At 37.2% G+C, this 210,370-nt stretch carries 142 protein-coding genes, 5 pseudogenes and 1 riboswitch; of the genes and pseudogenes, 21 read left to right on the plus strand and 126 right to left on the minus strand.

Annotated features, from left to right (window positions below; translation table 11 throughout):
• Together DS745_RS07105 and DS745_RS25490 are read right to left on the minus strand one after the other, a co-directional pair.
• A partial coding sequence (locus tag DS745_RS07105) for a 5'-nucleotidase C-terminal domain-containing protein (protein ID WP_129077582.1) occupies nucleotides 1-2,629 on the minus strand: 2,629 nt, incomplete at its 3' end.
• A gap of 631 nt (nucleotides 2,630-3,260) precedes the next feature.
• Entirely contained in the window at nucleotides 3,261-3,440 is a 180-nt protein-coding gene (locus DS745_RS25490; RefSeq protein WP_196121210.1) for a VanZ family protein, read from the minus strand.
• Here DS745_RS25490 and DS745_RS07110 point away from each other — a divergent pair.
• Entirely contained in the window at nucleotides 3,425-3,697 is a 273-nt protein-coding gene (locus DS745_RS07110; RefSeq protein WP_129077583.1) for a hypothetical protein, read from the plus strand. The two genes, DS745_RS25490 and DS745_RS07110, sit on opposite strands and share 16 nt — an antisense overlap.
• 57 nt (nucleotides 3,698-3,754) lie before the next feature.
• Here DS745_RS07110 and DS745_RS07115 read toward each other — a convergent pair whose 3' ends face one another.
• From DS745_RS07115 to DS745_RS24530, 7 genes are all read right to left on the minus strand, one after another.
• Nucleotides 3,755-4,405: a BTB/POZ domain-containing protein gene (locus tag DS745_RS07115; protein ID WP_129077584.1), complete on the minus strand. Its 651-nt coding sequence runs from the start codon at nucleotides 4,403-4,405 to the stop codon at nucleotides 3,755-3,757.
• Between the two features lie 215 nt (nucleotides 4,406-4,620).
• On the minus strand, nucleotides 4,621-5,016 hold the full coding sequence (locus tag DS745_RS07120; protein WP_129077585.1) for a cytidine deaminase: 396 nt from the start codon (nucleotides 5,014-5,016) through the stop codon (nucleotides 4,621-4,623).
• Between the two features lie 82 nt (nucleotides 5,017-5,098).
• Entirely contained in the window at nucleotides 5,099-5,764 is a 666-nt protein-coding gene (deoC, locus tag DS745_RS07125) for a deoxyribose-phosphate aldolase (RefSeq protein WP_129077586.1), read from the minus strand.
• Nucleotides 5,765-5,783: 19 nt separating this feature from the next.
• Nucleotides 5,784-7,088, minus strand: coding sequence for a pyrimidine-nucleoside phosphorylase (locus DS745_RS07130; protein ID WP_129077587.1), 1,305 nt, complete (start codon nucleotides 7,086-7,088; stop codon nucleotides 5,784-5,786).
• Between the two features lie 21 nt (nucleotides 7,089-7,109).
• Complete coding sequence (locus DS745_RS07135) at nucleotides 7,110-8,324, minus strand: NupC/NupG family nucleoside CNT transporter (RefSeq protein ID WP_129077588.1); 1,215 nt, start codon at nucleotides 8,322-8,324, stop codon at nucleotides 7,110-7,112.
• Between the two features lie 259 nt (nucleotides 8,325-8,583).
• Nucleotides 8,584-9,525: a sugar-binding transcriptional regulator gene (locus DS745_RS07140; RefSeq protein ID WP_129077589.1), complete on the minus strand. Its 942-nt coding sequence runs from the start codon at nucleotides 9,523-9,525 to the stop codon at nucleotides 8,584-8,586.
• 451 nt (nucleotides 9,526-9,976) lie between these two features.
• A complete protein-coding gene (locus DS745_RS24530; protein ID WP_161568197.1) occupies nucleotides 9,977-10,141 on the minus strand; it encodes a hypothetical protein in 165 nt (54 codons plus the stop codon).
• A 210-nt stretch (nucleotides 10,142-10,351) separates the two neighbouring features.
• Between DS745_RS24530 and DS745_RS07145 the strand changes: the two genes are divergently transcribed.
• Nucleotides 10,352-11,230: a helix-turn-helix domain-containing protein gene (locus DS745_RS07145; protein ID WP_129077590.1), complete on the plus strand. Its 879-nt coding sequence runs from the start codon at nucleotides 10,352-10,354 to the stop codon at nucleotides 11,228-11,230.
• 119 nt (nucleotides 11,231-11,349) lie between these two features.
• Here DS745_RS07145 and DS745_RS07150 read toward each other — a convergent pair whose 3' ends face one another.
• The 15 genes from DS745_RS07150 to manA form a co-directional block, all read right to left on the minus strand.
• Nucleotides 11,350-12,249: an ROK family protein gene (locus DS745_RS07150; protein WP_241657749.1), complete on the minus strand. Its 900-nt coding sequence runs from the start codon at nucleotides 12,247-12,249 to the stop codon at nucleotides 11,350-11,352.
• A 69-nt stretch (nucleotides 12,250-12,318) separates the two neighbouring features.
• The gene (gene nagB / locus DS745_RS07155; protein WP_129077591.1) at nucleotides 12,319-13,065 is read right to left on the minus strand and encodes a glucosamine-6-phosphate deaminase; all 747 of its coding nucleotides are present in this window, start codon (nucleotides 13,063-13,065) and stop codon (nucleotides 12,319-12,321) included.
• Nucleotides 13,055-14,239: an N-acetylglucosamine-6-phosphate deacetylase gene (gene nagA / locus DS745_RS07160; RefSeq protein ID WP_129077708.1), complete on the minus strand. Its 1,185-nt coding sequence runs from the start codon at nucleotides 14,237-14,239 to the stop codon at nucleotides 13,055-13,057. Before nagA ends, nagB begins: the two co-directional genes overlap by 11 nt.
• Nucleotides 14,236-15,822: an FAD-dependent oxidoreductase gene (locus DS745_RS07165; RefSeq protein ID WP_129077592.1), complete on the minus strand. Its 1,587-nt coding sequence runs from the start codon at nucleotides 15,820-15,822 to the stop codon at nucleotides 14,236-14,238. Before DS745_RS07165 ends, nagA begins: the two co-directional genes overlap by 4 nt.
• A gap of 14 nt (nucleotides 15,823-15,836) precedes the next feature.
• On the minus strand, nucleotides 15,837-17,336 hold the full coding sequence (locus DS745_RS07170) for a DUF4127 family protein (RefSeq protein WP_129077593.1): 1,500 nt from the start codon (nucleotides 17,334-17,336) through the stop codon (nucleotides 15,837-15,839).
• Complete coding sequence (locus tag DS745_RS07175; RefSeq protein WP_129077594.1) at nucleotides 17,337-19,874, minus strand: alpha-mannosidase; 2,538 nt, start codon at nucleotides 19,872-19,874, stop codon at nucleotides 17,337-17,339.
• Nucleotides 19,871-20,764 carry a carbohydrate ABC transporter permease gene (locus DS745_RS07180; RefSeq protein ID WP_241657750.1) on the minus strand — a complete coding sequence of 298 codons (894 nt, stop codon included), beginning with the start codon at nucleotides 20,762-20,764 and terminating at the stop codon, nucleotides 19,871-19,873. The genes DS745_RS07175 and DS745_RS07180 overlap by 4 nt, the downstream gene beginning before the upstream one ends.
• Nucleotides 20,765-20,771: 7 nt before the next feature.
• Nucleotides 20,772-21,647, minus strand: coding sequence for a carbohydrate ABC transporter permease (locus DS745_RS07185; RefSeq protein ID WP_129077595.1), 876 nt, complete (start codon nucleotides 21,645-21,647; stop codon nucleotides 20,772-20,774).
• 1 nt (nucleotide 21,648) lies between these two features.
• Complete coding sequence (locus DS745_RS07190) at nucleotides 21,649-22,560, minus strand: ROK family protein (protein WP_129077596.1); 912 nt, start codon at nucleotides 22,558-22,560, stop codon at nucleotides 21,649-21,651.
• A gap of 79 nt (nucleotides 22,561-22,639) precedes the next feature.
• Nucleotides 22,640-23,500, minus strand: coding sequence for a MurR/RpiR family transcriptional regulator (locus tag DS745_RS07195; RefSeq protein WP_129077597.1), 861 nt, complete (start codon nucleotides 23,498-23,500; stop codon nucleotides 22,640-22,642).
• Nucleotide 23,501: 1 nt separating this feature from the next.
• On the minus strand, nucleotides 23,502-24,218 hold the full coding sequence (locus tag DS745_RS07200) for an N-acetylmannosamine-6-phosphate 2-epimerase (protein WP_129077598.1): 717 nt from the start codon (nucleotides 24,216-24,218) through the stop codon (nucleotides 23,502-23,504).
• A gap of 292 nt (nucleotides 24,219-24,510) precedes the next feature.
• Nucleotides 24,511-25,854 (minus strand): ABC transporter substrate-binding protein, encoded by a 1,344-nt coding sequence (locus DS745_RS07205; RefSeq protein WP_129077599.1) that lies wholly within the window; start codon nucleotides 25,852-25,854, stop codon nucleotides 24,511-24,513.
• Nucleotides 25,855-25,913: 59 nt separating this feature from the next.
• Nucleotides 25,914-26,606 (minus strand): alpha/beta hydrolase, encoded by a 693-nt coding sequence (locus tag DS745_RS07210; RefSeq protein ID WP_129077600.1) that lies wholly within the window; start codon nucleotides 26,604-26,606, stop codon nucleotides 25,914-25,916.
• A gap of 174 nt (nucleotides 26,607-26,780) precedes the next feature.
• Nucleotides 26,781-31,646 (minus strand): family 10 glycosylhydrolase, encoded by a 4,866-nt coding sequence (locus DS745_RS07215; protein ID WP_129077601.1) that lies wholly within the window; start codon nucleotides 31,644-31,646, stop codon nucleotides 26,781-26,783.
• Nucleotides 31,647-32,040: 394 nt separating this feature from the next.
• Nucleotides 32,041-32,985: a mannose-6-phosphate isomerase, class I gene (manA, locus tag DS745_RS07220; protein ID WP_129077602.1), complete on the minus strand. Its 945-nt coding sequence runs from the start codon at nucleotides 32,983-32,985 to the stop codon at nucleotides 32,041-32,043.
• Between the two features lie 397 nt (nucleotides 32,986-33,382).
• Between manA and DS745_RS07225 the strand changes: the two genes are divergently transcribed.
• Complete coding sequence (locus DS745_RS07225; protein ID WP_129077603.1) at nucleotides 33,383-33,925, plus strand: NUDIX hydrolase; 543 nt, start codon at nucleotides 33,383-33,385, stop codon at nucleotides 33,923-33,925.
• An 86-nt stretch (nucleotides 33,926-34,011) separates the two neighbouring features.
• Here the strand turns inward: DS745_RS07225 and DS745_RS07230 are convergent, their stop codons facing one another.
• The 15 genes and pseudogenes from DS745_RS07230 to DS745_RS07300 form a co-directional block, all read right to left on the minus strand.
• Complete coding sequence (locus DS745_RS07230) at nucleotides 34,012-38,025, minus strand: S-layer homology domain-containing protein (RefSeq protein ID WP_241657756.1); 4,014 nt, start codon at nucleotides 38,023-38,025, stop codon at nucleotides 34,012-34,014.
• Nucleotides 38,026-38,524: 499 nt separating this feature from the next.
• Nucleotides 38,525-39,916 (minus strand): IS110 family RNA-guided transposase, encoded by a 1,392-nt coding sequence (locus DS745_RS07235; RefSeq protein ID WP_129077605.1) that lies wholly within the window; start codon nucleotides 39,914-39,916, stop codon nucleotides 38,525-38,527.
• Between the two features lie 281 nt (nucleotides 39,917-40,197).
• Entirely contained in the window at nucleotides 40,198-41,700 is a 1,503-nt protein-coding gene (locus DS745_RS07240; RefSeq protein ID WP_129077606.1) for an S-layer homology domain-containing protein, read from the minus strand.
• 226 nt (nucleotides 41,701-41,926) lie between these two features.
• Nucleotides 41,927-46,921 carry an InlB B-repeat-containing protein gene (locus tag DS745_RS07245; protein WP_129077607.1) on the minus strand — a complete coding sequence of 1,665 codons (4,995 nt, stop codon included), beginning with the start codon at nucleotides 46,919-46,921 and terminating at the stop codon, nucleotides 41,927-41,929.
• Between the two features lie 39 nt (nucleotides 46,922-46,960).
• Nucleotides 46,961-47,308, minus strand: a complete 348-nt coding sequence (locus DS745_RS07250; RefSeq protein ID WP_241657751.1) for a phage tail protein — start codon at nucleotides 47,306-47,308, stop codon at nucleotides 46,961-46,963.
• Between the two features lie 18 nt (nucleotides 47,309-47,326).
• Complete coding sequence (locus DS745_RS07255) at nucleotides 47,327-47,695, minus strand: phage tail protein (protein ID WP_206662923.1); 369 nt, start codon at nucleotides 47,693-47,695, stop codon at nucleotides 47,327-47,329.
• A 377-nt stretch (nucleotides 47,696-48,072) separates the two neighbouring features.
• Complete coding sequence (locus DS745_RS07260) at nucleotides 48,073-55,473, minus strand: GH32 C-terminal domain-containing protein (RefSeq protein ID WP_129077608.1); 7,401 nt, start codon at nucleotides 55,471-55,473, stop codon at nucleotides 48,073-48,075.
• Nucleotides 55,474-55,605: 132 nt separating this feature from the next.
• Nucleotides 55,606-56,214: a YesL family protein gene (locus DS745_RS07265; protein WP_129077609.1), complete on the minus strand. Its 609-nt coding sequence runs from the start codon at nucleotides 56,212-56,214 to the stop codon at nucleotides 55,606-55,608.
• Between the two features lie 26 nt (nucleotides 56,215-56,240).
• Nucleotides 56,241-57,692: pseudogene (locus DS745_RS07270) on the minus strand (glycoside hydrolase family 32 protein); the annotation flags it as partial.
• Nucleotides 57,693-57,759: 67 nt separating this feature from the next.
• Nucleotides 57,760-58,734 carry a PfkB family carbohydrate kinase gene (locus tag DS745_RS07275; protein ID WP_338324527.1) on the minus strand — a complete coding sequence of 325 codons (975 nt, stop codon included), beginning with the start codon at nucleotides 58,732-58,734 and terminating at the stop codon, nucleotides 57,760-57,762.
• Between the two features lie 15 nt (nucleotides 58,735-58,749).
• Nucleotides 58,750-59,649: a carbohydrate ABC transporter permease gene (locus DS745_RS07280; protein WP_241657752.1), complete on the minus strand. Its 900-nt coding sequence runs from the start codon at nucleotides 59,647-59,649 to the stop codon at nucleotides 58,750-58,752.
• Between the two features lie 5 nt (nucleotides 59,650-59,654).
• Nucleotides 59,655-60,557 (minus strand): carbohydrate ABC transporter permease, encoded by a 903-nt coding sequence (locus DS745_RS07285; RefSeq protein ID WP_129077611.1) that lies wholly within the window; start codon nucleotides 60,555-60,557, stop codon nucleotides 59,655-59,657.
• An 81-nt stretch (nucleotides 60,558-60,638) separates the two neighbouring features.
• Nucleotides 60,639-61,946, minus strand: coding sequence for a sugar ABC transporter substrate-binding protein (locus tag DS745_RS07290; protein WP_129077612.1), 1,308 nt, complete (start codon nucleotides 61,944-61,946; stop codon nucleotides 60,639-60,641).
• A gap of 152 nt (nucleotides 61,947-62,098) precedes the next feature.
• Nucleotides 62,099-63,106 (minus strand): LacI family DNA-binding transcriptional regulator, encoded by a 1,008-nt coding sequence (locus DS745_RS07295; protein WP_129077613.1) that lies wholly within the window; start codon nucleotides 63,104-63,106, stop codon nucleotides 62,099-62,101.
• Nucleotides 63,107-63,524: 418 nt separating this feature from the next.
• On the minus strand, nucleotides 63,525-64,361 hold the full coding sequence (locus tag DS745_RS07300; protein ID WP_129077614.1) for a hypothetical protein: 837 nt from the start codon (nucleotides 64,359-64,361) through the stop codon (nucleotides 63,525-63,527).
• 193 nt (nucleotides 64,362-64,554) lie between these two features.
• Here DS745_RS07300 and DS745_RS07305 point away from each other — a divergent pair, with 193 nt between their 5' ends.
• On the plus strand, nucleotides 64,555-65,946 hold the full coding sequence (locus tag DS745_RS07305) for an IS110 family RNA-guided transposase (protein ID WP_129077605.1): 1,392 nt from the start codon (nucleotides 64,555-64,557) through the stop codon (nucleotides 65,944-65,946).
• A 429-nt stretch (nucleotides 65,947-66,375) separates the two neighbouring features.
• Here DS745_RS07305 and DS745_RS07310 read toward each other — a convergent pair whose 3' ends face one another.
• Both DS745_RS07310 and DS745_RS07315 read right to left on the minus strand, forming a co-directional pair.
• Complete coding sequence (locus DS745_RS07310; protein WP_129077615.1) at nucleotides 66,376-66,684, minus strand: hypothetical protein; 309 nt, start codon at nucleotides 66,682-66,684, stop codon at nucleotides 66,376-66,378.
• A 159-nt stretch (nucleotides 66,685-66,843) separates the two neighbouring features.
• Nucleotides 66,844-67,125 (minus strand): hypothetical protein, encoded by a 282-nt coding sequence (locus DS745_RS07315; protein WP_129077616.1) that lies wholly within the window; start codon nucleotides 67,123-67,125, stop codon nucleotides 66,844-66,846.
• A gap of 190 nt (nucleotides 67,126-67,315) precedes the next feature.
• On the opposite strand from DS745_RS07315, the gene DS745_RS07320 reads away from it, so the two are divergent.
• Nucleotides 67,316-69,073, plus strand: a complete 1,758-nt coding sequence (locus DS745_RS07320; RefSeq protein WP_129077714.1) for a sulfatase family protein — start codon at nucleotides 67,316-67,318, stop codon at nucleotides 69,071-69,073.
• A 205-nt stretch (nucleotides 69,074-69,278) separates the two neighbouring features.
• Here DS745_RS07320 and DS745_RS07330 read toward each other — a convergent pair whose 3' ends face one another.
• From DS745_RS07330 to DS745_RS07345, 4 genes are all read right to left on the minus strand, one after another.
• On the minus strand, nucleotides 69,279-69,932 hold the full coding sequence (locus DS745_RS07330; RefSeq protein ID WP_129077617.1) for a hypothetical protein: 654 nt from the start codon (nucleotides 69,930-69,932) through the stop codon (nucleotides 69,279-69,281).
• Between the two features lie 81 nt (nucleotides 69,933-70,013).
• Nucleotides 70,014-70,565 carry a transposase gene (locus DS745_RS07335; protein WP_129077618.1) on the minus strand — a complete coding sequence of 184 codons (552 nt, stop codon included), beginning with the start codon at nucleotides 70,563-70,565 and terminating at the stop codon, nucleotides 70,014-70,016.
• A 348-nt stretch (nucleotides 70,566-70,913) separates the two neighbouring features.
• Nucleotides 70,914-71,297, minus strand: a complete 384-nt coding sequence (locus DS745_RS07340) for a copper amine oxidase N-terminal domain-containing protein (protein WP_277750905.1) — start codon at nucleotides 71,295-71,297, stop codon at nucleotides 70,914-70,916.
• 39 nt (nucleotides 71,298-71,336) lie between these two features.
• Nucleotides 71,337-72,587 (minus strand): leucine-rich repeat domain-containing protein, encoded by a 1,251-nt coding sequence (locus DS745_RS07345; RefSeq protein WP_161568199.1) that lies wholly within the window; start codon nucleotides 72,585-72,587, stop codon nucleotides 71,337-71,339.
• A 378-nt stretch (nucleotides 72,588-72,965) separates the two neighbouring features.
• On the opposite strand from DS745_RS07345, the gene DS745_RS07350 reads away from it, so the two are divergent.
• Nucleotides 72,966-74,354: an HRDC domain-containing protein gene (locus DS745_RS07350; RefSeq protein ID WP_129077621.1), complete on the plus strand. Its 1,389-nt coding sequence runs from the start codon at nucleotides 72,966-72,968 to the stop codon at nucleotides 74,352-74,354.
• Between the two features lie 166 nt (nucleotides 74,355-74,520).
• Here DS745_RS07350 and DS745_RS25105 read toward each other — a convergent pair whose 3' ends face one another.
• The 5 genes from DS745_RS25105 to DS745_RS07375 form a co-directional block, all read right to left on the minus strand.
• The gene (locus tag DS745_RS25105; protein WP_241657753.1) at nucleotides 74,521-74,736 is read right to left on the minus strand and encodes a YjcZ family sporulation protein; all 216 of its coding nucleotides are present in this window, start codon (nucleotides 74,734-74,736) and stop codon (nucleotides 74,521-74,523) included.
• A 179-nt stretch (nucleotides 74,737-74,915) separates the two neighbouring features.
• On the minus strand, nucleotides 74,916-75,752 hold the full coding sequence (locus tag DS745_RS07360; RefSeq protein ID WP_241657754.1) for a protein-glutamine gamma-glutamyltransferase: 837 nt from the start codon (nucleotides 75,750-75,752) through the stop codon (nucleotides 74,916-74,918).
• Nucleotides 75,753-76,323: 571 nt separating this feature from the next.
• Nucleotides 76,324-77,715 (minus strand): IS110 family RNA-guided transposase, encoded by a 1,392-nt coding sequence (locus tag DS745_RS07365; RefSeq protein WP_129077605.1) that lies wholly within the window; start codon nucleotides 77,713-77,715, stop codon nucleotides 76,324-76,326.
• 126 nt (nucleotides 77,716-77,841) lie between these two features.
• The gene (locus DS745_RS07370) at nucleotides 77,842-78,435 is read right to left on the minus strand and encodes a sigma factor-like helix-turn-helix DNA-binding protein (protein ID WP_161568200.1); all 594 of its coding nucleotides are present in this window, start codon (nucleotides 78,433-78,435) and stop codon (nucleotides 77,842-77,844) included.
• Nucleotides 78,436-78,672: 237 nt separating this feature from the next.
• Nucleotides 78,673-79,155 (minus strand): hypothetical protein, encoded by a 483-nt coding sequence (locus tag DS745_RS07375; RefSeq protein WP_129077624.1) that lies wholly within the window; start codon nucleotides 79,153-79,155, stop codon nucleotides 78,673-78,675.
• 325 nt (nucleotides 79,156-79,480) lie between these two features.
• Nucleotides 79,481-79,565: riboswitch (cyclic di-GMP riboswitch) on the plus strand.
• 202 nt (nucleotides 79,566-79,767) lie between these two features.
• Here DS745_RS07375 and DS745_RS07380 point away from each other — a divergent pair.
• Nucleotides 79,768-80,142 carry a hypothetical protein gene (locus DS745_RS07380; RefSeq protein WP_129077625.1) on the plus strand — a complete coding sequence of 125 codons (375 nt, stop codon included), beginning with the start codon at nucleotides 79,768-79,770 and terminating at the stop codon, nucleotides 80,140-80,142.
• Between the two features lie 495 nt (nucleotides 80,143-80,637).
• Nucleotides 80,638-81,684, plus strand: a complete 1,047-nt coding sequence (locus tag DS745_RS07385; RefSeq protein WP_161568201.1) for an S-layer homology domain-containing protein — start codon at nucleotides 80,638-80,640, stop codon at nucleotides 81,682-81,684.
• Between the two features lie 537 nt (nucleotides 81,685-82,221).
• Here the strand turns inward: DS745_RS07385 and DS745_RS07390 are convergent.
• Both DS745_RS07390 and DS745_RS07395 read right to left on the minus strand, forming a co-directional pair.
• The gene (locus DS745_RS07390; RefSeq protein WP_129077605.1) at nucleotides 82,222-83,613 is read right to left on the minus strand and encodes an IS110 family RNA-guided transposase; all 1,392 of its coding nucleotides are present in this window, start codon (nucleotides 83,611-83,613) and stop codon (nucleotides 82,222-82,224) included.
• A 118-nt stretch (nucleotides 83,614-83,731) separates the two neighbouring features.
• The gene (locus tag DS745_RS07395; RefSeq protein WP_161568202.1) at nucleotides 83,732-87,991 is read right to left on the minus strand and encodes a tetratricopeptide repeat protein; all 4,260 of its coding nucleotides are present in this window, start codon (nucleotides 87,989-87,991) and stop codon (nucleotides 83,732-83,734) included.
• Between the two features lie 271 nt (nucleotides 87,992-88,262).
• Here DS745_RS07395 and DS745_RS07400 point away from each other — a divergent pair, with 271 nt between their 5' ends.
• On the plus strand, nucleotides 88,263-88,721 hold the full coding sequence (locus DS745_RS07400) for a competence protein ComK (RefSeq protein WP_161568203.1): 459 nt from the start codon (nucleotides 88,263-88,265) through the stop codon (nucleotides 88,719-88,721).
• A gap of 653 nt (nucleotides 88,722-89,374) precedes the next feature.
• A complete protein-coding gene (locus DS745_RS07405; protein WP_161568204.1) occupies nucleotides 89,375-90,901 on the plus strand; it encodes an ATP-binding protein in 1,527 nt (508 codons plus the stop codon).
• 315 nt (nucleotides 90,902-91,216) lie between these two features.
• Here the strand turns inward: DS745_RS07405 and DS745_RS07410 are convergent, their stop codons facing one another.
• Nucleotides 91,217-92,149 (minus strand): helix-turn-helix domain-containing protein, encoded by a 933-nt coding sequence (locus DS745_RS07410; protein WP_129077630.1) that lies wholly within the window; start codon nucleotides 92,147-92,149, stop codon nucleotides 91,217-91,219.
• 174 nt (nucleotides 92,150-92,323) lie between these two features.
• Here DS745_RS07410 and DS745_RS25350 point away from each other — a divergent pair, with 174 nt between their 5' ends.
• Entirely contained in the window at nucleotides 92,324-92,446 is a 123-nt protein-coding gene (locus DS745_RS25350) for a hypothetical protein (protein WP_277750904.1), read from the plus strand.
• Nucleotides 92,447-92,511: 65 nt separating this feature from the next.
• Complete coding sequence (locus DS745_RS07415; RefSeq protein ID WP_129077631.1) at nucleotides 92,512-92,748, plus strand: hypothetical protein; 237 nt, start codon at nucleotides 92,512-92,514, stop codon at nucleotides 92,746-92,748.
• A 663-nt stretch (nucleotides 92,749-93,411) separates the two neighbouring features.
• On the opposite strand, the gene DS745_RS07420 is transcribed toward DS745_RS07415, so the two are convergent.
• Genes DS745_RS07420 through DS745_RS07430 form a run of 3 tightly spaced genes read right to left on the minus strand, consistent with a single transcriptional unit; the run spans nucleotide 93,412 to nucleotide 99,824 of the window.
• Complete coding sequence (locus DS745_RS07420) at nucleotides 93,412-96,180, minus strand: dynamin family protein (RefSeq protein ID WP_129077632.1); 2,769 nt, start codon at nucleotides 96,178-96,180, stop codon at nucleotides 93,412-93,414.
• A gap of 13 nt (nucleotides 96,181-96,193) precedes the next feature.
• Entirely contained in the window at nucleotides 96,194-97,909 is a 1,716-nt protein-coding gene (locus DS745_RS07425; RefSeq protein WP_129077633.1) for a dynamin family protein, read from the minus strand.
• Nucleotides 97,910-97,925: 16 nt separating this feature from the next.
• The gene (locus DS745_RS07430; RefSeq protein ID WP_129077634.1) at nucleotides 97,926-99,824 is read right to left on the minus strand and encodes a dynamin family protein; all 1,899 of its coding nucleotides are present in this window, start codon (nucleotides 99,822-99,824) and stop codon (nucleotides 97,926-97,928) included.
• Nucleotides 99,825-99,990: 166 nt separating this feature from the next.
• Here DS745_RS07430 and DS745_RS07435 point away from each other — a divergent pair, with 166 nt between their 5' ends.
• Together DS745_RS07435 and DS745_RS07440 are read left to right on the plus strand one after the other, a co-directional pair.
• Nucleotides 99,991-100,482 (plus strand): hypothetical protein, encoded by a 492-nt coding sequence (locus DS745_RS07435; protein WP_129077635.1) that lies wholly within the window; start codon nucleotides 99,991-99,993, stop codon nucleotides 100,480-100,482.
• 55 nt (nucleotides 100,483-100,537) lie between these two features.
• Complete coding sequence (locus DS745_RS07440; protein WP_129077636.1) at nucleotides 100,538-100,921, plus strand: hypothetical protein; 384 nt, start codon at nucleotides 100,538-100,540, stop codon at nucleotides 100,919-100,921.
• 407 nt (nucleotides 100,922-101,328) lie between these two features.
• On the opposite strand, the gene DS745_RS07445 is transcribed toward DS745_RS07440, so the two are convergent.
• The 5 genes and pseudogenes from DS745_RS07445 to DS745_RS25355 all read right to left on the minus strand — a co-directional run.
• Nucleotides 101,329-101,871: a hypothetical protein gene (locus DS745_RS07445; protein ID WP_129077637.1), complete on the minus strand. Its 543-nt coding sequence runs from the start codon at nucleotides 101,869-101,871 to the stop codon at nucleotides 101,329-101,331.
• Between the two features lie 315 nt (nucleotides 101,872-102,186).
• Nucleotides 102,187-103,044 (minus strand): exonuclease/endonuclease/phosphatase family protein, encoded by an 858-nt coding sequence (locus DS745_RS07450; RefSeq protein WP_206662924.1) that lies wholly within the window; start codon nucleotides 103,042-103,044, stop codon nucleotides 102,187-102,189.
• A gap of 672 nt (nucleotides 103,045-103,716) precedes the next feature.
• Nucleotides 103,717-103,809 (minus strand): annotated as a pseudogene (locus DS745_RS25495) (stalk domain-containing protein); the annotation flags it as partial.
• Nucleotides 103,810-103,838: 29 nt separating this feature from the next.
• Nucleotides 103,839-103,986 (minus strand): annotated as a pseudogene (locus DS745_RS25110) (IS3 family transposase); the annotation flags it as partial.
• Between the two features lie 36 nt (nucleotides 103,987-104,022).
• Nucleotides 104,023-104,223 (minus strand): annotated as a pseudogene (locus DS745_RS25355) (S-layer homology domain-containing protein); the annotation flags it as partial.
• A gap of 761 nt (nucleotides 104,224-104,984) precedes the next feature.
• Here DS745_RS25355 and DS745_RS07465 point away from each other — a divergent pair.
• A complete protein-coding gene (locus tag DS745_RS07465; protein ID WP_129077640.1) occupies nucleotides 104,985-105,575 on the plus strand; it encodes a hypothetical protein in 591 nt (196 codons plus the stop codon).
• A 750-nt stretch (nucleotides 105,576-106,325) separates the two neighbouring features.
• Here DS745_RS07465 and DS745_RS07470 read toward each other — a convergent pair.
• The 9 genes and pseudogenes from DS745_RS07470 to DS745_RS07510 form a co-directional block, all read right to left on the minus strand.
• Nucleotides 106,326-107,717, minus strand: a complete 1,392-nt coding sequence (locus tag DS745_RS07470; protein ID WP_129077605.1) for an IS110 family RNA-guided transposase — start codon at nucleotides 107,715-107,717, stop codon at nucleotides 106,326-106,328.
• A gap of 118 nt (nucleotides 107,718-107,835) precedes the next feature.
• On the minus strand, nucleotides 107,836-108,870 hold the full coding sequence (pseI, locus tag DS745_RS07475) for a pseudaminic acid synthase (RefSeq protein WP_129077641.1): 1,035 nt from the start codon (nucleotides 108,868-108,870) through the stop codon (nucleotides 107,836-107,838).
• The gene (locus DS745_RS07480) at nucleotides 108,871-109,398 is read right to left on the minus strand and encodes a GNAT family N-acetyltransferase (RefSeq protein WP_129077642.1); all 528 of its coding nucleotides are present in this window, start codon (nucleotides 109,396-109,398) and stop codon (nucleotides 108,871-108,873) included.
• The gene (locus tag DS745_RS07485; RefSeq protein ID WP_129077643.1) at nucleotides 109,352-110,335 is read right to left on the minus strand and encodes a PseG/SpsG family protein; all 984 of its coding nucleotides are present in this window, start codon (nucleotides 110,333-110,335) and stop codon (nucleotides 109,352-109,354) included. Before DS745_RS07485 ends, DS745_RS07480 begins: the two co-directional genes overlap by 47 nt.
• 16 nt (nucleotides 110,336-110,351) lie before the next feature.
• On the minus strand, nucleotides 110,352-111,089 hold the full coding sequence (locus DS745_RS07490) for a cytidylyltransferase domain-containing protein (RefSeq protein ID WP_338324528.1): 738 nt from the start codon (nucleotides 111,087-111,089) through the stop codon (nucleotides 110,352-110,354).
• Nucleotides 111,090-111,093: 4 nt separating this feature from the next.
• Nucleotides 111,094-112,266 carry a UDP-4-amino-4,6-dideoxy-N-acetyl-beta-L-altrosamine transaminase gene (gene pseC / locus DS745_RS07495; RefSeq protein ID WP_129077644.1) on the minus strand — a complete coding sequence of 391 codons (1,173 nt, stop codon included), beginning with the start codon at nucleotides 112,264-112,266 and terminating at the stop codon, nucleotides 111,094-111,096.
• A 41-nt stretch (nucleotides 112,267-112,307) separates the two neighbouring features.
• Nucleotides 112,308-113,270 (minus strand): UDP-N-acetylglucosamine 4,6-dehydratase (inverting), encoded by a 963-nt coding sequence (gene pseB, locus DS745_RS07500; RefSeq protein ID WP_129077645.1) that lies wholly within the window; start codon nucleotides 113,268-113,270, stop codon nucleotides 112,308-112,310.
• Between the two features lie 807 nt (nucleotides 113,271-114,077).
• A pseudogene (locus tag DS745_RS07505) lies at nucleotides 114,078-114,236 on the minus strand (DUF2922 domain-containing protein); the annotation flags it as partial.
• Between the two features lie 15 nt (nucleotides 114,237-114,251).
• Nucleotides 114,252-114,746 (minus strand): sigma-70 family RNA polymerase sigma factor, encoded by a 495-nt coding sequence (locus DS745_RS07510; protein ID WP_129077646.1) that lies wholly within the window; start codon nucleotides 114,744-114,746, stop codon nucleotides 114,252-114,254.
• Nucleotides 114,747-114,983: 237 nt separating this feature from the next.
• Here DS745_RS07510 and DS745_RS07515 point away from each other — a divergent pair, with 237 nt between their 5' ends.
• The 3 genes from DS745_RS07515 (at nucleotide 114,984) to DS745_RS07525 (ending at nucleotide 117,257) form a co-directional block, all read left to right on the plus strand.
• The gene (locus tag DS745_RS07515) at nucleotides 114,984-115,769 is read left to right on the plus strand and encodes a hypothetical protein (protein ID WP_241657755.1); all 786 of its coding nucleotides are present in this window, start codon (nucleotides 114,984-114,986) and stop codon (nucleotides 115,767-115,769) included.
• A gap of 560 nt (nucleotides 115,770-116,329) precedes the next feature.
• Nucleotides 116,330-116,566: a helix-turn-helix domain-containing protein gene (locus DS745_RS07520; RefSeq protein WP_161568205.1), complete on the plus strand. Its 237-nt coding sequence runs from the start codon at nucleotides 116,330-116,332 to the stop codon at nucleotides 116,564-116,566.
• 211 nt (nucleotides 116,567-116,777) lie between these two features.
• Nucleotides 116,778-117,257 (plus strand): competence protein ComK, encoded by a 480-nt coding sequence (locus DS745_RS07525; protein ID WP_129077649.1) that lies wholly within the window; start codon nucleotides 116,778-116,780, stop codon nucleotides 117,255-117,257.
• A gap of 382 nt (nucleotides 117,258-117,639) precedes the next feature.
• Here the strand turns inward: DS745_RS07525 and DS745_RS07530 are convergent, their stop codons facing one another.
• The 4 genes from DS745_RS07530 to DS745_RS07545 all read right to left on the minus strand — a co-directional run bounded on the left by DS745_RS07530 (nucleotide 117,640) and on the right by DS745_RS07545 (nucleotide 130,904).
• The gene (locus DS745_RS07530; RefSeq protein WP_206662925.1) at nucleotides 117,640-118,806 is read right to left on the minus strand and encodes a DUF262 domain-containing protein; all 1,167 of its coding nucleotides are present in this window, start codon (nucleotides 118,804-118,806) and stop codon (nucleotides 117,640-117,642) included.
• Nucleotides 118,803-120,014: an FRG domain-containing protein gene (locus tag DS745_RS07535; protein WP_129077650.1), complete on the minus strand. Its 1,212-nt coding sequence runs from the start codon at nucleotides 120,012-120,014 to the stop codon at nucleotides 118,803-118,805. Before DS745_RS07535 ends, DS745_RS07530 begins: the two co-directional genes overlap by 4 nt.
• Nucleotides 120,015-120,490: 476 nt before the next feature.
• On the minus strand, nucleotides 120,491-121,039 hold the full coding sequence (locus tag DS745_RS07540) for a hypothetical protein (RefSeq protein ID WP_129077651.1): 549 nt from the start codon (nucleotides 121,037-121,039) through the stop codon (nucleotides 120,491-120,493).
• Nucleotides 121,040-121,139: 100 nt separating this feature from the next.
• Nucleotides 121,140-130,904: an RCC1 domain-containing protein gene (locus DS745_RS07545; RefSeq protein ID WP_129077652.1), complete on the minus strand. Its 9,765-nt coding sequence runs from the start codon at nucleotides 130,902-130,904 to the stop codon at nucleotides 121,140-121,142.
• Between the two features lie 235 nt (nucleotides 130,905-131,139).
• On the opposite strand from DS745_RS07545, the gene DS745_RS07550 reads away from it, so the two are divergent.
• On the plus strand, nucleotides 131,140-135,378 hold the full coding sequence (locus DS745_RS07550) for a S8 family serine peptidase (protein ID WP_129077653.1): 4,239 nt from the start codon (nucleotides 131,140-131,142) through the stop codon (nucleotides 135,376-135,378).
• A 441-nt stretch (nucleotides 135,379-135,819) separates the two neighbouring features.
• Here DS745_RS07550 and DS745_RS07555 read toward each other — a convergent pair whose 3' ends face one another.
• The 49 genes from DS745_RS07555 to DS745_RS07790 form a co-directional block, all read right to left on the minus strand.
• The gene (locus DS745_RS07555) at nucleotides 135,820-136,845 is read right to left on the minus strand and encodes a GDP-mannose 4,6-dehydratase (RefSeq protein ID WP_129077654.1); all 1,026 of its coding nucleotides are present in this window, start codon (nucleotides 136,843-136,845) and stop codon (nucleotides 135,820-135,822) included.
• A complete protein-coding gene (locus DS745_RS07560) occupies nucleotides 136,817-138,196 on the minus strand; it encodes a UDP-glucose dehydrogenase family protein (RefSeq protein ID WP_129077655.1) in 1,380 nt (459 codons plus the stop codon). The genes DS745_RS07555 and DS745_RS07560 overlap by 29 nt, the downstream gene beginning before the upstream one ends.
• A gap of 421 nt (nucleotides 138,197-138,617) precedes the next feature.
• Nucleotides 138,618-139,460: a polysaccharide pyruvyl transferase family protein gene (locus DS745_RS07565; protein WP_161568206.1), complete on the minus strand. Its 843-nt coding sequence runs from the start codon at nucleotides 139,458-139,460 to the stop codon at nucleotides 138,618-138,620.
• 1 nt (nucleotide 139,461) lies between these two features.
• The gene (locus DS745_RS07570; protein WP_129077657.1) at nucleotides 139,462-140,754 is read right to left on the minus strand and encodes a lipopolysaccharide biosynthesis protein; all 1,293 of its coding nucleotides are present in this window, start codon (nucleotides 140,752-140,754) and stop codon (nucleotides 139,462-139,464) included.
• A 136-nt stretch (nucleotides 140,755-140,890) separates the two neighbouring features.
• Nucleotides 140,891-141,847, minus strand: a complete 957-nt coding sequence (locus DS745_RS07575; RefSeq protein ID WP_129077658.1) for a glycosyltransferase family 2 protein — start codon at nucleotides 141,845-141,847, stop codon at nucleotides 140,891-140,893.
• Nucleotides 141,848-141,947: 100 nt separating this feature from the next.
• Nucleotides 141,948-143,132 carry a hypothetical protein gene (locus DS745_RS07580; RefSeq protein ID WP_129077659.1) on the minus strand — a complete coding sequence of 395 codons (1,185 nt, stop codon included), beginning with the start codon at nucleotides 143,130-143,132 and terminating at the stop codon, nucleotides 141,948-141,950.
• Nucleotides 143,133-143,207: 75 nt separating this feature from the next.
• Nucleotides 143,208-144,131, minus strand: a complete 924-nt coding sequence (locus DS745_RS07585) for a glycosyltransferase family 2 protein (protein WP_129077660.1) — start codon at nucleotides 144,129-144,131, stop codon at nucleotides 143,208-143,210.
• Between the two features lie 357 nt (nucleotides 144,132-144,488).
• A complete protein-coding gene (locus tag DS745_RS07590) occupies nucleotides 144,489-145,403 on the minus strand; it encodes an ATP-grasp fold amidoligase family protein (RefSeq protein ID WP_129077661.1) in 915 nt (304 codons plus the stop codon).
• A 179-nt stretch (nucleotides 145,404-145,582) separates the two neighbouring features.
• Nucleotides 145,583-146,398 carry a glycosyltransferase gene (locus DS745_RS07595; RefSeq protein ID WP_129077662.1) on the minus strand — a complete coding sequence of 272 codons (816 nt, stop codon included), beginning with the start codon at nucleotides 146,396-146,398 and terminating at the stop codon, nucleotides 145,583-145,585.
• A gap of 46 nt (nucleotides 146,399-146,444) precedes the next feature.
• A complete protein-coding gene (locus tag DS745_RS07600) occupies nucleotides 146,445-147,314 on the minus strand; it encodes an NAD-dependent epimerase/dehydratase family protein (RefSeq protein ID WP_129077663.1) in 870 nt (289 codons plus the stop codon).
• Nucleotides 147,311-147,970: a sugar transferase gene (locus DS745_RS07605; protein ID WP_129077664.1), complete on the minus strand. Its 660-nt coding sequence runs from the start codon at nucleotides 147,968-147,970 to the stop codon at nucleotides 147,311-147,313. The genes DS745_RS07600 and DS745_RS07605 overlap by 4 nt, the downstream gene beginning before the upstream one ends.
• On the minus strand, nucleotides 147,970-148,794 hold the full coding sequence (locus tag DS745_RS07610) for a formyltransferase family protein (RefSeq protein WP_129077665.1): 825 nt from the start codon (nucleotides 148,792-148,794) through the stop codon (nucleotides 147,970-147,972). Before DS745_RS07610 ends, DS745_RS07605 begins: the two co-directional genes overlap by 1 nt.
• A 20-nt stretch (nucleotides 148,795-148,814) precedes the next feature.
• On the minus strand, nucleotides 148,815-149,495 hold the full coding sequence (locus DS745_RS07615; RefSeq protein ID WP_129077666.1) for a PIG-L deacetylase family protein: 681 nt from the start codon (nucleotides 149,493-149,495) through the stop codon (nucleotides 148,815-148,817).
• A gap of 417 nt (nucleotides 149,496-149,912) precedes the next feature.
• Entirely contained in the window at nucleotides 149,913-150,800 is an 888-nt protein-coding gene (gene galU, locus DS745_RS07620; protein ID WP_129077667.1) for a UTP--glucose-1-phosphate uridylyltransferase GalU, read from the minus strand.
• A 102-nt stretch (nucleotides 150,801-150,902) separates the two neighbouring features.
• Nucleotides 150,903-152,714, minus strand: coding sequence for a nucleoside-diphosphate sugar epimerase/dehydratase (locus DS745_RS07625; RefSeq protein WP_129077668.1), 1,812 nt, complete (start codon nucleotides 152,712-152,714; stop codon nucleotides 150,903-150,905).
• 286 nt (nucleotides 152,715-153,000) lie between these two features.
• Nucleotides 153,001-153,141, minus strand: a complete 141-nt coding sequence (locus tag DS745_RS24535) for a hypothetical protein (protein WP_161568207.1) — start codon at nucleotides 153,139-153,141, stop codon at nucleotides 153,001-153,003.
• Nucleotides 153,142-153,321: 180 nt separating this feature from the next.
• Complete coding sequence (locus tag DS745_RS07630; protein ID WP_129077669.1) at nucleotides 153,322-154,089, minus strand: tyrosine-protein phosphatase; 768 nt, start codon at nucleotides 154,087-154,089, stop codon at nucleotides 153,322-153,324.
• A gap of 106 nt (nucleotides 154,090-154,195) precedes the next feature.
• Nucleotides 154,196-154,894 (minus strand): CpsD/CapB family tyrosine-protein kinase, encoded by a 699-nt coding sequence (locus tag DS745_RS07635; protein WP_129077670.1) that lies wholly within the window; start codon nucleotides 154,892-154,894, stop codon nucleotides 154,196-154,198.
• Complete coding sequence (locus tag DS745_RS07640; protein WP_129077671.1) at nucleotides 154,884-155,630, minus strand: YveK family protein; 747 nt, start codon at nucleotides 155,628-155,630, stop codon at nucleotides 154,884-154,886. Before DS745_RS07640 ends, DS745_RS07635 begins: the two co-directional genes overlap by 11 nt.
• Nucleotides 155,631-155,794: 164 nt before the next feature.
• Entirely contained in the window at nucleotides 155,795-156,508 is a 714-nt protein-coding gene (locus DS745_RS07645) for a hypothetical protein (protein ID WP_129077672.1), read from the minus strand.
• A 273-nt stretch (nucleotides 156,509-156,781) separates the two neighbouring features.
• Entirely contained in the window at nucleotides 156,782-158,146 is a 1,365-nt protein-coding gene (locus DS745_RS07650; protein ID WP_129077673.1) for an S-layer homology domain-containing protein, read from the minus strand.
• A gap of 535 nt (nucleotides 158,147-158,681) precedes the next feature.
• Nucleotides 158,682-170,318, minus strand: a complete 11,637-nt coding sequence (locus DS745_RS07655; protein ID WP_161568208.1) for an S-layer homology domain-containing protein — start codon at nucleotides 170,316-170,318, stop codon at nucleotides 158,682-158,684.
• 561 nt (nucleotides 170,319-170,879) lie between these two features.
• Nucleotides 170,880-180,962, minus strand: coding sequence for a DUF4073 domain-containing protein (locus DS745_RS07660; RefSeq protein ID WP_129077675.1), 10,083 nt, complete (start codon nucleotides 180,960-180,962; stop codon nucleotides 170,880-170,882).
• 402 nt (nucleotides 180,963-181,364) lie between these two features.
• Nucleotides 181,365-181,751: a DUF8042 domain-containing protein gene (locus DS745_RS07665; protein WP_129077676.1), complete on the minus strand. Its 387-nt coding sequence runs from the start codon at nucleotides 181,749-181,751 to the stop codon at nucleotides 181,365-181,367.
• Between the two features lie 299 nt (nucleotides 181,752-182,050).
• Nucleotides 182,051-182,401, minus strand: a complete 351-nt coding sequence (gene fliT / locus DS745_RS07670) for a flagellar protein FliT (protein WP_129077677.1) — start codon at nucleotides 182,399-182,401, stop codon at nucleotides 182,051-182,053.
• A complete protein-coding gene (gene fliS, locus DS745_RS07675; RefSeq protein WP_129077678.1) occupies nucleotides 182,401-182,796 on the minus strand; it encodes a flagellar export chaperone FliS in 396 nt (131 codons plus the stop codon). The genes fliT and fliS overlap by 1 nt, the downstream gene beginning before the upstream one ends.
• A gap of 31 nt (nucleotides 182,797-182,827) precedes the next feature.
• Nucleotides 182,828-184,363, minus strand: coding sequence for a flagellar filament capping protein FliD (fliD, locus tag DS745_RS07680; protein WP_129077679.1), 1,536 nt, complete (start codon nucleotides 184,361-184,363; stop codon nucleotides 182,828-182,830).
• 12 nt (nucleotides 184,364-184,375) lie between these two features.
• Nucleotides 184,376-184,708, minus strand: coding sequence for a flagellar protein FlaG (gene flaG / locus DS745_RS07685; protein ID WP_129077680.1), 333 nt, complete (start codon nucleotides 184,706-184,708; stop codon nucleotides 184,376-184,378).
• A gap of 240 nt (nucleotides 184,709-184,948) precedes the next feature.
• Nucleotides 184,949-185,725 (minus strand): imidazole glycerol phosphate synthase subunit HisF, encoded by a 777-nt coding sequence (hisF, locus tag DS745_RS07690; protein WP_129077681.1) that lies wholly within the window; start codon nucleotides 185,723-185,725, stop codon nucleotides 184,949-184,951.
• 12 nt (nucleotides 185,726-185,737) lie between these two features.
• Nucleotides 185,738-186,355: an imidazole glycerol phosphate synthase subunit HisH gene (gene hisH / locus DS745_RS07695; RefSeq protein ID WP_129077682.1), complete on the minus strand. Its 618-nt coding sequence runs from the start codon at nucleotides 186,353-186,355 to the stop codon at nucleotides 185,738-185,740.
• The gene (locus DS745_RS07700) at nucleotides 186,355-187,503 is read right to left on the minus strand and encodes an N-acetyl sugar amidotransferase (protein WP_129077683.1); all 1,149 of its coding nucleotides are present in this window, start codon (nucleotides 187,501-187,503) and stop codon (nucleotides 186,355-186,357) included. Before DS745_RS07700 ends, hisH begins: the two co-directional genes overlap by 1 nt.
• A 17-nt stretch (nucleotides 187,504-187,520) precedes the next feature.
• On the minus strand, nucleotides 187,521-188,138 hold the full coding sequence (locus DS745_RS07705) for a pseudaminic acid biosynthesis-associated methylase (RefSeq protein WP_129077684.1): 618 nt from the start codon (nucleotides 188,136-188,138) through the stop codon (nucleotides 187,521-187,523).
• A 218-nt stretch (nucleotides 188,139-188,356) separates the two neighbouring features.
• Nucleotides 188,357-189,700 (minus strand): motility associated factor glycosyltransferase family protein, encoded by a 1,344-nt coding sequence (locus tag DS745_RS07710; protein WP_129077685.1) that lies wholly within the window; start codon nucleotides 189,698-189,700, stop codon nucleotides 188,357-188,359.
• A complete protein-coding gene (locus tag DS745_RS07715; protein WP_129077686.1) occupies nucleotides 189,681-190,052 on the minus strand; it encodes a DUF8042 domain-containing protein in 372 nt (123 codons plus the stop codon). Before DS745_RS07715 ends, DS745_RS07710 begins: the two co-directional genes overlap by 20 nt.
• Before the next feature lie 25 nt (nucleotides 190,053-190,077).
• On the minus strand, nucleotides 190,078-191,886 hold the full coding sequence (locus tag DS745_RS07720) for a motility associated factor glycosyltransferase family protein (RefSeq protein WP_129077687.1): 1,809 nt from the start codon (nucleotides 191,884-191,886) through the stop codon (nucleotides 190,078-190,080).
• Nucleotides 191,887-191,961: 75 nt separating this feature from the next.
• Nucleotides 191,962-192,774, minus strand: coding sequence for a flagellin N-terminal helical domain-containing protein (locus tag DS745_RS07725; RefSeq protein ID WP_129077688.1), 813 nt, complete (start codon nucleotides 192,772-192,774; stop codon nucleotides 191,962-191,964).
• 218 nt (nucleotides 192,775-192,992) lie between these two features.
• Entirely contained in the window at nucleotides 192,993-193,220 is a 228-nt protein-coding gene (gene csrA, locus DS745_RS07730; RefSeq protein WP_129077689.1) for a carbon storage regulator CsrA, read from the minus strand.
• Between the two features lie 3 nt (nucleotides 193,221-193,223).
• Nucleotides 193,224-193,667 (minus strand): flagellar assembly protein FliW, encoded by a 444-nt coding sequence (gene fliW / locus DS745_RS07735; protein WP_129077690.1) that lies wholly within the window; start codon nucleotides 193,665-193,667, stop codon nucleotides 193,224-193,226.
• Between the two features lie 99 nt (nucleotides 193,668-193,766).
• Nucleotides 193,767-194,351: a DUF6470 family protein gene (locus DS745_RS07740; RefSeq protein WP_129077691.1), complete on the minus strand. Its 585-nt coding sequence runs from the start codon at nucleotides 194,349-194,351 to the stop codon at nucleotides 193,767-193,769.
• 25 nt (nucleotides 194,352-194,376) lie between these two features.
• A complete protein-coding gene (flgL, locus tag DS745_RS07745; protein ID WP_129077692.1) occupies nucleotides 194,377-195,309 on the minus strand; it encodes a flagellar hook-associated protein FlgL in 933 nt (310 codons plus the stop codon).
• A gap of 120 nt (nucleotides 195,310-195,429) precedes the next feature.
• Nucleotides 195,430-197,013, minus strand: a complete 1,584-nt coding sequence (flgK, locus tag DS745_RS07750) for a flagellar hook-associated protein FlgK (RefSeq protein ID WP_129077693.1) — start codon at nucleotides 197,011-197,013, stop codon at nucleotides 195,430-195,432.
• A 42-nt stretch (nucleotides 197,014-197,055) separates the two neighbouring features.
• Nucleotides 197,056-197,613, minus strand: coding sequence for a flagellar protein FlgN (locus DS745_RS07755; protein ID WP_129077694.1), 558 nt, complete (start codon nucleotides 197,611-197,613; stop codon nucleotides 197,056-197,058).
• On the minus strand, nucleotides 197,564-197,824 hold the full coding sequence (flgM, locus tag DS745_RS07760; protein ID WP_129077695.1) for a flagellar biosynthesis anti-sigma factor FlgM: 261 nt from the start codon (nucleotides 197,822-197,824) through the stop codon (nucleotides 197,564-197,566). The genes DS745_RS07755 and flgM overlap by 50 nt, the downstream gene beginning before the upstream one ends.
• A gap of 118 nt (nucleotides 197,825-197,942) precedes the next feature.
• Entirely contained in the window at nucleotides 197,943-198,368 is a 426-nt protein-coding gene (locus DS745_RS07765) for a TIGR03826 family flagellar region protein (protein WP_129077696.1), read from the minus strand.
• 65 nt (nucleotides 198,369-198,433) lie between these two features.
• Nucleotides 198,434-199,123: a ComF family protein gene (locus tag DS745_RS07770; protein ID WP_129077697.1), complete on the minus strand. Its 690-nt coding sequence runs from the start codon at nucleotides 199,121-199,123 to the stop codon at nucleotides 198,434-198,436.
• Between the two features lies 1 nt (nucleotide 199,124).
• Nucleotides 199,125-200,549 (minus strand): ATP-dependent helicase ComFA, encoded by a 1,425-nt coding sequence (locus DS745_RS07775; RefSeq protein WP_129077698.1) that lies wholly within the window; start codon nucleotides 200,547-200,549, stop codon nucleotides 199,125-199,127.
• Nucleotides 200,550-200,764: 215 nt separating this feature from the next.
• A complete protein-coding gene (locus DS745_RS07780; protein WP_129077699.1) occupies nucleotides 200,765-201,613 on the minus strand; it encodes a DegV family protein in 849 nt (282 codons plus the stop codon).
• A gap of 153 nt (nucleotides 201,614-201,766) precedes the next feature.
• Nucleotides 201,767-202,471 (minus strand): response regulator, encoded by a 705-nt coding sequence (locus DS745_RS07785; protein WP_129077700.1) that lies wholly within the window; start codon nucleotides 202,469-202,471, stop codon nucleotides 201,767-201,769.
• Nucleotides 202,472-202,489: 18 nt separating this feature from the next.
• The gene (locus tag DS745_RS07790) at nucleotides 202,490-203,617 is read right to left on the minus strand and encodes a sensor histidine kinase (protein WP_129077701.1); all 1,128 of its coding nucleotides are present in this window, start codon (nucleotides 203,615-203,617) and stop codon (nucleotides 202,490-202,492) included.
• 409 nt (nucleotides 203,618-204,026) lie between these two features.
• Between DS745_RS07790 and DS745_RS07795 the strand changes: the two genes are divergently transcribed.
• Nucleotides 204,027-204,659, plus strand: coding sequence for a YigZ family protein (locus DS745_RS07795; protein ID WP_129077702.1), 633 nt, complete (start codon nucleotides 204,027-204,029; stop codon nucleotides 204,657-204,659).
• Nucleotides 204,660-205,073: 414 nt separating this feature from the next.
• Nucleotides 205,074-206,054 (plus strand): LCP family glycopolymer transferase, encoded by a 981-nt coding sequence (locus tag DS745_RS07800; RefSeq protein ID WP_129077703.1) that lies wholly within the window; start codon nucleotides 205,074-205,076, stop codon nucleotides 206,052-206,054.
• A 41-nt stretch (nucleotides 206,055-206,095) separates the two neighbouring features.
• Here the strand turns inward: DS745_RS07800 and DS745_RS07805 are convergent, their stop codons facing one another.
• The 3 genes from DS745_RS07805 to DS745_RS07815 form a co-directional block, all read right to left on the minus strand.
• The gene (locus tag DS745_RS07805) at nucleotides 206,096-207,094 is read right to left on the minus strand and encodes a hypothetical protein (RefSeq protein WP_129077704.1); all 999 of its coding nucleotides are present in this window, start codon (nucleotides 207,092-207,094) and stop codon (nucleotides 206,096-206,098) included.
• A gap of 79 nt (nucleotides 207,095-207,173) precedes the next feature.
• On the minus strand, nucleotides 207,174-208,562 hold the full coding sequence (locus DS745_RS07810; RefSeq protein ID WP_129077705.1) for a D-alanyl-D-alanine carboxypeptidase family protein: 1,389 nt from the start codon (nucleotides 208,560-208,562) through the stop codon (nucleotides 207,174-207,176).
• Between the two features lie 204 nt (nucleotides 208,563-208,766).
• Nucleotides 208,767-210,221: a stalk domain-containing protein gene (locus DS745_RS07815; RefSeq protein WP_161568209.1), complete on the minus strand. Its 1,455-nt coding sequence runs from the start codon at nucleotides 210,219-210,221 to the stop codon at nucleotides 208,767-208,769.
• Nucleotides 210,222-210,370 lie beyond the last annotated feature (149 nt).

The following is a 210,370-nucleotide window of genomic DNA, read 5'->3' on the forward strand; positions in this document are numbered from 1 at the left end:
CATTATCAACAAGTAATGTATTGTTGTGTTTTGCACGTAATTGTTGAACCAATGTGTACACTTTTGCTAAACCAAACTTTTGATCCACTGCGTCTGCCATGTAATCGTAAGGCATGATGTGCGCGTGGATATCTGTTGTACCCATGATCACTAGTTCGTGAGTAGTTGGTTCTGGTTTTGCTATTTTAGCAAAAGCTGTAGGAGTTCTTAAGCCTGGTCTTGTAAAGTAAGCTTCCAAGCTACCAGTTACTTCAATTAGTTCTCCAATAAGCTTTGGATTGGTTTTTAACCCATATTCTCCTCTAAAAGCAGTTGCAATTTGTACCGGTAATAACTTACTAACATCTCGCTCATTTGGATTATCGGCTAGAAGCAAGTTAAAGTCATCTTTAAATTCAGGTTCAAAATTATAAGAATTTGTACTAACTACATGCCCAACCACATAACCTCTAACTGTTTTTCCTGTTCCTGTATTATTCGCTATTGCTTGAGCAACAGTTAAATATGAGGAAACAGGTGGAGGTGGTACTGGACCGGTTTTTGTCTCAACAGTAATTCTTTGACCTTCTACATAGTCAATCGCACTAGTTTGTGCTTTTACGTAATCAACAACACTTTGCCATACCTTACCGTTTTCACTAACTACATCAGAACCTAAACCATAAAACGAAGTCCCATGCATGTAGTTGTTATAAGCTACTGTATAAACTGCATTCTTATCAAAGGCAGTTCCATCAGCTAGTGTCATTTCAATTCCGCTATATTTAGGAGTAGCTTCTCCACTTTCAACAAGTTTGTATTTCAATCCAGAAACTTGAAGATCGACGCGTTTGTGGTGATTAGATTGTGAAAGGATAACTTTTTCAATTTCTTCACCTTTTGCCTTTACTACGACAATCTCATTACCAAATTGATCTAAACTTTCAATTTGTTTGTCTGTAATATTACCAGCAGGAATTTCTCCATTTACAGATGAAGCATTTAAAATACCAATTTGAGCATTTCCTTTTACACGGATTGCATCAGTATAAAGATTTCCTAAACCAGTATCGGCTTTATCTTTATTTTGAGAGAATAAGCCATTTGTCGTTGAACCGATAACTGTTCCTGGCATTGGAGCATTTGTATCTACAACTACTTTAATACGTCCTTCAGTTCTATAATCGATTGCTTTTCCTTCAGCTGTTAATTTTTCAGCAAACTGAATCATAGAGTCTGTCATAAACCCTACTAGGCCTGCAGTAACCTCACCGACGAAATTATATCCTGAACCACCAGTTCCAATATAATCTCCAACAGCTACCTTGTAAGTTCCAGTTGGGTTAATTGGCTGACCCTCGATAAATAAATCTGCATCTAAATATCCACCAGCTGCATTCGTTTTGATTGTGTAATGCAACCCAGATGTTTGTAGGTCAATACGATTACGGTTAGATCTTGTGTAAGAGTAGTGGATAACATCCTTTAACGCTGCTCCAGTCATTTCAATGACCATAATTTCATTAGCAAAAGGCTCTACTGTATAGATATCACGTTTCGTGATATCTCCAGCCTTAATATCAGCACGAAGCCCGCCGCCGTTAGTTAGTGCAACGTCAGCTCCAGTAAAATCACGCATAGCGTCTGTCCAGAAGTTACCAAGGGGAACATCTGCATTTCCAGATCGACTTAGACCTGTATTTGAAAAACCAATTTTCACGCCAAGTAACTCTTCACTTTCAGCGTTATATTGGTCGATTAATGATTGAATTTCCGTGTCAGTTTCAGTTAGAGCTGCAACTGGCTGTAAATGACCATTTACACTTACTACATCTTTTGTGATTCTATCAATTTCTATTGTTAAGTTACCTACACTCGTAAGGTTACCACCTGTTTGAGCAATCGGAGTACCTGTATCCTTATTTGGTGCACTTAGTGCTGTATGAGAATGGGCACCAATAATAACATCAAATAAACCTGGGAAGTCCTGTGCTAGTTTACGATCATCAGAATAACCAATATGTGTTAATGCGATAAATACGTCAACTTCTTCTTTTAAATGTTTGTATTTGTTAACTGTAGCATTGTAAGGATGGAACTCAATTCCCACAACACCAGCTGGAGCAGTTGCTGGAGGAGTTTGTGTCAATGTTAAAATTCCAACAGTGAATTCGCCCATGCTCTTTTTAATAAAAGGCTCAGGTTGTTTAATAGGAATTGAAGAATTTACCACTTCCATGTTTGCACTTAACCATGGGAAATTTGATAATTCTTCATTAGCTGCAAAAGCTGTTTGTCCATAATCAAATTCATGATTACCAATAGTCATAGCATCAACATTCATTTTATTTAAGATTTCAACAATAGGTTTACCATGCTGTAAATCTACTACTGGATTTCCACTAAAGATATCCCCTGCATCTAGATAAAGAGAATATAGTGAATTGCTGCGTACTGAGTTTATGTAGGCTGCAGCTTTGCCTAACCCGTCAATCTTAGAGTGGATGTCATTTGTATGAAGTACTTTTAAAATATAATTATCGTTATCTGTTGCGGAAGCTTTTCCAACCGGAAAAACGAAGAACTGCGAGAATAAAAGGATAAAGACTAAGAACATTGAAACATGTCTTTTGTGCCTCTGGAATAACATATACTTCCTCCTAAATAATTAAATTTTACGACTATAACTACTTTAAAGCTTTTGGAAACTACTTTCCTCTCACTCTCCTCTAGAAGACTACTAATAAGAAAAGGGTAAACACATCCATATTTTTCTATATGTAGGAGGTCTAACCTTTAAAGTCTATCCGAGAAAATTATATCACAGTGTCTTATTTTTAAACACCTAAGATTTTGAAATTTCGACATAATTTTAACTTTTCTTTACAATTTCTTAAAAAAAGACTTGCATTATTAAATAGCCCCATGAACCCTTATACTATAAGGGTTTTTATCATAATTTTCTGTGTCTTACTTCTGCGTAAGTTGGAAAGTTTGGTAGATTCCGATACTGTAATTTTCAACGGGCATATTACACCTTCATTTCACTGTAAATTCACAGTTTGTGATGAGTAGGTATAGGCAAGATAACTTGCGTCAAACATCTAAATGAACGTTAGAAAGCCAATCCATCGTTGATGAACTGGCTTTTCGCTTAATTCCAAGGCAACTAATTATGAATATCTTGATTAGATGTTAACGTTAATTGCTTTTTTATATCCCTAGACTAAATATTAGTAGTAACATAACTAACCCGGGCGTTGAATTTAAGAGAACATCCATTAACCTTGACCCGCAATGAAATACTGGTTCAATTCATCACCAAAGCCAACAATAGTTTTCAGTAGCCACGAACAAAAGTATCGGTTGGATGATTTGAGTTTCGTATAGTTCAAAAAGAAAAGCAAACATATCAATCGAATAGACAAAACATGTCCCGCTTTCCTTGCGTAAAACTCCATTTCCTTACCTCCAAGTGATCAATTCAGAACATACAAGTGTCATTACTTATAAAGGTCAGCAGTACGATGCAATCATGCAAGTAGGTGGCATTGTTGATAATGGCAAAGCAAATGGTGAATATGTTATTTATCTTTTCGATTTAGATGACTATGAAAACGAGCTTTTTACTTTGGAAGGTGAATTCTCTAATATCACTTACGACCGTAACCTAAAAACAAATATCCAAGTTCTTATAGATACCAATCACAGCAACTAATGCTGGATTCAAAAAAGAGCATGAATTCATGCTCTTTTTCTAATATTTTTCGGGGTGTCACTGTGACAACAACAACCGTTTTTCAAAGTATTTGCTGCCGTTTTCTACTTTTTCCTCAAAGCCCATTTTTCTTAAATAATCTATATGCTCAACGGTTGATGAGTAGCTAATTAACCTTTTATATCCTTTGTCTAAAAAGAGACCTTTGCTGTCTTCGTAGATAAAGCTGCCAATTTTAAAATCTCGATATTCTGGAATAACAAAGTCAAGTACTACCTCTAGAGTGTTTTCATCGTGTTTAGAACCTAAAAACACACCTGCGGGCACCATGTTTCGTAAAACATAAAAGCTAACTTCGTATGTGTTTGCTTCTAACTTAGAAGGGTCTGCAAACTTTTTTAATCCTTCTTTATAGTAATTTAAAAAATGTTTAAGGTACTCGGAATCCTTTTCAATTGAGAGTATTTTAAAGTATTCTTTCTTAGCACTCCCACGATATATTTTCACAAGATAATATATATTAATAATGGCGATACCTAAGTTCATAAACCCTACCGGTAAAGCACCTATTAAAAATCCATATAGCGAAAATAAACTTGATCCTATTAAATTAATCCATCTAAGCTTAATAATTGAACTCATTAATAAAGAAATAAGCACAATAAGGGAAGCTAAATACCCTAACCATTCTAACCAATTAGCATCCATTTTCTTAAATCCCCTTTCAAATGTTAAAAAGCAATTTTTACATAGTATAAACTAAGTATAATTTATAGTAGTTTGTGAAGACCGTTAGACGTTCATACATCCTATATTAAATGATTATTCGTCTTGACTGACTATTTCGTCCTTGCAAGTAAGAAAGGTCTATCCAATGCAAAAAACATGCAACTCGCATGTTTCCCACATAAGCTTTGACATTTTTATCTTAAATCTTCTGGCATAAAAGCACCTGGAAGTAGCTCAGATACCGTTACTTCTTTTGTATCGCCTTTTAGGTTAGAAAGATAAATTTTCATATCTGGATTACATAATTCTGCGATCACTTGACGGCAAGCTCCACATGGTGGAACTGGACGTTCAGTGTCAGCAATCACTGCTAAAGCAGTAAATTCTGTTTTCCCTTCGGAATAAGCCTTAAACAATGCTGTTCTTTCACCGCAGTTGCACATGCTATATGCTGCATTTTCAATATTACAACCATGGATTATCTCTCCAGATTTAGTTAAGAGAGCTGCACCAACTTTAAATTTTGAGTAAGGAACATATGCCATCTCTCTTGCTTTTTTCGCTTCGTTAATAAGCATTTCTTTTTCCATTTTCATCACCCTCAGCGCCAAAAATATAGTAACTTGCCAAACTTTGGTTTACGTTGTGCTTTGCATTCATTTGCTAAAAATATTAATAATCCGATGTCGATGTCTCGCCGTTGACAATTGAAACTCCAGAACTAGCACCAATCCTAGTAGCCCCTGCATCGATCATTGCTTTTGCGTCCGCCAAGCTTCTCACTCCACCAGATGCTTTTACTCCGATTTCAGGTCCGACAGTTTTTCTCATTAATTCAATATCAGCAACAGTTGCTCCCCCAGTTGAAAAACCAGTCGACGTTTTCACGAAATCCGCTCCTGCTTTTACAGCCAAACGACAAGCACGTTCTTTTTCTTCGTCAGTTAAAAGACACGTTTCGATGATTACCTTTGTTAGTGCTTTTCCCTTTGCAGCTTCTACAACCGAAAGGATATCGTGCTCGACTAATTCATCATCCCCAGCTTTTAAAGCAGCCACATTAATAACCATATCGACCTCTGTTGCCCCTTTACGAATTGCATCAGTTGTCTCAAACGCTTTTGTTTCAGGGGTATTGGCACCTAATGGAAAACCAATAACGGTACAAACATCTACACCACTATCCTTAAGCAATTTTGCTGCCGTCTCCACCCATGTTGGATTTACACAAACAGATGCAAACTGAAATTGTTTGGCTTCTGAACATAACGTTTCAATTTGTTCCTTCGTTGTATCGGCTTTTAAAGCTGTATGATCAATCATCTTTGCAATATTCATAGATAATATCTCCCTTCTTTTATGACAAAATTTCTTGATAAATCAATACTGGAGCTTTTACTTCTTCATCAACGATTGAATACGCTCCTAAAATTCGTTTCGCTACATCTTCAACATCTTCTGAATTACTGTGTATGGTTACAAGCGACTCGCCTGCATGTACAAAGTCACCGACTTTTTTGTTTAACATTAGACCTACCGCTAAATCAATTACAGAGTCTTTTGTTGCACGTCCTGCTCCAAGAAGCATCGCTGCTACACCAATTTGATCGGCAATGATTTCTTTCACATAACCTGAATTTTTCGCTTTTACTTCGATCTTATAAGTTGCTGTTGGAAGTTTTGTTGGATCGTCTACAACCGATGCATCTCCACCTTGCGAAGCTAAAAACAACTTAAAGGTTTCTAACGCTTGACCATTTTCGATAACATCTAATAACATTTTCCTAGCCTCATGAACTGTATCGGCCTTTTTCGCCAAAACCACCATATGACTACCTAACGTTAAACACAATTGCTGTAAATCTTGAGGTCCCTTGCCTTGTAATGTATCAATCGCTTCTTTAACCTCTAATGCATTACCAACAGCTAATCCGAGAGGTTGACTCATATCAGAAATTACTGCCATCGTCTTACGACCAACGCCGTTACCAATACTGACCATTGCTTTAGCTAATTCAATCGATTCATCGAGGCTTTTCATAAACGCACCATTGCCTGTTTTCACATCTAGGACAATTGCATCAGCCCCTGATGCAATTTTTTTACTCATAATCGAACTTGCAATAAGCGGAATTGAATTCACTGTAGCAGTCACATCACGTAAACCATATAATTTTTTGTCTGCTGGTGTTAAATCCATACTCTGACCGATAACTGCAAGTTTGTTTTCATTGACAAGCTTAACAAACTCATCATTTGTGATTTCAACATGGAAGCCAGGAACCGCTTCAAGCTTGTCAATCGTACCACCTGTGTGACCTAATCCTCTACCAGACATTTTAGCCACAGGAACACCAACTGCTGCAACGAGTGGAGCAAGTACAAGTGTCGTTGTGTCACCAACCCCACCTGTACTATGTTTATCGACTTTCATACCATGGATCGCTGTTAAATCAATTTGATCTCCCGATTGAACGATTGCTTCTGTTAAAAAGACACGTTCAGCTTCCGTCATTCCTTGAAAATAAATGGCCATTGCTAAAGCCGATACTTGGTATTCTGGAATTTCTTCTTTCGTATACCCCTCGATAAAAAAGTTAATTTCAGCTTTTGTTAATTCATGTCCGTCGCGTTTCTTTTCAATAATATCTACCATTCTCATGCGCGAAGTCCCCCATTTAGTTTAAAATAACATTCCTGCAATCGATGCACTTAGCAGAGATGCTAACATACCTGCTAATACTGCTTTCACACCTAGTCTAGCAATGTCATGTCGTCGATTTGGAGCAAGGTTACCAAGCCCTCCAAGTAAAATACCCATTGATGAAACGTTCGCAAAACCACAAAGAGCAAAACTAATGACCACTACTGCTTTCGGTGAAAGCTCGGCAATTTGTGGGGCAAATGATGCGTATGCTACAAATTCATTTAAGATTAATTTCTGTCCGATAAAACCACCAGCTTGAACTGCTTCAGCCCATGGTACCCCGATCGCAAAAGCGATAGGCGCAAATAATACTCCAAGGATCATCTCCATTGTTAACCCTTCAAATCCGAACAAACTGCCAGCTGCTCCTAATAAACCATTTATCAATGCAATTAAGGCAATAAATGCAAGTAACATCGCACCAATGTTTAAAGCTAATTGAAGACCAGTGCTCGCTCCTCGTGCCGCTGCATCGATAACATTTGTTGATTCAGTATCTTTTTCTAGTTGTAAGTCGTCTGACGTCTGTGAACGTTCTGTTTCTGGTATCATGATCTTTGCGATGATTAACCCTGCTGGCGCTGCCATGAAACTCGCAGCTAATAAATACTCTAAAGGAACACCCAATAAAGAATATCCAATTAACACTGAACCTGCAACCGATGCCAATCCACCAGTCATAACTGCAAAAAGCTCTGAATTTGTCATTTTTGCTAAATAAGGTCTTACTACTAATGGTGCCTCTGTTTGTCCAACAAAAATGTTTGCCGCAGCTGAAAGTGACTCCGCTTTACTTGTTCCTAATAGCTTCGAAAGTCCTCCACCTAAAAACTTAATAACAATCTGCATAACACCTAAATAATAAAGAACTGAAATTAGCGCCGAGAAAAAGATAACGACCGGTAATACTTGAAAGGCAAAGATAAATCCTACATTATCTGCTACAAATACTCCACCAAATAAAAAGTTAATTCCTTCATTTGCGTAGTTAACGATTTCATTAACTCCTAATGCAAGTTGCTTTAGTTTTTCTTTTCCAAATTCCCACTTTAAAACGATGAACCCAAATAAAATCTGAATAGCTAATCCACCGAAAATTGTTCTCGGTTTAATTGCTTTACGATTACTTGAAAATAAGAATGCAATTAAGAATACTGTTGTAATACCAAAAATACCCCATAAAAAGTTCATGTTTAACACCTCAGATGTTTAATAGATTAATAGAAAAATTTGTTTGATCATGATCAGTACATTGATAATATAACAGAGCTCGGGAACATTTGTAAACGCTTTATTGAACATTTGTAAAAATATTTGATTAGAAGTTCATCCTTTCGACAAAAACCTACACCACACTTCATGAAAACTATAAAAAGTACTCCTGTTTCTTTACATTTGTAAAATGTTTTTTTTACAAATAATAAAAAAACTCACCATCTAGGTAAGTTTTTTATTGCTTATCAAGCAAAAACTTTGCAGTATATTGATCAGTTACAAGGACATTTGCATAGTTTCCTTTTAATGCCCCGTAAATCCCCTCAATTTTAGCAGCTCCACCAGCGACTAAGATCGAATGTTCTTTCTTTTTTAATTCATCAAGCTCGATGCCCAATGTACGAGCATTTAAGTGTTCGTTGCAAATATTCCCTTCTTTATCAAAAAAACGCGAGCAAATATCACCAACGGCACTAGATCTGATACTTTTTATATCTTCCTCTGTAAAATAGCCTAGTTTAAATAACAACGATTCAGACTTGATCGGTCCAATTGTATAAACAGCTATATTTGCTTGTTTGCCAAGTTCTAAAATTCGTTTAATATGGCGGTCTGCCTCCATGGCTTGCTTAACAACGACATGATCTACAATAGCTGGTAGCGGTAAATGTTGCGGCGCGGAGTCGAATGCCTTACCAAAAAGATACAAAATTTCATTCATATGAGTATTAGTTTCAGAATGACTAACTCCGCCTTTTAATTGAACAACTTTTACATCTTTTAATGCTTTTTTCTTTAACTCAACTGCTGTATGATACAGCGTCGTTCCCCAAGTAACGCCTACAATATCTCCATCCGTTACAATTTCATATAAGAAATTAGCGCAGGCTTCACCAATATACGTTTTAATGACATGATCTTCATATTGAGGGATCTGAGTAACAATTGCCTTTTTCAAATTGAACTTTTGTTCAAGTTTGTTAGCTATCTGTTCGACATCCTCAGTAGGATCAATAATTTTAATTTGAACAATCCCTTCTTCTTTTGCAGTTTGAAGAAGTCTTGATACGGTCGGCCTCGACACGCCTAATTCCTTAGCAATGTCACTTTGATTATAATCAAGTAAATAATAAAGTTTAGCTGCTTCAATTACTTTTAATAACTTGTCGTTTTCCATGATTACCACCTATTGGTTGAAATTATGTTCTATTGTACCAAAAATTTCGTTCAATTTCATAAAAGTAAGAGATATTATTAAAATTTTAAAGTAAATTGTAAAATTCGAGGTGTCACTGTGACGCTGTGACATCGACTAAATTCAAGCCCGCAATACCGAAAAGGAATAATCGCACCCCATTGGAGCATATCCCACGGCAACCACCCTCCAAAATTTGAACTGGCGTAAGAAATCATTAATAGATTACAAGCTAGCATATAGACCAATCTAATTAAAACATATATAGTGATTTATTTACCTTCGTCAAAATTACCATTGAAGGAGTGTAAATTAATAGAAAAATTGCTATAGCGCTTACTGTCACCCAAAAAGGCGATCAACTATTATTAATTGTTCGCAAAAAAAGCAGTAGTCAAACTTTGACTACTGCTCCTTTAAATTTAATATATCTTTATGTAAGTAAGGGCTTTTCTAAATTCCTCTCAACAACTACATCATATATCAAATTTAGTTCAATCTTCATTAATTCCGATAATAATCCCTGCTCGATATTCTGATTAATTTTTTGAAAGAAAGCTATTAGTAAATCGTCTGGTAACTTTCGATAAGATGTCATCAGTACTCCTCTATTCAGAAAAAGTCATTTTTTTTATAAGGTATGGCCACTATATTATTCTTTAGAAAATTGTATAGGCTTAACAAGTTGAATACAAACTTCCCTACCACTAGTAAAATACTTTATACTATGAATATTGTTAGTGTTTTTAGCTATTTCTAGTGTTTCTATAGACTCAGGTGAATATAGTCACATAAAGGCGGCAAAGTGATGAATAATATTGGTGAAAAAATTAAGCTGTTGAGACAAGAGAGTGGAATTACGCAGAAGCAACTATCTGATGGAATTTGTGATAGAACATTTATTTCTAAAATAGAAAAAGGGTTAGTTCATCCTAGCGCAGATATATTAAATAAGATTTGTAACAAATTAGATATCCCCCTTGATCAATTAGAATACTATCATTCAGAAGAAAACTATGAATATACTAAACTTTTAATAGCAGATATTAGAAGATCAGTTCAAAAAAGAGATTACGAGCGGGTCAATAGTCTAGTAAGTTCATCCATACATTCTCCTCACTATCAAGTAGGAATTATGAAACCCTTCTTGTTGTGGAATAAGGGGTTAGTTTTATTTTATTTAAATAAAGAGAATGATCGTGCAATTTCACTTCTACAAGACGCATTAGAACAGATCAAACAGGTACCTCATACCGATGCAAAAGAGATTTCAATTGAAATAACGTTAAGCTTAGCAATCCTTAGTATAGAAACCGGAAACCACCCGCAGGCTGAAGATTACTTTATTCAAGTGGAACAATTACTAAACAAAGCACGTAAACTTAGCATTGGAAGTTTACGAATTAAATTTTATTATAATATTTCTACATTCTACATTATGAAGTGTCAGTATGATAAGGGCTTGAAATTTACCCAGTTGGGCATTAAGGAAGGTAAGTCAATAAACAAGTTAGATTACTTAGGAGACCTCTATTACCATCAGGGTCTTTGTAAGTCCCTATTAAATATAAATGGTAATAAAGAAGATTTCGAAAATGCTTTAATGATCTTTAATATTCAGGAAAATCAAGTTCTCTATAATTATGTTAAGGAAAAAATGAAAAAATATATCTTGACCGAAAGTTAAAAGCATAGAAAAAACATAGCCGCCAACTCATGATACAGAGACTTGGCGGCTATTTTCCTTTTCCCAGAAGCCATACTCGTAGGGATTTTTAGGGCTGTCACAACGTCTGGATCGGGGTGTCACTGTGACAACCCCAATAACCCCGCTCCAACAATTCCAGCTTTTGTTCCCAGGGCGGCTGGTTTCAACAGGATATGTTCACGTAGACTTGGGTAGACATACGATCTAACACGGTCACAAAGCGAGTCAAATACCAACTCCTGTGATTGCATCACTCCGCCACCTAACACAAAAACCTCAGGATTAACCGTGTGCACAAGGTTAGCGATCCCCATCGCCAAATAATCAACCGCCTCATCCAATATTTTCCTAGCTCCATCGTGACCATCAGCTGCCATTCTAAACACTTCTTCCGCCCCACCAGTAACCCCTAGCCGTACTTTCCCCTCTCGACCAATTGCCGTTCCACTAGCCATCGCCTCTAATGCCCCCGCATTCAAATTAGAATGCTGAAAGCCACCTGGTTGAATAATCATATTGCCAATTTCGCCAGCATAGCCCTGAGCACCTTGAAACAACTTTCCATCTATCACAAGCCCACCACCAATTCCTGTACTCCAAGTAATGTAATAAACACTTTTGTGACCTTGACCTGCTCCCAACGTCGCCTCAGCAAGCGCTGCAGCATTCGCGTCATTATCTAGAACAATCGGCACTGAAAAATGTTCTCTCAACCGACCGACAAGTGGAACCCTATCCCATCCAGGTAGATTTGGCGGACTAAGAATTACCCCAGCATAAGGATCAAGCGGACCAGGGCTTCCAATCCCAATCGACGCTACATCAGTCCCCTCTTGAACTACATTAATCATTTCTATAAGATTACCAATGACAAAATCAGGCCCTCTACTCGCCTCTGTTTTTCGAGACAACTCCTGTAAAATCGTACCGTTCTCATCAACCAAGGCCACCCTAACATTCGTACCACCTAAATCCACACCAATCATTTGCTTTGCCATCGTACCACTCCTCTCCTTTATGTAATAAAAAGAGGAGTGCAACACTTCACTCCCCTAACAATACCTATATTATAGCGTCTGATATTCCTTTGTTAAACACTTTACAGACGCCTCATCCGCAATGATCGTAATGTTCGGGTGGTTCCTTAAGACAGTTGCAGGTACCGTCTCACTAACCGATCCCTCAATCACCTCACGCAATGCTTTTGCTTTTTTCTCACCGGATACTAGTAGCAAAATCTCGCGGGCCTTCATGATCGTCTCAATCCCCATCGTAATTGCTTCAGTCGGAACGTCAGCTAGACTAGGGAAATAACGAGAGTTAGCCACACGAGTCGTTTCAGCAAGCGTGACAACATGCGTCTGACTCGAAAAAGAAGTCCCAGGTTCGTTAAACCCGATATGACCATTCTCCCCCAAACCTAGAATTTGCAAGTCAATTCCGCCACTCTGACGAATTTTCTCTTCATATCTGAGGCATTCCTCGCTCGGATCAACCCCTGCGCCATTCGGCAAAAATGTTTGGGCTTGATTAATATTTATCTGGCCAAATAAATGATCGTTCATATAGTAATGGTAGCTATTCTTATCCGTTGCCGCTAGACCAACATATTCATCTAAATTAAACGTTGTCACATGTTTATACGACGTCCTATTCTCTTGAAAATCCTGCACAAGTTTACGGTACGTCCCTAAAGGCGTCGAACCCGTTGCGAGCCCTAAGACAGTCGTTGGCTGCCTGCGTACTTTTTCAATCATTCGTTTTGCAGCAACGAGACTAAGCTCCTCGATATCTTTGACCACATTAACCTTCACAGAGATCACCTTCTTCTTTTTGAAAAACTAGTTGACCACGACAAAACGTCATAATCACATCATCAGCTTCATTTAAGACAACTAGATCCGCGTCTTTACCAAGAGCAATACTGCCTTTACGGTCGAAAACCCCTAATTTTTTCGCCGGATTTTCTGCTGTCATCTTAACAATGTCCCGCAGCGAACAACCTGTGTAAATCAGCATCTGTTTCACAGCAGCATTCATCGTTAGAACGCTACCAGCAAGGGTTCCGTCAGCCAAGACCGCCTTGCCATTCTCTACGGTTACTGACTGACCACCTAAATCATAAACTCCGTCGATACATCCTTTCGCACGGATCGCGTCGGTGATTAAAATCAGCCGTTCACTGCCAATCATCTCATAAGAAAGCTTCACAACATCAGGAGACACATGGAGCCCATCAACAATCAGCTCAGCGGTTACTTCCTTTAGCAAAAATGCCGCGCCGACAACGCCTGGTTCCCGATGATGTAAGCCGCGCATTTGGTTAAAAAGGTGGGTCGCATGGCTTAGACCTAAATCAGCTGCCTGTTTCACTTCAGCAAACAGAGCATTTGAATGCCCCACGGAGGCTACTACACCTGTATCCGCTAAGTACCTAGCAAACCCTTCACCACCAGCAAGCTCTGGAGCAAAAGTTACCAACTTAATATTATTACCAGATAGCTCCTGCCATCGTTTAAATTTCTCCACATCGATTTCAGAGATATGTTCTCGTGGCTGAGCACCGGCCATATCAGCATTAATAAACGGTCCTTCTAAGTGGACGCCCAGCACCTCTGCATATCTCGAATTTTCATAGGTTGCTACATTTTCAAGCGCAGCTTCAATTGCACCATCCGCTTGCGTAATCGTCGTCGCTAAAAAACTAGTTGTTCCCTCCTGTGGTAAATAGGCTGCAATCGTATCTATCGACGCTTTTGTAGCATCCATCATATCTGCACCATTTGCACCATGAATATGAATGTCGATCATCCCCGGAATGATTTTATAACTTGGCGGCAGGATCAATTCTTCATAGGAACCAGCTAGCTCTTCACTGCCGACATACGAAATTTTTTCTCCTTCAATCACCAACACACCGTTATCAATCGTCCTGTTTTCTTCATAGATCGATGCTTGTCGTAAAACGAGCGTTTTCACGTCACTCATCCTTTCGCAACTAAGGACGCATTCACAGAGGCATCCCAATGAAGCTCAATTCCTCTTTCAACTAATAACTGTTGAAATTCCTGTAAAAGAAGGCGATCCTCGCGTACCTGTCTTGGTGAAACATTTTTCCGAATCGCAAAACCAGCTAAATAACCTACCGACTCACCTATATTCCACTCCACCGGATGAACCCGAATACATCCATTGGTAATATGTGTCGCGCCAATATTTTTACAAGCAGGAAGCAAATTTTTCACCCGAATTGGAATTAAACTCCCTAATGGAATTTCAAACGGATAACTTTCCGTGTAGAAAAATTGGCCAGTCACGGTCGTCGGGTGCAAATCAATATGATACGAACCAACCCCTACAGAATCTTCGTACTCTTTAATTCCATCTGAACCACGGGCTTCTGCATTAATATACTCTTCAACAATCGTAAACTCCGCTTTGATCCGGCGTGACTCACGAATATATGGATGCATCGCTAACCCATCTTCTGTTCCCAATATGTCTGGACGTAAGCGTAGTCCTGGATAGCCTTTGCCTCCATCTGGTCGAGGTGCTTCCGTTTGTAACCAGTAAAGAACAGATAAGCTGAGTTCACGAGCACCTTCTAAGTGCTTCCTACGTTCTTCTGCACTAACATCTATAATCGAACCTAACCAATAGTCATTTTGTGGCCAATTGATTAAAGAAATATCTCCATCGTAAAACCCTTCTTCATAAATCGAACGGTCAATAATTCGACGATAATCCCAAAGCCCCCATAAATCCTCGTGATGGAACATCTCAAATGGCTTTGATCGGCCTGTCGAAGCATCTGGCGCATACCAACTTAACTGTTGATGACCGAGAAAGGGCGCTTGGTACTGTTTCCAAAACTCGTATTGCTCTGGCTTATCAATCGTATGATCTTCGCCTTCTAAGTACTCAACCGCAAACACATGTGTAATTGACTGCATGTCTTGTGGATTAGCTTCCTTAGGAGCATGATATTCTCCAGTGACACTTTTTGCTTCGGCACCTGTCACATACTCAACACCAGCAAGTGGTAATAAGTCGCCACACTCTGTCGCATCTAAGAAATATTTCCCGGTCAGGACTAGTCGTTCCTGATTAGAACGTTCTATCGTCACCTGTTTTACCACGTCATCTTCAACCTGAGCAGCGACTGGAACGGTTTCTAACATGATTGTCAGCTTTCCATTACTTAGATAAGGCATCAGCATGTCATACAAAATCGCGAGGGCCACTTTTGGTTCATGAGCAAGTCTACTAACCCAGCCATTTCCAGGATTTAATAACGGATTGGCTTTTGCCTCCTCTTTCAATGGATAATTCGTGCGATAATAGTCTCGAACGCGATTACGAAACTCGCGATATGTACTGGTGCAGCCGAACTGTTCAATCCATTTATGCTCATCAGGAGGGACAGCCTGGCTCGTCAACTGACCGCCAATCCATTTCGTTTCCTCCGTCATAATGACCTTGTTGCCTAATTTAGCAGCGGCCAAAGCGGCCGTACAACCGCCAATACCGCCACCAATGACGACCACATCCGCGTTTATCTGTTTTGTCATCTGACTGAACCTCCTTATTGTTTCTTTCCTAATTCCAATCCAATTTCAAACGTCCGGTTCCACGGTAGATAGATGTCCGTAACAGTAACTCCTACTTCAACCCGCTCTAAAAACTCACCGGCATGCTTTTCAAAACTCGTAGCAACAACCTCTAACAGTCTCGGATCGGCATCATCGACCTGCCTGCGCACTTCTTGACGGACAACCGCTTGATAAACATAGTCATCTAAAAACCGTAACGCGAGCTGTTCTACTAATCTCGCTGAACAATCCTCGCCTTTTACCCGTTGCAAATGCACCATTGCTGCCTGAGCGACAACCGTTCCAAGCGTATTCCCAGCTGTATTCCAAGCCGCAAACCCTGACAAATCAGCTACAGCTATCTCACCAATTAATCGCCTCACAAGTGCCGGGTCTGCCCCATTGGCATAAGCAACATCAGCAATCGCCACGGCCTTGCCTTTCGCTAAGTGATGCTTCACACGCAAAATCCATTCACCGATGTTCCGATCTGGCGTATCCACCTCACCTAAAAACTTCTGCAATGCCAAGTCCCCTTGACGCTTCCCAGGGACATTTACCGCTAACACAATATCCGCTTCCGCACTTGAATCCACCGTATAACTTCCAAAGGCAAAGATTTGCCCTTTCACCGATTCCACAATTGGACGATCCTCATACATTGCACTAGACAAGGCACCTTTTTCCCCACTAAACATCGGATAAAATAAAGGCACCTTTACACCTTCTAGCGCATAGATCATTCTCGCAATTAACACTCCAGCAACTTCATCCGCGCCTGGATAGATGAACACCTTCGAGAATAACGAACGCTCCGCCACTTCTGCCGCTAGCTTTTCTTGCTCGCGAATGTTCATTCCGTATTCCGACGTATCATCCTGCGGGAATACTAGGATATCAAGAACCCCTTCTTCCACCAGCTCAAACAACGACATATTTAAGTTGAAATTCTTCTGTCGAGTCGCCTGGTAATCCTCCAAAATTGCCACTGGAATTTTCGCAATCAACTCTTCCACTAACACTCTCGAGTCTTCACAACCCGTTTTCTCAAAGCGATGGGAATAGTAGGAGTAAGCCCAGATCTCTTCGCCGTACTCACTCCAATACTCCTTCTCCTCTTCGTTAACATAATTATTTGAAATGCGCATCGTCGCACTAAACACCATCATTTTTTTCTCAGGATACTGAGCTTTTAGCTTTCGTAACACCTGAAACCGCTCCAGAATAACCGACTCAGACTCTGTATTGATCCGTGATGGAACCAATCCACCATAACCAATCATGTCCGTGGAAAGAACGAAACCGTCCACTTCCGTAGCGACCGACTCTAACCACAGCTGTAACACATCGACCTTACCCGCTGCTTTCAAAAATCCTAACTGTTCTTTTTCCGGCACAAGTACCTCCCAGCCACCAATCGCTGCCAATTGCCTTGGCAATTCACGGGTCACTGGCCTTGCATCAACCGGAATGAGGGCTAGCTTTTTGTTCATCTACTTCCCCTCCTCAAACTCAAGCCTGAACGTCGCAATCTCTCGCGGCGCCAATCGGTAGTCAGACTCCACTTCCTCACCGTTCAACTTCACCTTCGTTACCTTCTGAACCCCACGTAACTTAAACTCCTCATCCTCATCAGTCGGATTCCATAGTCTGAGAAAAATAGCATTGCCAACCCGTCTAAGTGAACTCCATTGTAATCGCTCATTGTCGATCTCGACCATTCGTTCATTGGCCGTAGCCAGCTGACTACCGCGAACAAATTTTGGCGGAACACGGAACTGATGCGCTCTTGTTGCTAGCTCGCCATTGGTTTCATTGGCAATCGAAATCGCGTAGGTAAAGCTATAAGTGCCAAGGCATTGTCCTTCCGGAGTCGCCATATGTGGACCAGCCCCGCCACCTCTCGTACGCAAGTCGTCACGCGATAACCAACCAACACTTCGAATCACAGTAACATCTAAACTGTCATCGACAATCTGGTATTCTTGCAGTCCACGATGAATAAATGCTAACTCTTCAACTCGTACAAACGATAAACTTGGCTCAACAACGACAGGAACCTCCTTTTGCTTCGGTGCGTCAAACTGTTCTTCTTTTATCGCAGGTCGCTCGACCACATCAAAGGCAGAGTCGCTATAGGTTTTTGTAATTTCAGAACCTATTGGAAACTTCACGCGCAAGCGCTGGTCTTGCGCGTGATTTTCCACAGAAATCGTAACATTCGCTTGAGGATTGTTCGCAGTCACCTGTAGCGATACATCAATTCTATTTTTAACAAGAGTAGTAGAAGGGCCTGTGCGCTCTTCATTTAATCCACTAGGAAGCTCTAACTCTAATTGATAGGTTAGTAGCTCGACACCGGCAGCTTTTTGAACAAGCGGTCTACTCGCCAAACGAGCAACGGAAACCAAATCATTGACCGGTGGCGAATAATTGTATTCATCACCAGCATCTAACGAGCTATAAAACTGCTGCAAACCATGATAGGTTTTTCCTGTTTCCTTGTTCGTCATTGTCAGCGTTCCATCTTGCTCAAGCTGGATCAATAGACATTCATTTTCAATCAAGGAATCTTTAACTTTAGTAAACACATTCGCAGTTCCTTCAACCACTTCAAAAGACGTTAACGAAGTCGCTGCAAGCTTGGCTTGAAACCCTATCGTCATAAAGGTGCCATCGCGAAACTCTGGAAAGCCATCAAGCGGCGATTCAAAATAACGGCCCTGCTCAGTTGCAAGAATGGTAGGTTGATAAATGTTGCCATCACGATCCTTTAACTGGAAACTTTCAACACTCTTCTCTAACCAAATCGTCCCTTGCACCCAGCCCGAAAAAAAGCGAGGGTGTGGGTTAAATACAGTAAACACAGAGTCATCACGAAACGGCTTCCAAGCACCTGTACCCGAAATCGTAGGATCAACAATTCCTGCGTTCGTTAACGCCTCTGTTTGCAGAGACGCCAAGCGTTGCTCAAGCTTCATCGTTCGTGTTTCCATTTCACGGTGAACCTCGTCAACGCTACAGCCACAAATGCTATCGTGCGGATGATTTTTGATCAGAAGCTTCCACGTGTTTTCTAGATAACGGTCAGGATGATCTTCGGCTTTTGTCGTTAACGCTAATAACGGCTCGGTATAACCCGTTAGTTCATCTTCCATTCGTTGATTTTGTTCTTTTAAATACGTCCTTGTTGAAAGGACATTAGGTAAAATATAGGCTTTTGCATTGGAACGCATTTCACCTACATGAGTAGGAAGATCGTTCCCCGCCTCTCTTTGTAGCTCTCTAATGAAATTCTCATAGGTACTTTCGATAAACTCGACATCTGCAATATCCAACTCTGATATTTGCGCTGTCTTATTTCCGTATTGCGGCATCAGGTGATCACCACCGTTCGTCAGTAATAGCTGAGACGTTGTCGCATACGGCTTAATTTTTTCAACATAGTTAGTCAATGCTTCTGTTGGATTTTCGCTATCTAACAAAGGCTGATAATAGCCTTCTGGTAAAAACACAGTAAATACCTTTGAACCGTTTGGCGCCTGCCAATACAGTTCTGACTGATTAGAATCTAAGCCGCGCCAAAGCACGGCATTATCAATTCCAAATTGCGTTAATAGCTGTGGCATTTGACTGATATGACCGAACGTATCAGGCAAATACCCAACCTTTTGCGACTTTCCATACTGTTCCGTTTGTTTCAAACCGATTTCAAGGTTACGAACGAGTGACTCACCACTGACTAAAAATTCGTCAGCCAGTACGTACCATGGACCGATAATGATTTTTTCAGACTGAATCAGTGATTGCACACGTTCAGCCATGCTCGGTTCACAAACCTCTAAGTAATCCTCTAAAGCTGCCATTTGCCCATCAAGAACAAATTGTTTAATCTCGCCGTTTTCTAATCCAGTCACAATTCGTTTCATTACTTGAACGAGACGATGGCGGAATACTTCAAAAGGAAAATACCATTCCCGATCCCAGTGCGTCTGAAAAACAATATGACATGTAAAACGTTTTTCGGTCATCCTTTTACTGCCCCTTTCATCGCACCTTCAATGAAGTATCGTTGCGCAAAGATAAAGAAAATAATGATTGGTAAGACTGACAACACCGAACCTGCAGCGATATAACGCCAGTTTGACGTAAAGCTTCCTGCTAGTGCATTAACTCCTAGTGGTAATGTGTACATGCTCGTGTCGTTTAAGATAATCAGTGGCCATAAGAAGTCTCCCCACGCCATCATAAAGGTGAAGATGGCTAAAGTTACGGTTGCTGGTTTTACTAGAGGCATAAGGATTTGCCACCAAATTCGAAACGAGCTTGCTCCATCCATCCGTGCTGACTCGTCGAGCTCAAATGGGATTGTGATAAATGCTTGGCGCATCAGGAAAATTCCAAACGCTGTGGTTGCATGTGGCAAGACAAGTCCTGCATAGGTATTTTGTAAGCCAAGATTTAAGGCTAAAATGTAAATTGGGATCATTAATAATTGAAATGGGATCATCATTGTACTAATGATCAGGATAAACACAATGTTTTTCCCTTTAAACTGCATTCGCGCTAATGGATAAGCAGCCAATGAACAGAAGAGTATGTTCAGGAGAACCGTTAACACCGAAACAACGACACTATTAAACAAGTACTTCCAAAACGGGAAAAACTCCATCACTGCCACATAGTTGCTTAAGGTTGGGTTTTCTGGGATAAACACAGGTGGATATTGAAATATATTTTCGCTACCTGATTTTAATGAGGTAGATAAAAGCCATAAAAATGGACCGATCGTTATAAAGGCTATGAATAATAGAACTGCGTAAACTGCTATTTTTTTCATGATCTCTGTGCCACTCAATTTTTTGCGTGGTTTGATGGGCATTGTCGTCTTTTGCTTGGATACTGTTTGTACTGGTTTCATCTTCGCCTCACCCCTTCACCGCATCTTCTTTTTTACTCATAAATTTAATATTTATAATAGAAAGAACTAGTGTAATTAAGAATAAAACTACCCCAGCTGCACTCGCATAACCCATTTGCAGCTTTTCAAATGCTTCTTGGTAAATGTAGAACACAAGTGTTTTTGAGCTATTCAGTGGTCCTCCACCCGTCATCACGTAAATCTCTTCAAATACTTTCATCGCTGAAATTGAAGACATTATTGTCACAATCATAATGGAAGGCATCAGCAATGGAATTGTAATATGAATAATCTGCTTCCATTTGTTAGCGCCATCAATTTTCGCTGCTTCATAAAGGTGAGACGGGATTGACTGAAGTCCGGCTAAGTAAATCACCATGTAATAGCCTAAACCTTTCCAAACCGTTACCGCCATAACGGCGAAAATTGAAGTCGATGTTGAGGTGAGCCAGTAGACAGGTTCTTTAATAATTCCTGCAGACTCTAGTAGATAATTCAGTACACCGGTATCAGCGTAGACCCACTTCCACATAATTCCGACTACAACCATTGACGTAACAACAGGTACGTAGTAAGCCGAGCGGAAAAAAGAAATTCCCTTTAGTGGCTGATTTACCAATATTGCTATGAAAATAGGAATAATAACAAGTGCAGGAACAACAAAAATTAAATATAGAAACGTTTGACCTAATACCTTCCAAAATAAATCATCACCAAATAGTTTTTTATAGTTATCAACGCCAACAAAGTTAGCCTCTTGGATCATATTGTAGTCTGTGAAGCTTAACCAAATCGCTTGGAGCATTGGATAAAAGATAAATGCTCCTAAAATGATACACCCTGGTAATAAAAACAAAAATGGTGTAAACGGACTTCTGCGCATCTTAGTTCCCTCCTTCTTTCACATGGTCGAACGCGAGCTTAGCAGCTCCCAACATCCCTGCATCATTACCTAGCTCGGCAGGGAAAACTTGCAAATGAACGTGATAGTTTACTAGTTTATCGAGAAGCAACTGCCACCAAATCTCTTTAGAGTCAATGACCCCACCACCAATAATGACTGCCGTTGGATCAAACGTTATTGAAACATTATAGATGGCTAGTGCGAGGTGATCGATATAGGTATCGATGATCGGGGCAAGTTGGAGATCACCAGAGGCGTACTCCTCAAAGATTTCTTTTCCGTGTAGATAGGTACGATTTGTTGCTTTGTTAGTCATCGTCACGAGGGCTGTTCCTGAAAGGTATTGTTCTAGACAGCCTTTCATCCCACAATTACAGGGGCGCCCATTCGGAATAAAGATCACATGTCCCCATTCGCCCCCTTGGTAATGACCACCATTGATAATTTGTTTATGTAGTGAGTTCGCACCGCCAACACCTGTGCCAAGTGTTAGCATCGTTACCGATGTGAGGGTATCGTCATTGGCAACAGCTCCTTGCCATAACTCACCAAGTAAAGCGGCGTTCGCGTCATTTTCCACAACTACTGGTAGCTGATAGCTCTTTTCAAGCTCTTGTTTTAAGTTCACACCCTGCCAACCAGGTAGGTTAGCTGTCGCATAGACGACTTCACCTGTGTGGACGTTTATTCTTCCAGCCGAGCCAATCCCAATGGCGACTATGTCAGCAGAGAGGAGACGGTCAATAACTGAGTATATACAGCTTAAGATACCCTCTCTTCCTTTTGAAACGTCTGTCGCTATCCTTTGAGATGTAAGTACCTCACCTGTTTCTGTAATGACACTTCCCTTTACCCCCGTACCACCCACATCAATACCAATTACCTTCTTCATGCGATCCTCCTGTAACGGGGTCAGACCCCCAGTGTGTTAGTGTGCTAAAGCATGTAACTGTCTATCCCGATACACAACATTAATAAATTTTTCCGACTACTGCTTGAGCTGTTTTTTGTTTCATATCAAGGGAGAAGTTCTTATCTCTTAGAGCGAGGCCAGTACATAAGATATCAATGATAAATAACTGAGAAATTTTTGCTGCAAGTGAACCGCCTTCTAACGGTGACTCTTTGCCTCCACTAATTAAAACGAAATCAGCTGTTTTTGTAATGGGTGATCGAGCATAAAACGTAATCGCCACAACCGTCGCACCGTTTTCTTTTGCTAACTCAAGCGCATCGATCGTGTCTTTTGTGCTTCCTGACACACTCATTCCGACAACGATATCACCGTGGCCTAACGTCGCAGCTGTCATCGCTTGAATATGCGGATCAATAATCGCATCAACCCTACGACCAATTCGTAAAAAACGATTTTTGGCATCTAACGCCGTAATCCCTGAAGTTCCCACCCCAAAGAAATGGACCGATTTAGCTTGATCTAATAATTGAATAATTTTTTCCAAGACTGCTTCATCTAGAAAATTAATCGTCTCATCGATGGCATTTTTCGTATATTGTGCGATCGACATTGGTAAGCTCGTCGGCTTTCCATTGCCGTTTTCATCTTCCTGTGACGTTACTGTTAAATCTTTGGCAATCGCTAGTTTAAACTCTTGATAGCCTTTCAAGCCAATTTTTCGACAAAAACGTAAAACTGTTGCATCTCCTACTTCAGCAGCATCTGCCAAATCTGTTACGGAGTAATAGATCACTTTTTCCATCTGTTGCAAAACGATGCTTGCAACCTTTTGTTCCGACTTTGTTAAAGACGGATAATAGCTACTAATCATACCGGCTAATTTACTATTGGATTGCGGCACTTGAATATCTGTCATGTTACACCCTTCTCTCTACCTTCGTGATCATTTTTACGAAGCTTTCAGTAATAAGCTGCGGCCTTGTAATCGCTGAACCAACGACAACTGCATAAGCACCTTTTTCTAACGCTATCCTCGCTTGTTCAGGGGTCGAAATGCGCCCTTCAGCAATCACAGGAATTTTCAATTCTCGCGTCAATTCTTCGATCAGTTCAAAGTCAGGACCTTCTAGCTGTCTTGAGTATGTCGTGTACCCTGACAATGTTGTTGAGACACAGTCAGCGCCAAGCTTTGCTGCTAGTTTCCCTTCCTCAAGTGTTGAAATGTCAGCCATTACTAATTGACCTTGACTCTTCAAATATCGAATGAGAGTTTCTAATGACTCTCCATTCGGACGATCTTGAAAGGTTGCATCTAAAGCTACTACTGTCACACCAACTTCAAGCAACTCATCTACTTCTTTCTTCGTTGCTGTTATATATACGTCACTATTAAGATAATCCCTTTTTACTAATCCTACAATCGGTAAATCTACTTCTTGTTTAATTGCAGCGATGTCATCTGCCCCATTTGCCCTAATTGCGACAGCACCACCAACGGCAGCTGCACGTGCCATTTTTGCCATTATCTCAGAACCATAAAGCGGCTCATTTTCCAAGGCCTGCGAAGAAACAATTAGCTTCCCCTTTATCTTTTGAAAAAAATCAGCTCCACTTTTCAAATAAAGCACCACCATTCCTATTTATACCAACCAATTTTCGCTATTTTCGTAAAAACATTGTTACGGCAACAATAAAACCAACAATTTTTATCCGAAAATAGTACTTTGTAAGAAAAACTAAGGCTTACCATCAGTTCTTACCTTCATTAAGATCTTTTTAGAAGGGCGTCCTCCAGGCAAGCCTTAATTTTTCTTGTTACATAAACTTTGTAAAGATGCATGCCAAACCTTTTGCATTCAGTACGAAATCAGACTTTTTAAGAGAAAGGAGAAAGGGGGAGAACCCCTTTCCCCTATCCTGCTATGCTTATTTAGATAAGATACTATTCCATTTCTCTTCTGCTTGCTTCACAGCTTCTTCAGCTGTCATTTGTCCAAGCATTGCAGCATGTAATGCTTCGTTCATAGCTCTACGTAGATCTTCGAAGTTAGCCATTGGAGGTATTAACACTTCACTATCACGTAATTGGCTAGCAGAAACTAAACGCGCTTTATCAATTGGAGTTGGATCTGCAGGAAGCTCGTTAAAGAACGGGTCATCTAATGCAGTTTCAATTGACGGTAAGATCGGAACAATCTTGTCGAATGTTACTTGGTTCTCAGCATTTGTGATAAATAATGAGAATAGAACTGCTTCTTCTTGGTGTTCACTTTGCTTAGGTACAACTAAGTTCATAGCTGCTGTATTTTTCTTGCCAGTTTTACCTGTGATTTGTGTTGAAGTTTTTGTCGCTTCTAAAATATCAGGAGCATTTTCAGCAACGATATTTAAGAATTGTGGACCAGAAGCTAAGATTGCGATTTGACCTGCTTGATACATATCAACTGCTTTCCCATGACCTTCAGTTAAAACTTCACGTGGAATTAAAGCGTTTGTATAAAGATCAACATAATATTGGAATGCTGCAATACCGTCTGGCGTATTGAACATTGCTTTTGTTTGATCAGCGTTCGTTAATTCTACACCTTTCATCACAAGCGCTTCAAGGAAGTGACTTCCGTCTAACGCTGGGAAGAACGCAAATTTACCTGTATTTTCTTTAATTGCTTTTGCAACTTCTGCTAACTCGTCAAACGTTTTTGGAGCTTTTTCAGGATCTAAACCTGCTTCTTCAAACATTTTTGTATTGTACATTGTAACTTGTGAAGATAAGTACCAAGGAATACCGAATGTTTTTCCATCGAATTTGTTTGAGTTCCAAACTCCTTCAAAATATAATGAGCGGATGTCAGCAGGAACCATTTCATCCATGTTTACTAGAGCATCAAGTTCAGCAAGCTTAGAAGCGAACTGAGGGTTTAAGTTAGCTACGTCTGGAGCTGTTTTTGAAGCAACTGATGCAAGGATTTTTGTTTCCATGTCACCCCAAGGAACGTCTACCCATTTTACTGTAATATGAGGGTTTTCAGATTCAAAATCAGCGATTACACCGTTAATGTAGTCATCAAATGTTGGTGACAATTGCATCGTCCAAAACTCGATTTCCACTGGATCTTTTGTTTCAACTACCTCTTCAGTAGGTGCTGGTTGTTCCGTGTTATTGTTCTCTGTTTCTTTTTCTGTGTTAGCATTGTCACTACTACAAGCAGCAGCAAATACCATCAACATCATAACTGCCAATGCAAGCAAAAACTTTCTTGTCTTTAACATAGTCTTTCATCCTTCCCCTTTTTAAATTTTAAAATTTGTTTTATACCCCAGCCAAGCGGCTAATTGTATAAAAAATATGATAAGGCTCTAGGTAAATCCTGTCGCCATACATCCCATAAATGATCTGTGTTATGCTCTATATATGTAACATTTGCACCTCGATTTGTAAGTAAGTCACTCATGAGGCGATTGTTAGATAAGATATGCAACGGTTCATTCGTGATTGGTGAGACAAAGCTGTCTTCCTTTTCACCTACCATTTGATAGATGCTCCATTTAGACATTAAGTTCTCTACCTGTTGAAAATTCTCATTTGTAAAAGCGGCAGATTGGAAAAGAAGATGTGTCCATAGATTTGGTTGTTTAGCAGCAATCGCTAAGTTCACCGCTCCTCCTAACGAGTCTCCGAGTAACCCTCGCTTTTGTATGCGCTTTCCTTGTGCCGAAAAATTTTTTTCAACTTCTGGTAGTAACTCTTGATAAAAAAACGATAGATACGCTTCGTGCTGATTTCCATTTGGATGGTAGTAGTCGTATCGTTCTTGTGATCTTCCTGGCGGGACCAAGATGATAGCTAACGCACGTTTGGCTGTTTCGTACTCTTGGAGAAGTTCTCCTATGCCACCAAGCTGTAAATAGTCATCACCATCTTGAACGAATAGTAGATCTACTTCTTGTTGATCTCCACTCTGATAAAGTTCATAGCGTTGCTCTCGCTTCAACCATTCACTCCACAATCGTTTTGTTTCCAAGGAGCCATCTCCCTTTCCACTAGGCTATCTTTCTATAAGACTACTATAACACACATGGATATTTTTGTGAATACTTTCTCCAAAATTAATTTATTTGATGAAATAATACTCCAAAATAGACAATTGATTAGAATACTCCTGGAAGGGGTTTCCCCCTATCCAGGAGATTATTTATTACTGTAATAAGTTGAAAATCACTTGGGCACTCTCTGCACGATTGGCATGTTCCGTTGGACGGAACTTTCCATCATTGCCTTGAATTAAGCTTAGTTTAGCTGCGATAGCTACGTACTCCTTCGCCCATGAACTTACATTAGCAGCATCATTAAAGGAAACGGCTCCGCTCGCTACTGCTTTCTTTCCTGTTTTATACTCATACGCGCGAACAATCATGACTGCCATTTCTTCGCGAGTAATTAAGTCTTCTGGAGCAAATTTGTTCTCGCCTTTACCTTTGACAATTCCAGCTGCTGAGGCGGCACTTATTTCTTTGCTATACCACTTCGTTTGAGCAACATCAGCAAACGAAACGGCCTCTTTAGCTTCAGGTAACCCAAGAGCTCTCACAAGAAGTGCTGCAAACTCCGCTCTTGTGACATTGCGTGTAGGTGCAAACTGATCATCATTAATCCCTTTGACCACATGCTTGGCTGATAACTCCTGAATAACTTGGAATGCCCAGTGAGTCGTTGGGACATCAGTATAAACTCTTTCGTATTCTAAGACAGCAAATGTACTAAAGTGAGAGACAGTAGCCGTGATGGTGCCTTCTACGATGTTCCCACGTTGGTACTCCAACGAACCGTCTTTTCCTAGATAATAAACACCAACGAATTTTTTCTTCGCATTTGGATCAACAGCAAGTGTTATTTTTACTGGCTTTTCAAAGCTTGTAAGCTTATGAGTTTGACCGTTTTGTCCTTTTACAAATAACTCAAGCGTAACTGCATCGCCAGCTACTTTTGTCGTTACATGTTTCTCTTTTGAAAGCTTGAGGCTATCTTTCGCTACTTTTTCTAATGAAAGCTCAATTTTCCCATCAGCTAATTTTCCAAGTGAAACAAGTACCTCTTTAGGAATTTCAAGCTTTACAAACTCATTTTCTAACTCAACTATTTCCGCAAGAGTTCCAACGTTCCCCGGTAAAATGACAGAATTTCCAACTTTCAAGCTAACTTTACCTTCTTTTACACGACTTTGAATGTCAGCTTGTGAAAACTCTATTTTTACAGAAGGAGTCGGATTGTACACTGGCGGTGGGTTAGTACCTGGATCTTGTTGGTTTGGCTCTTGACCAAAGGCATTCCAACGCTTATACGTGACTAAGTACAACGTATACTCTAAATCTTCTTGAATTCGTTTTGTTACTTCTTGATTGGCAACTAAACTACCAACTTCGCTAATCAGCTTCTGAAACTTTCCTTCTAGTTTTTTCAGCTCACTATCAATCGTGTAATCTGTTACTGAAAGAAGCTCTGCTAGCGCTTTTTCAACTGCTTCATGCTCACTAGCTGTCATTGCATCTCTTGCAACATAGATCGTCTCCATTTTTGTCTGGATGTTTTCTAACATTCGCTCCACTGATTTTTGAACATCCGTATCAGGAACAATAGCTTTTGTTCGAAATGGTCCATCGCTTAAAGCGTTTAACATATCGTCGAAGAAGCTTTTCGAGTCAAACATCACAACACCATGGGCCCCTGCTTCACGTACACCAATCACCTGTTGAACAATATCCTTTGGCGTTAGCTTTAAGTATGGAGCGATACCTGCATAGTTGACGGTTTTATTTTCCATCAAGTTGTGCATGAACGTTACATCATCTTTTACTTGCTGCGGGCTTGTGTAGTAAGCCATTGGCGCGATAACATCTAAATACCCTTTTTCAACCCATAATGGCCAATCTTGCATTTTCCCGTTTATCGCATCACTTACTTGTGGAAAAATTGCCGTCGACAACGCGACATCTGGGTTAATTTCTTTTAACTCGCGGTGAATACGCTCAACGAACGTCGTAATATTATTTTGTCTCCATTGGTCCCATTTCTTTTTCATTTCATGATCTCGGCTAGGGATTTCTAACGGATCCATCCCATACTCTTCTTTAAATACGTTACGGCTATAGTCATCATAGCTATAGTCGTTGCCAAACCCACCGTTCGGGTAACGGATATAGTCTAACTGAAGTCCTGGAACATCATATTTCGTGATCATTTCTTGATAAAGCTCTGATAAGAAGTCACGAACCTCAGGGTGAGCTGGATTCATGAAGATATAGCCAACCTCTCTTGTAGACGGACGTTCTAACTTCGTGTTTAATGCTTCCCAATGAGGATTTTTCGCTAAAATAGGCGAATTTGGTGTAAACGTTGTGTGACCTACATAGAAGTTTTCGACCCATAGGTGAACTTCAATGTCACGTTTTTTAGCTTCATCAATAAACATTTGCAGAATGTCGACACCAGCAAACTCTGGACGCTGCTCAGCTACTTCACTCGGATAAATGACATATCCGTGGTAGAACGTCTCTAAGTAAAGCAAGTTAATGTTGGCCTGTTGGAACTTATCGAGTGTCTTTTGTACATCAGCCAATGTTTTTTCCATCGGACGGTGCCAGACACCACGACCTTCAACTGGAATTGACTCAATCGTTAAGTAATACGCTTTTTGTGCTAACACATTCGCTTCACGAGCTAAGTTAATCCCGGTTAACTCATCTGTTTCCACCACTGATTTAGCATGATCTAGCTTTTGTTTTACTACCTCTAATGCTGCTTCTGCCTTCGCTTCATCAATATCGTAAAATTTTGTTACGGCATTGTCGAAGCTTACTTTTGCTTCTTCATAGGCAATCTGGGCAATTCGAAGGTACACTTCACCATCAACGATGATTTTGACTTCCTTCGTCTCACGATCGTACTCGACTTTTGCTCCAACAACGGTATTTTGATTTAACCAATCACGAGCGACCCCATGACCTGAGACAACAAATCCGTTCTCTGGAATTTCCTTGTTGTAGCCACCTTTATCAACTATATAGCCATCAACAACAACGATTTCTGTTCCATAAATGTTCGTTCCTGTTGTCTTTTTTCCGTATTGTGGTGTGTAAACGATCAATTGATTAGGGCCACGGTACCCATCATAAATTGCTCCACCAGGATTGTTTTCTGGTGTTGGATCAATCGCGTTAGCTACTTTTGTTAGCTCTGTACGTGGATCGTAAACAAAGCCTTGTAATTCGACCTTATCACCGACTTTGAAATGGTTCAGTAGCTGATTACGCAGCTGCATTGAACCTGATCGATCAATCGCTGATAAAACGTATCCATTCATAGGAATGACTGCGTTATTGCTATGGTCACCCTCAAGTCCATTTACTACTTGAATGACTTCTCCACCATCAACAACAATCTCCACACCCCAAGGGCCTGTTCCTGTTGTTAATCCAAAATCAGAGGTGTATAAAATTAATTCGTCTGCATTTCTGTTCCGGTTGTTGTCTGTAATAATGACACGGTTTTCACCGTTCGAGATGGCTGCAACACTAGGTGGTAGTGTAATACCTTCTAGTTTTACTTCGTCCCCTACTTTAAAATTGTCTGTTAAGACAGCACGTTTTGTACCATGGGCAGATAAAACATAGCCGTTAATTGGAATGGCTGAATTGTTTCGGTTTCCTTCACTCGTTGCCCCGTTCACAATTTCCGTCACAATGCCGTCTTGGACAATGACTTCAACGCCCCAGTTTCCTGTTTTTGTCGTCATTCCAAACGCTGCAGTATAAAGAACTAACGTATCAGCATCGCGGTTTACGTTAACGCCTGATAACAATGAACGTTTGTTGTTTGGTGTTACGACACCATAGGGTTTTGGTAGTTCAATGTTTAGTAACTCAACCTTGTCTCCTACTTTAAAGCTATTGGCTAACTGATTTCTTAGTGTAGTTGAGCCTGATGGATCAATGGCTGATAACACATAGCCATTAATCGGGATATGAGCATTATTTTTACGGCTCGTGTCGTTTGTTAAAGCGTTGATTACTTCTTTCACAACACCATTCTCAACAACAACCTCAACACCCCAGTCACCAGTACCAGTCGTTAAACCATGTTTTGCATCGTAGAGAACAACTGTACCAGCAGGCCTGGTCCCGTTAATCTGACCAACCTCGATTAACGTTCCGTTTTGTAACAAAACACCTTTTTCTTCCTTCACTTCAGGGATTGTTACACCGTGAAGACGAATTTCATCGCCCACTTTAAAATTGGCTAACAACTTCGTGCGTAGATCTGCATTTCTTACTGACAACACGTACCCATCAACCGGAATATTCGCATTGTTAAACTGGTGATTAATCCCGTTGACAATTTCAATTACTTTATTTTTCGAAACTACAACTTCAATGCCCCAATCGCCAGTACCGGTCTTTGAACCGTGCTCGCGTGTGTAAACAACCGCATTATTCTCGGTCCTTGCTACGTTGACACCTGTTACTTCAATCACTTCTTTTGTTGCAGCAACCACTGCTTTTTCTGGTAAGTTCGGAATCTCGTATCCTTCCAAACTAACTTTTTTTCCAACTTGAAAATGATCTTTAAGGACGCCACGAGGATTTTCGGCGCTAGTTGAAGGCTCCCACGCATATAAGACAAACCCTTTTCCAGGGATCATCATGCTATCCTGGACAACGTTTCTACCATCAATCACTTGAGTGACAACACCATTTTCAATGGCTACGGCCACACCATAACCTTCTGTTTTCGTATGTAAGCCCTTTTCCCATGTGTACAGGGTAAACTTCCCCGCTTGACGTGCGTCAGGGTTTACTAGGTCAAGATTTAAAGAATAGGCAATTGTTTCACCGTCTGCTTGATACACATGCGCTTGCAATGTTTCAGTAATCGCAACTTCCTCGACTTGCTCCTCGGCTTCTGCCTCATCAAACTCTTCGGCAGTTGCATTCATAGGGAGATACCCTACCATCATGACGAAAATAATCATGATATTAATCATCTTTCTAAATTTCCTACTAATCAAAAGTCATTCCTCCTCATTTGGATTGCAAAACCATAGACCGTAAACGCTTACAAAGATAAATTTCGTAGATCACCCTTTGACATGCAACACTCCCTCCAAAAACTTTCAAACTACTAGAGCTTGAATTTGAGATTATCTTACCACAGTTTATGAAAGAAGTGAAATAAAATTCCAAAATTTAATATATTGTTGGTTTTTGACTCCGTTTTTATTTAGTATGGAGTAATGCTCCAATTGAGGGTTGTGGTGGTGAAAAGAGTAATACGCTGAGCGATGGTTGATGCCGAGGGTAAGTAGATGCTAAACGGAGGCTGGTGGGAAAAATTAAGACCTCTAAAATGGTGGTTGAAAGCGAAAAAAAGACCCTGCCGCTTGCGGTAAGGGTCAAACTAGTTTATGGATGTGAAACAATGATGGAGAGCTTTCCTTTTACTTTAAAATTTTTTAAAGACCCTGGCAACAGGAAATGGTCTCCTTTTTGAAGCGTGTAGCTGTTATCACCAACGACTAACTCTCCCTCCCCGGAAATGACACTGCAGATGAGAAACGGCTCAGTGATTTCCTGTTGCATCGCAGAGTTTACATCCCATTTATAAACTGAAAAATATTCAGTTTTGGCAAAGGTGGTCACTGTTCCTCCTTCGAGTTCCTCGCTCGTGATTTTTTGTTGTTGTTCTTGATGAGGAATGGTAGAAACATCAATCGCCTTTTCTAAATGCAATTCACGCTTATTGCCGTCTTGATCAAGTCGATCATAATCATAGACCCGGTATGTAGTGTCTGAGCTTTGTTGTGTTTCGAGTATCATCACTCCAGCTCCGATGGCATGAATCGTTCCACTCGGGACATAGAAGAAATCTCCTTTTGCTACAGGAACTCTTCGCAGGAGTTGATCCCAATTTCCGTTTTCAATCATGTTGATAAACTCTTGTTTTGTTTGCGCATGGTGACCAAAGATGATTTCCGCACCTGGCTCACAGTCTATGATATACCAGCATTCCGTTTTTCCAAGTTCACCATTTTCATAGTTTCTCCCGTACTCATCGTCTGGATGAACTTGAACGGAGAGATCTGTTCTTGCATCAAGGATTTTGGTGAGCAGCGGAAAGGCGGTTGCTTTGAAAAAGCTAAAAAGTTCCGGCTTCTCGCTCCAAAGCTCGCCTAAAGTCATCCCCTTATAGGTGCCAGCTTTGACAATACTCTGGCCATGAGGATGAGCTGAAATTCCCCAACACTCGCCTGTATGCTCACTAGGAATTTCATAGTTAAATTCGTCTCGTAATTTCGTTCCACCCCAAATACGCTCTTTGAAAACAGGTTCTAAAAAGATAGGTTCCATATTGCAACACTCCTTATGTAGTATTCTTTTGACCGAGCCGAAATTTCCACCCTATTTTTACATAAACTTGTAAATCTGTCTATAGGTATTGAATTGGGCGATGCTAAAGTAGGTCGGTCTACATACCCCTGAGTGTATTATATTACGTTTCGCTCATAAAACCTTCAGTTTGGACTGTAAATGAGCAATTTTGGACTGTAAATATTCAGTTTTGGATTGTAAATGAGTGAATTTGGACTGTAAGTTTCAAATTGAACACCGGTTGATATCTAGATAAAAATATTACCATGAAAAAAGCTAGCTCATTACTGATGAACTGGCTTTTTACATATAATTTTGACTAAAACCATACTAGAGAAATAAAATATATACCAAAAACAAGTAGAGGTTATCTTTTATGAAAAATCATCGCCAGTGGAACGTGGAAAAGAAAGAAGTAGTGAGTGTCGATCGATTTGAGGTCATTATCGAGGAAGGAAAAATTGGAGATGAAACACCCTTTCATTTTTCCTATGTTACCTTTGATGAGGGGGTTTGTATCCTACCTATCACAGACGATAACCAAATCGTCTGTTTGCAGCAATACCGTCACGCATTGAACGAATTTGAGTGGGAACTACCAGCCGGGAGATTAGAGCCGATGCGTGATTCTCTGGATATGGCTAAGCAAGAGCTGCAGGAAGAGACTGGTTTTGTCGCTAGTAAGTGGCGATCACTCGGTTATTTCTATCCATCCCCCGGCTCTACCAATGAAAAAATACATTTATTTCTCGCTGAAGGGTTAGTACAAGGCCAAGAAGCACATGAAGCAACCGAACAAATTGATGTTCATATCCTCTCACGGTCTGAACTCCTCGAAATGGTTTCCAGCGGTTCCTTTCGCCACGGAGCCGGGCTAGCCGCAGTTGCTCGCTATCTCGCAGGAAACACGGGCAAATAAAAACGTGCTACTGCCCTTCCCTGGGCGTAGCACGTTTTTTATAATTCGACAAATATCGGGTGGTGACAGGCACCGCTATACCCGCACTAAATCTTTTCCAGTAACCTATAAACCATCACTGCTGCTTGGGCTCTGTTTGCTACTAAATTCGGAAAAAACTTCTGGCTTGTCATGCCGGTTACTATTCCTAACTGATTAGCTATTGCAACAGAGTCTCTAGCCCAAGTGGAGACTTCTGAAGCATCATTAAAGTTAATCATTCCCGGAGCTGGGAGAGTAACATTTTTATACTCAAGTGCTCTAACAACCATCGTGGCCATCGCTTCTCTGGTGATAGAGTTATTCGGATTGAACTTCCCTGCATTTCCTGTTATTAACCCAGCTTTTTGGGCTGCTTCAACTTCTAGTGCGTACCAAGCCTTCTCAGGGACGTCACTAAATGTTTGATTATAGTCGGAAATTGGGAGTTCTAATGCCCTCGCTAACAACGCTACAAATTCTGCACGTGTAATCGCTTTTTCCGGAGCAAAGGTATCTTCTGTAACTCCTTTAATAATACCTCTAGTCACCATTGCTTCTACTGTATTTCTCGCCCAATGGTTTTCCATATCTTTAAAAGTTACTTTTTCCGGTCCAGGTCCAAGTAGTGGTGGTGCTGGTCGCGGAACTGGCACTCCCCCTGGCCCTGGTCCTGGGCCCGGTCCTGGTCCTGGCACTGGCCCAGGTGCCGGTGCTGGTGAAGGCCCCGGTGGAATTGGCATTGGTCCCGGTGGCGGTGGCGGAACAGGTATTTGACCTGGATCTGGTACTGGTGGAAGTGGTATCGGTCCTTGGTAATCGCCAACCTTTACAAGCAAAGTCAAGGTATAGCCCCTATACTCCACCAGGATATAAGCAGCACCAGTTTTTTGACCGGTAAGTAAGCCTGTAGGCGTGATAGTAACCACCTGTGCATCAGTAGAGCTGTAGGTTACCTTATCCGTAAAAACAACATCAGGAGTGTACTCATATTCGGCAATAATCGTTAATTGTTTAGTAGAGCCAACATTGGTCAACTCAATACTTGTTGCATCTTCCTCAATTCTTAGTTCTTGAAGAGTGTTGGGTTCTACATCAATGGCTTTTTCTCCGGTCATGCTACCATAGCTTGCTTTTATTGTTGATGTACCAGTCTTCAACGCCATGAGATTGCCAAATGTATCAACTCCAATAACTTGCCTAGAAGAACTTTCAAACTTTACCTCTGATGAAATATCGACGACGTTCCCGTCAGAGAAAATGGCTACAGCTCCTAGTTCGCCAGTTTCCCCACTATAGTAATAAGGGTCTGAGACGATATAAATCTCATTAATTTTGACATCGTCAATTACCTCTACCCTAACATCCCATGTCTGACTTAAATAAGTTAACGTTATCGTTGCTGTTCCTTTTTTTAGACCTGTAACTAATCCTTTTCTATCAACCGTCGCCACACTAGTATCATTCGATGTATACGTGACTTGTTCTGTCACATCTACGAATTTATCCGTATAAACAGCGACTGCCAAGGTTTGGTTGGTGGTTCCTTTTGTTAGTTTATAGCTAGGCTGCTCAATGTATAGCCCCTCAAATTTAGGCTCTGCTAAAACTGTTACAAAAAAAACAGTACTTTCTCCTTTATGTGAGAAGGATATTAACGTTTGACCGGGACTAACCGCTGTTATTAACCCTGTAGGGGTGATAGTCGCAACATTAGAATTGCTAGATCTAAATCTAGATTGCCCCGTTATGTTGATCGCTACATTGTCTTGGTATGCTAAAGATATTTGGTATTGATTTTTTGAACCGACAACGATCTCGCTTGGACCATTAATGATGATTTTAGAGATTTTCGGATCTTTTGTTACTGAAACATGGAACCAGCCTAAGAATTTTCCATTGTGATAAATTGATATATAGGTATAGCCCTGTTTTTTTGCTGTTACAATGCCATTTTCATCAATGGAAGCAATCGTTGGATCATTGACCCTAAATGTTAGATTAGCCTCGTTATTTTGAAGTGGGCCTGTTAAGTAATACCGATGCTTATCTGCAAATATTCCTGTAATAATTACTTGTTCTGTTTCATTTTCGAAAAGATTTATCTCACTATTAAGAACCAAAGTACTGATAAGTGTTTTTTGATTTAGCTCTTCAATAGAAGCTACTTTTGACATACTTTTCTCGTTAGGGTCGTAGATGATGATATTATCCTCGGAGTCTACAACTAGTAAACTTGTTTCAAACGGCAGGTCAACTTTTTTCGTATAAGTACCCTTATCAAAGACAGCTTTTGAGGTATAAACCTCATTCTTATGGACATACGTAATATGTCCTGTAAAATCAGTTCCAGTGTAGCTACCATATAAAGTAGCTAAATTCGATGCACTTCTCCTTTGTGTCCCATTAAAGACATCATTACCATCAACAATGATCCGAGATCCTGCTGATTTTACCGTAGCTTTTTGGGAATAAGTATTCAAGTCAATACTGTATAAGTCCCAGAAGTCCCCCACAAATATCTGATTTCTCGTGTGATCCACTGTTAAATTCGGACTATAATATCTGTTATTCGTTACTAGTTCGATTGATTTCTTGTTAAAGTCATAGACTCTAAGGTATTGCCACTGATCTTGACCACTGTAGAATACTCTATCTTTCGTAACCGCTAACCTGTATGGATCTTGTTCAACAATAATTTCCTCAACGGTTGGGGTTGGGGCTTTTAAATCAAGGATTGCTATTTTCGTAGCACCCCATAAGGTAATATATAACTTGTCATCATAGAGGTTAATACTAGTTGGCCTAGAACCAACAGTGATTTCTTTCATTACTTGAAATGTTTTTACATCAATGAATAGTAAGTTATTATTCGCTCTATTTAGTGCATAGATTACATTTGTTTTTGAATCATAAACCCAATCAACGATATGACTATCAAAAAAGATCTTATTTTGCTCATAACGATATTCACTTTCAGGCAATGATAAATCGATTGTCTGCTTATGAATAGATTTGGTTGAAGTATTAAACATATAAATATACCCAGACTCGTCCAAATGCAATAAGCTTGAAGCGAAAGGCAGCGTAGTAATGTGTTGATAGGTATTTTTATCAAACACGTCACTAATGTTATAACTAGTAGTAATAATAAAGTTATCCGAAACATGGCTAACTTCACCAAGACCAGACTTTTCATCATTATAATAATAGCCGTGGATCGTTTTTAAGTTACTCTTATCCAGTCTCCTTGTAGCAAAATAAATATCTTCGGTGTGAAGATGGATGTTACTTGCAAAACTAAAGCCATACCCATCGCGATAATCTGTTTGGTCTATTTTTTCAAAGGTGTCAAGGGAATAAGCTAACAGATGTGAACCTGAAGAATATGAACTCGCATAAAAAATTCTATTCTCTGAGTCAACTGCAAAATCGGAAGTATAATACCGAATAGGTAGTTCTTTTACAGAATCGTTCGATAAGTCATACTGATAAAAAGAAATAGTACTATTAACGAAGCCTTTGTAATAGAGATGCTTTTCGTCAAACCCTAATCTAGTTGGATTACCAATTACGTTTAAATGACTAATTACGCTTTTTAAATCAAGATCTACAACAGCAATTGTAGTACTTCCCGCTAGCGATACATACAACTGACCATTATGAATAGCTAAATCTATTGGTGAAGAACCAATCGATAACTCCTTTTCGATTGTTAAATCTGTCAATTTAATAAATAAAAGTTTATTTTCATCTCTAGAAATCGCATAAATATAATTTCTCGTTTCATCAACTAACCATTGGGTAATCGCTACCCCGATGTTTTTAATCTCTGAGCTTGTACTTGAGTCTGTATTCTCTGGTGATGCAAGCAAATTGGTTTCTAGTGTCTCATTATGTTCTTCTGGTTGCTCTTCTAGACTCTCAATTAATTCCTCTGTAATTTGATTATTTCGTGGTAATTCCTCAATTAACGTTCCTTTCGTCAAACTTTTGGCAGCTCCAACCTGAGTAAATGGAGTAACACTAAACATAAGTAGCAAAACCATAAAGCTAATGAATACTTTTTTCATTGACCGCACTACACTCAACCATCCCCTCCGGAATATATGACAGAATTTCTATAATTTGTCACCAAAGAGGTAAATTCAACAAGTTAATGCTAAAATCCTGTAGTTACTTGTCTAAAGATAAAATAAATTTGTGAATTCAGAATATAGTATTTAATTCGGGGGGTGACAGCGTATAATGCTTTAAAGGTCAAGTAGATCTTTTCCCCTTAAAGAGGCGGACTTAAATAAGCCTTCGTTTTCCATTTTTTTCAAGACTCAACTATCACAGAATTATATCATAGAATGTCTCTAGAACGTGAAAGGATCTTGCATTTTCATCCTATAGGGATACCACCTAGTTATTTAAGCTTTGTCTTCACGTATTATTCGTATTTATAGGACAAGATCCATAACGCTGTCACGCGAGGTCAATATTGCCTCAGGCACAAAATTCGATGTGATCTGACGTCCTAGGGACACTCTATTTATCAATGTTTCTTACTATATTTACTTACACTTTGGTTGTAATCTATACTGCAAAGTATCTTGTGTAAAAGCGTTTAACATGTTGGGCTTTAAGTTTCTTGGTCAATTCAGCTAGTAAAGTATAATCTGCTTCTTCTGATTGATACATTGTTTGTTTACGAATCATGGCAAAGGCTAAACGGATCATGCGATTTCCTAAGGCTATATACGCTTGTCTTGCATATTTGCCTCTATCTCTCATTTCTTGATATTGTTTCTTCATCTTTGGATTGTGCATGGCAAGTGACTTTCCTATTTGATACACACTATTTCTAAATGTACGCCTTCCTTCTCGAGAGATACAATGATAAGTCGGATTTCGACCGCCAGATTGCACTACAATAGGATTCGTGCCTGCCATTTTAATTAACTGTCCTGCATGGTCAAAATCCGATATATCACCCATTTCGCCATACAATTCCGCACCAGTCACTAGTCCAACTCCTGGTACAGTTAACAAGACAGCACCTTCTGTTTCAATGAATAAACTAGCAATCTTCTGTTCCATTTCATCAATCTGTTGATTTACTAGTTCCAGCCGATCTAGCTTATGAACAAGTAAAAAGTGATCAATTTCTAACTCTTCCTTTGGTCTTGAGATGGAATTACTTGCGAATTCTAAAAGTAATTGTATAGAAGAATCGCGTATCTTAAGGTTTTCTTTAATCGATATCTCTCTTAATCCATCAACACCTAGGTTAATGATATCGCTAGGGTGTATAAAATGACGCATCAAATAGCGGCCAGCCTTCCCAAAAAGTTTCTCAAAGGGTTGAACATGAACTCGTTTACCATCTCTCCATATACTCATTCCTTGAAATTCTCGAAATATATGATCAATATGAACTCTTATTTCGTTTTGGAGAGCTGTCTTTTCCTGGACGATTGTGCGTCGAGCTCTTGTGAGCTTTTGAAGCTCATGCACAGATCCTGAAGGTAGTTCACTACTTGTTCCACGACCGTTTATCACTGATTGTGTAATAGCTAATAGATCAAGGTTGTCAGTTTTAGAGCGGTTTAATAGTGCTTTTCTCTCTTCAGATGTAGTAGCTGCGTTTATTATTCGAACATAGTAACTATTCCCTTGCCAATGACGAACTAGGTCCTCATAATAGTGTCCCGTCGTTTCAATACCAATAACTATGGACTGTTTCCCAGTCTCTTGACTTACCTTTTCAATTTGACTGATGAGTTGATTATGACCAGTTAAAGAAGCATCAAACTCGAAGGGTTTCTTTAGGATCTCCCCATAAAAAGTACAAATCATAGCTTTATGCGTATATTTAGCAGCATCTACCGCTACTATTAAAATATTTTCCAAGCCAGCTGTTTGAAGAAACTTAGCCCATCGACTTCCCTTTTTTCCTTGAATATGGTTCAATAATGTGTATACCATCGTTTCATCTCCTTGTGGTGAGGGGTTTTGGAAGTTCTGTGATAGGTCCTTCCATTGTACATGAAAACGATGGTATTTTTTATTTAGCCCAACTATTTATTATACTAGGCACTTTTGTATATCGTCCAAAGATTTTTCGGGGCGTCACAGGGACAACCCGAACTGACCAGGTGGACATTTATATTACGTAGTTGGTTGAAATCAAAAGCAGCCCAGTAGAAGGTGAATTTTCTACTGGGCTGCTTCTAGAATTCGACAAATTCCGGGTGGTGACAGGCACCTTACTTGTCTAGCAATCTCTTCAATGTGACAACACTTTGTGCTCTTGTGGCAATTTGTTTTGCACCGTAGCTGTCACTAGCGGTCCCGTTCATTAGCTTTAACTTTAGGGTAACTGACACGCTGTCTTTTGCCCATGGGGCGATTTGGTTTTGATCTTTAAACTTATCTAGCTCACTTAGATCAGGTGTTACATCTGTGCCTTGACTTTCTAGGGCCCTTACTAAAAGGACCGCCATTTCTTCTCTTGAAATCGTTTTGTCTGGTTTGAATGTTCCATCATTGTACCCGCCAACTAAACCAATGTTTTTTGCCGTGTTAACCGTATGATAATACCATTTACCTGGTTTTACATCAGTAAATTCGGCAATAGTTGTCGATGGGATTTCAATTTTTAAAGTCCGTAGTAGAAATGCTGTAAATTCAGCCCGTGTAACGGTATCTTGCGGTGAGAAGGCAAACTTTGATTTCCCTCCTACTATGCCTAGCTTTTGCATCTCTAGTATTTCTCGTTCTGCCCAATGCCCTTCAATATCGTAAAATCTCGGCTGTGACGCTAAATTCATGTTGTGCTTTTGAATTTTAATTCCGGACATTCCAGTCGTGACAAAATAAACATTATTGTTTCTATCAGTTCCAACAGCTGAAGCAACATCACCATCTCGTAAATTTGTAAAGAATGGGTAGTTTGCAACTTTTTCAAAGGTGTTCCGGTGATAAATCGCTGTTCTAGAAAATACGTAATTGTCCTTCACATGAATAGGAGTGTAATCTGGAAACACTCCAACTACTGTTCCTAGGTCGTCTTTGGATATCTTACTTGAAGAGTAGAAAAGGTCATCATCACTCAAAATCAATGGTTGACTATACCCAGTAGAGAGATAGCTTCCACCTAAGTAACTTTTATCAGACAGGTCAATTGCTCCGAATTCACTAGAGCTATCTCTAGTGAGCGAAACATAAAGAACTTGGTTTAATCGATCTAGTTCCAAGGCAATTCTACCTCGAAAAGGGTGAAACCGGCCTAGGTGAATTTCTTCCCTAGTTTTCGTTTTAATATCATACTCATAAACTGAATTAGGGTGCACATTAGAGCCACCTGGCTGAGAGTAATAGATTTTGTTTTTATCAACAGCAAGCCCTTGCGTTAGGTACTCACTATCAATTTGAGTTAAGACCTTCGTTTTTACATCAATATACCCTAGTCCAACACCTGTAAAATATAGTTTGTTTTGGAACAAGACGATATCCTCGACAGGTACCTCGTAAATTCTTTCTATAGATAAATCATTCATTCTCACAAATAGAATTCTCTGCTTATGGAATTGATATTCAGTCTCTGCCCCACTTGAAGCCACATAAATATAGCCATTTGCGTCATCGACAATTATTTGGTTTGTATCGTACGGAAATTTCTTCACTAGACTGCTAGTTGCATTAGTCGTGGTTGGAAAGATTGAGAATAATAATATAAGAGCAATTATAAGAACCGCCGGTTTTTTCATTTATTTCTTCCTTTCAGGTTAATAACCTCCAAATTATACAACGCTGAAAGCAGAAAAACTGCAAAATGATGCAGATTCCTATTTGCCAATTTATACATGTGAAACAAGATTTATCGGGGGGTGACCACAGTGACAAATTAAAATAGAAAAAAAGTACCAACCTAGACCACAAAGAGCCGGGTTGGTACTTTAAAGTAGCCTATGAAACAATTATGTGAAACAAGATTTATCGGGTGGTGACAGGCACCTCCACTGCTGCTTCAATATCACCGTATGCCCAGTGTGTACGCGGTACGTCAATAAATGTTGGTTTATCAACATCAGCTAATGGGTTACGGTCAAACATGCGGTTAAGTACTTTCACAGCTTCGGCACGACTTAAACTTCCATTTGGTCGGAATGTACCGTCTTGATACCCGTGAATAATTCCTGCTTGTTTGTTTGCTGCAATTTCTTTTACCGCCCAATGTCCTTTAATGTCTGGGAAGGCTAATTGTGCCTTTACTTCATCAAGCAATGCTAATTTCTTATATCGAGCCACGATTGTCGCCATTTCTGCTCGAGTGATGACCTTATTAGGTTTAAATTCTCCCTTACTATCTCCCTTCATCAAGCCGTACTTTTTGACAAAATCAATCGCACTAGCTGCCCAATGTGTTACCTGAACATCAGAGAATGGCTGAGCTTCTACTTTTTGCAAATGATCATATCCTAGATTTCGAGCGATCATCACTGCAACTTCTGCTCTTGTAACCTTCTGATCTGGCTTGAAAGTACCATCCTCATAGCCTTTAATATATGCTTCACGGAATTTACCTGCGAAGCCTTCCGAGTGAAGGATTGTAAATGTACCATATTCGTTCACACTAAATTCCAACCCAGGGTGTCCATCCTTGTATTCTACGATCCTACCTTTGACTAAACGTTTTTCACCATCACTATGCTCGATAAATACGACAAGCTCTGTTAAAAATTTGGCGCGTTCAACCACATCTACCGGTAATTGAACATCACGTAATGGTAAAACAAGTGTAACCGCTCCACTTTGCATATTGGTTTCAACCGAAATTGGCCTCGATACTACATTTACGTCACTATTTTTAGCCACTTGCTTGACAGCTTGCTCTACTTTTAAACGATTTTCAACTTCCTTACGCTCTTTCTCTCCCTTAATTGGAAGTAGACGGAAAAACAACTCTTCTTTCGCAAAACGATCCATGAATTGTTGCGTAATAGTAAATCGAATATTTTCCGTGAAAACTTCCAAATCAATATTCGCATCTCCCAGTTGTTTGGTAGCCGCTTTAGGGATCGTAATATCAACTTGAGAGACTTCGTCTTTATCGTCTGGAATGATAATCCGTGCTATATTTTTGCCTAGTTGTAAAATTTTCTTAACTACTTCTTTCATTTGTTCCGTTGTTAAAATCACTTCATCCTTTACTTTTCGATCTGGACCCGTGATACGATTGATTGGGATTTGTTTAACCATCGTTCCGGCACTGATGTTTCCAGTCTCAATTGATCCGGAAATAACTTCTCGCGTTGGTTGACTAGGTGTCCAAACCACATTCCACTTCGCATACAACGTCACATTTCCTGTTGGGACTGTGTCGGTACTAAAATCCCATTCATTCGTAAACTCATCTTCTTTATACCAGCCGACAAAGGTGTAACCTACTCTAGTTGGTTCCTTTGGTGCCGTTATCTTTGTTCCATAGTTTGCTTGGATTGGCTCTACGTCACTTCCACCCTTGCTATCAAAAAATACAGTATATTCATTAATCCCATATTGGGCAGTGACCGTTAAGTCTCCTGTCACCTGAGTGAAATCCTTATCCCAGCCTGTAAACGTATAGCCTTCTCGGGTTGGATCTGCTGGCGCAGTCGCTCCTTGGTTATGAGCTACCGTTTCGGTTTTGAGTTCACTTCCGTCATGGTCTTTGAAAATTACCTTGTAGGTCACTGGTTCCCACTTCGCATAGACCACCGTATCCATGGTAATTGGTGTTGAAAAATCAAAGACCTCATCAAGTAAACTATTAGTATACCAACCACTAAAAATATAATTCTCTTTTACAGGTGGTATAGATGGTTCAGTTGCAGTTTCACCATGATATATTTTTTGTGAAGGAATAGCACTGCCACCATCAACTTCAAACGTTACATGATAGAAATGAATGATAGTAATGGTTGCCGTATCAGATGTTGCACTAAATGCTGTAGTCAGACCGTTTACTGTAGTATCGGCTATACCGCCAGCCGTGCCGGATGTTTGGTCCCATGCTCGGTAGCTAAACCTAGGGAGCGTTTCATTTGCCCCACTTGGAACAAATCGTATAAAATCTGTGTCCCTAAGCAACATTGAGTGGGCGCCACTTACTAGCCCAACTTTTTCCCATGTTGTACCACCATCTATTGAATACTCCCATGTACCATTCCCTGAAGCAGAAGTGATTGCAATACCTTTCAAAGCTCCTGGATCTTCATCTGTGATTGATTCCCCAATGATAGATGCGATTGTTTGTCCCGCATTATCTATGTCATCAACGCGAATCGAATGTAGAGTTGGGCCAAAAGGAGTTAGAACTGGTGCCGTGTTAAGAGTAATAATCTGCATGGTTACAGATACAGTAGCCTGCTGAGCTCCTCCTGAACCTGTATTTCCTAGATCGTTAATATTGATTGTTAGAATTACATCGGATACATCATTTTCCGCAGTTACGTACATAAGTTGCGATGAAGCAATGTATGAGTTTAAATCCGCGATCGATCCTAGTAATTTTATTTGAGTGCTATTAGAGCCACTTACTGTTACTCCACTTCCTGTATTACCAAAAAATTTCCCTCGAGCTACACCAAAAGTTACTTCAACAGCATTTGCACCAGCATCTATATCTGCAAAAGAAAACTCTGTTAATGGATTAATAATATCCTCCGTAATAATAAGTGTAGATGGAGACTGTATTGTCGGTGCATCATTCACAGCTGTAACCTGTATTTTTACAGTTGTATGAGCTTGCTGAGCCCCTCCTGAACCTGTATTCCCTAGATCGTTAATAGAAATCGTTAGGGTGACATCAGCTACATCATTTTCCGCAGTTACATACATTAATTGCGAAGAAGCGATATAAGCATTTATATCAGCGATCGTTCCTAGTAATGTTAGTTGAGTGCTATTAGAGCCAGTTACTGTTACTCCACTTCCCGTATTAGCCGAGAGTTTTCCTCGAGCTACACTGAAGCTTACTTCAACAGAAGCTCCACCTGCATCTCTGTCTGCAAAAGTAATCCCTGTTAACGGCGTACTAACATCCTCCGTAACAACGAGCGTCGGTGGAGACAGTATTGTTGGTGGATGGTTAATATTTTCAATAGAGATCGTAAAAATATGGTCCGCAGTAAATAATTCACCATCACTCACTTTAAACTCAAATTGATCGGCGAATTCGTTACCATTATGTTCATAAAAAATAATCTCATGATTGATATCTTCCTGTGTAAAAGTTCCACCAACTTGGATTACTGTCTCACCACGCTTCAACGTTCCTTGTGAAGGAATACTATTCAACGTATAAATAATTTGATTAGGATTCGATGCGTCATCATTACTTTCTAAATAATCCCGTGTCAGCTTGCTACTCTTAAATTTGTCTACAACTAACGTTTCATTCGTAGCAATCACTGGGGGGGTGTTTACTCCCCATTCAATTGTTTTAGTTCTTGCTTCACTTAGATTATTTTCCTCATCTTTCACAACAAAGAAAATCGTTCGCTCTGATTTATTAGGAAATGTTGAAGAGTTAACATAAGTAACTGATCGTAATAACTCCTGATAGGTTTCTAAACTAGCTGCACCTGTTATTGTTAATTCCCGAGTGCTAGCGTTGTATACTGCCGCCATACCTTTAGAAGCTAATAAACTAGCACCTGTTGCGGTTATACCTAAACTTTCGCTCACTCCATCAGGAGCGTTAGATAACGTGATAGATGCCGCAATTAAATGATCAGAATCTGCATCCGATAATTCAACCCCTGAATCAATGATTGTACTATTTTTACCAAAAGCTAAAATCGTGTTTCCAGGACTAGGTGTAATAACAGGTGGTTTTCCTCGCGTGACAATGATCGTATATGTCTTCGTGCTTTGATTTTGAGCTGTAACAACGATTTCAATGGTACTAGACCCATGACTTAATGGTACACTTGTTGCTGTACCACTCGTTACTGCACTTCCTTTAATTTCGATCGTTGCCGTAGGATCTGCCACAGTCGCTGTAACATCAACACTGCTTATATCCTTCGCTACGTTAACCGCATACTCAGTAATTGTTGGATCAAAATCTGGTGTTAAGTTCCCATCACTTATGGTTAAGTTACTTAAGTCCGCATTACTTGACCCTGCTCGCGTGACTGTAATTTTGTATAGTTTCGTTATTGTTCCGTCTTGTGATGTAACCTCTATGGTAATTTCATTCTCTCCTACATCTAAACGAATTGCTTGTGAGGAATTTCCGTTCACAACAGTTTGACCATTTACACTTACACTTGCATTAGCTACTGTTAATGTCGGTGTAACTGAGATCGTTTCTATATCATTTCCTACATTCACTTCATAATCTGTCGTATCGGATTGAAAGATTGGATCTAATAAGCCATGACTTAAAGACAAGTTTTGTAAGGTTGCATCTTTTGCTGGATTATATAAAATTCCATAAGCTTCAAATTCTACAATGGATGCCCATAAATTGTTATTTTGATTACCTTGATCTATCGTTAACCGTAAATAGCGTGCATTAAATTTTGGAATGAATTTATCAACTCGTCCAGCCGTATTGTTCGTTACGACATCAACATTTGTCCAGGTGTTTCCATCCTTACTACTTTGTAACCGAAACGCTCGTGGATTACGATCTGATGGAAACCCTATATGTCCCATTCCAACAACTACGTATCGATCAATCGTATAAAAGTCACCTAGATCAACCTGTAACCATGCGTTTGCAGTAGAAGTATACCATCGGCTTGCGTTAGTACTGGAACCATCAACCGCATTAGTTGCTCTAAATGGCAATGTTTCGCCACTAGCAGTAACTGTTTTTGATCGCACTACGTTTTCTTGTTGTTGTGCTTGATTTTCTTGATTATTTACAAATAAAAGCATGAGTAAAAAAATTAGTACCAATGAAATCATTTTTTTATTAGTTACATACCTAGTCAAACTCCTACCTCCTATCTAGTAAAATTTCATATAAATTGGTTAATTCCGGGACGGGTAAATTCCTTGTAAATTGATATAATACTCCATCCCCGGCACTGGAGATAACCCGCGCAAATCTGGTAAGGCAAAGGTCGATTTTCCATCACCGCCATAATTTATCCCGATTAAACTAAATAGAGCTGTATTTTGAGCAAGGGGTAAAAGCTGCCCTTCACACCTAACCCAACCTTGTGGTGCATAATTAAAGGCAAATAATTGAACTGTTCCTATATAAGATTCTGAACTAGCTGCAAGGACAGGTTCGTGCTGTGTCTTTGTTAACAAATAGCCAGCTAAAATACTGAATGCTAGAACAATAACTACTAATAACCGTTTCATTTTATTCATTTTCTTTCCTCCCTAGTTTTAATTGCGAATTGGAAACATCCCAGGATCTACTTTTATATAGTAGTACATCGATGGTAATGGCGAGGCTAGCGGTGTATATTCATTCCCCATATTCGGTAAGCGAAATGTTTGAACCCCATCCCCCCCGAATTTCGTACCAATTAGATTAAATAATATTGGATATTGATCGATACGAAGCAGCTGTCCTTCACACCTAATCCAACCAATTGGTTCAAAATTAAACGCAAATAATTGAACGCTTCCTATGTATGACTCATTTCCTGCGGCATGTGCAGGTGTTATGCTGTCATATTTAGCTAGTAGATGACCCGCAAGAATTCCGAATACGATCACTGAAGCAAAAAGTAAACTAGTAATCTTTTTCACATTTTTCCTCTCCTTAAAATTAGTGTTTTTTCACAGAAGCTCTACTTGTTACGTTTTCACCCCCTTCTCGCACTAAAAAAAGGCAACACAAATCTTCGGTCATTCTACCTGCTGAAGATGTGTCACCTGGTGTCATTGCCTGGTCCCAATCATGGATAAACTGGTCCCGTTCACTAGTAATACCATTTAAGTAATTAAGTAATTCTAGTTAATTGAACCAGTTTTTAACTTTATTGGCTTATAGTTCGACGGGGCTGATCCTTTTTCCTCTTAATGAAGCTAACTAAAAGAGTACGTGGGAAAATTAAAAGCAGCCCAGTAGAAAATGAAATCTCTACTGGACCACTTCGACAAATTTCGGGTGGTGACAGGCACCACTATCCTACTGCTTTCAAAAACTTTGTTAGCAATGCCGCTGTTTCAGCGCGGTTATTTACGGCTTTTCCACCAAAGCTTTCATTAGATCTACCTGTCATAACTCCCGCTTGAAGTAAGTATTCGACGTCAACTCTTGCCCAACTTGATATATTGTTAGCATCTTTGTAGAGCGAGAGTTGCTTTGTAGTATCTAACTTGGCTTGATCATACTGAACATAGCGTAACGCACGAGCAAACATGGCTGCTGCTTCTTCACGAGTAATCTCATCATGTGGACGGAACTGTCCATTAGATCCTCTAATAATACCTGTTTCAACTGCAGGCATTATATCTTTTACAAACCACTCTGTACCCTTCACATCTGAGAATTGACCATTATAGATAGTATCAGAAGTTAAGCCTAAGCTTCTTGTGATAAGAAGTGCTACTTGAACGCGTGTTGTTGCGTTTCTTGGCTTAAATTGACCATCCTCAAAGCCTCTAAAAATATACTTTGAAGCTAGAGTCTCAATCGTTTCCTTTGCCCAATAATCAGCTGTAATGTCTGGGAAGGTTACTGTATTCTCTACAATCGTGTATTTGCTATTCGTTTTACTTTTGAATATCGCTCGGTTGCCATCAAAAACTGTAGGCACAGGACGTATTGAACCATCATCCATTAATTGAACAGCTGTTGATGTTTTGGCATTAAAGACTTTCTCACCAACGATTTCCCTTTCAACGAACGCATTAAAGCCTTTTAGCTCCACCTCTCGTTCACTAGTTGAAGCATAAACTTTAAATTCAACAATCTTTGCCACAACTTTTAATTTACCTTTTGCAACTGCACCTGAAGTATCTGTTGTTTCAATCATAACAATTGATATGACAAGATCTTCAGCATTCCCTCCCAATTGTTGCGCAAGTTTATCTACATTGATTTCCTTGACCGGCAAACGATACGCGACATCCTTCGTATTTACTTCTATTTGTGCATTTGAATTCTTAGAACTTACCAACTTCACCGCTTGAGCAGGAAGGCGAACATCTACTCCTTCTTTCGTAGATGAATCTAATTCAATCGTCACCTTATCTACTCTTTCACTCTGGTTAATCCATTGAGTAAACTTTTCATTATTAACCTTAACAACCGCTACGTTCTTGCCATTTCTTTTCTCAACAATGATGTCATAGACACTCTTTGGCAGCTTTGATCCAAGATCGACATGAACCGGCGGAACGGGATTAGAAATTGGTGGAGTACTACCGTCTCCGCTCCCTGGGTTAGGATCAGCATCCCCTGGAGGTGTTCCTTCACCCGGGTTTGGTTCTTCGTCCACAGGTGGTGCGCCTTCACCCGGGTCCCCATAACCCCCTTCAAACTCCGTACTAGGGTCTACTTGAACATTTACGTTGTCAAGGTTGATATGACCCCAACCACCAGTTGCCTGATCAACTACTTTAATGTATAGCTCCTCACCAACGTATTCTGAAGCATCCCAGTATACTCTACGGTATTGTTCAGAATTATGGCCGGTTGCTTTCATTAGGTATTCATCGTTTGAGGCTCTTACTAATGCAACATAAAGCTGATCAGGTATATTGCCTCCTGCGATTAGGAAGTCAATATTACCATTTCCACCTAAGATGAAGTTTTGTGACTTCATGACTCCTGTTGCACCATCGCCGCCTCGATCAGGATGGAATCCCCAATAGTGATAATGGCTTGGATCGACAGAAGTGTGAGCTTGATTAAATGGACCACCCCAACCCCAATCATATTGCCCCGTAATGTGCGCGTCAGTAAACGCATTTCCTTCTACAACAACCCAGCCTGATAAATCTCCTGTTTGGAAATCATGGTTAGGCAATGTTTTATAACTTGGCACTGCTTCCTCTGTCGGCCAATGGGCTGGAACAGTTGGACCATATGCTGATTGTAATTCCCATACTTCCATTGACTTAATTGTTACTTGGCCTTCTTTACTCCAGAGTTCTAAGCCTAGTGCGTCAAAACGTGTAGGATACACTCTAGAAGTTATGCTCCTGAAGTTATTGGCGTAAGCTTCTACCATTGAGCGATCTAAATAAATATGAAGTCTTAGATTTTCTCCATCAAGCTCCATGACATCGCCATGTACACCTTTTCGGACGTCTGGATCTAAGCTAGATTTATTACGATCAATCATATACGTTGAGTTTTCATAGTTGTAATAGATGAGTGTTTCTTCTTCACCTTGTGCACTCTTACGAACTTTAATTCCAAACTCACTTGCATCTTGATTTTCTACCACAAGGATGATTTCTAGTAAATCTCCTTGAACTGTTGACAATAATTCGTTTGCCTCTAAGACACTTTTATTCTCAAAAGATACGAGCTGTTGGTTACGTAGACTTTGTAATTCTTTTATTGGTTCAATACCTAGTTCACCGTTATGACGTAGTGTCAGACTTAGAGGTAAACCGGCATTATGTGCCCAACCCGCATCGTAATGAGCTTGTTCTGATCTTCTGTCTTGGGCGATACTAAATAGGATTGAACGCCCATCATGGTTAACAAACCCACTTGGTCCTGTAAAATGCTCCCCAAAATCAAAGATTTTTGGTTCAGTATGATCAGGTGTAAATGTTAGCGTTTCTTTATCCCAAGTACCAATCCAATGCCAGACATATTTCACATTGTGTGGACTATAGCTGCCATACCAAGGATTGATTAGGAAAACATGTTTACCAGTATCATTTCCATCATTGTCTTTTAAAGGTAAAAATACAGGCAGCTCCCAAACTTGGCCAGTCTCAGGATAGTTGCGATAATCTCCTACAAAAAACGGCTTTTGATATGTCCAATTTACCAAGTCAGTTGATGTATAAAGTAAAGCAGTACCACCAACAGATTGATCTCCATTTCTAATACCTGAACCAACTAGTTGGTACCAAGTATCACCATCTTTCCAAACGTATGGATCTCTGAATTGTCCATACCAAACTTGACCTTGTTCAGCAGGAAGATTCGGTGCTTGAACAGTCACTGGTTGGTCATGCATCTCCCAATTCGGTAGGTTTACATCCCCATCTACAGCAAACGTACTTCTCGCAAGTCCTGTCATTTGATTCGGGAATTTACTATCATCGCCAGCTGTAAATAATAATACAGGTAGACCATTTTCATCAAATGTAGCATCGCCTGACCAAACACCATCTGGCGTCACAGAGTTTCCTTCTGGAGCAAGAGCTACAGGCATATCTTCCCAATGTATCATATCGTCACTAACTGCATGCCCCCAATGAATGTGATTCCAATAAGGACCTTGCGGGTTGTGTTGATAAAAAATATGATACTTACCTTCAAAGTAGAAAGGTGCGTGTGGTTCATTCATCCAATGCTCCGGTGAAATAAAATGGTACTGTGGACGATGACGATCTCCGTCATAACGACTACGGTCCATCTCTAAATTCGGTACTGGATGCTCACCATTTTCAAATGAACTAGCATAACTTGTATAAATCTCAATTACTTTTTCCGAACTAAAGGTACCATTATGAATTTTCAACTCATCAACCAAACCATTGAACATATTCGCTGTAAATGTTCCGTTAATAACAGCTGCTTGATTATGTTTACCAATTAATAATGGTTCTGTTGAAGGTGCAATGTTTGCTTGAATTGGTGTTCTTGTTTCTCCAACTAGTTCACCATTTAAATACAGCTTCATCACACTATTTTGTTTATCAAAGGTGGCAACGATGTGTGACCATTTAAATTTTTCCAATGGTTTTGCTTCATCTGCCCACACTTCCACCCACTCTCCATTTATACCAGCTTGGAAAGACCAGCTTCCATGTCGGTGCATCCCTAGTAAAAATCCTTCATTTTTACTCATATTGTGTTGATTTACAATGACAGACATTTTCCCTTCATTACCCCATTCGTAGGCTCTAGGTGCAACCCATGCCTCGATTGTCAGTGCATCTGTCACTTTTGCAAAATCGTTAGCGTCTCTTTGGATAAAAGTAGAATATCCATCAAATAAAAGAGCATTTCCAGAAACTCCCTCACGCCAAAGTGGATCTGTCGATGGCTTATCAATTGCTTGATTAAATACATAATGAACGTTGTCTTCAACGTTATTCACTTGATCTAGGGCTAGATTTCCTTCTGCTTCATCAAATGACCAATGAGCAATTTTACCATGAGTAAGTACACGGAAATCATCGACGTTAATATGAGACCACCCACCTGACTCATCATTATCAACAATTAATAGGTAGAGTTCCTCGCCAATATATTCTGAAGCATCCCAAACTACACGATGATAATTTTCCGAGTCATCGAACCACTCATTCGTTTGCCTCATTAACTCTGTATCGTCAGAAGCACTCATTAAGGCAACGTATTGGGTTTCAATGTTATTTCCTCCACCAATTAAAAAGCTGATTTCTCCAGTACCAGCCAATACAAAGTGGCTAGACTTAATCTTTGCAGTTTTATGGTCTTTCCCCCATAGATGATAATTGCCTTCTTTGTTAATTGGCTCAGGGTGCCAATAATGTACCTCAGAAGTTACATCACTGTCATCATACGTACCATCGAGAACTGTCCATCCCGTTAAATTACCTGTTTCAAAACCAGGGTTTAAAATCTCGTTTGGTATGACATCTTCACTTGAATTGTAGACTTGGAAATCATCAACGTTAATATGACCGAAGCCGCCTGAATGATGGTCAACAATCTTAATAAACATCGGTTCACCAATATGCTCTGAGGCATTCCACGAAACTCGTCGATATTGCTCTGTGTTTCTACCTGTTGTTCTAAACAACTCTTTCCCATCAGTTGCTCTAATTAGTGAAACATAAAGATTGTTTAAGTCTTGGCCACCGCCAACTAGAAAATTAATAGAACCATTACCATCTAATTTAAATACACTTGACTTCATAATTCCTGTACGTAAATCAGAACGATCATCTCGTTTTGCTCCAGCGAAGCCCCAAGCATGATACGTTCCTTCATGATTGAACGGGCCTCCCCAGAAGTTTGCCTGGTTAGAGACAACACCTTGAAATGCACTTCCATACGTTACCCAACCAGTAGTATCCCCTGTTTCAAAATTTGGGTTTTCAATGGTTGTAGGTAGTGCATCTACATTCATTTGGCTTGGATAATGCCCGAAGCTCCGCTTAAACTCATTTTGATACCCAGGAGTAAATTCAGCTTTATTTAACTGGTAAACTTCTAGATTCTTGAGCTTGATAACACCTGTGTCTCCAAATAGTTCAATATCTTTACTGTTTGGATCCGGAAAAATTTGTTCTGTAAACACTAACTCTCCGTCGTTTACAAAAACTTCTACTGATGAACGATCTACGAAGATATGATATTTTAGTGTTTCTATAGATCCGTCAAATGAAGCAGAATGCTTCGCTGCAAAATCTTCGTGAAAATTAACAACACCAGATTTTTTTCGGTCGACATACACAGAACTACCATCAAAACCGATCGTCGTATATTGTTCACCTTGTTTTCTTACTTTAAAACCAAATTCGTTTGCAGTTGTTTCGTTTAAATCAAATTCTGCAATAATTTCAAGTGTATCACCTTGAATCGTTGAAAGAAGTGTACTGACACTTTCAACCGTTTCGTTCTCCCAGCTATATTTTTCCCCACGTAATGAAGTTAGTTCGGTAACAGGTGCTTGCCTAAGTGCAAATCCACTATCCGTTTTTACTAGTTTTAACTCACGTGGTAGAGTCATTGCACTTCTCCATGGACTTGTAGGTGTATTACCAGCATAACGTGGTGGACTCATCCAACCAATTAAAATGGGACGATCGTTTGGTGTATTACTCCATGTAACACCAGCATAAATATCTGCTCCATGATCTAACCAAGTAATTTCATTTTGATCCGCGACAAACTGCTGACCATCAAACTCACCTACAAAGTAACCCATACCCTGGCCGCCTGTTGGGCCATTAGCAACACTTGTAATTAAGACCCACTTGCTAGAGTCAGGATTTCCATCTCCAGTAGTATCAACTGGCATATAGAGAAGATCCGAACATTCCCATATTCCGAGGTCAATCCCTGTAGGGTTGGTAAACCTGCTTACCTTATTCCAATCTTTTAGATTTGTTGATGTGTAAAAATCGACTTGTTTCCCTGAAGCAATGACGAACACCCATTGGTTTGTATCATCATGCCAAAAGACTTTTGGATCTCTGAAAACTCCGTCGCCACCATTGCCGAGCTTCAACTCATTAGGCATTTGGATCACAGGATTGCCTTCATATTTCTCCCATGTTCTTCCTTTGTCGTTACTATAGGCTAACCCAACTGTTTGGTTGTCATTACCCAGTTCGTAAGAAAAGATAGCGACAAGAGGCGTCTGACCGGCTATCCCAAAGCCACTTGTATTGTCTTTATCGACAACAGCACTCCCTGACCAAATAAAGCCATTTTCATCTGGATAAAGTGCAATTGGCATGTGTTCCCAATTGACTAAATCCCTACTTATTGCGTGCCCCCAATACATCGGACCCCACACTTTATCAGTAGGATTATGTTGATAGAATAGGTGATATTCACCATCAAGATAAACCATTCCATTTGGATCATTCATCCAATTTTTTTCTGGACTAAAATGAAATTGTGGTCGGTATGCCTCATCATAATAAGATGCATCTGGACTGCCACCACCAATTGGCTCTCCAATAACAGGAGGTTCTTCTTCTGTTGGAGGCGCATATAAACTAGTAGCTAAAATTCCTTCTGTAGGAACCGCTTCGTGATAAGTAAAGAAAGCATCAGCAAAAATTACACCCCAGTCATTGACTGCTTGATCTACAATTTCAAGGTAAAGATCAGTACCTACGTGAACTGATAAGTCAGCTCGGTACTGCACCATGTTTGCTAAATTCATGCCTTGGTCAATATGAGGGAAATGACAATCACAAAACTCCGTATTCCCATATTGTGCTACGAGTTCATTTGTGCTGGCATTATAAACATTTACATGAACCAGGTCTGTGTTCTTACCGCCACCTAGCCTAAACGTGATCCAACCTGTTCCACCTAAAGTAAATGTCGATGAACGTAAAATACCGGTTTTATCTTCACCAGTTTTCCAGCCACTTAAGAAGTATTCACCTTCTTTATTGAAGGGAATTTCCTCTGCCCACCAAGTGGTTTCGTTTGAAATACTTTCATCTCCGAATGCTTCGCCCTCAATAACTGTCCATCCTGTCAAATCACCCGTTTCAAAACTAGGATTAATAATCTCAAAAGCTACCGAATGATTTTCTTCGTTTGCAAGAGCTAATGCTGGAAAGAATGTTTGCACAACCAAGAGGAGTGCAAGTAACACAAACATTCCTTTGTTTAATGGTTTCTTCCATGATTTTTTTACTTTCCATGTAACCACATGTCTTCCTCCTTTTAGAAAGCGCTGCCATTTTATTTTAAAAAATATAATGTTTAACTTAAGGTAATCGATTGCGTAAACGATTACCTTAAGTTGTAAAAGAAAAGGTAGTTTTGAGATACCCTTCTAAGATTACGTAATTTTAACTTTCAGGAGAACATAACGTGTAACAAAAAACTGCCATATAGCTAATGCGCTAAATGCATAAAACGGCAATAGGCCCGGAAACACCCGATACAGCTGGTACATTATAAATACACCAACAATCCAAGCTAGAAAGAATATAGGGTGTGTTACACCGAGGACAAATCCATATTTAAAGCACCGTTTTACAGATAACTGTCGAAATTGTACAGCAAGTGGAAAAATATACATGACTGTCATCAAATAAAGTAATGTCAGTAGTAACATCCCTGCAGTAAAGACAACACGTAAATGCTCGTTAAACTGTGGAAGAATATAGTAATTTACTATTAGTATTGTTCCTACAGTAATGAATAGTAGTCCAAGGAGATTGCCTTTTATGAATGATCCCTTCCATTCATTTAGATAAGTTTTAAAAATAGGAAACTCTTCTTGGCTCATCCACTTTTTAACTACTACTAGCATTGCCATAAACGCAGGTCCAACACCAAATGCTACTATTCCCAATAACGAAAACAAAACGAAAAGGATATTCAAATATGCCAGACGCATGGCCCATTCACTAATTTTATAAATTCCATCTGCCATACCAGTCATGATCTGAACCCCCTATCGCTTTATCGCCACGTCGTTTTTAGTCGGTAAAGGTTTAGAGAAATAACGTTTACTTCGCCACCTTTTACATATAACTCCACATCTTGCCCTTCTTTATCAGGAAAAATTAAATTTGTAAGAGCAATTTCGCCTTCATTTGCAAACACTTCCACTGACGATGTATCTACTAATATTCTTAATTTTAACATTCCATTAGTTAATGGTAAGTTAACTATATTACTACCTTTAAAATGCTCACTGAAATCATGTTCACCTGAGCAATCACGATCCACAACCAAGACTTGCTTTTCTACATCATAGCCAACTAGTGTTTCCTGTTCCATTCCTGACTTTCTCAATTTAAAGCCAAACTCGGAGGCAGTCAATAGTTCAATTTCAGCTTCTATTTCAAATAATGTTTCCTGAACATCAGCGAGTAAATTATCGCATTCTCTTCCAACTTCATTAGCAATTTTGACTATTTCCGTTCGAATAGTCTCGATTTCACGAATTGGCTTTTGAACTAGTTTTACCTGTCCATCACTCATCGTCTTAAGCTCAACTTCTCGTGGGAAGGACATTGCACTACGCCAAGGAAATGTAGGTACATCATTTGCGTATTTCCAATTGCTCATCCACGCCATCCAGATACGTCTTCCATCCTCCTCTGGAATATCAGAGAATGACTGAGTAGCGTAGAAATCTTTCCCATAGTCCAACCATAGAATTTCACTAGGTGCATGATCATTTAAGAAGGTTTTCCCGTCAAATGTTCCTAAGAAGTATTGTCCACCTGATCCTCCAGCAACTGATCCATCCCCTAGATCGACTTGTAACACCCATTTTTTCTGATTGGGATTTCCGTCAACAGGTAATTCAAATAAATCTGGGCATTCCCAAACACCACCATGAGCGCCATCGCAACTGCCAAATTCACTAACGAATTCCCATTTTAATAGATTAGTAGACGAATAGAACATCACCTTTTGGCCTGCCGCTAACACCATTACCCAGCGGTTTGTTTCTTCATGCCAAAACACCTTAGGATCACGGAAGTCTTTAATGCCCAGATTTTCAATCACTGGGTTCCCAGCATATTTAATCCACGTGCGCCCTTTATCATGGCTATAAGCAATACTTTGTCGTTGCAACTCATCTTTCGTATGAGTAAATATCGCGACTAACCCAGACTTGCCTTGAAATAACCCTGATGTATCATTCCAATCTACAACTGCACTACCTGAGAAGATGGTTCCTAATTCATCTGGTTCCAGACCGATCGGCAGGTGCTCCCAATGAACCATATCACGACTAATTGCGTGGCCCCAGTGCATCGGTCCCCATTTTAGGCTATGGGGATGATATTGATAGAATAAATGATACTCCCCCTCATAATAGACCATTCCATTTGGGTCGTTCATCCAATTGGCTTCAGGGGTAAAGTGAAATTGAGGGCGATATCTCTCCGTATAATATGTTGTCTTTTGTTCCATTCCTTTTGTAAATGCCATAATATCACTCCTTACAATATACATGCCATCAAGTTTTTCATTTTAATGACAGTACTTCAGTTTTAGTTGGTAGAGCTGCTATAGCTCCCCTCTTCGTAGTTGTAATTGCTCCACATACGTTTGCAAATCTTAGGATATCACTAAGTAATTCTCTATTAACGATCAGTTCATCTAAATCCTCTAACTTCGTCATTTGTTGGCTTAACTGAAATAACAATCCACCGACAAACGCATCACCCGCACCTGTTGTGTCCAAAGGCTGAACAGGTATGCCTTCTACATTTCCACTTGTTTCATGCGTATAGTAGGTGCAGCCTTTTTCTCCTTTAGTGACAAGAATTAGCTTCACAGAACCTTTGAATAATGAATGGGAAGCTTCTTTTTCATTCGGATGATTCGTTAAAAACAAAAGCTCTTCCTCACTAATTTTTAGGATATGGACATGAGGAATTTGTTTCATAATTTCTTTTTTTGCCAATTCAGGAACTTTCCATAAAGGGAGCCTGATATTTGGATCAAAGCTTATGATTGTTTGAGATTGTTTGGCTAGTTCAATTCCCTGAACTGTCGCCTCTTTTACTGGCCCTTCAATTAAAGAAACAGAACCGAAATGATAAATTAGGGCCTCTTCAAACCACTCTGGTTTTAGGTCTTCTTTTTCTAAAAGCATATCTGCTGATGGCTCGCGGTAAAACATAAAATCTCTTTCCCCGTTTTTTTGTAAGGAAACAAACGCTAATGCTGTCTTGGCCTCTGTTGTACTAAGAAGGTAATCCACTGAGACACCGTTGTCAGTGAGGGTTTCAATTAAGAACTCACCAAAAGGATCTGCTCCAACTTTTCCAATCATGGAAGAGTTCCCACCTAATTTAGCAATCGCTGCACTAACATTCGCCGGTGCTCCTCCGGCAGCTTTTTTAAACTGAGGAACATCCTTTAATTGAACTCCGTTTTCTGTTGGCACAAAATCAATTAATAATTCACCTAAGCATAGGACTTTTGACAAAATCATTTCCTCCCTCCTAGACTAATTTTTCGACCCAGTATGAGTTAGGCCTTCAACATAGTATCTTTGTAAAAACACAAAGATCGCAAGCATTGGAACAGTCGCAATGGTTAAAGCTGCCATTACCTGCCCCCACCTTACAGGCTGTTGGGCAAAAAAGTACTGTAACCCAATTTGGATCGTTCTCATGCTTTCATCATTTGCCACAACTAATGGCCACAAGAAATCGTTCCAATGGTTAACAAAAGTGAAAATAGCTACTGTTGCAAATACCGGTTTTGATAAAGGAATAATAATTCTGAAAAATATCCCTATTGGGGTACATCCGTCAATTCTTGCAGCCTCTTCCAACTCCTTAGGAAAGCCAATGAAAAATTGTCTGAACAAGAAGATCATAAACGCATTAGCAATAAAAGGAACAATTAAGCCTGTGTAAGTATTTACCCAGCCAAAGTTATGCACCAAAACATAGAGAGGCAAGAAAATACTTTCAGCTGGAATAATAATGGTAGCAATGATTACCGCCATCCAGAAGTTCTTTAAAGGAAAGTCCATTCTAGCTAATGCATAACCTGCCATTGAATTTACAATTAGACCAAACAGGATAATGCCACATGTATAAATTAAGCTGTTTCCTGTATACCTAAGTAAATCAACACGTTCTAACGCTAACATATAGTTTGAAAAATATGCAGTTACGCTATCATAAAGCGGTGGAATAAAGACATGAATTGATTTCATATCTTTGAAAATTTGCACATCACTCTTCAACGAAGATACTAACATCCAGATAAGTGGAAATAAGAAGATAACTGCTAAAAAGGTCATTATCGCATATTGGATCACGAGTTTTGCCATACGCTGTTTCTTCATTGAACGGTAAGTAGGTAATTTCATGTTCGTTTTTGGTTGAATGTTCAAATGAATTACCCCCTATCCTCTGTTAATAATTTTCTTTGAGTAAGCGATATGATTAAAACAATTACGGTGAAAAGTACAGCGAGAGCTGAGGCGTATCCTACATCCCGGTAAGCAAAACCGACCTGGTATGTGTAATAAACAAGTGATCTAGTTGAACCAAGTGGTCCCCCTTGTGTCATGATCATCGGTTGAATTAGCAATTTGAAAGCAGCAATAGTGATTGTAATGATAATAAAAATTGATACATTTTTAAGACCAGGCAGTGTCACATTTTTAAACTTTTGCCAAGCATTTGCACCATCTATTGAAGCTGCTTCATAAAGGACGCCAGGAATTGTCTGCAATCCAGCAAGGAAAATCAACATTTGAAAACCTGCTCCTTGCCAGACTGACATTGCAATGATTGAATTCATTGCTTGGTTGGGACTAGTTAAAAATGGTTGTTTGGCGAAGCCTAGGGACTCTAATACTTGATTGAAGAAACCTTCGTTCGGATTGTATAGAAACGTCCATAAAATTGATACAACTACTAACGACATGACAACAGGACTAAAGTACGCGGTTCGATAAAAAATAGTAAAACGGAGCTTTTTATTCACAAGTAGAGCTAACCCTAAACCTACAGCGGTTTGAAGCGGAACGACTAGGACTACGAAATAAACAGTATTTTTAAATGCTGTCCGGAACTCGTTATCTGAAAAAGCATATGTAAAGTTCTCTAGTCCGATAAAGCCCTTTTTCTGGGGGGTTAGTAAATAAAAATCTGTAAAACTATAATAAAATGCCATTGCCATAGGATAGAGTAAAAATAACGATAATAAGATGAGTGCTGGTAAAAAGAATAAATATCCACTAAGGCCTTCTCTCCACTTTTGCGTTGATAAAGTTCGTTTTAAATTCTTTATCATAACTTTCTTCACTCCTAGCTTCTTTCACTAATTGTGATGGACCGGGAAATGTCATTTCAACCGGCCCATCTAGTAAACTTATTATTTGTTAAATCTTGATAGTTCTCTTTCAATTCTTGGAACGAAATTATCTAATGTTTTTTGAACGTCCTCACCTAATGCCGCCGCTTGGAAAGCTTCAGCAAATAACTGTGTAAGTACTGGGTATGCAGGTGTTTGTGGACGAGCTTGTGCTGAATTAATTACTTGATCTTTCATTATCTTTTTAGGTTGAGTCTCATACTCAGCCATTTCCGCAAACGCTGACTTACGAGCAGGAGGCATCCCTGTAACTTCTGAAAGACGAATTGTAGACTCTTTATCTGTCATCCAAAGCATAAATTTAGCAGCTTCTTCTGGGTGTTTTGTTTGGCTAGTTACTGCATAAGCCATGCTTCCAGATGGAGATTTTGCCACTTTACTACGTGGGTAAGGCATCATTCCATAATCTAAACCAGCGTCTTGTGTTGAAAGTGCAATCCACGGACCACCTAATGCCATTGCCGCATTACCTTCTTCAAATTGCATTTCTGACGGAGAAATACTTACTACACCTTCAGCAAATAATTGCTTAATAAATTCTAATGCTTCTACCGTTTCAGGACCATTAAAGTATCCTTCAGCAGTCGTTCCATCTGGAGAAAGTAGATCTCCACCGTTTGACCATACGAAAGGTAATCCCATGTAAGTCATCCACTCGCCAACACCATAGTTCATAAATAAGTTAAGTCCATAACGATCGTTCGTTGTTAATTGCTTTGCTACTGCGAAAAACTCATCCCATGTCCAAGCATCTTCAACCGATGTTGGTGCTTCAATTCCTGCTTCAGCAAAAATTGCTTTGTTATAATATAACATTACGGATGATTCCATTGCACCAAGAGAATATAGTTCTCCATTATAACTACCTTGTTCAAGAATTGAGTCTACATAGTCAGCTAGTTCTTCATCTGTATAATATTGACCTACAGGCATAATTACTTCAGACGCCGCGTAGCTTGCTACAAACGGTCCATCTAATTTAATTAGGTCTGGTAAGTTTCCAGCTACTAGTGCTGCATTAATCGCATCGTTATATGAGCTACCTTCATCAATGATTGGAGGTGCAACATCAACGCGAATTTTCCCTTTATGTGCTTCATTAAATTCAGCAGCACGATCTAAGTAAAATTGAGTCTCTTTTTCATTTGTTTGATGGATCCATAGTTGTAAGACAACTTCTTCCTCTGTTGCCGGAGTTGTTTTGTCTTGATCGCCATTGCTACTAGTTTCTTCCTTAGAAGAACTACACCCAACCACTAATAAACCAGCTACTAACGCCATCATTAAGAACATAAGTAATTTTTTCATAAATAAATTCCCCTCTTTTCTTAGGATTAAGTTTTAATCTTACTTACAATTAAGCTTAGAGTCATCACCCTCTCAGTTTAATAGTTGGAAAATGTAGGTAATCGTTTACGTAAACGATTACGTAAAATTTATAATGAGAGATTTGCTCTCATTTAAATTGAACCCCTAATGACAAATTCTGTTGATAAGACAATCCTTTCATTTCTTGCTCCCTTATCTTCAGCAATTCTTTTTAGCAGTAAGTTCACTGCTTTTTCACCTATCTCAAAGGAAGGCTGTTTAATCACTGATATTGGAGGCGTCGTCACTTTCATCCAATCATAATCATCAAATCCAATGAGGGCAACGTCATCTGGAACTCTTAACTTATGATCATTTAAGAAGCTTAAGGCACCCATGGTCATAATATTATTAGCGATAAAAAGAGCAGTTACATTTTCCTTTTTAACTAATTGTTTTGCTATTTCATAGCCTGAGTCAAGACTTGGCTCCCCTTCTTTTATAAGATTGGGATTAACACTAAGACCTTGTTCAAGAAATGCTTCTTTATAGCCTAGTAATCTATCATCACTCGTTGTCAATCCTAAATAACCAGTGATAAAACCGATTTTCTCATGACCCTTTTCGAGTAACGTCTTAATTGCTTGATATGTACCTTGCTTACTATCAGCAAGTACAGTGTCTCCAGTATAGCCTTCGGGTATCCGATCAATAAAAACGACTGGATATTCATTAGAGAATACATTTTCATATTGTGTAATGTCTTTACCAGTTGGTGCAACAATTAATCCGTCAATTAACTTTGAGTTAAATAGTTTGATTTGCTCAACCTCTGTCTCAAAATCTTCGTGAGAATTACTTAAGATTAAATTATAACCTTCTTGTTTCAGGTAGGTTTCAATACCGTTAGCAATTGACATAAAGAAAAAGTTGGAGGTATCCGAATAAAGCATCGGAACTATCAGTCCGATTATATTAGATTTCCGACTCCTTAACCCTTTGGCCATTAAGTTAGGCTGGTAATCTAATTCCTTCATTGCCTGATAGACTTTGATTTTCGTTGTTTCAGAAACATACCTTGTTTCATTTAACACATGGGAAACAGTTGCTGTTGAAACATTAGCCAGTTTTGCAACATCTTTAATACTTGCGTTATTCATTTTGACTCCCCATTTTTTGATAGGTTTAACGCTTGCGTTTCGTTAGGTAAACGTTTACGTAATCGATTAACTAAAATATAATTGAAAGCGTTTTATTTGTCAATGGTCATTTTAAAAATATTTGTAGCGGTGCCTGTCACCACCCGAAGATTGTGGGAATTTGTCGAAGATGTAAGAGGGTTTCTCTATTGGTGCAGTTAATGTCAATAGCAGAATATGTTTATATATTATTATATTGCGGTGTCTAAAACACTCGACTAACTGAAGATGTTTGACTTGGTGGCATTCTGTTCCCAACAAACTTGTCAAAGTTTAAAAAACTAAAAGTGCTAAAATCAAGAGCAGCCCAGTAGAAAGGGAATTTCTACTGGGCTACATCTAGAATTCGACAAATTCCGGGTGGTGACAGGCACCTTACTTAGTTTCCTCGAATATCTTTTTCAATTGCCTTATTGATTACCTCTATGGGAATTTCCATGAGGTTGTGTTCATTTAAACTATTAACTTCAATATAGTCGTAAATTTCTCTTATGCGGTAGTTGTTTTCGCCTTCATCTATATATATCTCGCAAATTGATAAAAGCCCGAATTGTTGACTCCCCTTATCCAGTAAAAGCACTAAATAAACATTGGAATTTTCATAGGATATCTTTCCTTCAATTTGTTCTACATTATATTCTAATAAAGATGTAATCCACCTTAATTTCTTTATTTGGTTATCAATTTGTGTGTAATAATACACTACTAAATCTTGGTTTTCACCATAGAACTGATTTCCTTCCATCAACTGATGAAGGAATTTTACATTCATATTCTTAACTTGTGCATTTGTCAGGTAAAAATCAGTCCAGTAATAGTCAAAGGTTTTATACCATTTTGAATTGTCCTTCCAATAGAAGGTCGTACCATTACCGTAAAATTCAACAAATGCTGGGTCTCCACTCTGATAAACTAATGAGGTACCACTAGTGCTAATTAGGTCAATTCCCCAGTCAAAATCGTCCTCAATTTCTTCAATATCAGTAAAAACATGGCGAGAATAAGAGAAGCTTTCAGCATTTATATTCTCTTCTAAAAGATCTTCAATTATTGGAATTACTTTCTCTCGTTCGAATTCAATGTTGTCGTCACTCAATATTGTGGTTTCTATCAGGTTATGTAGTCGCTCCGTGTTACTTTTCTGAACAGATATTGTTTGCCCTGTTCCACAGCCTGTTAGTAAAATTCCGATCAATATTATTAAAAAACGTTTCAACACACCAACCCCAATCATTATAATAACAATCAACAGATTTATTTTAACATAAGAGTTTTCGGGGCGTCACTGTAGGGAGCGGTGCCTAGTATAATAAATAGTTGGGCTAAATAAAAAATACCATCGTTTTCATGTACAATGGAAGGACCTATCACAGAACTTCCAAAACCCCTCACCACAAGGAGATGAAACGATGGTATACACATTATTGAACCATATTCAAGGAAAAAAGGGAAGTCGATGGGCTAAGTTTCTTCAAACAGCTGGCTTGGAAAATATTTTAATAGTAGCGGTAGATGCTGCTAAATATACGCATAAAGCTATGATTTGTACTTTTTATGGGGAGATCCTAAAGAAACCCTTCGAGTTTGATGCTTCTTTAACTGGTCATAATCAACTCATCAGTCAAATTGAAAAGGTAAGTCAAGAGACTGGGAAACAGTCCATAGTTATTGGTATTGAAACGACGGGACACTATTATGAGGACCTAGTTCGTCATTGGCAAGGGAATAGTTACTATGTTCGAATAATAAACGCAGCTACTACATCTGAAGAGAGAAAAGCACTATTAAACCGCTCTAAAACTGACAACCTTGATCTATTAGCTATTACACAATCAGTGATAAACGGTCGTGGAACAAGTAGTGAACTACCTTCAGGATCTGTGCATGAGCTTCAAAAGCTCACAAGAGCTCGACGCACAATCGTCCAGGAAAAGACAGCTCTCCAAAACGAAATAAGAGTTCATATTGATCATATATTTCGAGAATTTCAAGGAATGAGTATATGGAGAGATGGTAAACGAGTTCATGTTCAACCCTTTGAGAAACTTTTTGGGAAGGCTGGCCGCTATTTGATGCGTCATTTTATACACCCTAGCGATATCATTAACCTAGGTGTTGATGGATTAAGAGAGATATCGATTAAAGAAAACCTTAAGATACGCGATTCTTCTATACAATTACTTTTAGAATTCGCAAGTAATTCCATCTCAAGACCAAAGGAAGAGTTAGAAATTGATCACTTTTTACTTGTTCATAAGCTAGATCGGCTGGAACTAGTAAATCAACAGATTGATGAAATGGAACAGAAGATTGCTAGTTTATTCATTGAAACAGAAGGTGCTGTCTTGTTAACTGTACCAGGAGTTGGACTAGTGACTGGTGCGGAATTGTATGGCGAAATGGGTGATATATCGGATTTTGACCATGCAGGACAGTTAATTAAAATGGCAGGCACGAATCCTATTGTAGTGCAATCTGGCGGTCGAAATCCGACTTATCATTGTATCTCTCGAGAAGGAAGGCGTACATTTAGAAATAGTGTGTATCAAATAGGAAAGTCACTTGCCATGCACAATCCAAAGATGAAGAAACAATATCAAGAAATGAGAGATAGAGGCAAATATGCAAGACAAGCGTATATAGCCTTAGGAAATCGCATGATCCGTTTAGCCTTTGCCATGATTCGTAAACAAACAATGTATCAATCAGAAGAAGCAGATTATACTTTACTAGCTGAATTGACCAAGAAACTTAAAGCCCAACATGTTAAACGCTTTTACACAAGATACTTTGCAGTATAGATTACAACCAAAGTGTAAGTAAATATAGTAAGAAACATTGATAAATAGAGTGTCCCTAGGACGTCAGATCACATCGAATTTTGTGCCTGAGGCAATATTGACCTCGCGTGACAGCGTTATGGATCTTGTCCTATAAATACGAATAATACGTGAAGACAAAGCTTAAATAACTAGGTGGTATCCCTATAGGATGAAAATGCAAGATCCTTTCACGTTCTAGAGACATTCTATGATATAATTCTGTGATAGTTGAGTCTTGAAAAAAATGGAAAACGAAGGCTTATTTAAGTCCGCCTCTTTAAGGGGAAAAGATCTACTTGACCTTTAAAGCATTATACGCTGTCACCACCCGAAGAATCTTGTTTCACGTAATGTTTCATAATAGACTATTTTGTCGGTTTCTGCCTTCTTTAAATTATTTCAGGTCAACTATTTCTCTACCCTAGCTGACACCTTAAAAACCTTAACATCACTTGCATTGCTGCACGTTAAGATTACTGGGTTAATTTCAATTATCATAGATTGGTCAGAAAAACAGCTGGTGCTATTGTCCGATGGAATTACTAGATATACATCTTCATAATCAACAACTGCCTTGGTGCTAGGTACAACAGAGTCAAATAACTCAAGAGTTTCATCCTTAATTATATCAACCATTATAGTAGCCTGACACTTACCCGTTTTAATTACCTTTGTATATGCTCCGCTTGTTAATAATTCTAGTAATGTAGTTTCCATTTTTCATCCACCATCCAATTTTCATTTTTTTGACCTTCACTATATAAATACAAAGTCATTGGAAAAGGGGTGGGAGATTTTAATAAAAATTCCAAAATTTTTTTTAAAAAAAAAAAAAAAAAAAGCCAGCACAACATGTGTGTGCTAGCTTTCGAGGTATTAGTTCCCATATTCAATCAACAACAACATTTGATCTAGCATTTTAACCATTTGACTTCTGGTTGTATGTTCTCGTGGTGCAAATGTACCATCAAGTTTGAGGTTCGTTAAACAGCCAATCCATTGTCCGTCCCCAATAAGCAACCGTTCCATCTTAGCAATGTGGTGGTCATCACCAGCCTCAACTTGTATGACTGGATTAGTTGGCGTAGCTTCAGTTTCAATCTGCCAACCTACGACAATAAATAAGAGAGTTATAAGTAATGTTTTGATAGTATTCATCTTCTTCTCGGTTCATAAAGTCTATTAACAATAAAAATATCAAGAAAAGAATGCATTAAAATAATGGATTCCATTGGAATTTCGGGGTGTCACAGTGACAAATCATAACATACGATACAAAAGAAATATAACTTTCGTACTATAGGAGGGCACCACGTTGAGTAAGTATAAATCCTCGCCAGACCAATCTATGAAAAAAGATAAAAGACCAAATTTCCTCATTATCCTTGTTGATGAGGAACGCTTTCCAACCTGTTATGAAAACGAAGATCTGAAAGAATGGCGTAAAAACCATTTGAAAACTCAGGAGCTTCTTCGAGAAAACGGTATGACATTTTTAAATCATTATATTGGAAGTACCGCTTGTTCACCTAGTAGGACAACGCTTTACACTGGCCAATATCCTTCCCTTCACGGTGTCACCCAAACGACAGGTGCAGCAAAAGGTGCTTTTGATCCGGATGTTTACTGGCTTGATCACAATACAGTCCCTACTTTCGGTGACTATTTTCGTTCTGCAGGTTATCGAACGTTTTGGAAAGGGAAATGGCATGCTTCTGATGAGGATCTTATAGTTCCGGCAAGTCATAATGCAATGTTGAGCTTTAACCCAACAACTGGGGTCCCTGATCCTGAAAAACAACAGCTTTACTTACATGCAAATCGGCTAGACTCATTTGGTTTTGATGGGTGGATAGGTCCTGAACCACATGGATCAAACCCACGAAATTCAGCTTCTTCTGCTGCGATTGGGGTAAGTGGTCGTGATGTCGTTTATTCTGAAGAGGTTGTTCAATTAATTAACTCCCTAGAGGATGAAGTTCATGAAAATAATTATAAGCCATGGTTAATTGTTTCATCATTTGTAAATCCGCACGATATCACCCTATTTGGGCTTTATACACAATTACTACCAACATTTAAATTTTCTGTAGATCCTTCTGTTCCTTTTATCCCACCAGCACCGACAGCAAATGAAAACCTTCTTACTAAACCCTCAGCCCAAAGTAATTACCGCGATGTATATCAACAAGCATTACAACCTACACTCGATACACCTTTTTACAGACAACTATACTATTCACTTCATAAACAGGTTGATGACGAGATGTATAAAGTATTTACCGCTCTTAAACAGTCGATTTTTTATGAAAATACAATTGTTGTATTTACTGCAGACCATGGTAGTCTAGTTGGAGCCCATGGAGGATTATTTCAAAAGTGGCATAATGCCTATGAGGAAGCAATTCATGTTCCACTTATAATACACAGCCCTAACTATTTCGCTGACTGTAAAGAAACGGATATGCTAACAAGTCATGTGGACATTTTCCCCACTCTATTAGGACTTGCCGACATTGACGTTCAGAAGGTCCAAGAGAAACTGAAAAAAGATCATACAGAGGTCCATCCCCTAGTAGGTCGAGACCTAACTTCGCTCATTAATGGAAACGCCGAATTTACCCGAGGTGATGAGGCTCTTTACTTTATGACAGACGATGAGTTTTCAAAAGGTTTAAACCAATACACTCTAACTGGTCAACCATATGAAGCAGTTAAACAGCCTAACCACTTGGAAACTGTAATCGTCAAACTACCCACAGGTGATAGTAACTCAAATGAAATCTGGAAGTTCACACGTTATTTCGATAATCCTCAATTTTGGAGTGACCCAGGCGTTGAAGATGTTGAAACGATTCAGAAAAAAGGCACAGATATTTCAGAGGATCAACAGGCAGCTATTTGTCTCACAACCACCAAAACGAATCCAGTCCCCAATCAATTCGAGTTATATAACCTAACAAAAGATCCATTAGAAGAAATAAACCTTGCACACCCTACACTTGAAACACCCGAATTAAAAGCAATTCAAAAGCTCTTAAATAAAATTCTTCAAGAACAACGTAAACAAAAAAGACTTACTCCTACTAGTGGGACGAATTCATAAGACAGTTAGTGTGGTTACTAAATGAGGTTCTTCCCGTTTGATACTGATACAAATTACCATAATAGTGTCTTCCCTACTAGCTTTTCAAAAGCTAACTCGTTACTAAAACGTTAAAAACCCAGCAGCCAGTGAGCATTTTATTTTCTGGCTGCTGGGTTTTAATTTAATTATCGTTCGACAAATTTCGGGTGGTGACAGGCACCACTCAATATGTCAAATACTCATATCTAATGTTATACTGCGCATCGATTGTATACTTTAACCCAGACTCGTCTAATGCCTTTGCTAGTGCTAGTCTTTCTCTTATTTGCATTTCATTAATTTTGTTTATTGTTGCTTGTAGCTGAATTTCATCAACATTATTAATTTGTGAGTTTAGTCTTAATAAATAGATGAAGATTACAATCTCTTGTGATCGTTGTTTAAACAACTCGTCATACTCCTCAAACTTCTTTGGCGGTTTTATTTCAGTAAGCTGAATAATCTTATCATTTAAGTCCGTCTGAAGTTCTAATAGTTTAGCTTGATAACTACTTGAGGTATAGATTGTATCAGGAGTTGGCAGTGCCTGGTTCAGCGCTTTGTAGAATGGTTCATCAAACTGATTTGTCATTTCTAGGTAACTAACAATTTTAGAATGTTGGCTCACTGTTAACCCATTATACGCTGTCTGGAATAGTCCAGATAAAGGGTACAGTAAAAATAAAAATAGTAGGATAGCAGAGCCATAACCAACATTCTTTAATTTTTTTCTCTTCCTAATAGTACTGTATATGTGATCATCAGCATCATATCCATCTTTTTTTAACTGTTCCATTTCTTTTCTAAAGTTTTTCTGTGTTTTAGTAAGTGACGCCATCTCTAAGCCTCCATACATGAACAATAGGTATATTATACCGATTTATCAATAGAAGAATCTAAATCTTTTATTACGTTAGGCTTACTCTGCTTTCATTGTATATTCAATAAATCTCTGTCTTCTCTCGTCTAAGCTTTCTGGAAAATAATTTAGTAGAATTGTTGTGTCTAAAAAAGGCGGGGGATCAATATCTGAATTTGTATAGTAGTACATGCTGCTGTAAGGATAGAGCTCTGGAGACGTCACCATTTTTGCTTTCAACGGATTTTGGTGTATGTATCTGCTGACTTCCAGCATACCTAATGGATCAGAAATGATATCTGAAAAAAAACGTTTTTCAAATACGTGCCCGGTTAACCCGTATTTGGTATTAAAATAATTTGCATAACGTTTATTGAGTAAGGACATGATTTTTGAGATAGATTCTTCTGTGGAGCGGACCTGTAAGTGAAAGTGGTTAGTCATTAAACAGTAGGATACAAGTTGTAGGGGATATTTTTCATATATTTCTGTGAGGATATAAAAAAACTCATGAAAATCATTTTCTTCATAAAAAAGTGGATCACGCCGGTTACCTCGACAAACCACATGGAAAAAATAATCTGGAAGCCAAATACGCTTTGCTCTACCCATCGTAACTACCACCTAACTTCCGTAATACAAGCATTTTCTGGATAGAAATTCTATTTACTTTTGCAAACAACAAATACACCTCCTAGTGAAATGAAATATTGATAGGGTTAACAAACAGTAATAAATAAAAGGTAAATTATAGAAAATGAAGGCTGAGGAAATAAGAAGAATAAGCGGGAATAGATATCTTGCTACTATTATAAGAATATAAGTTATAGGCTGTCAAACACTAATATCACCGACAAATTTCGAGTAATTTCGGGTAGTGACAGGCACCAAAACAAGGTAGCCTTAACGGCTACCTTTAGTACTTACTATTCGACATATTACGGGTGGTGACAGGCACCATTATTTCCTCACCGTTATGCTTTGGTCGTCGCTTTTATAGTCAACCTTTGCCTTTAATTGCTCAGATATGAAACGCAATGGAACGAAAGTGCGGCCATTCTTTATTTCTGGAGCCGCCTCTATCTTAGTTGCTACACCATTTACAGATACAGTCGTGCTTCCTGGAGTTAATACGATTGTTTTTCCCTCTGTATAAACAGTGATCTTATTCGTTTTCTTATCCCAACGAACGTTGGTCCCAAGATTTTCACTCACAAAACGAAGTGGCACTAACGTTCGGCCGTTTTTTAGATACGAAGGGTCCGATAGTAGACTAGCATTTCCATTTGCGATGACTTTGGAATTATTTACAAACATGACTATCTTGTTCTCATAATTTGATATCTTTGAGTATTCAACATAAACCCCTTTTGCTCTTAAGGATTAAATGGTTGCTACAGCTTCTTTTCCGGTTAGATGGTTGTCACGAATTTCCACTCTTGTTAAGCTCGCTATAGATGTTAGTGCACTTATATCAAATAGGTGGTTGTGTCTTAAGTCTAAGTTCTGTAGCTGCTGTAAAGTCTTTAATGGTGCAGTCGTATAAATTTGGTTTTTTGAAAGATTTAAGTACGTTAGTTTAGAAAGACTTGATAACCCATCAATATTAGAAATCTTATTTTCCGCTAGATAGAGAGACTCTAAAGATGTTAACTTAGATAGAGGTCCGATATCTTCAACCTGGGTGTTTCTCAAGTACAAGGACTTTAGGTTTTTTAAACCTTCTAAATTCCTAAGATCAACAGGGCGTTTTGTATCATCTATCCCCAACCTTTTTAATTGGACAAGCCCTTTTAAAAAGGAAAAATCAATAATTTCCGTTGAAGCAAGATCTAGACTTTCAAGTCTTCTCAAGTGTTGTAAGGCAGACCCATCAGATAGTAAATTGTACGATAAAGAGAGTTTCTTTAGTTTCGTCAAAGCTTCCAGTGGTTGAGCTCCTCCACTGATTTGATTACCCATTAGGTATAAAAATTCTAAATTCGTGAGCTTTTGTAACGGTGTAATATTACGAATTTCATTTGACAAAAGGTTTAAGTTTTTCAGTCTTGTTAGCCCATCTATTGGTGAAATATCAGCAATCTTATTACTTCCTAATTCTAAAATTTCCAAATTCGTTAGACCTTTCAACGGGGTGATATCCGTTATTCGGTTCGAAGGCAACCTAAGTACTTTTAGTTGAGGAAGGCTTTTTAATGCTCTTAAATCTTTTATTGAATTGTCGCTAATTTCTATAGTAGTTAATTTAGATAGATTTGCTAATGGGGATAGATCAGAAATATCATGGTACTGATCAATTACCAGCGTTTCTAAATTTACTAAGTACTCAATTCCCTTTATACTTTTTATTTGTTCCGGCTCTATGTGATGAGTGGTGAATTCTGCACCTAAATAGGCTAACAAATCACTTGTGTTAATTTCAGTCACTTTTTCAACATCAGATTGTCTAACGACTCCTGACGGTTTATTTATGTAATACCGAACTACCTTTTCAAATACACGATCCTCGAAAACAATTGTCGGCTGTTGTTCGGCTTTTGTTATCTGAATGTTTACTTCTGTGGCTGCTTCTGTAGGCACACTACTGAAGGCAGCTAGAAAAGCTAAAGAAATACTCATTATAATTTTTTTCATCTTAATCACTCCCATGTTGTCTCTTAATGACCAATAACTTCTACACTAGTAAAATAAAGTGAATAAATCACTAGTTAGTATCTTATCACTATAAGAAATAAAAGAGAATTTAATATTGGAGAGGGAGAGTTAAATAAACAAAAAGTACCAACCAGCCTACTTGAGGGTCCGGTTAATACTATATTCGTACACTACCTCTTATGAAACATACCGTGAAACAAGATTTTTCGGGTAGTGACAGGCACCAATTACTACATTTAATATTGCACAATTTACGACAAAGTTCTGCTATAATTACACTATACTTACAAAATGTTACATATTTACTACTAATATATTATTCAAGCAATCTTTATATTTGGGATCGAAAGGTGTAGTATGTCTTTTCTTAAAAATGTCTTCAATATCTTAACTGATAAAAGAGAAATAACAGAACCTGTAGTCTATAAAGAGTTTAATGATAAGTCTAATTTGGTAACAAATTTAACTCGGTTAGCAGAAATTAAAAATCCAAACGTTGATATAAAAAAAGTAGAAAGTCATTTGAAGTTATTTTCCATAGGTCAAGCTGGAGAAAAAAACGTTCTTTATGAACTGCAAAATTCAATGTTACCATTTATTGTGTTACACGATGTATACGTTGAGTTTGAGAGTTATAATGCTCAACTAGATTTTATAATTATCACACATAAGTTTATTATGGTTCTCGAAGTTAAAAAGCTATTTGGTGATATACACGTTACTGATAAAGGCGAATTTCAAAGAGTGATTAGAAAGAATAATAGGGTCGTTAATAAAGAGGGTATGTATAGCCCAATAAATCAAGTGGAAAGACACGTAGCAATTCTTGAGAAGCTCCTTAAAGATAAAGGAGTTATAGAGCGTTGCCCAATAAAATATTCTGTTACTTTTGCAAACCCTAAAACGATTTTGGATATTTCTAAAAACGCACCAGCAAATATACAATCTTCTGTAATTCGTCATGACCAAATCAAAGTTTTCATAAAAAATGAATTAGAGAAAAAATCACCCGTGTTTATGTTAGATCACCAAGTCTATGAAATAGCTAATACAATTCTAAAATACAGTAAAGAAAAACCATTTAACATTGAGGATTATACATTAGACTTACCTCAGAAATCGCATAATGATCTAACAAGTGATACAGCTAATGAAAGCAGAGGCAATACTAATACTAATACTAATACTAATACTAATAATGATGCTGTTTTAAAAACATCACTAACCGATTTTCGTTTAAGACGTTCTAGGGAACTTAAGGTAAAACCGTACTATATCTTTACCAATAAAATATTAGATTGTCTCCTAGAGAAGAGACCTCTAACACTAAATCAACTTTTAGAGATTGAAGGTTTTGGACACAAAAAAGTAGAAGAGTTTGGGGAGGATATATTATTTATTATTAAAGATAATTATCCGGAAGATAACTTACCAGTTAGCCAATCGACTGGAGACTCGAAGGACAAAGATACTTCGACTAAAATGGAGTCAAAAGTTCCCTCAAAGTCAGGGAATCTAACTGTTGAAGAAATAAGGTTAGCTTTAACTGCTTTTAGAACCAGTCGTTCAAAAGAGATAAATGTTAAGCCCTACTACATCTTTAACAATAATACTTTAGAAGCCATTCTTGAAAAGAAGCCTGGATCTATTAATGAGCTATTAAGAATAGAGGGCTTTGGACCAAAGAAAGCTGAAGAATTCGGACAAGAAATCTTAGACATTATACTAAATAGTAACAAACTTTAACCAAAAGAAGGACTGTAGAATAAAATTCTACAGTCCTTCTTTTATTTTGTTAAAACATCTCCCCCCGAAGTGGGGGCAGGTTTAGGGTCTGACCACCGTACTCTATGAAACATACCGTGAAACAAGATTTTCCGGGTGGTGACAGGCACCTAAACAGGCACCTAAACTAAACTGCGTAACTAGTTCCAATAATCACTAATAGAATGAACAACACTAGAATTAACAGAAAACCGCTGCCGCCATGAGTAGGTGCAGGTGCAGCACATCCATAACCATAAGCCATTGGAGCACCATAATGCGGCATAGTATCCATTGCTCCAGCCACCATTGTAGGTGGTACATTGGCTCCAGCCATCATATTAGGGGGTAAGTTAGCATACATATTCTCAACTTCCTTTCGGGTGGGTTAGTTTATTTCACTACATTATACTCACCTATCTGGAATATGAACCTGTCTCCCTGATAAATGGGTGGATGTCACCGTTTTTCATGCTTACTAGTATCGATGCACTCTCTAACACTCAAGGTATATAAGATCGGAGCCTATATCCTATATAAACCTTAGTAATTATTTAAGAAAAACCGATACTTAATACTGGAGATGGAACAAAGATTATGGTGTATGACAATTTTATGCGCTTTATAGTTGTTACGGTTACCACTTGAAGCAAAAACCTTCTGCACCGTTGTAGGAGAAATTCTTGTAATTAGATTTTCTATGTAGGCAGATTGCCTACTCTCTGGATGTCTTTGTGAATTTAAAAATTCTATCACCTGTTCAGCAGTCATAATACCAAACCCATGACCAAAGAACGTTCCATCGCTCAACACGACAGCGTTTAGTCCTCGATACCATGGTGCATACGGATGATATTCAGGATTATTAAAATACACAACATCTCCTGGCACATAATTGTCTGCATTAAAGTAGTGATATTCTAAGTCAGGATCTGTATGCCAACTGTATAAATAGATATTTTGAAAATTATAATCGAAACGTTCTCTCCCGATACTTTTTAAGATGGCCTGATAATAGATAATGATGATTGCCGTTGCGCACTCAAATCCATACAGTTGCCCGTTTCGATTAATATCTAAAATCGCATCAGATGGTCGCACACCTTGCCGCAACAAAAATCCTCCAGCACTCGTCAAATTCCAGTATGTAGGATTACAACGAGCATTTTCAAAAATCGTAAATGCCGCATGACTCTCACTCATCTCCTTAGCGCTTTCCATGATATTTTTTCTAAGGTTAATTTCAAATCTAAGCTCATTCATGGAAAGATAGGTAAACAATTCAGGAGAATCATGCATTTGTTGAATGATTACTCCTTCTACCTCGCCAAAGTCCATCGTACTTTCTAGTGAAAACGGCCTGCCAGCTACTTGTATCATGTCATTCCCCATTTCCTTTAATTCGAAGATGGCTTCTTCGACAAATATGTTCCCTAACGCTTTGGCAACTATATTTAAATTTATATGTTAAAGAGGTGGATTACTTGCTAATGAGTTTTACTGAAAGAGCATGGGATGAACTGTCCCCATGCTTCCAAGATTTTTCGAGATGTACAGTGACATAAATTAAATTGTCAACTAAATTCATTCTACAAATACCGGGGAGTGACAGCGTATAATGCTTTAAAGGTCAAGTAGATCTTTTCCCCTTAAAGAGGCGGACTTAAATAAGCCTTCGTTTTCCATTTTTTTCAAGACTCAACTATCACAGAATTATATCATAGAATGTCTCTAGAACGTGAAAGGATCTTGCATTTTCATCCTATAGGGATACCACCTAGTTATTTAAGCTTTGTCTTCACGTATTATTCGTATTTATAGGACAAGATCCATAACGCTGTCACGCGAGGTCAATATTGCCTCAGGCACAAAATTCGATGTGATCTGACGTCCTAGGGACACTCTATTTATCAATGTTTCTTACTATATTTACTTACACTTTGGTTGTAATCTATACTGCAAAGTATCTTGTGTAAAAGCGTTTAACATGTTGGGCTTTAAGTTTCTTGGTCAATTCAGCTAGTAAAGTATAATCTGCTTCTTCTGATTGATACATTGTTTGTTTACGAATCATGGCAAAGGCTAAACGGATCATGCGATTTCCTAAGGCTATATACGCTTGTCTTGCATATTTGCCTCTATCTCTCATTTCTTGATATTGTTTCTTCATCTTTGGATTGTGCATGGCAAGTGACTTTCCTATTTGATACACACTATTTCTAAATGTACGCCTTCCTTCTCGAGAGATACAATGATAAGTCGGATTTCGACCGCCAGATTGCACTACAATAGGATTCGTGCCTGCCATTTTAATTAACTGTCCTGCATGGTCAAAATCCGATATATCACCCATTTCGCCATACAATTCCGCACCAGTCACTAGTCCAACTCCTGGTACAGTTAACAAGACAGCACCTTCTGTTTCAATGAATAAACTAGCAATCTTCTGTTCCATTTCATCAATCTGTTGATTTACTAGTTCCAGCCGATCTAGCTTATGAACAAGTAAAAAGTGATCAATTTCTAACTCTTCCTTTGGTCTTGAGATGGAATTACTTGCGAATTCTAAAAGTAATTGTATAGAAGAATCGCGTATCTTAAGGTTTTCTTTAATCGATATCTCTCTTAATCCATCAACACCTAGGTTAATGATATCGCTAGGGTGTATAAAATGACGCATCAAATAGCGGCCAGCCTTCCCAAAAAGTTTCTCAAAGGGTTGAACATGAACTCGTTTACCATCTCTCCATATACTCATTCCTTGAAATTCTCGAAATATATGATCAATATGAACTCTTATTTCGTTTTGGAGAGCTGTCTTTTCCTGGACGATTGTGCGTCGAGCTCTTGTGAGCTTTTGAAGCTCATGCACAGATCCTGAAGGTAGTTCACTACTTGTTCCACGACCGTTTATCACTGATTGTGTAATAGCTAATAGATCAAGGTTGTCAGTTTTAGAGCGGTTTAATAGTGCTTTTCTCTCTTCAGATGTAGTAGCTGCGTTTATTATTCGAACATAGTAACTATTCCCTTGCCAATGACGAACTAGGTCCTCATAATAGTGTCCCGTCGTTTCAATACCAATAACTATGGACTGTTTCCCAGTCTCTTGACTTACCTTTTCAATTTGACTGATGAGTTGATTATGACCAGTTAAAGAAGCATCAAACTCGAAGGGTTTCTTTAGGATCTCCCCATAAAAAGTACAAATCATAGCTTTATGCGTATATTTAGCAGCATCTACCGCTACTATTAAAATATTTTCCAAGCCAGCTGTTTGAAGAAACTTAGCCCATCGACTTCCCTTTTTTCCTTGAATATGGTTCAATAATGTGTATACCATCGTTTCATCTCCTTGTGGTGAGGGGTTTTGGAAGTTCTGTGATAGGTCCTTCCATTGTACATGAAAACGATGGTATTTTTTATTTAGCCCAACTATTTATTATACTAGGCACCAGATTTACCAGATCTATATCTCATTTTTAACATTTAGAATTTTCATAGCTTTTTCTCGATGATCTAATAAATCTAACCACCATGCACGAAACAATGCATGCTTTAAATTTTTTCTTGTTATATAACTCATAGGTTTATCCTGCTTTAAGTAAGTTCGAAGAACACGAGAATGGGGACAAATTGCCAGTGCAATTTCAATTAAAACCTCGTCTGGTTGACCTTCAAGGAGCGAACCAAACGATTTCTTAGGCTTACCATTTAAAAATTCTCGGATAGCTTTTGCTATTCGTAACTCAGCTATATTTCGAATTTGCGCAGCACGAGAACTGGAAATTCCAAATTGTTCTCCCATTTGATCAAGTGTTAACTTCTCACCTTTCAATCTATACTGAAAATCTAGTATCGTTTTTTCTCGTTCATTTAAACAGTCTCTATAATGAAGATAAACCTGAATAAACCTCTTGTATTCTTCTGAAGTTGGTTCCTTAAGAAAAGGGTAGTAAGGCTTTAATTTACCAATCTTAGGTTTATAAGATGGACCATAAATTGAACCTATCATATCTAAATAAAAAAGCATATCTTCTTTGGTAATCTCTATTTCCCCCATAAAAATACCACCTCTGCTTAAAAAGTATATTACGATATGCATAAATATTTTAGCATAGTTTATTTAATCTTCAGCCAACTTTCAAATCCCGCTGCCTTCACTTTCTTAAATACTATCGACTTATAGGAGAAGGCCCACCTGCATCACGTAAAATACAAAATGGCTTGAATATAATGCTTAAAGAGGAAGTTTCCTGCTTTACCTTCATTCTAAGCAAATCAGTAACTTCCCAAAATTTCATTCTCTATAACTGAGCATGTTCTCTTTTAACTTTTTATTCCGCTCATCCTCTTTCAACTTCGAGTTCCAGTATTCAACAAATGCTGTATAACCCTGCTTTTTCATAAAATAAGGCAAGAGTTGCTCACCACGGAGTTTGTATGACTGAATATTTGTCACACCATCCCGATAAGCCTTCTCCATTCGATGGTTGCCATCGATAATATTAAACTCGCCTGGCTGGACCTCCGCCTGAATGACCGGTTTATTTACATCAACTGTCGGCAAGTGTTCTTCATTTACAGATGCATGGTAATGAGTCTCGAACCAACTACCCACATCAATTGTTTCCTTCTCAACTTTTAGTGTTCCATCGTGAATATGTTCAGTTATCCTCGATATATTAAAATTAAAAATGCCGTTCGGAAAAAATTCATCACCTTCATAAGAAGGAAGCGGAGTATATTCTTCGTTTAATTTGATCTGTCTCTTATGTCTCATCTGAACCTTCCTTTTACTGAATTTTACTATAATATAAGAAACTTTCTCACACAGTTAAATCGGGTGTAGCGCATTTTTAAGTTTACTATAAAACGTAAATCATTTTTATATAAAGACAAATTTGTTAAGTTACCAGCGTATGCTACATAAAGGGAATTTTGGTCTTTGTTTCGTTACAGGTTAGTTTTCTGAACCACTACCTTATATGGCACAAATCAAATGAATGTAGGTCTACCTAACCACAAAAGTCGATATTGCATATAGGTAATTTTGCTTATATAATCAATTTAAGTAGTTATTCTCCAATAAGTAACATACATACAAAAATTGAAAAAGGCAAACCCATTGAAAAGTGGCGACGCAAAACTAAAGGGGCTAAGATCTGTTGATTAAGCCAGCCAGTTACCGATTATTTGATAGTTTTCTTGACTAATCGACTATTCGGTTAGTCTTTTTGCTTTTGGTAGAATTTCTATCCCGAACTATACTTATTTAAAAAAATCTAGGTTTTTTATATTAAATATTAACCTTTTAAACAATTACACTTGAAACAAGATTTTGTAAGTTTCCCCTTTTAAAATATATAAAGCTAATCCATAAGGAGTGATTGTTATGCCAGCTATTGCTAGTGTTGAAGAACTAAATCAGGCACACCTCCGGTTAAAAGGTATCCGAAATGAAAACCCTGACTTCTATGAAAAGCTACAGGACCTTTTTCATCGTGCAAACCATTTAAATATCAGACCTGGCTACATCTGTAGAACTATTACTGAAGATGATGTTGAGAAGTATCTACCAAACCATTTAACCAAACCAAAAATCCAGAGTTTTAACTTCCTTATATATCAGTTAAAACATCAATTTCGATTAGAATACAAAATGTTTTATGATTTTCTCATCGAACACCGATATGTTGGCTACGAGAATATTAGAAAATTACTTTTCGGAGTACCTCCGGAGTTAGTTAAAGACGGGTATTACCTATAATTTGATTACAATAGAAATAACCGCTAATCCATTAATCGTGGGAGCGGTTATTTCTATTTTGCTCAAGTTCTTGCCTTCTCTTTATCGACAAATTTCGGGTAGTGACAGGCACCTCCCTCCGCTCAAAGGGAATATTTGCTACTAAATTTACTGTACGAACATAGGTTGAACCGTCCCAATTCTATTACCCTAATAAAATATAATTATGATTACTCTGAGTGGAATAGAGTATCATCGATTTGGTAACATTGGGTATTTTGGGGTCCATATCGAATTGAAAATTTCTTTAATTTTGAAGAAAGTGATGGAGTCTGGAACAGTGTAACAAAAACAAACGGAAGAAGCTATTTTGGCTTACGTTAATAGATTGCGAGATATAGTCTGCTAACAACAGATTGGTGTTGACAGGAAATAATTTCTAGTAATAAGATTAATATGGTCTTTTATTAGATTAAAGAGATCAGGTAAATAAATATGAGCTTTGAGGAGAATTGCATGAGAAAGTATTTATATGGATTTTTAATAACTGTGATAATTTGTGGAGGTCTGGCTTTTCTAAGCCTAACCAACAATGAAGAAAAAGTAGCAACTGCTGCTACAATAATGGAAAGTAATCAGGTAGCTATATACAATGATTTACAGTCTGTTCGCTGGGCAGAGTCAAGTATTGTATCTTTAACGGAAAGAGGAACTATATCAGGAATTGGGGCGGGAGCATTTGGACCTACCCAAAAAATTACTAGAGCACAAGCTGCAACGTTATTAGTTAGAGAATTATATCCTCATTTATTAAATAACTCATCTGTAAAATATACGAGTGAGTTTAAGGATATCGGAAACAACCATTACTTTATTCGAGAAATATCTATCGCTAATGAAAAAGGTCTAATGTCAGGATATTCTGACGGGACATTCAGACCAAATCAGCCTATTAGTCGCACAGAAACTGCGGTAATTCTTGCTAGACCCTATATTAAACTTTCTGGAAGGAAAGAGGTTACATTTAAAGATTTACATGAAGCAAACTGGGCAAAAGGAAGTATTCGTCAATTAGCTTCTAATAACTTAATAGCTGGTTACTCTCCTGAAAGATTTGGGCCTAATCAAGCCGTTACAAGAGCGGAATTTGCTGTGTTTTTAAAGAGGGTTATAGATTTTAGTCCAATGCAATTTAACGGCGTTTTGTCAGGAACTGTACCTTATTCAGGAAACGTAGTTCATGTAACAACAGAAGAGGGCATCATTCCTGTAGAATTAGCTGGGTTTGAATACGCAAGTGTTGCTGATATGGAAGCCGGAATGACTGATATATTCGACAACTATATCCGAGAAAATTTCAAAAACAAAGCAGTAAGGGTCGAAATTGAGCCTTCTAAAAATGATTATAAATTGCATTATACGATTGGCTACATTTGGGTTAAAGAAGGCAACGAGGAAATCCTTTTAAATTTAGCTTTACTAAAAGCTGAAATTCCGACTCGGAGATCAAGGGAATTTTCATCAAGGTATAAATACTATGATTTAGTGACAAATTATAGGTAAAACAATTCGTATTATGTCTAGTACTGATAAGGAGAGTTAATCTGCTGCTGTACTATCATTTACCAATAAGAAAAAGTCCACAGAAGAACATTTCTTTTGTGGACTTTTTCTTATACCTGTCAGGAAAAGCAAGGGGACGGTTCCCCCTAAGCTTCCCCTACGCTTCCCATTATTTCGACAAATTCCGGGTGGTGACAGCGTATAATGCTTTAAAGGTCAAGTAGATCTTTTCCCCTTAAAGAGGCGGACTTAAATAAGCCTTCGTTTTCCATTTTTTTCAAGACTCAACTATCACAGAATTATATCATAGAATGTCTCTAGAACGTGAAAGGATCTTGCATTTTCATCCTATAGGGATACCACCTAGTTATTTAAGCTTTGTCTTCACGTATTATTCGTATTTATAGGACAAGATCCATAACGCTGTCACGCGAGGTCAATATTGCCTCAGGCACAAAATTCGATGTGATCTGACGTCCTAGGGACACTCTATTTATCAATGTTTCTTACTATATTTACTTACACTTTGGTTGTAATCTATACTGCAAAGTATCTTGTGTAAAAGCGTTTAACATGTTGGGCTTTAAGTTTCTTGGTCAATTCAGCTAGTAAAGTATAATCTGCTTCTTCTGATTGATACATTGTTTGTTTACGAATCATGGCAAAGGCTAAACGGATCATGCGATTTCCTAAGGCTATATACGCTTGTCTTGCATATTTGCCTCTATCTCTCATTTCTTGATATTGTTTCTTCATCTTTGGATTGTGCATGGCAAGTGACTTTCCTATTTGATACACACTATTTCTAAATGTACGCCTTCCTTCTCGAGAGATACAATGATAAGTCGGATTTCGACCGCCAGATTGCACTACAATAGGATTCGTGCCTGCCATTTTAATTAACTGTCCTGCATGGTCAAAATCCGATATATCACCCATTTCGCCATACAATTCCGCACCAGTCACTAGTCCAACTCCTGGTACAGTTAACAAGACAGCACCTTCTGTTTCAATGAATAAACTAGCAATCTTCTGTTCCATTTCATCAATCTGTTGATTTACTAGTTCCAGCCGATCTAGCTTATGAACAAGTAAAAAGTGATCAATTTCTAACTCTTCCTTTGGTCTTGAGATGGAATTACTTGCGAATTCTAAAAGTAATTGTATAGAAGAATCGCGTATCTTAAGGTTTTCTTTAATCGATATCTCTCTTAATCCATCAACACCTAGGTTAATGATATCGCTAGGGTGTATAAAATGACGCATCAAATAGCGGCCAGCCTTCCCAAAAAGTTTCTCAAAGGGTTGAACATGAACTCGTTTACCATCTCTCCATATACTCATTCCTTGAAATTCTCGAAATATATGATCAATATGAACTCTTATTTCGTTTTGGAGAGCTGTCTTTTCCTGGACGATTGTGCGTCGAGCTCTTGTGAGCTTTTGAAGCTCATGCACAGATCCTGAAGGTAGTTCACTACTTGTTCCACGACCGTTTATCACTGATTGTGTAATAGCTAATAGATCAAGGTTGTCAGTTTTAGAGCGGTTTAATAGTGCTTTTCTCTCTTCAGATGTAGTAGCTGCGTTTATTATTCGAACATAGTAACTATTCCCTTGCCAATGACGAACTAGGTCCTCATAATAGTGTCCCGTCGTTTCAATACCAATAACTATGGACTGTTTCCCAGTCTCTTGACTTACCTTTTCAATTTGACTGATGAGTTGATTATGACCAGTTAAAGAAGCATCAAACTCGAAGGGTTTCTTTAGGATCTCCCCATAAAAAGTACAAATCATAGCTTTATGCGTATATTTAGCAGCATCTACCGCTACTATTAAAATATTTTCCAAGCCAGCTGTTTGAAGAAACTTAGCCCATCGACTTCCCTTTTTTCCTTGAATATGGTTCAATAATGTGTATACCATCGTTTCATCTCCTTGTGGTGAGGGGTTTTGGAAGTTCTGTGATAGGTCCTTCCATTGTACATGAAAACGATGGTATTTTTTATTTAGCCCAACTATTTATTATACTAGGCACCTACACCTACACCTTCAACAACTTCCTAACTTTCCGGGCGGTTTTCGGGTTTGTGCGCAACTCTTCTAAATCAGGATCGGCAATTGCCTCAAGCCGGTAATTACCCTCGTCGTCATTTTCTATAGCATACTTTAGACATCGAAAAGCCTCTGCTAACTTCCCTTCCAACGTTAACCAACATGCCTTATTATAGTTTCCATGAATGCTATCCGGCCGTAACTCTAGTAATTTCTCATTAAATTCTCTCGCTTCATCCACTCGCCCCTGCTGCGCAAGCGCCACCGTCAGCTGAGCATATATCCCAGAATAATTCGGTTCTAACTCAAGAGCCTGTTTAAGGTACTTTTCCGCTAGTTCATAGTTTTTGAGATGAACGTTCAAACGCCCTTTCCCATAGATCGGATTCCAATAACTCGGATCTTCTCGTAAACTCTGCTCAAAATGAATGCCCGCTTCCTCAAAACGCTCAAGAAAAACATAGATTTGCCCGAGATTATTATGAATGATATGGTGGTATTTCTCCCCATCTAAGCAGCGGATCAACCACTCAGCTGCCTGCTTCAATTGCCGAACATCATCTTTTTTAGGATAATACGTCAACGTCAGATAACTGTAGTAAACCGCCAAATCAATATTCCAACCCTTATCTAAATACCCCAACGCCATCTGCTTCACTTTCTCAGGCGCCTGACCTAAATGAACACTGTAGTACTCCCCTAAATGTTCAATACCGATCCCATTGTTAGGATCTAGCTCATACGAAAGCTTGGCTAATTCAGCCATTACCGGTCCGAATTGCAACTGCAACTTTTTCACCTTTACCCAATTCATTACTGCATTTGAACCGCCAGAAATCTCTTCCTTCAACTCAGAAAACTGTTGTGAGAGTGTTCCCACAAAATGTGTGAATACCCGACTTACCTCTGGATCAGACAGCCCCAGGTTCAAAATCAAGCCCTTCAACTGCTTCACTCTTTTACTAGTAACCACTGCGTAGATAAGAATATTATAGACATCCTGATCTTCTATTTCTTCTTTCAATAACTCCAAAGAGAGCTCAATCGCCTTATCATAACGCTCGTGTCTACACCAGAACGCTGCTAAAGCCGTTTTAACCAAATAATTATCCGGCTCTAGCGCCAACGCATACTCATGTACACGATACTCCTCATCGAAATCCTCTTTCAATCGAGCAATCCCAGCCAAGATTTGTAATCGCCAAATCTCATTCACCTGGCCCTCAATTGAATTCATATACCTCTCAACCTGATAAAGCCTGCCAACTTGATGCGATAGCTGCAACAAATAATCTAAGTCCACATCATCATGCTCTCGTTTAAACGCCAAAAATAAATAATGATGCTCTTCCTCGAACCTTTCCCTCATCCGCTCAACATATGCTAAGCGATGATACGCAACCATAAACCCTTCATCCACCGCCAAACACTGCTCGTAATAAGACTTCGCACCCTCATAATTTTCCTGACCCAACTGCACTTCACCAAGACGATAAAGCGGGAATGTCGACTCCTCCGCCTGCAGAGCCCGTTGGTACCACTCGTTCGCTACATCAATTTCCTCCGCCGCCTCATAGAAACAGCCAATGTAGCACATTAAATTAGCATTCCCCGGGAACTCCTGCTCCAACTGCTTTTCTAAGAAAGCACGCGCCCTCGCGTTATAGCTCGTTTTCTCCAGCAAATTCACATATAAATTCCAGCAATAGTCATAGTTAATCGTCTTTTGCCCCAAACCAGCCTCGAGCCACTCAACCGCCTGCTCCTCATCCTCTGCATTTTCCGCCCGGCCCATCAACCATTCCCCAGCATCAATGATAAACGGACCATGATCAATAAACCTTACTGCCTCTTCTTTTAAAAATTGAGTGCCCGCCTCGCTTCCATGTAACTCACAAAGCACTTTGGCATACGAAAGTATCGGTACAGGCTCATCTCGATGGTGTTTGATCACAAGCTCATAGCATTGCTCCGCCTCCGCAAACTGTTTTTTATCAACATGTAAGTCTGCCTGAGTCATTAATAATCCGTAATCGGTCGCAACTGTCTTTTCTAACCCATCCTTAATTTCTTGGAAAGCACGCTCATAATCATTAAAGCCATACGCATACAAATCAGCGAGCTCAGCATAAGGGTAAGCGATTGTCGGATCTAACTGTTTTGCTACCTGAAGCCCACGTAACGCACGTAGATTACGACCAAGTTTTCGGTCACAACGAGCTCGTTCATACCAAGCATGGCCGTGGTGTTTATAATCCCTTAAAATCTGCGAATACAGATTGCGGGCTTCATTCCAATTTTCCAATCGAAACAAAATAAATCCATAATTCATTCGATTCCATAGATCACGATCGTTAATATCTACTGAAATTTTAGAATATTCTAGACCCTTGTTTGCCTCTCCATCATAAAAGGAACATATCGACAAATAGGACCATGTATCATAATGATCTCCTTCAATACGCAGAGCCTCATAAAAATGCTGACAAGCTTCCGTGTATTGTTCTTGATCATAGGCCATTCTACCAAGTAAAAAATGGTATTGGTGAACCTTTTTAAATTTCACTTGTTTCAACAGTTCTGTTGCCTCTGGATACAAGCTCGCTCTTATGAACGCAAACGCGATAATTAATTTAAAGTAGTCGGAATTTGGCTGTGCCTCTAACACTTGTTGCGCTACTTCCTTTAGTAACGTAACATCACTACCCTTAGTGGAAAAATATTTAATCACGTAAGCTTTTGTATACAGCACCGAGTCATTATTTTTTGCGAAACTTTCAAAATCTGCAACGGCTGTTGGATCGCTTTTTTCCATCCGGTCAGAAAAGTTAAAAACACTTCGAACAATCTCGTCTTCTTCCTTTGGTAAAAATGAAATTTTCTCCGCTTCCGTGTTAGGAACAATCGCGACCGAAAGACAGTCGTTTTTCCCATAGTAATCGAGAAAATCGGTATATGCAAAAATCATCGGTTCAGGAAAATTAGGATCCTGGATGATAAAAGCCTGAAGATGATCATCATAACCACGAAGTAACTGAACATGGGACGCGTTAGGGTAATCTAACGAAATTAAGATCGATACGCCTAGGTCTGTTAGCTGCTTGTATCTTTCAACAGTACCAAAGAAAAACTGAGCGCTCATGTCTAGTATATGTAGATACTCTACTGCATCTATCAAACGGGTTCCGTTCACCTGATAAATCGTGGCTGCAATTTCCTCTTGGTCCTTAACGACTCCGTACCGATCTAAAATCATTGCAATGGTTGCAGGTACACAGTAATTGTACTTTTGAACAACCGCTTTCGTGGAAATCATCACTTTCTTTTCTGCAAGGTTTTCATCAACATTTTCAAAAACAGTTTTCTTGAAAATGGTCGGATGAGCTGAAACTGTGCTTTTTAAAGAAAGATAATCGCCTTTTTGGTAATAAATTTGCGCCTTAGAGAATTGAATATAACTTTGATAGCCATGATACGGGGATCGCTCTTCAAGCCATTCAACCTCTCTTAAGAATTCATCCCACTGCTCTAACTCCTTTAACCTTTTAACCTTCTCTAGCCGTAGCCGGAAAGAGTGAGGCGTTTTACTAAGACCTTCCTCTATCACCGTCATCGCTTTGTTACTATTACCCTTTGCTAAGTAGAGCGATTGAAGAAGGATGTAACAATATTCAGGTTTAGGGTCTTTTTCAATTCCTTCAAGATAAAGCTCCTTCGCTTTATCCCAATTTCCCTTTTGAAAATAATAGTACCCCCATTGGTCAAATGTAGGTTCAGTACTTACTTTTTCAAGCTCTCGCAAATACCGCTCCGCTTCATTAAAACGCTTCATTTCTATAAGAGAATGAGCCAAGCCCCAATAAGCACGAACTAAAACCTTATTTTCTAATTCAAACTCTTGGCTAGCAATTACTTCTTTAATCTTAGTTTCAGCATCAAGGTATTTTCCTTGATAGATTTCTTCGATACTTTGCATAACATTGGTAAATGGGCTATCGATATTTTTATTGACCATCTTTACTAGCATTCTACTATATCTAGGCATAAGCTCCGCATCCAAAATACATACCAATGGTAATAACTGATCTTCCCTTACCGACCTTGCCAAATCGTTTAGTAACCGATACGACCGCTTATCATACAGCTGTTTCAATACATCCATAACAATTGGAAGTGCTCTTTCATAATTATTCTCATTCACTAAATCAACAACATCACTAACAACTGTTTCCATTAACCGCAAGGCCATAACACAAAGCCCCCCCAACATTTAACACTCACAATACATCTATATTTCGTTTTCATGCTTTCGAAATCCTTTATTCCAAGGCTGGGAAACCTAATTTCGGGAGCTGGAAGGCCTCGTTATAAAACTGACACAGTTTAGACATGAAGTGTACACATCTTATACACTCTATTTCATTTACCAATCGTCGTTTTATTAAGATAATAATATTGTAGAAATATGTCATATTTCCTGAGTCTTTAATACTATAAAACAATAATGGAGTTGGTATTTGGTGGAGAAAACCTTAAATCATTATGTGGTAAACAAGAATACTTTAGCAATCTGTTCAATAGCAAGTTGTGAGTTTAGTTCCATAGTTTATGAGATCGACCAAATTCTATACGTTCGACAAACCCCACTTAAAATTATTCAAGTATCTTGTCTTGCTAATGGTTCTACCCACAAAGGAAGATGTATGGCCGTTAGTTACCACACAAACAATAGACATAAGCTCCCTGTACCAATTAGCGAAAAAGATAGTATCTATTTTTTCCCTACATCTGCGCCTAATAACTTTCATTGCCATTGGATCTCCTACCACCACGTCTTACATCTACAGCTAGCGAAAAATCAGGAAACCATTATTACCTTTCGCAACGGGCTACAGCTTACCATATCCGTTTCATTCTACACAATTGAAAAACAACTACACCGTACAGCACATCTAAGACATCTGTTCTCAGGACTTTAAATGCAAATATATACTTGAATTAAAATTTTTACATAATAAAAATGACCGAGCGTATAACGACCAGTCAAGGCAACACACGCCGCATGAAGAGCGGCTGATCTAATAAAATTTTAATGTTTAACATTAGAAATAACCGCAACCATAGGATGTGGAGGCGGTTATTTCTCTTTTCTATTAGTGAAAGTCGCGGAAATTGTTATTACAAATAGCGTACATAGTTCCATTGCACTATTCACCGCGTCAAAATTCACCATAATTACCACCTCCCATAGGGAGATGGCCAAGAGCCCATCCGCTTAATGTTCACCAAACACAAGTTCCCTCAACTATCATGTTTCTTAGTGCCTGGCACCACAGTTTCTGGTATAATTTCTCTTATCTAGATATCATACTGCCTAGTGAATACTCAAGGAAAACTAGAGCCGAAGAGAGTGGGACACGAAAAAGTTATGCTTAATTTCAATAAAATCACAAAGTGTCATGTTTTTTTATGTATCGTTAATTTAGTAGGTTGTGGTTTATTTGTTTTTCATAGTAATTACCTTCCAGAATCTATTTTCTCTGAGTGGTTATTGTTTATACTACTGACTATCGCTACTCTTCTATTAAATAATTATAAAATACTTGTCCCATACAAGGGAAATTCCCTTTGTATGGATTCTTCGATCTATTTAGCTTCACTTTTTATATTTGGATATGAATTTACGTTATCTTTGCTGTTTGTAGGGAACCTTTTACACGCATTCCTTACCTATAAAGTAACAGCTTGGTGGAAACATTTATTTAATTTCTCTATGTTTTCAATTATGATTACTGCCTCTTACTATATGTTCCTTTTTTCAGGCGGCGTAATTGGTTTTATCAACTTAACTAGTACATTTTCATACTTGCTGGTAATAGGTACGTACTATCTAATCAATACTTTGATCGTTAGCATTTATTTTCTATCAAGTTCTTCAACGTCTAGTAGTCTATTTTCGATTTTTAAAGAAATCGGTCAAGAAACAATTGCAAATTATATTATTACACTGGCGTTGGCTTTTGTTTTAGCCATACTATTACAAAGTAATCCTATCTTTGGGACTTTTATTTTTACTTTTGTTATTATTTTGGCTTCTTTAGCGTTTATAAAATATTTTAATTTATACGAGCAGATGACTAACGATAAGATCTACCAAGAACAAATTTTACATTCACTCCCAATAGGGATTATCACTGTTGATAACAGAACTTCCGATTATTTCCTTAACCATACAGCTAAGACTTTACTTGATAGTGATGAAAATAAGATTAAGTTTTTGACAAATAAAGATCAAAGTAACAACGAATATTTTTGGTCGATTTTTTCATCAAAAAAAGGCTGTCATAACGTTAAGGTTACGTACAAAACGAATGAAAATAATTACCTTTTTTTAGTTTCCCAATCACCATTATATGACCAGCACAAAAATACAATTGGGAGAAATTTTTACTTTATTGATATTACCGACACAGACGATCTCGAAAAACGAATGCATCAATCGGAAAAATTAGCTATGCTAGGGGAATTAGCTGCTGGAGCTGCCCATGAAATCCGAAATCCGTTAGCCGTCATTCATGGTTTTATGACATTGATGAAGGACTCTTTTACAGTGGTTGAACAAGAAAAATACTATATACCGTTAATGTTAAACGAATTCGGTAGAATTAACGCAATTATCGAAGAAATGTTGATGCTCGCTAAGCCTGGTAGTCCACAGTTTAAAGAAGTTAGTGTTAACGACCTATTCTCAGAAATTCCTGACTTTTATAAACAGTCATCTACTAAAAATCAACTTCAGTTTAAGATCAACTTAGATAGTACAACATTGCTTCTTGATGAAAAGCAGATAAAGCAAGTGATGTATAACTTAATTCGAAATAGTAGTGATGCCATGAATGGAAATGGAACAATTACCTTTTATTCAAAGTTGGACAAAGTCTATTATCACCTGTTTGTCCAAGATACAGGTCCTGGAATACCTAAAGACATTCAAAAGTCGATCTTTGACCCATTTTTAACAACTAAAGAAACCGGTACTGGGTTAGGATTGACAATTGTTCAGAGAATCATTGAAAATCACCATGGAAACATTCAATTATTCTCAAGCTCCGAAGAAGGTACTACATTTGTCATTTCACTACCACTCTTAAAAAAATAGTAAAGCTGTATGCTGGAATTGTTGTTAAAATATTTGTTCCAGGTGCTGTTACATCTGGTTTAATATCAAAGACAGGATTTGCAGGTCCACGTGAACTTGAACTGTTAACCTCGTCCCCTGGTGTTTTTGTATAAGGATAGTTAGCGAAAATTAACCCAGACTCGGCCAATGCTCTAACGCAAAAAAAGTCCTAAAAGATTATTAAACTAATAATCCGAAGGGCTTTTTTTCGGTGGTAAATACCTTGGAGTTGGATAGGTAAAATCCTTTGAATTCGTTGGTAAAAAACATGGCGAGGGTGATAACTTCGGGGTGTCACAGTGACGTTTCCGTGGCCCGTAAGGCCATGGAAGCACGAGAACCGTCCCTATGCTTATCTATTTTCTTAATTTCTCCTTCTACATAATCCATGGCTCCTTGATCTTCTAATACCTCAAATAAGTTCAATGATTTATTCATCCACTTTAACGCTTCACTGCCATCTTTTTTATAGGAATAGTAACTTTCTCCTCGTTGGAAAAAAGTCTGTGCTAATAAATACATCGTCATATTCGACTTACAAACTGCAATTGCTTCATCGCACTTTTTAATTGAACTTTGGTAGTCTCCTAAAAAATGATCATTTACTGCACTATTATATAAAAGGCGAATAAATAGATTGGGTTCTATTGGATTAGGCATTTTTTTAATCAAAGCAAAGATTTTCAGGTAAATCTCCTTAGTTTTTTCGTGCTCTTTTAACTGGCTATTAAAGATCGCAAGACTTCCCATAATATCTAATTGAATTTCCGAGAAATTCTTATTAGTTGTAGGGGTTAACGATAGTGCTTCATTTAGTAAATCGAAACCTTTTTGGTGATTTTTTTCTAAGCCAAATACACAGATCCCCTCTCTCCATAGTAAAAATTGTTTTAATTCAGTGGAGTTAAATAACGGATTGCGTTTTTCATTTTTTATCATTCGAAGGGCTTCTTCATAATTTCTATTACGAATTTCTTTTGTTATATCTTCGCACGCACTTTTTATATAGTCTAATCTTGGTGAGGAACTAGTGCCGAATAAGTAGTTTAAATCTACTCCTAACCTCTTAGCAAGTTCATATAATATATGTGCTGACGGCATAATTTCATCTTTTTCTATTTTACTAATGGCCCCTTGACTACAAATTCCGTCTGCTAATTCTTCTTGATAAATGTTATAATACGTCCGTAATTCTTTTATCTTTTTTCCGACATGATAATTCACCATTAGAATATTTCCTCCATATTCCTATTTTAATATCATCTTGTGATTTTTAAAGTTTTTCGAAATTCCAGTGTTGTTAATGCCTTTCAGTTGTTGTTAATCGAAAACGCAGCAGACTTCCAAATATGGCATTATGGTTATAATAACAAATTATAAAGTAAAAGGCGGGATTCAGTTATGAAAAAATTATTACTTACATTGTTAACGATAGGGTTAGTATTTGGGGTTTCACAGAGCATTTCAGCAAGTGAGGAAACAGCGGAATTTAAACCGACAGGCTTTGGTCATTATCACGGATAAGCACGTAATAATTACCTAGACCTTTTATCTCAGGTAGCTTTTTGATACGAAAGGAGTATAGAACCTTGGAAACTAAAATAGCAGAAGTCGCATCCAAAAAACAATATGATTGTTATTGGCTTATCGTAATAGATCGCTATTTAGGAACATTTAAAAACGCAACAGCAGTCGGGGAAAAAGGTGTAGCAGAACAAACAGTTTACAAAGAATTTGAAGAGAAAAATCCGCAATACAGGGTCATTGATGGAGGAAAAGGTTTAGATAAACGCCCTCTAGATATAACTGAGTTGCCGTATATATAAGCGAGAAGAACCCAGACGTGGGTTCTTCTTTTACTTTTCTTATTGAATTTTTAATGTCTTTTTTCAGTGTCAATTTGCAAAAGAAAAAGAAATAGAAACCGCATTCTTCTGTTTAAACTAAAGAAGGAGTCTTGTTAAGGATATTGAGATTTACATTTTAATTATAATAAAGGAAATGAGCGTTTTTCAAATGATTGACTTATAAGAAATCTACTTGAAGCCACTCTAGGATTTTAAATCCTATACATTGTTTCTTTTAATAGCCTTAGAAGCACTGGAAGAGAAGCATGAGAACCGTCCGAGACCAGTGAAAAAGTAATCACTTTTGAAAAGAGCTCTCTTTACGGGGGTACATAAATGTCTCCCCCTATCACAAACGTTGCTTGGAGACGATTTTAGAGGCTCATTTTTCTTTCAACAATTTTCATTTTAAAATAGTTGGACTTTTTCAGCAGTCCCGAACCGTCCCTATGTGTCCCTAAAAACCCCAAGGGTGCGGAGTCTGCGACTTCATTCTTCTAGGGCAATCAAAAATTTTACGAAAGTATTATGTATAAGTATAGAAGAAGGCACAACTAGCAGCTAAAATCCGCTAGTTGTGCCTTCTTTCGCGCAAAACTCCCGATTGTCTCCTGTTAGAACCGTCCACATACTTCCTTCCAACTATCTAACTAATTCTCGCTGTTTCGTTGTGTAATCCACTCTCAACTGCTCATACCTTATCTTATACAACGTAACTCGTTCAATATAACCTTCCTTACTATCTAACAGTTCCTTAAGCTCCATGGCTTGTTTGATCGTTTGTTGATTGCTTTCGTCTCGATTATGACGGAAGTAGGTTTGTGTGTCTTCGAATAACTGGTCGAAATTTGTGCGAATGTTTGTGTCAAATTTGGCAATTGCTTTCGTAATCTGGTAGCCGAACTTCTCAATGACTTCATCAAAGAGTTTGGTTTCGAGCTGATGTTTAAATTGATTTACTTTGTCTGTTGCGATTTGGCTCTTGTTTCCAAATAATTTCCCAACCCCGGTCAAGAAGCTTTGAACAGGATTGATACTTTTAAAAGTATCGATGTGTGTATATTCAATATCCTCCATCAGCGCTTTGAATTCAGGGATGATCCTCTCATTGAATTCTCCAGTCGATAATGCCTGTTGTTCAACTTCCGGTAAACTGCGGACATCAGCCAGTTCGATTTTCATGTGAGCAATGTCTTTCGAAACTGTAAGTAAGTGCTTAGACACGTCAGAAATCCAATACGAGAACAAATGAGAGATTTGCGGTTGAAACATCTCTTCTAACAGCTGTTTTAATTCTTGGTTAATTTCTTTATCTAAATACTGATAGACCTTATTTAAGTCTGTTTCTTGCGAGATACCATTTGAATATTTAACTAACCGTTCTTGTATTCTACCTTTTATAAAGCTGTGCATGCTTGAAGAAAACGATAGATACTTTTGAATTATATTCGAGACGACTGTATTCTTGTATCGTACAAAGGAATCTTCTAGCTCCTTAAGCTTGTCTCCCTCTCGTTTCTTCAATAATAACAAGCGGTTTAACTCTTTTTCCTTTTCTTCAAGATTGACATCAAACTTTGCCAGTAGTTCTCCTAAATACGGTAGTAACTTTTCCATTCGCTCTTGTTCGATTGCTAAATGCTCTGCCTTAAAGAGTAAATGATTCACTTTTTTTCCATCGTTTAACTCGGGATACGATGAGGAATAGGGAATTACAGTGATGTCTCGCTGAAACGTTTTTGATAATCGTCGTTCCAAGTCTTCTAACGTGTCCTCAACCTCTTCTTCATCTAGGTAGTCAAACTTATTTAACAAGAAGCTTATCTGTAAATTTGGTCGTAATTCAAGAATTTTTTCAATAGCTTCTTTTTCAGTCTTTTTAAAAGGGGTTTCTGCACTCAGGATAAAGAGCATTTCATCTGCAAGATGCAGAAAATCAAAAGTTGGGTTTTGTTCATTCTGTTTTTCATCATTAAACCCAGGTGTATCAATTAATGTGATTTGCTTTAGCGCATCTAAATCCTTATCAATATGATATAGATGACTAGATAACGACCCATGCGCGGCATGATTAATTGTAGTCTTTGCTCTCAGTTCTTCCATCGTAATAACTTGAAGATTTTGGTTCCTAAATTCTGTCACACATTCCACTTCGCCATGATCTAGAATGGTGACTGCAGAAGTTGTTGGCAGATGATCTGCATTTAAAATTGGATATCCAACGATTGAATTAATAAAGCTCGATTTGCCATTACTAAAGCTGCCTGAAACCATGAGCTTCTTCTTATCATTGTTTAAATAATAATCCATCCACCACGACGAATAACCATCGACTTTAACATCAATACGGTTCATCCACCCGACCACATTTTGATAGAACTCTTGCATAGTAGAAAGTTTATACATTCTCTCTTCAGGTAAAAAATTCAGATCAATCCCCGACACCATGAAGTCGTTTGGAAACCGCTTCTTCCACGCAAGTAATAAAGCACCTAGCGCTCGTTTCAATGATGTATTCGGAGCTAATTGATAATACTCACTGAATTGATACTCGATGATATGTCTAATTTCCTTTATTTTGAAAGCACCAGAAAAAAGTCTTTCTAAATTCTTTTCAAAGCATTCTGGTTTCTCAGTTAGTAGATAGACCCCAAGTTTAGCATCCACCTCGTTAATTGGAGTAAATAGATGATTAAGCCAATGGATAAAGTAATCAGTTTGCAGATAATAGTCATTCAGAAACTGAAAGTAGTTTACTAGTTGTTGGCGATCCTCTCTCCACAGAAGCTTTAATAACCGTGCTGCACTAAAAACCGGTTTGATAGTCTCAGAACTCTCTGTAAAATAGGTTTTAATTCTACTGAGCGTGTCATCATCATACTGAACCTCTAGCTTATCTAACACCAACGCAAATGCAGATAAATACTCACGATGTTCTTCGTAAAAATGAAGCGCCATTTGATAGACGTTTTTATACTGCCAATCAAGGTGTACTAATTTATCAACCGTCTGTCTGACTTTATTAATGTCAGCCACATACAACTCATACAACGATAATAGAACTTCTTTTTTTAAGGTTACTGACCCTTCACCAATTGATGTGTATATTGCCTCTGCTTTTTGTAAATCCCCGAGGCACATATACGCATCAGCGCTATTTTTAGGCGCCCATAACCCCAACTCATGGTTGGACACTTTCCCCCACTTGTAAATAGCGGCCTCATAATCGCCAAGCTGGAAATAAAGCTCCCCCTGTGAATACAGAATTTCATCTAATGTTTCACTCTTATTAGAATACATTTTATTTGCCATAAGTGAGAGACTTCGGATTGCTTCCAACGAATCATTCGTATCCGCTACTTGACGATAGAATTGTTTCTCTATCAAGGTCTCTTCTATTTGTTTTTCCATCTATCAGCCCTCATTATTTTTTCATCAGTAACAGATCCTGTAACTCAATGGATGGCAGTGCACTTACTGACGTTTGCTTTCGTACATACATTTCTTCCTCTAATGTCAGTTGCGAAGATTTAACCATTTCTTCATAGCGAATAATCGCTTTTTCATGAATATGATGAACTTCATCTTCAATATATTGCTTTGTCGATGATTTTAGATTATCAATGATTTTGTCAATCTCTTCGTCAATATGAGGAATGACGTCTGCTTTCAGTGCCTCAAGCTTTTTTTCTGATAAAAATTTATTTAAAAATGGAAAGCCCGCCATGGTGATTATTGGTAATAGCAATCCACCACTTAGGAAAATAAGTATAGTACCTGCTCCAGCCGTAATCATTCCCGCAGTTACACTCATATTAGAAGACCCACTTCTAGTTTGGACATGGTACGCTTTTCCCTCTAGATAGTTACTTGCATGGCTCGCCCGTAACGCGCCAATCTCTTGATGAAACATCGTATGAAATCCTTCTACAACCTCTTTTTCTAGCTTATAAATTAACTTCTCAATTTGTGGTGTATAGGTAATCACCCAATTTTTTAAGCGATTTTTGATCATCGATGGAATTTGCTTTTCAATCAGGTTTTGAAATTTTGGCCCATCATACATGTCGATTACTTCATGAACATCTTCGACAAGTCCGTTGCGAAAATGATCAACCGACTTCCACGTTAACGAAATAACCTCTTCCTGACGATCCTTCATATACTGACGCAATGTTTCTTTATCTCTTTCCTGCCTTTGTTTAAGTTCATCAATCTTTCTGTAGGCGATTGTTAGCTCTTCATCCGACGCTTTACGTACTTGTTCAATCTGTTCAATTTCTTCTTTGACAAATTCATAGAGATGCTGAAATCTATTTTCATAAAGAGCCATTTTCTTTTTCGTTGCTTCCCCTTCTTCTAGCTGCTGTATCATATAGCTAAGTAGCCTTTGAAAATCAGGGTCTTGCGGGTTCTCTAAAGCCATTTTTGATGAAATAGGAAAAATCTGAAACGGCTCATCTTTCATAATTTTCTTTAAACGCGCTTCCATGTATTCCATCGTCTCTTCTAACTCATCATCGTCTAAACGATCAATGAAATTGGCAATAAAGATAATTTCTCCAAATTTTAACTTTAGCACTTCCTCTAAATACTCAATTTCCGTTCTGCGAATAGGTGTCGTTGCATCAAACACAAACAGAACAAGGTTGGAACGGGGGATATAACTGTACGTTACATCTAAACGATGCTCATTTAAGTCTCCAACCCCTGGCGTATCTACAATCACTAATTTTTCATGGAGCTGTTGAAGGTTTAGCCGAATGTTAATGTGGTGGACCTTCTCTAATTCTTCTGCTCCTTCAAATGTATAGTTTTGAAGGATATCCCTGGAAAATCGGTGTTCCTCCACCTCACCGGTATGCTTAACTACCTGTATATCGGTCTCTTCAGAGTGACTAATGATGTTAATCGTAGCTGTTGTTGGTGTAACATCGGAAGGAAGCAATGGCTCTTGAATAAAGGCATTGATAAGCGTTGATTTCCCGCGTTTAAATTCGCCTAACACCGTAATCAACTGTTGGTCTTGCGCTACATCTACCACTAAATCCTTTAAAGCTTGCTGACAGTTTGAATTTGGTAGCTTTTTTTTAATTAAATGAAGGACAGCTTCTACTTCCTGAATGAAATTTGATTGCATTTGACTTCTCCCTTTACTATATAAGGCTACTTACGTTCTGTTCGATCGCTTGAAGTTGTCCTTTAAGCGCTTCATAATACTGTCGTTGCTCCTCTACAGATCGTTTCTCGGTTTCCTTGTCCATTCGGACTCTATGAAGATCTTCCTCAAGTCGCAGCGTTTTTTTATGGACTTCTCCTTCAAAGGTCATATCTACTTTACGGTTCAGATTTCTCCATTCTCTTACAAATTGACTTATAATATCTGATCTACTTTTGTAAAGACTTTGCTGTAACTGCTGTTTTACTTCGTTTATCTTCTTCGTTCTCTTATAATCCTTGTAGGTTTGTTCAATATCGTTTCCAAAGAAGAACGCCCCAATAGCAGCACCGAATCCACCTACGACCAGTAATGCAGGCGCAAAAATAAGGGCACCTACTCCAAGCCCGGCAGCACCAATAATCATTCCAAAAAGATTATCGTCACTTTCGTACAGTGAAAGATTAAAGTTGTAGTTCATCTCAAGCTTAAGGTTAAAGGTTTCTTGAACAGCCTTATTGAGATCCTTTTCCTCCGTGTTTAATTGTTTATAGGCTCTTGTGACATGGTCTTTAATAATATCTTTTTTATAATCATTCATCTCTTTTTGGATCAGACTTTGCTGAGACTTTATTTTTCCAATTAAAAATTGTTTCATCTCTTTTTCTTCTAAACTACCATGGTAGCCATCTAGTGTTTGAAGTAAGATATCCGTCATAGATCTGACTAGAGATTCGACCTTGCTCTGAATGTTGGACTCTTCACTTTGTAGATCAATTAATAAATCTTGAATAATCTTTCGTGAATTTTGCTTAAAACGAGTCACCTGAGGCTTAAGCTCTTTTATTTTTTGATCTATTTCATCAATTTCCATCTTCGTAGCCGCAATTCGAAGCGCAATCGTTTCTGACGTAAGGTCATGAATACTTTTGATTAGTCGTCTTACAGGTTTTTCAAGCTTTGCTTGTCCTTTTTCATACTGAAAAAAGTGGGCTAAATCCCTTTCAAGTGTTGAGATCCCTGTGTCTTCTATTGCTTTAAACACCTGTGATTTGATACGAAATTGTTCATTTTTTTCAAGCCTGCGAATCGTTAAGGCATCATAGGAAGATACAAGATACAGTTTCGGATTCGGCAACAATGCCTCTAGCTTTTCGCGAATATAATTGAGTACCTTCTCTTGTTTTTCCGTATTTTCCAAACGGTCTTTAAAATTAATCACAAAAAATACTTTGTTTATATGCTCATTTAAGATACGTTCCTTGAGAAATTCCATTTCTGAAGCACCAAATGGCGTAGTAGCTGACAAAACGAAGATTACAGCATCTGATTTTGGAACAAAAGTAAATGTAATCTCTTCCCTAGCAACATCAATATCATTTGTTCCCGGAGTATCATAGATCTCGATACCAGCTTCACAAAAGTGGTTAGGATACCCGATTTCAGCCATGGAGATCTCTTTAAAAATTATCATTTCCTCCTGAAACCGTTGCACGTCCTCAGGATCATCCTCGTCGGCCTCTCTTGGCGCAGACATTTTCTTAAACTCAGCTTCTTCTAGCACTCGAGTAGGTTCATCTGGTGATCGAAACATGAGCGAATACGTTGGTGTTTCAGCGTATTGGATTTTTGTAATCATTGCAGTAGTGGGCTTTACCTTGGAAGGCAGAACATTCGCTCCAAGTAATGCATTAATAAAGGTCGACTTTCCACGCGAAAACTCCCCAACAATCGTTAACATAAACGTTTCTTTTTCTAACTGCATTTTATTCTCTATTAAAAATTGAAGTGTTTCTGAAGCATGAAGGTCTTTTGAAATCTCAATAACCTTCTGAAAGCTCGACACTACCAACTCTTTCTTTTTATCAAAATCGTGTAATTGAATGGATTGACTCATGTTGTCCCCCTAATGAAAAACATTAACTTTACTAAATAATTTTACTACATAGAAAGTCCTAATTCACTAGAATTCAGGCATACCAATTATTAACAGATTATGACTATTGAAATACGCACGATAGGCCGATATGATGAAATAGACAAGCTTTAAAGGGGGACTTTAGATGGACACCGAATACCTTGATCAAGCAACGGTAGAGGTTGATCAGACGAGTGAATTAATTAAATCTGTAAATCATACAGGAGTTACATTAGAAGATATTAATAGGGATCCTTCCTACTTTGACGTTCATTATGGAAAGCTAGAACAACTGAGAGTAGAAGGAAACATTAAAGAGATCATGACACATAATGATCCACTGTCTCAAGTTAACCGCATCATTTTTCAAGAGTTAAAGTTTTTCTCATATTCACTAACTACAGTCGAATTAAGTAATTTACATAATGACAATCAAAGTGAAAATAGTAGCCAGGATTCAGGAATACATCGGGTAGAGCCGCACTTTGTAGAAGGTTACACAAAGGCAAATGGAACCGAGGTTCAAGGATATTGGAGAGATGGAGACGGCGACACTTCTGTCAATCGAACCGCTGAAGAAGGTGGGGGTTACAACAGATCCAACCCAGATGGCAACCCGGATAATAACCTTAGATAAAATGGCGGTATACTATAGAAGACAACACGAATGACACCTACTAGGAGGGATTTTCATGGATTTAGGAAACGCTGGATACCTTGATCAAGCAACAGTTGAGGTTGATCATACTGGGAGTAAGCATATGTACGAGAAAGGTAAGTTAATTGGAACAAAACAGCAAGGTCTGTTCCCAAATACGGCCGAAACCTTCCATAACGGGGAAAAAGTAGCACAGACGAGAGAAAACATCCTCGGTGGGATTGACGTTATTCAAGATGGCAAACATACAGGAATAATTAAAGAGGACGTCCATGGCAATATGAGCCTCTACGATACGAATTACGGCAAGATCGCCCACCTTAATCACGAGGGAAATATAAGAGAAGTATTGACACACAATGACCCACTCTCACAGGCCAACCGTGTCAACTATCAACAACTGAAATTCTTTGCTTAGAACCTTAAACTATTAAAATGCCTAGTAATCTACCTCTTTAGGAGTGAGATCACTAGGCTTTTTATAATGATGATGACAGCCTGAAATGTACCACCACTGACACAGTATTTACCACCCGAATGCCATGAAGTGTACTAAAGAAAGTCATACTTATACCAATGCTCTCCTACTAATGTTGAGGTAACTCTAGTATTACGTAGTATTCTTACTGTGCACTAACAATAACAAATGGGGTTGATTGTTAAATTACCTAACCTGAACTTTAGGGTGCGATAATTACCGTTATCGCACTCTTATTTATGCTTTTTTTCTAGTTTAAAATAATAAGACTATATTTCTATCATCTAGTTAATAGAGAAATAATAATAATAAATTATCATGAAGCTCTAAATTATTATATAAAGGGTTTATTTCTTATTCCTTCCTATTCGAGCTGGATTTTCTTTTGTACTATTATCATATCTATTTTTAATACCAAAATAGGCCTTGTCCTTTATCAAATAATCATCAGGAGTACCTACACCAGCTAGTAATTCATCAAAATAAGCTAAACGTTTAGCAATTGAATATTGATTCCGTTTATTTAACAAATGCTCATATTGCTTTTTAAGTTTAAAGGCATAGTCTTGGGTTATTTTTTTGATTTCATTTTTACTTTTATTATGAATTTTAGATCTATAGTCATCTATCACATCTAGAAAAATAGAATTTTGTTCAGCTGTCCATCGATTATTTTCTTTTCTTTTGTTAGGTTTTTGAGTATCTAAAAGGTCACCTTCTGTTCCTTGTTTATTATTCTTAGAATAGTGATTACTTTCAGAGCGATTTATATAGTCAAATATTGTATTAGACATTTTTTCAAATCCTAAATATCCAAATTTATCCAAAAATGATGATATTTCTTCTTGAGTCTCACAAAATAATAAATTTAAGTTTTCTACATAATTCATTTCAATCGAAACGGGAAAATCATTAAATTCACTACACCGTATTGTCATTAAAGTAAAAGTATGATTCGGTTTTTTTTCATGAACACATTTAGTTTAATCCAGTAATTAGCATCTTCGATTGATGAAGGTCGCAACTTAATAATCTCAATTACATAATCAAATAAAATATTTTTATCGCTTTTAGATATATTGGAATTTGTAAGTTTTGTTGCATATAAGTTTAATGTTTCTAAATGTCTCCATATAGGGGTTTGCTTAATAGTTTCTAGAGTAGTATAGTATAACTCAGTTTTATACAAAAATATCATCACCTTATTAAAAATCTATTTCAAAAGTGATAGGTAAATGATCTGAATAATTATCACAATCAGGGATCCGTCTTTTGGATGTTTTATGTATATTTTCTTGTACCCTTAACAATTCCTTACTATCAACTTCTGTTATTATTTTGAATGACTTATCAACATAAGAATCCATTAATTGGGCTGAAATAAGTACTTGGTCTAAAAGATGCCAATATGGATTAACCGCTTTTGAATTTGAACTGAAATGGTATGTGCCAAGCGGTGAAGCTAAGCTATAGGTGTAAGTTTTATGTGGCAAATATGAACTATAGACATCCCAAGAAGGATTAAAATAAAAACTTTTTTTCATATAACCAAAAGTTCGTATAGGGTTATATCTTATTTCTTCTTTACTCATAATTGCATTAAATCCAGTTATCCCCATAATTCCTTTTTCATAAGGTGCCATATTAAAATCACCAGTTATTATAACTTTTTTTATACCATATCTATCGATTAACTGACGATGTTGACCAGCAAAGTCATATAAATCCTCAGCTTCGTATCCCTTTTTAGAACGAAGATGTACTCCTACAACAAGAATTTCCTGACCGTTAATTGAATATAAACATGAAGAAGCTCTTTCGTCCTCATTTGTTTTTTTAATACCCGGTAAATTATCTATCATCATTATTTTTTGACCACTTATGTATCTTGAATTATAATTTGTTCTGAAGTGTTTTGTTAACTCTTTTTCTATATATGTATCTTCAATTGAGTCGGCCTCCGCTAGCACAATAACATCAATAACTTCTTTTTTTGCTAAATTAATAATGGTATCCGAAAGGTTATTCTTTTTTACATTCCAAAAAAGAAACTTTTTTTTCATCATAAATACTCCTATATATAAATGTTATTTAAATTAATTACCCACTTTGTTTTAGGGTCCTTCTAATTTTAAATTCCTATTTCTTGTTATTAATCAATTAGGAAGATCAAAATTATATAATGATGACAAAAACATTGTCTATTTTCAAAGCTTTGACTTAAATTACGAAAGGGAGTCGGATGAATTCAAAGTATTAGTAAATTTACAAGTTTTTTAGGTGATTAGAATACTGAAAGACAGAATTATGTAGGTGGGTCAAATCCAAGCAACACACATCCCTTCTACTCTAATAGTTTGAGACTATTTCACCGTTTAATAAGTATTGTTTTTTTAGTTAAATTCGATGTGTCACAGTTCTAATTTTCCGCTGATAATAAATTCTTTTCTCATTTAGTATATATAAATCTACCACATAATGGAACAACAATTGAATTACTAGGAAGGCAAGTAATCATAAAAAATCTTGCTAACAATAAACTTTGGTAACTTAAACTTGTTATGGTTTATTGGGAGATTATCCTTGTTAAAGAAAATAAATAAACCCACCAAATGGCTCACATTAAGCCTACTTGATGGGTTTCTTCATACCTCTTCCATATAAGATTTATACTTTCTTGACGATTTTGGGTGTTGGTGGGATCTGACCCAATAGTACAGCTCTCTTCTAGTACTCTATTGATTTATCCTTACTGTTTTTTTGGCTCCAATCGACTCTACTTTTGCACCCATATTCTCACTCAAGAAGCGAAGTGGTACTAAACTGTACCCTTTGTAAAGGACATTTTAAAAAGAAGCTATGCTACTTTAAGGAGATGATCTCTGTATTGAACAGGGGTCATCCTTTAAATCCCACTGGTATCTATGTTGATTATGATTTGTCATATATTCTTTAACTTCCCGTTTAAGCTCATCAATGGTTGCACATTGCTTGATATAAGCCTCATAAGCTCTATTAACTAAAGCCATGAATTCAGCTCTACTTATGTTCCTGTTTGGTTGAAACGACCCATCAGGATAACCTTTAATTAGTCCTTTGTCCATCCAATCTGTGATCTGCAGTTTTGCCCAATGATTTTCATAATCTAAACCACTATTAGCAAACACAGCTGCATGAGGTGAAAAGATCATGATAAATGTAAGACATACTAAAAGGGATTTCTTAATCAGCTTAACTTTCATATTAACGCCTCAATTCATAAATTTGTCTTTAAACATAGTTTATCTACATCCTACATCCAGCAATACTTTCTTCCTAACTCCTGAACACCAAAATATAATATAACTAGACTATTTAAACTTTAGAATTATTATCTTTATTCTCTTTGGCAATAGTAATTCCTTTCTATAACAGGGGCTATATGTGAAATATTTCATACTTTATCTATCTATATTAATACTTATATCTATCCACTAGTTAAGGATTTAGAGTATTAACGGGTATGAACTATCTTGTTTTTTGGATTTGCACCTCAGTTATTAATGTAGCTTTTAAAAAAAGTCGTCACTGTGACTACCCGAGATTTGTCGAAGGGAAAGGAGGAAATTTCTCGCGCTTTCATTGACCAATGTCTTACGTGCCGAGGTCCTCGACTCCGTAGAAGTTCTTTCCTCTTGCCATTCACGAAGAAAGAATATTGCTTTCTTCACAGACCAACGCATCAGCCTTCTCAATTAGGTATTTCGGAGCTATATTCCCTTCATTTTCATTCAGCTTTCGGCCCGCAATCTAACTATCTAGCTTAAAGGAGTTACCTGAAGCCCTCCAAGACTCGCTACGAGTGAGTGGCTAGCTCTTACTCGACGGAAATTCCACCCGCTATATATGAGACCTTGCTTGGCCGCACGGTCTGACCCCACTGTTCCATGCTTCATGCCCATGGACAAATTTTAGAAATTATTTATAATATTAGTTGACCTGTTATTGAAAGGAATTAAAAACAATGAACAAAAAATTATCCATTGAAATATTTACCGTTGGAATTTCCTTAATTGCTCTTATCTTTTCAGGACTAAGTTATTATAATTCAACACAAAGTTTAAAATTATCTTATGACCAACACCACGAACAAAAAACACCTATATGGTTAGGTGCTTATGATGAAGAAAAAGAAGTAATACAGTTTGAAGCTAGTAATCCTGAAATAAAAATGCAACTCGGACATATCATTTTTCCTTCTTCATTTAATTTACAGATTGGCTATATCGCCCCTGGTGATTATGCGTATCCAACAACAGCTTTAAAAGCTGAACTCAAAAAGTACCTCCAAGAAATTATTGAGCCATCAGATGAACATTACTCTGTGGTAGAAAGCTTTATACCTGTAGTAATCCAATCTAATTACGTCGCACATGGACATGCCTATAAAATACAATCGATTTACCACTTGTACTATATTGGGGTGGTATCAGATGAAAACACTATACCCACGATTGATATTAAGGGCATGTGGTTTGATAGTCACTTGGATCCAGAAGATGATGCTCTTGAAGAAATCGATGAACATTGGGAGTTTTTAAATTTGATGGGTTGAACCTAGGTCTGACCAAAATATTGGCACATTCTTTGGCATTCGTTGGTAAGAACTATGTCAATGGTGGAACTTTTAAACGGTCGTAATCACAAGGTGTTCTGTAACTTACTGGGGGAACCATAGAGGTTTGTCGAATTCTACTTATTGTAGAAATTGACAATCATTAACTAAATATTTTTGCTCTTAAACTTCGGGTTATCACAGTGCGATTCCTTCATTTTAATAATAGATAAAAAATCATTAAGCATCTTGAATGCCACTGAAAACTCCAGTTTTTAAATAAAAGGCAGTTGAAAGTTCTACTGAAATGATCTTTCAACTGCCTCTAACTTTCAAAGATATTCAAAGTATTTACAAGATTTCATTGTGTTTGTCAACCACTATCATTCTACAAATTCCGGGTGGTGACAGCGTATAATGCTTTAAAGGTCAAGTAGATCTTTTCCCCTTAAAGAGGCGGACTTAAATAAGCCTTCGTTTTCCATTTTTTTCAAGACTCAACTATCACAGAATTATATCATAGAATGTCTCTAGAACGTGAAAGGATCTTGCATTTTCATCCTATAGGGATACCACCTAGTTATTTAAGCTTTGTCTTCACGTATTATTCGTATTTATAGGACAAGATCCATAACGCTGTCACGCGAGGTCAATATTGCCTCAGGCACAAAATTCGATGTGATCTGACGTCCTAGGGACACTCTATTTATCAATGTTTCTTACTATATTTACTTACACTTTGGTTGTAATCTATACTGCAAAGTATCTTGTGTAAAAGCGTTTAACATGTTGGGCTTTAAGTTTCTTGGTCAATTCAGCTAGTAAAGTATAATCTGCTTCTTCTGATTGATACATTGTTTGTTTACGAATCATGGCAAAGGCTAAACGGATCATGCGATTTCCTAAGGCTATATACGCTTGTCTTGCATATTTGCCTCTATCTCTCATTTCTTGATATTGTTTCTTCATCTTTGGATTGTGCATGGCAAGTGACTTTCCTATTTGATACACACTATTTCTAAATGTACGCCTTCCTTCTCGAGAGATACAATGATAAGTCGGATTTCGACCGCCAGATTGCACTACAATAGGATTCGTGCCTGCCATTTTAATTAACTGTCCTGCATGGTCAAAATCCGATATATCACCCATTTCGCCATACAATTCCGCACCAGTCACTAGTCCAACTCCTGGTACAGTTAACAAGACAGCACCTTCTGTTTCAATGAATAAACTAGCAATCTTCTGTTCCATTTCATCAATCTGTTGATTTACTAGTTCCAGCCGATCTAGCTTATGAACAAGTAAAAAGTGATCAATTTCTAACTCTTCCTTTGGTCTTGAGATGGAATTACTTGCGAATTCTAAAAGTAATTGTATAGAAGAATCGCGTATCTTAAGGTTTTCTTTAATCGATATCTCTCTTAATCCATCAACACCTAGGTTAATGATATCGCTAGGGTGTATAAAATGACGCATCAAATAGCGGCCAGCCTTCCCAAAAAGTTTCTCAAAGGGTTGAACATGAACTCGTTTACCATCTCTCCATATACTCATTCCTTGAAATTCTCGAAATATATGATCAATATGAACTCTTATTTCGTTTTGGAGAGCTGTCTTTTCCTGGACGATTGTGCGTCGAGCTCTTGTGAGCTTTTGAAGCTCATGCACAGATCCTGAAGGTAGTTCACTACTTGTTCCACGACCGTTTATCACTGATTGTGTAATAGCTAATAGATCAAGGTTGTCAGTTTTAGAGCGGTTTAATAGTGCTTTTCTCTCTTCAGATGTAGTAGCTGCGTTTATTATTCGAACATAGTAACTATTCCCTTGCCAATGACGAACTAGGTCCTCATAATAGTGTCCCGTCGTTTCAATACCAATAACTATGGACTGTTTCCCAGTCTCTTGACTTACCTTTTCAATTTGACTGATGAGTTGATTATGACCAGTTAAAGAAGCATCAAACTCGAAGGGTTTCTTTAGGATCTCCCCATAAAAAGTACAAATCATAGCTTTATGCGTATATTTAGCAGCATCTACCGCTACTATTAAAATATTTTCCAAGCCAGCTGTTTGAAGAAACTTAGCCCATCGACTTCCCTTTTTTCCTTGAATATGGTTCAATAATGTGTATACCATCGTTTCATCTCCTTGTGGTGAGGGGTTTTGGAAGTTCTGTGATAGGTCCTTCCATTGTACATGAAAACGATGGTATTTTTTATTTAGCCCAACTATTTATTATACTAGGCACGATTAACTACCCTACAATGTCCCAGCCGACTGGTGTACCTTTGGCAATGTCCATTCTAGCCTTCTTACCAAGAACTGCTCCGATATGTTTAGGTTTCAATCCATATCCTGGTCTTATTGATCTAACATTTTCAGTAGTAAAGACTTCTCCTTCTTTCATATCTTTCACTACAAATAGAGACCTAGAGAATTCTCTACTTTTAAGCTTTTTTTCTGTAAGCTCGTAATTGACAGTCCCCAGTGAATTTTCTGCGTCCCTTACTGAGTCGACTAATAATTTGAATTCTTGTTTGTCTAATGAAAAGCTAGCATCCGGGCCACCAATGCTTTTGTCTAGGATGAAATGCTTCTCTATCACTTTCGCACCTAACGCAACAGAAACAATAGGTACTGTTACACCTAAGGTATGATCGGATAAACCTACTTCTACATTAAAAGTGTCTTTTAGATTTTGCATGGTTAATAAGTTTGCATCTTCGATTTTTGCTGGATAGGCTGAAGTACATTTCAGTAGAATTACTTGGTCATTGCCAACGCTTTTACAGGCTCTTACTGCTTCATCAATCTCAGCAAGAGTTGCAATTCCAGTAGAGATAATCACAGGTTTCCCCTTAGATGCAATATACTCTATTAAAGGTATGTCTGTCATTTCAAATGAAGCTACCTTGTAAGCTGGTACATTTAGGCTTTCTAAAAGGTCAACTGCGGTGTTGTCGAATGGGCTTGAAAAGCAGATGATCCCAATTTCTTTGGCATAATCCAGCAACTCTTTATGCCATTCCCAAGGGGTATATGCTTCTTTATAAAGATCATATAAAGTTCTGCCGTCCCAAATAGTCCCTTGGTTTAACCTGAAGTAATCATTGTCGCAGTCTAATGTAATTGTATCAGCGGTGTATGTTTGTAGTTTGATTGCATCCGCCCCAGCTTCTTTGGCTGCTTTTATTGTATCTTTTGCAATCGTTATATCATGTCCATGGTTTGCTGACATTTCTGCTATTATGAATACTTTTTTTGAAATGTCAAAGTTGTCAATAAGCATTTATTTTGCTCCTCTATTTATTGAATACATATACTGAAGCATTCCACTTTTATTTTCACAGAATAAGAAATTTGCTTTCTCAAACAGTTTTTTAGATGCCACATTATCTTCAGAAACAAATGCTATGATAGTCTCTAACTTATTACGTTCCTCACTAATAAGCGTTAAACTCTCATTCAGTAATTTGTTACTATAGCCTTTGCCTCTAATTGTTTCACATAAACTTAGACTTACGATTGCAGATTTTTCTTCTATTTTATATCTAATCTGTCCTAAAAATTGATCAGAACAGTCTGTTATAACATAAAAAATAACTTCATTAGAATGTAAGATATTATCAAACCATACTAGATGTTCTTCCCAAATAATTTTTTCGGGGTTAATAGAAAACTTTCTAACAGCGTCTTCATTAGACAAATTATAAACGTCAAGAACATCTTCTGCTTTAACTTTCCTTAAGAATAATTTTTCTAACAAAAGATCACTCCCCAACCAAAGCATCAATAATTCGCTTTGTACCGTTACCATCTACAACTTCCTGATATTTAACAATCAATTCTTTCCTTGTATTAAGGTCCATCATTCTCTGTAATTCACTTCCAACCAATTCACTGAATAATGGATCATTATAGGTAATGACTGAGTCGATAAGTTTATATTTTTTTAGTCCAAGTACATTATTATCCTGATTCTCTATAACCTTTATGGGGATAAATGGTGTTTGAGTAGCCATTAATTCATAAATTGATTGCCCAGCTGCTGTAATAGCTACGTCAGACTTCAACATAATCGTTTTCATCTCCTCAGCTGAAGCATTCTGGTAGAAGTTAATATTGTTCATGCTAGTTGTTACGATTTCGGGTATATTAGCAAAAGCATGTCCAATTACTACATTCAATGTAATTCCTGGATATTTATTTCTAACCAACTTTAAAAGAAGAGAAGTTAAATTATGAATATCCGAACCACCTAAGGTAATAAGAACCTCATTAACTTCCGTACTGATGGTTTCTCTTCTAACTTGGATAAAAGGGCGGCGTAAAATTACATAATTATTATCGAGTAAGTAGATATTATTTTTACTAATGGGATGTAAATCTTCATTTGTGGTTAATGATGGATTTACTACAATCCCTTTTGGGTAGTTAATTCTAGCATTATCATCAATGAATAAGCTTTTTTTTGCACGATTAGATATCTGTCTATATAAGTCTTCAGAAGCTAAGTAAGAGTCTACAACACAAAGATCATCTTCTCTTATATAATGATCTAAAAAATTGGTAGAAAGCCAATTGACCATTTTATACTTTCTATCTTTTATAATGCCAACTCCGTTTAAATCACCATGTAAAATAAACTCAACATCAATTCCTCTAAGTTCTAACTCATCATATAAAGAACTGCACCTGGAAATATGCCCTAACCCTATTTGACTTCCACCCTCTGTAAAAATCAAGACCCTCATTGAATTCATCCTCTTGCTAGTTGATTTTCTTTTGTTCAATATGTGCATTTATATTAAACAAGTCTGGTTCTTTTACAAACAACTGGACAATGTCTTCAAGGTAAAAGTCGTGACTGCCATTATATAATCTTTTATAAACCTCATTAATTAACTCAAAATCCTCTTCGGTATCTAAGGTCCAGCGGTACTTTGAATAATCAGTTTCATTCATAACATAATGAATATTATTACTATGCTCATAAATATATGGTGTAACATGCTCTCTTTGGTATTCCTCTTTTGCATGATGGTAGGCGTCTTCTAAGGCTGCAAAAGATAATACCTCGGTATCTAAACCACGTGGGTAAGTTCTTTGACAATGATCCGAACCTGCATTTGTTACAAGGTTATATCTGTGTTCTAAAAATTTACTAACCACATCATCTACTACAAATGGATCTATTAAAGGGCAATCTGAAGTTATTCTTACAACAACATCAATATTATTTTGCTTAGCAGCATAAAAATATCGGCTTAGAACGTCCTTTTCACTACCTCGAAAAACGTTTGCTCCATATTTCTTTGCTTCAACTTCAATCACATTATCTCTAGTAAGATCTGTTGTTGCTATAACAATCTGATCAATTAATGTAGATTGACTTACTCGTTCTATTACGTGACCCAGAACAGTTTTTCCTTTTATTTCTTTCATTACTTTGCCAGATAATCTTGTTGACCCCATTCTCGCTTGTATAATCGCTCCAACTTTCATCATTTTCCTACTTTCTGTAATGATTGATTACCTTGGTAACACTAGCAATTACATCGTTTACATCATCTTCTGTCATCCCAGGAAATAGCGGAATGGTAATTATCTGTTCATACAACTCTTCTGCAATAGGGCAGATGCCCTTTTCGTACCCTAGTTGTTGATAATATGGGAGAAGATGAACTGGTATATAGTGTACATTTACTCCAATGTTCTCACGTAATAAAGCCTCGAAAATCTCTTTTCTTGTCGCTGTTAACTGTTCCAAATGTAGACGAATGATATAAAGATGCCAGCTAGATGTACAGTCATCTGCTTGAAACGGTATAGTAATCTCAGGAACTTCTTGAAACGCTTTATTATACATATCTACGTATTTTCTTCTTGTCTCAACAAATCGATCGATCTTTTTAAGTTGGCTTGATCCCAGCGCAGCTTGAATATCAGTTAAACGATAATTATAGCCGAGAAATTGCATTTCATAGTACCAAGGTCCATGATTGTCCATTAGCTTGTCGTTGTCACGAGTAATACCATGTGAACGAAATTGAATTAACTTTTCATAATAAATTTTATTATTGGTGGTAATGATTCCACCTTCACCGGAGGTAATATGCTTTACTGGATGCAAACTGAACATTGTCATATCACTTGTGGATCCGATCTTACTACCTTTGTAAGTAGCACCTAAGGCATGGGCAGCATCCTCTATTACGATTAAGTTATGTTCCTTGGCAATAGCATGAATTTCATCTAGCGCAACAGGTTGTCCGGTGAAATGTACTGGAATAATTGCCTTAGTTTTTTCGGTGATTAGTTCCTCAATATTTTTGGGATCAATATTATAGGTGCTATTATCTATATCAGCAAAGACTGGTGTACCACCTTGATATAGTACGCAATTTGCACTTGCAGCAAACGTCATAGGTGTAGTAATTACCTCGTCACCTTCCCCAATTCCCGCTGCAAAACAAGCTCCATGCAAAGCGGCAGTGCCGTTTGAAAACGTTACTGCATACTTTACTCCTACGTACTCAGCAAATTCTTTCTCAAATTTTTGAACTGCTGGTCCTGTTGTTAAATAATCACCTTTTAAAACTTCAACTACTGCTTGTATATCATCATCTTCAATCGTTTGGCGCCCATAAGGTAAATAACTTTCTCTAACTGGCTTATTCTCCATTTAAAATAAACTTCCTTCCCATACAATATCGAAGAATAACTTTATTCTTTTACTAATTCTCTTAATTCATCGACAGTTAACCAATGATCATTTACATTACTGATATAACTAAAGCCATCAGGCAATGCTTTACCACCGTTTGAATACTCTTTTCTCCACCAAGGAAACTCAGGTTGAATAACGTAATACTTGTCATATTCTAATGTACGACGCGCATCATCTTCAGTAATCATTGCCTCGTGCAATTTTTCTCCTGGACGAATGCCCACAATTTTAATTGAACATTCCGGTGCGATTGCTTCGGCCAAGTCTGTCACTTTCATACTTGGGATTTTCGGCACGAAGATTTCTCCACCCTTCATACGATCTAGGCTGTCTAATACAAACTGTACCCCCTGATCTAACGTTATCCAAAAACGTGTCATACGTTCATCCGTAATCGGTATCTCACCCGTATCTTTTATTTTCTTAAAGAATGGTACTACACTACCACGGCTACCCACTACATTTCCATATCGAACTACTGCAAATCGAGTATCTTTATCACCAGCATAAGAATTTGCAGCTACAAAGAGTTTATCTGATGCTAGCTTTGTTGCACCATATAGGTTTACCGGACTAGCTGCCTTATCAGTACTTAAAGCAATTATTTTTGTAACACCGCGATCAATGGCTGCTTCAATGATATTCTGTGCTCCATTGATATTTGTCTTTACCGCTTCAAAAGGATTATATTCACATGCACCCACATGCTTTAACGCCGCTGCATGGATGACAATATCAACCCCATCAAAAGCTCTATATAAACGATCTTTATCTCTAACATCTCCAATAAAAAATCTAATTCTAGGATCAGTAAACTCTTGAGCCATTTCAAATTGCTTAAGCTCATCACGACTAAACACAATTACTTTCTTAACATCTAAATCTAAAACTCTCTTTATGAACTTTTTTCCAAAAGATCCAGTTCCACCAGTAATTAATATTGTTTTATTACTTAACATTGTTTAGTCTCCTTATTATATAAAGTTACGCATTAATCTTTCTATTCTATATGCCTTCCTAGACACTTAGATAATCGCTCAAAATCAATCGCACGAAAGTTTTGACCATCATTTAAAATGAAGCTATTGTCTATCTATAATTATAACATGTCAAAATTCGACACTCTAATGACTTCTTTTTGGTAATTTCACCGAGTTGCACCAACTTAGTTGATAGGATCATCTCCCATAATATCTCAGTCATCTGGAGTAGTCTCACTTACTTCCCATCCAATAAATATATCGGCATGTATTTTTATTTTTTGTATTTTTTCTTTATATTTAATTTTTTTATAAGATTTATTTCAAATAAATTGTTTCAACAACAACTCATTCTTAAAGTTGTTTGGAATAAAGGTTTGTATGCACATGTGGGGAGATGTTTAAACTTTCAGGGCTTTCACATGACAAATAGGAAACTAGTAAACTATCTGTTATTTCGTAGTAAGAAACATGTGAATCGTGATACAGATTTGAGTGGTATTTAGTGCAAGTCGGGAGCGCTATTTACTAATATTCAATCTAAATTATGTAGTTATTAAAAACCTTTGGTGAGGATAATAGCGGATAAACTATCAAAACATGACCTACAACAAGGTTTTTTCGGGGTGTCACAGTGACGATCCTCCAATCCAAAATGATCAATTTATGATCCAAATTAGCCAACTTATGATCCGAACGCATTTTTATACACTGTACCTCCTGTAGAAAAGGAAGGAGCCACCAACAGCTCCTCCCCTAGCCAATCCCTAAACCATCTGCACCTGCTCAACATACATTGCGCTCGACAACGCGCGCCCCAACCTTGCTCACTAAGAAGCCAGCGCTTGAAACGAATGCACCCTGAGCTAGCACTAAATCCATCACCAAGGACACTTTCGCCGCGTCCACAGGCTCGATTGGGGCATCTAGCGAAATCGTGACGTTTCGGCCCCCTTCACCCTAAACATACATGTCCCGGGCCAAATGGGTGGGGAGGTGCTGCTTACATTTTTTGATAGCCTCCAAGCGCCACGACTTTACCGTATTGACCGAGACATTCTGCTCCCTAGCAATTTGACTTGGACCTTTACCAAATTCTAAATATTCCATGAGCCAAAACTTTTCTCTTTCTGTTAAAAACGGGAGGACGGGTCGTAATGAAATCGTCACCCAGGTAGATGGTACTCCCGCCACAATTTCCTCCATAAATGGAGAATCGGATAAACTCGCATAGTAACTGCGTTCTTTGTGCAAAAAATTTAGCATTCGTCCTCGAACATATTTTTTTATATAGGCAGGGAAATAGCCTTTCCCCTCCTGATAATTTCTACTCGCATCCCACATCGCCAGTAAGCCAATCTGGTACAGCTCATCATTGTATTGGTAAGCTCTCAGCACTTTGATTTGTTTCTTAATAATTGGTTCAAATTGTTCAACTAACTCTTCAAAGTCCATTTCATGAACACTCCGGCGGAAAGCGCGCCTTCCAAATATTCCGCGGTTACCCTTATTATTGCGGTTCGCACTTGGAGTGTCATATGGCCGAAATTGGTGTTTGACGTAACAAACTTAAACTGTAAACTAGGTAGAATTTAAACTTTGACTAGGTCAAACTTTAATCTTTCTATGAATTCTCTCCCCACCTCTTTTTCGAAAAGTAGGTATCTATAAATGAAAGGGGAGTTCAAAAACATGAAAAATGGACAAATTGAAAAGTTTACGAGGTTTTCACAGTTTCAAAGCGTGGAGGAATTTAATAGACATGTAAGAGGCTGGTTAGAGGAGCACGCACGAATTTTTTCAAAAAGTGAACGCATTGCTCTCATGTACTTAAGTCGCTATGCGGTAAAAGTTGTTGGGGTAGCCAATGTAAAGATCGGTACATTGCTGAAGACGATCAACGAGGAGTACAACGGAAACGGAATATCAAGATCAACAATGAAACGAATGATTGTAAAAGCAAAACAGATCGGCATGCTCATCACTCACGAATTAGTGCGCGAAAACGGCGGTCAATCTAGCAACTTGTATGTCTTTATGCGTCGACCTGAACCACCCAAGCCAGAAAAATTGAACCCCCCTAATAAAACTACTTCTTTAAAAACTATTAAAGAAATAGAGAATCGTAATGAGCTCGACCACAGTTACACAAGTGAAAAAGTTCCGCAACCTTTTGTGAAATTAGTCAAATGCTTTTTTGATAGCTTTCAGAACATAGAAGAGTACTGGCGGATGACAGAGATTGCGGCTTATAAGTATGTCTATGAGAAAAATCAAGCACTAAAACTAGACGTTGCGATCCAGTCATTTAAACAAACCATCCGCAAAATGAAGCTTAGTAACGTGAAAAAGCCTATCGCTTACTATTATTCCGTGGTCGTGAGCAAGTTTGAGCAAGAATTTCATCGTGAACTAGACGAAATCGAGCAGGACGGAACGAAATATTATGGCTCGACTTTCATTAAAATGACGCATTAAGGGACGCATTGAAGCATTAGGGACGGTTCCATTATACTTTCAACATTGGCCCAGAATGCTTGAAGTAATCTCATAGCACATGCTACTCTTTCAATTCAATTGTCTATCCAAAAAGAAGCACGAGAACTGTCCCCATGCATCTGTGGAACAAGGGCATGGGGGCGTCACAGTGACGTAAATCTCTTACGTGTGTTTTAGACGAGTGGAAGAATGGTTATTTTTATTACTCTCCGATTTTTGTTGGGCAAGGTATTATTAATTTAATTTGTTCTAATTTATGATGTTTAACAAAATGATACTGAACATTTCCCATTTCTAGATTGCTCCATTCGGGAGCTTGCAACCGACCATCTTGGATATCTACCGCTCGAAGATAATATATTAGTTTCAATAACATATCACTCTACTGATCTATATCTGTCTCAGATTAACTTATAAACATTGAGTATAGTTCTAATAAAAAAAAACAAAAGTTTTCCGTATATTCCCTTTTCGCGTACTCTAGTAGATGGTTCACCTCTTCTATCAACTAGATAATGTTGATAAAAAAGGGTATAGCCTTGGAATTTCAAGATCAACTGAAAAAGCAATTTGCATTTATTATTAAGGGGCGTCGGACGAAACTAGCTCTATCCCAGGAAGAACTAGCTTTTCGTTCTGATTTAAGTCCAGAAACGATTAGTAATATTGAAAATGCGAAATCAATCGCTAACCTTGAGACAATTTTTAAACTAGCCAAAGGATTTAATATAAATCCCGGCCATTTAGTAAACGAAGTTTATGAAAGACTTCAATAAGACATTCTTAAAAATTTGGAGTAGGGCCCTCTCCCTATTCCTACTAGTATATGTATCTCCAATACAATCCTACCAATGCCTATCTAATTGCCCTTATTTATATTCTATAAAGAAGGTGATGACAAGCGGTACTTCTACTATTTTACATACCATCTATTCATAGGCTTTTCTTTTACTAGCAGGGGAGAACCCCATAAAAAGGAGACTATTTATGACAGTAGAAATTTTACTCGACTATACCATCAATCAAAATACAATTGCCATTATCACAGTTGCTCATATTGATTATCAAACAAAGGTCATTGAGAAGAATGCCATCTTTTACGTCAAAAAACCTGCTCTAGAATTGATTAAAAATGCTTGTCTCATAGGCGGTTCATCCTATGAAGGGAGAAAAATTGCTGTATCATATCACATGAGAGTAAAACACAAGGTTCCAATTCCGATCAATCCTATTCTTCACATCTTTGCCTTTCCAACTCATTCTCCAACACAATATCATTGCAGCTGGATCTTTCCTAGTCATGTAAAGGCTATTGAAAAGCATCCAACTAAACCAAATCATACCGTCATTATTTTTAAAAATTCATATAAACTCGAAATCCCAGTCTCTTACTATCAAATAGAAAAACAACTCCTACGCAGCGCAGGTTGCATTATACAGTTCTCAGAGTTGTCAGTTACTAGTTGAGAGGAGATTTTATATATAGTTAAACATTTAATTAAAGACAAATAGCAATAGCAGCCCTGATATAAACTTGATCATTAGGGCTGCTTAAATAAGTTCAACACATCACAATCCAAGAGCATAAACACACGTCTATAAAGTTTTCACTAACTATTTGCTCTAATACTTTAATCGAGTTGGATATGACTCCAATATAAATACCTCTAAACCTTGACGAAGCTATTTAATCGGAGCCCGTAAGGTCATGAAAGCACGAGGATCTTCCCCATGTTTTCCCTTCGACAAATTCCGGGTTGTCACAGTGACGCCTTCAATAGGATTTTAAAGGCTAGTTTTAATGCTAGCCCTTTTTAAACTCTCATTTATTTATATTCTATGACTCTACTTATGGATTTTTTAAGCTGAAAGATTTAAATTCATTAAGCTTTAATTGATTTTTACTGAATAAGTAATGTTCAATCATATTTAAATTAGTTGTGGAGCCATTATAATCTGCTGACCCAATTGGTGTCAGTTTAAAGAATGATATTATATCTTCTAATAATGTTGGACTTTGAAGGTCAATATCATAATAATGCCATAAAGTTGCGTATATAATGGCTAAACCAATACTAAATTTAATAACTCTAGTTTCATCTTCTCTAAGTAATTTTGTAGAAAAAGGATATTCAATTTCACTAGATACTTTTAAAATAAACTCATTGAATTTATTAAATTCACTAATTAACCATTCAAGTTGTTCCTCCTCATTATTTTTATATAATGATGCTTTTCTCATTAAAAAGTCTTTAGAAATTTCGCTTGCATTTCTGATATCTAACAATCCTAATTCTATAATATTAAGTAAAACGGCTATTTCTTGATGATTTTTCTGCTTACTAGTTCTACTAGGAGTAATATTATATATAGAGTAGAGTAATGAGTTCTGAGAACTCTCATCATTTCTATTCTCTATTAAACCATTTATAAAATTAGTTATATATTTATTTGACTCTGAAAAGTAAGTTACTAAATCTATTTCCTGCGTTTCAAGTTTTCTAGTATTGGTATTGTAACGCTTAAATAATTCAATTTCTTCTTCTGGATTAGGGAAACTGTAAAATTCTAATGTAGATAAATGACTACCTAATATCTTAATTTTATCTTCTATATTTAGGTCTAAAAATCTTATTCCGTTGTATTCTGGTCTTAGCTCTAAGCCCTTCAAAGAAAATTTATTTTTTACAAATCTATATATTGCATTTAAGCGATGTTGTCCATCCATTACATGACGCATTTGCAATCTATTTTGAGTTCTAATTAGAAATACTTCTGGAATAGGAATACCGATTAGAAGTGATTCAATTATAGAACTTTCCTCTTTTAATGTAGATTTATAATTCCTTTGATAGTCTGGACTAAGTATAATCCCTTGTAGATAATCAATTTCATCAAATTCACTATCCTTTTCGTCTATTAGATACTTTTCTCCTTTTTCTATGAATTTAACCATATCTTGAACAGAGAAAACTGGTCTGATAAATTTAACAGGCTCCTCAAAATATCTCATCATTTAAGTTTACCCCCTTCTAAGATTACTTCGTAATTAAATCTTATAGATTTGACTAAATTATCTTTATCTGGATAAATGCTCTCAAAGTTAATTCCTAAGCTGAATAATTCTTTTAATATATCTTCTTTACAGTTTTTATTTATTACGGCAATCGCAACCTTATCTTTTAAGTCTGATAAGAAATCTGGGTTACCCATATAATCATGAGATGATAACCTCAAAAAACAGCCTTTTTGAAAATGTATTCTTTCATTAATATTTGGAACTTTGATAAAATAGGAACAAGAGATATAATCTTTTAGATAATTTCTTTCGCTCGCATCCTGTAAATTTATTAATTTTTCTTCTCTTCCTATAGTCTCTTTATTGAAAGCTGTTGAGTCAACAAAAAATACAATAGAGTGGTTTCTAGTATATTTATAATCTTCTATTGCAAACAATAATGATATTATATGGGCTTCAGTGAAATCTAAATACTCTGTTGGTAGTCCATAATGCTGCCCCTCAGCCCGAAGTTCTTCAATACTGCGCTCCTCTGTCCCCTTCTCATAATGTGCTATTTTCTGTCTAAAGGTATGCTCATAACCCTTTGCATGAACATCTTGTTTTTTTTCATAAATTCTATAAATAGATGGTACTAATTCATAGCTACAATCTTTTTGACCTCTTGATACATAACTATTAACTGACTTTGACTCTAATTCATGTATAAACCGAGTATAATCACCTAAAGAATTAATTAACGTTATATTTGATTTATCTTCAATTAAATACTTTTCTGCTAAAGTCTGCTCAACAACACTTTCACTCCACTCATTATTTACCACTTTATCATATAACTGATTTAAATCGACTTTTAATTGGTTATCCTCAGATTGCGGAATTAATTGTATTATTTCTTTCAAACTTAAGTAATCAATTTCTTTAATATCAAAGTTAATTTTATCGTCATTTGCCTCTGGTTCCCCTTCCATCATTTCCAATCCATCAATCAAGTAAACTATGTTCTCACGTACCTTAACAAACTCGTCTCCACTATATTGTATTAAAAGACTCTTTTCAATTATGTCTATAGTATAATTTTCCTTTATGTCCTTTATATCTTTTCTATATGTTTCGTATATGTACGTGTAGTAATCACTATGTTCTTTTACGCTTTTACTTGAAATATCAACATCTCTAAAAATTGCATATTCTAAAACTCCCATATCCCACACCACCCTAATAATAATCTACTAGTTTTATTTTAATACTTTACATAAAAATTCCAATACATTTTTTAAAAAGCCGTACTAATAATTAATACTGCTTTTTCCTTCCATAAGGAGTAAATTTAAATGTTAATTACTAACTGCATAATCGTATTAATTAGTACATTAGTACTCTTTTAAATAATATTGCATAAGATACCTCATTTGCTTATGATACGGTTCATCGTATCATTCACCAAACTTAATCTACAACATATCTGTTATTGTTTCACTGTGAATCTTATTAATAGAATGCAAGAAGAAGCCATGAAGAGAGAATCGAAGATCTCTACCATGGCCTCCTAATAAATAGCCATTCCAAATTTCGGATTGTCACAGTAGTTTCCAATCGCTTAAATACTTTAAATGAATGGGGGTCTGACCCCACTACTTTTGGACTTTAACTATTATACAGAGGGGGCTTGCCCACAATATTATGGGATGTAGAAGTCACACGTGACAGTTTTTCCTTCTATTTTTGTAACTCTAGTTTTTCCAAAAGCTAAACTAAGATATAATACTTTTTCAACCAATACTTCTCTATTTAATGTAGACTTACCATCCAGTGAGCTAGAAATAAAATCCATCAACTCAGTAATTGATTCATCAATATTATTCAAGTGTTCCCTTGAGGCCTCGTCTAACTGAATTATCTTGAAGTCTGACGTAACATCATAAGGTTTTACCATTAGATATCTATATAATTTATTTAAAGATTTTCTTGTTTCACTTATATCATTATCCTTAGTTTCAGAAATTATATCCCACACAGAGTAAATATTGTTAATAAATTGTTTGAGCTCATGCAAATATTGTTTAAACTCAATATACTCTTGGTGTATTTGCTTCCGTTCCATTTCCTCTTTTTCTATTTGCTTTTTAATCTCATTTTCTCTTTCTTCTTTTTCCTTATAATATTTAGTTACTGCAAAACTGGTAATGCCTCCACTAACTATACCTATTAAAAGATCTCCCAATATCATATAAATAAATACCTCCAGTTTCTGATTGTCTTTCTTATACAAACTAAAATAATCATTAAAATTGGGTACCCCTACGGATACCCAATCAACTATAAGTTACTTAGTTATCATACCCCAAATACCTTAGCAACCCATGCAACATAGTCGCTGATTGACCTCTTGTTGCTTTTTTGAACGGCTCATAATTATCTCCAAGATCCGCTCTGTGAATATTAAGTTTCGTTAGTTCAGCTACTTCTGTTTGAGCCCAGCTTTTTGGTATTAACTGATAATCTTTGTATGAAGCTAACAACTCTTCTTTTTCTTCAGTAGTAATAGAGTTATCTTCACCTAAAAACTTTAGAACCCTTGAAATCATTACAGCCATCTCGGCATTAGTAATAAATTCATTTGGTGCAAAATAGTCTTTGCTCTTTCCATTTATTATTCCTGCATTATAAGCTGCTCCGATGTATCCCGCGAACCACTGATCTTTTTTCACATCTTTGAACTGAGACAACACGTTAGCATCCTTCTCACTAATGTTCAATGCTCGTACAAGAAGTGCAGCAAACTCAGCTCTAGTAATACTATCCTCTGGCGCAAATCTAGTTTCTGTCTTACCGTTAATAATAAATTTCGATGCTAATAAATCTATTGATGACTTTGCAAAGTGGTTATCTACATCACTAAATGATTTACTATGCTCGGCAATTACAACTATTCCTTGACCTAATCGGTTAATGTTAATATCTGTTTCCTTCGCAACTGTTTCAAATTTTGCAGGTATTGAGCGTAGGCTACTACCCTTCTCTTCATAAAGTAATGCTACAGCCTTATTTTGACTCATTACTTGGTCTAATTGTAGTGTAGATGAAATATTGTTGTCACCTAGCAATATTTCTACCCTCTTTTGACCTACTTGTGCATGAATTCTTAAGGATAATGGGTTAATTAAAGCTTTCGCCCTATTATTTCGAAGTAGCTGTTCAATGTTTTCAGCAACTTCACCCTCGACTTTATCAATAGATATAACAATACTAATTTTTTCTAAGTCAGCATTTAGCTCTTTAGATACTTTAGAAAAGTTAATAAGAGATAATGGAAGACCTAAAGAAAAATCATTCAGTAATAGGTTTAGATTGTTATCACTATTATTTACTAGACTTGACGCAGGTATCTCTAACATTAAACCTTTATTATCATCGCCTAATAAGTTTAAGTCATAATTTACTATTACACTATTATTTTTATCCTTTCCAAAGCTTGAGCTATCAACACTTACCTTTTGAACAGTATTACCGTAACGATTTATTGCATCAGTAACCCTTAAAGTGTTCCTTGCAAATTCCTCTGTTGAATTTAGCTGTTGGCTGTTCACAACTACCCTAACACTTACTTCTTCACCACCATATGCAACTGTAATAATAGCTCTTCCAGGATTTTTAGCAGTTAAAACCCCACCTACCACATCAACTATAGTTTCGTTTGAAGTTGTAATTGTAGCTGCACTTGTAACATCTCTAATACTGTCATCAGAATATGATGCTGTAACTTTCATTTTTTGTGTCTGCCCAACTGTTAATTGGTATAACTGAGAGTCTAAAGAGACTGAGGTAGTTTTTATATCATTAATTTGAACATTGTCAATTGATACCAACGTATTTAAGTCCATCGTTGTTAACTCCAAACGGTTATACTTCGTAGGTTCAAATACGATATTAAACACTTCTCCTTCTCCTGAAATCGCCTCTGTCCCAGCTAAACCTACATGGATTTCTCCAGGTTTGTTAACGTTAAAAGCAAAACTATAGTTACTTGTATTATTAGTTTTTTCTACAGAAACAGCCTTAAAATATTGACGGTCGTACTTTAGAACAATATTTGAACCATACAACTTTGTTTCATCAATATTGAACTTCACTGGTATAGAAATATTTCCTTCTTTAGTAATAGGTTGACCTAGGGAGAAAAGGGAACTTAAATTAGCTTGATTTGAATTCCCCCACGAACCGGAAACATCTCCTAACATAACAGCAGTAAAGTTTTGAGAATTTAAGTTTGAGTTAATATTGTTGTACGTTCGTTCACTTGGTGTGAAAGCCCATACCTTTCCTGAACCAGGAAAGGGACCTTCTAGAAGTCCAACTGCTTTTTCTAAAACATAAGCTGCATCCATAGAATTAATTCTTCCATTTTGGTCTACATCCGCTGCTAATCTTTGATTTTCAGTTAGACTAATTAATCCAACTGCCGCTTGTAATATAAGAGAAGCATCATATGAACTTAACCTATGCTCTTCTTTTGTTCTATTAGCTTTTAATTGATATGCACCACTTATAACATTGTCGAGACTAAAACTGCCGTTTGACGTAGTAGCTGTTTCATAGTCTTTGTTTCCGGTTAGTGTTAGATCTACATCTGGAACTAATAAATTGTTACTATAGTATCTTACAGTTCCTTTTACACTAAAGGTATTAGCTAGATTGAAGTTACCGTTTGTAATGGCTGTTTTAATATTTCCATCATTCAGTTTTAAACTGCTGATAGTTAATGCTGAATTCGTTTTATCACTATCTAAAACCTTAAATTCCATTATTGCTAATGAACCAGTACCTGATACTGCTGTAGCGGATGCCATTGAGAGTTTAATGCTACCCTTTATAGCTGTATTAGTAGCTAGTGAGAAGTTAGGCGTTATGGTACCTAAGCGTACATTCATCAACTCTAACATACTACTATCGTATATCACTTCTGTATCAACAGCTCTTAACCCAGAAACACTGCTAATTAAAATTGGAACCTCAATAATATGACCTACATTAGCACTAGAGTCAGGCAAACTTACATTCACTTCGTCACTGACGTATTTATAAGCACCCAGTAGAGAATGTTTAGATCCATCTGAATTTGTCACAGTAATATTAACAGTTGCTGGTATATGCGCTGGTGAAACAACTTTTATTCGATTACTGCTTTCAACTTCTACATTTTCGGCATTTACCTGCCCAAAGGACACCTTTGCACCGGACTTGAAGTTACTTCCGTTAATAGTAACAACTGTCCCACCTGAAGCTGGTCCCTCAGCAGGTGAAACTGATGTAACCCTTGGTGCATCATTAATTATCAACTTATGTGGCATTTCAGGTCGTCCATGCCGAACTATAGAGATGCCATCTGTCGCTTCAATATAATACTCAATTCCTGGTGCTTGCATTATTGTACCTTCCAAAGTAAACGCATAGCGATCGCCAGTTGTTTTTACCATGTTTCGTGCAGTATAGGTTGTTGTTCCAATCTTACGATAAAATAACTGCACATTTTCAACCCTTACATTATCTGTTACATTAGCATGTATTTGTAAAGACATGTTTGCAGTAGCATTTGTAATGGCAGTATGACTGACAACTGGCGGAACAGTATCAATTGGAGTTGCCGATGCTGTATTGGAGTATTCAGATTCACTCAAGTCCGTTTTAACTACTGTAAACTTATAATAATAAGTTTTCCCTGGCTCAACATTAGTATCATCATAACTCTTTTGATCTGATGGAATAACAGTTGTATTAACCTTTTCGAAATTCCCATTTAAAGTATTACTACGATATAAGTTATACCCAGCTAACAAATCAAAATCATCTTGTGTCCAAGTTAAAGTTACTTTCCCTTCATTACCAACAGCCTGTAAATTCATTGCCTCAGTTCCAGAAGTTATGATCTCAAATCTAAATCGTTCTGAGTCATTTCCTGTTACTAGCCAAGGATTATCTGCTGCAACTGCTCCTTGAACACGGAAAAATTGATAGCCGTCACCAGTTAATGAGGAAATTCTAAAATCACCCTGCCAATGCCTTGGTGAAATCCAACCACCATTTACTGGATTAACCGTATAGTCTGTAGTAGGCATATCTGGACCGAAAGAAACTCTTGGTTGTACAGTTTGTTCCATATCTCTATTAAATAGGACATTAACAGTAATTTCTTCTGCACCTACTCTAGTTGTTCTTTCTTCAGCCTTTGTCGAAACGTAAATATCCGTAACAAATGGATATGCTTTTTCTGGAGCTTTAGTTAAAATAGGGTTAAAAACTACTTCCTCCATATTCTTGAAATCGTTAAAATCAACGATAGCTCTATCAATTAAAGTTGTAGAATTGGTACCCCAATAGTTAAAGGACAAGTACCTTTTGTACTCTCCGCCTTCTTCACTAATAAACCTCATCCAATTATTAACGTTAGGATCCCACCAACGATTTAAAATAGCATTATTTTGAATGGTAGAAAGGGCTCCGCTCTCAATAAACTCTATTCGGATCTTGTCAATTTCTTCACGAGTTATTCCAACGCTTTCATTAAACGCTAAAGTGTTTTTAAGAACTGTATAACCTTCTTTTCTTAGTAAACCTACTAAATTCAAATCATTTTTGGTTTCTTGTTCAGTTGAAAAACTAAGATTGTATGCGTTACTAAATTGGTTATGGAACAAATCTTTAACTGCATTTTGAGGTATTTGTAAAGTATAAGTAGTATTTCCTTTTAAATTTCCTAAAGGTTCTATAATTAGCTTTGTACCTTCAATTTTTCTACTTTTCAGCGAAATTATATTGTTTTGTTGATCTTTTAACCTGATTAAACCATAATTATCTCCAGGCTGTATTACTTCATTAAAAATAAACTTAATATTAGCATCTTGGGGTACATTTATAGCGTTAAATTTCGGTTCAACTGAAACAATTGTCGGTTCATCCATATCTGGTAGAATACCAAACAATGTTTGTACTGGTATGTTTCGATTAATTGTAGTTAGGTCACCTAATTGACCATTATTATTTTGTCCCCATGAATAGACCTCTCCAGCCTCTCCCACGAGGAAATTATGATAATTTCCAGCCGAAATTCTTCCAACCTTATTTATATTTATGTTTGTTGGTATATCTCTAATTGTATACGTCCCATCACCTAATTGGCCTGCTTCATTATATCCCCAAGCCCAAACGGTTCCATCACTCTTTTTAGCTATACTGTGATAAATACCTGTGACTACTGACTCAACATTATTAATATTGATCTTAACTGGACTGCTAAATTGATCCCATATTTGCCCATATCCAATTGCACCAAAGTTATTTTGCCCCCATCCCCATAGGGTACCATCTTTTTTTAAAGCTAATGTAAAATTGTATCCAGCAGTAACCGCATTTACTTCAGAAATATTTTTTACTTGAACAGGTATTAGTCGATCAGTTTTGGTACCGTCACCTAGTTGGTTATAACTGTTATTCCCCCACATCCAAACAGTTCCGTCACTTCTTAAAGCAGCAGTATGAGTTGGACTTAAAGACATTTCTATAACATCTGTTAAATTTTCTACTTGGACGGGAAATGATCGATTTATTTTACTACCATCGCCCAATTGACCATAATAATTTTCTCCCCAAGCCCAAACTGTTCCATCATTCCGAAGTACAAAACTATTGCTTTCACCTGCATAAACTTTCTTAACATTATCGATATCTACTTGTATTGGTTTGGTTTCAATTCCCCATGTTCTACCATTACCTAATTGCCCATAGTTATTATGTCCCCAAACCCAAACAGACCCATCATTTCTTAATGCTAATGAATGTCTTCCACCGGCAGAAACATCAATAATATCTACTAAGCCTCTTACTTGGATCGGTGTACTCCTTCTAGAATTGGTATTATCCCCTAACTGCCCGTATTCATTATCTCCCCATGTCCAAACAGTTCCATCTCCATTTAATGCTATAGAATAACTATCCCCACCATCTACTTTTTTTGTATTAAAACTTATCTCACTCTCCCAGACTGTTACAATAGCATCAGCTTGAATTGCACCATTTTGGTTTGTTGCAGTAACTAATGCCGTACCTACGCCTCTTGCTGAAACCAAGCCATTTTGATCTACTGAAACAACTGCTTCATTACTTGAAAACCATAATAAACTTTGATTTGAAGAATTTCCAGGTTGAATAACTGGTGTTAATTGGGTTGGTTCAGATCCTAAAACTAGTCGCAAAAATGTTTGATCAAATCTAATTGAATTTACCGGTACTACAACAGATACTACTGCTTCAGCTGTATAACTACCGTCTCTTGTTGTAACCAAAATCGTTGCAGTACCTTCAGATATTCCTGTTACTCTACCATTTTGATCAACCGAGACTATATCAGGATTACTAGAAGCCCATTCTATCGTCTTATCTGTTGCACCTATTGGTAATACTGTAGCAACTAAAGTTTCTTGTTCCCCACTCGCTAGTTCTAAGGATTGTTTATTTAAAGTCACACCAACTACTGGTACAACCTCTATCACATCGACCTCTACAGTTGCAATAAATCCACCATCTTCAGTTGTTGCTGTAATTGTGGCTTTACCTATTTCTAACGGGGTTACTAAACCATTATCATCAACAGAAGCAACATCTGTATCACTTGAGCTCCAATTTACTCGTTGGTTAGTAGCTTTTTCAGGAGTAATTTTTGCTGCTAATTGAGCCGGTACCCCACCTTCTCCAAGTATTAGCCTATTAGTATTAAGTGTTATTCCTGTGACATAAGAAACACCTGGCACTTCAATAATATACATACCATTAGAATGAGAATAATCATACCATTGCCCAGAATTCCGATCGATACTAACGTAATTAGCAGGTGAATGTATTGTACAACCGTTACATCCATATTTGTTATCCGGCTCTCCAACTTTCCAGTTTGTGTAATTTACTTCTTCACCATTAATCCACTCAAAAATACCCTCTTCTTCAAAGTCGTTCAAACCTATCACAGGGTCCTGGTAAAAATCCCAAAAATTATACTCTGGGTATTTACTTTCAAAAAGATGACGGTCTTGTAAATAGTTAGACAGATAGGACATAATAAATTGGTTTTCTTCTGCATCATCAATTGTAACTATATGTCCACCTATTTCTTTTGCAAACCTTTGTACTAACTGGAATTCTCCATCTCTAGGTAAATCAGTAATGTTTGATCTTACAGCAAAATAAGTACTTCCATTTAAATTACTTTTAATGGGAAATACTGTTTGAAACGCCTTATTAGGGTCAATCCTTGAACCAAATTGCTTCCCACGAGAAACAAAATAGGTTCGATCACCATACTGTTGATCTTTTAATTTATAATTTTTTAGAAAGACATTATCCTCTGCCCAAGCAGTATCAAAATACATGAAGTTTGAATCGAACAGGTTTCCTTTTAATTTTCCTCTAAGTCTTAACATCCAAGAAATTGAGGGATTATCCGAATACCATTCAGTAGTTCCTAAATTATAGAATATAGAATTAGAGGTTTCCTCAGAGTGCACGTACGGTCCGTGCCAAATATCAATCCCTACTACCCCATTCTCTAAAAATCTCTTAAACATCATATTAAATAAATCCTGACTAAAATAGCTATGATCAATCTTTTGAACTGCAATATTTGGATTCATAACCTTTGTATAATTTAACTCAGCATACCCTCTGTATCTGCCCGAGGCCGATTGATGGTACCTTAAACTCTCAGTCGAATACACCTTCACCTCATGCCCTGGAAACAAACTACTTGCAAACATTTCTACCGGATCTTCAGCCGTTCCATTAACGAGGAATTTACCTCTAACCTCAATATATGCCATCGTTTTTTCTGCATATGGATCTTCAGGTTCACTGCTCCAGAACTGAATTTGTGTTCCTGGTAAAACTGTTACCGTTGCTCCTTCTCTGATTAAGGTTGCATTTGGGACAATCCAATAATTATCTTTTGTTAAGGTCATGTCCTTATCAATTACACCTGGCAAAATAGTTCCTTTTCTAACTGCAAGTCTAATACCAGTTTGGTAAGTATATGTTTGTGTATCGTTAGCATCAAAACCATTTCTAGCAGTCATCGTAACATTTATTGGAATGATGTAATCATTTGGTGTATCTGCTGCAATTTTTATTTTAAATGGGTTGTTAACTCCTACGACAACATCATTCTCATATATTAGACCATTGTCGTCTGTACCGAAGTTTCCTATTGCACCGTAATTAACTGTATCGTTAATAATCGTTGCATAAGGACTACTAAGTCCGGCTGAAGATACCTTAGTATCAATCTTAACTTCAACATTATCGGCTTTTCCCCAATGGTTTCTAATAACTAATGCAATATCAATCGTTTCCCCAGCATCAACAACTCCATTTCCGTCGTTACCTTCAGCTATATTGGGGGTGTCAAAAATATAATGTTCTACATAACTCAATTCTGGCTTAGGTGTATTGGTTAATGCTTCATAAGCATTGACTGAACGATATTTAATTGGTGGCGACATAGGGTCTGGAGTAATCCCTTGTTTCCAATCGCCTGTAGAGGCTATTTGCCCCATAATAAATCGTGAAGAATACATCTCTTTATCATTAAATTTTGAGCGAACTAATGCAGCTATAGCAGATACAACTGGTGCTGACATCGATGTCCCTGACCATTTAGCGTACTGATTATTAGGTAGGGTACTAAATATCTCCACTCCTGGTGCCATAATTTCATATTCACTTGAATTTTGTGGAACTGTGTCCCAATTCGAGAATCCAGCCAAATAATCCCCATTCATAGCCGGATGTTGTCTTTCAGCCATTACTCCTAATACCCATGGATATGCTGCTGGATATAAGTTTGCCCCACGAAGATGTGGTAAGTTTGGTCTAGCATGGTTACCTGCAGAAGCAACTAAAACAGACGTTCCAAATGCAACTTGTAATGCATCTTCCTCTAAAGTTGACCTACCATATCCACCAAAACTCATATTAATAATATCGGCACCTTTATCTACTGCATAAAAAATAGCTGCTGCAATGTCTGATGAAGCCAGAATTCCACTTGACTGAGCGGCTTTCAATGCCATAATTTGTACATTATGGGCAATACCAACCCCACCAATATCATTGTTAGCTTGAGCCGCAATAATACCAGCGACATGCGTTCCGTGCCCGTGGTCATCCATTGGATCCCCGTTTCTAGCAACAAAGTTTGCTCCATGGATATCATCCCTAAAACTATTACCATCATTATCTTGACCGTTCCGGGTCTCAGACGAGTTTACCCACATGTTCCCAACCAAGTCTGGATGCTTATAATCAATTCCAGTATCTATAATAGCAACAACGATATCTCTGTTACCTCCAGAGTTCATTCCGTTTTCCTCTAAGTAATTCCAAGCTTCTTTGATTCCAGACTTATCTAGATACCATTGTTCAGCTACTTTTGGATCTGTAATGTTATCTGGTACTTCCAACTTATCTATCTTTCTAATAAAATCTGGCTCTACGGCTAATATATTGGACTCACCAGACAACTCTTCTATAACTTCTCCTATGTTTGACCCTGGCTCTAAAGAAGCACGGTGCCACTTAGAGAGATTTTCTACGGCTTTTACATCACTACTTAATACTCCTAATTTCTCATTTGCACTTTGAGAAAATAGTGGTTCTAAATGCAGGACACCATATTGCTTAAATGGTTCTAAGTCAATAGTTGTAGTATAACTACCGCCTCTACTTCTTCTTTGTGGTTCAATTTTAACGAGAAGCGTATCCTCTTTAAAACTATAACTTTCTAATTCCTTATTTCTGCTATTCTCATTTTCTTTGAAAGGCTCATATGCCCTCAAACTATCCTTGTAAATATGATGAGGTCCAAATGATATCTTTGGAACAGGGAGAATAACCTCACCTCCCTCCACACTATCGGGAGGTATTATTTCATCTGATACTTGCATCTCAAAATCACTAAAATCTTCTCCCGGATATGTATAAGCAATACTAGGGAGTAAAGAAGAAAGCACTAAAAAAAACACATTTAAAACAATAAAAATTTTCCTTTCCACAGGATTCCCTCCAATTTTCTTCCATAATTTATCAAATATATCCAAAAGTTATTATACCATTACTTTCCACTTTAATAATAGATTCAAATTGTGACTTTAGTACTGTTTCTTACAAATATCGTCATTTAATTTACCAAAATCTGAAGTTTTTTTACTTTTTATTGAAATTTTATTATAAAATACATTTGATACTATAATCTAAAAGAACTATATACTTAGAAAGGTGTGTAAAAACATGTCTAGTACTACAAAGAGGCTATTATTGGTTTTATTTATCTTTACTTTTTTTACCTCATCATTTTTACCTAGTCTTGTAGTTGCCAATACAAATGAGCAGCCTTCTCTCAATGGAAGCCAAATTTCAACTAATATTGAAAATTCGTTAGTAGAAAAAAGAGAAAGAGATAAAACAAATAGTAGGAGTAACTTAAGGAAGAGTGAGAAGAATTTAGAACATATTACAACTGCAGAAATAGAAGAATTTTATAGTAATAGAATGCGCCCAAGCAATAATCCAGCGGTCGAATCCACTCCCAATCCAGAAACTAATGAATATATCGTTACATATAGACAAAATACTAACATTAGCAATCTAAGACAAAAACACCAGCTAAAAACCAAAAAGAGGTTACCCCTAATTAATGCTGAGTTAGTAGAATTACCAAAAGGGTTGCAACAGAAAAATGAGGTGCTAGCTAATCTAAAAAGAGATGCTTCAGTTTTATCGGTTCAACCTAACTATAAGTACTACTCGTCATCAGTGACTCCTAATGATCCTCTTTTTAAAGAACAGTGGGGACTAAATAATATTGGCCAAGGAATTATGGGGAAGAAGGGAACTCCTAACATTGATATTGATGCATTAGAAGCTTGGGAGATTACTAGAGGAAACAGCGATATTATAGTTGCTGTTATTGACAGTGGTATTGACATTAATCATCCTGATCTAAAAAATAATATATGGAAAAATCCAAACGAATTACTAAATCAAAAAGACAACGATAATAATGGATTTATAGATGATACTAACGGTTGGAATTTTTACGATCAGAATAATAAAGTATTTAATGCTTTTCACGGTGATGATCACGGAACACATGTTGCAGGGATTATTGCTGCATCAACAAATAATAATATTGGAATAAGTGGTATCGCTCCAAATGTCAAAATTATGCCCCTAAAAATAATTGGGCCAAATGGTGGTGATACAGCAAGTGCCATTCAAGCGATTGAGTATGCTACAAAAATGGGAGCTCATATCATAAATGCAAGTTGGGGCGGCAGGGCTTATGACCATGCTTTAAAAGAGGCAATTGAAAAATCTGGCCTTTTGTTTGTTGCTGCAGCTGGTAACAACGGTCAAAACAGCGATACTTCACCTGTTTATCCAGCAAGTTTTGATAGTAACAACATTATTTCTGTAGCTGCAGTTGATAACAATGGAAATAAAGCTACATTCTCAAACTTTGGAAGTAGTGTGGACATAGCTGCACCGGGGGTTAACATCTTAAGTACAGTTCCATATTCTCAACAAGCTGGAGCAGCTGCAGAAATTTACACCAACAAATTCAAGGCTATTTACAATGGATTTGGTTTTGAGAATATTAATGATGTTGCCAAACGCCAAGACGCTTTTAATAAAGCAATGAAGTTTTTAGATGCAACTACAAATAGCAAAATATTATTAATACAGGACGATGAATCAGATACTAGCTTAACTAACTATCTAACTATTTATCAATACCTTTTGAACAATGCAAAGTACACTTATTCAACTATAACTCTCAAAACAGATGAAGATGGCCCTAATACGACTATTCTTCAAAATTACGATATAGTTATTTGGTTTACCGGAGATGGATTTGGTTTTAATAAAACTACAATAACCTCCAATGACCAGAATTCCCTTACACAATTTTTAAATTTAGGAGGAAAACTTCTCTTAACAGGGCCTGATCTCCTTTATGGTATTGAAGAAACCGACTTTGTAACAAATATTCTTAAGCTACAGGTATTAGGCGAAGGAAATTCAAGAGATTTATTAGGTGTATCTGGTACCATATATGAGAATAGTAGTTACCCATTAAAGAAACATGATTTTGTAGATTATATAACTTCTAGAGATACGAATACTACTAAAGTGAATTTAGTATATCCTGGGCAATCAAATTATGATCAAGCTTACTCATACTATAATGGGACTTCAATGGCGGCACCACATGTTGCTGGAACAGCAGCCTTAATAAAAAGTCTACATCCTAGTATCAAACCCGAAGAAACAATTGAATTAGTTAAGAAGTCAGGAAAGTATGTTTCATCTTTAGAAGGATTAGTATCTAGCAGCAAAGTAGTAAGTGCTTATAATTCACTTAAAGCCAATGCTTCTCAGGTTAAGCATGATATACCTGGAATACCCGTAGAAAGTGAAATAATTGAAGGACAATTAGATAATAATAATAACTCTGATGATGTCTATTCAATTATGTTAAATAAAGGACAAAAACTTCAATTATCATTAACGGGCGACACCGGAACTGACTTTGACTTATATTTATTCAATCCACAGTCAAAAACAGTTCATTTAAGTGAAGGAATTATTGCATATTCAGAAAATCCTAATACATCAAATGAAAAGATTACATTCATTGCTAAAGAGAATGGATTATACTTTATTAATATTTTCGCCTATTCCGGAACAGGTAATTATACACTAAGTATTGGACTAGAGGATCAGGTTTACGGAGCAGGAGTTTATGAAGAAAACCATCCAGGTTTAATCTATAAAGGTATTTGGTCTGAAATTAGCGATTCAGCGTATTCTTTGGGTAGCGCGAAGATCCTTAACTCTAATGGTAGTGTTGAATTTACATTTGTAGGTAGTGAGATTGAATGGATTGGCTTTAAAAATAACCAACAAGGTGTAGCAAACGTGTATATAAATGGGGAATTAGTTGCCACACCGAGTCTTTATGCTAATGGACTTAAACCACAAGAAACAATATTTAAATATTCAATGGCTTTTGGAGTGCATACAATAAAAATAGAATGGACAGGGAAAAGTGACCTAGTTGGGAAAAAAAATGAGGCAAGTGTCAATATTGACAAATTTGTTGTAACTATAAAACCAAGTCCACCATCTGAGCTTCGCGCTAAACCTAATTTTTCTAGCGTTGATCTTTCTTGGGAGGTAAATACTAGGAATAATATCGCAGGATATTATCTTTATAAAAAATCTCCTAATCAAGATACCTTTGAAAGGATTTCTACACAACTAATTACAACAAATCAATTTACGGACAACAATGTTTTACAAGGGCAAACCTATCTTTACAAAGTAACTTCCGTTACACACTCTGGGCTTGAGTCTGATTTCTCTTCCTTGGTTTCAGTTACTGTTCCTTTACCATCAACAGTATCACGCGTTGAAGATAATAATTCAAACCTATCTTATTCAGGCTCATGGATTACTACCTCTAGTAGTAATTATAGTGGTGGCACTTACAGTTATGCTTCTTCACTTAACGCTAGTGTTGAATATATGTTTACTGGGACAGGCATTCGGGTGCTCTCTTTAACTAGCACTAGAAATGGATTAATGGACATTTACATTAATGATCAACTTATAACAAAAGTTAACCTATATTCCGCTTCTGTTTCCTATCGTGTGAATGTGTTTGAGAAACTAGATCTTCCTTATGGGACTCACACCATTAAACTAGTAAATCCTGCTCAAATAGGTCACCTTTCTGCAGTTGAAACTCGGATTAACGTTGATGCTTTTGATGTAATTGCTCCTATTTTACCTAACGCACCAACGGATCTCCATGCTCAACCTGACTTTACTAGCGTAGGTCTTTCATGGGAAACAAATACTGACACTACCATTGCTGGGTTTCATCTGTATCGAGCACTAGCTCATGAAGGTATCTTTGAAAAAGTGACAACCAGTGTGATTAAAACTAATTATTTTAAAGATACAAACGTTCAGCCAGGGCAATCTTACTCTTACAAAGTAACTTCCGTTACACACTCTGGGCTTGAGTCTGATTTCTCTTCCTTGCTTTCGGTTACTGTTCCTTTACCATCAACAGTATCACGCGTTGAAGATAATAATTCAAACCTATCTTATTCGGGCTCATGGATTACTACCTCTAGTAGTAATTATAGTGGTGGCACTTACAGTTATGCTTCTTCACTTAACACTAGTGTTGAATATATGTTTACTGGGACAGGCATTCGGGTGCTCTCTTTAACTAGCACTAGAAATGGATTAATGGACGTTTACATTAATGATCAACTTATAACAAAAGTTAACCTATATTCTGCTTCTGTTTCCTATCGTGTGAATGTGTTTGAGAAACTTGATCTTCCTTATGGGACTCACACCATTAAACTAGTAAATCCTGCTCAAATAGGTCACCAGTCTGCAGTCGAAACTCGGATTAACGTTGATGCTTTTGATGTCTTAAACTAAGTTATCAAAGCTTTAATAATAGAAAATGCCCACTAATGTAAAAATATATAAACTGGACATTCTATCCGGAAAGAATTTTTCTTATTGTATTAGTCTCATACACTCATCATACCAATAGTGCTCATCAGTAACCATTGTATGCTTTAATACAAAGTAGGCAATATATATGATTTTACGAAATGACAATCAGTATAGTCACTCCAATAGGATTTATGTGGGATATGAAGGTGTAAAACATTTAAACGATTAATGGGTGAACCTGGAGCGAGGGAAACATAAGATTAAACACCATCAAAATAATAAGCTTACCACTGATAGATGTTTACAATACATACCTTACAGTGGAGCATGAAAAATTTATATATTTATAAAAAAAAAAGCTCCGAATATTATAGCACTATATCTACAATACTCGGAGCTTTCGTTATTCTATAATGTAAATTATTTTTTGTTATAATACTCTACATACCAATCGGCAAACCACTGTAATCCAACCTCTATTGAAGTCTCAGGTTTAAATCCTACAGCATTTTGAAGCTTGTCTGTTGAAGCATACGTTGCTGGTACATCACCAGGCTTGATTGGCTCAAAGACTTTCTCAAACATTACTTCCCTACCGAGCGCGTTAGTTAGTGCTTTCTCTAGGGTTCCGATAAAGGTCATTAGCTTTTCTGGCTTATTGTTACCGATATTAAACACATTATGAGGTACTTCATCGACTGGCGGATGTCCAATCAATCTTTCAATTCCCTCTACTATATCATCTACATAAGTAAAGTCGCGATAGAGGTCGTTCTCAAAATCACCATTATTAAAGATTTTAATTTGTTCATTAGCAAAGTATTTATCCGTAAAACCAAAGTAAGCCATATCTGGTCTTCCCATTGGTCCATAAACGGTAAAGAAGCGTAATCCCGTAGAAGGGATCTTATAAAGATGACTATATGTGTGGGCCATTAACTCATTAGACTTCTTAGTCGACGCATATAATGATACCGGATTATCAACAAAGTCTGACTCTTCGAATGGAACCTTTTTATTAGCTCCATAAACCGAACTAGAAGAAGCATAAACAAGATGGTCAACAGGATTGTGACGGCAAGCTTCTAAGATATTGTAAAATCCAATAATATTACTCTGAATATAGACATCAGGGTTTTCAATTGAATAACGTACTCCCGCTTGAGCAGCTAAGTTCACAACAAAATTAGGCTTATACTCTTCAAAGAGTTCATTAACTAATGGCTTGTCCGAGATATCGCCTTTAACAAACATAAAATTTGAATGAGGTTCAAGTTGCTGGAGACGAGCATGTTTAAGCTCAACATCATAGTAATCATTCATATTATCTATTCCTATTACTTTGCAGCCTCGGTCTAATAGTTTCTTTGACAGAAAATAACCAATGAAGCCTGCCGCTCCGGTAATTAAGAATACTTTATTTTGGTATAAGTTCTTGGAAGTCATGGCTTTCAGTCTCCCTTGTAACAGCTCTTTGAGAGGCTCTTCTACCTACTGAATGGTATTCAACTCCTGCAGTTTCCATATCTTTTATTTGATATATATTTCTACCATCAAACACAAGAGGTGTTCTCATTAGCTCTTTATACATATCTGCTTTTACAGCCTTAACCTCTCCCCACTCAGTAAAGATAAAGCAGACATTTGCTCCTGCTAACGCTTCCTCAACGTTAGAAACATACTTAATTGAACCTCTACCGTTCTTTCCTTCAGGATACAATATTGCAAAATTATTTGCACCTACAGGATCAAAAGCATAGATGTCAGCACCTTGTTCCAATAATAATGGGATATTCTCAAGAGCAGCGGCCTCTCTAAGGTCATCTGTTCCAGGTTTAAATGTTAAGCCTAAAACAGCTACTTTCAAGCCGTTAAACGTTATTAATCTCTTGCTTGCTTTCTTATATAAGAGAGTCTTTTGATCCTTGTTTACATCAATAGTAGCCCTTACCGTTCTCAACTCATATCCGTTTTGTCTCGCAATGTTTTCTAATGCTTTCGTATCCTTAGGGAAGCAAGAACCTCCAAATCCAATACCTGCATTTAGGAACTTACTACCGATACGCTCATCAAAACTCATTCCTAATGCTACATCTTGGATATCCGCTCCAACTAGCTCACAAAGATTTGCAATATCATTCATATAAGAAATCTTTAATGCCAAGAAATCATTTGATGCGTATTTAATCATTTCTGCCGATCTTCTATTTACAGACACAATAGGTAGATTAAATGGTTTATAAATGCCCATTAATATTTCTTCAGCCCATTTGCTTTCCGTACCAATAACAATTCTTTCCGCATGTAATGTATCATGAACAGCGGACCCTTGTGCTAAAAATTCAGGGTTTGAAGCCACTTCTACTCTTACATCATTAACTAAGAAATCATGAATAAATTGTTCAACTTTATCGTTAGTTCCAACTGGAACAGTTGATTTAACAACAACTAAGCAATCCTTTTCAATCGATTCCGCGATTTGTCTTGCAACAGTTGCAATATATGATAGATTTGCAGAGCCATCCGGTTGTTCTGGAGTACCAACACCTATGAAAATTGCATCTGCATCTCTATAAGCTGCTTTGTAATCTGTTGTATAATCAATTCTCCCGGCAGCATAGTTTTTCTGCATTAATTCTTCTAAACCAACTTCATAAATTGGAGAAACTCCAGATTTCATGACATTTACTTTCTTTTCATCAATATCAACGCAGGTCACTTGATGGCCAACCTCTGCAAAACATACGCCTGCAACAAGGCCGACATAACCCGTTCCTGCAACTGCTATTTTGTACATAGGTAATCTCCTCTTAGCATATTATTTAATAGATATTTGCTTTATTATTGGAACAAGTATACTGTTATTAGTCAAAAAAACACCTTATACTAATTATTTTTATATAGTTCGTGTACTTAACTATGAGTAACAAGTGTTAAAAACAGCCCTTTTAGTTTTCTCTCAGGGCTGTTTATTAAACCAAGTAACCTTCAGAATAGATGACTTAACATTAAGAAAATCTACCTGTAAAGACAACTAAAAACTTCTATGAATTTTGATTAGGATTAGTGATAGGCGTCATTTCTCTGTTAGAACTGTCAATGTTACTATAAAAGCTTAAGTCGAGTATGCTTACTCGATATATTCACAGGGGGCAATTCCTAATAAAATACAATTAGCATTCATTACTTTCTGGTATACCGAAATATCATGGAAATATTTATAGATATTTAGTAAAACTCTTATATAATGCTCCTTTTTTAGCTTCAACCTGGGTTTCAGTAACTTTATACCCATCTATTATCTCATTAATTGTAGGGTTTCCTGGATTATTTAAGTCAAAAGAGTCCACCTTAATATTAAATCCAGAATAATAATCATCAAACTTGTATCCATCTCCTAGTAGATTGTTTGTATATATTAATCTTTTATTTGGTATCCCAAAACTATCTGCTACAATTAAACCATGCAAAGCACTTGAGATGATTACTTCACACTGTGAAATAGTTTTAACTACATTTAATGGGTCATCAGTTAAATCAATAACGACTGAGTTATTATAAGCTTCCTTAAGTTCCAAAAATCTTTTTTCATCCTTTTCTCTAAAATGGGGTATTATACCTATTGAATACTTCTTTTCGATAGGTCCTTTTAAAAGGTGAGATGCTAATAAACCTCCATCACCCGTAGGGACATTTAATTCCTTGTTTAATATCTTTTCAAGCCTCTTTCTCGTCAACTCTCCCCTAACTGAAGCTACATTTATTTCCTTTCTTATTGGAATAAGTTCTTTATCAGAATAAGTAATAAATCCAGTTGACCATATTTGAAGCGGTGGTTGAAATTGTCCGTATAACTTCTTCAACATTATTTTAGATTTAGTAGTAAGGTTTGTATTTTCATGGAAAAAAAACCTTAGATAACTCCCTATTGCCGTAGTTTCACTTTTCCAAATATCACTATGAATAACTTTAAAGCCAAGGACATCTTCTATTACTAATTCATTTAATAAATCACCCATATTGCCTATTTTTGAATATTTTACCTTTATTTCTTTTTTCATTCTAAATTCCTCTTTCTTCATTATTATTTTTGCTTGTGAAATACAATACTATTAATAATATTAAATACAAGGTAAAGTAACCCTTGTTTGTCAACTCTAGGAAAATCTCTATAGGAAGTTCTTGTTGTTGAGATATGAAGTATATAGTTAACGCAATTATAATAAAAAATAATTGTAAAAATAACTTGAATTTCTGTCTTCCAGAAATAATAAAACCATGCATTAACCCTGTGACTACAAATCTAATTGCAAATAATGGAATGAGTATTTTTACAAATGTCCCACTTTTTAACCACTCCGGACCAAACACAAGAGAAAATAATGGTTCAGCTATTAACCATAAAATTGAAAATCCAACTATAGCAATAAATATTAATAAAATTACTGTGCTTTTAAATGTATTGTAAAAATCACCCTTCTTTTCCTTTTCCAAAGTTGCTTTTCTAAAAAAAACCTTACCTACATTACTGCTTACTAGACTAAGTGGGATAGCCAATATAGTCATCGATAAAAAAAAGTATCCAGCATCTTCTATACTATATAAAGAAGTAATAAATATCGGTAATATTGAAAAAGAGCATACCGATACAAATAATCCTGGCATTGAAAAAAGTGGTTGTACACGGTATTTAATAGCTACATGTTTCATCTCTTGATAAGTAGAGCTTAAAATTTCACTTTTTTTGGAAATTATATAGTTTGATTGTCTCCTGATACCAAATATGGTTGCTACAAACTGTGAAATTATTAACCCCAAGAAACCCACTTTAAATAACCCTAAGAATATCTTTAAGAAGTTTGATGTAATTGAGCGTATTAGTGCTATTGAGGACATTAATTTATACTGTTCAAACCTGTTATTGTATGAATCAGCTATTTTGGCAAATCCACTAAATAATAACAAGGGTAGTGATACATAAATCCAATTACCAACTTGTTCAAATATTCTGGGATTAAGATTGTCGATCGTTATTAATACAATGGACATAATTAAAACCATAAAACATAATAAGTAAAAAGTTAAAGCACAAACTATGTTTGCTTCTTCATCGTCTTTAGCTGTCACTATACCCATTTGATACTGCAAAGTGACAAGAGGTATACACATTGTTACTATTGAAGTTACTATTGCTAATACTCCAAAATCTTCAGCAGTATATAAACGTGTAATAATTGGTTGACAGACTAATGCTATAATTTGTGCTAATATGACTCCTGAAGATAAAATTGCTATGTTTTTTAAACCACTATTTTTGAAAATTTTTCCGACATAAGCCTTAAAACTTATCAGAATTACTCACCCTTCATTTCTAATTTGGTTTAGATCTTATTGAAAAATACAATTTAAGAGTAATCTTTACTCACCCCTTAAAAAAACTTAAGATAACTAATATACCTTTGTCGAACATCACTTTAGTAAATTAACGCTTCTATTCAACTTTTGTATAGTATTTCTTTTGTTTTTTCTTTTTTCGATAAAAATCGAATATTTTCTTTCCAAAGGTCATAGGATTAAAAATCTTTAAATCTAAGATTCTAATTTTATTCAACCTTAATTTTATAAATACTGAGATTCCTTTCCTAACTCCAAATCGGAACGATGAAATCAAATAACCTATGCTACTTATATTCAGAAAAGCAAAGTCTTGGCTTCTCAAATTATTTTTAAGAAACTTATAATAATTAATAAATACATTTAGACGCGCATCAAATACTTTATTACTTACAGTTCGAGTAAGACTTCCCTTACTTCTCGTGACACAATATATAACTCTTTCAGAAACATCAAATTTACTCATATAATATCCTACTTTAGTTGAGAACATCACATCATTTGAAGCAATAACCTCATCAAAGAATATATCATTATTCTTAACGTAGCTCGTCTTTAATAACTTTGACCATGGTACATAAAAACGATACCTTAACAAAAGCTCCGAATAAGGACTACCATGTTTCTGTTCATCAAGTATTTTAGTATAAGTCAAGTGACGGTCTGAAACTTTTCCAGTATCCAATTCAATACTTATTGGTCTAAAAAAGATTACATCATTCTCAGTATTAAAATATGCTTGCAACGTATCATAAAAGCCCTCAAGAAAGTAATCATCCGAATCAGCAAAGAGTAACCATTTTCCAATTGCTTGATTGAGTCCAATATTGCGACAAGCCCCAGCACTTTTATTTAATGTGTTATTATAGTGAAATTCTACATTTTTTTTTTTGAATTTCATTATGAGTTTTAGGAATTCTTCTTTTTCCCTCCCGTTACTCTGATCATCGACTACAATGACCTGAATTTCTTTAGAATTTGGGATGGACTTTAGTAATTTGTCTAGTAATGCCACTGAATTATAATGTGGTATTATTATAGATAGGTTGACCATTTTAACCACCTTTTAGTTATTTCACTGGTTTTTATTATTTATTAATATTCTATAATCTTTAATAAAGTTTACATAATTATAGTATTTTCTATTTAATTCGTTAAATCTTAGTTACTTCTTTTTGGCTCTTTATATTTAATAATAATGCAATAAATAGATAGAAGTTTCCTTCAATTATAAAACTACCAGATATTATGAATCTAAGGAAAAAGGAGACAACAAATAATATTGACAATATTCTTAAACTCTTATCTCTTTTCAGTAGTGTGGTCTTAGCAATTAGTAGCAATAATAATATTATAAAAACTGCACCAAATATTAATCCAAAAGATAACAAAAGTTCGTAGAAGACATTATGCACATACGATGCATTTACTACATATCTGTCCCAAAACAACCCATTGATACTAACACCCATATTCTCTATAGCGGAGCGAGCTTCAATGTAAATTTGAGTTCTTGCATTTGAATTAGTTAATTCGCCTTCCATAATCTTACTTAAAAATCTACTGTCATTTGCTATGGTTGAATTAGATAAAAAACTAGTTATCCAATTATTTATTAGAAAGAAAACAAAGCCAAATAATAAAAATATAGTTAATTTAAGAAGCCTTGACGATCCTTTACTATAATTAAAAGTAATCATTTCATATAGACATATAAACAATAAAAGAAACAGAATAGGACCCCTAGCTCCAAAAAACACCATACCAATAAGTCCAATTGCAAAAAAAACAAGATCAATTATACTTTTATTTTCGCGAAATGAATAGTATAAGATAGCTAAAAATGGTAATATAGAATAGGAAAAGGCCATATAACTTATATGCTCCTGTATACCAACCACTGTAATGCCAAGAGTACTTATTATTACAGTTAATTTTCCATATTTGGGTGCTATTTTTTTAAAATCTTTCCAATCTGTTATTCCACTTATTAGAAAGATCGAAATTGGAATATAAAACAAATATATAATTAACATGTCAACGCTAACTAAATATTGTCTACTTGTCTCAAAAAAAATATAATGTAAAAAAAAGAATATTAAAAACATAAAATACACTAGTAATCTTTTAATTGTTAAATTTCTATATTTTACCACATGATACATACAAATTATTAATACTACCAGATACAAAATTGAAGTAATAATAGAGGTATTTGTAAGATTAATTATTTTTATTAGACTAGTATTAAGGATATTTAATAATGGACTAATAAAGATAACCAAAACTAGACAGTTCAAAAATGCAATATTTTTCTTAGAATTAATATTATTATTCACTATTACACTCCCAGGACATTTATATTATCTTTAGTAGATATTATTAGACACTAATAATATATCGTTTTATAAATATTACTTTAATAGAATGCCTTTAAGTTTGGTACCAATTATTCTCTCCAAAGAACGATAAATAGCATAATATAGAGTAAACGGGCTCCATAAAACACTTAAACATTTTTTTATTCCTTCTCTATATTGTTTATTTTTCAGGAGCGCATAACCTAACTCAAAATTATGCATTATATACATTCTTCTTTGTCTTCTGATAGGAAGTGTATCTATTATTGGTTTAACTGAATTAAAAAAATCCTTTTTTACCTGCTTAAACCTTTCTACATTTGGTCTATTTTGCCCATCACTTATATCAGCATTATGAAGAAATTCATTTACTAATTTAAGTTTATAACGATAAGTAAAATATGTGAGTAGTTGTAATTCTTGATGTCTATTTAATGTCTCATCAAAGTAACCAGTTTTATCTAGGGCTTCGTGTCTTAGAAGCAATGTACTAGTCCCCACTTCAATTCGTCTTAATAAGATCTCTTCGTAAATCTTACCACTTTTGTACGGAAGGGAAATCCTAATAAATTTATCATTATTAAAGTATTTCTTCTTAGAGCTAACTCCCCCCCATGAATGATCTAGTTTAGATAGTACAGCAACTTGTCTTTCAATTTTATTCCGTTCCCAATAATTATCATCATCAAGAAATGCTACATACTCTCCTTTTGAGTGTTTTATTCCAACATTACGTGCAACTGCACCATTTATATGCTTTTCCTGTTCAATTAATTTTAGACGGCAATCAGTAAATAATGAAATTATTTCTCTTAATTTAATCGAAAATTCATCGTCCTTCTCATTATCATTTACTACTAATAATTCAATTTCTAAGTACGTTTGATTTAACACACTTTCAATAGCCCTCTTAAGTTTCTCTGCACGTTTGTATGACGGAATTATCACGCTCACTAAGTTTTTTTGATATTTAGACATATTATTCAATCCTTCTTTGATAAAGTTATATGTTTTAATGACAATATATTTTTGGTATCATGAAATCTTCTTTTTTAATCAAACCTACCAATAAATCTCTTTATAGGTTAACCCTATACAGTGCATTTTTTTCTTAATACCCAGTCACTAAATTACAAACATAAGGTCGATTTTTTAGAATAACAAACTCCTGATATCTTCCTTAAAAGCTTCAAGTTATGATATTTTTTTAATAGGCTCTTCACTTCTCAAAAATTCCATTATTATACATAATCTAGACCTCTAGCAAGTTTCTACTAAATTGTAGCCATCACATAAGTAACTCTTCGTATTTTTTCAAATAGTTATCTTTAATCATTACTCTTTAATGATCTTTGAATAAGGCAATTCAAATAATTCACCCAAGTGGAAATCAAAACTATCTGGTGAAAATTTCACACACCCGCTCCATGGGTAAAATGTAATCTCACCAAAATAAACCTTATTGTTTACCCAATAAAAATCAACCCTTACAAAAGGAAAATCTCTTGCAATGGATTCGGCTATTTCTATCATGTATTTTAATCCATCTGGCTTAGGAATACTCTTACTTGCAATATTCCTTGCAGGTAGTTTACTTTTTATATCAAGTAAGTTCCATTCAATATCATAAAAATTTCTTTTATGTTCACTATTTCTGTCTATATCCAACATAATATATTTTACGTTACCATTAAAACATAGAAACTTATAATCAAAAAGACTCTCATTAGGGTTAATGCTATCCTCAAGCATTTCCTCTATTACTATTTTATGCCTTATATTTTTGTACGCCCATTCTCTCCCCATAAGGACAGTATTTACAGTCTTCCATCTATTAATTGATTTCTCAATAGACTTAAGGTCAATATTTCCTTTATCTTTAATAAATAGATTAGTACCAGAACCTTTATTAGATTTTATTACAAAAGATTTAGGGAGTTTTTCAAAATTAATATCCTCAAAACCATCTACAACTTGGTATAATTCAACAAGTGTATCTTTGTACCCTTTTGCAATAATATAATCCCTTACTCGGTATTTATCCGCACATTGTGTCATTAATGCCGATCTATAATTTAACTTGTACCATTGTATTTTTTCTGTAAATCTCTGCGGGTTTTTTAAATCTAGTTTACGTCTCAATACTGTTCTATGTTGTAATTTAATAATTTGCTTATCAGTTAGAAAACTAAAAGTAAATTTTATAAACGCTTTAACAAAACTATTATTAACAAAATCCTTTAATTTCATCTTAGTCCTCCACAAACGTTTTTTCTTCCATTTGAAAAACAAGAACACAACTTATAATCAGATCAACATACGATACTATATTAGAAAATCAGTTAAGAAACTCCATTTACAAACTAACGTAATAATGTAATTAGCATTAACTAACAATAATGAAATAAAATAATTACACAATAACTTATCTATCTTCTTCTGGGATCAAATTTCTTTAAAGCTCTACTAACGGGTCTCCTAAGTGTAGTTGGCAATATTCCTTTTAGAAACGCTACAGTTATACCTAGGTACGCAACCGGAGAAGCCTCTACTAATCTTGCTCCTTTATAGCCCATTATTGCCTGATTAACTTGTACTTTAAAATCATTTTTTCTAAAATACTCATTAGTGCACCTGTAATAAATTATTGGTGTATCCATATTCGCAAATTTCAAATGAGCAGCACAACAACGAAACCACAAATCGTAATCTTGTCGTCTACGTAAGTTTCTATTGTACGAACCTGCTTTGATTATGGCATCTCTTCTAAACATAACTGAAGGGTGAATAAAAGGACATGTCCAAATCAATGATTTTATCTCTTTATGGCTTGTTGGTAGTTTCCTAAGCTCTATTTCATTCCCCTTCTCATTAATATCTAATACATAGCTCCCTAACACATCAATTTCCGGGTTATTCTTAATATAATCCAGTTGTAATTCTAGTCTATTTTTAAATGCTATATCATCTGCATCCATTCTTGCTATCCAATTACCTTTTGAAATTAAAACACCCTCTGCTAAATTGTAACTTAGTCCTCTATTTGTTTCATTAAGTACAAGATTTATTCTACTATCTTTTTTCTGATATTCTTTTAATATAGCTTTACTTCCATCATTGGAAGCATCATCAAAGATTAAAAACTCAAAATCACTATATGTTTGATTTAATATACTTTCGATACTTTCACGCAAGTATTTTTCTTCATTATATACGCTCATTAAAACAGTTATTTTTGGTCCCATTATTCCTCCATAGGTAGAAAGAATTCAATCCAATAGATTCGGAAGATTATAATTCAGTCTCCCTTATTGAATCGTTGAAATTTCTTATTGTATAGTTATCTTTATAGTTACTTAAACCTTGGTCATAAACTAGACTTCCAAATACTTTATTTACCATTCCAATTCTACGCCCCATCGCATAAATGATAGGGTTAAAAAACTTTGTCAATCTAATTTTATTTCCATGAGCTTCAGCAATCATTTTAACCAATTCACTTGTCTTTACGTATTCAGCATTTTGTGGGAAGAATAATCCGCTATCTTTGCTATCCACTAAAAGTCGTATAAATTCACAAAGATTATCTATATAAATCATGCTACGCTGATTTTCGATGTTGGGAAAAATCGGTAACTTTCTAGCTACCTTTGCAAGCTTAGGGTAGTTTCCTTTTGACTCCTTACCATAAATCATTGGTGGCCTTATAATTGCAACTTTAAATTTATCGCTTGCTAACTGCTTAATACCTTCCTCTGCCAGCAATTTACTATTACCATAAAAGTTTGCAGGTTTAGGCACTGTTTTTACATCAATAATTCTAGGTTTGTTAATTTGACTACTATCACCGTAAACAATAATACTGCTCAAAAAAATGAATTGCTTAACCCCTTCATCTTTCGCCTTTTGAGCAGTTTCTATCGTCAAATCGCGATTTACCTTATAATATTGTTGCTCCATCTTAGGATCAGGATTTGAATCGACATGTGCTATCCCTACTGTATGGAGCACTACATCATACCCCTTGAATGAGCTTTCCTTCCACCTATCATCTCTCAAGCTAATTGAATCGAAAGAATACTTATCCGGATATTGGGATAACCACTTAATGAATGAAGTACCTACATAACTATTAGCTCCTGTTACAAGTATTTTTTTCATTTTGAAACAGTCTCCTCTTTTGTAGCAGCTACCTCTTTAGATCCTGGATTAATACCAACTAAGCACTTGTTAACGTATCTATCTTCTCCTAATAAAACAACGCCAACAGTTCTAAATATTATCTTTATATCTAGCCACACACTAAAATTCTCAACATAATAAACATCAAACTTGTATCTATCTTCTAAGGAAAGATAGATATTGCCGCTAACTTGCGCTAAGCCTGTCATACCCGGATGCATGTTAAGCCTTTTTGAAATTTCAGCATCGTAATCTGCAAGGGATGCAATTCTTTCAGGTCTTGGCCCAACTAGACTCATTTCACCCTTTAACACATTTAATACTTGAGGAATTTCATCTATCTTCGTTCTTCTAAGTAGCTTTCCAATTGCAGTGACACGGTCATCGTCTTTCATTACTTCTTGACCCTTAACCATTTTTTCTGATCCCGGTTTCATCGTACGAAATTTATAAACTTTAAAAATTCGTTGGTTTAATCCCGGTCGTTCTTGTAAGAAAAGTACAGGACCTTTAGAAGTGGCCTTTATTAACACAGCTACTATAAGCCAAAGAGGTAAAAATACTAAAAATACTATTAAGGAAACCACAATATCAATTAAGCGTTTAATATATCTCTCAAACTTTTTTCCTTCCATTACAATCCCTCAATCTCATATTCAATAGGAATTAAATACCCATCACTAAGTTTTATTCCATCATCGTTTTTATCTGTTTTTGCTGACCATATTCTAATTGTCTTATCCCCATCTTTATAAAAAGCTCCTGGATACGGATGTGTAACAGCTCTGACCAACTTATCAGTTTCATCAATAGTCATGCTACTTAAAATCTCACCATCTTCTGGCTTTCTCCCCGGCCATTCAGTAGCATCCGCGTCATTTTGCTTTGTAAGTTTAATGATGTTATTTACGATATCATCCCAATACTTTGCAATAAGAGTAATGTGCATATCGTCCACTTTCTGATAAAGCTCAGTTGCTGTAGTGTTCTGATCTAGTTTAATAACCCCTTGACCGATAATATCACCGGTATCAACACCTTGATCCAACTTAAACATAGTTACACCAGTTTCATCTAAACCTTTAATAATTGCCCATGGTATTGCCGCTCTTCCTCTACCAACTGGCAATAAAGTGGGATGCATACCGATGCAACCATGCGTAGGTGTTTCGAGTACATCTTTCCTAGCAATTTGCGACCAACCAATAATAAACAACCAATCAATCTGGTGTTCTTTTAAAGCAATAAGAACCTCTTGATCGTTGATATTATCTATCTTCAAGAGGGGCGCATTATGTTCAGTTGCGATTTCATCTAAATAAATTCTACCTGCCTTAAACTTAGCTTTCTCATCCTTTAATGTAATAAGTAAATCTAAGTTTCCACCAATTCGATATATTTCTTCAATGCAACTTAGGCCTAATTGTACGCAAGTTGCGAATGCTATTTTTTTCTTCAACTTATCTCACCCTCTCTAATCTAGAATCCACGTCTAAATACACTTTCAAAAGCCTCAGCATAAACCATCCCTGCTTGTCCACCACGGTAAGCAGCTAAGCCTTTGATTGCTTCATTACTTCTAGGATGAGGATAATCTCTCATTACTCCACGATACTGGGCTAGAGCCTCTATCTTTTTATCAACACTTTCTTCACCAACTTCTATAAATGTGTTTGGTGAAAACTGATTCATCGTTTTGTTTAGTCCCCATTCTGTAGATGATGGTACTTCCATGAAGAGTATTTCTTTTAATGGTTTTACATCACTTCTACGTTGGAATAACCTAGATGCTGCTTGGCAAGCAAGAGAAGTGTGTAGGTGATCGTTATTTAAATCCGCTGGGTGATGGGTGAAAATTACATCCGCACCAGTCTCAATAATTGCATTTTCAATAAACTGTACAAGTTTTAAATGTGGGACCATGTTAAACTCAATGTTTGGAAAGTCGCCCGTAATGACTCTATCAACACCTAAAATATTCATAGAACTATTTACATCTTCATTTAACTCTACCGTGCTCGGTCTGAAGTTTCTAGCATTAACATCACCTGAAAGGATGCAGACATTTACGGAATGCCCTTCTTGTGCTAACTTATACATAGTAGCACCCGCTCCTAAAACTTCATCATCTGGATGTGCAATAACAACTAAATATGACATATCAATTACCTCGCTTATGTTTTTAATCTATGCTTTAATAATTTCTTTAGTAACTTAGTACTTAATTAAAACTCATTCCAACCAACTACTAACCTACTAAACCTCATCTATTATCAATAGCCACCTCGTAATATCTATTCAATCAGTAACATTCAATCATGAAGTTGTTTCACTTTGGTGCTAATTTCAACCGTGTTTCTTCCTATTTAAATACCACTCAATCGAACCTTAAAAACTACTAAGAACTCTCAAAACCCTTATTCGCCAAGGCTTCCAGCACCTTATCTGATCACGATAGTCAGTTCCCTTTAACAATTAAAATAGATCTTTCCAAAATTAAAAGCTCGAAGAGCAAAATCAGGAAACAAGCCGGCAAGCAATATTTTTATTACTAAGCTAACCGGCTAGCCCTCAAAACTATTTAACAGTAAACTTACTATTTTCAAGCATCTCTTCCAAAAACGGAATTAACTCATCCCTCAACTCAGGATTACTCAGAGCGAATTCAATTGTCGTCTTAACAAACCCAATCTTCTCTCCAACATCATATCGCTTACCCTCAAAGTCATATGCAAACACACGCTGAATTTCATTCAATCTCTGAATAGCATCAGTTAACTGGATCTCACCGCCAGCACCTAATTCTTGCTGCTCTAAAAACATAAAAATTTCTGGAGTTAAAATATAACGTCCCATAATCGCTAAATTCGATGGTGCAGTACCCTGAGCAGGTTTTTCAACAAATTGATTTACACTATAACGTCTTCCGATTTGAGCTAGCGGATCAACAATTCCATATCGATGCGTTTCATTTTCTGGTACCGTTTGAACACCAATAACTGACGCTCTCGTTTCCTCATATTGTTCAATTAACTGCTGTAACCCCGGCTTTTCAGCTTGTACAATATCGTCACCAAGCAATACAGCAAACGGCTCGTCACCAATAAACTTACGTGCGCACCAAACCGCATGCCCTAAACCTTTCGCTTCCTTTTGACGAATATAATGAATATCAACCATGTTCGAAGATTTTCTTACTTCACGAAGAAGTTCTACCTTACCCTTCTCCATTAAGTTTTGCTCTAATTCAAATGCCATATCAAAATGGTCTTCAATTGCACGTTTCCCCTTACCGGTTACAATAATAATATCCTCAATACCTGAAGCCATTGCCTCTTCAACAATGTATTGAATTGTCGGTTTATCAACAATTGGCAACATCTCCTTTGGCATCGCCTTAGTTGCTGGCAAGAATCTTGTCCCTAGACCTGCAGCAGGAATAATTGCCTTTCGTACCTTCTTCATCTTACACGTCCTCTCTTAATTACTATTAGCTTAGTAATACTTTGTTGTTATATCAACTACTAAAAAAAAGCTCGAAGAGCTAAATCTAACCCTAACCCCAACCTACCCAACTATCTGCAACTTCTTATTCCTAAAATTCGCAATATCCAAAAGTTGCTTTCTCAATTCCTCTTTGGATAAGTTATCAAGGTCCCGTACTACATCATGACACACATTAATATCCACCAACGGCGTCTTCCCAATGTAGATCTTCGGATAAATCTGCTCAGGATGTACCTCATCCGCTCCTAGCAATTCCTCAAACATCTTCTCACCTGGTCTCATCCCAGTAAACACAATCGGGATTTCTTCCTCTGTGTATCCCGACAACCTAATCAAGTTCCTCGCCAGATCTACAATTTTCACCGGCTCACCCATATCGAGGACAAATACCTCTCCACCACGAGCTAAAGCACCTGCTTGAAGTACTAGCCTTGAAGCTTCCGGGATCGTCATAAAATACCTCACCATATCAGAATGCGTCACTGTCACCGGGCCACCTTCTTGAATTTGCTTCTTAAACAGAGGTATTACACTCCCGCGACTCCCTAACACATTTCCAAATCTCACTGCTACAAACTTCGTATCACTAACAATGTCCATATGCTGAACAATCATCTCTGCGATTCGTTTTGTTGCCCCCATCACGTTCGTTGGATTAACCGCTTTATCAGTTGATACCATTACAAACGTTCCAACACTAGCTGAACTCGCTGCTTCTGCAACATTCCTCGTACCAACCACATTATTCTTAACAGCCTCTTCTGGGTTTCTCTCCATCAACGGTACATGCTTATGTGCTGCTGCGTGGTAAACAACATGAGGCTTGTACTTCTCCATAATTACAAATATCTTCTCCCGATCCTGCACGTCAGCTATCTCCGTCTCAACCTGAATGTTCGGATAGCGCTTCTTTAACTCAAGCTCAATCGAGTAAATACTATTCTCACCATGCCCTAACAAAACAATCGTCTCAGGACCAAAAGAACACACCTGGCGGCAAACCTCCGAACCAATCGATCCGCCAGCACCCGTCACCAAGATCGTCTTACCTGTTAACTTTTGACCGATCTTCTCGGTATCTAACTCAACAGGCTCTCTACCTAATAAGTCTTCAACCTCAACATCACGGAACGAATTAACAGATACCTTCCCTACCATTAAATCTTCTAACTTAGGAATAATCTGTGTTCTCGCTTTTGTCTTTGAACACTCCATAAAAATATCGTTTAATTCTTTTTTACTTAAAGAAGGGATCGCAATAATAATATGATTAATCCGATTTTGCTTTACAACCTGTTCAATTGAAGCACTTGTACCAAGTACCGGAATACCTAATATCTCTAACCCTTGTTTACGCTGATCATCATCAATAAATGCCACTGGAGTAAGCTCAGCATCAGGGTTTTGCAATAGTTGCCTTGCTACCATTGTCCCACCAGAACCAGCACCAATGATCAATGTAGGGATTTGATCTTCTCTACGTTTAATATACGTATCACGATATAATCTCCATGAAAATCTCGATCCACCAATGAGTAGGATATGAAGCATCCATGTAATCATCAGTGTTCTGAAAAAAATACTCTGATTAAAAACTAGCTGTAGCACAGCCGTTATCAAGATTGAAAATGTCACAACTTTAAAAATAGCTGCTAACTCTCCCATACTCGCATACTGCCAAACACGATTATAAATCTTATACCGATTTGCAAAAAAATGATGCGATACTAACAGTGTAATCGAACTTACAATAAGGACTGTTGTTAATAGGCTACCAGTAGGAGCTAAGATTAAATACCCAAGAAAGATTGAAAACATGACAATGAATGAGTCCAATAAAGCTAAATAAAACACCCTACTTTTCAATGACAAAACCTACACCTCCGTTATTTATATACAAATAAAAATTTAAGCAAACAAGCTACTTGTAACTTAACTTGCTTAAACCTTCATTTGTATGATTTACCCAGACACTCGTACAGAACTTAAACTTATAGTCAATCCACCTTTTACCGAGTTAAATAATTAAAGTAAAAGTACGAGGCATCAAACCTCCCCTCACATTACACCGACGACGACAAAACGTCTAAGGCTTTTACACCCACAGCATAACCGAGTACCTCCATTGATAACGGTAAGGAGACATCACCTAAAACGATTAAGTTTTACTCAATAATTGTTTCCTTCGTTCAATTGCTTCTATTACTAAACGTTTGATTGTATCTAACTGATCATCAGTTGCATCCTGCTTGATATATCGGATAGTCTTTACGATTGACTTTGATACTTTATGATCCATAGTTATCACCTTATTAATGTAATGTAGAATGCAAAATGTAGAATGTAGAATGGCGCAAGATTATTCAAAAGATGTCTTTCATCTGTATGGCATCGAAGATGCAATAAATCTCCTCCGAACCAACCCTCACCATTCATAATTCATAATTCTTAATTCTAAACTTTACATTCTACATTGCTCTTAAAAAATCCCCAAAAACTTCTTCCTCTTAATCTTCTCCGGTTGATTCACCGATACAAAACTTCCTTTTACTAACAATTCTGTATTTTCTTGGAAGAGATAACGATAAGAAACACCATATTGCTTATCAATCAGTTCGTAAGCTTCTCTTAGATGAAAGGATCGACTAGTTGTGTTATGAGCATCTGAAGCAATAAAGTGCGTCAAATTGTGTTCAATTAGATCATTTGTGAATTTCTTAATTTTCTTTCCAAATCTTCCTGTCACACTTGACGCTGTAACCTGCGTTAATGCTCCACTTTCCACAAGCTTGTATAATAGATCAGGTGTTTCGATGATTTCACTGTTACGTTCTGGATGAACGATTATTGGCGTTAACCCTTGTAATTGAATATCGTATAGAAGTTTGTTCGTATATCTAGGAACATGATCAGATGGCAGCTCAACAAACAAGTATTTGTTTGTGTTATTTAACGTAAGAATTTCTGCCTTCTCTAAGTTCTTAACCATTTCTCCGTGTATCCGTGTTTCTTGCCCCGGTAAAATGGTTAGAGGGATCTTGGCATCTAGCAATACTTCATTAAGCATGTCTACTTCAGTGAAGATCTTTTCTCTCGAATTTTCATAACTACCATTAAAATGATGGGGAGTGGCAATAATCGTTGTAATTCCTTCTTCCACAGCTAGCTTGGCCATCGCTAACGATTGTTCAATCGTTTTCGGACCATCATCAACCCCTGCAAGTATGTGACAATGGATATCAATCATATTACCTACCCCCTTTACAAAAAATGACTCATTTTACTATTGTTTTACAGAATTCGCACGCCTAATTATAACAACTTTCGTACTAAATAATGATAGGTAATTATTCCTATTTCTTTCCGTAGTAGTAATAATAATCACTTTGTTTTGTTTCTTTACGGTTTAGAACGACACCTAATAACTTCGCTTTTGCACTCACCAATAGTTCTTTTGCCTTAACCGCACCTTCTTTTTCAGTCTTGCCACTTGCCACTACAAGAACCGCTCCATCAGCTTTATTCGCAAGAACCTGTGCATCAGTTACAGCCATTACTGGCGGTGTATCAAAGACGACTGTATCAAAATGTTGCAGTGCTTCTTGAATTAATTCGTCCATACTAGCAGACGCTAATAACTCGGCTGGATTTGGTGGAATTGGCCCACTTGTTAACAGTGATAAATTAGCTACATCTGTTTCAAGTACAACTGCTTTAAGCTCACTTTGCTTTGTTAACACATTCGTAAGACCAAATGTATTTACTTGCCCAAATGTATAATGAGCCGTCGGTTTGCGTAAATCGGCATCGACTAGTAATACATTCTTTCCTTGCTGTGCTAACACTACTGCTAGATTCGCAGCAGTTGTTGATTTCCCTTCACCAGGTCCAGTAGATGTAATGACAATCGTACGTACTTCTTGATCTAATGATGAGAATTGAATATTCGTACGGATTGTACGATATTGCTCAGCAATTGGTGACTTTGGTCGAAGGTGAGTGATCAAACTTCTTCGTTTCGGATCCAATGAATTCTTATCTTTACGCGCCAATTTTGCCACTTCCTTTCTCTACTTTTTCAGACTGACCATAACCATGTTCATTGATATGCTCTTCATCAATTACTGGGATCGCTCCTAGGACTGGAAGACCTAATAATTTTTCTATATCTTCTTCAGTACGAACTGTGTTGTTTAAGAACTCAAGTAAGAATGCTAATCCAACACTTGTCATTAACCCAACAACAAACGCAATCGCCATATTTAAGTTCGGCTTAGGTGAAATTGGCGTTGGCACGGCTGACAATTCTGCTCGTGATAAAATATGAATGTTATCTACTTTCAATAAATACTGTATCTCCCGTTGAAATACTTCTGCAGTTACATTGGCAATTTCGGTTGCCAACACTGGATTTGTATCTTGAACCGTAATCTTCACAACTTGAGATCGTCCTTCTTGAGATACCGTAAGTTGTGTAGCAATATTTCTATCGATCCCGATTTCTTCTTTTACTTGATTTAAAATATACGGACTTTTCATAATCACGTTATACGTTTCAATGTATTTCGAATCTGAGTCAAAAGGATTACCACCAGATAATAACGATGAGATTGACCCAGCCGCTGCTTGACTGACTAATATTTGTGTTGAAGCCTGGTACTTAGGTGTGATCACAAAATAACTCATAATTGCACTAATACCTACAGCTAGGATTGTAATAGATATAATTAACGCAATACGTTTTCTTAACGTTTCAAATAACTCTTTTAAGCTAATTGTTTCTTCCATGATTTCCTCCATCATTCTCTTTATTTCTACAAAACTAGTAAAATTATATCACACAAAAAGACATATTTGTGAATATTACTACATAGTTTCACAGATACATTTCGGGTTATTTCGCGCTTTTTCGCAATAAAAAAGGGTAAAGTGTCGAACTTTACCACCTTAATTTACTTGGTTAATTCTGCTAGCTTTTGAACAGCTCTTTGTTCACGAAGACGCTTTTCCGCTTGGTATTGCGCACGGAATGGACTAGCTTCGTTTTTAGAAAACCCATTTGCAACTAAGTCTACTTCAAGTTCGGTATAAATACGGTTAAACTGTTGGTCCGAGCTTGACTCTAATTTTTGAACGTCAGCAATGAGCTTGTTTTGAAAATCACGCATGCTAACATTTTCATTATTGGCTTGTTTTGCTTTCACATCTGCAATAGCAGCATCTAGGATTGCATCTAGCTCAGCACTAATTTGCCCTTCTAACGCAAGAAACTTCACCATATATTCCTGTTTGACTTCGCTTATGTTTTTATTATTCTCTGTTGTATTGTTCGTTGGTTGAGTTTCTGAATTTGCTGCGCTTGTTCCTGTTGTCGGCTGCGTTGATGATGTGAGAGGCTTGTCAGTTGTTACTTCTGTTGATGAGTTGCTTGTTGATTGGTCATTGTTTGTTGTTTCATTATTTGTTTCTGTTTGTTTATTATCCGGGTTTGTGAACTTTGTCGTATCTACAGTACGAACTTTAATCCCTTCACTTTCTAAGGCAAAAGCTGCTTCAGCCCCAGATAATTCTACTTTTTCTTTCCATTTGACACTACCAAAAACTACTGCACCAATTGCTGCTACTAAGCAGAAGGTTACTAGTAAGTTTCTATATACCTTTTTCATTTCGACTCTCCTTCGACAAAACTTTTTCTTCGTTTATCATACTTGAATAAAAATTCGGTTTCAATAACAAGTATGAAAATGGCGCTAACAATTTACTTGTAAAAATACCTTTTTTTAGTAGAATGCTATATTTTTATCAATTATATCAGCCTTAAATACAAATGAAAAACCTTCATATTACTTTCTTTACAAAGTAGCCCGAAGGGCTCTACCACTACAAAAGAAAACAAACTAGCACTCTATTAACAAAAATGCTAGTTTGTATAAATTTCATTATTTCATTTTTACATTAATCGTAATCGAACGGGAATTTCCATTGCTGTCCGTATACGTTCCTGTCACTGCAAAGCTATCTCTTAGCTCACGGATCAAGCCGAAATCAAGATTTAATTCGGCAATTAACGCCGCAAATGACATGTTGTTTTCACCTTTTGTTAGTGTTTCAGTTTCTGTTCCGCCTAAAGGATTAGAAACAGTCATCGTCACATTTTCCGAAATCGTCATTTTGCCATCACGAAGTGTGCGATTATTTGGCTCAGCGCTAAGATCAAACGAAATCGTCGTTGCTGTCGCTGTGTTAGAAACTGCTCCAGTAATTTGTGTACCTGCTGATGTTGTTAAATGAGCAGCTGAGATCATCGGACGTACCATATCACTAGCCGTTGCATTCACTTGGCCAACGTCATTACCAGAAGTATCTTTTAAATTACCTGTATATGTCACTGAAGGACGAGCATCCGTATCAGCACTTGAACGTTCCGTTAAGTTTAGGGTAATTGTTGAGCCACTTGTTTGAACAGAAGAAATCGTATAGCCGTTAACCGTAAACTTATTTGCTTCTACCGAACTCGAAGCGATAGATACTGAAAACTGTAAAAGAACTGCATCAATTCTACCGTTATTGTTGCTATCAACAGTGAAGATGCTTGTTAATTGTGTTGACGAACCTACTCCCGGTACTCCAGGGGCTGGTGCACCAGGAGCTGGAGTTGTTCCACCTTGTGTCGGTATCGTGCCTAGTTCCATCGCACGGAATAAGAAAACTGTGAATTCTGCTCTTGTTACAAATCCTTTTGGATCAAAGACATCTCCTGGTTTCCCTTTTGTTACTCCATTTTGGTATAGAGTAATCACATCCTGAAGATGGGCCTGTGCAATTAATCGTTGGTCATTTATTTTTACCGAAGTAGTTGATACTGGTTTTAACTCAAACGCACGAACTAAGACAGAAGCCATTTGCTCACGCGTTAAGCGATCAGTTGGCCCAAACGTACCATCCGGGTTTCCACGGAAGATCCCTGCTTGTTTTGTTGCAGCTGCAGCACTCGTGTAGTAAAGTCCCGTACGTACATCCTTAAAGCTTGTCCCCTGTGCAGCCGGCAGCTTTAAAGCACGTTGGAAAAGTACTGCTGCATCTGCACGGTTTAGTCTGTGATTTGGACGAAATGATCCATCGTCATATCCCTTAATAATCCCTTGGTTGGCAAGTGTGATAACATTAGCATAGCCAAATTCACCCGGTTTATAATCTGTAAAAGTCACCTGAGCTGATGCAGGATTAGCCCATGTCATGATTGGTAATAACAATACTACAGCTAATAGCAATCTTATATATGTAGCTGTCATTTTTCTCATCATTTATCTCCTCCAAGTCTAGTTATACAAAGTTTACAATACCATAGAGTCGTAGATTTTAGTATTGCTTTTTGGTAATTTTCTGGTGGATATGATTGGAAGTTGGTTTGTTGGTATGGGTTAGTTGGTCAGGTTTCTATATTCATTCGGTTTGTTCGTCTTAGCTCGAAGAGCTGATCCTCCCCTATCCAACTAACCACAAAAACGCAAATCAGCCACAAGATGTGGAAAATCTGCGTTTTTGGTTTATATTATAAGCTCTGTCTCACATAAAATTTTCTGTAACCCACAACCATCAATTACCTTAGTAGACGAACTTGCCGTTGTTGTTTGGCAACAACGGTATAGCTTGTCAGTACTTGTCCAAAGACAAGAAAAAAACATAAAATGATGAGATGAGTCTCATCTGACATTTGCTCGTCATTGTTTTCCTCCTTTAAAGGTTAGTTTCGAAAAAATAAGGGTCTTACCCTAGATTTGGCCCCTTAAAAGGAAAATACAAATCTGCTAAGGTACGACCCTTCATCGTTGTTAAAGCTTAGTTTTTCGTTTCGCCATTTCGTAAAATTTCATAAGCACGATCAAGTAGTTTGTCAGTTTCCTCTAATTCAGGGAATTGCGCAATGTACGCATCCACTTCTTTCATTAACTTATCCACTACTTCAAATGAAACCCAAGGTTGAAGTTCATCTTCGGATATAAAGAGTCCTTCGACTGTTTTCATTAAGTTCTTAATAGATTGTTCCAAGTTTTGAGTTTGTTCCTCAACTTTAATCGTAACGTAGATCGTCTTACTTACTGATTGATCAGCCTTAGTAAAGGTTAACGTTACCCTCTCTGTCACAGAATGCGAGATGCTATTCGTATTTCCGAGATATACTGAATTCGTTGTTTCAGATACAGTTAAGTAATTCGAATGTAACTGCTCTCCTGTTACTTGTAACGTAATCGTATCGTTCACTTCCACACCATCTTTAAGGCGAATGATAAGGTTTGTAATATCACCTTCTTGGCCAACAGCGATAGTTGCCATATCTTCGTATTTCTCAAGTTCGAGTTCTAATTCTACTAGAACCTCTTCCGGAGTTGGAACCGGTGAAACAGGAGGTGCAGTTGGTGGGTGGACCGGCGGGTGGTTAACCACTTGAACAACTTGACGAAGCTTAGCCACTGTCAGTCCTTCACCACTGTCGATTAGCTCCTGAATTCGTTGTTTATAGAGGTTGTGATTATTGTAATTCACATACGTATAATCAACCTGCTTATAATTTATGATTACTTCTAACTCATATAAGTCTAACTCGTTAAGGTCCTCAGTTATTTTTGTTAAGAAAGTAGTGATCATTCGATCGTTCACACCTAGCACAATCTCAATAATGTCCTCTTTCGTTAGCTCATCTCCGGCTTGAACTCGTATATTGATCGCTGTTCGGTATTCATCAATGGCTCTATAAATATCTAAGAGATTTTTATACCCAACTAAATCCTCCAATTGATACCAGTGGAATTGGGTTGGATTATTTACAATCACTGCAAGTTTCTCAGCCACTTCACGGGCTTCAACTTCTTCATTTACTTTAATAACAATTTGTTCAACTTGGGCCTTTGTTAAATTGCCGTGCGTGTTGTAGTGATCATTGAGCTGCTTACGATATTCTTCCTCGTTCTTCCATAGAATAAAATCATATACATGATCATAGTCATATTTAAATAATTCACGAAGCGTGTACACGTCGACATTTAAAGGATTATCATTGATAACTGCTAACAACTTGGACTCATTCACTTCTTGAACTAAGTTTGTTAGTTCTTCAACAGTTATCGACCCGTTCTCTTCTATAAAAGCAGTAACTGCTTGGCGATAGTCTTGTAAGTTATGGTATTTAACCAAGTCCCAACCAATAACCTGTGCAAGTTCCCAATCCTCAAAGCCAGTTCTGTTATTAATAACGGCTTGAAGCGCCTCATGTTTGTTAATCCCATCAACAATTCTCGAAATATCTTCAACCGTTAATTTTTTTCCTTCCGCATTGTCATGTGCTAATTTAATTGCCACACGATAAGCATTCAAGAACTCAGAATAAGAATGAACATTGCCTCGGTTTAGCACCTCTTCTAGATGACGCATCGTAAATGTTTCTGGGTTTGCATTGATATAAGCTAAGCTTAGATCTCTATTCGTATCCCAAACAACACGTTGAACATCAGCATGTGTAAGGTTACCATTCTTTGTATGCCATGCTGCAATTGCTTGGCGATACTCTGGTAAGCGATCTTCTCTGTCATGACTAACTCCTACTAGTAAATGAAGCGCACTAAATGTGAAACTAGTAGGTTTGTCGTTAATCTCTTTTAGCGCAGCCTCTACTTGTGCTCTATAGAATGACTGGTTTGCATCATGTAATACTGAGACAATTTCAGCAACAGTTAAATGACGATTTAATTGCTCTAATTTCTTCTTAACCTCTGAACGATAATGCCCCAGTCTTTCCTCGTAAACTGATACATCCCATTGGAAATGAAGGAGTGTTACAAAGGTAAACGTGTCTGGATTTGCATTAATTTCTGCCGCCGCGATGTTTTGAAGGTCCTCAGTATATAGCTGATTTCCTCTATTTATTGCTTGATACATTTCATGAATTGTTAGGTGACCGCCTTTTTCGGCTATCTTTTCTTTAATCGCTTGTCGATAGTATTCCAGACGATCTTCTACTACGTAGGCTCTAATCTTCCTCAACGTCTCAAATGTAAACGTATCTGGATTTGCATTAATGTGAGCTAAGGCTTCTAGTTCCATTAGTTCAGCTGCTAATTGATTGGCTTCATTAATTGCATTCTCAATTTCATTCAAAGTAAGTGCGGTACCTTTATCAGTGCGCTTCTCTGCAATCACTTGACGGTAATATTGAAGTCGCTCTTCAAGTAGGTGTACATGAAGACCTAATTTTGTTAATGCCTCGAAGCTAAATCCACTTGGATTATCATTGATTTCTGCTAATGCTTCCGTAAATAGCGACTCATTAATTGAAACAACTAGATTTTCTAGTTCTTTTACTGTAGTAAAAGGTTTTTCCTGATTTATCAACCGATCAATGATTGCTGCTTTATATGCATTAAAGTTTTCTTCTCTAATAATTGGTAACCAATTAAGTGCCTGATTTAATTGCTGCAGTGTCAGGTCCTCTGGATGATTATTAATTGCTGCAAGTCTACTTTGGCCATTAACAGTTTGGATAATAGTAGTGATTTGTTCCACTGTTAAACTTCCATAGTTTTCATGAGAAGTAATCGCCTCATGATATGCGTTAAACAAATTCCTTTGAATGTTATAGCCTTGTGCCACATACCATAAATCATCATACGTAAAGTGAGCGTTGGCATTAATGTATTTTGCCATTTCCGTATTATTTACGCTCATAATTATTTGTTGAACAGCTTGCTCAGTTAACCACCCGAGAGTAGACTTACGTTCAACAAGCGCTTGGCGATATTGGCTCATAAACTGTTGTCTAACGTTATGTGCTGCACGATTTAACCATTCGAAGCTAACTGTTTCAGTTTCATCATTTACAATTTCTAAAGCAATTGCTCTGATATTGTTGTTCACTACATTAACAGCCGCTTCAACTTCTTGCTTAGTTAAGTTCGCACCTTTTTGAGTACGTCTTTGATTAATTTCTTGCTGATAATAGCTTAATAGATTCTGATCTGCATAGACGTTAATCGCAGAAAATAAGTCGCTAATACTAAATGTTAGTGGATTGGCATTAATTCGAGCCAACGCCTGTGTTTGGTTAATAGCCCTAACGACATTTTCAATCTCTTGTTTCGTTAAAGGTACCTCAGAAGCATTAACAGCCTCTACTAATGCAACACGATAAGCATTTAGATATTCCTGTCTAGCGCTATAAATTCCAGCTATTTGTAACATTTGATACGTTACTTCAGCTGGTTTTTTATTGATTTGATCTAGCATTGTTTCTTGAATATTATTATTCGTTTCAATCACTAAATCAGCTAACGTATCAATCGTAAACGGCTTGGCTGCCTTATTAATAGCTTCTTGGTAATAGCTAACTAACTCCGAACGTACTGTTGCGTCACGATAGTACGAGAAAAAAGTATGGTTACCATCACGAGTTCTAAACGCTAATGCATCACGTAGCAACTCAAAACTTACGTTAGTTGGAGTTAAATTGATTGTTTCAAGAGCAACAAAGCGATCAACGCTACCAACCACTTCTTCAATCAATGGACGAGTTAGAGTCATGTCGCTAAAGCGGTTGGTCATCGCTTCACGGTACCTTGCCAAATTCGCTGCTTTCGCCCAGCTTACTACCTCTTGTAAGTCAGTAAAGCTAAAGTTAGAACAATTGTTATTAATACGTTCAACAGCAGAAGCTAATGACTGACTGTTTACTGTTAAGATAACCACTTGAATTGCTTCAATTGTTAACACACCATCTTTACGAGCTTCCACAAGCGCTTGACGATATTCAGCAAAACGCACAAACACTAATTCATTAATGCCTATTTGCTGAAGTGCATAATAATCAATTGTTTCAGGGTTGTTATTAAGGGCATCTAGAGCCGACACTCTAGAAATACTATTGTACACCTGGTTTAAGTCATGAGCTGTTAAGTCCCGTTGAACTTCAGCCTTAAGTTTTACTAAAGCATCTAAGAACAGTGGGAACATCCAGTTGTTTACATAAACCAATGGTTCAAAGACATCTGGTGTCATCGCCGGTAAATTGCCGTTAATCGCAGCTAACTTTTCTTTTTCAGCCGCCTCGTTCACTCCAATAATTAACTGACGAAGTTCCGGTTGGGTTAACAAACCATTTGCTAGCGCATCACGTATTGCTTGTTTATACTTCTCGAAGTAAGTTGGATAGAATTGTACATGTTCTCTATAGCCAACCGCCCAACTTAGGTTATTGATGGTAAACTCAGGGTTCGTTAACACTTGTTCTACCGCATAGGCATGAGTAGAGTCTTGGACGATGGTAATAACTTCATTTCTCGATAATGAGCCTTGCTTAGCAGCTTTTGCCGCTGCTAATAAATCACGAGCGTTTTCAAAGTTCTCTTCATAAGTCCAAACAAGAGTTGATAATAAACTATAAGTTAAGTTGGCAATGTCGTCATTAATTACGTCGAGCGCTTCTTGGCCATTTGTTGTACCTCGTTCATGAACAATTTGAACAAGTCCTTTTAGGATGGCTAACGTTAATTCTTCGTCACCTTTTAAGAACTCAATAATCTCCTGACGATACTCTTCAAGTAATGCTGGTTCTACTCTATCATTAACAGCTGTTTGCAAATGATAGTAATCAAAACCTTCTGGGTTTCGAACAATCTCTGCTAAACTACTAATTGGATCTGCATGTCTTGGTCGCGCTGGTTTGAAGCTTTCTAACTCAGCTTCAAGAGCTAAATATCTCTCATAACCTTCTTGGTCAAAGTCACTTGCTTGGACCCCTAGGCTAAATGCTTCTTGAACCGCTAAATACGCTGTTAAGTAAACTACTTGAGCCTCAGCTGCATTTTCTGATGTAACTGTTCCAAAATCTTTAAGTTCTACTAGTAATTCATTCGCGTGGGCTAATGCTTCTTCTAACGAAAGACCGAACTCTTCTAGTCGCTCTAGAACAGCTGCAAGTTTGTCTAAACCAACAAGCTGTGTTTCTGCAACTCCTAGATCACGAGCTTGCTTCACTAAGTTTTGTGCTAGGCTCACCTTCATCCGTACTTCTTGAAGATTTCCTTCATTAACCTCAGATGCTAGTGGTAAGTTCGCTAACGCTTCATTCGCTTTCGCTAATGCTTCTACTTGTGCCGCTTCGATCTCTTGGATTTTTGCTTCTGCTAGTGCGAGTTTACTAATACCAACAAAGTCTCCATCAACCGCACCTTTTGTTCTTGCATCTGCCACCGCTTGTTGTGCAGCTACCAGCTTCGCCTTCGTATCTGCGAGATTTTGAGGTGTAATTAATGACTGGATTGGTACTAAAGTAATTTTTTCATTAGCAATTTTAATTGCTGCAGACTTCGCTTCTACTAACTGTTTCACTTTTGCTTGAACAGCAGTGAAAGCTGCAAGGTTTTCAAATTCACTTTCGTAAGCTCCTACAGCTATTGCTCGCTCAATTGCACCTTCTAAAAATTCAACTCTCTCTTTTACCGCTGCTAGATTTTCATAATTGATCTCTGTTACAGCTGGTAATTCAGAGATTAATAAGTTTACTAAAACAATGTTTCCATAGAGGTCCTCGAAGAATACGGCTACTGCCTCTTTTGCTGCAGCAAGAACATCTAACCCTACAAAGTCAGCTTCCACTGCACCTTTTGCTTTCGCATCGGTGATTAGCGATTCTGCTTGCTTAATCTTGTCAGATACAGCTCTGAAATTTGCTACCGTAATTTCTGAAGCCGCTAAAATTTCCGCTAACGCTGCATTTGCCGCTTCGATTGCTTCTAGCTTTTGAATATTAATTTCTTCAATTCTATCTTGAAGTGGCGCTACTTTCTCTAATCCAACGAAGTCGTCATCTGTCGCCGTTTTTGCTTTCGCAATGGCAATTAATTCAAATAACTTCTCTAATTGCTTTTCAACTTGGCGCACCGTTTCAACCGTAACATCCTCTACTTGAGGTAACGTTGCTAATGCTTGGTTAACCGCTTCGATTGCTAAGCGCTTGTCTTCTTCAAGTTGAGCAATTTTCTCAACCGCTGCCGATACTTTTGCTAAGCCTGAAAAATCAGCTTCTTTTACCGCAATTGATTTCGCGAATTCGACCGCTTCTTTTGCTGCAGCAATTAGTTGTCTAACCTCATTGATGTTTTCGTACGTAATCTCATCAGCCACAGGAATAAGCGCTAATTTTTCGTTTGCTGCTTGAAGTGCTGCTTGTTGATTTCCAACTAACTCAGCTACTCTTTCTTTCACAGCTACATACTTCTCAAGATCTGTGAAGTCCGCGTCTACTGCTCCAGCTGCTTTTGCTGATTGGATCGCTAATTCAACAGCCACTAGTTTTGATTTTGCAGCATCTAATGATTGATACGTAACTTCCGCTAGTGCTGGTAGGTTTGCAATCGCTTGATTTACGATCGTGATTTCTGCTTGCATTACTGCTTGTAGTTCAGATACTTTGTCTTTTGCAGGCTGTAAGCGATCCTTACCTACAAAGTCAGCTGCTAGCGCACCTTTTGCTTTTGCTTCAGCGACTAAATCAAGCGCAACTTGAATTTTTGGTACTAGTGCTCTAAAGTTCGCTACTGTAATGTCTTTAACTTCCGGAATTTCAGCAAGTGCTTCATTTGCTCTTGCAATTGCATCCGTTTTCTCTTTCGTTAACTCAGCAACCTTTGCTTCAGCAGTTGTTAAACGAATAAGATCTTCAAAGCTACTATCCGTAGCGCCAAGCTCTTTTGCCATGTTTACTGCTGCTCTTGCTGCCGCTGTTTTTTCCGTTGCATCGACTAACGTTGCAAACGTAATCTCATCAACTAGTGGCACAAGACCAATCAGTTCATTTGCTTGTTCAATCGCTTCTTCTAATGTTGTTAATAACAAATCTACTTTTGCTTGCGCTTCAGCGATTTTTGCAAAGTGAGGGAAATCAGCTAGTCTTGCCCCATGTTCCTTCGCTACCGCTACTTTTTCTTTTGCCGTTGCAATTAATGCCTGTACTTCTTCAACGTTTTCTGCCGTAATTTTCTCGACAGCTGGAATTGTATTGATCGCTGTATTTGCAGCTTGAATAGCTATTGCTTTTGATTCAAGCATTTCGTTTACTTTCGCTTCAAATGCTGTCAGCTTAGATAGATTTTCAAACACTGCGTCAGTCGCACCTTTTTCTTTTGCTGCTGTAACAGCTGCACGAACCGTTTGTGCTACTTCGTTCATTTCTTCAAGGTTGGCATACGTAATCTCTGTCATTGCCGGAAGATCACTGATCGCTTTGTTTGCCGCTGCAATCGCTTCAGCTTTTAAGGCTTCAAGTGCTTCTACTTTTTCCGTCACTAAGGCAATACTCTCAAAGCCTGTGATGTCAGCTTCCGTGACTCCGAACTGTTTCGCTTCCGCTACAGCAGTGACAGCTAGATCAAGTTTTGTTCTAGTATCTACTAAGTTAGCAAACGTAATTTCTTCTAAGGCAGGTATGCTAGCAATCGCTTGGTTTGCTTTGTTTAATGCTTCTGCCTTTACTTGTTGTAAATTATCAATACGCTCTTTTAGAGCTACGATTTTCTCTAAACCAACAAAATCAGCATCAACCGCTGTTTTTGCTTTAGCCGTTGCAATTAAATCAGCAAGCGTAGCTAATTGAGCTTCTACTTCAGCAAGATTTGTGTACGTTACATCTGTCACTACAGGTAGAGATGCTAACGCCTCGTTAACAGCAACAATTGCTTGACGTTTTTCTTCTTCAAGCTGGGCAACCTTTGCAATTGCTTGATTTAATGCTGGTAAGCCAACAAAGTGAGCGTCAGTTGCTCCTTTTGTTTTTGCTTCGGCAATCGCTGTTTTCGCCGCTTCAATTAGTTCTTTAACCGCCGCTAAGTTTGCAAATGTTACATTAGTTGGTACTATAGCAATTTTTTCATTTGCTACTTCAATCGCCGCTGCACGTTCTGCTACTAATGCAGCTACTTTTTCTTCTAACGCTGTTAAGAGAGCAAGATTTTCAAAATCAGCATCTGTCGCATTTTTTTCTTTTGCTGTTTCGATTGCTTGCTTAGCTGCAGCAACCTTCGCTTCTGTATCAGCTAAGTTTGTAAAGTTTACATCAGCTACTACCGGTAACGCTGCAAGAGCACCATTTGCGGCTGTGATTGCTTCACGTGTTCCTTCGTCTAACTGAGCAATTTTTGCAATTGCAGCTGTTAGTTTTGCTAAATTGGAAATGTTGTTATCTACTGCAGCTTTTGCTTTTGCTGCTTCAACGGCTGTCTTTGCTTCTTCTACTATAGGACGTGTCGCTTCAATGTTGCTGTACGTAATCTCTGCTGGGATTAACTCAATTTTTTCCTTGGCTACACGAACGGCCTCGTCTCTTTCAGCTAGCAACTGTTTTACCTTTGTATCTGCTGCTGTTAGTGGTGCTAATCCTTCAATTGTTACGCCTTTATCCGCTGCCTCAGCAATTGCTTTTCTCACATCAACAAGAAGTTGTTGGACCTCTAATAAATTACTAAAAGTAATCTCATCAACAGCTGGGATTTGCGCTAATTTTGTAGTCGCAACTTCTCTAGCTGTGTTTCTTTCAGCAACTAATTGTTCTACCCGTTGGTTTGCCGCTACGACTCGCGCATAGTCTCTTACTTTTTCAATGTCCGTTTGAGTAACGCCAGCGTCTTTTGCTGCTACAATCGCATTATTGACTGCTGTTACACGAGTTTGTAACCCTTCTAAGGCAATTGCTTGAACATTGCCTGGGTTTGTTGGTAATGCACGGATCGCTTTTTGAACCTCAGTGATCGCTGACATCATCGCAGCTAATGAAGCTTCAATTTCCGTTAATTTCTCTAAATAATTTACTTCTTCAACAACAAAGTCGGCATTTGTTGCGCCAAACGAGATCGCTGTGTTAACGTTTCTTCTTGCCGTTTGCACACTAGCAATATCATTAAAGCCAACCGCTGAAAGTTCAGGAAGCTTCTGAATATTTGCAATCGCAGCATCAACTGCTTGTTGCTTGATTGTGTCAAAGATTGACTGAACACTTTCATTTGCAGCTGTGACATTGGCGTTGCTTGTTTTCTCAAATGCTTGAATTTCAGCAACCTTTTCTCCACCAATTGTTACGTTAGCCTCGGTTGAAATTTTTCCTACGCCAGCATTAACGTTTAATGTAGAAGCTGTTTTTACCGAAACTTCCGTTTCGTTTAAATTTTCACCTTTCAGAGTAACTGTGTTGTTTTGCTCTGATTGAGGAATGTTTAAGACGATGTTTTGGATTTGCGTATTTCCACTTGAGTTAACAGTTGCTGCTTTTTTCACCGTTACTTCTTGGACATCAGCAAAGCTACCTGTTGTGCTTACAAAGGTTACTTCACTACTTGCATTCTTTGTCTCAATCTCAATCGCTTGAGCCGCGAAGCCTGCTTTTGCCGTAATTTTTGTTTCATCCTTTACAACAATTTTGGCATTGTTAAAGTTACCCGCTAATTCAATATCGGACTCACTTGATGAACTCGTTGGGTCTACTTCAATTCTGTCGATGACGTTAACACCGTTGGTGCTTAAACGAACACCGTTGTCATCTTTTACAATGATTGATTTGAACTGAACACCATTTAAGTGGATCGTTCCTTTTTTCCCAGAAAGAATTTCAACCTCATCAGCTTGTACATTTTCTAAAACCACAGAGCTCTGATCACCAGCATCAAGGACTAGTTTTCCTTTGATTACTAAGTTCTTAAGTGTAATCGGCTGCGTGATATCTCCTTTGATCTCTACGTTGCCCTCAATAACAGCTTCATTACCAGCTGCATCTGCTCCGTAGGTTGCACTATCAACAGGAGTAATTAGAAAGTTAGTTGCATAAACAACATTGTTTGCAAACGGATTTTCCGCACTGTCCCACTCAACTACCGTTGGTGTTGGATCAGGATCTGGAGCAGGGATACTTGGTCCCGGATTTGGAACAAACGAACCACCAGGTTGTACACCAAATGCTTGTTTAACTTGATCGTAGTTTTTAATAACGTCTTTTGCTTGAACACCTTCAGGAAGCTTCAGTTCACCGACTGTAGATCCTTGTGAAAGGTTTAGTGTTAAAGCTGAATTTTTTACTGGTGCTAAAGTTTGAATTTTTCCATTTAAGTCAAGTGTTACTGGGTGTAAGCTCTCTACTGTTAATTGATTGATGTTACCTACCGTTTTCAACTGAAGGTCACGACGATTTTTCACCGTTAAATCAGTTATTGTTGCTTCAAGAGTCACGTTTTGTGCACGCTCAGCAACTGTAACACTTGGAAGTACAACTGATTGATCAGCTTTCAGTGTAGCGTCTGTTTGGACTTCTAAAGCTTTTACGGTTGTTGTACCTTGGAAGTTTACAGCTAAGCCTTTATTATTAATTTTTATATTTGTAAGAGTTGAGTTTTTGAATGTTACATTGTTTGCAGTTGTATTAGCTGCTGATACGAGTCCTGCAGTACTTGTTAGAGCTGTCGCACCTTTCACTTCAACTTGATCAAACGTAATAGTACCGCTAGCTTTCTCAGAAACTTCTAAGTTCCCCGTTACCGTTAGATTTTTCACGGTTACATTAGAAGCCGATACCTTGACGTTCCCTGTTAAAGAGAAACCTTTTCCGTCAAATACTTTTGACGCTGTTGCTAGCTCTAAATATGTAATCCCAGTGATTTCGTTATTGCTTGTTTGAAAGTTAATCTTTGAACCTATTAAACTCTCTTTGTTACTAGTAAACAAGTCCTGTAAGTTACTAGAAAGTGTGTATGTCATTCCTTCAATCGTCACACTACTCTCGTTAATCGCTTCAACCGTTTTCCCTTGTGCGTCTAGTGATAAAGAGCGAGTAATAAACACAGCAAAATCAGCTCGGTTTACTGCAGTCTTAGGTCTAAAACTACCATCTCCATAACCGATCGTAATGCCATTTTGATAAAGAATTTTCACATTCTCTTTGTGGGATGCAGAAACCTTGTCTAAATCTGTCAACTTTATTTCCACACCAGCTTGAGCTTTTAAATTAAAAGCACGAACTAGGATTGTTGCCATTTCTTCGCGAGTTAAAGACGTTTTTGGGTTAAAGTTCCCATTATGATCACCTAAAAAAATACCTGCATCTTTAAGTGCAGATACTGCGCCAAAATAAGAGCTTGTTTTTGGTACATCTTTGAAATATTGCTCACTCGTAGTTGAAGACTGTAATTCTAAAGATCTTACTAGTAATGCAGCAGCGTGCTCACGAAGTAGCTCTTGCTGCGGACGAAAAGTCCCATCTGGAAATCCTTTCACAATCCCCTTTGCAACTAAATGACTAATTGCCTCTTTCGCGTAGTGATTGCTAGAAACATCTTTAAATACTACATCGGCAGATACCGGTGCTTGTCCAGCAAGACCTGCAATAGCAACTGTTGTTACCGCAGAACTCGCAATTAACTTTCTGTAAAAATCAATTTTCTTTTTTCTCAATCCCACTCACACTCCTTCATGTAGGGCACTTAATTACGCCACGGTTAAATAAATATGTCATTTGAATAGGTGAATATTACTACTTTTTTAACTTTTTATGTAAATAAATTTACTAGTTTAAAAAACAAAGTAATAAAGTATAGTTTCACACTTTACTATCATAAAATTTTTCCAAAATACTGTCAATAATTATCAGTAAATTCAATTGTTGGGAATATATGAAGATATATGTAAAGTTTCCTAAGGTGTCAGACACCGTTCGTGGACATTCTTGTGCAAATGTCCATCGGTGGAGGACGTTTTTTTGTTTGGATCATAAATTTCGATTTTCGACTGTAAATTAGTCATTTCGGACTGTAAGTTCTCGAGTTTGGACTGTAAATGAGCAATTTTGGACTGAAAACTATAAATTAGCTCTACGGAGAACCCTACGAAAGTAGCAAAACTGCAAATATAGATGTCCAACAGCTATTTTCATAAACTAAAAATGAAAAAAGGGGCTTACCCTAGATTTTCAATTGAAATCTACTAAGGTAAGACCCTTTTTTATTGTTTTAATGCTTAGTTGTTTGCAAGAATTAAAATCTCATAGGCACGGTCAAGTAATTTCTCCGTTGCCGCCAATTCAGGGAAAGCTGCAATCAATCGATCTAGCTCGTCCATTTGCTTTTTCACTACTTCAAGCGATACCCATGGTTGAAGTTCATTGTCGGAAATGAAAAATCCTTCAACATACTTCATCATGTTTTTGACATACTGTGCTAGTTCTTGTGATTGGTCTTCAGCTTTAATTGTTACGTAAATTGTCTTGCTTACTGATTGACCTTCTTTTGAAAACGTTAATGTCAGTCGCTCTGTTAGCGAATGAGATATGCTACTCGTATTTTCGAGATATACGATATTCGTTGCTTCAGTAACTGTTAGATAGTCAGATTGTAACTGCTCTCCAGTCACTTGCAACGTAATTGTGTTGTTCACTTCCACACCGTCACGAAGTCTTATGACAAGATCTGTGATGTCTCCAAGTTGCGTAACAGCTACTGTTGCTGTGTCCTCGTATTTATCTAATTCAAGGTTTAGTTCCGCATGAATTTGAGCTGCTGAAGTCAACACTGTTTCTTCGGTAAACTTTAAAGTTGCAAAATTACTTGCTGGCATTGTACCGGTCTCACTATAACGAACATAGACCGTTTGATCACCATCAAATAATGGCGGGCTAGCCGGATCATACGCTACCCAAGAACCGTTAAGGTGAATTGCATATTCCATCGTTCCGTCAGCGCCAACAATTGTATTATTCTTGTCATCTGCAGTTACCTGTGGAGCTGCAGGTAAAATCGTAATAGAATGTCTATTCTCTAGATACTCAATATCATCACCAATCGTTACCTTCACGAAGTACTTTCCAGGAGGGAATTTCCCATTTGATGGTCTTAGGTGAATATTGATTACTCCGGTTTGATTCATTAATGCTTGACTCACTACTGGAAATTCAAGCGATGTCCCATCTAAATTGATAAGCTCAACTTTTACTTCTTCGCCACTTTGAATTTCTGAAGTCGTTACGGTTACAGATATTAACTCATTATGGCTGTTATAAGCAGTAGTGACGCCTCGTACTGCACGGAATGGCTCAAGAATTTGTACAGGTATTGTGCGAAGTGATAAGTTTCCATTGTTATCAACAGCATAACCAATGTATTCTCCACTCTCCAACCCTGCTGTATTGAGCGTGATCCAATTGTGAGGATTCGTTTGTGAAATACCTTTGCCCTCGTTCACTAAATCCTTAAGATCTTGTTCACTCGTAATATTTACATTTGCTTCACTACGAATGAAGTAAAATACCCCTGCTCTTGTAGTAGATACAGTTATTGAATCACCTTTCATTATTGGCACATTCGTATAAATCGTTGCACGGAATCTATCATGGTGGTTTACGTAAGTAACAATATCCATTAAGTCTTGAACAGTAAGAGATCCTTGTTTCTTAATTGTATCAGTAATGACAACTCGATATTGTTGCTCATGCTCGGACGTTAACCAGACAAAGTGCTCATTTTCTAAAGCATCTTCAATGTCCCTGTATGTGATAATTCCATCATTCTTATTAATTTTTGCTAATGCATTGACCTTTATCTGTTGGTCTACCTCACGCATAATCTCATAAACTTGATGTTCCTGAACAGGTGCAACTTGCGTAATTTGATCACCAATGGCTTTGCGGTACATCTCAAAACGCTCTTCTTTAAAGTAACCAACTAGAGTAATAAGGTTTTGTCTTGTAAATGTATACGGATTATTATTAATGACCATGATACGCTCTTGGTGAATTAATTGATTAACGTGATGTATCAGGTCGATTAATTGTTGCTGTGTCAACGGTCCTTGTTTTTCAATCGCTGCCGCAACCTCTTGGCGATAACGATTTAAATGTTGATCCCAACCAAACCAGCCGATCACTTCATTTAATTGTTCGATTGTAAAACCTGTTGGGTTGTTGTTAATTGGTGCTAGTTTCGCATCAATAATTCCCTTTTCAACTGCAATCACAATCTCGCGAATGTCACTAGCTGTTAACGTTTCACCTGCTTTAACTCGTTTAGATATTTCCGCTTGGTATAAAGCGTGATTACTATGCTTCACTTCGATGTATTCTTGTTGATAGTTCACTAATTCGATTAAGTTTTGAAAACTAATCGTAGCTTGATTACTATTGATTAGGTCTAAAAAGCCTTTAAGAGTACTATCATTTACTCCTCGAACAATTGTTAAGATCGACTCTTTTGTTAGATCCTGACCATTATTTTTTTCACGAATTAACTCAGCACGATATTTATCTAGAATTCCATTGGTATGTTGTAACATATTTTCATAGCCAATTAAATGACCTAGATCGCCGTAGGTAAATCCTTCTAGATTAGTTGCAATTATCGCTAATCTTTCAGCAGTATTGCGATCTTCAATTTCTTTATTAACTTGTAGAATGATCTCTTCTACCTTCTCTTTGGTTAGGACGACACCACCGTTTACTGCCTCATTGAACTTTTGACGATAGTCATTCATGTTTTGCCACAAGATGAATTCCCATGGTCTATCGTAACCTCGGAATAGATTGAACAGAGTCTGCTCTGATACATTTAAAGGCTTCTCATTAATCTCCTTGAGAAAATCACGATCATTTATTTTTGTCACTAGTTCAATGAGTTGATCTAGTGTTTCAAAAGGGATGCCTTGATTTTTCACACGGTCGATCATTGCCTCTATATATGCAGGGAAGTTTTCACTTCTATAAAGCGCCCAACCTACTAACTGACCTAACTGATATGATGTCAGCCTTTCTGGATGTTTATTAATTTCTAGTAATCCGTTTCTGACATTTATTTCTCGAACGATAGCCACAACTTGAGTGACCGTTAAGGTGCCATAATTTTCATTAGAAATAATCGCCGAGTGATATTCATTAAAATACTCACGTTCTACGTTCGTCTCAATGGCTACCAAGAAAAGATCATCTAACGTAAAGCGATCAGTTGAATTGATGTAACGAAGCATCTCAGTTTGATTTACTTGGTTAATTACTTTTTGCACATCATGTTCATTTAACCAACCTTGACCAACCGTTTCACCAAGAGCTTGACGATATTGGCTCATGAGTTCCTGCCTTATATTCTGCGCTGCTCGCTGTAACCATTCAAAGCTGATCGTCGCCGCCTCTTTGTTTACTTTCTCCAAAGCAAGCTTACGAATATTTTGGGACACACTGTTTACTACTGCTTCAATCTCTTGCTTCGTCAAATCAGCACCTTTAGCTAAACGTTTCGCATTGATTTCCTGTTGATAAAAGCTCAATAGGTTATGGTCCGCTGGTACGCTAATCGCAAGATATAAATCACTCATATCAAACGTTAATGGATTTGCATTTATTTTCGCAAGAGCAAGCTTTTGATTTACTGATAAGATAACGTTTTGTACTTCTTGCCTCGTTAAATCCTTATCTTCAACCGCTTCAACTAATGCCTGTCGATAGTGATTTAGATACTCTTGTCTCAGGTTATAAAGACCTGCCATTTGTAGTGTCTGGAATGTAATTGCCGCTGGATTTTCATTAATTCTAGCAAGCATAATTACTTCAAGATTTGCGTTTACTTGCTTTACTAAGTCAGCTAACGTATCAATCGTTAATGGCTTCACAGCATCAATAATCGCCTCTTGATAATAAGAAATTAATTCTGAACGTACAACTGCATCACGGTGATACGTACGATAGGTGTAGTTACCTTCCTGTCTTGTATAAGCAACAGCCTCAACAAGTAAATCATAGTTTACAGTCGTAGGATTCGTGTTAATTTTCTCAAGTGCTACCCCACGGTCAACGTTGCCAACAATCGCTTCAAGCATTGGGCCAGTTATAGGCTTTTGGCTATCTTCTAAGCTAACTGCTTCACGGTATTTTTCTAAATTCGCTCTTTTTGCCAAGCTTACTACTTCACGTAAATCTGCAAAGCTAAAGCCCGAACGATTGGTGTTAATACGTTCAATAGCTAGTACTAAAGTTTGTGTGTTGACTTCGTTGATTACCTCTTGAATTTCTTCAACTGACAATAAGCCTTGTTTTCGTGCTTCAACAATCGCTTGACGATACTCTGGGAAGCGCTCAAATACTAGTTTTGTCAAGCCAATCTCTTGAAGAGCATAATAATCAATTGCTTCTGGACGGTTATTTAATGCATCAAGAGCAGAGATTTTCATCACTTGTTGATAGACTTGCGTTAAGTCCTGTCTAGTTAAATTACGTTGTACCTCTGCCTTTCGTTTTACTAAAGCATCTAAGAACAGCGGGAATGACCAGTCACTGACATAGACGATTGGTTCAAAGTCAGCAGGTGTTACAGCTGGTAGAGAACGATTAATGTGCGCAAGCTTGTCTTTTTCAATTGACTCGTTCGCTCCAATAATAACCTGTTGCAGCTCTGTTGCAGTTAAGATTTTCCCATTTGCAGCTTTACTTACTGCCAGACGGTATTTGTCTAAATTGATGCTCATCATTGGTGTGTATTGATTAAAGTTAACTGCCCAACTTAAATGCTCAATTGTAAACTCTGGATTAGTTGACACTTGTTCTAGAGCATACGCATGGTTTGCATTATAAACAATAGTTGTTACTTCATTACTACTTAGAGGTGCTTTCTTCGCTTCTTTCGCTGCCGCAATTAAATCACGTACAGTCTCAAAATTCTCTTTAAACGTCCAAACTAGATTTTCTAAAAGACTATAAGTTAAGCTCTCAATATTGTTATTAATGACTTCTAGAGTTTCATGATAGTCCTCGTCACTACGATCTAAAACACTCTGAACTAACTCTTTCAAAACTGCTAATGTTAATACTTCATCGCCCGCTAAAAACTCTTCAATCGCTTTACGATACTCTGCCTCAAAAGCTGAACTTACCCATTGGTTTACAGCCGTCTGTAAGTGGTAGAAGGCAAAGCCTGATGGATTGTTGATGATCTCCGCTAAGCTACTGATTGGATCGGCATAAATTGGTCGCTTTGGCATAAAACTTGCTACTTCTATTTCTAATGTTACATAACGCTCATAACCCTGTTGATCAAAGTCACTTGCCTTGGCACCTAAACTGATTGCTTCCTTCACTGCAAGATACGCTGTTAGGTAGACGATCTGTGCTTCAGCTGCGTTTGCTTCAGTAACTGCTCCAAACTCTCTTAGTTCCACTAGCAATTCATTCGCATGAGCTAATGCTTCATCTAATGAAATTCCGAATTCTCCTAGTCTTTCTAGAAGTGCTTCTAGTCGTTCTAAGCCAACAAATTGGCTATCTGTCACTCCTAAGTCACGAGCTTCTTTAAGCAGGTTTTGCACTGCATTTACCTTCATACGTGTTTCTTGAAGGTTAGCTTCAGTTACGTTTGCTGGTATCGGCAGAGTTGCTAAAGCCTCGTTTGCCTTCACTAACGCCTCCGCTTGTTTTATTTCAATCTCTTGGATTTTTGCTATAGCTAATGTTAGATTATTTAAACCAACAAAATCAGTAGCTGCAGCGCCTTTGTGTTTTGCAACACCGATCGCTTCTTGTGCAGCCGCTATTTGTTCCTTTGTCTCCGCTAAATTACCTGGTGTAATTAATGATTGAACCGGTACTAAAGCAAGTTTCTCATTGGCAGTTTGAATCGCTGCTTGTTGATCTTGGGCTAATTCAGTTACACGGTTTTTGAATGATTGATAGCTTCCTAAATTTACGAAGTCAGCGTCGACTGCGCCAGCAGCTTTTGCCGATTCGATCGCTAATTCAACAGCTGCTACTTTTGATTTCGCAGCTTCTAATGAAAAGTACGTAATTTCTGTGATAGCTGGTAAATGCGCAATTGCTTGGTTAGCAATCTGAATTTCTGTTTGCATTAAGACGAAGAACTGAGATGCTTTGTCTTTTGCCGGTTGTAATCGTTCTTTCCCTACAAAATCAGCTGCTACAGCACCTTTCGCTTTGGCTTTGTCAACTAGATCAACTGCTACTTGCATTTTCGGCATTAACTCTCTAAAGTTCTCGACGTTAATGTCTTTCACTTCAGGAATAACCGCAAGTGCCTCGTTTGCTTTAGCAATTGCTTCTGCTTTTTGCTTCGCTAAATCCGCAACTTTTGCTTCTGCTTTTGTTAAACGGTCAATGTTACTAAAGCTAGTGCTTGGCGCACCTATTTGTTTAGCCAGTTCTACAGCGTTTCTTGCTGCCGTTGTTTTTTCAGTTGCATCATCTAACGTTGCAAACGTAATTGCTTCTGTCAGTGGAACGCTATGAATAAGTTCATTTGCTTTTTCAACTGCTTCATCTAAAGTTGTTAATAACAGATCAACTTTTGCTTGCGCTTCAGCAATTTTTGCATAGTTTGAAAAATCAACTAGTGCCGCACCGTGCGCTTTTGCTACTGCTACCTTTTCTTTAGCCTCTGTAATTAATGCTTCTGCGTTACCGACAGTTTCTGAAGTAATTGCTTCTACTGCTGGAATTGCAGCAATTGCCGAATTTGCAGCTGCAATAGCTGTTGCTTTTGCTTCGAGCATTTCTTTCACTTTCGCTTCAAATGCGGTTAGCATAGGTAAGTTTTCAAACGATGAGTCATCTGCTCCGTTTTCTTTTGCCGCTGTTACTAAGCCACGAACCATTTGCGCTCTTTCATTCATCTCAGTTAGGTTCGCATAGGTAATTTGTGTAACTGCTGGCAATGCATTGATCTCGTGGTTTGCTTTTTCGATTGCTTCTGCTCGTAATACTTCAAGTGCTTCCACTTTTTCAGTGATTAAAGCAATACGCTCAAAGCCTGTGATTTCCGCTTCGGTTACACCAAACTGTTTCGCTTCAGCAACTCTTGCAAGAGCTACCTTAAGCTTTGCTCTTACATCTCCTAAGTTGGCAAACGTAATTTCTTCTAATGCAGGTAAACTAGCAACTGCCTCGTTTGCCTTTGCTAATGCTCCTGCCTTTGTTGCCTGTAAGTGATCAATTCGCTCTTGTAGAGCTGTTATTTTCTCTAAACCAACAAAGTCAGCATCAACTGCTGTTTTTGCTTTCGCCGTTTCAATTAGTTCATTAAGTCTAGCTAATTGGGCTTCTACTTGAGCAAGGTTTGCGTATGTTACCTCAGTGACCGCTGGAAGTGCAGCTAACGCTTCATTAACCGCAACAATTGCTTGGCGTTTTCCTTCTTCAAGCTCTGCTACCTTTGCAACTACTTTATGGAATCCTTCAAGTCCAACAAAGTGAGCTTCTGTTGCTCCTTTTGTTTTGGCTGCTTCAATCGCTGCTTTTGCTTCAGTAATTAATTTTTTCACTACTGTAAGGTTCGCATAGGTAACTTCAGCTGGAACTAAAGCAATTATTGTGTTGGCAACTTCAATAGCAGCTGTGCGTTCAGTTACTAATGAAGCAATTTTTTCTTCGATTGCTGTTAAGAGTTGAAGATTCTCAAAGTCTGCATCTTTCGCATTCTTTGCTTTCGCTGTTTCAATTGCTTGTTTTACTACTGCCACTTTTGCTTCAGCATCAGCTATATTTTCCATATTTACGTCAGCTACAGCTGGTAATGCTGCAAGCGCAACGTTGGCTGCTGTAATAGCTTCACGTGTTCCTTGATCTAACTGAGCAATTTTTGTCGTAGCAGCTGTTAGTTTCGTTATATTCGAGATCGCTGTCTCAACTGCCGCTTTGGCTTTTGCAGACTCAACAGCCGCTTTCGCCTCAGTGACTAACGTACGTGTTGCTACGAGGTTGCTATAGGTGATTTCACTAGGAATTCGATCGATACTGGCTATCGCCGCACGAACAGCATCGTCTCTTTCCGCTAGTAATTGTCTTACTTTCGTATCTGCAGCAGCTAGTCGTGCTCCTCCTTCAACGATAACTCCTTTATCAACAGCTTGGGCAATAGCTCTTCTCACATCTACAAGAAGTTGTTGTACTGCCAATACATTGCTAAACGTAATCTCATCTACTACTGGGATTTCAGCTATCTTCGCAGTTGCATGGTCTCTTGCTGTATCTCTTTCAATCACTAGTAATACCAAACGGTTTTTCGCAGCAACTAGTCGACCGTAGTCCCTTACTTCTTCAATGTCTTCTTGAGTAACACCTGCTTCAAGCGCTACTGCAATCGCATTGTCTACCGCCGTTACACGTGTTTGCAGACCAGCTAAGGCAATTGCTTGAACATTACTCGGGTTTGTTGGTAACAAACGAATTGTTCTTTGAACCTCAGAGATCGCTGACATCATTGTTGATAGTGATTCTTCAAGTTCTACTAACTTTTCAAGATAATTAACATCATTAACAATAAAGTCTGCATTTGTAGCACCGTATGACATAGCTGTATTTACATTTTTTCTAGCCGTTAAGACACGTGTAATATCGTCAAAACCAATCGTTGCGCGCTCTGGAAGTTCTTGAATTTCTTCAAGCGCAGCTGCAAGTGTTTGTTGCTTCATTGTGTCAAAAATCGTCTGAACACTTTCATTTGCAGCAGTTACATTCGCATTATTCGTTGTTTCAACTGCTTTAATCTCAGCAACTTTGTCTCCGCCAATCGTTACATTCGCTGCCGTTGATACTTTTGCAATTCCAGTGTTCACGTTTAAAGTCGAAGGTGTTTTCACAGCTACTTCTGTTTCTTGTAAGTTTTCACCCTTTAACGTGACCAAGTTGTTTTGCTCTGATTGAGGGATGTTTACGACGATGTTTTGGATTTGTGTGTTTCCAGTAGAAGATACAGTTGCCGCTCTTTTCACCGTTACTTCTTGCACATCCGCAAAGCTACCAGTAGTACTAACAAGCTTTACTTCACTCGTTGGATTTTTCGTCTCGATTTCAATCGCTTGAGCCGAGAAGCCGGCTTTTGCAGTAATCTTCGTCTCATCTTTGACAACGATTTTTGCGCTGTTAAAGTTACCTGCCAATTCAATATCAGACTCACTAGACGCATTTGTTGGAGCTACTTCAATTTTCGTAATGGCGTTTACCCCGTTTGTGCTTAAACGCACACCGTTATCATCTTTCACAACAATGGCATTTGACTGAACGCCATTAAGATGAATTGTCCCTTTTTTTCCAGAAAGGATTTCAATTTGGTCAGCTTGTACATTTTCTAAGATAACAGAGCTTTCATCACCAGCATCAAGTACTAATTTGCCTTTAATGATTAGGTTTTTAAGCGTAATCGGCTCAGTAATATCACCTTTAATCTCCATGTCACCTTCAATGATTGCTTCACTTCCGGCTGCATCAGCACCGTACGTAGCCCCTTCAGCAGGAGTAATAAAGTAATTAGCTGAGTAAACGACATTATTTTCAAACGGGTTTTCAGTACTGTCCCATTCTACTAGAGATGGTGTTGGCGTTGGCGTTGGTTCCGGAATTGGAGTTGGTGTTGGTGTCGGTGCTGGCATACTTGGTCCTACGCCATTGTCAATAATTTCTTCAATTGTTTTTCCTTCTGTACCTAGTGTAAGCACACGAGAAATAAACACAGCAAAATCTGCTCTATTCACAGCATTCTTTGGTCTAAAGCTGCCATCGCCGTAGCCAATCGTAATACCATTTTGATATAAAATATTGACATTTTCCTTATGCGATTTAGCTACTTTATCTAAATCTTTTAGTTTTACTTCCACACCTGCTTGTGCTTTTAAATTAAAGGCACGCACTAAAATCGTTGCCATTTCCTCACGAGTTAGTGATGTCTTTGGGTGAAAGTTCCCCTGATGGTCACCTAAAAAAACACCTGCTTCTCTAAGAGCAGATACGGAACCAAAATAAGTACTAGTTTTTGGTACATCCTTAAAGTATTGTTCATTTGTAGTTGAAGGCTGGACTTCTAAAGATCTTGCTAGTAATGCAGCGGCATGCTCACGGAGCAATTCCTGCTGTGGACGATATGTCCCATCAGGAAACCCTTTCACAATTCCCTTTGCAACTAATTCACTAATCGCGTCTTTCGCGTAGTGCTTGCTAGACACATCTGTAAAAACAACATCAGCAGAAACTGGTGCTTGTCCAGCTAGACCCGCTACAGCTACTGTTGTAACCGCAGAACTAACCATCAACTTCTTATAAAAATCAATTTTCTTCTTTTTCAAACCTATTCGTCCCCCTCAAGTAGTGCTATTTTCATAGCTAAAATTATGTAATTGAACAGGTGAAAACTACTAGTCTCTTTGTTTGTATACTTACTAGGTAAATAAACATAGTATAATAGTACGTCTCACACTTATTATTTTAAAATAGCCACCAGTAACTGTCAATAAGTATCAGAATGACATATAAATGGTAACTTACCAAGATTATTGGAATTCTGGCGGTTTCTGTACAGTTCCCCAAAAGTATATGGATATAATTTCCATTGTTTTAGACTGTTTATCTGCGGGCTGTTTTCGTAGATGAGATTAGGTGGGTTAGCAAGTACTTACTTTCATTGGTTTCATTAAAAAAGAAAAAAGCAAATCGTACAATCGTACGTTTGCTCTTGGTACAAAATATCCTTAGTTTTTTATATACACTAATAATTGCCGGCACACTTGTTTTTTCCACTTTTTATAGGCAGGTGAAAAGAACTCATGAATAAACCTAGTTTTTTCTTCTTCATTATGAAAGATTACTCTTAGATGAGATACTTGCTGCTCGATCAGTTGAAAATTATTGAGATGTTCTTCCATCTTCTTATCATAGGAGAATAGATATTGCATTGTATGTATTGACTTCTTAAACGGCCCTAATGCCTCAAAAAGGTCCTGTAATATCTTATCTCCCGAGTGATAGTTTTTTTCCTGATAACTCCAATCTACCACAGCAATTCCTTCCTCAACCTTATCTAGTAAGTTAAGATACTCTTGAAAATACTCATAACGAGTTTTTGTTATTAATACCATATGACCACCCGACCCAAGAACAATGATGACTGTTAGTTAGTTTTTCTTTGCGGACAATAATTTAAGAGCTTTCGGATCTTATAATTTGAGTACCTACTACTAACAATTGGTAATTACTATTTTTGTAAGAAAAGTGACTAATTGGTCACAGAACTTTTATTATATCGGGTGGTTTTGCTCAACTATTTAGGACAAAAGTAGGAAAAACTTTATTTTTCATTTAAAAAACCTTATCTCGTGAGATGAGATAAGGTTTTTTTATAAGTGTTAACAAAATGATTTTAGGAGTTTTTACTTCCTTATTTTTTCTTATCAATAAATATACCATCCACAGACATTTGCTCGTATAGATTATCATACGTCACGTTGTTTTTCTTCTTTTGGTTGAACTGATTAATTTTAACCTTTAATTCTAGTGTTTTTGCTTTAAAAAGTTCGTTAACTTTATTATTATCATCTATAATTTTTTGACCTAGCTCTTTTTCAGCAGTAGTTTGAGCACCTGTTACTTTTTGAATTAAATGTTCTCTCACATTTAAAAGCTGTTCAACTGAACCAACGTACTCTTCGTCATCCTCTTTAAGGGGCTTTTTTAAGAGAACTAACAAATCCTGATTAATTCTATCAATCTTGGAAAGAATTTCAAGCATTACACTTGAACCCGGCTACCATGTTGACGTTTTCGATTTATCATAATAACTTCTTTCCATGTATCACGGAATTGAACTACATATTGCTCAGCTTCTTCAAGAGCTTTCATGTCGTTGTTGATATTAGCCTCTATTAATTGGTTCAGAATATAGTCATACATTTTTAACATATTCTTACCAACTTCACCATCTGTTTTTAGAGTAACCATTAACTCACGAATAATATTTTGGGCTTTTGTTATATTTATATTTCTTACTTCAATTTTATTGCAGATTATTGCATCTTTACCAAGCTTAATAAATTTTAGACAACCATTATAGAGCATTAATGTCAGTTCTCCTGGTGTAGCTGTTTCGAATTTATTCTGTTGATATACTTGATTGGCGGTTTGCATCAATTTAAAAACACCCTTTCACGTCTTAAAATCATTGACCCATAAGCTGACTCATAAATGCCATCGCTTGTGAATTCGCTTGATTCATTGCTTTTTCCATTGCAGAAAATTGAGCCCAATAACGATTTTCAATGTCAGTTAAACGTCGTTGAAAACGATCAATCTGTTGGTCAACATTTATTAATTCTCTTCCTAGACTAAATTGCTGATTGGTCCGGAATTGGTTTCCTGCTCTAGTTTCGATTTCCTTAATTGTATTATCAATAGTACTTCTCAGACGCCCGATTAAACCAGTTTGACTATATGCATTAGTTGAACCACTTTCTGCAACACCATTTAGGAGTTGATGAACTGCGTCTGGATCATCAGCTAATGCAGCCCTTAGTTTAGCCTCGTCTATCTCTAACTTTCCACCTTGTTGAAAATTACTTGTGGTTGTGATACCAAGCTGTGCTATTTGATTATATCTTCCGGAGGTTTCAACAGGAGAATATAGATCTAGTCTCAGCCTACTTAATGAGCTTGTTAGTGTTTGATCCCTTGTAAGTAACCCACTTTTTGATTTTTCATCCCACAATTCTGCTTCTTTATCAGATAACTCTCGTCTTTGTTCATCAGTTAAAGGTGGAAATCCTCTATTTACTCTCTCTGATACCTTTGATTGTATTGTTTGAATAACTTCATTATATTTCTCTACAAAACTTTTAATTTTATCGAAGGCATCATCAGTATTGCTGGTGATTGTTAGAGATGTTGTGCCTGTATTCTGTAAATTTAAACTTATCCCCCCTACATTTGTTCTATTTGAGCGGATATTGTCATATTGCTTTGTCCCTAGTACTGGATCAGTAAAAGAAAATATAGCATTTCCTGCACGTTGATTTGGATTCGTTGGTTCAATTTGGTCCTCGCCAGGAAGCGTTAAGCTAATATTGAGTTTATTTAAGAATAATTGGAAGTTTCCTCCATCACCGTTACCAAATTCAATCTCACTACCGTTTGCATTTCTAATTCCGGTCTCCTTACGTTCTAGAACAACCTTGTTAAAGGTACTATCAAAATATACTTGAACTCCAATGTCTGATTTATTTATTTCATTAAACAAATCACTTAACGATTTATCTCCTGTAGTGAATTCTATTGTATTAGCAACACCTTCATCATTATAGGTTGTTATTGTGAAACCCGTGCCGAATTCAGATGTATTAATAGTCTCGTTAACATTAAGGTGAGTTTCAGCCGTGCTTGTATAGCGTTCAGCTTGCGCAATCTTGTTTACATTTACTTCATAAGTACCATTTCTTACAGTTGCATTTGCTGTTGCTGTTAAAACCTTCGAATCTCCAATCGAAGTTTGTCTTGTGTTCAGTGACGAACGCAATCTAAGGCTTGATGCAGAATCATGCAAGTTTTTCAATTGTAAGTTCATTTCACGATAAGCATCCCTTTTCCACTCGATCGTTTGTTTTCTCTGAAAAAAACGATCAAGTGGTAATTTTTCAACTTTCATTAAGTCACGAACAATGGATTCAGTATCAATTCCACTTGCTATACCACCAATTCTCACATTAAAAACCTCCTAAATTTTTTTATCTATAAATAAACCAATTGTTTCTTTCATTGCCGCAAACATGTCTAATAACTTTTTAGGAGGTATTTCTTTAATAATCTCTTTTGTTTGTTCATCAATAATAGAAACGTAATATTCATTTAGTTCTTCATGAAGAGTAAACTTCAAGGAACTATTTGTAGATGTTAAGAACTTGTTAATACTCTCTACCTTTTTATTAAGTTCAATTTCACTTACTTTTGATTCAAAATTTTTGGGGTGTGATAATTCTACCTGCCTAGGTACTTCATTTTTAATAGAAGCTCGAAAGCTTTGACTAGGTATATTGCGCCCTATTTCCATTATTTCAACTCCTAGATATCGTTTTATTTTATATCGGTAAAATTAAGTGAGGTATTAAGTTGTTTATTGTAAATTTACTAACTGAAATAAAATCGGAGCTCTCTATTTGTTACTTGAAAAATAATAAATGGTAATAGCAAATTATCACTATTACCATAAAGATTTCTAAGTATTTTATTTTTCAATACAATGGATGTAACATTGTTTATTGCATAATCAGTTCTTTTAAGCAAAAATATCTTAAACCTTCTCTATGTTTATATTACGTACCGGTATATCTTTTGAAGCTAGGTAATCTTTAACTTCTTTAGGTGTCTGTTGAGTAAAGCTAAAAATACTTGCAGCAGCAACGGCAGAAGCTTTTGCTTCTAGTATTGCTTCATAAAAATGATTAAAATTTCCTGCCCCCCCTGATGCAATAACAGGAATGTTTACTGCCTCAGTAACTAATTTAATTAACTCTATGTCATATCCATTCATATTTCCATCATTTTGTATTGAAGTAATAATAATTTCTCCTGCTCCAATTTCCTCAACATATTTCGCCCATTCATCTACTTTAATACCTGTTTTTATTGTACCTGAATTCCTTACACACTCATAGCTTCCATCTTCCAACTTTAATGCATCAATACCGACAACAACACATTGATTTCCATAAAGACTTGCCACTTCCGTTATTAAACTAGAATTTATATAAGCAAATGAATTAATACATACTTTATCTGCCCCAGCTCTTAATAGTTTGGTTACATGATCTATATGACTAATTCCGCCTCCAACAGTCAAAGGAACAAAACATTCTGAAGATATATCTTTAATGATTTCATAGTCCGGTTCTCTTTTTTCATTACTAGCGGCTATATCAAGCAAAACGAGTTCGTCAACTTCTCTTCTATTGTATATTTTAATTAGAGGAAGTAAAGTTCCTACGACACGCCAGCTATTAAATGATACACCCTTTACTACACTAAAATTATTCATTAGTATAGTTGGTATCACTCTAACTTTAAGCAAAAAATCACTCCTCTATAGACTAACAAAGTTTTTTATTACTTGAAATCCAATACGTTGACTTTTTTCCGGATGAAATTGTACGCCATATATATTCTGATTTTGGACGATAGAAACAAAATCGTTGCAGTAGGGAGTTACTGCAACTTTGTGTTTTTCTTCTATGACATTAAAGTGATAACTGTGAACAAAGTAAAAATCAGACCTATTTGGAACTCCAGCTAGTAAGTTGCTATTATTAATTTTAATAATTTCATTCCATCCCACATGTGGAATTCTTTCCTCTACACGATTCGGTTTAAGTAGGATTGTCTCACCTGGAATTAAACCTAAACCTTCACATTGATGTCCTTCGTATCCCATGTCAGATAAAAGTTGCATACCAAGGCATATTCCTAATAAAGGTATTCGATTAATTACAACTGCTTGATTTATTTCCTCAATCCAACCAAACTTATGAAGGTTTTCCATGCCTTTATAGAAACTCCCAACGCCTGGTAAGATGATATGCGAAGCTATTTTTAAGTCACTAGGGTTATTAGAAATAAATGGATTAGCCCCACACTCTTGTAAAGCTTTAAATACCGAACCTAAGTTTCCCATTCCGTAATCAATAATTACTACATTATTCATTAGTTATCAAACTTCACTTTAGTTAGATTACCGTCTTTATCTTTTACTAGATTGCCATTCCTATCAGTTAAAAACAACTTTTTATTTGTAAAACGATCACATATATTTATAAACTCTTCAATTGTCATATCTAGAGGCTCAAGTATTTCGTTAATAGGTTTGCCAAGATAAGTCCATGGGAACTTTCCATCATGTTTACGTACCAGGGATAATGCATCTTCCCGTGTAAGTCTTCCTCTACGTACATGCAGACATGCAATATCTGTTGCTCTACCAAAGCCAAATTTCAAGTATTTAAAATAATCATGAATTCCAGTCTGGTAATTATCTAAGTTCTCATAATTTACAATAGAACCTTCTACTATCTTATTATAGGTCTCAAAACCATTTGCTTGCGAAATTAAAGCATTTGTATAACCATCCCAAGGCATAAAGTATCCTAGAAATAGTCCCGTTACTCCTACATTACTTAGTTCTTCATCGGTTGGATAATTATAAGGAATTAAATGTTTCTGCTCTATTTCTTCAAGTCCAACTAAATCAGATACACGTAACCCTAATAATCCACCAAATTCCTCTAACCATCTTCTATTTAATACATTGCTTTCACTAGCAGTTGCTGGTCCACCGTATTCATTTTGAGAATTTTCCCCCCAGATAATAAGAGGTATATTAAATTGAACAGCAGCACGAACAGGCATTGTAAAGATACCTACATGCTCTGGCCATGAAATATCTCCAACATGAGTTAAGCCAATTTTGTTTAATTTTGCTCTAACTATAGGGTTTGGCGACATCTCTACAAAGTCAACCCCCAGTTTCTTTATGTTTTCAATATTTCTCTTCCCGATATCACTTAAATCACAAGTTGTAGCATTTACACATAATGGATTCATGCCTAACTCAAGGAGTCTTATAACTTGGTAAGTGCTGTCTTTCCCTCCACTAACAGGTACTATGCAATCCCAATTTGATCCATCCTTTGAGCGATATCGTTCAAGAATATTTAGTAATTCCTGATATCTATCTTCCCAGTTAATCTCTTTTCTACCTTCAAAGCTTCGACAAGCGCTGCATACTCCACTTTCATCGAGCTTTAAATCAGGTTTAGAACTAGGCATTACACAACGTTTACAATATGTTATCATTTTACTCTCCTTAAGATTTAATTTTTGGATAATAGAAACCACGTTATATCATCTTGAGGGAAATTATTATCCTTATGATAAACAAAACCATAATTTACTAAATTTAAATCAGGATACTTATTCATCATTTCTCCAGCAAAATCTCTTTTGAAGAGCTTTTCACTATTACCCCTATAATCAATTTCTACAGGTGAAGGGTTATAATATTCAGCAATACAAATATACTTATTACTCGACTCATACATTAGCTCATATACCAAATTTAGATAATCAGGATTTATATGAATTAACACACCTCTAGTAAAAACAAAATCTCTTTTATAGTCAACTTTATATTCAAGTATGGAATTATGGTATACCTTTGCTCCTCCCCACTTTTTCAATTCCTCAACAGCTTCTGAGTTTATCTCCACTCCTGATAACTCTGCTTCAGGATTTAAATGTTTGAGAGCTTTTAGATTTATACCTATGTTACAGCCAAGTTCAAGAAAAGAACTTACTTTCGAAGTACCATTTAGTATTTTTGTGAACAGTGACATACTACTCGCCAAGACCTTCAAATCTTGGTTACGAAGTATATAGTCATTACCAAACGAGCTTGCCCAGAATAATTCCTGCTCAGTTTTATATTCCACTACATTAACCTCCTAATGTTTCAGCTTAGTTCTTTATATATCAACCTAATTTCATATAAGGTTATCTTCTTTTATGTTAATATATCTTTATTCTTTTGGGTCACCCGAAAATACCATTCCATAATTTTTACTTTATGGTAGAATATAGTAAGTTCCCTTGTTATATTTTATTACTTTCAAATGTAAACATTCAATTCCTAATAATAAACACTAGCTAATTAAAAGTTCACTTTGATAAATTCATCTAGGCTTGTAATTTTTGTCCCACTTATTTTGGCTCCACCTTCAGTTGCATCAAAAAATTCGATATCCTTCTCTTGAGCAATCCTATTCTCTATCCATCTTAAGTAGGAATATAAATTTTTACTAGTATAAACAACTTGATTATTTATATCCTTAATTGGCCTTAATGATTTTCTATTCTGTATTTCTTGAAAAAAATAGGTATCTTTCGCATGTGATTTTTCATCAGTAAAGGCTAAATCTTGTCCAACAAAGATAATTGGATTAGCGTTTAAATTTATTGCAATATCGAGTGCCGCTGTCGCAACTGAACCACCTGTGGAAATAGTTTTATATCCCTTTTTTCTAGCAAACTCTTCAGCTAATGGGAAGCCTGTCTGAAATGCAACAAATTTGGTTCCTTTATAATTTTTCAAGATATTCTTGTTACAAGTAGAAAGCACAATTATTGGAATGTCTATTTCAATACCTTCTAGCTGATTACAAACCAATTCTTCAGGATCAGTGATGACAATTAGGTCTGGCAAGACTCCAACCTGAAGTAATGGCTTTACCGCAGTACCTACAGCTAGTATTATTGATTTTCCTTTAACATTGATAAGTTCTCTTTTGTTTTTGTCTAATGACGGTCCAGCAGACACTATAAAATATGGAAGGCCCTTATAATTAATACCTAGTTCTTCAAAACTACCATGAAAGTTGTTAATATTTTCACTAAAGTTGGATGTCATTAAGTCAGACGTTCTATTGATAGAATTTGACCTTATTCTATACTCCTCGAACAAGTATCGAATTTCTCTGTATATCTCTGGTATAACCTGTACAGAAGGCAGGTGTAGGACTAGCTTTGAGTTTTTAATTTTTAACAGACTATTTATTTCACGTACGAATTGATACGGATTGCTATTATATATAATACTTACATTTTTATTTGCCGCAATGCTACTTAAATCAATATTGTTAAGTGCTGCATGAATAATGTCTTCATTGCTTTCTATGATGTATACTTTAATGCTGCTATCTATATTTAAAAGTGCCTCTATATGATAAAGCAACCCTAGTCCATATACTATATAAGTACGAATATCGGATTTATAGTTTGCTTCCGCAAAGACACTTGCTTCATTCATTGGGTTATATTGACTATGGATAAAGATAGTTTTATCGTTTTGTTTTAGTTTAACTGTTGGTAAACCAGTTTTTGTTGGGAGAATTTCATACCTTTCTCCATCACCACCATGACCAAATAGTTGTTTAAAGGTATTAAACGTTTCGGGCATGTGCTCTTTTAATAATTTTTTATTTAAATCTAATAACATTGTGATACTTTCCTATGCTTTCTAACCAATTATTTAAACTTTCTAATAGCTCATACTCCAACAAGTCAGCTATTAATACAAAATCTTGATTTTCTAAAGTAGATACTAACTCTATTAATATATTATTTATCTTTGCTTTTTCAAATATTAAACCGAATTCCCTTAAGATACCCTCAAGATGAGATATTATATCAATACACCACTTTACTCCATCTATTGCTTGATCAAACAAGTTGAGAGCTTGGTGTTCATCCTGTTTTTTAAAACCAATAATTATTTGCTCCATTGCCGGTATTAACTTCTGATTATAATTAATATACTCTTGACAAACTTCTTCAATATTTATTGACATAAAAATCCCTCCGAATAAGTCGTAGTTAATCCACTTCTCTAAGAGCAGCGTCTGCAGTTTCTATTGACTTATGAATATACAAATACTGTTTTATTAAACCTTCCAACAGCACATTTCGCTTTTCCTGAATATCTTCAATAGTATTTATTTTATTATGGACACCAGTAGTTATTGTAGTAATATATTGATTACCTGTATGGATAATTAATTCTTTATACGAATTATTACTTTCCAATTCTTCTGTTAATAGTTCAATTTCTCTATACTTTCTAGAGAAATTCTTTTTATCTTTAGCATTAAATAATTTATAAGTCTTATCTATCCTTTTTTTCGATAATTTCTTACATATATTCAGGTCTGTAGTTGTGTCTAAAATAAATTGGTTAAATTTTTCCAGGTTTATGTCTGAAGAAATGTTATATCCTTTTTTTAACAAATCATCCATATTATATTCTCTAGTACAGTATTTCTGTAACGCATAATTAAGAGAGATGTTAGGTATACCTTTTATCGGGGTTCCACCTTCTGTACAGTTGTAAATCCCTTCATCCTTGTTAAAGAAACCAACATAGTCTTCAAACCAATTCTTCATTAAAAGAAGGTCACTCTTCGTATAAATTTCATCACCATGAATGTCTTTTACCACTATAAATTCATTAGTATCTTCTACTTCTAGTTCAGCCATCATTTCTGGATCATCACCGTGGATATTGCCTTTAGCATACCTATAATTTCCGGTGTAGGCTAGATCTTGACCAACTAGTATCACAGCAGATGGGTTAAGCCAATAAACAAGATCAAGCGTAATATTGGCTACAGAAGGACCAGCTCTAAAAACAGGAACATCAGAGTAAAACTTATTATAAAACGGATATTCACATGCGATATTCATCCAAAATTGCTTTCCTTTATAGACATCCAACGCTCTATGGTGAACTATATTACTATATATAAAAATAGGTTTAGTACTTTTAACTTTTTCAAATATGCGAGCCTCAGGTGCACTACCATCAACACCAACAATGAAGTGAGGTATCACGCCGTTTTTCTCTAGGATATTAATTGAAGAACCTACTGCTATAATTAAGGATTTGTTGTAAGCACCTTTTAATAGATGTACATTTTTCTCTAATGATGGACCAGCAGAAACAATAATTACTGGCTTTCCGCTAAAAATATTCTTTAAATGTCCTACGGAAGGGTTAGTGCCTAAATACTTTAAATTTTTAATAGTATTATAGAGCCACGTTTGTGAAAAAACTATCTCAGTACCAATATTTCCTCTTTTACTTAATATCTGTTTAGATAAATTATCTTTAACATCCCTAATGTACTCAGCAAACATTCTATTATGAAATGATAATTGTTTTATATATAGGCTCTTTATCTTATTTTCGTTTATAAAACTATCTACTATTGTACCTACAATGTATGGTGGTAAGTCCACTAAAAAAACGATAAGCTCATCCTTAAGATATTCCGTAAAGTCTTGTACTTGCAAGGCCTCGTTAAATATCTCTAAAGAAGGTTCAATGACAATTAACTTTTTGTCTTGAAACTTCTGTCTGAGGATTGGTAGATAATAGCCAAGTCCCAATCCAAATATCAGTATTGTATCTTCGTTATTCAATGAAAATGATTCAACGAAACTTCCAGCTTCACGTTGTGGGTTATAACTACTATGGACAAACAATCCAGATTTATTTTGTAAAGTATAACCACCGAATTTACTTTGCACACGTGTAAAATCGTTTACATTAGCCAAATGCTTAGTAATCCTAACCTTTAAATCTGGGTAATATTTAGTCATAGCCTCTAGATTAACATCTAACATAATAATTTCCCCTGTAAAAGTATTTTAAAAAAAGTCGACACAAAGCGTCGACTTTTTAGTCAATAAAGTAATTAATTATCTTAATAATTGAAGCACAGCTTGAGGCTGTTGGTTAGCTTGTGCAAGCATTGCTTGTGATGCTTGATTAAGAATGTTAGAACGTGTAAATTCCATCATTTCTTTCGCCATATCTACGTCACGGATACGTGATTCAGATGCTTGAATATTTTCAGAAGCATTATCAAGGTTTTTGATTGTATGCTCTAAGCGATTTTGATTAGCCCCTAACTTCGAACGCTCTGAAGATACAGTTTTAATCGCCGCATCAACTAATGCAATCGCAGATCCAGCAGCAGTATGTGTACCTACTGAAAGTGCATTTACAGAAAGAGCGCTAGCTCCCATATTAGAGATTGATACCGTCATGTTCACTGACTGATCAGCACCAATTTGTAAATTCTTTCCACTAAAGCTACCATTTAAAAGTTTTTGTTCATTGAATGTAGTTGAAGTAGAAATACGATCAATTTCCGCTACTAATTGAGTTAACTCATCATTAATCGCTGTTCTGTCAGCTGATACATTAGTATCGTTGGCAGCTTGAACTGTTAATTCGCGCATACGTTGTAGGATAGCATGTGTTTCATTTAATGCACCCTCAGCTGTTTGAATTAGTGAAATTCCATCTTGTGCGTTACGAGATGCTTGATCCAACCCACGTACTTGAGCACGCATTTTTTCAGAGATTGAAAGACCAGCTGCATCGTCACCAGCACGGTTAATACGAAGACCTGAAGATAGCTTCTCCATTGAATTTCCAGCTGAATTAATGTTCATTCCCATTTGACGGTGAGCATTCATTGCATTTAAGTTATTATTGATAATCATAATAAAATTCCTCCTTGAATTTGGTTGTTGTCCGCCCACATCCTTGTGGTTGGAAATACTTTAAACAAGAATGAGAGATAAGTCGGCCGCCTTTTTTCTCATTTTTGTTTTACATACTTTATATCGGAGGATTTTTTTGATTGTTTAATAGTTTTTTGAAAAAATTATATTTTTTGTAGAAATAAAGAGAACAGCCGTTATGTTAAAGGCTGTTCTCCCTATTTCTTAAAGCTCCCTGTCAACTGCTTTAATAAGTCAACAGCAGCTACTGATGCCTTGCTATTTTCTTCTTGTATCGCTAAGTAGATCTCTTTTCTCTGAATTTCAACAGATCGTGGTGCATTTATTCCAAGCTTAATTTGATCTCCCTCAACTGCTAGTACGGTAATCTCGATATTATCTCCAATCATAATTGATTGATCCTTTTTCCTTGAAAGAACAAGCATAGATTACCCCTCCTTACCAACAGCTTGTAGCATTAATAAGTGTTTAGTATGATAGTTCACATCATTTAAGGAAATTTGTTTTGCTTTATTAATTTTAGTATTGATAATAACAGGTCCTTGAAGATTCACCGTTGTATTTGTAAACGGCTCTTTTACAGTTAAGATAGTGTAAATTAATACGTCAGCCTCTTTTTCTATTTCTAGTGAATCAACCGTCGAGTCGGTTAGCTTTACTTGATAGTCCGGAAAAAACTCAAAAGGTGAAACAACAACAAAACCAAGTTCTGGTGTTTTCACTGACTGTAAAATTAGAAAAGGTGTTGTTTCATCAAAGGGTAGCACTACGAATTGCTTTTCCTCTAAAAAACTCGGTATACCACTCTCAAAATGAAGAATGGTTTCTTCCTGTATTTCTACTTCCCCTAAATATTTTGTCTCAATTTTCATTTGATCACCACTTTACATTATTTCATATTGCTATTGTAATGCAGATGCTTGTCTTTTTAAACATACTTATGGAAAAAGCCTCGATCTGTATGATCGAAGCTACAATTGTTGATTAACGTTAATACCTACTGCCTGAAAGGAAATACTCTGCTTTTGCTTGAGATAAACGTCGGTCTGCCATTTGCGGTGGCTGATCTCTGTTTCCCTCGGATTAGCGTTTGTCGTGACATTCCCACCAGAGAACCTGATGTTTAAATTCGCTGGCTGATAGTTAGTTTTCACAGAAAAAGGCCTTGGCATTTGCGCGATAGTTGCTTGTTTTTCTGTGAAGAGAATGCTGTCTATCTTGGCCAGGTGCGCAAAGATATCGCCACCGCTGCCGTTTTCGATTCGCATCATTTGATCGCCTTCTCTGGCATACTTAGCGGTTACCTGAGCAGCATTACTTCTTCCCTTTGCAGCAAATTCTTCATTCAAACGGTAGACGTGCTTAAGGTTAGCAGAAGCAAAGGCTTCCCGTTGGTTAATTGTTAGCCTGGCTGGCGTTGTTTGAATGTCAATTGCTGCATGCTCCTGCCTTATCGTAATATCTGCATGTCCTCGACTAATATGAAGATGGGGGCGCTGTGACTGCACACCAATTTGAGCGTTTGTTGAACGGATTTGAATTGATGGTAATTGCAACGGGTAGCTCCCCCTTACTTTATTTTTAACGTAAAAAGTCCATTAATGTCGGTTGAATAATTCTTGCTCCTGCTGCTAATGCTGCACGATGAACACTTTCTTGTGTCGTAAGATCGATAATAACCTTCTCAAAGTCAGCGTCTTCATTATTGGACATAATTCGTTTCGCAATAATCTCTTGTTCCCAAACACGGTTTTCTATCATTTCGATTCGGTTAAATCTTGCCCCTTGTTCTGCGCGTTCGTTGACGACGTTATCAATATGTCCAGCAACAACATCGATTAATGCAGAGATATCAGCTGATGACGTTGTTGGGTTGGATAATGCTTGTTCAATTTTAATTAAATCACTAAATAGTTTGTCTGTAAAAACAGTCGTTGGGTTTATATTTACTGGAACATAGACACCTTTTAGTAACTCAATGTTAACATTCTGGTCATTCGTAGAAACAGCATTTTCTAGCGACGGTACTTCACCTTCAGCTAAAGCCTGTTCTTGTGCAGCTCTGATTGCTGCCTCATTTACAGGTGGATTAATCGTATCTGTTCCATTAAAAATGAATTTGTTATTAATTTTCGTATTAGCAAGACCTACTAGGTGATCACGGAGCTGACTGACTTCTTTACGGATATTCTCACGCTGATCGGCTGTATAAGAGTCATTGGCTGCCTGAACCGTAAGTTCACGAACACGGTGTAGTGTTTGTGTCACTTTATCAAGTGTTGCATCTGTCGTTTCCATCCAATTATACGTTTCTGATAAATTACGTTTAAACTGCTCCATTTCAGCCACTTGGGTACGATAGCGCATTCCGTTCATCGCTACCACTGGATCTTGAGAAGCACGTGTAATTTTCTTCCCTGTTGATAATTGATCTTGGATTTGACCCATTCTCTGATAATTGCTAGAGATATGTCGTAATGTATTATTGGCAAGCATCATCTGCGTTGTTCTCATTGGTTCACCTGCTTATTAAAATGTAGAATGCAAAATTTAGAATGTAGAATGTAAAAGCATTCCTTCGAAGCTACTGCCTCGAAAATTCATAATTCATAATTCATAATTGACAATTGGTTATTATCTACCAGCGACGCCCATGCCGTTGATAATTCGGTCTAGCATTTCGTCAACGATGGTAATGGATCTGGCTGCGGCATTGTATGCATGTTGAAACTGGATTAGGTTTGTCATTTCTTCATCTAAAGAAACACCTTTAATACTTTCGCGTCGTTGGTCAACAGAAATACGCAATGTATCCGTTGTCCGTACCATACGCGCGGCTTCGTTTGTGTCAACGGCCATTTGTCCAATCACTCCTTGATAGAAGCTTTGAACAGTTGTTGTTGTTCCACCAAAATCAAGGAAGGAATCTTTGACAGTGGCTAAGGCTAGGGCATTCGCACCATCACCCGAAAACCCTCTTAGTGACGCAGCGATATTGTTTAAGCCACCAAGCATAATATCATCGGAAACTCTTAAATGAAAGGCAGCACCTTTCACTTGATCAACTGTAGGGTTAATTCCGTCGAACGAGAAAAAGTTAATTGGATTGCCTTTTTCCCCGTTTTGAACATCGTTTAAATTCCAGCCTTCTCCGTGAACTCTATTAAACTCTTGAACAAACGTATAAACCATTTGGTCAAGATCTCTCAGCATTTTTGGATAAATCCCTTTTTCTACGCCGTTTTTTTCAAGATAGCCATGAGCTTCAATATCCGCTTTCAGTTTTCCAACAGCATGGAAATCTTCAAAGCTTAATGTTTGATGGTTACCTGGTGCCTTTGGATCAAAGCCTACCGGCCCAAATTTCACCGTATCAACAAGCCCTGTTTCCTCGTCATAGGAAATCGCCAATTCATTGTTTGTTAGTCTATGACCGTCAACTAAGGTAATCCCTAAATCACGGCCATGATCATCAAGTAGCTTAACGGTGTATTTACCTTCTGCGATTTCGCTAGCAATTCCACCACTTCTAACTGGCTCAACTTTAATATTTACAAGCTGTGATAAGCGATCTAGTAAGTTATCTCTTTGGTCGTATAAATCATTTGGTAGATATCCGTGCGGTTCTACCTTTGCAATCTGAAGGTTTATAGCATTTAATTGACTAGTAATCGAGTTAATTTCTTTTACTGAAACATCAATCTGCTTTTGTAAATCACGCTGTATAGCCATTAGCGATTGGGATGTATAGTTGAAGGTTTCAGCTAAAGCTACGCCACGTTGACGGACGACCGAACGAGCCCCCGAGTCTTCTGGATGAACAGAAAGATCTTGGAGAGATGTCCAAAAACGATCTAAGGCATTAGAAAGTCCATTTTCGCTCGGCTCATTCACAATATCCTCCATTTTTTGAAGAGCTGTATGTCTAGTATCCCAATATCCGAACTTACTAGTTTCAGAGCGATATTGCATATCTAGGAATCCTTCACGAACTCTTTGAATGGAACCGGCCTGTACACCTGTACCGATTTGTCCTGGAACCGCTGGGCGGTCCATTCCGCCTCCTGGCCAAGGTGTTGTTGTTGTTAAATTGACTCGTTGTCTTGAAAATCCTGGTGTATTGGCATTTGCTATATTATGACCGGTCGTTTGTAACGCCGTTTGACTTGTATAGAGGGCTCGTCTTGCTGTTTCTAAGCCATGAAATGTCGAACGCATGGTTGTTCCTCCGTTTCTTTCTCCACCGATGTAAGTTGTATCTTATGCTTTTGAATCAAAGAGTGAGCGACCTTCTGGTTCATCATCCTCTTTATTAGGGCGGCCATAATTCCCTGTTTCTGCCTGTGGTTTGATCATATCAAGGGATAAGTTCACAAAACGTAACGAATCATGAATGAGCTTTTGATTAAGATCATTCTTTTCTTTTAAACTTTTTATTACGTCGAGAAGTCTTTGTTGTAAGGTGGCTAAGAGATGTTTTTCTTCAGCTGTTACATAAGAGAGAAGCTCAGTTAACGTTCCGTTTTCTGTTACAAATCCCTTTTCCCGTTGATACGAGCGGACATGCCTTACTCGCTCTTGTTCAAGCTGCTGCAAGAGTTTGACTTGGACTACTTCTTTTTGCAATAACGACTGTAAGTGAGAGATGTCTCCCTTTTTAATTGCTTCTGTTTTTTCACCTGCAAGCTTGTCGAGAATTTCATGAACTTGCACGAGCTTTTCCATTGCTGTTACTATTCCTTGGGCAGACACCTTTTTCACCTCCGTCTTATCTTTCGTTCCAATAATCATAGAACTTTCTGGCAACGTCTTCAGCATTTACTTTGTATTCACCAGCATTCACTTGAGCTTTTAGAGCTTCAATACGTTCTTTACGTTCTGTAGAAATGCGCGTTTCCTGCTGCATTATTTTTGCTTCATTAGAGATTTGTAATTGGTCTCGTTTTTGAGAGACATCAGCTTTCGGTTGTTGTTTACCGACTTGTTTTCTGTACACATTTTGAATTTGTGAGTAAGGATTGATTTTCATGTTCTCACCTCGTTTAGGTAGTATCATATTCTTAATATCGTCACTATTTCTTTAATTGTTTAGTGGAAATCCTTTTATAGGTAAAAAAAGTTAAAAGGACCGCTAGCAAAGCTAACGGTTATTTTAATCTATCTTTTAATGAATGATACGTTGTAAATTTCTTGTTTTCATCAGCACGTTTTCGAGCTTGGAAATCCTTTTCACGCTCAGACCTGGCTACACCTGTTGTGATATTCTCTTTACAACTACTACAAATACGCCCTTCTCTTATCATCTTTCCACAAGACTCACACGGGTATGCAAGATTTGGAAAGCTTGCTAAGTGAATACGTCCCTGGCGGATAAATTTATAAATATATAATTTATCAACACCTGTAGCTTCTTCTACTTCAATAATCGAAGCCATTCTGTTATCTTTTTTTCGAACAAATTGATGGACTGTCTGATAGTCCTCTTCTTCTTTTTTATAACAATCGGTACATACATCGCGTAAATTTTTCACAAAAATTTTATTACAGCGTGGACAATTTAGAATGTCTGCCATCGTATTTCCCCCTCTATTACTACTCTCATTTAGTATATCGGCAGGAAAGATGATTTCATTTAGCGTTACCCTCTAGCTACCGTAACTGAAAACACTTTTTTCGCACCATGTTCTTTTAAAATCTTAGCGGCTGAGTAGAGGGTAGCTCCGGTAGTGTAAATATCGTCGACCAGAAGAATTGTTTTGTTTGTTACGTCTACGGAACTGATATGAAAAAGTTCTTTTTGCTCGAGTCGTTCACTTCGGGTTTTCTTGCTTTGTTTGGTTGAGTTAATTGGTTTCACTAAAGCCTCTACGATAGGATACTGTAGTCCCTCGGTAAGTAACTTAGCTTGGTTAAAGCCTCGTTCGTAGCTTCTTTCATAGCTTAATGGAATGGGTACGATGAAGTCAAACGGCTCAAGTTGTTTGATGAGCTTTTTGAGCTGCGGAGTGAATAGTTTCGATAACTCTGCATCACCACGGAATTTCCACTTGGAGATGACTTCTTGTAAAAAATCATTGTAGACGTACAGTGAGCGATTTTTTGTTAATGGACCATCTCCCCAACGAACGCAGTCGGTGCAGAGGTTCTCTTGTCGATACTGGGGTTCTAGGTGGTTAAATGGTCGTCCACATTTATCGCAGAGTGGACCTTGGATTTCTTCTAGCCTTTTGCTGCACTGGGGGCAAAGATAGGTTTTTGTTGTGATCCCAAATAGATATTGCCAATTCGTTTTTGGCACAAAGGAACTGTGACACCATAGGCAGTGCATCTTAAAAGCCTCCTAGTTTATTCATTTTTTCAATATGGTCGATGGCATCTAACATCGCTTCTGTTTTGCCGTAATGGAAAAAGACAATGTCGCCTGTTGGGAATTCGGTACTGCGACCGACTCGACCGGAGATTTGGACAAGAGCACTCTCGGTAAAGACGTCATCGTCAGCACCATAGACTGCGACAGCTACGTTCAGGACGGTCACCCCTCGCTCGAGAATGGTTGTTGTTACTAAAATTTGAATTTCTTTTGCCCGGAACTTTTGGACCTTTTCGCGGCGGTTTGGATCTTCGGAGTGAACGCCTTCTAATGATGAAAATTGCTTTTGGAGGAGTGGGACAAGCTGGTTGAGGACAGCGACAGATGGGACGAACAGAAAGGTTTGCTGGCTTCCTCGTTGCTTTAGCCAGTGAAGGACTACTTTTAGGATTTGTTGTTTTTTAAGAAGCTTGCGCCAGTTGCCTGACCATTGGATTGTTGGAACGGGCAATGGAAAGCCGTGGAAACGTTTTGGGATTTTGACGATGTCGATGTATTTTGCTTTTTGAAGCTTTTTATCCGGGGTCGCGGTAAGTAGGATCGTTGTTCCCTCTGGCTTGGCTGCGTTGTTGGCAGCATATTTTAACATCGGATCAAAGGAAAATGGGAAGGCGTCGACTTCATCGATGACGACAAAATCAAAGTGGTGATAGTAACGGAGAAGTTGGTGTGTGGTCGCAATGACTAGCTGACCTTCTTTGCCACGGTCTTCACTTCCTCCATATAAGGAGAGAACAGATATTTTCGGGAAAACGGCTTTAATCCGCGGTGTTAACTCATGAACAACATCACTTCTTGGCGTGGCGATTAAGACAGTTTGTCCAAGTTCAATGGCTTTGTTAATGCCTTCAAAGAGGATCTCGGTTTTCCCTGCACCACAGACTGCCCAGATTAGGAGTTTTTTCGGTAAACCTACCGCGCCGACGATTTTGTTGGAAGCATGTTTCTGACCTTCTGAGAGGGTTCCTTCCCAGTGAAGAGCCCGTTCTCTCTTATCGTAGTGGATGGGAGGACCAACCCAGGTAACTAAAGGTGAACACTCCGAAACCTTGCCCATGGTGATACAGTGACGACAGTATGTGCAGGTTCGATTACATCTGGAACATTCGTGAGAAGCAAATAAATGGTTTTGTGAATTGCCGCAGCGGGTACAGGTAGTATTGGTAATTCCTTTATGGTAGGTGAGATAACCATTTTGATAATGTTCATGGATGATTTCGATCGGAAAAGGAATTTCTTGAAGGAGAAGCTTTCGTCCGGTGAGAGTCTGTTGCAGAGGTTTTGAGAATTGATAGTTTGGATTAAGTGGTGGTTTTTGAAAATCAGGGAGACAACTTATAGCGGTCCCGCACTGCGGGTCAGGTTCAAGAAAGTGATCGTTCATTGTAAATCTCAATAAAATCACCTCATATAAAATTGTGTAGAATATAAAACCCGAATTCTACAATCCAGGTTTCACATTCTACACTCTACATTCTACATTTTGCATTTTGCATTCTACACTCTGCATTCTACACTCTGCATTCTACATTCTACATTCTACATCTTGCATTCTGCATTTTTTCACAATTCATAATTCATAATTCATAATTGATAATTCTACTTAAGGTACCAGCCAATCCCAATGCTACCTTCACCTAGGTGGGTACCAATCACCGGACCAAAGTAGCTAATCATGATGTTTGCATGAGGATATTCTGACTGTAGTTGGGCCTGAATTTTTTCAGCTTCCTCTTCACAGTTCCCATGAATCACAACAATCTGAATTGGTTCACCTGTTTTTGCATCTTCATCAAGAAGACCAAAAATACGGTTAAGTGCTTTTTTCGACGTACGGACTTTTTCAAACGGGACAATTTTCCCTTCGACAAAGTGAAGGACAGGCTTAATTTGGAGAAGACTACCGATAAATGCTTGCGCACCGCTTAAGCGACCGCCACGATGAAGGTGGCTTAAGTCATCTGCCATAAAGTAGGCTTTAACTTTCGTTTTCATTTCATTTAGGCGTGCAATGATTTCTTCTGACGCCTTACCTTCGTTGGCAAGTTTTACTGCCTCTAGGACATAAAATCCTTGTGGCATACAGCTAATTTCAGAGTCAAACGCAGTAACTTTAATTCCTTCAACCATGCTTGCAGCTGCGACAGCAGATTGATAGGTCCCACTAATTTTGCTAGAAAGATGGATAGAAATGATTTCTGTATAGCCTTCACTTGCTAGTCTTTCAAACTCCGCAGCAAACTCGCCGATTGGTGGCTGAGATGTTGTTGGTAGATTTTCAATTCGTTTAATCATTTCATAGAAATCAGCTGTGGTGATTTCTACTTCTTCTTTGTATGACTCATTTCCAAATATAACATTCAATGGCACCATCGTAATTCCTAGTTCGTCCCTTTGTTGCTTAGGTATGTAGGCCGTACTATCTGTTACAACTGCTATCTTCGTCATTGTCTTCCTCACTTTATCTTCAAATATTTTTAAGAAAAGCTTGTACAGAGTTGTACAAGCTTAATTTGATGTATTCAATCAATTATATAGTACCAATAACCTAGTAGACTGTCCATCATTTACGCCTTACAAAAACAGGCATGATCCGACAATCTATCTCACCATTACCCAACCGTTCTTAATCGCTTCTACAACGGCTTGCGTACGGTCGTTTACGTTCATTTTTTGTAAGATATTACTTACATGGTTCTTAACTGTTTTTTCACTAATAAATAAAATTTCACCGATCGAGCGATTGCTTTTTCCATCGGTCATTAATTGCAAGACTTCACATTCGCGTCTTGTTAAAATATGTAATGGACGACGGTATTCTACTTCTCGAAAACCAATTTCCACATCATTTGCCGGCTCGCACGCTAATCGGCGATATTCGTTAATTAAGTTATGAGTCACCTTTGGATGGATGTAAGCTCCGCCGTCAGCAACAACTCTCACTGCTTCAATTAATGAATCAGCATCCATTTCTTTTAATAAGTAACCGGAAGCTCCTGTTTTTAATACATGTGTCACGTATGACTCGTCATCGTGAATTGATAATATCAGCACTTTGATGTCTGGGTACAATTCAATAAGTCGACGTGTTGCCTCTACCCCGTTCACCTTCGGCATATTGATATCCATTAATATAACATCAGGATGAAATTGTTCAACAAGGTCAATTGCTTTTGAACCGTCGTCACCCTCTGCGACAATTTCAAAATTATTTTCCATCGCCAGGATACGTTTTACTCCTTCACGAAAAAGCTGATGGTCATCAATAATTACTATTTTGATAATCTTTTCTTGAGTATCGTACATTCTAATTACCTCCTCGTGTTATGTATGAATTGGAACAGCTAGTATAATCAACGTACCTCTGTTTATCTTTGAGTCGATGGTCATTTCACCTTTCAGCATATTGACACGCTCTTTCATCCCCAATAATCCAAAAGCACCTTCTTTTTTCTCGGATTGATCAAAGCCTTTTCCATCATCTTTAATAATGACAATTACTTTCGTAGCCTTTATTTCCATTTTGACTTGAACCTGTTTAGGTTTTGCATGCTTGTGAGCATTTTGTACTGCCTCTTGGACAAAACGGAAGATCGCTATTTCCAGTGCAGCAGGTAAACGCTCTTCTTTTCCTATGGTTTTAAAACTAACTGCCATACCTGTGTGTTCTTGAAAGTTTTTTAGATATTTTGCTAATGTTGGGATTAAGCCGAGATCATCTAAAGCCATTGGTCGCAAATCATAAATAATACGTCTTACTTCCGATAGTGAATTCTTGACCATTCCCCGTAAATCACGAATTTCCTTAAGTGCATCATCAATACCTTTTTCACGGTAGATGCGTTCGACTAACTCTGAACGTAACAAGACATTTGCCATCATTTGTGCGGGGCCATCATGAATTTCTCGCGACACGCGTTTTCGCTCTTCTTCTTGTGCTTCAATGATTTTTAAGCCAAACTCTTGAAGCTCTTTTGCATCTTCTAAGATAGTCGTGACTTCTTGAAGGTCACTAGTTAAGTAATTAATGACAACGGAGATTTGCCCAACAAGCTTTTCAGCTTTCTGAATGGTTTCTTGAATAGCAACAAGCCTACGCTCGATCGAATCACGTCGTTCACGAAGCTGCTTTTCTTCCTGCCGCAATAATGCCAGTTTGACTTGGAAGTCATTAGCTTGCTCATAGGCATTTCGAACCTCTTCATCGGTAAACTTCACAAAGTTCTTACTAACCTCGGCTAAGCGGTTGCGAGCAAAACGAGCATGGATCTCTGTCCGGTCCGTATTTTCAATAACAGACGCTACTTTCATTTGCACTTGAGCCAATTCCAGTTGTAATTGTGAAAATTCACCTCTTGATTGCTCAGTTATATCAAAAACCTGCTCTTTACTAGAACTAACAGTTTCGAGCATCTTCTTCAAAATATCATCTAGTTGTGTTTTATTCGCCATATTAGTCCCTCACTTTAAATGTACAGAACTATCTCACTAGAAAATAGAAACTATGTACCTAATATTTATATAGGTAATGTTTACTACTTATCACTAGCTAAACATAGTTAATCAAAATACAAAAGTATTAACGGTAAATTTGTCGCTGGTAAAATATGCTTGTAAGCCTTTGTTTTAGCCGTTCTAAGCTAAATTCTATAATTCCTATTCTATCATATAACAGCTACGTAGATGTTGAGAAAATAGCATTTTTCCAACAACAAATGTTAAAATACATGTACTATCATTTGGTGCCTGGCACCCTTCGTGGACATATTTCGCTAGTAGTACACCTCACGCGGACGTGGTGTCCTCTGGTGGTGGAATTGTCCTTTTATGGTGCCAGGTACCATCCAAAGAGGTGTTTTTGTTGCTTTCATCATATTTTACAGTTAAAGGGTATGGCGAACATGAGATTGTCATTCAAAAATCTAGATTTATTACCTACGTGGATCGGGTGACAACCGAAGCTGATGCCCAAGCGTTCATAGAGAAAATTAAGAAAAAACATTGGGATGCTAATCACAATTGTTCGGCTTATATGATTGGTGAAAACGATCTTATTCAAAAGGCCAATGATGATGGCGAGCCTAGCGGAACTGCTGGTGTGCCAATACTTGAGGTGTTAAAGAAGCGCGGCTTAAAGGATACAGTTGTTGTCGTGACTCGATATTTCGGTGGGATAAAATTAGGTGCTGGCGGGTTAATTCGCGCGTATGGCAGCTCCACAAGCGAAGGGTTAAACGCCACTGGAATAGTTGAACGGAAGCTCATGCAAATTTTTCATACGAAGGTTGATTACACTTGGCTCGGGAAATTGGAAAATGAGTTGCGGGATTCACGTTATCTCATTAAGGAGATTAATTACTTAGATAATGTGGAGATTGTCACCTATGTAACTAGTGGCGAAGAAGATGCTTTCCGTAGTTGGATTACTGATTTGACAAATGGTCAAGCTGAGATTGTGTTAGGCGATCAGGAGTATTTGGAGCAGGATGTTTAGGTCGAACCGTACACATTGGGGATTAGTGTGTACGTTTTTTTGTGGACTACTCTTTTGATACTGAGTCTAGAAGCTGATGCCCGTCGCTTTGTCTTAACCTCTTGCTCCTAGTTATACATTAAGAGGACATACATTCCGTTATTTTCCGGAAAAATGCCCTTTTTAAAATTTCGCGGCCACCAAGGTGTCCTCATGACGACTTGTAGGACGCAGCCCCTTAGTTATACCTAGTGGTCACACAAAATCATTCGTCCCCCACGTCCTCCACTTCTTTTCAACCATTCAAAAAATTTACATTTACACATCGGTTCCCACAATATAAAATAGGTTAGATGTCAAAATGAAACTTTCATTCTACAAATCTCGTCTAATTATGATATGGTAGTTTCTTAGAGAAAAAGGAGTGTATACATCATGGCTCTTACTAGAAGTGAGAAGAAAAAAGAAAAACGCAGAAAAAGTGGAACATATAAATTTTTAAAAACGACAGGGTTAATCCTTGTCACATTAATGGTTTTAATTGGTGGAGCTTTCGGTTACTTTGTAATGAAAGCAGCAGACGTTACGACTAGTGCTCAAACGAGTCTTGAGCGCGGTGATCGTTCTGAGAAACGACTTGTTCCTGTTAACCCAAGCAAAGATAATATATCCGTTCTTTTCCTTGGGCTAGACGATCGTGACGGTGGCTTGAAAGGCCGTACAGATGCTTTACTGCTAGCTACGTTTAACAAAAAAGAAAATTCGGTGAAGATGGTCAGTGTTCCACGTGATGCTAGAGTTGAACTCATTGGCCGTGATCGTATGGATAAGATCAATCATGCTCATGCTTTTGGTGGTGTTGATATGACTATTGCGACGGTTGAAAACTTACTTGACCTTCCAGTTGATTATTTTGTAAAACTGAACTTTGATGCTTTTATGGAAATCATTGATGCCTTAGGCGGAATTGAAGTTGAAGTACCATTTGCGTTTACAGAAATGGATAGTAACGACGTTCAAGGAGCTATTTCCATTAAAGAAGGCTTACAGCTTTTAGATGGCGAAGAAGCTTTAGCTTACTCTCGTATGCGTAAGAAAGATCCGCGCGGAGACATTGGTCGTGGCGAAAGACAACAACAGGTGTTAGAAGGAATTATTAAAAAGGGATCATCTCTATCATCCATTAATAAATTCGACGATGTGATGAAAAGCATCGAAAATAACTTAGCAACAAACTTAAGCTTCGGAAATATTTTAAGCCTTCACTCGTATAGCTCTGGCTTACGAAATATTGAGCGACTAACGATTGAAGGAAAGAATGCTTCAATTAAAGGGATTTATTATTACGAATTAATTCCGGAATCAGTAAAAGAAATTTCTACAACATTACGTGAGCATTTAGAAGTCACGAACTAAAACGAAACGACTAGGGATTGGTTTCCCTAGTCGTTTTTTTCTTAATATAACTCATCTCGATAATGATCAAGATAGTATCTGTAAATCCGCTTAAAACGTTGATCGTCTAGCATTTTTAAGAATGTCGCGCCGTCGGTCTGAACATACATAAGATCGTTGTCTGCAAAACTTCCCAAGACTTCCACCTCATAAATCAACTCCTCACCTTCATAAAGTTCAAAAACAACCGTATAAGTTTTTTCTAGATTGTCTTTTAATTCATTGCGAAGCTGTTGTGATGGACCTTTTTGAAAAATAACTTCTATTTTATCTGAATTAATATGGAGTGCTTCAAGTATTTGACGCTCATCTGGATCTATTAGGTAAACAAGATATTGATAATCCTCATATAAAAAATGGTTTAGTACTAAATAGTCAGCCCCAAATGTGTAGTATGTTGCAAAATAATCGTCACGAGGAGCTACTTCGCGGTAGTTCAATTGTTTTTCTGTTAACCAATGAACGAGAGTCTCATTTCCTTCAATTAACTCATCTATTTTATCGGAACTAAAACGATACTCATTTCTTTTTTCTATATTAATTGCAATAGGCAAACTAAGCATATGTCGATTATCAAAAATCGCATTTACACTAGGACGCTCCTCAAACGTATACAATGCAGGATCAGCTAGATACTTCCTTGCTTTTAGTCGAAGCTCCCTCTCGATGATCTCCCCTGGTTCTAACGTATACTCAATATAATTAGCAGAGCACTGTAGCAGGTCATTAATATAATAGTAATATTGAAGCTCTCTAGACACATCGATCTTCGGACCGACTTCACAGTCAGTGTGAGCAGTTAATAGCTTTGTTTGTTTAGAAATATTTTCAATTCTTGAAATCACCACGAGTTTATCGTCAAGATCATAACTCTCTTGATTAATCTCAATTGAAAATTGTATGCCATCCTTTGTCATTTCTTTGTATGTTTTTGGTTGTTGAGAATAATAGACAACGATGACAAATGCAAGCAGCCCTATGATTGTAAGATACTTTTTCATGATACCACCTAATTTAGTATGAATACCTTTATTTTAGCATAGTAACAACTTGCGAAGAATGGAAATAACTCCCATGGCACTATCGCCCACGGGGGTTACTTCTTCCGATTAAAGAAAAACCTTCTTTTTCAGTCGTAACATAAAATTCTAGCAATGGTGAATAAAATGGACCACTTAATCTTTTATTATTCTTAAAAAAAGCTTTATTTGGAAGAAACGCTCTCTCTAATAGAACATTTGCCATTTGTTTTTGGAAAATTTGATACTTACTCGCATTCATATAGTGGACGATTTCATCAACTGCTACATAGGTCTTGTTTTGATATTCGAAGCTACTCACCTTTACCTGATGGCCGTTTAAGGTGATTAGTTGCTGTTTTTTTAGTGCCGTTAGTTTATTTTTATCATAGTAATCTTGCCTAATTTCTTTAGCGCGGCTCATCAATTGTACAGTGTCTAGATAACGCCCATCTCTTTCCCCACGCAAGATTACAGTAATATAGTCATGACCAAGGTGTTTGGCAAAGCTGACAAGAGTATGTCTAGATGCGCTCGTGTAGCCTGTTTTTCCACCGCTAACAACTTCTGAATAGAAAGGTGATCGCGGTATTAGCTGTTGGTTAGTTGCTCTCCATGTTCGTTTGATCTCAGTACCCTCAATGTCTGTAAAATACGCTTCGTATCTTTCTGCACCAACTAATTTTTGAAAAAAATCATACTCCCACGCTTCCTGAGCAATCGTCGCCAGGTCAATTGCGGTTGTGTATTGTTCTTTGTCGTGGTAGCCATGCGGATTTTTAAAATTTGTATTAATGGCACCTAGCTCTTTCGCTTTTTCGTTCATTAATGAGACGAAAGCTTCAACTGAACCGGCAATATGCACGGCAATCGCAGCAGCCGCGTCATTTCCTGAAGGGATCATCATCCCATACAACAGCTGCTCTAATGTTAATATATCTCCAGGCTTAATGTGAGCCTTCGAACTATCCCAAGGTACTTCTTCCGCTTCCACCCCAACCCTGACTAAATCATCGAGATTGCCTCGTTCAAGGGCAATTAGTGCTGTCATGATTTTCGTGGTACTCGCTGGAAAAAGGTGTTCATCTACATTTTTGCCAAACATGATATTTTTGGAAGCGTCTTCAATAACTACGGCAGCCTTTGAATAAATTTCCTCATCAAAGGTAAATAACTCTTCCTGAAAAATCGGTTCCCACCTTATGGATGAAATTCGGAAAATATCAGCCTTTGATGTGTTACTAAGTAAGAGGTGATCGAAAGGAATATAAATATGCTGATGGTCTCTATCGACAAGCGCATTCTCAATTAATACTTCTTTATCACCATCAAAAAAAACTGTCGGTTCCTTCTTAAAGGTTGTAAGCCCCATTGCACTTGTATCTGAAATCATTAGGAAACTTAACATCATTGAGAGTAAGGATATGACCATTATTTTTTTCGAATTCAAGCTGACTGTCACCTCTTTTCAACCCTTTTTATCATGTATATTCGAACTCTACTAAAAATATTAATAGAATCTAAGACTAAGACTTTATGACTAATTATACCTAATAAATAACAAACTGACGATAGGAATAAATATTACATTTTAGAGTCAAAATAGTAGTTTACTAGAAAACACCACGCTAGAATGATCTCTAGCGTGGTGTTTTTAATGGGTAATTGTTATCTGTTGATTACTAGGCCAATAATCAACACGCGCTCCAAGGTTTTCTGATATGAACCGTAGCGGGACAAATGTTCTACCGTTTTTGATCTCGGGAGCTACGTCAATGGTCGTTGCCTTCCCATTCAATCGAACTGTCCTACTGCCCTCTTGTAACTCAATTTTCTTTCCACCATAGTGAATTGTCACGGTTTTTGACTCGGGATCCCAATGAACAGTTGCACCAAGTGTTTCACTAATAAAACGAAGTGGGACAAGCGTCCGTTGATTTTTTAGATAAGGAGCATCACTCAAAACAAGCTTATTCCAATTTACGTATACTTCTTTTTGATTTACGAATAATGAAATATTCGTGCTCGGTCGAAATAAATCGTAGCCAACTCGAACATTTTTACCTTCCAGGAATCGAATCACATCCATCGCTTCACGACTCTTAAGAGGGTTGTCTGTTAGCGAGACTACCTGTAAGTTAGGGAGGTGTTTAAGGGCTTCTAGTTCTGTTACTTGGTTATGCTTTAGAAATAGTACCGAAAGTTCCGGTAAATTTCTTAGAGGGTTGAGATTTTTAATCTGGTTATTTTCTAAATCTACTACATCTAATTTTTGCAGAGTACTTAAAGGGCTTAGGTTTGAAATGTTATTTTTCGATAAGTATAGAGATTGAATACTTTTAACGCCGCTTAGACCTGTAATGTCAGTAAGCTGGCTATCTTTAAGTTCCAAAGTTTGTAGGTTAGATAGTTGTGAAAGTACCTTTAAGTTGGTTACGTTATTACCACTAATCCTCAGTGTAGTTAACTTTTTTAATTCCCCTACCGGAGTAAGATCAAGCTTTGCTCCACTTCCGTTAAAAAGATTTAGCTCCTTAAGGTTGCCAAGCTTGCTTAATGGCGTGAAATCTGTGATTTTGTGACCTGCGATTTCCAAGATTTCTAATGACGTACCTAAGCCAGTAATGTCCTCAACAGGAGCAATAACAGCGAGTGACTTTAGCATCGTCAATGAACGAAAGTCAGTTAGTGCGCGAAGCTTTGGAGCTACAACAGACAATTCTTGAAGCTGTTTTAATTCTTCAATTCCATTTAAGCTTGTAAAATTTGTTGATTTTGTTTTAATGGTTAGTTTTTTTAACTCTGTTGCATGCTTAAGGCTGCTAATGTCGCTAAGCTCATGATAGCCAAGCTGTAGTTCCTCTAATGAAGTAAAATACTGAATACCTTCAAAGTTAGTGATTTTTCCAGGATTAGTATAGTAGTCAGTTAGGTATGTTAGAGTTTCAACGTCCCTTTTGTAGATTGGCCCAGATGGCTTATCGATGAAGACACGTACCATTTTTTCAAAGGCTGGATCTGGAAAATTAATAATGGTTTCCTCACCATGTGCTTGCTGTGGTGCTTGCCAAAGTAATATAAATAATAGTAATGTTACAATTTTTTTCATGTGAACCTCCATGGTTTATTCAAGGCTGTTTTCGCAAAGTTTGTTGCTTTCGTAAAAATCCCAAAAGCCGGATTTTTACACAAATTACTAAGAATTCACCACTAATTTAGTAAGTAATGCTCTTTTCTTACATAATTTATTGGCTGATA

Origin of the sequence: Anaerobacillus alkaliphilus, from assembly GCF_004116265.1 — a bacterium.
Taxonomy (GTDB): Bacteria; Bacillota; Bacilli; order Bacillales; family Anaerobacillaceae; genus Anaerobacillus; species Anaerobacillus alkaliphilus.

What these genes read in the sequence shown, in the direction of transcription:
- DS745_RS07385 (WP_161568201.1), top strand. Translation starts at nt 80,638, where the DNA reads ATGAGAAAGTATTTATATGGATTTTTAATAACTGTGATAATTTGTGGA.
- DS745_RS07310 (WP_129077615.1), bottom strand. Translation starts at nt 66,684, where the DNA reads ATGGAAACTACATTACTAGAATTATTAACAAGCGGAGCATATACAAAG.
- DS745_RS07815 (WP_161568209.1), bottom strand. Translation starts at nt 210,221, where the DNA reads ATGAAAAAAATTGTAACATTACTATTATTTATATTACTTTGGCAAGCA.
- DS745_RS07800 (WP_129077703.1), top strand. Translation starts at nt 205,074, where the DNA reads ATGGCTCTTACTAGAAGTGAGAAGAAAAAAGAAAAACGCAGAAAAAGT.
- DS745_RS07720 (WP_129077687.1), bottom strand. Translation starts at nt 191,886, where the DNA reads ATGTTAGATGTTAATCTAGAGGCTATGACTAAATATTACCCAGATTTA.
- DS745_RS07305 (WP_129077605.1), top strand. Translation starts at nt 64,555, where the DNA reads ATGGTATACACATTATTGAACCATATTCAAGGAAAAAAGGGAAGTCGA.
- DS745_RS07180 (WP_241657750.1), bottom strand. Translation starts at nt 20,764, where the DNA reads ATGAAACCAGTACAAACAGTATCCAAGCAAAAGACGACAATGCCCATC.
- DS745_RS07450 (WP_206662924.1), bottom strand. Translation starts at nt 103,044, where the DNA reads ATGAAAAAAAAGTTTCTTTTTTGGAATGTAAAAAAGAATAACCTTTCG.
- DS745_RS07205 (WP_129077599.1), bottom strand. Translation starts at nt 25,854, where the DNA reads ATGTTAAAGACAAGAAAGTTTTTGCTTGCATTGGCAGTTATGATGTTG.
- DS745_RS07170 (WP_129077593.1), bottom strand. Translation starts at nt 17,336, where the DNA reads ATGAACAAAAAGCTAGCCCTCATTCCGGTTGATGCAAGGCCAGTGACC.
- csrA (WP_129077689.1), bottom strand. Translation starts at nt 193,220, where the DNA reads ATGCTTGTTCTTTCAAGGAAAAAGGATCAATCAATTATGATTGGAGAT.
- DS745_RS07375 (WP_129077624.1), bottom strand. Translation starts at nt 79,155, where the DNA reads ATGAGACATAAGAGACAGATCAAATTAAACGAAGAATATACTCCGCTT.
- fliW (WP_129077690.1), bottom strand. Translation starts at nt 193,667, where the DNA reads ATGAAAATTGAGACAAAATATTTAGGGGAAGTAGAAATACAGGAAGAA.
- DS745_RS07365 (WP_129077605.1), bottom strand. Translation starts at nt 77,715, where the DNA reads ATGGTATACACATTATTGAACCATATTCAAGGAAAAAAGGGAAGTCGA.
- DS745_RS07775 (WP_129077698.1), bottom strand. Translation starts at nt 200,549, where the DNA reads ATGAACGATCACTTTCTTGAACCTGACCCGCAGTGCGGGACCGCTATA.
- fliS (WP_129077678.1), bottom strand. Translation starts at nt 182,796, where the DNA reads ATGCAAACCGCCAATCAAGTATATCAACAGAATAAATTCGAAACAGCT.
- DS745_RS07430 (WP_129077634.1), bottom strand. Translation starts at nt 99,824, where the DNA reads ATGAGTCAATCCATTCAATTACACGATTTTGATAAAAAGAAAGAGTTG.
- DS745_RS07250 (WP_241657751.1), bottom strand. Translation starts at nt 47,308, where the DNA reads ATGAATAAAATGAAACGGTTATTAGTAGTTATTGTTCTAGCATTCAGT.
- DS745_RS07710 (WP_129077685.1), bottom strand. Translation starts at nt 189,700, where the DNA reads ATGTTATTAGATTTAAATAAAAAATTATTAAAAGAGCACATGCCCGAA.
- DS745_RS07345 (WP_161568199.1), bottom strand. Translation starts at nt 72,587, where the DNA reads ATGAAAAAAATTATAATGAGTATTTCTTTAGCTTTTCTAGCTGCCTTC.
- DS745_RS07770 (WP_129077697.1), bottom strand. Translation starts at nt 199,123, where the DNA reads ATGCACTGCCTATGGTGTCACAGTTCCTTTGTGCCAAAAACGAATTGG.
- DS745_RS07480 (WP_129077642.1), bottom strand. Translation starts at nt 109,398, where the DNA reads ATGGTAACGGTACAAAGCGAATTATTGATGCTTTGGTTGGGGAGTGAT.
- DS745_RS07470 (WP_129077605.1), bottom strand. Translation starts at nt 107,717, where the DNA reads ATGGTATACACATTATTGAACCATATTCAAGGAAAAAAGGGAAGTCGA.
- DS745_RS25105 (WP_241657753.1), bottom strand. Translation starts at nt 74,736, where the DNA reads ATGTATGCTAACTTACCCCCTAATATGATGGCTGGAGCCAATGTACCA.
- DS745_RS07240 (WP_129077606.1), bottom strand. Translation starts at nt 41,700, where the DNA reads ATGAAAAAACCGGCGGTTCTTATAATTGCTCTTATATTATTATTCTCA.
- DS745_RS07755 (WP_129077694.1), bottom strand. Translation starts at nt 197,613, where the DNA reads ATGCTGAAGACGTTGCCAGAAAGTTCTATGATTATTGGAACGAAAGAT.
- DS745_RS07640 (WP_129077671.1), bottom strand. Translation starts at nt 155,630, where the DNA reads ATGGAAGAAACAATTAGCTTAAAAGAGTTATTTGAAACGTTAAGAAAA.
- DS745_RS07615 (WP_129077666.1), bottom strand. Translation starts at nt 149,495, where the DNA reads ATGTCATATTTAGTTGTTATTGCACATCCAGATGATGAAGTTTTAGGA.
- flaG (WP_129077680.1), bottom strand. Translation starts at nt 184,708, where the DNA reads ATGGAAATAGGGCGCAATATACCTAGTCAAAGCTTTCGAGCTTCTATT.
- DS745_RS07595 (WP_129077662.1), bottom strand. Translation starts at nt 146,398, where the DNA reads ATGGGACCAAAAATAACTGTTTTAATGAGCGTATATAATGAAGAAAAA.
- DS745_RS07555 (WP_129077654.1), bottom strand. Translation starts at nt 136,845, where the DNA reads ATGACTTCCAAGAACTTATACCAAAATAAAGTATTCTTAATTACCGGA.
- DS745_RS25490 (WP_196121210.1), bottom strand. Translation starts at nt 3,440, where the DNA reads ATGGAGTTTTACGCAAGGAAAGCGGGACATGTTTTGTCTATTCGATTG.
- DS745_RS07190 (WP_129077596.1), bottom strand. Translation starts at nt 22,560, where the DNA reads ATGAAGAAGGTAATTGGTATTGATGTGGGTGGTACGGGGGTAAAGGGA.
- DS745_RS07550 (WP_129077653.1), top strand. Translation starts at nt 131,140, where the DNA reads ATGTCTAGTACTACAAAGAGGCTATTATTGGTTTTATTTATCTTTACT.
- DS745_RS07445 (WP_129077637.1), bottom strand. Translation starts at nt 101,871, where the DNA reads ATGAATTATGTAGAAAACTTAAATTTATTATTTTGTGAGACTCAAGAA.
- galU (WP_129077667.1), bottom strand. Translation starts at nt 150,800, where the DNA reads ATGAAGAAGGTACGAAAGGCAATTATTCCTGCTGCAGGTCTAGGGACA.
- nagA (WP_129077708.1), bottom strand. Translation starts at nt 14,239, where the DNA reads ATGAGTGACGTGAAAACGCTCGTTTTACGACAAGCATCGATCTATGAA.
- DS745_RS07235 (WP_129077605.1), bottom strand. Translation starts at nt 39,916, where the DNA reads ATGGTATACACATTATTGAACCATATTCAAGGAAAAAAGGGAAGTCGA.
- DS745_RS07275 (WP_338324527.1), bottom strand. Translation starts at nt 58,734, where the DNA reads ATGATTTTGTCAAAAGTCCTATGCTTAGGTGAATTATTAATTGATTTT.
- DS745_RS07185 (WP_129077595.1), bottom strand. Translation starts at nt 21,647, where the DNA reads ATGCGCAGAAGTCCGTTTACACCATTTTTGTTTTTATTACCAGGGTGT.
- DS745_RS07290 (WP_129077612.1), bottom strand. Translation starts at nt 61,946, where the DNA reads ATGAAAAAATTACTTATGTTCTTAATGATGGCGTTAGTAGCTGGTTTA.
- DS745_RS07515 (WP_241657755.1), top strand. Translation starts at nt 114,984, where the DNA reads ATGAAAAATGGACAAATTGAAAAGTTTACGAGGTTTTCACAGTTTCAA.
- DS745_RS07390 (WP_129077605.1), bottom strand. Translation starts at nt 83,613, where the DNA reads ATGGTATACACATTATTGAACCATATTCAAGGAAAAAAGGGAAGTCGA.
- hisH (WP_129077682.1), bottom strand. Translation starts at nt 186,355, where the DNA reads ATGAATAATGTAGTAATTATTGATTACGGAATGGGAAACTTAGGTTCG.
- DS745_RS07380 (WP_129077625.1), top strand. Translation starts at nt 79,768, where the DNA reads ATGCCAGCTATTGCTAGTGTTGAAGAACTAAATCAGGCACACCTCCGG.
- DS745_RS07575 (WP_129077658.1), bottom strand. Translation starts at nt 141,847, where the DNA reads ATGGTCAACCTATCTATAATAATACCACATTATAATTCAGTGGCATTA.
- DS745_RS07435 (WP_129077635.1), top strand. Translation starts at nt 99,991, where the DNA reads ATGGACACCGAATACCTTGATCAAGCAACGGTAGAGGTTGATCAGACG.
- DS745_RS07350 (WP_129077621.1), top strand. Translation starts at nt 72,966, where the DNA reads ATGTCTTTTCTTAAAAATGTCTTCAATATCTTAACTGATAAAAGAGAA.
- DS745_RS07605 (WP_129077664.1), bottom strand. Translation starts at nt 147,970, where the DNA reads ATGGAAGGAAAAAAGTTTGAGAGATATATTAAACGCTTAATTGATATT.
- DS745_RS07590 (WP_129077661.1), bottom strand. Translation starts at nt 145,403, where the DNA reads ATGAAATTAAAGGATTTTGTTAATAATAGTTTTGTTAAAGCGTTTATA.
- DS745_RS07525 (WP_129077649.1), top strand. Translation starts at nt 116,778, where the DNA reads ATGACAGTAGAAATTTTACTCGACTATACCATCAATCAAAATACAATT.
- DS745_RS07780 (WP_129077699.1), bottom strand. Translation starts at nt 201,613, where the DNA reads ATGACGAAGATAGCAGTTGTAACAGATAGTACGGCCTACATACCTAAG.
- pseI (WP_129077641.1), bottom strand. Translation starts at nt 108,870, where the DNA reads ATGCTTATTGACAACTTTGACATTTCAAAAAAAGTATTCATAATAGCA.
- DS745_RS07115 (WP_129077584.1), bottom strand. Translation starts at nt 4,405, where the DNA reads ATGGATGCTAATTGGTTAGAATGGTTAGGGTATTTAGCTTCCCTTATT.
- DS745_RS07650 (WP_129077673.1), bottom strand. Translation starts at nt 158,146, where the DNA reads ATGATGAGAAAAATGACAGCTACATATATAAGATTGCTATTAGCTGTA.
- DS745_RS07420 (WP_129077632.1), bottom strand. Translation starts at nt 96,180, where the DNA reads ATGGAAAAACAAATAGAAGAGACCTTGATAGAGAAACAATTCTATCGT.
- DS745_RS07510 (WP_129077646.1), bottom strand. Translation starts at nt 114,746, where the DNA reads ATGGACTTTGAAGAGTTAGTTGAACAATTTGAACCAATTATTAAGAAA.
- DS745_RS07725 (WP_129077688.1), bottom strand. Translation starts at nt 192,774, where the DNA reads ATGATTATCAATAATAACTTAAATGCAATGAATGCTCACCGTCAAATG.
- DS745_RS07485 (WP_129077643.1), bottom strand. Translation starts at nt 110,335, where the DNA reads ATGAGGGTCTTGATTTTTACAGAGGGTGGAAGTCAAATAGGGTTAGGG.
- DS745_RS07540 (WP_129077651.1), bottom strand. Translation starts at nt 121,039, where the DNA reads ATGATATTGGGAGATCTTTTAATAGGTATAGTTAGTGGAGGCATTACC.
- DS745_RS07145 (WP_129077590.1), top strand. Translation starts at nt 10,352, where the DNA reads ATGAATAATATTGGTGAAAAAATTAAGCTGTTGAGACAAGAGAGTGGA.
- DS745_RS07140 (WP_129077589.1), bottom strand. Translation starts at nt 9,525, where the DNA reads ATGGAAAACGACAAGTTATTAAAAGTAATTGAAGCAGCTAAACTTTAT.
- DS745_RS07465 (WP_129077640.1), top strand. Translation starts at nt 104,985, where the DNA reads ATGAACAAAAAATTATCCATTGAAATATTTACCGTTGGAATTTCCTTA.
- DS745_RS07150 (WP_241657749.1), bottom strand. Translation starts at nt 12,249, where the DNA reads ATGGCAAAGCAAATGATTGGTGTGGATTTAGGTGGTACGAATGTTAGG.
- DS745_RS07790 (WP_129077701.1), bottom strand. Translation starts at nt 203,617, where the DNA reads ATGGCGAATAAAACACAACTAGATGATATTTTGAAGAAGATGCTCGAA.
- DS745_RS24535 (WP_161568207.1), bottom strand. Translation starts at nt 153,141, where the DNA reads ATGGATCATAAAGTATCAAAGTCAATCGTAAAGACTATCCGATATATC.
- DS745_RS07335 (WP_129077618.1), bottom strand. Translation starts at nt 70,565, where the DNA reads ATGGGTAGAGCAAAGCGTATTTGGCTTCCAGATTATTTTTTCCATGTG.
- DS745_RS07395 (WP_161568202.1), bottom strand. Translation starts at nt 87,991, where the DNA reads ATGGCCTTGCGGTTAATGGAAACAGTTGTTAGTGATGTTGTTGATTTA.
- DS745_RS07440 (WP_129077636.1), top strand. Translation starts at nt 100,538, where the DNA reads ATGGATTTAGGAAACGCTGGATACCTTGATCAAGCAACAGTTGAGGTT.
- DS745_RS07645 (WP_129077672.1), bottom strand. Translation starts at nt 156,508, where the DNA reads ATGAAAAAGGTATATAGAAACTTACTAGTAACCTTCTGCTTAGTAGCA.
- DS745_RS07130 (WP_129077587.1), bottom strand. Translation starts at nt 7,088, where the DNA reads ATGAGAATGGTAGATATTATTGAAAAGAAACGCGACGGACATGAATTA.
- DS745_RS07200 (WP_129077598.1), bottom strand. Translation starts at nt 24,218, where the DNA reads ATGGTGGTGCTTTATTTGAAAAGTGGAGCTGATTTTTTTCAAAAGATA.
- DS745_RS07585 (WP_129077660.1), bottom strand. Translation starts at nt 144,131, where the DNA reads ATGTCTAAATATCAAAAAAACTTAGTGAGCGTGATAATTCCGTCATAC.
- DS745_RS07665 (WP_129077676.1), bottom strand. Translation starts at nt 181,751, where the DNA reads ATGGTATTAATAACAAAAACTCGTTATGAGTATTTTCAAGAGTATCTT.
- pseB (WP_129077645.1), bottom strand. Translation starts at nt 113,270, where the DNA reads ATGTTAAGTAATAAAACAATATTAATTACTGGTGGAACTGGATCTTTT.
- DS745_RS07405 (WP_161568204.1), top strand. Translation starts at nt 89,375, where the DNA reads ATGGATTCTTCGATCTATTTAGCTTCACTTTTTATATTTGGATATGAA.
- DS745_RS07135 (WP_129077588.1), bottom strand. Translation starts at nt 8,324, where the DNA reads ATGAACTTTTTATGGGGTATTTTTGGTATTACAACAGTATTCTTAATT.
- DS745_RS07425 (WP_129077633.1), bottom strand. Translation starts at nt 97,909, where the DNA reads ATGCAATCAAATTTCATTCAGGAAGTAGAAGCTGTCCTTCATTTAATT.
- pseC (WP_129077644.1), bottom strand. Translation starts at nt 112,266, where the DNA reads ATGGAGAATAAGCCAGTTAGAGAAAGTTATTTACCTTATGGGCGCCAA.
- flgL (WP_129077692.1), bottom strand. Translation starts at nt 195,309, where the DNA reads ATGAGAACAACGCAGATGATGCTTGCCAATAATACATTACGACATATC.
- DS745_RS07195 (WP_129077597.1), bottom strand. Translation starts at nt 23,500, where the DNA reads ATGACAGATATTCAAGTGCCGCAATCCAATAGTAAATTAGCCGGTATG.
- DS745_RS07370 (WP_161568200.1), bottom strand. Translation starts at nt 78,435, where the DNA reads ATGGGGGAAATAGAGATTACCAAAGAAGATATGCTTTTTTATTTAGAT.
- DS745_RS07360 (WP_241657754.1), bottom strand. Translation starts at nt 75,752, where the DNA reads ATGATACAAGTAGCTGGCAGGCCGTTTTCACTAGAAAGTACGATGGAC.
- DS745_RS07285 (WP_129077611.1), bottom strand. Translation starts at nt 60,557, where the DNA reads ATGATAAAGAATTTAAAACGAACTTTATCAACGCAAAAGTGGAGAGAA.
- DS745_RS07785 (WP_129077700.1), bottom strand. Translation starts at nt 202,471, where the DNA reads ATGTACGATACTCAAGAAAAGATTATCAAAATAGTAATTATTGATGAC.
- DS745_RS07490 (WP_338324528.1), bottom strand. Translation starts at nt 111,089, where the DNA reads ATGATGAAAGTTGGAGCGATTATACAAGCGAGAATGGGGTCAACAAGA.
- DS745_RS07225 (WP_129077603.1), top strand. Translation starts at nt 33,383, where the DNA reads ATGAAAAATCATCGCCAGTGGAACGTGGAAAAGAAAGAAGTAGTGAGT.
- DS745_RS07120 (WP_129077585.1), bottom strand. Translation starts at nt 5,016, where the DNA reads ATGGAAAAAGAAATGCTTATTAACGAAGCGAAAAAAGCAAGAGAGATG.
- DS745_RS07805 (WP_129077704.1), bottom strand. Translation starts at nt 207,094, where the DNA reads ATGAAAAAGTATCTTACAATCATAGGGCTGCTTGCATTTGTCATCGTT.
- DS745_RS24530 (WP_161568197.1), bottom strand. Translation starts at nt 10,141, where the DNA reads ATGACATCTTATCGAAAGTTACCAGACGATTTACTAATAGCTTTCTTT.
- DS745_RS25350 (WP_277750904.1), top strand. Translation starts at nt 92,324, where the DNA reads ATGAAAAAATTATTACTTACATTGTTAACGATAGGGTTAGTATTTGGG.
- DS745_RS07295 (WP_129077613.1), bottom strand. Translation starts at nt 63,106, where the DNA reads ATGAATAACGCAAGTATTAAAGATGTTGCAAAACTGGCTAATGTTTCA.
- DS745_RS07330 (WP_129077617.1), bottom strand. Translation starts at nt 69,932, where the DNA reads ATGGCGTCACTTACTAAAACACAGAAAAACTTTAGAAAAGAAATGGAA.
- DS745_RS07565 (WP_161568206.1), bottom strand. Translation starts at nt 139,460, where the DNA reads ATGAAAAAAGAAATAAAGGTAAAATATTCAAAAATAGGCAATATGGGT.
- DS745_RS07600 (WP_129077663.1), bottom strand. Translation starts at nt 147,314, where the DNA reads ATGAAAAAAATACTTGTAACAGGAGCTAATAGTTATGTAGGTACTTCA.
- DS745_RS07320 (WP_129077714.1), top strand. Translation starts at nt 67,316, where the DNA reads ATGAAAAAAGATAAAAGACCAAATTTCCTCATTATCCTTGTTGATGAG.
- DS745_RS07530 (WP_206662925.1), bottom strand. Translation starts at nt 118,806, where the DNA reads ATGATGAGATATTTTGAGGAGCCTGTTAAATTTATCAGACCAGTTTTC.
- DS745_RS07765 (WP_129077696.1), bottom strand. Translation starts at nt 198,368, where the DNA reads ATGGCAGACATTCTAAATTGTCCACGCTGTAATAAAATTTTTGTGAAA.
- DS745_RS07630 (WP_129077669.1), bottom strand. Translation starts at nt 154,089, where the DNA reads ATGATTGATATCCATTGTCACATACTTGCAGGGGTTGATGATGGTCCG.
- DS745_RS07700 (WP_129077683.1), bottom strand. Translation starts at nt 187,503, where the DNA reads ATGATAACATATTGTAAACGTTGTGTAATGCCTAGTTCTAAACCTGAT.
- flgM (WP_129077695.1), bottom strand. Translation starts at nt 197,824, where the DNA reads ATGAAAATCAATCCTTACTCACAAATTCAAAATGTGTACAGAAAACAA.
- DS745_RS07410 (WP_129077630.1), bottom strand. Translation starts at nt 92,149, where the DNA reads ATGGTGAATTATCATGTCGGAAAAAAGATAAAAGAATTACGGACGTAT.
- DS745_RS07165 (WP_129077592.1), bottom strand. Translation starts at nt 15,822, where the DNA reads ATGACAAAACAGATAAACGCGGATGTGGTCGTCATTGGTGGCGGTATT.
- DS745_RS07265 (WP_129077609.1), bottom strand. Translation starts at nt 56,214, where the DNA reads ATGACTGGTATGGCAGATGGAATTTATAAAATTAGTGAATGGGCCATG.
- DS745_RS07175 (WP_129077594.1), bottom strand. Translation starts at nt 19,874, where the DNA reads ATGACCGAAAAACGTTTTACATGTCATATTGTTTTTCAGACGCACTGG.
- DS745_RS07535 (WP_129077650.1), bottom strand. Translation starts at nt 120,014, where the DNA reads ATGGGAGTTTTAGAATATGCAATTTTTAGAGATGTTGATATTTCAAGT.
- DS745_RS07715 (WP_129077686.1), bottom strand. Translation starts at nt 190,052, where the DNA reads ATGTCAATAAATATTGAAGAAGTTTGTCAAGAGTATATTAATTATAAT.
- manA (WP_129077602.1), bottom strand. Translation starts at nt 32,985, where the DNA reads ATGGAACCTATCTTTTTAGAACCTGTTTTCAAAGAGCGTATTTGGGGT.
- DS745_RS07315 (WP_129077616.1), bottom strand. Translation starts at nt 67,125, where the DNA reads ATGAATACTATCAAAACATTACTTATAACTCTCTTATTTATTGTCGTA.
- fliT (WP_129077677.1), bottom strand. Translation starts at nt 182,401, where the DNA reads ATGCTTGAAATTCTTTCCAAGATTGATAGAATTAATCAGGATTTGTTA.
- flgK (WP_129077693.1), bottom strand. Translation starts at nt 197,013, where the DNA reads ATGCGTTCGACATTTCATGGCTTAGAAACAGCAAGACGAGCCCTCTAT.
- DS745_RS07560 (WP_129077655.1), bottom strand. Translation starts at nt 138,196, where the DNA reads ATGTACAAAATAGCAGTTGCAGGAACGGGTTATGTCGGCCTTGTTGCA.
- deoC (WP_129077586.1), bottom strand. Translation starts at nt 5,764, where the DNA reads ATGAATATTGCAAAGATGATTGATCATACAGCTTTAAAAGCCGATACA.